The organism is Halarchaeum grantii (assembly GCF_014647455.2).
GTDB classification, from domain to species: domain Archaea; phylum Halobacteriota; class Halobacteria; order Halobacteriales; family Halobacteriaceae; genus Halarchaeum; species Halarchaeum grantii.
The window spans coordinates 380,800-600,878 of sequence record NZ_BMPF01000002.1 but is presented as its reverse complement, the minus strand read 5'-3'; the positions used below and the strand labels follow the sequence as shown (position 1 = coordinate 600,878).

The 220,079-nt window shown below is 68.5% G+C and carries 221 protein-coding genes, 8 tRNA genes and 1 other RNA gene (2 of these 230 only partly in view); 138 read left to right on the top strand and 92 right to left on the bottom strand.

Annotated elements, in window-relative coordinates; translation table 11 throughout:
* The 3 genes in view from IEY12_RS09315 to IEY12_RS09305 are tightly spaced (each overlapping or abutting the next) and all read right to left on the bottom strand, a layout consistent with a single transcriptional unit that may run on beyond the window.
* Positions 1-561 carry the 5' portion of an L-threonylcarbamoyladenylate synthase gene (locus IEY12_RS09315; protein ID WP_188883048.1) on the bottom strand. 33 nt of this gene lie to the left of the window's left edge, so only the first 561 of its 594 coding nucleotides appear in the window; its start codon is at positions 559-561; the stop codon falls past the left edge of the window.
* Positions 558-1,070, bottom strand: coding sequence for a redoxin domain-containing protein (locus IEY12_RS09310; protein WP_188883039.1), 513 nt, complete (start codon positions 1,068-1,070; stop codon positions 558-560). The genes IEY12_RS09315 and IEY12_RS09310 overlap by 4 nt, the downstream gene beginning before the upstream one ends.
* Positions 1,067-1,363: a glutathione S-transferase N-terminal domain-containing protein gene (locus IEY12_RS09305; protein ID WP_188883035.1), complete on the bottom strand. Its 297-nt coding sequence runs from the start codon at positions 1,361-1,363 to the stop codon at positions 1,067-1,069. The genes IEY12_RS09310 and IEY12_RS09305 overlap by 4 nt, the downstream gene beginning before the upstream one ends.
* Before the next feature lie 148 nt (positions 1,364-1,511).
* Here IEY12_RS09305 and IEY12_RS09300 point away from each other — a divergent pair, with 148 nt between their 5' ends.
* Positions 1,512-2,867, top strand: a complete 1,356-nt coding sequence (locus IEY12_RS09300; protein ID WP_188883031.1) for a hemolysin family protein — start codon at positions 1,512-1,514, stop codon at positions 2,865-2,867.
* On the opposite strand, the gene IEY12_RS09295 is transcribed toward IEY12_RS09300, so the two are convergent.
* The 3 genes from IEY12_RS09295 to IEY12_RS09285 all read right to left on the bottom strand — a co-directional run bounded on the left by IEY12_RS09295 (position 2,860) and on the right by IEY12_RS09285 (position 5,061).
* A complete protein-coding gene (locus IEY12_RS09295; RefSeq protein WP_188883029.1) occupies positions 2,860-4,053 on the bottom strand; it encodes an inorganic phosphate transporter in 1,194 nt (397 codons plus the stop codon). The two genes, IEY12_RS09300 and IEY12_RS09295, sit on opposite strands and share 8 nt — an antisense overlap.
* 41 nt (positions 4,054-4,094) lie before the next feature.
* A complete protein-coding gene (locus tag IEY12_RS09290) occupies positions 4,095-4,784 on the bottom strand; it encodes a DUF5828 family protein (RefSeq protein WP_188883028.1) in 690 nt (229 codons plus the stop codon).
* A gap of 67 nt (positions 4,785-4,851) precedes the next feature.
* Entirely contained in the window at positions 4,852-5,061 is a 210-nt protein-coding gene (locus IEY12_RS09285; RefSeq protein ID WP_188883026.1) for a DUF8007 family protein, read from the bottom strand.
* 90 nt (positions 5,062-5,151) lie between these two features.
* Between IEY12_RS09285 and IEY12_RS09280 the strand changes: the two genes are divergently transcribed.
* Together IEY12_RS09280 and IEY12_RS09275 are read left to right on the top strand one after the other, a co-directional pair.
* Positions 5,152-5,523: a cupin domain-containing protein gene (locus IEY12_RS09280; RefSeq protein ID WP_188883024.1), complete on the top strand. Its 372-nt coding sequence runs from the start codon at positions 5,152-5,154 to the stop codon at positions 5,521-5,523.
* Positions 5,516-6,127, top strand: coding sequence for a DUF8052 family protein (locus IEY12_RS09275; RefSeq protein WP_188883022.1), 612 nt, complete (start codon positions 5,516-5,518; stop codon positions 6,125-6,127). Before IEY12_RS09280 ends, IEY12_RS09275 begins: the two co-directional genes overlap by 8 nt.
* An 18-nt stretch (positions 6,128-6,145) precedes the next feature.
* On the opposite strand, the gene IEY12_RS09270 is transcribed toward IEY12_RS09275, so the two are convergent.
* The 3 genes from IEY12_RS09270 to IEY12_RS09260 form a co-directional block, all read right to left on the bottom strand.
* Entirely contained in the window at positions 6,146-7,876 is a 1,731-nt protein-coding gene (locus IEY12_RS09270) for a carbon starvation CstA family protein (RefSeq protein WP_188883020.1), read from the bottom strand.
* 98 nt (positions 7,877-7,974) lie between these two features.
* The gene (locus tag IEY12_RS09265; protein ID WP_188883018.1) at positions 7,975-8,952 is read right to left on the bottom strand and encodes an ArsA family ATPase; all 978 of its coding nucleotides are present in this window, start codon (positions 8,950-8,952) and stop codon (positions 7,975-7,977) included.
* A complete protein-coding gene (locus tag IEY12_RS09260; protein ID WP_188883013.1) occupies positions 8,952-9,245 on the bottom strand; it encodes a DUF7990 family protein in 294 nt (97 codons plus the stop codon). The genes IEY12_RS09265 and IEY12_RS09260 overlap by 1 nt, the downstream gene beginning before the upstream one ends.
* Before the next feature lie 154 nt (positions 9,246-9,399).
* Between IEY12_RS09260 and upp the strand changes: the two genes are divergently transcribed.
* The 4 genes from upp to IEY12_RS09240 all read left to right on the top strand — a co-directional run bounded on the left by upp (position 9,400) and on the right by IEY12_RS09240 (position 14,503).
* A complete protein-coding gene (upp, locus tag IEY12_RS09255; RefSeq protein WP_123074430.1) occupies positions 9,400-10,077 on the top strand; it encodes a uracil phosphoribosyltransferase in 678 nt (225 codons plus the stop codon).
* 165 nt (positions 10,078-10,242) lie between these two features.
* Complete coding sequence (locus tag IEY12_RS09250) at positions 10,243-11,244, top strand: TAXI family TRAP transporter solute-binding subunit (RefSeq protein WP_188883011.1); 1,002 nt, start codon at positions 10,243-10,245, stop codon at positions 11,242-11,244.
* Between the two features lie 36 nt (positions 11,245-11,280).
* Positions 11,281-11,823, top strand: a complete 543-nt coding sequence (locus IEY12_RS09245) for a DUF1850 domain-containing protein (RefSeq protein ID WP_188883009.1) — start codon at positions 11,281-11,283, stop codon at positions 11,821-11,823.
* Positions 11,816-14,503, top strand: coding sequence for a TRAP transporter permease (locus tag IEY12_RS09240; protein ID WP_188883007.1), 2,688 nt, complete (start codon positions 11,816-11,818; stop codon positions 14,501-14,503). Before IEY12_RS09245 ends, IEY12_RS09240 begins: the two co-directional genes overlap by 8 nt.
* Here the strand turns inward: IEY12_RS09240 and IEY12_RS09235 are convergent, their stop codons facing one another.
* Together IEY12_RS09235 and trpY are read right to left on the bottom strand one after the other, a co-directional pair.
* Positions 14,504-15,127 (bottom strand): IMPACT family protein, encoded by a 624-nt coding sequence (locus IEY12_RS09235; RefSeq protein WP_188883003.1) that lies wholly within the window; start codon positions 15,125-15,127, stop codon positions 14,504-14,506.
* A gap of 10 nt (positions 15,128-15,137) precedes the next feature.
* Positions 15,138-15,641, bottom strand: coding sequence for a TrpY family transcription regulator (trpY, locus tag IEY12_RS09230; RefSeq protein WP_123074426.1), 504 nt, complete (start codon positions 15,639-15,641; stop codon positions 15,138-15,140).
* Positions 15,642-15,759: 118 nt separating this feature from the next.
* Between trpY and IEY12_RS09225 the strand changes: the two genes are divergently transcribed.
* Positions 15,760-16,920 carry a nicotinate phosphoribosyltransferase gene (locus IEY12_RS09225; RefSeq protein WP_188883000.1) on the top strand — a complete coding sequence of 387 codons (1,161 nt, stop codon included), beginning with the start codon at positions 15,760-15,762 and terminating at the stop codon, positions 16,918-16,920.
* Here IEY12_RS09225 and IEY12_RS09220 read toward each other — a convergent pair.
* On the bottom strand, positions 16,917-17,543 hold the full coding sequence (locus tag IEY12_RS09220) for a TIGR00296 family protein (RefSeq protein ID WP_188882995.1): 627 nt from the start codon (positions 17,541-17,543) through the stop codon (positions 16,917-16,919). The two genes, IEY12_RS09225 and IEY12_RS09220, sit on opposite strands and share 4 nt — an antisense overlap.
* Positions 17,544-17,764: 221 nt before the next feature.
* On the opposite strand from IEY12_RS09220, the gene rnpB reads away from it, so the two are divergent.
* Both rnpB and IEY12_RS09210 read left to right on the top strand, forming a co-directional pair.
* Positions 17,765-18,094, top strand: an RNA gene (gene rnpB / locus IEY12_RS09215) — RNase P RNA component.
* 193 nt (positions 18,095-18,287) lie between these two features.
* Positions 18,288-19,226, top strand: coding sequence for a cation diffusion facilitator family transporter (locus tag IEY12_RS09210; RefSeq protein WP_188882993.1), 939 nt, complete (start codon positions 18,288-18,290; stop codon positions 19,224-19,226).
* Positions 19,227-19,351: 125 nt separating this feature from the next.
* Here the strand turns inward: IEY12_RS09210 and IEY12_RS09205 are convergent, their stop codons facing one another.
* The 4 genes from IEY12_RS09205 to IEY12_RS09190 form a co-directional block, all read right to left on the bottom strand.
* A complete protein-coding gene (locus tag IEY12_RS09205; RefSeq protein WP_188882991.1) occupies positions 19,352-20,458 on the bottom strand; it encodes an aminopeptidase in 1,107 nt (368 codons plus the stop codon).
* Positions 20,459-20,507: 49 nt separating this feature from the next.
* The gene (locus IEY12_RS09200) at positions 20,508-20,933 is read right to left on the bottom strand and encodes a CBS domain-containing protein (RefSeq protein WP_188882989.1); all 426 of its coding nucleotides are present in this window, start codon (positions 20,931-20,933) and stop codon (positions 20,508-20,510) included.
* 217 nt (positions 20,934-21,150) lie between these two features.
* Positions 21,151-21,357, bottom strand: coding sequence for a cold-shock protein (locus tag IEY12_RS09195; protein ID WP_123074420.1), 207 nt, complete (start codon positions 21,355-21,357; stop codon positions 21,151-21,153).
* Positions 21,358-21,560: 203 nt separating this feature from the next.
* Positions 21,561-24,209: a valine--tRNA ligase gene (locus tag IEY12_RS09190; protein WP_188882962.1), complete on the bottom strand. Its 2,649-nt coding sequence runs from the start codon at positions 24,207-24,209 to the stop codon at positions 21,561-21,563.
* 204 nt (positions 24,210-24,413) lie between these two features.
* On the opposite strand from IEY12_RS09190, the gene IEY12_RS09185 reads away from it, so the two are divergent.
* The 12 genes from IEY12_RS09185 to IEY12_RS09130 all read left to right on the top strand — a co-directional run bounded on the left by IEY12_RS09185 (position 24,414) and on the right by IEY12_RS09130 (position 38,837).
* A complete protein-coding gene (locus tag IEY12_RS09185) occupies positions 24,414-25,550 on the top strand; it encodes an ABC transporter substrate-binding protein (RefSeq protein WP_188882960.1) in 1,137 nt (378 codons plus the stop codon).
* A gap of 44 nt (positions 25,551-25,594) precedes the next feature.
* On the top strand, positions 25,595-26,698 hold the full coding sequence (locus tag IEY12_RS09180) for a FecCD family ABC transporter permease (protein WP_188882958.1): 1,104 nt from the start codon (positions 25,595-25,597) through the stop codon (positions 26,696-26,698).
* A 3-nt stretch (positions 26,699-26,701) separates the two neighbouring features.
* Complete coding sequence (locus IEY12_RS09175) at positions 26,702-27,562, top strand: ABC transporter ATP-binding protein (protein WP_188882957.1); 861 nt, start codon at positions 26,702-26,704, stop codon at positions 27,560-27,562.
* A 70-nt stretch (positions 27,563-27,632) separates the two neighbouring features.
* Positions 27,633-29,504, top strand: coding sequence for an ABC transporter ATP-binding protein (locus tag IEY12_RS09170; protein WP_188882953.1), 1,872 nt, complete (start codon positions 27,633-27,635; stop codon positions 29,502-29,504).
* 145 nt (positions 29,505-29,649) lie between these two features.
* The gene (gene gnd, locus IEY12_RS09165) at positions 29,650-30,546 is read left to right on the top strand and encodes a phosphogluconate dehydrogenase (NAD(+)-dependent, decarboxylating) (protein WP_188882951.1); all 897 of its coding nucleotides are present in this window, start codon (positions 29,650-29,652) and stop codon (positions 30,544-30,546) included.
* 277 nt (positions 30,547-30,823) lie between these two features.
* A complete protein-coding gene (locus IEY12_RS09160; protein ID WP_188883403.1) occupies positions 30,824-32,188 on the top strand; it encodes an MATE family efflux transporter in 1,365 nt (454 codons plus the stop codon).
* 51 nt (positions 32,189-32,239) lie between these two features.
* Positions 32,240-32,312: transfer RNA gene (locus tag IEY12_RS09155), tRNA-Arg, on the top strand.
* A 227-nt stretch (positions 32,313-32,539) separates the two neighbouring features.
* A complete protein-coding gene (locus IEY12_RS09150; RefSeq protein ID WP_188882940.1) occupies positions 32,540-33,838 on the top strand; it encodes an MFS transporter in 1,299 nt (432 codons plus the stop codon).
* 288 nt (positions 33,839-34,126) lie between these two features.
* Positions 34,127-34,552, top strand: a complete 426-nt coding sequence (locus tag IEY12_RS09145) for a hypothetical protein (RefSeq protein WP_188882938.1) — start codon at positions 34,127-34,129, stop codon at positions 34,550-34,552.
* Positions 34,553-34,821: 269 nt separating this feature from the next.
* Positions 34,822-37,536, top strand: coding sequence for an alkaline phosphatase PhoX (locus IEY12_RS09140; protein WP_188882936.1), 2,715 nt, complete (start codon positions 34,822-34,824; stop codon positions 37,534-37,536).
* Positions 37,537-37,563: 27 nt separating this feature from the next.
* Positions 37,564-38,259 (top strand): hypothetical protein, encoded by a 696-nt coding sequence (locus IEY12_RS09135; RefSeq protein WP_188882932.1) that lies wholly within the window; start codon positions 37,564-37,566, stop codon positions 38,257-38,259.
* A gap of 107 nt (positions 38,260-38,366) precedes the next feature.
* Complete coding sequence (locus IEY12_RS09130) at positions 38,367-38,837, top strand: DUF7504 family protein (protein WP_188882929.1); 471 nt, start codon at positions 38,367-38,369, stop codon at positions 38,835-38,837.
* Here IEY12_RS09130 and IEY12_RS09125 read toward each other — a convergent pair.
* Entirely contained in the window at positions 38,834-39,310 is a 477-nt protein-coding gene (locus IEY12_RS09125) for a deoxyuridine 5'-triphosphate nucleotidohydrolase (RefSeq protein WP_188882927.1), read from the bottom strand. The genes IEY12_RS09130 and IEY12_RS09125 overlap by 4 nt on opposite strands.
* A gap of 214 nt (positions 39,311-39,524) precedes the next feature.
* On the opposite strand from IEY12_RS09125, the gene IEY12_RS09120 reads away from it, so the two are divergent.
* From IEY12_RS09120 to IEY12_RS09095, 6 genes are all read left to right on the top strand, one after another.
* The gene (locus tag IEY12_RS09120; RefSeq protein WP_188882925.1) at positions 39,525-41,513 is read left to right on the top strand and encodes an aconitate hydratase; all 1,989 of its coding nucleotides are present in this window, start codon (positions 39,525-39,527) and stop codon (positions 41,511-41,513) included.
* Between the two features lie 100 nt (positions 41,514-41,613).
* Positions 41,614-42,081 (top strand): ribosomal protein S18-alanine N-acetyltransferase, encoded by a 468-nt coding sequence (rimI, locus tag IEY12_RS09115; protein WP_188882923.1) that lies wholly within the window; start codon positions 41,614-41,616, stop codon positions 42,079-42,081.
* A 40-nt stretch (positions 42,082-42,121) separates the two neighbouring features.
* Entirely contained in the window at positions 42,122-42,613 is a 492-nt protein-coding gene (locus tag IEY12_RS09110) for a DUF5810 domain-containing protein (RefSeq protein WP_188882920.1), read from the top strand.
* 23 nt (positions 42,614-42,636) lie between these two features.
* A complete protein-coding gene (locus tag IEY12_RS09105; protein ID WP_188882918.1) occupies positions 42,637-43,053 on the top strand; it encodes a DUF5809 family protein in 417 nt (138 codons plus the stop codon).
* Between the two features lie 42 nt (positions 43,054-43,095).
* A complete protein-coding gene (locus tag IEY12_RS09100; RefSeq protein WP_188882915.1) occupies positions 43,096-43,635 on the top strand; it encodes an NUDIX hydrolase in 540 nt (179 codons plus the stop codon).
* A 38-nt stretch (positions 43,636-43,673) separates the two neighbouring features.
* Complete coding sequence (locus IEY12_RS09095; protein WP_188882913.1) at positions 43,674-44,048, top strand: rhodanese-like domain-containing protein; 375 nt, start codon at positions 43,674-43,676, stop codon at positions 44,046-44,048.
* Positions 44,049-44,312: 264 nt separating this feature from the next.
* On the opposite strand, the gene yciH is transcribed toward IEY12_RS09095, so the two are convergent.
* From yciH to IEY12_RS09075, 4 genes are read right to left on the bottom strand one after another with little or no spacing between them, the layout of a single operon-like run.
* On the bottom strand, positions 44,313-44,606 hold the full coding sequence (yciH, locus tag IEY12_RS09090) for a stress response translation initiation inhibitor YciH (RefSeq protein ID WP_123074399.1): 294 nt from the start codon (positions 44,604-44,606) through the stop codon (positions 44,313-44,315).
* Between the two features lie 58 nt (positions 44,607-44,664).
* A complete protein-coding gene (locus IEY12_RS09085) occupies positions 44,665-46,815 on the bottom strand; it encodes a transglutaminase TgpA family protein (protein ID WP_188882911.1) in 2,151 nt (716 codons plus the stop codon).
* Positions 46,812-47,801, bottom strand: coding sequence for a DUF58 domain-containing protein (locus tag IEY12_RS09080; RefSeq protein ID WP_188882909.1), 990 nt, complete (start codon positions 47,799-47,801; stop codon positions 46,812-46,814). Before IEY12_RS09080 ends, IEY12_RS09085 begins: the two co-directional genes overlap by 4 nt.
* A gap of 2 nt (positions 47,802-47,803) precedes the next feature.
* Positions 47,804-48,799: an AAA family ATPase gene (locus IEY12_RS09075; protein WP_188882907.1), complete on the bottom strand. Its 996-nt coding sequence runs from the start codon at positions 48,797-48,799 to the stop codon at positions 47,804-47,806.
* Positions 48,800-48,979: 180 nt separating this feature from the next.
* On the opposite strand from IEY12_RS09075, the gene IEY12_RS09070 reads away from it, so the two are divergent.
* A complete protein-coding gene (locus IEY12_RS09070; protein ID WP_188882902.1) occupies positions 48,980-49,186 on the top strand; it encodes a hypothetical protein in 207 nt (68 codons plus the stop codon).
* Here the strand turns inward: IEY12_RS09070 and IEY12_RS09065 are convergent.
* Positions 49,183-50,154: a 5,10-methylenetetrahydromethanopterin reductase gene (locus tag IEY12_RS09065; protein ID WP_188882900.1), complete on the bottom strand. Its 972-nt coding sequence runs from the start codon at positions 50,152-50,154 to the stop codon at positions 49,183-49,185. The two genes, IEY12_RS09070 and IEY12_RS09065, sit on opposite strands and share 4 nt — an antisense overlap.
* Positions 50,141-50,902, bottom strand: coding sequence for a coenzyme F420-0:L-glutamate ligase (locus IEY12_RS09060; RefSeq protein WP_188882898.1), 762 nt, complete (start codon positions 50,900-50,902; stop codon positions 50,141-50,143). Before IEY12_RS09060 ends, IEY12_RS09065 begins: the two co-directional genes overlap by 14 nt.
* 148 nt (positions 50,903-51,050) lie before the next feature.
* Between IEY12_RS09060 and IEY12_RS09055 the strand changes: the two genes are divergently transcribed.
* The 3 genes from IEY12_RS09055 (at position 51,051) to IEY12_RS09045 (ending at position 54,082) form a co-directional block, all read left to right on the top strand.
* Positions 51,051-52,289, top strand: a complete 1,239-nt coding sequence (locus tag IEY12_RS09055) for an eIF2B alpha/beta/delta subunit family protein (RefSeq protein ID WP_188882896.1) — start codon at positions 51,051-51,053, stop codon at positions 52,287-52,289.
* A 279-nt stretch (positions 52,290-52,568) separates the two neighbouring features.
* Entirely contained in the window at positions 52,569-53,489 is a 921-nt protein-coding gene (gene ddh / locus IEY12_RS09050; RefSeq protein ID WP_188882894.1) for a D-2-hydroxyacid dehydrogenase, read from the top strand.
* A 203-nt stretch (positions 53,490-53,692) separates the two neighbouring features.
* A complete protein-coding gene (locus IEY12_RS09045; protein WP_188882892.1) occupies positions 53,693-54,082 on the top strand; it encodes a DUF7522 family protein in 390 nt (129 codons plus the stop codon).
* Position 54,083: 1 nt separating this feature from the next.
* Here IEY12_RS09045 and engB read toward each other — a convergent pair whose 3' ends face one another.
* A complete protein-coding gene (gene engB, locus IEY12_RS09040) occupies positions 54,084-54,701 on the bottom strand; it encodes a GTP-binding protein EngB (protein ID WP_188882887.1) in 618 nt (205 codons plus the stop codon).
* Positions 54,702-54,806: 105 nt separating this feature from the next.
* On the opposite strand from engB, the gene IEY12_RS09035 reads away from it, so the two are divergent.
* Both IEY12_RS09035 and IEY12_RS09030 read left to right on the top strand, forming a co-directional pair.
* Complete coding sequence (locus tag IEY12_RS09035) at positions 54,807-55,556, top strand: SIMPL domain-containing protein (RefSeq protein WP_188882885.1); 750 nt, start codon at positions 54,807-54,809, stop codon at positions 55,554-55,556.
* A 41-nt stretch (positions 55,557-55,597) separates the two neighbouring features.
* Positions 55,598-56,896 (top strand): TIGR00341 family protein, encoded by a 1,299-nt coding sequence (locus IEY12_RS09030; protein ID WP_188882883.1) that lies wholly within the window; start codon positions 55,598-55,600, stop codon positions 56,894-56,896.
* Here the strand turns inward: IEY12_RS09030 and IEY12_RS09025 are convergent.
* The 5 genes from IEY12_RS09025 to IEY12_RS09005 form a co-directional block, all read right to left on the bottom strand.
* On the bottom strand, positions 56,893-57,882 hold the full coding sequence (locus IEY12_RS09025; protein WP_188882880.1) for an NOG1 family protein: 990 nt from the start codon (positions 57,880-57,882) through the stop codon (positions 56,893-56,895). The genes IEY12_RS09030 and IEY12_RS09025 overlap by 4 nt on opposite strands.
* A 129-nt stretch (positions 57,883-58,011) precedes the next feature.
* Complete coding sequence (hisE, locus tag IEY12_RS09020) at positions 58,012-58,338, bottom strand: phosphoribosyl-ATP diphosphatase (protein WP_188882878.1); 327 nt, start codon at positions 58,336-58,338, stop codon at positions 58,012-58,014.
* Entirely contained in the window at positions 58,335-58,727 is a 393-nt protein-coding gene (locus IEY12_RS09015; RefSeq protein ID WP_188883401.1) for a bifunctional nuclease family protein, read from the bottom strand. Before IEY12_RS09015 ends, hisE begins: the two co-directional genes overlap by 4 nt.
* A gap of 116 nt (positions 58,728-58,843) precedes the next feature.
* Positions 58,844-59,443 carry a pyridoxal 5'-phosphate synthase glutaminase subunit PdxT gene (gene pdxT / locus IEY12_RS09010; protein WP_188882876.1) on the bottom strand — a complete coding sequence of 200 codons (600 nt, stop codon included), beginning with the start codon at positions 59,441-59,443 and terminating at the stop codon, positions 58,844-58,846.
* Between the two features lie 48 nt (positions 59,444-59,491).
* The gene (locus IEY12_RS09005) at positions 59,492-59,656 is read right to left on the bottom strand and encodes a preprotein translocase subunit Sec61beta (protein WP_188882873.1); all 165 of its coding nucleotides are present in this window, start codon (positions 59,654-59,656) and stop codon (positions 59,492-59,494) included.
* Between the two features lie 165 nt (positions 59,657-59,821).
* Here IEY12_RS09005 and trxA point away from each other — a divergent pair, with 165 nt between their 5' ends.
* A complete protein-coding gene (gene trxA / locus IEY12_RS09000) occupies positions 59,822-60,091 on the top strand; it encodes a thioredoxin (protein ID WP_188882871.1) in 270 nt (89 codons plus the stop codon).
* 115 nt (positions 60,092-60,206) lie between these two features.
* Here trxA and npdG read toward each other — a convergent pair whose 3' ends face one another.
* Together npdG and IEY12_RS08990 are read right to left on the bottom strand one after the other, a co-directional pair.
* Positions 60,207-60,875, bottom strand: a complete 669-nt coding sequence (gene npdG, locus IEY12_RS08995; RefSeq protein ID WP_188882867.1) for an NADPH-dependent F420 reductase — start codon at positions 60,873-60,875, stop codon at positions 60,207-60,209.
* Between the two features lie 54 nt (positions 60,876-60,929).
* Entirely contained in the window at positions 60,930-61,289 is a 360-nt protein-coding gene (locus IEY12_RS08990; protein WP_188882865.1) for a hypothetical protein, read from the bottom strand.
* A 109-nt stretch (positions 61,290-61,398) separates the two neighbouring features.
* Here IEY12_RS08990 and IEY12_RS08985 point away from each other — a divergent pair, with 109 nt between their 5' ends.
* Entirely contained in the window at positions 61,399-64,668 is a 3,270-nt protein-coding gene (locus IEY12_RS08985) for a glucodextranase DOMON-like domain-containing protein (RefSeq protein ID WP_188882863.1), read from the top strand.
* A 78-nt stretch (positions 64,669-64,746) separates the two neighbouring features.
* Here IEY12_RS08985 and IEY12_RS08980 read toward each other — a convergent pair whose 3' ends face one another.
* Both IEY12_RS08980 and IEY12_RS08975 read right to left on the bottom strand, forming a co-directional pair.
* A complete protein-coding gene (locus IEY12_RS08980) occupies positions 64,747-65,616 on the bottom strand; it encodes a TIGR01548 family HAD-type hydrolase (protein WP_188882861.1) in 870 nt (289 codons plus the stop codon).
* Positions 65,617-65,651: 35 nt separating this feature from the next.
* Positions 65,652-66,053 (bottom strand): UPF0146 family protein, encoded by a 402-nt coding sequence (locus IEY12_RS08975; protein ID WP_188882859.1) that lies wholly within the window; start codon positions 66,051-66,053, stop codon positions 65,652-65,654.
* 39 nt (positions 66,054-66,092) lie between these two features.
* Here IEY12_RS08975 and IEY12_RS08970 point away from each other — a divergent pair, with 39 nt between their 5' ends.
* Entirely contained in the window at positions 66,093-66,614 is a 522-nt protein-coding gene (locus IEY12_RS08970; RefSeq protein ID WP_188882857.1) for an archaemetzincin family Zn-dependent metalloprotease, read from the top strand.
* Positions 66,615-66,781: 167 nt separating this feature from the next.
* On the opposite strand, the gene IEY12_RS08965 is transcribed toward IEY12_RS08970, so the two are convergent.
* From IEY12_RS08965 to IEY12_RS08955, 3 genes are all read right to left on the bottom strand, one after another.
* Positions 66,782-67,834, bottom strand: a complete 1,053-nt coding sequence (locus IEY12_RS08965; protein WP_188882854.1) for a Vms1/Ankzf1 family peptidyl-tRNA hydrolase — start codon at positions 67,832-67,834, stop codon at positions 66,782-66,784.
* Positions 67,835-67,963: 129 nt separating this feature from the next.
* Positions 67,964-69,778 (bottom strand): ribosome biogenesis/translation initiation ATPase RLI, encoded by a 1,815-nt coding sequence (locus IEY12_RS08960; protein ID WP_188882852.1) that lies wholly within the window; start codon positions 69,776-69,778, stop codon positions 67,964-67,966.
* A gap of 2 nt (positions 69,779-69,780) precedes the next feature.
* The gene (locus IEY12_RS08955; protein ID WP_188882840.1) at positions 69,781-70,071 is read right to left on the bottom strand and encodes an EMC6-like membrane protein; all 291 of its coding nucleotides are present in this window, start codon (positions 70,069-70,071) and stop codon (positions 69,781-69,783) included.
* A 125-nt stretch (positions 70,072-70,196) separates the two neighbouring features.
* Here IEY12_RS08955 and IEY12_RS08950 point away from each other — a divergent pair, with 125 nt between their 5' ends.
* Complete coding sequence (locus tag IEY12_RS08950; RefSeq protein ID WP_123074373.1) at positions 70,197-70,472, top strand: ArsR family transcriptional regulator; 276 nt, start codon at positions 70,197-70,199, stop codon at positions 70,470-70,472.
* Positions 70,473-70,561: 89 nt separating this feature from the next.
* On the opposite strand, the gene IEY12_RS08945 is transcribed toward IEY12_RS08950, so the two are convergent.
* On the bottom strand, positions 70,562-72,448 hold the full coding sequence (locus tag IEY12_RS08945; protein WP_188882832.1) for a PINc/VapC family ATPase: 1,887 nt from the start codon (positions 72,446-72,448) through the stop codon (positions 70,562-70,564).
* Between the two features lie 155 nt (positions 72,449-72,603).
* Between IEY12_RS08945 and IEY12_RS08940 the strand changes: the two genes are divergently transcribed.
* The 3 genes from IEY12_RS08940 (at position 72,604) to IEY12_RS08930 (ending at position 75,662) form a co-directional block, all read left to right on the top strand.
* Positions 72,604-73,800, top strand: coding sequence for a M20 family metallopeptidase (locus IEY12_RS08940; protein WP_188882829.1), 1,197 nt, complete (start codon positions 72,604-72,606; stop codon positions 73,798-73,800).
* 73 nt (positions 73,801-73,873) lie between these two features.
* Entirely contained in the window at positions 73,874-75,385 is a 1,512-nt protein-coding gene (locus IEY12_RS08935) for a carboxypeptidase M32 (RefSeq protein ID WP_188882825.1), read from the top strand.
* A gap of 106 nt (positions 75,386-75,491) precedes the next feature.
* Positions 75,492-75,662 (top strand): HVO_0416 family zinc finger protein, encoded by a 171-nt coding sequence (locus IEY12_RS08930; RefSeq protein ID WP_176969838.1) that lies wholly within the window; start codon positions 75,492-75,494, stop codon positions 75,660-75,662.
* Between the two features lie 50 nt (positions 75,663-75,712).
* Here IEY12_RS08930 and IEY12_RS08925 read toward each other — a convergent pair whose 3' ends face one another.
* Together IEY12_RS08925 and IEY12_RS08920 are read right to left on the bottom strand one after the other, a co-directional pair.
* On the bottom strand, positions 75,713-77,638 hold the full coding sequence (locus tag IEY12_RS08925; RefSeq protein ID WP_188882823.1) for an ABC transporter ATP-binding protein: 1,926 nt from the start codon (positions 77,636-77,638) through the stop codon (positions 75,713-75,715).
* A 42-nt stretch (positions 77,639-77,680) separates the two neighbouring features.
* Positions 77,681-78,184: a DUF192 domain-containing protein gene (locus IEY12_RS08920; RefSeq protein ID WP_188882821.1), complete on the bottom strand. Its 504-nt coding sequence runs from the start codon at positions 78,182-78,184 to the stop codon at positions 77,681-77,683.
* An 82-nt stretch (positions 78,185-78,266) separates the two neighbouring features.
* Here IEY12_RS08920 and IEY12_RS08915 point away from each other — a divergent pair.
* The 3 genes from IEY12_RS08915 (at position 78,267) to IEY12_RS08905 (ending at position 79,042) form a co-directional block, all read left to right on the top strand.
* Positions 78,267-78,339 (top strand) — tRNA-Val (locus IEY12_RS08915).
* 243 nt (positions 78,340-78,582) lie between these two features.
* Positions 78,583-78,656: transfer RNA gene (locus IEY12_RS08910), tRNA-Phe, on the top strand.
* Between the two features lie 191 nt (positions 78,657-78,847).
* Positions 78,848-79,042 carry a cold-shock protein gene (locus tag IEY12_RS08905; RefSeq protein WP_021780643.1) on the top strand — a complete coding sequence of 65 codons (195 nt, stop codon included), beginning with the start codon at positions 78,848-78,850 and terminating at the stop codon, positions 79,040-79,042.
* Positions 79,043-79,271: 229 nt separating this feature from the next.
* Here the strand turns inward: IEY12_RS08905 and IEY12_RS08900 are convergent, their stop codons facing one another.
* Entirely contained in the window at positions 79,272-81,104 is a 1,833-nt protein-coding gene (locus IEY12_RS08900) for a helicase HerA domain-containing protein (RefSeq protein WP_188882818.1), read from the bottom strand.
* 174 nt (positions 81,105-81,278) lie between these two features.
* On the opposite strand from IEY12_RS08900, the gene IEY12_RS08895 reads away from it, so the two are divergent.
* The 5 genes from IEY12_RS08895 to IEY12_RS08875 all read left to right on the top strand — a co-directional run bounded on the left by IEY12_RS08895 (position 81,279) and on the right by IEY12_RS08875 (position 86,825).
* Positions 81,279-82,391 (top strand): hypothetical protein, encoded by a 1,113-nt coding sequence (locus tag IEY12_RS08895; RefSeq protein ID WP_188882801.1) that lies wholly within the window; start codon positions 81,279-81,281, stop codon positions 82,389-82,391.
* Positions 82,392-82,441: 50 nt separating this feature from the next.
* Positions 82,442-84,211 (top strand): ABC transporter substrate-binding protein, encoded by a 1,770-nt coding sequence (locus tag IEY12_RS08890; RefSeq protein ID WP_188882795.1) that lies wholly within the window; start codon positions 82,442-82,444, stop codon positions 84,209-84,211.
* Positions 84,208-85,056 carry a phosphatase PAP2 family protein gene (locus IEY12_RS08885; RefSeq protein WP_188882793.1) on the top strand — a complete coding sequence of 283 codons (849 nt, stop codon included), beginning with the start codon at positions 84,208-84,210 and terminating at the stop codon, positions 85,054-85,056. The genes IEY12_RS08890 and IEY12_RS08885 overlap by 4 nt, the downstream gene beginning before the upstream one ends.
* Before the next feature lie 329 nt (positions 85,057-85,385).
* Complete coding sequence (locus IEY12_RS08880; RefSeq protein WP_188882786.1) at positions 85,386-85,922, top strand: 50S ribosomal protein L16; 537 nt, start codon at positions 85,386-85,388, stop codon at positions 85,920-85,922.
* 42 nt (positions 85,923-85,964) lie between these two features.
* Positions 85,965-86,825, top strand: coding sequence for an ATP-grasp domain-containing protein (locus IEY12_RS08875; protein WP_188882784.1), 861 nt, complete (start codon positions 85,965-85,967; stop codon positions 86,823-86,825).
* Here the strand turns inward: IEY12_RS08875 and IEY12_RS08870 are convergent, their stop codons facing one another.
* Positions 86,826-87,212 (bottom strand): Hsp20/alpha crystallin family protein, encoded by a 387-nt coding sequence (locus tag IEY12_RS08870; RefSeq protein ID WP_188882782.1) that lies wholly within the window; start codon positions 87,210-87,212, stop codon positions 86,826-86,828. It lies immediately after the preceding gene.
* Positions 87,213-87,366: 154 nt separating this feature from the next.
* Here IEY12_RS08870 and gap point away from each other — a divergent pair, with 154 nt between their 5' ends.
* From gap to IEY12_RS08855, 3 genes are all read left to right on the top strand, one after another.
* Positions 87,367-88,413 (top strand): type I glyceraldehyde-3-phosphate dehydrogenase, encoded by a 1,047-nt coding sequence (gene gap / locus IEY12_RS08865; protein ID WP_188882780.1) that lies wholly within the window; start codon positions 87,367-87,369, stop codon positions 88,411-88,413.
* 205 nt (positions 88,414-88,618) lie between these two features.
* The gene (locus IEY12_RS08860; RefSeq protein ID WP_188882777.1) at positions 88,619-89,833 is read left to right on the top strand and encodes a phosphoglycerate kinase; all 1,215 of its coding nucleotides are present in this window, start codon (positions 88,619-88,621) and stop codon (positions 89,831-89,833) included.
* A complete protein-coding gene (locus IEY12_RS08855; protein ID WP_188882775.1) occupies positions 89,834-90,331 on the top strand; it encodes a metallophosphoesterase in 498 nt (165 codons plus the stop codon).
* Here IEY12_RS08855 and IEY12_RS08850 read toward each other — a convergent pair.
* Positions 90,328-91,413 (bottom strand): type II glyceraldehyde-3-phosphate dehydrogenase, encoded by a 1,086-nt coding sequence (locus IEY12_RS08850; protein WP_188882773.1) that lies wholly within the window; start codon positions 91,411-91,413, stop codon positions 90,328-90,330. The two genes, IEY12_RS08855 and IEY12_RS08850, sit on opposite strands and share 4 nt — an antisense overlap.
* Before the next feature lie 123 nt (positions 91,414-91,536).
* Between IEY12_RS08850 and IEY12_RS08845 the strand changes: the two genes are divergently transcribed.
* The 4 genes from IEY12_RS08845 to IEY12_RS08830 all read left to right on the top strand — a co-directional run bounded on the left by IEY12_RS08845 (position 91,537) and on the right by IEY12_RS08830 (position 94,655).
* Entirely contained in the window at positions 91,537-92,478 is a 942-nt protein-coding gene (locus IEY12_RS08845) for an aminopeptidase (protein ID WP_188882770.1), read from the top strand.
* A gap of 69 nt (positions 92,479-92,547) precedes the next feature.
* The gene (locus IEY12_RS08840) at positions 92,548-93,204 is read left to right on the top strand and encodes an HVO_0476 family zinc finger protein (RefSeq protein WP_123074359.1); all 657 of its coding nucleotides are present in this window, start codon (positions 92,548-92,550) and stop codon (positions 93,202-93,204) included.
* A 51-nt stretch (positions 93,205-93,255) separates the two neighbouring features.
* Complete coding sequence (locus IEY12_RS08835; protein WP_188882768.1) at positions 93,256-93,882, top strand: protein-L-isoaspartate(D-aspartate) O-methyltransferase; 627 nt, start codon at positions 93,256-93,258, stop codon at positions 93,880-93,882.
* A 41-nt stretch (positions 93,883-93,923) separates the two neighbouring features.
* Positions 93,924-94,655 carry a protein-L-isoaspartate O-methyltransferase family protein gene (locus tag IEY12_RS08830; RefSeq protein WP_188882766.1) on the top strand — a complete coding sequence of 244 codons (732 nt, stop codon included), beginning with the start codon at positions 93,924-93,926 and terminating at the stop codon, positions 94,653-94,655.
* Between the two features lie 556 nt (positions 94,656-95,211).
* Here the strand turns inward: IEY12_RS08830 and IEY12_RS08825 are convergent.
* Entirely contained in the window at positions 95,212-98,667 is a 3,456-nt protein-coding gene (locus tag IEY12_RS08825; RefSeq protein ID WP_188882763.1) for an ATP-binding protein, read from the bottom strand.
* Positions 98,668-99,237: 570 nt separating this feature from the next.
* Between IEY12_RS08825 and IEY12_RS08820 the strand changes: the two genes are divergently transcribed.
* Complete coding sequence (locus IEY12_RS08820; protein WP_188882761.1) at positions 99,238-100,056, top strand: DNA-binding protein; 819 nt, start codon at positions 99,238-99,240, stop codon at positions 100,054-100,056.
* 192 nt (positions 100,057-100,248) lie between these two features.
* Here the strand turns inward: IEY12_RS08820 and IEY12_RS08815 are convergent, their stop codons facing one another.
* The gene (locus IEY12_RS08815; protein WP_188882759.1) at positions 100,249-100,701 is read right to left on the bottom strand and encodes a type II toxin-antitoxin system VapC family toxin; all 453 of its coding nucleotides are present in this window, start codon (positions 100,699-100,701) and stop codon (positions 100,249-100,251) included.
* Complete coding sequence (locus IEY12_RS08810) at positions 100,702-100,971, bottom strand: AbrB/MazE/SpoVT family DNA-binding domain-containing protein (protein WP_123078441.1); 270 nt, start codon at positions 100,969-100,971, stop codon at positions 100,702-100,704.
* A 203-nt stretch (positions 100,972-101,174) separates the two neighbouring features.
* Here IEY12_RS08810 and IEY12_RS15925 point away from each other — a divergent pair, with 203 nt between their 5' ends.
* From IEY12_RS15925 to IEY12_RS08740, 14 genes are all read left to right on the top strand, one after another.
* The gene (locus IEY12_RS15925; protein ID WP_188882751.1) at positions 101,175-101,648 is read left to right on the top strand and encodes an SWIM zinc finger family protein; all 474 of its coding nucleotides are present in this window, start codon (positions 101,175-101,177) and stop codon (positions 101,646-101,648) included.
* 91 nt (positions 101,649-101,739) lie between these two features.
* Positions 101,740-101,928 carry an HVO_2922 family protein gene (locus tag IEY12_RS08800; protein WP_123077987.1) on the top strand — a complete coding sequence of 63 codons (189 nt, stop codon included), beginning with the start codon at positions 101,740-101,742 and terminating at the stop codon, positions 101,926-101,928.
* Positions 101,929-102,070: 142 nt separating this feature from the next.
* Complete coding sequence (locus IEY12_RS08795) at positions 102,071-103,219, top strand: hypothetical protein (RefSeq protein ID WP_188882749.1); 1,149 nt, start codon at positions 102,071-102,073, stop codon at positions 103,217-103,219.
* 91 nt (positions 103,220-103,310) lie between these two features.
* The gene (locus tag IEY12_RS08790) at positions 103,311-104,246 is read left to right on the top strand and encodes a transcription initiation factor IIB (RefSeq protein WP_188882744.1); all 936 of its coding nucleotides are present in this window, start codon (positions 103,311-103,313) and stop codon (positions 104,244-104,246) included.
* 122 nt (positions 104,247-104,368) lie between these two features.
* Positions 104,369-104,773, top strand: coding sequence for a hypothetical protein (locus IEY12_RS08785; RefSeq protein ID WP_188882742.1), 405 nt, complete (start codon positions 104,369-104,371; stop codon positions 104,771-104,773).
* A gap of 2 nt (positions 104,774-104,775) precedes the next feature.
* Positions 104,776-106,458 carry a DUF8186 domain-containing protein gene (locus tag IEY12_RS16075; RefSeq protein ID WP_188882735.1) on the top strand — a complete coding sequence of 561 codons (1,683 nt, stop codon included), beginning with the start codon at positions 104,776-104,778 and terminating at the stop codon, positions 106,456-106,458.
* A gap of 118 nt (positions 106,459-106,576) precedes the next feature.
* Complete coding sequence (locus tag IEY12_RS08775; protein WP_188882733.1) at positions 106,577-107,722, top strand: TrbL/VirB6 family protein; 1,146 nt, start codon at positions 106,577-106,579, stop codon at positions 107,720-107,722.
* Positions 107,722-108,753, top strand: a complete 1,032-nt coding sequence (locus IEY12_RS08770) for a TraC-like domain-containing protein (RefSeq protein WP_188882731.1) — start codon at positions 107,722-107,724, stop codon at positions 108,751-108,753. Before IEY12_RS08775 ends, IEY12_RS08770 begins: the two co-directional genes overlap by 1 nt.
* On the top strand, positions 108,750-110,699 hold the full coding sequence (locus tag IEY12_RS08765) for a VirB4 family type IV secretion system protein (RefSeq protein ID WP_188882726.1): 1,950 nt from the start codon (positions 108,750-108,752) through the stop codon (positions 110,697-110,699). Before IEY12_RS08770 ends, IEY12_RS08765 begins: the two co-directional genes overlap by 4 nt.
* Positions 110,699-111,865, top strand: a complete 1,167-nt coding sequence (locus IEY12_RS08760) for a phage NrS-1 polymerase family protein (RefSeq protein ID WP_188882725.1) — start codon at positions 110,699-110,701, stop codon at positions 111,863-111,865. Before IEY12_RS08765 ends, IEY12_RS08760 begins: the two co-directional genes overlap by 1 nt.
* The gene (locus IEY12_RS08755) at positions 111,841-112,092 is read left to right on the top strand and encodes a DUF8107 family protein (RefSeq protein ID WP_188882723.1); all 252 of its coding nucleotides are present in this window, start codon (positions 111,841-111,843) and stop codon (positions 112,090-112,092) included. Before IEY12_RS08760 ends, IEY12_RS08755 begins: the two co-directional genes overlap by 25 nt.
* Positions 112,093-112,358: 266 nt before the next feature.
* Positions 112,359-114,974 carry a DUF7827 domain-containing protein gene (locus IEY12_RS08750; protein ID WP_188883397.1) on the top strand — a complete coding sequence of 872 codons (2,616 nt, stop codon included), beginning with the start codon at positions 112,359-112,361 and terminating at the stop codon, positions 114,972-114,974.
* A gap of 254 nt (positions 114,975-115,228) precedes the next feature.
* Positions 115,229-116,125: an archaeosortase A gene (gene artA / locus IEY12_RS08745; RefSeq protein ID WP_188882720.1), complete on the top strand. Its 897-nt coding sequence runs from the start codon at positions 115,229-115,231 to the stop codon at positions 116,123-116,125.
* A 60-nt stretch (positions 116,126-116,185) separates the two neighbouring features.
* Complete coding sequence (locus tag IEY12_RS08740; RefSeq protein WP_188882711.1) at positions 116,186-117,427, top strand: RNA-guided endonuclease InsQ/TnpB family protein; 1,242 nt, start codon at positions 116,186-116,188, stop codon at positions 117,425-117,427.
* A gap of 188 nt (positions 117,428-117,615) precedes the next feature.
* Here the strand turns inward: IEY12_RS08740 and IEY12_RS08735 are convergent.
* A tRNA-Asp gene (locus IEY12_RS08735) sits at positions 117,616-117,688 on the bottom strand.
* A gap of 189 nt (positions 117,689-117,877) precedes the next feature.
* On the opposite strand from IEY12_RS08735, the gene IEY12_RS08730 reads away from it, so the two are divergent.
* The 9 genes from IEY12_RS08730 to IEY12_RS08690 all read left to right on the top strand — a co-directional run bounded on the left by IEY12_RS08730 (position 117,878) and on the right by IEY12_RS08690 (position 128,110).
* Positions 117,878-118,105 carry a DNA-directed RNA polymerase subunit H gene (locus tag IEY12_RS08730; protein ID WP_123074353.1) on the top strand — a complete coding sequence of 76 codons (228 nt, stop codon included), beginning with the start codon at positions 117,878-117,880 and terminating at the stop codon, positions 118,103-118,105.
* Positions 118,105-119,664, top strand: a complete 1,560-nt coding sequence (locus IEY12_RS08725; protein ID WP_188882702.1) for a DNA-directed RNA polymerase subunit B'' — start codon at positions 118,105-118,107, stop codon at positions 119,662-119,664. The genes IEY12_RS08730 and IEY12_RS08725 overlap by 1 nt, the downstream gene beginning before the upstream one ends.
* 6 nt (positions 119,665-119,670) lie before the next feature.
* A complete protein-coding gene (gene rpoB / locus IEY12_RS08720) occupies positions 119,671-121,497 on the top strand; it encodes a DNA-directed RNA polymerase subunit B (protein WP_123074351.1) in 1,827 nt (608 codons plus the stop codon).
* A 3-nt stretch (positions 121,498-121,500) separates the two neighbouring features.
* Positions 121,501-124,437 (top strand): DNA-directed RNA polymerase subunit A', encoded by a 2,937-nt coding sequence (locus IEY12_RS08715; protein WP_188882696.1) that lies wholly within the window; start codon positions 121,501-121,503, stop codon positions 124,435-124,437.
* On the top strand, positions 124,438-125,622 hold the full coding sequence (rpoA2, locus tag IEY12_RS08710) for a DNA-directed RNA polymerase subunit A'' (RefSeq protein WP_123074349.1): 1,185 nt from the start codon (positions 124,438-124,440) through the stop codon (positions 125,620-125,622).
* A 3-nt stretch (positions 125,623-125,625) separates the two neighbouring features.
* Positions 125,626-126,051, top strand: a complete 426-nt coding sequence (locus tag IEY12_RS08705) for a NusA-like transcription termination signal-binding factor (RefSeq protein WP_188882692.1) — start codon at positions 125,626-125,628, stop codon at positions 126,049-126,051.
* 84 nt (positions 126,052-126,135) lie between these two features.
* Complete coding sequence (locus IEY12_RS08700; RefSeq protein WP_229871071.1) at positions 126,136-127,011, top strand: mechanosensitive ion channel family protein; 876 nt, start codon at positions 126,136-126,138, stop codon at positions 127,009-127,011.
* Positions 127,012-127,068: 57 nt separating this feature from the next.
* Positions 127,069-127,497, top strand: coding sequence for a 30S ribosomal protein S12 (locus tag IEY12_RS08695; protein WP_123074346.1), 429 nt, complete (start codon positions 127,069-127,071; stop codon positions 127,495-127,497).
* Position 127,498: 1 nt separating this feature from the next.
* Positions 127,499-128,110 (top strand): 30S ribosomal protein S7, encoded by a 612-nt coding sequence (locus IEY12_RS08690; protein ID WP_123074345.1) that lies wholly within the window; start codon positions 127,499-127,501, stop codon positions 128,108-128,110.
* A gap of 90 nt (positions 128,111-128,200) precedes the next feature.
* On the opposite strand, the gene IEY12_RS08685 is transcribed toward IEY12_RS08690, so the two are convergent.
* On the bottom strand, positions 128,201-128,971 hold the full coding sequence (locus IEY12_RS08685; RefSeq protein ID WP_188882688.1) for a DUF5781 family protein: 771 nt from the start codon (positions 128,969-128,971) through the stop codon (positions 128,201-128,203).
* 158 nt (positions 128,972-129,129) lie between these two features.
* Here IEY12_RS08685 and IEY12_RS08680 point away from each other — a divergent pair, with 158 nt between their 5' ends.
* The 18 genes from IEY12_RS08680 to IEY12_RS08595 all read left to right on the top strand — a co-directional run bounded on the left by IEY12_RS08680 (position 129,130) and on the right by IEY12_RS08595 (position 141,113).
* Complete coding sequence (locus tag IEY12_RS08680) at positions 129,130-131,316, top strand: elongation factor EF-2 (protein ID WP_188882686.1); 2,187 nt, start codon at positions 129,130-129,132, stop codon at positions 131,314-131,316.
* A gap of 237 nt (positions 131,317-131,553) precedes the next feature.
* Entirely contained in the window at positions 131,554-132,123 is a 570-nt protein-coding gene (locus IEY12_RS08675; RefSeq protein WP_425433167.1) for an amino acid-binding protein, read from the top strand.
* Entirely contained in the window at positions 132,120-133,070 is a 951-nt protein-coding gene (locus tag IEY12_RS08670) for a homoserine dehydrogenase (protein WP_188882680.1), read from the top strand. The genes IEY12_RS08675 and IEY12_RS08670 overlap by 4 nt, the downstream gene beginning before the upstream one ends.
* A gap of 144 nt (positions 133,071-133,214) precedes the next feature.
* Entirely contained in the window at positions 133,215-134,480 is a 1,266-nt protein-coding gene (gene tuf / locus IEY12_RS08665; RefSeq protein WP_188882678.1) for a translation elongation factor EF-1 subunit alpha, read from the top strand.
* Positions 134,481-134,483: 3 nt separating this feature from the next.
* Entirely contained in the window at positions 134,484-134,792 is a 309-nt protein-coding gene (gene rpsJ / locus IEY12_RS08660; protein ID WP_188876500.1) for a 30S ribosomal protein S10, read from the top strand.
* Positions 134,793-134,928: 136 nt separating this feature from the next.
* Positions 134,929-135,000: transfer RNA gene (locus IEY12_RS08655), tRNA-Ala, on the top strand.
* A 176-nt stretch (positions 135,001-135,176) separates the two neighbouring features.
* Positions 135,177-135,290, top strand: coding sequence for a zf-TFIIB domain-containing protein (locus IEY12_RS08650; protein ID WP_188882673.1), 114 nt, complete (start codon positions 135,177-135,179; stop codon positions 135,288-135,290).
* On the top strand, positions 135,287-135,730 hold the full coding sequence (locus tag IEY12_RS08645) for a hypothetical protein (protein ID WP_188882671.1): 444 nt from the start codon (positions 135,287-135,289) through the stop codon (positions 135,728-135,730). The genes IEY12_RS08650 and IEY12_RS08645 overlap by 4 nt, the downstream gene beginning before the upstream one ends.
* 250 nt (positions 135,731-135,980) lie before the next feature.
* Positions 135,981-136,487: a hypothetical protein gene (locus IEY12_RS08640; RefSeq protein ID WP_188882664.1), complete on the top strand. Its 507-nt coding sequence runs from the start codon at positions 135,981-135,983 to the stop codon at positions 136,485-136,487.
* A gap of 148 nt (positions 136,488-136,635) precedes the next feature.
* Positions 136,636-136,914: a hypothetical protein gene (locus tag IEY12_RS08635; RefSeq protein ID WP_188882662.1), complete on the top strand. Its 279-nt coding sequence runs from the start codon at positions 136,636-136,638 to the stop codon at positions 136,912-136,914.
* Positions 136,911-137,168 carry a hypothetical protein gene (locus IEY12_RS08630; RefSeq protein WP_188882660.1) on the top strand — a complete coding sequence of 86 codons (258 nt, stop codon included), beginning with the start codon at positions 136,911-136,913 and terminating at the stop codon, positions 137,166-137,168. The genes IEY12_RS08635 and IEY12_RS08630 overlap by 4 nt, the downstream gene beginning before the upstream one ends.
* Positions 137,165-137,413 (top strand): hypothetical protein, encoded by a 249-nt coding sequence (locus tag IEY12_RS08625; protein WP_188882658.1) that lies wholly within the window; start codon positions 137,165-137,167, stop codon positions 137,411-137,413. Before IEY12_RS08630 ends, IEY12_RS08625 begins: the two co-directional genes overlap by 4 nt.
* Positions 137,413-137,718: a hypothetical protein gene (locus IEY12_RS08620; RefSeq protein WP_188882654.1), complete on the top strand. Its 306-nt coding sequence runs from the start codon at positions 137,413-137,415 to the stop codon at positions 137,716-137,718. Before IEY12_RS08625 ends, IEY12_RS08620 begins: the two co-directional genes overlap by 1 nt.
* Positions 137,715-138,326, top strand: a complete 612-nt coding sequence (locus tag IEY12_RS08615) for a class I SAM-dependent methyltransferase (RefSeq protein ID WP_188882652.1) — start codon at positions 137,715-137,717, stop codon at positions 138,324-138,326. The genes IEY12_RS08620 and IEY12_RS08615 overlap by 4 nt, the downstream gene beginning before the upstream one ends.
* Positions 138,327-138,576: 250 nt before the next feature.
* Positions 138,577-139,164, top strand: coding sequence for a tyrosine-type recombinase/integrase (locus tag IEY12_RS08610; protein WP_123074295.1), 588 nt, complete (start codon positions 138,577-138,579; stop codon positions 139,162-139,164).
* A 19-nt stretch (positions 139,165-139,183) separates the two neighbouring features.
* A complete protein-coding gene (locus IEY12_RS08605; RefSeq protein WP_188882650.1) occupies positions 139,184-139,369 on the top strand; it encodes a hypothetical protein in 186 nt (61 codons plus the stop codon).
* A 238-nt stretch (positions 139,370-139,607) separates the two neighbouring features.
* Entirely contained in the window at positions 139,608-140,249 is a 642-nt protein-coding gene (locus IEY12_RS08600) for a hypothetical protein (protein WP_188882644.1), read from the top strand.
* Positions 140,250-140,855: 606 nt separating this feature from the next.
* Positions 140,856-141,113 (top strand): hypothetical protein, encoded by a 258-nt coding sequence (locus IEY12_RS08595; RefSeq protein WP_193718048.1) that lies wholly within the window; start codon positions 140,856-140,858, stop codon positions 141,111-141,113.
* 188 nt (positions 141,114-141,301) lie between these two features.
* On the opposite strand, the gene IEY12_RS08590 is transcribed toward IEY12_RS08595, so the two are convergent.
* The 6 genes from IEY12_RS08590 to IEY12_RS08565 form a co-directional block, all read right to left on the bottom strand.
* A complete protein-coding gene (locus IEY12_RS08590; RefSeq protein WP_188882640.1) occupies positions 141,302-141,676 on the bottom strand; it encodes a PD-(D/E)XK family putative nuclease in 375 nt (124 codons plus the stop codon).
* A gap of 182 nt (positions 141,677-141,858) precedes the next feature.
* The gene (locus IEY12_RS08585) at positions 141,859-143,028 is read right to left on the bottom strand and encodes a hypothetical protein (protein WP_188882638.1); all 1,170 of its coding nucleotides are present in this window, start codon (positions 143,026-143,028) and stop codon (positions 141,859-141,861) included.
* Entirely contained in the window at positions 143,025-143,819 is a 795-nt protein-coding gene (locus IEY12_RS08580) for a hypothetical protein (protein WP_188882636.1), read from the bottom strand. Before IEY12_RS08580 ends, IEY12_RS08585 begins: the two co-directional genes overlap by 4 nt.
* Positions 143,816-144,478, bottom strand: a complete 663-nt coding sequence (locus tag IEY12_RS08575; protein WP_188882634.1) for a DUF8063 family protein — start codon at positions 144,476-144,478, stop codon at positions 143,816-143,818. Before IEY12_RS08575 ends, IEY12_RS08580 begins: the two co-directional genes overlap by 4 nt.
* 42 nt (positions 144,479-144,520) lie before the next feature.
* A complete protein-coding gene (locus IEY12_RS08570) occupies positions 144,521-146,317 on the bottom strand; it encodes an Env/VP5 family phage fusion protein (protein WP_188882632.1) in 1,797 nt (598 codons plus the stop codon).
* A gap of 3 nt (positions 146,318-146,320) precedes the next feature.
* Positions 146,321-146,743, bottom strand: a complete 423-nt coding sequence (locus IEY12_RS08565) for a DUF8023 family protein (protein ID WP_188882630.1) — start codon at positions 146,741-146,743, stop codon at positions 146,321-146,323.
* Positions 146,744-147,124: 381 nt separating this feature from the next.
* Here IEY12_RS08565 and IEY12_RS08560 point away from each other — a divergent pair, with 381 nt between their 5' ends.
* From IEY12_RS08560 to IEY12_RS08550, 3 genes are read left to right on the top strand one after another with little or no spacing between them, the layout of a single operon-like run.
* Positions 147,125-147,640, top strand: a complete 516-nt coding sequence (locus tag IEY12_RS08560; protein WP_188882628.1) for a type IV pilin domain-containing protein — start codon at positions 147,125-147,127, stop codon at positions 147,638-147,640.
* Positions 147,641-147,645: 5 nt separating this feature from the next.
* A complete protein-coding gene (locus IEY12_RS08555) occupies positions 147,646-148,197 on the top strand; it encodes a type IV pilin domain-containing protein (RefSeq protein WP_188882626.1) in 552 nt (183 codons plus the stop codon).
* Positions 148,198-148,244: 47 nt separating this feature from the next.
* Positions 148,245-149,060, top strand: coding sequence for a hypothetical protein (locus tag IEY12_RS08550; RefSeq protein ID WP_188882624.1), 816 nt, complete (start codon positions 148,245-148,247; stop codon positions 149,058-149,060).
* Here IEY12_RS08550 and IEY12_RS08545 read toward each other — a convergent pair.
* Together IEY12_RS08545 and IEY12_RS08540 are read right to left on the bottom strand one after the other, a co-directional pair.
* Positions 149,057-149,356, bottom strand: coding sequence for a hypothetical protein (locus tag IEY12_RS08545; protein WP_188882621.1), 300 nt, complete (start codon positions 149,354-149,356; stop codon positions 149,057-149,059). The two genes, IEY12_RS08550 and IEY12_RS08545, sit on opposite strands and share 4 nt — an antisense overlap.
* Before the next feature lie 25 nt (positions 149,357-149,381).
* Complete coding sequence (locus IEY12_RS08540; RefSeq protein ID WP_123074283.1) at positions 149,382-149,702, bottom strand: hypothetical protein; 321 nt, start codon at positions 149,700-149,702, stop codon at positions 149,382-149,384.
* A gap of 214 nt (positions 149,703-149,916) precedes the next feature.
* On the opposite strand from IEY12_RS08540, the gene IEY12_RS08535 reads away from it, so the two are divergent.
* The 8 genes from IEY12_RS08535 to IEY12_RS08500 all read left to right on the top strand — a co-directional run bounded on the left by IEY12_RS08535 (position 149,917) and on the right by IEY12_RS08500 (position 154,016).
* On the top strand, positions 149,917-150,261 hold the full coding sequence (locus tag IEY12_RS08535; protein ID WP_188882618.1) for a helix-turn-helix transcriptional regulator: 345 nt from the start codon (positions 149,917-149,919) through the stop codon (positions 150,259-150,261).
* Positions 150,258-151,358, top strand: a complete 1,101-nt coding sequence (locus tag IEY12_RS08530; protein WP_188882614.1) for a helix-hairpin-helix domain-containing protein — start codon at positions 150,258-150,260, stop codon at positions 151,356-151,358. The genes IEY12_RS08535 and IEY12_RS08530 overlap by 4 nt, the downstream gene beginning before the upstream one ends.
* Positions 151,358-151,609, top strand: a complete 252-nt coding sequence (locus IEY12_RS08525) for a hypothetical protein (protein ID WP_123074280.1) — start codon at positions 151,358-151,360, stop codon at positions 151,607-151,609. Before IEY12_RS08530 ends, IEY12_RS08525 begins: the two co-directional genes overlap by 1 nt.
* Positions 151,602-151,793 (top strand): hypothetical protein, encoded by a 192-nt coding sequence (locus tag IEY12_RS08520; RefSeq protein WP_188882612.1) that lies wholly within the window; start codon positions 151,602-151,604, stop codon positions 151,791-151,793. The genes IEY12_RS08525 and IEY12_RS08520 overlap by 8 nt, the downstream gene beginning before the upstream one ends.
* Entirely contained in the window at positions 151,790-152,449 is a 660-nt protein-coding gene (locus tag IEY12_RS08515) for a hypothetical protein (RefSeq protein ID WP_188882610.1), read from the top strand. The genes IEY12_RS08520 and IEY12_RS08515 overlap by 4 nt, the downstream gene beginning before the upstream one ends.
* Positions 152,446-152,634, top strand: coding sequence for a hypothetical protein (locus IEY12_RS08510; RefSeq protein ID WP_188882597.1), 189 nt, complete (start codon positions 152,446-152,448; stop codon positions 152,632-152,634). Before IEY12_RS08515 ends, IEY12_RS08510 begins: the two co-directional genes overlap by 4 nt.
* 2 nt (positions 152,635-152,636) lie before the next feature.
* Entirely contained in the window at positions 152,637-153,644 is a 1,008-nt protein-coding gene (locus tag IEY12_RS08505; protein WP_188882591.1) for a tyrosine-type recombinase/integrase, read from the top strand.
* 141 nt (positions 153,645-153,785) lie between these two features.
* Positions 153,786-154,016, top strand: coding sequence for a DUF7385 family protein (locus IEY12_RS08500; RefSeq protein WP_188882577.1), 231 nt, complete (start codon positions 153,786-153,788; stop codon positions 154,014-154,016).
* A 364-nt stretch (positions 154,017-154,380) separates the two neighbouring features.
* On the opposite strand, the gene IEY12_RS08495 is transcribed toward IEY12_RS08500, so the two are convergent.
* Positions 154,381-155,676, bottom strand: coding sequence for an RNB domain-containing ribonuclease (locus IEY12_RS08495; RefSeq protein WP_188882575.1), 1,296 nt, complete (start codon positions 155,674-155,676; stop codon positions 154,381-154,383).
* 107 nt (positions 155,677-155,783) lie between these two features.
* Between IEY12_RS08495 and IEY12_RS08490 the strand changes: the two genes are divergently transcribed.
* Both IEY12_RS08490 and IEY12_RS16070 read left to right on the top strand, forming a co-directional pair.
* Positions 155,784-156,263 carry an RNA-binding protein gene (locus IEY12_RS08490; protein WP_188882566.1) on the top strand — a complete coding sequence of 160 codons (480 nt, stop codon included), beginning with the start codon at positions 155,784-155,786 and terminating at the stop codon, positions 156,261-156,263.
* Between the two features lie 77 nt (positions 156,264-156,340).
* Positions 156,341-156,532: a DUF7835 family putative zinc beta-ribbon protein gene (locus IEY12_RS16070; RefSeq protein ID WP_483866967.1), complete on the top strand. Its 192-nt coding sequence runs from the start codon at positions 156,341-156,343 to the stop codon at positions 156,530-156,532.
* On the opposite strand, the gene IEY12_RS08485 is transcribed toward IEY12_RS16070, so the two are convergent.
* A complete protein-coding gene (locus IEY12_RS08485) occupies positions 156,533-157,219 on the bottom strand; it encodes a DUF1028 domain-containing protein (protein ID WP_188882562.1) in 687 nt (228 codons plus the stop codon). It lies immediately after the preceding gene.
* 88 nt (positions 157,220-157,307) lie between these two features.
* Between IEY12_RS08485 and IEY12_RS08480 the strand changes: the two genes are divergently transcribed.
* Positions 157,308-157,661: a cell division protein SepF gene (locus IEY12_RS08480; RefSeq protein WP_123074333.1), complete on the top strand. Its 354-nt coding sequence runs from the start codon at positions 157,308-157,310 to the stop codon at positions 157,659-157,661.
* Between the two features lie 149 nt (positions 157,662-157,810).
* On the opposite strand, the gene IEY12_RS08475 is transcribed toward IEY12_RS08480, so the two are convergent.
* A complete protein-coding gene (locus IEY12_RS08475) occupies positions 157,811-158,206 on the bottom strand; it encodes a DUF5611 family protein (protein WP_188882555.1) in 396 nt (131 codons plus the stop codon).
* 39 nt (positions 158,207-158,245) lie between these two features.
* Entirely contained in the window at positions 158,246-159,280 is a 1,035-nt protein-coding gene (locus IEY12_RS08470; RefSeq protein ID WP_188882548.1) for a DUF7093 family protein, read from the bottom strand.
* Between the two features lie 81 nt (positions 159,281-159,361).
* Between IEY12_RS08470 and IEY12_RS08465 the strand changes: the two genes are divergently transcribed.
* Together IEY12_RS08465 and ygfZ are read left to right on the top strand one after the other, a co-directional pair.
* Positions 159,362-159,670 (top strand): DUF6432 family protein, encoded by a 309-nt coding sequence (locus IEY12_RS08465; protein ID WP_188882546.1) that lies wholly within the window; start codon positions 159,362-159,364, stop codon positions 159,668-159,670.
* A gap of 54 nt (positions 159,671-159,724) precedes the next feature.
* Positions 159,725-160,828, top strand: a complete 1,104-nt coding sequence (gene ygfZ / locus IEY12_RS08460; RefSeq protein ID WP_188882544.1) for a CAF17-like 4Fe-4S cluster assembly/insertion protein YgfZ — start codon at positions 159,725-159,727, stop codon at positions 160,826-160,828.
* 6 nt (positions 160,829-160,834) lie between these two features.
* Here the strand turns inward: ygfZ and IEY12_RS08455 are convergent, their stop codons facing one another.
* Complete coding sequence (locus IEY12_RS08455) at positions 160,835-161,932, bottom strand: geranylgeranyl reductase family protein (RefSeq protein WP_188882542.1); 1,098 nt, start codon at positions 161,930-161,932, stop codon at positions 160,835-160,837.
* Positions 161,933-162,066: 134 nt separating this feature from the next.
* On the opposite strand from IEY12_RS08455, the gene IEY12_RS15865 reads away from it, so the two are divergent.
* Complete coding sequence (locus tag IEY12_RS15865) at positions 162,067-162,189, top strand: hypothetical protein (RefSeq protein WP_268246001.1); 123 nt, start codon at positions 162,067-162,069, stop codon at positions 162,187-162,189.
* A 3-nt stretch (positions 162,190-162,192) separates the two neighbouring features.
* Here the strand turns inward: IEY12_RS15865 and IEY12_RS08450 are convergent, their stop codons facing one another.
* Both IEY12_RS08450 and uvrA read right to left on the bottom strand, forming a co-directional pair.
* On the bottom strand, positions 162,193-162,855 hold the full coding sequence (locus tag IEY12_RS08450) for a lactate utilization protein (protein WP_188882532.1): 663 nt from the start codon (positions 162,853-162,855) through the stop codon (positions 162,193-162,195).
* Positions 162,856-163,061: 206 nt separating this feature from the next.
* A complete protein-coding gene (gene uvrA / locus IEY12_RS08445; protein ID WP_188882530.1) occupies positions 163,062-166,022 on the bottom strand; it encodes an excinuclease ABC subunit UvrA in 2,961 nt (986 codons plus the stop codon).
* A 213-nt stretch (positions 166,023-166,235) separates the two neighbouring features.
* On the opposite strand from uvrA, the gene IEY12_RS08440 reads away from it, so the two are divergent.
* Positions 166,236-166,808 carry an LURP-one-related/scramblase family protein gene (locus IEY12_RS08440; RefSeq protein ID WP_188882526.1) on the top strand — a complete coding sequence of 191 codons (573 nt, stop codon included), beginning with the start codon at positions 166,236-166,238 and terminating at the stop codon, positions 166,806-166,808.
* A 62-nt stretch (positions 166,809-166,870) separates the two neighbouring features.
* Here the strand turns inward: IEY12_RS08440 and IEY12_RS08435 are convergent, their stop codons facing one another.
* Complete coding sequence (locus IEY12_RS08435; protein WP_188882524.1) at positions 166,871-167,611, bottom strand: SDR family NAD(P)-dependent oxidoreductase; 741 nt, start codon at positions 167,609-167,611, stop codon at positions 166,871-166,873.
* A gap of 60 nt (positions 167,612-167,671) precedes the next feature.
* On the opposite strand from IEY12_RS08435, the gene IEY12_RS08430 reads away from it, so the two are divergent.
* The 4 genes from IEY12_RS08430 to IEY12_RS08415 all read left to right on the top strand — a co-directional run bounded on the left by IEY12_RS08430 (position 167,672) and on the right by IEY12_RS08415 (position 171,658).
* Complete coding sequence (locus IEY12_RS08430) at positions 167,672-168,118, top strand: universal stress protein (protein WP_188882523.1); 447 nt, start codon at positions 167,672-167,674, stop codon at positions 168,116-168,118.
* A gap of 196 nt (positions 168,119-168,314) precedes the next feature.
* Entirely contained in the window at positions 168,315-169,286 is a 972-nt protein-coding gene (locus IEY12_RS08425) for an ROK family protein (RefSeq protein WP_188882519.1), read from the top strand.
* Positions 169,287-169,762: 476 nt separating this feature from the next.
* Positions 169,763-170,974, top strand: coding sequence for an orc1/cdc6 family replication initiation protein (locus IEY12_RS08420; protein WP_188882517.1), 1,212 nt, complete (start codon positions 169,763-169,765; stop codon positions 170,972-170,974).
* 297 nt (positions 170,975-171,271) lie between these two features.
* Positions 171,272-171,658, top strand: coding sequence for a NifU family protein (locus IEY12_RS08415; protein WP_123074320.1), 387 nt, complete (start codon positions 171,272-171,274; stop codon positions 171,656-171,658).
* A 420-nt stretch (positions 171,659-172,078) separates the two neighbouring features.
* Here the strand turns inward: IEY12_RS08415 and IEY12_RS08410 are convergent, their stop codons facing one another.
* Complete coding sequence (locus IEY12_RS08410; protein WP_188882515.1) at positions 172,079-173,503, bottom strand: ribonuclease FAU-1 family protein; 1,425 nt, start codon at positions 173,501-173,503, stop codon at positions 172,079-172,081.
* A complete protein-coding gene (locus tag IEY12_RS08405; protein ID WP_188882512.1) occupies positions 173,500-173,877 on the bottom strand; it encodes a DUF7532 family protein in 378 nt (125 codons plus the stop codon). Before IEY12_RS08405 ends, IEY12_RS08410 begins: the two co-directional genes overlap by 4 nt.
* Before the next feature lie 115 nt (positions 173,878-173,992).
* Between IEY12_RS08405 and IEY12_RS08400 the strand changes: the two genes are divergently transcribed.
* Positions 173,993-175,015 (top strand): PrsW family intramembrane metalloprotease, encoded by a 1,023-nt coding sequence (locus IEY12_RS08400; RefSeq protein WP_188882509.1) that lies wholly within the window; start codon positions 173,993-173,995, stop codon positions 175,013-175,015.
* On the opposite strand, the gene IEY12_RS08395 is transcribed toward IEY12_RS08400, so the two are convergent.
* Positions 175,012-175,653 (bottom strand): riboflavin synthase, encoded by a 642-nt coding sequence (locus IEY12_RS08395; protein ID WP_188882507.1) that lies wholly within the window; start codon positions 175,651-175,653, stop codon positions 175,012-175,014. The genes IEY12_RS08400 and IEY12_RS08395 overlap by 4 nt on opposite strands.
* A 97-nt stretch (positions 175,654-175,750) precedes the next feature.
* On the opposite strand from IEY12_RS08395, the gene IEY12_RS08390 reads away from it, so the two are divergent.
* Positions 175,751-176,002, top strand: coding sequence for a DUF7533 family protein (locus IEY12_RS08390; RefSeq protein WP_188882505.1), 252 nt, complete (start codon positions 175,751-175,753; stop codon positions 176,000-176,002).
* Here IEY12_RS08390 and IEY12_RS08385 read toward each other — a convergent pair.
* From IEY12_RS08385 to IEY12_RS15985, 3 genes are all read right to left on the bottom strand, one after another.
* A complete protein-coding gene (locus IEY12_RS08385) occupies positions 175,999-177,144 on the bottom strand; it encodes a M24 family metallopeptidase (RefSeq protein ID WP_188882503.1) in 1,146 nt (381 codons plus the stop codon). The two genes, IEY12_RS08390 and IEY12_RS08385, sit on opposite strands and share 4 nt — an antisense overlap.
* Positions 177,145-178,995: a UvrD-helicase domain-containing protein gene (locus IEY12_RS08380; RefSeq protein WP_188882490.1), complete on the bottom strand. Its 1,851-nt coding sequence runs from the start codon at positions 178,993-178,995 to the stop codon at positions 177,145-177,147.
* A gap of 82 nt (positions 178,996-179,077) precedes the next feature.
* Positions 179,078-179,236 (bottom strand): DUF7563 family protein, encoded by a 159-nt coding sequence (locus IEY12_RS15985; RefSeq protein ID WP_425433166.1) that lies wholly within the window; start codon positions 179,234-179,236, stop codon positions 179,078-179,080.
* A gap of 192 nt (positions 179,237-179,428) precedes the next feature.
* Here IEY12_RS15985 and IEY12_RS08375 point away from each other — a divergent pair, with 192 nt between their 5' ends.
* A complete protein-coding gene (locus IEY12_RS08375; protein ID WP_188882476.1) occupies positions 179,429-180,178 on the top strand; it encodes a creatininase family protein in 750 nt (249 codons plus the stop codon).
* A 3-nt stretch (positions 180,179-180,181) separates the two neighbouring features.
* On the opposite strand, the gene IEY12_RS08370 is transcribed toward IEY12_RS08375, so the two are convergent.
* Both IEY12_RS08370 and IEY12_RS08365 read right to left on the bottom strand, forming a co-directional pair.
* Positions 180,182-180,607, bottom strand: a complete 426-nt coding sequence (locus IEY12_RS08370; RefSeq protein ID WP_188882474.1) for a DUF5790 family protein — start codon at positions 180,605-180,607, stop codon at positions 180,182-180,184.
* Positions 180,608-180,702: 95 nt separating this feature from the next.
* On the bottom strand, positions 180,703-181,044 hold the full coding sequence (locus tag IEY12_RS08365; protein ID WP_188882468.1) for a dihydroneopterin aldolase family protein: 342 nt from the start codon (positions 181,042-181,044) through the stop codon (positions 180,703-180,705).
* Between the two features lie 137 nt (positions 181,045-181,181).
* Between IEY12_RS08365 and IEY12_RS08360 the strand changes: the two genes are divergently transcribed.
* The 5 genes from IEY12_RS08360 (at position 181,182) to IEY12_RS08340 (ending at position 185,304) form a co-directional block, all read left to right on the top strand.
* Positions 181,182-181,976 carry a DUF7847 domain-containing protein gene (locus tag IEY12_RS08360; RefSeq protein WP_188882457.1) on the top strand — a complete coding sequence of 265 codons (795 nt, stop codon included), beginning with the start codon at positions 181,182-181,184 and terminating at the stop codon, positions 181,974-181,976.
* Between the two features lie 43 nt (positions 181,977-182,019).
* Positions 182,020-182,787, top strand: coding sequence for an NAD-dependent glucose-6-phosphate dehydrogenase Azf (azf, locus tag IEY12_RS08355; protein ID WP_188882454.1), 768 nt, complete (start codon positions 182,020-182,022; stop codon positions 182,785-182,787).
* A gap of 60 nt (positions 182,788-182,847) precedes the next feature.
* Entirely contained in the window at positions 182,848-184,134 is a 1,287-nt protein-coding gene (locus IEY12_RS08350; protein ID WP_188882451.1) for an outer membrane protein assembly factor BamB family protein, read from the top strand.
* Positions 184,135-184,206: 72 nt separating this feature from the next.
* Positions 184,207-185,082, top strand: coding sequence for a M48 family metallopeptidase (locus IEY12_RS08345; protein ID WP_188883389.1), 876 nt, complete (start codon positions 184,207-184,209; stop codon positions 185,080-185,082).
* Positions 185,083-185,304, top strand: coding sequence for a DUF6199 family natural product biosynthesis protein (locus IEY12_RS08340; protein WP_188882449.1), 222 nt, complete (start codon positions 185,083-185,085; stop codon positions 185,302-185,304).
* 9 nt (positions 185,305-185,313) lie between these two features.
* Here the strand turns inward: IEY12_RS08340 and IEY12_RS08335 are convergent, their stop codons facing one another.
* The 3 genes from IEY12_RS08335 to IEY12_RS08325 form a co-directional block, all read right to left on the bottom strand.
* Positions 185,314-185,925, bottom strand: coding sequence for a DUF309 domain-containing protein (locus IEY12_RS08335; RefSeq protein ID WP_188882447.1), 612 nt, complete (start codon positions 185,923-185,925; stop codon positions 185,314-185,316).
* Between the two features lie 264 nt (positions 185,926-186,189).
* Positions 186,190-186,262 (bottom strand) — tRNA-Arg (locus IEY12_RS08330).
* An 82-nt stretch (positions 186,263-186,344) separates the two neighbouring features.
* Entirely contained in the window at positions 186,345-186,890 is a 546-nt protein-coding gene (locus tag IEY12_RS08325) for a hypothetical protein (protein ID WP_188882445.1), read from the bottom strand.
* Positions 186,891-187,088: 198 nt separating this feature from the next.
* On the opposite strand from IEY12_RS08325, the gene IEY12_RS08320 reads away from it, so the two are divergent.
* The 3 genes from IEY12_RS08320 (at position 187,089) to IEY12_RS08310 (ending at position 190,121) form a co-directional block, all read left to right on the top strand.
* On the top strand, positions 187,089-188,516 hold the full coding sequence (locus IEY12_RS08320; RefSeq protein WP_188882443.1) for a single-stranded DNA binding protein: 1,428 nt from the start codon (positions 187,089-187,091) through the stop codon (positions 188,514-188,516).
* Between the two features lie 151 nt (positions 188,517-188,667).
* The gene (locus IEY12_RS15920) at positions 188,668-189,102 is read left to right on the top strand and encodes a histone (protein ID WP_188882441.1); all 435 of its coding nucleotides are present in this window, start codon (positions 188,668-188,670) and stop codon (positions 189,100-189,102) included.
* A complete protein-coding gene (locus IEY12_RS08310) occupies positions 189,099-190,121 on the top strand; it encodes a histone deacetylase family protein (RefSeq protein ID WP_188882439.1) in 1,023 nt (340 codons plus the stop codon). The genes IEY12_RS15920 and IEY12_RS08310 overlap by 4 nt, the downstream gene beginning before the upstream one ends.
* On the opposite strand, the gene cca is transcribed toward IEY12_RS08310, so the two are convergent.
* Positions 190,100-191,464 carry a CCA tRNA nucleotidyltransferase gene (gene cca / locus IEY12_RS08305; protein ID WP_188882437.1) on the bottom strand — a complete coding sequence of 455 codons (1,365 nt, stop codon included), beginning with the start codon at positions 191,462-191,464 and terminating at the stop codon, positions 190,100-190,102. The genes IEY12_RS08310 and cca overlap by 22 nt on opposite strands.
* Positions 191,465-191,565: 101 nt before the next feature.
* On the opposite strand from cca, the gene IEY12_RS08300 reads away from it, so the two are divergent.
* The 3 genes from IEY12_RS08300 (at position 191,566) to IEY12_RS08290 (ending at position 193,114) form a co-directional block, all read left to right on the top strand.
* A tRNA-Asn gene (locus IEY12_RS08300) sits at positions 191,566-191,638 on the top strand.
* Between the two features lie 571 nt (positions 191,639-192,209).
* Positions 192,210-192,944 carry a homing endonuclease associated repeat-containing protein gene (locus IEY12_RS08295; RefSeq protein ID WP_188882435.1) on the top strand — a complete coding sequence of 245 codons (735 nt, stop codon included), beginning with the start codon at positions 192,210-192,212 and terminating at the stop codon, positions 192,942-192,944.
* Positions 192,945-192,990: 46 nt separating this feature from the next.
* Positions 192,991-193,114, top strand: a tRNA-Ile gene (locus IEY12_RS08290).
* Between the two features lie 37 nt (positions 193,115-193,151).
* Here the strand turns inward: IEY12_RS08290 and IEY12_RS08285 are convergent.
* The 3 genes from IEY12_RS08285 to IEY12_RS08280 all read right to left on the bottom strand — a co-directional run bounded on the left by IEY12_RS08285 (position 193,152) and on the right by IEY12_RS08280 (position 195,127).
* A complete protein-coding gene (locus IEY12_RS08285; RefSeq protein WP_229871062.1) occupies positions 193,152-194,123 on the bottom strand; it encodes a restriction endonuclease in 972 nt (323 codons plus the stop codon).
* 195 nt (positions 194,124-194,318) lie between these two features.
* The gene (locus IEY12_RS15980; protein ID WP_425433165.1) at positions 194,319-194,522 is read right to left on the bottom strand and encodes a phage NrS-1 polymerase family protein; all 204 of its coding nucleotides are present in this window, start codon (positions 194,520-194,522) and stop codon (positions 194,319-194,321) included.
* 161 nt (positions 194,523-194,683) lie between these two features.
* Positions 194,684-195,127, bottom strand: coding sequence for a site-specific integrase (locus IEY12_RS08280; RefSeq protein WP_188882428.1), 444 nt, complete (start codon positions 195,125-195,127; stop codon positions 194,684-194,686).
* Between the two features lie 245 nt (positions 195,128-195,372).
* On the opposite strand from IEY12_RS08280, the gene IEY12_RS08275 reads away from it, so the two are divergent.
* The 4 genes from IEY12_RS08275 (at position 195,373) to ubaA (ending at position 201,914) form a co-directional block, all read left to right on the top strand.
* Positions 195,373-198,462: an FAD-binding and (Fe-S)-binding domain-containing protein gene (locus IEY12_RS08275; protein ID WP_188882425.1), complete on the top strand. Its 3,090-nt coding sequence runs from the start codon at positions 195,373-195,375 to the stop codon at positions 198,460-198,462.
* Between the two features lie 82 nt (positions 198,463-198,544).
* On the top strand, positions 198,545-199,540 hold the full coding sequence (locus IEY12_RS08270) for a PLP-dependent cysteine synthase family protein (RefSeq protein ID WP_188882423.1): 996 nt from the start codon (positions 198,545-198,547) through the stop codon (positions 199,538-199,540).
* Between the two features lie 105 nt (positions 199,541-199,645).
* On the top strand, positions 199,646-201,052 hold the full coding sequence (locus IEY12_RS08265) for a DUF6498-containing protein (protein ID WP_188882418.1): 1,407 nt from the start codon (positions 199,646-199,648) through the stop codon (positions 201,050-201,052).
* Positions 201,053-201,098: 46 nt separating this feature from the next.
* The gene (gene ubaA, locus IEY12_RS08260) at positions 201,099-201,914 is read left to right on the top strand and encodes an SAMP-activating enzyme E1 (RefSeq protein ID WP_188882416.1); all 816 of its coding nucleotides are present in this window, start codon (positions 201,099-201,101) and stop codon (positions 201,912-201,914) included.
* Positions 201,915-201,949: 35 nt separating this feature from the next.
* On the opposite strand, the gene IEY12_RS08255 is transcribed toward ubaA, so the two are convergent.
* The 14 genes from IEY12_RS08255 to nasA all read right to left on the bottom strand — a co-directional run.
* On the bottom strand, positions 201,950-203,155 hold the full coding sequence (locus IEY12_RS08255) for a PGF-CTERM sorting domain-containing protein (RefSeq protein ID WP_188882414.1): 1,206 nt from the start codon (positions 203,153-203,155) through the stop codon (positions 201,950-201,952).
* A gap of 73 nt (positions 203,156-203,228) precedes the next feature.
* On the bottom strand, positions 203,229-204,182 hold the full coding sequence (kdgK1, locus tag IEY12_RS08250) for a bifunctional 2-dehydro-3-deoxygluconokinase/2-dehydro-3-deoxygalactonokinase (RefSeq protein ID WP_188882412.1): 954 nt from the start codon (positions 204,180-204,182) through the stop codon (positions 203,229-203,231).
* A gap of 50 nt (positions 204,183-204,232) precedes the next feature.
* The gene (locus tag IEY12_RS08245) at positions 204,233-204,394 is read right to left on the bottom strand and encodes a hypothetical protein (protein ID WP_188882409.1); all 162 of its coding nucleotides are present in this window, start codon (positions 204,392-204,394) and stop codon (positions 204,233-204,235) included.
* Positions 204,395-204,424: 30 nt separating this feature from the next.
* On the bottom strand, positions 204,425-206,386 hold the full coding sequence (mutL, locus tag IEY12_RS08240; protein WP_188882407.1) for a DNA mismatch repair endonuclease MutL: 1,962 nt from the start codon (positions 206,384-206,386) through the stop codon (positions 204,425-204,427).
* Complete coding sequence (gene mutS / locus IEY12_RS08235) at positions 206,379-209,102, bottom strand: DNA mismatch repair protein MutS (RefSeq protein WP_188882405.1); 2,724 nt, start codon at positions 209,100-209,102, stop codon at positions 206,379-206,381. The genes mutL and mutS overlap by 8 nt, the downstream gene beginning before the upstream one ends.
* 279 nt (positions 209,103-209,381) lie before the next feature.
* Positions 209,382-210,407, bottom strand: coding sequence for an AIR synthase family protein (locus IEY12_RS08230; protein ID WP_188882400.1), 1,026 nt, complete (start codon positions 210,405-210,407; stop codon positions 209,382-209,384).
* Between the two features lie 24 nt (positions 210,408-210,431).
* On the bottom strand, positions 210,432-212,138 hold the full coding sequence (locus IEY12_RS08225) for an Ig-like domain-containing protein (RefSeq protein ID WP_188882393.1): 1,707 nt from the start codon (positions 212,136-212,138) through the stop codon (positions 210,432-210,434).
* A 2-nt stretch (positions 212,139-212,140) separates the two neighbouring features.
* Positions 212,141-214,192 (bottom strand): type II secretion system F family protein, encoded by a 2,052-nt coding sequence (locus IEY12_RS08220; protein ID WP_188882391.1) that lies wholly within the window; start codon positions 214,190-214,192, stop codon positions 212,141-212,143.
* A complete protein-coding gene (locus IEY12_RS08215) occupies positions 214,189-216,054 on the bottom strand; it encodes a type II/IV secretion system ATPase subunit (RefSeq protein ID WP_188882363.1) in 1,866 nt (621 codons plus the stop codon). Before IEY12_RS08215 ends, IEY12_RS08220 begins: the two co-directional genes overlap by 4 nt.
* A gap of 42 nt (positions 216,055-216,096) precedes the next feature.
* A complete protein-coding gene (locus tag IEY12_RS08210; RefSeq protein WP_188882361.1) occupies positions 216,097-216,936 on the bottom strand; it encodes an acetylglutamate/acetylaminoadipate kinase in 840 nt (279 codons plus the stop codon).
* A gap of 103 nt (positions 216,937-217,039) precedes the next feature.
* Complete coding sequence (gene lysX / locus IEY12_RS08205; RefSeq protein WP_188882359.1) at positions 217,040-217,897, bottom strand: lysine biosynthesis protein LysX; 858 nt, start codon at positions 217,895-217,897, stop codon at positions 217,040-217,042.
* Position 217,898: 1 nt separating this feature from the next.
* On the bottom strand, positions 217,899-218,063 hold the full coding sequence (lysW, locus tag IEY12_RS08200) for a lysine biosynthesis protein LysW (protein WP_188882344.1): 165 nt from the start codon (positions 218,061-218,063) through the stop codon (positions 217,899-217,901).
* A gap of 53 nt (positions 218,064-218,116) precedes the next feature.
* On the bottom strand, positions 218,117-218,734 hold the full coding sequence (locus IEY12_RS08195) for a molybdenum cofactor guanylyltransferase (protein WP_188882338.1): 618 nt from the start codon (positions 218,732-218,734) through the stop codon (positions 218,117-218,119).
* Positions 218,734-220,079: the 3' portion of an assimilatory nitrate reductase NasA gene (gene nasA / locus IEY12_RS08190; protein ID WP_188882326.1), read on the bottom strand. The gene runs 733 nt beyond the window's last position; only the last 1,346 of its 2,079 coding nucleotides appear in the window; its start codon lies off the right edge, out of view — the gene reads right to left on this strand; its stop codon occupies positions 218,734-218,736. Before nasA ends, IEY12_RS08195 begins: the two co-directional genes overlap by 1 nt.

Sequence of the window (220,079 nt, the reverse complement as noted above, 5' to 3'; positions counted from 1 at the left end):
GGCGTCCGCGCCACGGCGCAGGACCTCGTTCGCCGCGACGTCCACGACGGTGCTCTCCTCGCCGCCCGTCTCGCCGCTGTCGAGGACGACCGCGACCGCCTCGCGAAACGACGGGTCGAGGTCCGCGACGCGCCGCACGCTCCCCGTCCCGCTCCGGTTCGCGGACGTCGCCGTCACCGGCGCGGTTCGCTCGAGGAGCGCGAGCGCCGCCTCGTGGTCGGGCACGCGCACGCCGACGCGCTCGCGACCGCCTGTCAGGACGTCCGGGACGACATCGCGCTTCTCGCAGACCACGGTGACGGGCCCCGGGAGGAACTCGCGCATGAATCGCTCCTCGCGCTCGCTCGCGTGCACGTACTCGCTCGCGGCCTCGACGGACGGGACGCCGAGACTCATCGGCTTCTCGCGGGCGCGCCCCTTCGCCGCGTAGGCGCGCTCGACCGCGTCCGGGTCGAGCGCGTCCGCGCCGAGGCCGTACACCGTCTCCGTCGGGTAGACGACGAGGTCGCCGCGCTCGATGGCCGCAGCGGCCGCCGCGAGGGTGGCGTCGGTGACGCTCACAGTTCGGCGACCGCCCGCTCGACGTCGTCGTACTCCGGGAACGCCGGCCACTCGTCGGCGACCCACGCGTACGCGACGGTGCGGTCCGAGTCGAGGAGGAAGAGCGCGGGCCGGGGCTCGCTCACGCCCGTCATCCCGTCGAGGTCGTGACTGATGCCGTACGCCTCGGCGACGCCGTTCTGCGGGTCGCTGAAGAGGCGATAGCCCGCGTCGTCCAGTCCGCGCTCCTCGACCGTGGTCTTGTGCTCGTACGGCGTCGAGATCGAGAGGCCGACGACGCTCACGTCGCCGAGGTCGCGCTCCATGAGCTCCTGCCAGACGTACGTCGTCGGGAACGCGCCGTCCATCGGGTGGAAGACGAGGAGCACCGGCCCCTCGTCCGTGAGGTCCGAGAGCGCCGCGTCCTCCCAGAACTCGCCGTTCACGAGCGGGCGCGTGAAGTCCGGCGCCGTCTCGCCCACGTCCGGGTAGTCCGCCTCGGGGAGGTCGACGACGTCGAACTCCATCACGCCTCACCCCCGTCGCCGTAGGTGGTCTCGAGGTACTCGACGATGTTCGCGGACTCCGCCATCGCGACGCCGGTCTCCTCGTCGACGATCGCGGGCACCGTGCGCGCGCCGACGAGGCGCTTCACGACGTCGCGCTCCGAGTGGAGCGGTTCGACGAAGCGCGAGTGATAGTCGAGTCCGAGTTCCTCGAGCACTCGGACGACGCGCTCGCAGAACGGGCACGCCTGCAGGCGATACAGCGTGATGGGCGCGTCCTGACTCTCCGGGTTCGGTGGGGCACTCGTCGCGCTCATGCGTCGGGATTGGGTCGAACTCGGGGTAAACGCTTCGCCCCCGGCGCGACCGTACGGGAGTGGGGCGTCCCACGGTGCCGGAACGCACCGTCTCGCTTCCCGATGGAGAAACGCTTAATCCCCGTGGGACGGAACCCCACGGTACTGAATGGGCTTATCCGACTTCCTGCTCGCGGTGTCGCCGGCAGTGCTGGGTCTCGACACGCCGACCATAACCGCGATTGGGTTGGCCGCGCTCGCCGTCCTGATCGGCCTCTCGGCGTTCTTCTCGTCCGCCGAGATCGCGATGTTCTCGCTCGCCCGCCACCGCGTCGAGTCGCTCGCGGAGGAGGGCGTTCCCGGTGCCGACGCGGTGATGGAGCTGAAGAGCGACCCGCATCGCCTCCTCGTGACCATCCTCGTCGGGAACAACCTCGTGAACATCGCGATGTCCTCCATCGCGACCGGCCTCGCCGGCCTCTACCTCTCGCGCGGGCAGGCCGTCGTCGCGGCGACGCTCGGCATCACCGCCGTCGTCCTCCTCTTCGGCGAGTCCGGCCCGAAGTCCTACGCCGTCGAGCACACGGAGTCGTGGTCGCTCCGGGTCGCGCGCCCGCTCCAGTGGTCCGAGCGCTTCCTCCTCCCGCTCGTCGTGCTCTTCGACTACCTCACGCGGGTCGTGAACAGCATCACCGGCGGGCGCGCCGCCATCGAGTCCTCCTACGTCTCGCGCGACGAGATTCAGGAGATGATCCGCACCGGCGAGCGCGAGGGCGTCATCGAGGAGGACGAGCGCGAGATGCTCCAGCGCATCTTCCGGTTCAACAACACCATCGCGAAGGAGGTGATGACGCCGCGCCTCGACGTCGACGCCGTCTCCACGGAGGCGAGCCTCGAGGAGGCCATCGAGGCCTGCGTCCAGTCCGGCCACGAACTCCTCCCCGTCTACGAGGGGAGTCTCGACAACGTCGTCGGCATCGTCAGTCTGCGGGACCTCGTCCGCCAGTCCAACTACGGCGAGAGCGAGGGCGTCGACCTCGACGATCTGATGGAGCCGACGCTGCACGTCCCCGAGTCGAAGAACGTCGACGAACTCCTCCAGGAGATGCAGGAGGAGCGCGTCGGGATGGTCGTCGTCCTCGACGAGTTCGGCACGACTGAGGGGCTCATCACGACCGAGGACCTCATCGAGGAGATTGTCGGCGAGATACTCGAGGGCGAGGAGGAACGCCCCGTGACGTTCGTCGACGACGATACCCTCATCGTGCGCGGCGAGGTGAACGTCGACGAGGTGAACGAGGCGCTCGACATCGAACTCCCGGAGGGCGAGGAGTTCGAGACCATCGCGGGCTTCATCTTCAATCGCGCCGGCCGCCTCGTCGAGGTCGGCGAGACGTTCCGGTACGAGAACGTCGAGTTGCGCGCCGAGCAAGTGGAGAACACGCGCATCATGAAGGCGCGCGTGACGAAACTCGACGAGGAGCCCGAAGCCGACGAGGTCGACGAGACGCTCGAGTCTACGTGAGGCCGAGGGCGACGTCGGCCGCGTGGAAGACGGCGTAGCTCGCGGCGAGCGCGACGGCGAGCGACCCCACCCACGCGGCGACGGTCTTCAGCATCTTCTCGCGGCTGACGCCGCCCGCGCCCGTCCCGCCCGCGTAGCCGCCCCCGACGATGGCGGAGACGATGATCTCGTTGAAGGAGACGGGGACGCCGAAGAAGACGGCGGCCTGCGCGATGGCGAAGCTCGGGATGAGCGCGGCGATCGACCTGCGGGGACCGAGACTCGAGTAGTCCTGCGCGAGCGCCTTGATCATGCGCGGCGCGCCCGTCCAAGACCCCACGAGGAGGCCGAGGCCGCCGCCGACGAGGACGTACGTCGTCGGGACGCTGTCGCCGACGAGCGGGAGGAGCGGGCCGACCGCCAACCCCACTTGACTGCCGCCCGCGCTGAACGCGACGAGGGCGCCGAGCGCGAGGAGGAAGTGGCGGTTGCCCGCGTCGTTGTTCCGCGTGACGTCCCAGCGGACGACGGCAGCGACGCCGAGCGCGACGAGCGCGGTCGCGCCCACCGTCGCGGCCGTGCGCGGGAGCGACGGCAGCGTCCTCGCGAGCGTGGTCGCGAGCGACTGGCCGACGCCGGGCGGGCCGAGCAGGACGAAGTTCACGTTCGCGACGAGCGCGCCGACGAGCGCGGCGAGCGCGGGCACGAGGACGGCGTCCCGGTCGATCTCGCGAAGCGCGTACGCGGTGCCGAAGGAGGTGAACCCGCCGACGAACGGGACGAGCACCCAGAGCACCGCGATCTGGGTGTACTTCCCCCACGCGGGGTCGCCGCCCATCGCGAGCCCCGTCCCGACCACCGCGCCCGTGACGGTGAACGCGGTGGCGATCGGATAGCCCGTGAAGACGCCGACGGCGACGAGCGTCGCGGCGGTGAGGAGCGCGACGATGACGGCGACGGAGGTGAGCGTCGCGCCCGCGACGAGCCCCGCGCCGACGGTCTGCGAGACGTTCGCCCCTTGGAGGACGGCGCCCGCGAACCCGAGGATACCGACGTAGAAACCCGCGCGCATCACGGGGATGGCGTTCGCGCCGACGGCCGGCGCGAACGGCGTCGACCCGCTGGAGCCGGCGCCGATCGTCCACGCCATGAACATGCTGGCGAACGCCGCGACGACTAGCGTCGCGGCCGCGGCGACGGTGACCATTACTGTTGGCTCGACAGGTGGCGGGGAGAAAGGGCTGTCGGTCAGTTCGTGGTGTGTTTCGCTTCCTCGGCTTCCTCGGGTGCTTCGACTCCCTCGGCGGCCGACGCGGCGTCCGTCTCCTTCTCCGTGTCGACGTGCCAGCGCTCGACGTCGTCCTCGTACTCGTGGAGCACCTCTCGGACCTCGTCGCGGAGGTCGTCGTCGTTCACCTGCACCTCGAAGGCGAACTCGTCGGCCTCGCCGCGGACGCGCTGGACGTTCGCGGAGACGAGGTCGTTGTCGAAGTAGTAGGGCGCGACCTGCGTCATCACGCGCTTGTAGACGGTGTTCTCGACCTTCCGGAGCGCCCGCCGGCCGGCGGTGTCGGCGGCGCGCGCGACGTGGCCGATGGACTCGCCCCACTTCTCGACGGCGCCCTCGGTGTCGTCGTCCTCGAGTTTCTCGTAGGACTCGGTGAGGCGCTCGCCGGCGGTCTGGAGGTCGTCGTCGACGTCCTCGCCCTCGCGCTCGCCCTCGCCCTCGGCGACGCTGGCCTGCTCCGCCGTCTTCTCGTTGACGTCGGTGGTGAGGCGTTCGTGGGTCTTCGGTCGCCACTCGTCCCACTCCTCGTACTCGTCGCGATAGGGCTCGTCGGCCTCGACCTCCCGGAGCGCGGACGTGATGCGCTCGCCGTGCTCGACGACGTCGCCCCACGACCCGCGCTCGCGGAACCCGGAGATGTTCTCCTCCATCGCTTCGCACTCGCCTACGGCGTCGATCCCTTTACGTGTTGCCGGCCACCCGCTGACACACCGCGTGTTAGCGGCCGTAGGTGAGGCGTCTGCCGATGGCGTCGAGCCACGATTTCACGCGGCCGGCCGCGACGACGTGCGCGGAGACGGCACGGACGTCGTCCTCCTCGACCTCGATATGCCCGCCAGCGTAGGGGTCGGCGTCGACGCCGGCGGCGTCGACGACGGTGCTGGTCGCACAGCGCCCGCAGCGTTCGACGTCACTCCCGTCGCTCATATCCCCGGATAGGGTCGTCCGTCACCTATCTGTTTCGGCGTGCCAACACGGGACAACGACTATTTAGGGGCCGCCGGCCTCACCACACCCGTGAGCTACCACGTCATCGACCCCGAGGAGCTAGCGGCTACTCCCGACCGCCCCTGCGACCGCCGCCCCGTCGGCGAGGCCGCCGGCCTCGAGAACTTCGCGCTGAACGTCTACACCGCCCAACCGGGCGAGGAGGTCCCGCTCGCCTACCACTATCACGACGAACAGGAGGAGGCGTTCGTCGTCCTCGATGGCACGCTCACCGTCGAAACGCCGGAGCTCGACTACGCCGTCGAGGCGGGCGAGACGTTCGTCGCGGAACCCGGGAGCCCGCACCGCGCGCACGTCCCCGCAGACGCCCCCTCGGCCGCGCGGGTCGTCGCCGTCGGCGCGCCGGCCGTCGACGACGCCCATCCCTACGAGGATGCCTGAGGGACGCGATGCGCCCGAGGGAGTCGCGGACGCGGACGTCCCCGCGCGGCCCGAGTGGGAGGACGACTACCTCGACGAGGTGGCCGAGCGCCTCCAGTACTCCTTCGACCTCGAACGCGAGTTCGCGCTCGACGGCGGCGTCTGGGACCTCTACGGCGAGCTGAACCTCGAACGCCAGAAGTACTTCCTCCACCCCGCCATCTCCTACGGCCGCCACGACTCCGACGAACACCTCTTCGTGCGGCGTGCCGACGCCGTGTCCGTCGCCGACTTGGAGGCGCTCGTCGAGCGCGGTCACCGCCTCGCCGACGAGTGGATCGAGGCGAACGAACGACACTACAGCACCGAGTTCACGTTCGTCCTCGCCGCCCCCGAGATACCCGACGACGTTCGGGCGTTCGTCTCCGGGTTCCGCGAGCGCACCCTCCTCAAGTACGGCTACTTCGGCCACTACGAGGTGAACCTCGTCGCCGTCGCGCCCGAGCGCGAGGCGCTCGTCGCGAGCGAGGAGGCCGACGTCGCGGACGCCTTCCGGACGTGGCGCGCGCCCGAGGAGCGCGAGCGCGGTCTCTTCGGCCGCGTCGCCGACGCCATATTCGGCTGAAAGAAACGGGAAGCGCGGCTACTGTTCGGTGCCGCCGTCGGTCGCGGGTTGGCCGCCGCGCGAACGCGCCTTCCGGACGTTCGCGATGCCCTTCTGGAGGAGGGAGAGCGCGAGGCCGATGAGCACCGTCCCGATGATGACCTGAAGGGCGAGCGACCACGCCGCGCTCTCGGTGTTCCCGAGCAGCAGCCCCTGATAGAGGTTCTGGTAGTACTCGAGGTAGACGAGCGCGCAGACGGTGATACCGGCCATCAGCACCATCGGGACGCCCGTGCTGATGAGCTGCTTGCTCTCGTCCCAGTTCGCGAGCCAGACGGTGGCGGTGAGGAGCGCGAGCGCGGCGAGCAGCTGGTTCGCGCTCCCGAAGAGCTGCCAGAGCGGCGTCCACGTCCCGGAGGCGATGAGGACGTACGCGACGACGCACTGGAAGAGGCTGTTCGCGTAGCGGTTCGAGGCGACCTCTTCGACCTGCGTCTCGGGCTGACCGACGATCTCCTCGAAGAGGTAGCGCCCGAGGCGGAGCGCGGTGTCCGTGGAGGTGAGGAGGAAGCTCACCATGACGAGCGCCATGAACGGCGCGCCGAATTCGACGGGGATGCCGAGGCTACTGAGGAAGATGCCGCCGCCCTTCGCGAACTTCGGGAGCGCGAGGCCGACGCCGCCGGTGGCGTCGCTCGCCGTGACGCCGACGACGGCGACCGCGCAGAGCGAGATCGTGGCGAGGAGGCCTTCGCCGAGCATCCCACCGTAGCCGATGAGGCGGGCGTCCGTCTCCTTGTTGAGCTGTTTCGCGGTGGTGCCCGAGGAGACGAGCGAGTGGAAGCCGCTGATCGTCCCGCAGGCGATGGTGACGAACAGCATCGGGAAGAGCGGGCTGAACGCGCCGAGCGTCGAGTTCCCGCCGAAGCCGGTGAACGCCGGGATGTTCGTCACGAGCGGCGCGTTCGACGTCGCGAAGAGCGTGCCGACGACGACGGCGACGAGCGCGCCACCGACGCCCGCGTAGAGGAGGAACGAGGAGAGGTAGTCGCGCGGCTGGAGGAGCGTCCAGACGGGGAGGACGCTCGCGATCAGCGAGTAGAGCAACACGATGGGGATCCACTGCTGTTGGGTGAGCTCGATGGGGAAGCGCATCCCGACGAAGACGCTCGCGAAGACGAGCGCGACGAAGACGACCGTCCCTGGGATGAACGGGAGGTCGAGCTGGTAGAGGTAGACGCCGAAGACGAGCGCGAGCATGATGTAGAGGATGCTCGCCGTCGCGGCGCTCGGATACTGCGCGAAGACGAGGCCGACGACGAACGCGAAGACGGCGACGACGAGGATGATGGTGAGGAACGCGAACCACAGCAGGAGGTTCTTCCCGTCGTCGCCGATGTATTCGCCGATGATGTATCCGATCGAACGCCCCTCGTGGCGGAGGCTGGCGCTCAGCGAGACGAAGTCGTGGACGGCGCCCATCAGGGGGTTCCCGATGGCGATCCAGAGGACCGCGGGGAGCCACCCCCACAGGAGGCCGGCGGTGATGGGGCCGACGATCGGTGCCCCGCCGGCGATGCTCGAATAGTGGTGCCCGAGGAGTACCGGCTTCTTCGCCGGGACGTACTCCTGTCCGTCTTCGTACTTGTGAGCCGGTGTTTCGGCGTCCTCGTCGAGGCCGACGAACTGCGCGAGATACCGGGAGTACCCCAAGTATCCGACGCTGAACAGGGCGAGGATTCCGACCACCAGCCAGAGAATCGCTACCATAGTTTCTGCCCACCACCGGGAAACTCACGAATGTACATAATTGTTACTTCCTGCGAACACGACACACGCCGTGGCTCGGGCGTCGCGTGACGCCGCGTTCAGCGTGCCCGCGACGCCGAGGCCCCGACGTCGATGGCGAGTTCGGCAGCGACGTCGCGCAGGACGTCGCCCTTCACCTCGCCCGTCCGGGACTCGATGCGCGCGACGACCGGCACCGGGAACGACCCCTCGATTTCCGCGATGCGCTCGCGCTCGCGCGCACACCGCTCGCGGAGGTAGCGCGCCCCGCGCCCGTCCTCACCGGGGTCGGGTTCGGGCGTCACCTTGTTCACGACGACGCCGCGAACGTCGAGGTCGTGCCCCCCGAGGCGTTCGAGCGCGCGCCGGGTCTCCGCGACGGAGAGGTCGTCCGGGTTCAACACGAGGTAGAACTCGGCGTCCTCGCGGAGCGTCTTGCCGGCGAACTCGAACTTCTCCTTGCGCTCGCGGAGGCGCTTCACGATGGGGTCGTCCGCCGCCGACTTGTGTGGCTCCTCGCCGCCGAGCGCCGCCATCTCGTAGAGGTCGAGGCTCTTCTCGCGCTTCTCGATGAGGCGGTCGATCCAGTCGCCGAGGAACGTCGGGAGCGAGAGCAACCGCAGGGTGTTGCCGGTCGGCGCGGTGTCGACGACGACGCGGTCGTACGCCTCGGCCTCCTCGCGCATCACGCGGATCAGCCGGTCGAAGAGCGCGGCCTCGTGGGCGCCCGGCGTGTTGTGCGCCATCTCGATCTGTGCGTCGATCTCGTTGACGACGACCTGACTCACCTGCTCGGCCATCTCGCGGCGAATGCTCGATAAGTGCTCCTCGACCTCCGCCTCCGGGTCGATCTCCATCGCGTCGAGGTTCTCGTACCCCTCGACCGGTCGCGGCTCGTCGTCGAAGGCCTGCTCGAAGAGGTCGGAGGTGCTGTGCGCGGGGTCGGTGGAGACGAGCAGCGTCTCCTGACCTGCATCGGCACAGCGCAGGCCGAACGCCGCCGAGACCGTCGTCTTCCCGACGCCGCCCTTCCCGCCGAAGAAGGTGAACGACGCCATCAGAAGTGGAAGTGCCCCTTCCAGTCGAGGACGCTCTGGCGGTCCCACATGCGCCGCTCCCACGCCTCGAAGTCCTCCGCGAGGTAGGGGAGGAGCTCGGCGGTGTAGTAGGAGACGGGACTCGGAATGCCGAAGGCGTCCGCGAAGCAGGCGAAGAAGAACGCGTCCTCTTGGTCCATCGCCTCGTCCTCGATCTGCTCGAACGCCGGGTGCTCGATCATCCCGTGATAGAGGCCGTGGAGGACCTCCTCGGCCTGCTCGCGGAGCCGAGCGAACTGCTCGTGTATGGTCATGGGTGGTGTGTGGAACCGTGACGGTTTAAGGCCGCCGGGACGCCCGCTCCGTGCCGCCGCCATCGCGTCCGTCGACGGCTCTCACGGGTGGCATCGACTGCCGCGCTCGCGCCGGACCGATACGTTAACCCCGCCAGCGGTCCGCACTCCCGGTATGCCCATCGAGGACCGAGACGACGCGCACGTCATCACGCACGCGCTCGCGAAGGACACGCTCTCGAAACTCCGCGACAAGCACACCGAGCAGGTCGCCTTCCGGAAGGGCCTCGTGAAACTCGGCCGCATCGCCGGCTACGAGGTCATCGACGGCGCGATGGAGACCGAGTACGTCTCCATCGAGACCCCGCTCACCGAGACGACGGGCGAGCGCGTGAAGGGCCTCGACGACGTCGTCATCATCAACGTCCTGCGCGCCGCGACGCCGTTCGTCGAGGGCCTGCTGAAGGCCTTCCCGCGCGCGAAACAGGGCGTCATCTCCGCCGGTCGCGACGAGGAAGCCGGGATGAACGAGAACGGCGAGTTCCCCATCACCGTCGACTACGTCAAACTCCCCGACATCCGCGAGGAGGACACCGTCATCGTCGCCGACCCGATGCTCGCGACGGGGTCGACGATGTGCACCGTCCTCGACGCCGTCCTCGAGGACCAGCCCGACCCGGAGAACCTCTTCGTGCTCTCCGCCGTCTCCGCTCCCGATGGGCTGCTCCGCGTCAGCGAGCAGTTCCCCGAGGCCGACCTCCTCACCGTCTCCATCGACGACCACCTCGACGAGAACGGCTACATCATCCCCGGCCTCGGCGACGCGGGCGACCGGGCGTTCCGCACGAACTGACGCCCGTCCCCCTCGACGCCCGCCGGCGGAGTCGGACCGAACTTGTCCCTTTCTCTCTGCAGACTCGGGGAACGTGATTGTGAATCCGAATACAGATACGGTATCTGAAAACAGATACGGCGAAAACCATCGGTTATATACTTCTCCCCGACCCTAATTGGTAGTATGTCCTCTTTCGACCGACGGACGTTCCTGAAGACGACCGGCGTCGCTGGCATCGCGGCTCTCGCGGGCTGTTCGCAGAGCGGCGGCGGTGACGGCGACGGCGAGACCACGACTTCCACGTCCTCCACGACGTCGAGCGGCGGCGAGACGCGCCTCTCCTGGCACGCCGGCGGTACCGGCGGGACCTACTACCCGCTCTCCAACGAGTTCAAGAGCGTCATCGAGGGCCACACCGACTACGGCGTGCAGGTCCAGTCCACGGGCGCGAGCGTCGAGAACGTCGGCAGCCTCTACTCCGGCGACGCCGACTTCGCGCTCATTCAGAACGACATCGCGTACTTCGCGAAGAACGGCACCGGCATCGACGCCTTCCAGGACAACCCCATCGAGAACCTCCGTGGCGTCGCGACGCTCTACCCGGAGACCATCCACGTCGTCACGCTCGCCGAATCCGGCATCGAGACCCTTCAGGACCTCAAGGGCAAGCGCGTGAACACCGGCGACCTCGGCTCCGGTACGCAGGTCGACGCGCTCCAGATCCTCAACGCCGTCGGCATCACGCAGGACGACTTCGAGGAGCAGAACACGAGCTTCAGTCAGGCGTCCGAGCAGCTCCGTAACGGCGACGTCGACGCGACGTTCACCGTCGGCGGCTGGCCCGTCGGCGCGATCAGCGACCTCGCCACCACCGAGGACGTCCGCATCGTCCCCATCGACGGCGACGCCCGCGAGCAGGTCAAGGACGCCGCGTCCTTCTTCGCGGACGACCAGATCCCCGCCGGCACCTACAGCGGCATCGACGAGGCCGTCCCCACCGTCGCCGTGCAGGCGATGATCGCGACGAACGCCGAGGCGTCCGCCGACGTCGTCGAGAACGTCACCGCCGCCGTCTTCGACAACGTCGACGAACTCACCATCAAGACCGACTTCATCTCGAAGGCGAGCGCCCAGGACGGCATGTCCATCGACCTCCACGAGGGCGCACAGGCCTACTTCGGCTAACTAACCCGGACACCGTCTCCTCCGCTCTCTCGACTCATGTCCGCACTCGACCGACTCACCGGCGGCTCCCGCGAGCGCTCGACGCGTCGCGTCGCCCTCGCGTTCCTCTTCGCCCTCCTTCTCGTCTCCGCGACCGCGACCGCCTCGGCCGTCCCCGTCGGCGAGCAGCTCGTCGTCACCGACCAACAGACGGGCGACGAACTCATCGTCACGCCCGTTCACGAGAACTCCACGGTCGCGCTCGTCTACATGCACAGCGTCCAGAAGTCCCGCGTCCTCGACCAGTACGCCGTCCGCGGGCACACGCTCGTCTACACGCGCATGGAGTTCGAGTCCTACGGCTGGGGGCTCCCGAGCCGCTCGGCCGTCCGCGAAGTCAACGGGACGTTCGTCCTCGAAGACCCCGACTGGCAGGGCCGCGAACTCAACGTGAAGCCCGGCCGCGTCGCCGACCACGAACTCGTCGTCGACGGCCGGACCTACGACCTCGTCAACCGCTCGGACGCGCGCGCCGTCACCATCCGCGTGACCGACCGCTCCCTCCTCGAGGCCGCACTCGACACCACCACCAATGAGTGATAGACCACCCACCGAGGCCGAATCGGACGCGCTCCCCGAGGAGGCCGACGAGATCGTTCAGGAACTGGAACGCAAACGCTCCCTTCGCGGCTGGGCCGCCGTCGCCGCCGCCGTCATCGGCATCGCCTTCTCCGTCTTCCAGCTCTGGCTCGCCGCCCGCGGCTTCTCCCTCACGCTCTCGCTCCCCGTCGTCGGGCGCGTGCAGGTCGCTGCCTTCCAGCAGCTCCAGGTGAACGCCATCCACGTGACGTTCGCGCTCCTGTTGGCCTTCCTGCTCTTCCCGCCGACGCAGGGCGAGGGCTTCCTCGCGCGGCGCCTCTCGGCCGTGCGCGCGGCGATCCACGACCGCTTCGACGGCGCCGTCGTCCGCGTCACAGACGCCGTCGCCGCCGCCCTCGCGTGGTTCATGCTCGACGACGACGGCGAGCGCGTCACGCCCGCCGACCTCGTCTGCATGGCGCTCGCGGTGCTCGCCGGCGGCTACGTCGTCACGGAGTTCGACGAGATCCAGCGCCTCCGCGTCTTCGGCCTCGAATCCGGGCGCCCGATACAGGAGGTCTTCCCCGTCCTGCACGGCGTCGTCGACGTCGTCGCCGCGCTCGGCATCCCGCTCGACGCCACGTCCTACGCGTTCCTCGCGGGCGTCGCGGGGACGCTCCTCGTCCTCGAGGCGACGCGGCGCGCGCTCGGCTTCCCGCTGATGGTGCTCGTCGGCTCCTTCCTCGTCTACGCGCGCTTCGGCTACCTCATCCCGAGCAGCGCGCCGCTCGTCGGCGTCTTCGGGACGACGCAGATCGACTGGTACACCATCGTCCAGAACCTCTGGTTCAACACCGAGAACGGCGTCTTCGGCCTCCCGGTGAGCGTCAGCGTGCAGTACATCTACATCTTCGTGCTCTTCGGGGCGTTCCTCGAGATGTCCGGCGCGGGCCGCTGGTTCATCGACTTCGCCTACTCGCTCACCGGCTCGCGGAAGGGCGGCCCCGCGAAGGCGAGCATCCTCGCGAGCGGCTTCATGGGCACCATCAGCGGCTCCTCCATCGCGAACACCGTCACGACGGGCGCGTTCACCATCCCGTTGATGAAGCGCTCGGGCTACCGCGCCGAGTTCGCGGGCGCCGTCGAGGCCTCCGCGTCCTCGGGCGGGCAGATCCTCCCGCCCGTCATGGGCGCGGCCGCGTTCCTCATCGTCTCCTACACGGGGACGCCGTTCAACGAGGTCGTCGTCGCCGCCGCCATCCCCGCCGTCGTCTTCTTCTTCGGCGTCTGGGTGATGGTCCACCTCGAGGCCTCCCGGACGGGCATCGGCGGCGTCGACCCCTCCGAACTCGTCGACGCCATCCCCCACCTCCGCCGGGGCTGGTTCTACCTCCTCCCGCTCGTCCTCCTCCTCGTCTACCTCGTCGGCATCCGCTACACGCCCGCCCGCTCCGCGTGGTTCACCATCGTCGCGCTCATCGCGCTCGTCGCGCTCCTCGCCGCGTACAACGAGCGCACGCGCCTCCCGCTCATCGGCGCGATCAGCGCGCTCTTCCTCGCCGAAATGGCGTCCTTTGCCGCCACCGGCGTCAGCCTCCTCGGGTTCCTCACCGGTGCGTCGGGCACGCCGATGGGCCTGCGCGCCGCCTTCGACTACGCCGCGCCGAACCTCGGCTGGATCGTCACGCTCGTCAGCGTCGCCGTCCTCCTCGTCCGCCCGCGCGGTGACAGCCCGCTCCTCGACTACGACGACCACGTCGCGGAGTCCGCCGAGACGGTCGCCGAGACCGTCGGGCGCCCCGACCTCCTCGGCAACCGGCCGTTCGAGTACGCGACCTTCCTCGGGTCCGCGATGGAGTCCGGCGCGCGCACCGCGACGACCGTCGTGGTCGCCGTCGCCGCCGCCGGCATCATCCCCGGCGTCGTCGCCTCCACCGGCCTCGGTCCGAATCTCACGAGCCTCATCCTCGCCGTCAGCGGCGAGTCGCTCGTCCTCCTCCTCATCATCACCGCGATCTCCTCGATCATCCTCGGGATGGGGATGCCGACGACCGTCACCTACATCATCCTCGTCAGCCTCCTCGGACCCGCCATCTCCCAGATCGGCGGCATCCCGATCCTCGCCGCCCACCTCTTCATCCTCTACTTCGGCGTCATCGCGGACATCACGCCGCCGGTCGCCGTCGCCGCCTACGCGGCCTCCGGGATCGCGAAATCCGACCAGTTCCAGACCGGCGTCGAGGCGTTCACCCTCTCGCTGAACAAGGCCATCGTGCCGTTCGCGTTCATCTTCGCGCCCGGCATCCTCCTCCTTCGCGGGACCGGCGGCCCGGCCACCGTCCGCACGCTCACGATGGCGGACGTCCTCGACGTCGGCTTCTTCGTCCCCGAAGTCCTCGTCCCCGTCATCGCGGTCTTCCTCGGCGTCTACGCGCTCGGGCCGACCGTCATCGGCTACCTCTACTCGCCGCTCTCCCGGGTCGAGCGCGCCGGGTTCGCCGTCGCGGCGCTCTGGCTCATGGCGCCCGGCTTCTTCGGCGTCGTCCGCGACACGCTCGGCGTCCCGCCGCTCGCCTTCGACCTCGCGGTCCGCGCGCTCGGGTTCGTCGTCTTCGCCGCGCTCCTCCTGAAGAACCGCCGGACCCGCGACGGCGCGAGCGGCGACCACGACCCGACCCCCGACGCGCCCGTCGACGCCTGATCACTCCAGCTCGACGCGACCGCTCGTCGCGTCGCGCAACCGCTCTCGCAACGCGTCGGCATCGTCGCGGTCGCACGTCACCTCGAAGGCGACCCGCTCCGCGTAGTCGGCATCGAACGCGCAGTCCGCGGACTCGAGGATGCCCCGCACCGTCCCGGAGTCGTCGTACGCCACCGTCGCCGCGAAGCGCTCCTGTGGCTTCTGCGTCGTGAGCCCGGCGTCGTCGACGGCCTCCTTCACCGCCCGCGAGTACGCCCGCGCGAGGCCGCCCACGCCGAGTTCGGTGCCGCCGAAGTAGCGCGTGACGACCACGACGGCGTTCTGGACGTCGCGCTGCTGGAGGACGTTCAGGGCGGGCTTCCCGGACGACCCGGAGGGCTCGCCGTCGTCGCTCTGGTACTCGCGGAGCAGGTGGCCCGAGCCGGGCCCCCCGGACTCTACTCGCACCCGGTAGCACGGCACGTTGTGGCTCGCGTCCGCGTAGGCGTCCTGTACCTCCTCGACGAACGCCTCGGCGGCCTCGACGGTGGCCACGGGCCGCGCGCGGCCGACGAACTCGGAGCCCCGAATCTCGAAGCGCGCTTCCCCCGGCCCGGCGAGCGTCTCGTAGGCGTCCTCGCTCACGTCTGGTACCTCAGGAGAGCTCGACCGAGCGGACGAACGGGAGCGCCATCAACTCGGTGACGACGTCGCCGGGGAGGTCGTCCGCGACGACGAGGTAGAGGCGCGGTTCGTCCGTGAACTCGGGGTCCTCGCTGATCGTCTGGCGGATGCTGATCTCGTGCTCGGCGAGGAGGCCGGTCACCTGCGCGACGAGGCCGGGGTCGTCGGCGTCGTGGACGGCGACCGTCACGACCGTCAGGTCGAGGACGGGCGCGAGGTCCATCAGGCTCGGGATCTGGCTGATGTTCTGGAAGATGCGCCTGAGTTCCTCGTCGGCGAGGATGGCGTCCGTCGTCGAGTCGACGACGCGCCGGTCGACGCCGACCTCCTGGGCGAGTTGGGTGTTCGCGATCTCGATCGACCCCGAGACCACGCGCCCCTCGTCGTTCACGGAGAACCCGCGCTCGAGGAGGAGCCGGATGACGGCCTGCTGGCCGGGACTCCCCTCGAACTTCCGCATGATGTCCTCGAACACGCCCGGGGGTACGTCGTGCGCGGTAAAACGCTGTGGGGTCGCGCGCTCGGCGCCGCGGCCGGTCCCCCCCGCCCGGACGACGGCAGGCTTTTTCGCCTCGCCGTCGGTAGCGAGAGGCATGCCACGAGACGCGGCGGACGCCCCCTTCGACATCGTGCCCGCCGAGGCCATCGCCGAGGGGCGGGCGACCGACGCCTACTTCGACCGGACGGTCACCACCCTCGAACACGCCGGCAAGAACCCGCGCGTCGTCGCCGAAGTCACCGCCGACCAGTTCCCGACCGGCGAGTTCGAACTGCTCGCGGGCGTGAAGGACGCCGCCCACCTCCTCGCCGGCCTCCCCATCGACGTCGACGCGATGCGCGAGGGGCGTCTCTTCGACGGCGGACCCGTCATGCGCATCGAGGGCGACTACCTCGACTTCGCGCGCTACGAGACGAGCCTCCTCGGCTTCCTCTCGCACGCGACCGGCTGCGCGACCGGCGCGCTCGACGTCAGGCGCGCCGCCCCCGAGAGCCAAGTGCTCAGTTTCGGCGCGCGCCACGTCCACCCGAGCATCGCCGCGATGGTCGAACGCGCCGCGCTCGTCGCCGGCTTGGACGGTATCAGTCACGTCGCCGCCGGCGACGTCCTCGGCGTCGAGGCGGGCGGGACGATGCCCCACGCCCTCCTCATCGCGTTTGGGAACGGCCACCAGGAGGAGGCGTGGACCGCGTTCGACGAGGCCGTCGACGCGGACGTCCCGCGGGTCGCGCTCTGCGACACCTACTCCGACGAGAAGGACGAGACGCTCCGGGCGGCCGCGACGCTCGGCGACGCCCTCGACAGCGTTCGCCTCGACACGACGTCCTCGCGGCGCGGCGATTTCCGCCGCATCGTCGAGGAGGTCCGCTGGGAGCTCGACCTCCGGGGCTTCGAGGACGTCGGTATCTTCGTCAGCGGCGGCCTCGGCCCCGACGAGCTCCGCGAGCTCCGGGACGTCGTCGAGGGGTTCGGCGTTGGCGGCCACGTCTCCAACGCCGACCCCGTGGACTTCTCGCTCGACATCGTCGAGCGCGACGGCGAGCCCTGCGCGAAACGCGGGAAGCTCTCCGGGACGAAACAGGTGTACCGGACGCCGGACGGCGGCCATCACGTCGGGCTCGCGGACCGGTCGGGCCCGTCGGACGGCGAGGCACTCCTCGAACCCCTGATTCGGGACGGCGAGCTCGTCAGGGAGTTCGACATCGAGGCGGCGGCGACGCGGGCGGCAGAAGACGCGGCGGCGGTCGACTTCTAGCTCAGGATCTCGATCTCGCCGTGGGGCTCGGACTCCTGGAAGACCTGCCCCTCGAAGAGCGTCACCATCACGTCGTCGTCCTCCCACGCGCCGTTCGGGAGGCCGGCCTTTCGGCAGGTGCGGTCGAGGTACTCGAAGACGGACCAGTCGTTCTCGATGGGGAGCGTCGGATACATCCAGCCGTGCTTCCCGTGGCCGTCGACGGCGACGCCGTGCGTGCCGAGTTCGATGTCGGCGACCGGGTCGTCGGTGAGGAGGAGGTTCGAGACGGTGCAGACGGAGACGCGAATCGTGTCGAGTTCGGCGGGCTCGACCTCGGAGCCACAGGAGGATTCGCTCGCCGCGTTGATGGCCGCCTCGACGATGGCGTGCCCGAGCTGTTTCGATTCGTTTCCGAGCTCTCGGACCGTCTCGTGGGCGCCCGCACAGCCGCGCAGTCGTCCCCGACCCCGCGTCGACTGCAGGCGGACGAAGGCGCTCGTCCGGTTGTAGAACGCGTCGCGCATGCTCCCCGGCTGTTCGCGCTGGCCGTTACGTACGAACGCCTCGACGGAGTCACGCGCGAGCTCGACGGCCCGAGCGCCGTCGTCGTCGGAAAGGTGTATCGACTGGGCCTCGGACATTACGCATACATATAGGGCAACTTCAAACTTCAATCCTTCCCTTGTTTCCCGAAACCGTGATGGACTCCGAAAGTGCTCTCCCCGGGGAACTCGGCGGCTCTCCGACGCATCGAGGGCAGGAGACGGTATCCCGCGAGCCACAAGGTACTTACCCTGTGTGTGGTAGGATATGACACGCACGACCGAACCCCTTAACCCATTCAGCGGACTACGCTCGCGTGAGTAGCGGGAGCCCGGCCCCCGTGTGCGGCCCTCGGGTGCGTACATGAGGAAAGTCCCCCCACCAGTCGGGCAGGCGACCGGGCACAAGCCCGGGGCGGGAGACCGTCGGCCCTGGAACAGAGACGACACGTCTCCGTCCGACCGATGCGGTGTGCGAACCCGCGGCGAGAAGGCCGCGGGGAGTGAACCCACCGAGGAATGACGACGGAGGAGCGATGGAACGGCCACCCTCGCCGGTGCAAGTCCGCGCACAGGAAGGTAGCCCGGCGTCCCGCGCGGACGCTCAGCCGAATGCCGGAAGAACAGAAGGGGGCTTACTCCCCGCAACTCACTTCACGCTCTCCAGCGCCCGCTCCGCGCCTGCAGGGCCCGTCTCGCTCGTCGCGAACGCCCCCGCTGGACTCGGCGTCCGAGCGCCGCGTGTTGTTAACCGAGCCTCGATTCAGTAGTAACCTCTAGTTATCTGACCCCGACTACTGATACGGGTGTTAATATATCGCCGGGGGATAGGCACGCCCACCGATGAGCGAGCACGGGCACGACGACCACACACACGACGACGGCCACGCACACGACCACGGCGGGAACCAGCGCGCGCTCGCCGTCGCGCTCGCCATCAACACCGTCTTCTTCGTCGTCGAACTCGCGGGCGCGCTCTACGCGAACTCGCTCACGCTGCTCGCGGACGCCGCGCACATGCTCACCGACAGCGGGAGCCTCGCGCTCGCGCTCCTCGCCGCCTACCTCGCGACGCGCGCCGCCGACCGACGGCGCACGTACGGCTATCAGCGCGTCGAAATCCTCGGCGCGCTCGCCAACGGCGTCGCGCTCGTCGCCATCGTCGTCTACGTCGCTTACGAGGCGTTCGCGCGCTACGGCGACCCGCAGCCCGTGAAGGCCGTCCCGACGATACTCGTCGGCGCCCTCGGCCTCGCCGCGAACCTCGCGGGCGCGTACGTCCTCCACGGCGGCCAGGAGAACCTCAACGTGAAGGGCGCCTACCTCCACCTGCTCGCGGACGCCGCCGGGAGCGTCGCCGCCATCGCGCTCGGCGTCGCGCTCTACTTCACCGACCTCTACGTCCTCGACGTGCTCTTCTCGCTCTGCATCGCGGGGCTCGTCCTCTACTCCGCGAAGGACCTCCTCCGGGAGAGCCTCAACATCCTCCTGCAGGGCGCACCCAGCGACGTCGCCGTCGAGGACGTCGCGGGCACCCTCGCCGCCATCGACGGCGTCCGGGACGTCCACGACGTCCACGTCTGGGCGCTCGCCTCCGAGCAGTACGCGTGCAGCGCGCACGTCGTCGTCGAGGCGGACGCGGACCGCGACGCCGTCCTCGAACGCGCACGCCACGCCCTCGGCGCGGAGCACGGCGTCGGCCACGCCACCATCCAAGTCGAGACCGAGGCCGGCGACTGCGAGACCGCCGACTTCGACTGCTACGCGCCCGGCGACGACTGATGGGTGTCGCCGAACGCATGCGCGGTCTCACCGCGAACCCGGTGGCGACCGGTGGGGAGTCGCTCACGCGGGCGTGCGGTTCGCCGAGCGCGCGGTACGCCCCGTTCCGGTCGCGGAACGGCGCGTCATCCGTCGAACCCGTCTTCGAACCAGAACGCCCCGTCCTCCTGTATCACCTCGCCGTCGACCTCGATGCGCGAGTCCTCGCTCACGTCCGTGATGAGGTCGACGTGGACCGCAGATTCGTTCGCCTCGTCCTCGCGACCCTCGGGGAAGTTCGAGGCGTACGCGCGGCCGAGCGCGAGATGCACCGTATCTCCCATCTTCTCGTCGAAGAGGATGTTGTCCGTCACGCGGTCGATCCCGCGATTCATCCCGATGCCGAGCTCGCCGAGGCGGCGCGCGCCCGCGTCCGTCTCCAGCACCTCGGTGATGGCGTCCTCGCCCTGCGCCGCGGCGTAGTCAACGACTTCGCCGTCCGCGAACTCGAGGCGGACGTCCCGGACGCGCCGGCCGTGTATCGTCATCGGGACGTCGAAGACCACCTCGCCCTCCGTCGCGGACGGCGCGGTGAACACCTCGCCCGACGGGAGGTTGTGCGAGTCGTACGCGACGCTCGCCGCCGAGTTCACCGCGACGCGCCCTTCGACGGACATCGTCAGGTCGGTCCCGTCCCCGGAGATGAGCCGGACCTCGTTCGCGTCGTCGAGTCGCTCCTTCACCTTCTCCTGCTTCGTCGCGAGCGCCTCCCAGTCGCGGAAGACGGCGTCGTAGACGAAGTCGCGATACGCCTCGCCGCTCATCCCCGCCTGCTGGGCGAGCGAGCGCGTCGGATGCTCGGTCGAGACCCACTTCGTCTCCATGCGCGCCTCCCGGACGCCCGCGTGCGCTCGGCTGTGCGCCTGGCGTTTCTCCGATGGTACGTCCGCCGTCTCCGTCGTGTTCCGGCCGCCGCCGAGCGAGAGCACCGCGTCCGCGTTCTCGTAGAGCGCCAGCTCGTGTGCGGGGTCCTCCGCGAAGTCGCCGTCGTGTCCGAGCAGGTACGCGCGCGTCACCTCCGCGTCCGCGTACGTCGTCACGACGTTCGCGCCGCGCTCGCCGAGTTCTTCGGCGACCGCCACCGCCAACTCGTGGGCGTCGGGCCCGACGCGCACCACGACGTCGTCGCCCTCCTCGATCCGCGCGCTCCACTCGACCAGCGTCCGTGCGTGTTCGCGAACTCGCTCGTCCATACCCGCGTCGTCGCACGGCCGAGAGAAAAAGCCGACCGCTCGTCTCCGTTCAGACCTGCGCTTCGAGCAGGTCCGCTACGTCGCCGAGTTCCTCGCCGAGCAGGACGAGCACGTCGTCGAGGGAGACGACGCTCACCGGGTCATCGTCGTCGTCGACGACCACGACGCGTCGGACCTCCTCGAGCTTCATCTTCTGGACGATCCGGAGGACGTCCATGTCCCGCCCGATGGTCACGAGCTCGGGCGTCATCAGCTCGCTCGCGGTCGTCGCCGCCGGGTCCGCTTCGTTCCGCAGCGACAGCGCGACCTGTCGGTCGGTGAGCGCGCCCACCGGCTCGCCTTCCTGCCTCACGACGAGGAAGCCGACGTCCTCGGCGTGCATCGTCTCCGCGACCTGATCGAGGGAGGCGGTCCCCGGGATGCTCACGACGCTCCGCGAGACGTCCGCGACCGGGAGCGACTGACTCTGAGCCATGGTCGGAAGGGGGTGCGCCGCCCACCTAAATCTCGTGGCCCACCAGTCGGTCCTCGGGGGTCGAGACGCGTCGCTCGGCGCACGCGTTTCGGTTCACGCGCGCGTCTCGGGTGGTAGTTGTGTCGGTGAAAACGCGGCACGCCCGCGCAGTCGCGCTGGCGGACGGGCCGTCGTGAGAATCGAGTCTGTCGCTAACAGCGACAGGGGTGCTCCGGTATTACAGCCGGACGACGTTCGCCGCGCGAGGCCCCTTGGGGGAGGACTCGATGTCGAACTCGACCTCAGTACCTTCCGTGAGGTCCTCGCCACCGACGTCCTCCATGTGGAAGAACACGTCCTCGTCGTCGTCGAGGTCGCCGTCGTCAGTCGAAATGAAACCGTAGCCGCCCGTGTCGTTGAAGAAGTCAACCTTACCGGATGCCATTACAAACAATCAGAGGGACGAACCACGGATAACACTTGCGAGGGTCGAGGTACCACGACCCGTCACCCCCTCGCGTCCCGCTCCCCTCCCCCGCCGCGCTCGCGCCCGACCGCGTCCAGCGGCAGATGCGTGCGGTGTTCCGCACGCCGAGCGCGCCGTAGCGCCTTCGAGGGACCGACTGCGTGAGGGCGCCTCGCGCCGGGTTAGGGGTAGACGAGGACGGTGCCGAACTCGGTCTCGACGACGGCGACCTCCGCGCCGCCCTCGGCGCGGTACTCCTCCTCGACGGTCACCCAGTCACCGTCGAGCTCGTACTCCTCGCCGTCGACCTCGAGGGTGACGGTGTCGCCGGAGTTCTTCTGCGCCTGGATGACCTCGGGGTCGGCCTCGTCGAGGGCGCCGAGGACGACGCCGGCCTCGGAGCGGAACTCGGGCCCGATCTTCGAGTCGTCGCCCTCAACGTCGACGGGGACGAGTTCGACGTTCGGGCGGCCGTCGCGCACGCGCACCGGGGCGTTGACGGTCTCCGAGAGGTCGTAGGTGTCGACGTTTTCCACGGCGAGACCGGGGTCGAAGTAGAGTTCGACGTCGTCGAGGTCGGCGTTCAGCGGGTAGCCGTTCGCGGACTTCCACGCGCGGATCTCGCGGGTGGCCTCGGCGATGACCTCGCCGCGCTCCTCGGCGTCCTCGTCGTAGGCGTCGAGGGCGGGCCAGTCGGCGGTGTGGACGCTGCCCTCGGTGCCGGGGAGGTGGCGCCAGACCTCGTCGGCGAGGTGCGGGCTGAACGGCGCGAGCATCCGCGTGACGGCGGAAACAACGTCGTAGAGCGTCTTACGAGCGGCGTCGCGCTCCCCGGGCCGACCGTTGTACAGTCGCCCCTTCGCGAGTTCGACGTAGTCGTCCGCGAGGTCGTTCCACGCGAACTCCCGGAGCTCGCGGAGCGCGGCGTCGAAGCGGTAGGCCTCCATCTCGGCCTCGACGTCGCTGGCGACGCGCGTCGCCTTCGAGCGGATCCAACTGTCCGCGTCGCGGTAGGCGGCGTCCTCGATGTCGGGCGTGTCCTCGTCGAAGTGCCCGCTCGCGAACTTGACGATGTTCCAGAGCTTCGTGAGGAACCGGCTCGCGGACTTCACCTCCTTCCACTGGAACTGGACGTCGCTGCCGGGCTGGCCGCCGAGCGCGAGCGCCTGTCGCGCGGCGTCCGCGCTGTACTCCTCGACGGCTTCCTCGGGGCTGACGGTGTTGCCCCGCGATTTGCTCATCTTGTTGCCGTCGGGGCCGAACACCATACCGTTGATGAGGATGTTCTCCCACGGCTTCTCGTCGGTGAGTTCGCCGGTGCGCAGCAGCGTGTAGAACGCCCACGTGCGGATGATGTCGTGGCCCTGCGGGCGGAGGCTGACGGGCTCGAACTCCTCGAGGTCGATGTTCTCGGGCCACCCGGAGACGTGCAGGGGCGTGATGGAGGAGTCCATCCACGTGTCCATGACGTCGGTCTCGCCGGTCCACGAGTCGCTCCCGCACTCGGGGCAACTCCCCACGGACGGCGGTTCCTCGGTGGGGTCGACGGGCGTCTCCTCGCCCCCGGCGATGTGCCAGTGCCCGCAGTCGGTGCACTCCCACGCGGGGATGGGCGTCGCGAAGACGCGCTGGCGACTGATGACCCAGTCCCAGTCCATCCCCTCCGTCCACTCGACGAGGCGCTGGTGCATGTGCTCGGGGATCCACTCGACCTCCTCGGCCCGTTCGAGGATGGCGTCCTTGTCCACCTCGACGAACCACTGCTCCTTCGAGAGGATCTCGATGGGGGTGTCACAGCGCCAGCAGGCGCCCACGGACTGCTCCGTGGGTTCGGTGTCGTTGAGGTAGCCCTCGGCGTCGAGGTCCTCGGCGACGGCCTCCTTCGCCTCCTCGATGGTGAGGCCGGCGTACTCCCCCGCGTCCCCGGTGAGGTGGCCGTCCTCGGTGAAGACGGCGCGCAGGTCGAGGTCGTGCTCGGCCCACCACGTCACGTCCTGCTTGTCGCCGAACGTACAGACCATGACGGCGCCGCTCCCGAACTCCTGGTCGACGTCCTCGTCCTCGATGAGTTCGACCTCGTGGCCGAAGAGCGGCACCTCGAAGGTGTCGTCCTCGCGGCCGTCGTAGCGCTCGTCGTCGGGGTGGACGGCCATCGCGACGCAGGCCGCCATCAGCTCGGGGCGCGTCGTCGCGATCTCGATGTCGTCGTTGTCGACGCCGGGGAAGGTGACGTAGTGGAGGGTCCCCTCGCGCTCGATGGGTTCGACTTCGGCGTCGGCGATGGCGGTACCACAGCGCGGACACCAGTTGACGGGGTGCTCGTCGCGGTAGACGAGGTCGTCGTTCGCCATCTCGACGAAGGATTCCTGGGTCTTGCCCCAGTACTCGGGGTCCATCGTTCGGAACTCGGCGTCCCAGTCCTGGCTGAAGCCGAGTTCGCGCATCGTCTCCTTCATCGAGTCGATCTGGTGGCGGGTGTGCTCGACGCACATCTCGCGGAACTCGTCGCGCGGGACGTCCGTGCGCTGGATGCCCTCGTTCTCCTCGACCTTCACTTCCGTGGGGAGGCCGTGGCAGTCCCATCCCTGCGGGAAGAGGACGTCGTCGCCCTGAAGGCGGTGGAAGCGCGCCGCGAAGTCCATGTACGACCAGTTGAGCGCGTGGCCGATGTGGAGCTCACCGGTCGGGTAGGGTGGCGGCGTGTCGACGACGTAGGCGGTGTCGGGGTCGTTGGCGTCGCCGTCGAAGCGGTAGGTCTCCTCGTCCAGCCAGCGCTGCTGGAGTCGCGGCTCTAACTCCTCGGGGTCGTAGTCGTCGGGCACCTGGGTCATGTCTCTGAAGTCGTCGCTGTCGGGGTAGCATCTCGACGCGCGCCAGAAACGGGTCGGCACTCACCGACGTACTACGGCGACAGCGACGCGCATACACCGACGGACGAAAGCGCTCCGTAAAAAGGTTCCCGTCCCGGTCTCGACTGGGTTTAGGACGACCGAAACATCGGAGGGTTTTTGTTCTTTAGGCAGGCCTAAACCGATATGGACCGCCGAACCTTCATCGGGACCGTCGGCACGGGCGCCGCCGGACTCCTCGCGGGCTGTGGTGGAACGGGCGACACCACGACGAGCACGACCGAGCAGACCACGACGCAGACGACAACCGAGGCCGACGACTCCTACACGGTGTCGATGGCGCCGATGGGCGACGTCACCTTCGAGTCCGTTCCGACCTCGTGGGTCGCGAACAACGGGAGCTACGCCGACATGGGCCTCGCGCTCGGCCTCGAGGAGCCGAAGGCGCTCTGGCTCACGAGCCGCTGGCACACCCGGTACTACGACGCCATCGACGGCGTCTCCGCCGACAAGAGCGACATGCTCTCGCTCTATCAGGACGGCGTCTCGAAGGAGCGCTACTACGCGCTCGCCGAGGGCGAGGAGAACCACGTCCACGTGCAGGACCCGAACTTCCTCATGAACCGCTTCAAGGGGTGGAGCGAGTCCGACGTCGCGGAAGTAACGGAGAACCTCGGGCCGTTCTTCGGGAACTCCATCTTCTCGCGCGGCTACGCGTGGCACGAGGACTACCAGTACTACACGCTCTACGAGGCCTTCGAGAAGCTCGCGCAGCTCTTCCAGCGCACCGAGCGCTACGAGGCGTTCGCGAGCCTCCACGAGGAGTTCCAGTCGGACCTCGACTTCGTCCCCACGTCGGACGCCGAGCGCCCGCAGGTCGCCGTCCTCTGGGCGTCCGGCAACGAGCCGACGTCCTTCCTCCCCTACCTCGTCAACGAGGGGACGAGCTTCAAGCAGTGGCGCGACATGAACGTCCGGGACGCGCTCGCGGAGACGAGCGTGAAGGACTTCCACTCCTCGCGCGGGAACATCGACTACGAGACCCTCCTCAAGATCGACCCCGAGTACCTCCTCCTGCGCGGCCACGAGGCCCAGACCGCCGAGGAGTTCGAGAGCACCGTCGTCTCCTTCATGGAGGACCACGAGACGGGCAGCGAACTCACCGCCGTCCAGAACGGGAACGTCTACCGTGGCGGGCCGCTCTATCAGGGCCCGATCAGCAACCTCGTGCTCACCGAGCGCGCCGCCTCCCAGCTCTACGGCGTCGACGAGCAACTCTTCGACCGCCAGCGCGTCGCCGACATCGCGAACGGCGACCTGTAACGCAACCGCAACGGATTTAGGCATCCCTAAACGAAATAGGGGTGATGGACGTATCGTTGCGGTCGGCGACGAACCACACACGATTCGACTCCCGCGACCGACGGTTGGCATCGCTCGTCGTCGGGAGTCTCGTCGTCTCCGTCGTCGCCACGTTCGTCCAGGTGTCCCAGGGGTCGTATCCGACGTCGCTCGGCGTGACCTTCGACGTCCTCACCGACCCACACATCCTCTTCAACACGGACGTCTGGCTCTCGATCCTCACCGGCAGCGACCTGCCCGAGTTCCTGAGCCGGGACGCCCTCATCATCTGGAGTCTGCGGATGCCCCGCGTCTTCGTCGCCGCGCTCGTCGGCATGAACCTCGCCGTCTCCGGCGCCGTCTTCCAGGCCGTCACGCGCAACGAACTCGCCAGTCCCTACATCCTCGGCGTCAGCGGCGGCGCGGGCCTCGCCGTCCTCATCACGCTCGTCTTCTTCGCGAGCGCGACGTTCGTCCTCCCGTTCGCCGCCGCGCTCGGCGGCGCGCTCGCGTTCAGCCTCGTCTACCTCATCGCGTGGCAGGGCGGCACCTCCCCGGTTCGGCTCGTCCTCGCGGGCGTCGTCGTCGCGACCGTCTTCCAGTCCCTCCAGACGGGCCTGTTCTACTTCCTCGACAGCACGGCCGCCGTGAAGACCGCGATCGCGTGGACGACCGGGTCGCTCACCGGCGTGGGCTGGGCGCAGTTCCGCCTCGCCATCCTCCCCACCCTCGTCGTCATCCCCGTTCTCCTCCTCGCCTCCCGCCACCTCAACGTCCTCCTCCTCGGCGAGGAGACCGCGAAATCGCTCGGGATGCCCGTGGAGTACGTCCGCTTCGGTCTCTCGTCGCTCGCCATCCTCGCCGCCGCGACCGCCGTCGCCGTCGCCGGCCTCGTCGGGTTCGTCGGCCTCGTCGTCCCGCACGCCGTCCGCACCGTCGTCGGAAGCGACTACCGGCGCCTCGTCGTCGGGTCGGTCTTCCTCGGGCCCGCGCTCGTCCTCGCCGCCGACGTCATCGCGCGCCTCGCGCTCATGCCCATCCAGGTGCCGGTCGGCATCGTCACCGGCCTCATCGGCGGCCCCTACTTCCTCTACCTCATGCGACGCCACGGCGACTTCAGCGAGTTCTGAGCCATGTCCCAGACACACCACACCCCCGAACCGGACGGCCGCACCGAGACCGAACGCGACGCCGCATCGGAGACCGAATCCGACGCGAAACTCCACGGCACCGACCTCGAGATCGGCTATCCCGGCCTCGAGGAGCCCGTCGTCGACTGCGACACCCTCGTCATCCCCGAGGGCGAGGTGACGGCGCTCGTCGGCCCGAACGGGAGCGGGAAGAGCACGCTCCTGAAGGCGCTCGCCCGGCACCTCGACGCCGACACCGGCGACATCCTCCTCGACGGGACGCAGATCGCGGAGTTCGGCTCGAAGGAGTTCGCGCGCGAGCTCGGCATGCTCTCCCAGCACGGCTCGACGCCCGGCGACCTCTCCGTCGAGGAACTCGTCCACCACGGCCGCTACCCGCACAAGGGCTTCCTCGAGGGGAAGACCGAGGAGGACGAGGTGGCCGTCGACCGCGCCATCGACCTCGCGGGCATCGAGACCCTCCGCTCGACGGAGGTCGGGAGCCTCAGCGGCGGTCAGCGCCAGCTCGTCCGCATCGCGATGGCGCTCGCTCAGGAGACGGACACCCTCCTCCTCGACGAACCCACGACGTACCTCGACCTCCGCCACCAACTGCAGGTGATGGAGGTCATCCGGACGCTCAACGAGGAGCGCGGCGTCACCGTCTGCATCGTCCTCCACGACCTCACGCAGGCCGCGCGATTCGCGGACTACCTCGTCGCGCTCCGCGACGGCGACATCTACGACTGGGGGCGCCCCGAGGACGTCGTGACGGAGGAACTGCTCGCGGAGGTGTTCGGCGTCGACGCCGCCGTCGAGTACGGCGCCGAACCCGTCATCACGCCGAAGCGCGCGCTCGACTGATGGGCGCGAACCCCCCAGAGTCGTCCGGTTCCACGCGTACTAAGACACCGTAGAGCGTCCCGCCGGTATCGTGTCCACAGAAGAGGACAGCGTCTTCGACGACTATCGCGAATCGGTGGACAGGCCGCTCTATCGACTGTTCACCGCGTACGGACGGGGCGTCTGGGAGTGGTTCGCGCTCGGCATGGTCGCGAACGTCTTCGCGCGAGTCGCCAGTCTCCTCCCGCCGCTCGTGCTCGGTGTCGCCCTCGACAGCATCTTCACGAGCGACGCGCCGTTCGTCCTCCCGCTCGTGCCGGCGGCGTGGCTCCCGACGACGGACGCCGCGCAGTTCCGCTTCGCCGCCATCGTCATCACGGCCGCGTTCGCCACGACGGCGCTCTTCACGTGGGTGTACGGCGTCGCCGCGAACACGTTCGCCCACCGCGTCATGCACGAGGTCCGCACCGACTCCTTCGCGAAGATGCAGAACCTCGACATGGCGTTCTTCGACGACAAGCAGACCGGCGAAGTGATGAGCATTCTGAACAACGACGCGAACAACCTCGAGATCTTCCTCGACAACGCCCTCCAGAACTCGGCGCGCCTCATCGTGATGACGGCGGGCATCCTCGGCGTGATGGCGTGGCTGAACTGGCAGCTCGCGCTCGTCATGCTCGTCGCCGTCCCCCTGCTGTTCGCGCTCACGTTCTGGTTCATGCGCGCCGTCGCGCCGCGTTACGCCCGCGAGCGCGCGAACGTCGGCCACCTCAACACGCGCCTCGAGAACTCGCTCGCCGGCGTCGAACTCGTCAAGACCACGGGGAGCGAGGAGTACGAGGTCGGGCGCGTCCGGCAGGCCTCCTACAACCTCTACGACGCGACGATGGCGGTCCTCCGGTTGAACTTCGTCTACCGGCCCGGCATGGAGTTCATCGCCGGCCTCGCGTTCGCCGCGACGTTCGTCATCGGCGGCCTCTGGCTCTTCTCCGGCCCGCCGCTCTTCTTCACGGGGACGCTCTCGGCGGGGACGTTCGTGACGTTCATCCTCTACACGCAGCGCATCGTCAGCCCGCTCGCGGAGGTCTCGAACATCGTCGACCAGTACGAGAACGCGAAGGCCTCGAGCGAGCGCGTCTTCGGCCTCATGGACATCCCCGTCCACATCGGCGACGACGAGGACGCCGTCGAACTCGACGACGTCGAGGGCCGCGTCGCCTACGACGACGTGACGTTCGCCTACGACGACGAACCCATCCTCGAGTCGTTCGACTTCGAGGCCGACCCGGGCGACACCGTCGCGCTCGTCGGGCCGACGGGCGCGGGGAAGTCCACCGTCGTCAAACTCCTCCTCAGGCTCTACGACCCCGACCGGGGCGCGGTCCGCCTCGACGGCCACGACCTCCGCGACGTCACCGTGAACAGCCTCCGCGATTCGGTGGGCTACGTCGGTCAGGACACCTTCCTCTTCGACGGCACCATCGCGGACAACATCCGCTACGGCCACTTCGACGCGAGCGACGAGGCGGTCAGGGAGGCCGCGAAGGCCGCCGAAGCCCACGAGTTCATCGAGGGGTTCGCCGAGGGCTACGACACCCGGACGGGCGAGCGCGGGGTGAAGCTCTCGGGCGGCCAGCGCCAGCGCATCAGCATCGCGCGCACCGTCCTCCAGGACCCGCCCGTGCTCGTGCTCGACGAGGCGACGAGCGCGGTGGACACGGAGACCGAACTCGCCATCCAGCACAGCCTCGACGAGCTGAGCGAGGACCGCACCACCCTCAGTATCGCCCACCGGCTCTCGACGGTGACGGACGCCGACCTCATCCTCGTCGTCGAGGACGGGCGCATCGAGGAGCGCGGCACGCACGAGGAACTCGTCGCACGCGACGGCCTCTACGCCGCGCTCTGGGACGCCCAGACCGGCGACACCGACCCGCTCGAAGAGGAGCTACTGGACGACTAGGCGACGCCGGTCTTCGCGGCGCTGCTGTGCTCGCGGCGTGGTTCTTACTTAATTGACACGCGCCTTTGGCGCGGCTAGCCACCGTGCTTCTACGCCACCTCGCGGAACCGCAACCCCTACGGTGGCGCTCGCTGATTCCCCGCGTATGGAACTCGGCGTCATCGGCCTCGGCCGCATGGGGCGCATCGTGGTGGACAGGGTCCTCGACGCGGGCCACGACGTGGTCGCGTTCGACATCGACGAGGACGCCGTCGCGGACGCGGCGGACGCGGGCGCGACGCCCGCGAACAGCATCGAGGCCGTCGCCGACCAGCTCGGCGCGGAGAAGCGCATCTGGCTGATGGTGCCGGCGGGCGACCCCGTCGACGCCGCGCTCGAGGAACTCGAACCGCACCTCGACGCGGACGACGTCGTCGTCGACGGCGGGAACAGCCACTTCGAGGACTCGACCCGCCGCGCCGAGGCCACCGAGGCCGCCTACCTCGACTGCGGGACGTCGGGCGGCCCGGCCGGCGCGGAACTCGGGTTCTCGCTGATGGTCGGCGGCCCGCAGTGGGCGTACGACGAACTCGTCCCGGTCTTCGACGCCGTCGCCACCGGTCCGCAGGGCCACGACCGCATGGGGCCCGCCGGCAGCGGGCACTACGTGAAGATGGTGCACAACGGCGTCGAGTACGCGCTCATGCAGACGTACGGCGAGGGTTTCGAACTCCTCCACGAGGGCCGCTACGACCTCGATCTCGAAGCCGTCGCGCGCACGTGGAACAACGGCGCGGTCATCCGCTCGTGGCTCCTCGAACTCTGCGAGGAGGCGTTCCGCGAGGAGGGGACGGACCTCGGCGACGTCGCGGACCACGTCGCCGGCGGCTCCACGGGCACGTGGACGGTGCAGGAGTCCCTCGAGCAGGAGGTCGCGATTCCGCTCATCTACGAGGCGCTCGGCGAGCGCTTCGACTCCCGGCGCGACGCGAAGTTCTCGCGGCGCCTCGCGAACCGGCTCCGCTACGGCTTCGGGCGGCATGACGTCGCTCGACGCGAGTGACACGAGCGAGAGGGACAATACGCGAGCGCTGAGCGAAGCGACCCGCGAGCCACGACGTTGCGCGCAGGGAGTGAGCGGGACACTACCCGAGCGGCGGTAGCCGCGAGGACGTCGCTCGACGCGAGTGAAACGAGCCCTCGCGCCGAGAACCGGCAAACTGCGGCGGGTTGCCGCTTAACTCCGAACCGGGAGCTTGAAACCGGGACGAATCGCCGTTCTAGTAGTGACTGAATCGGGACACGAGAGTAGCATCACCGAGGGCGGCCTCGTCCGCCCGATGGTCCGCTTGGCGTGGCCCATCGTCGTCATCCAGCTGCTGCAGGTGGCGTACAACCTCGCGGACACGTTCTGGCTGGGGCGATACTCCGGGAACGCGCTCGCCGCCATCTCGCTCGCGTTCCCGCTCATCCTCTTCCTCATCTCGGTGAGCGGCGGGTTTACGACGGCGGGGAGCATCCTCGTCGCGCAGTACACGGGCGCGGACAGCGAGGGGTCCGCGGGGAAAGTCGCGGGTCAGACGCTCTCGTTCGTCGCGGTCATCGCCGTCGTCCTCGCGATTCTCGGGTTCCTCCTCTCGGACCCGCTGCTGTCGCTCCTGCCCGCCGACCCGGAGACGGCGGCCGTCGTCATCCCGCTCGCCACCGAGTACATGCGGTGGTTCTTCCTCGGCGTCCCCGCGCTCTTCGGGTTCTTCGTCTTCTCCGCGCTGATGCGCGGATACGGGAACACGCACGTCCCGATGCGCGTCATGCTGGTGAGCGTCGCCATCAACGTCGTCCTCGACCCGCTGCTCATCTTCGGCTACGGGCCGATCCCCGAACTCGGGATTCGCGGCGCCGTCGTCGCCACCGTCTTCGCGCGCTTCGTCGCCACGCTCATCGGCCTCTACGTCCTCTTCTACACGGACGCCGGCCCGGACGTCTCGCTCCCGGACCTCCGGCCGGACCTCGGCCTCGTGAAGAAGATCGTCCGCCTCGGCGTCCCGAGCGCTGCCGAGCAGTCGACGTCATCGCTCGCGATGATCACGCTCACCGCGATGGTGGCGTCGTTCCCGCCGGCGGTCGTCGGCGCGTACGGCCTCGGGAACCGGCTCATCTCCCTCGTCTTCCTGCCCGCGATGGGCCTCGGGCGCGCGACGAACACGATGGTCGGGCAGAACCTCGGCGCCGGGAAGTCCGAGCGCGCCGAGCGCGCCGTCCGCCTCGCCGTTGGTGCGGGCGCGGGCGTCATGCTCTGCGTCGCCGTCGTCGCCTACCTCTTCCCGGGCCCCATCGTCTCCGTCTTCCTCGGCTCGAACGTCGAGAACGCCGCCGACATCGCCGCCTACGGCACCGAGTACGTCCGCATCCGCACCGTCGAGTTCGCGTTCATCGGCGTCCTCCAGGTCCTCCTCGGCGCCTTCCGGGGCTCCGGGAACACGACGACGAGCATGGTCTTCTCGATGGTCGCGCTCTGGATCGGTCGCGTCCCCACCGTCTACGTCCTCGCGTTCGTCGTCGGCCTCGGCGCGCAGGGTATCTGGTTCGGGATGGCGCTCGGGAACATCGTCGGCGCCATCGCCGCCGCCGCGTGGTTCCTTCGCGGCACGTGGAAGGACGCCGTCATCGACGAGACACCGTCGCCCGGCGCGCCCGACCCCTGAGCGAGACCGCTTCACAACCGTTAAACGCACCCTCGCACTACACGATGGTGTGGGCGCGTAGCTCAGTGGACAGAGCACTTGGTTCCGGACCAAGATGCCGAGGGTTCAAATCCCTTCGCGCCCGTCCTTCCGCGGCTTGCTTCGGATACAGTCGAAAGTGTCCGCAGGGTCGCCCGTGGCTCGGACTCGGGAGTGTTCGCGTATCGACACGCCCTCTATTCTGATGGACGCCGGTGTCCTGACGCGCCCCGCCGCAGTCCGGCCATCCCGTCACCGAGGCGGTGTGAAATCCGGTACCGGTATGCCCGTCGATAGCGATGGCTATTCCGAGTGGCTTCCAGTCAGGCGGCGATGAGCGACCGGGCAGCACCCCCCTCATCGTCAGGGACACGTCGCCGCGTCGCGGTCGTCGTCGGCATCGTCTTCATCGATCTGATCGGGTTCGGCATCATCATCCCGATCCTCCCGTTCTACGTCCGCTCGTTCGGCGTCAGCGACGTTTTCATCGGGCTACTCGCGGCGTCGTACTCCCTCGCGCAGTTCGGGGCTGCCCCGGTGCTGGGCCGGATCTCCGACGAGCGTGGACGGCGTCCCGTGCTCATGCTCTCGGTCGGCGTCGCCGGTGTCGCCTGGGTTCTCTTCGGGTTCGCTGCGGAGATCGGCGCGACCCTCGGAACGGTACTGGGTCTGGTCGTGCTGTTCGGCGCTCGGTTGCTCGCCGGTGCCGCCGGCGGCAACATCGCCGCCGCGCAGGCGTACATCGCTGACGTGACGACGCCGGCCGAGCGCCCCGGCGCACTCGGCCTCGTCGGCGCGGCCTTCGGGCTGGGGTTCGTGTTCGGTCCCGCGATCGGTGGTCTGCTGGCCAGCGAGACGGCGGTATCGACCGCCCGCGCTCTCCTGCCCGACCTCGTTCCCGTGACTCGCTTCTCGTTGCCGAGTTTCGCCGCAGCCGGCTTCTCGTTTCTCGCGCTCGCCGCGGCGGCGGTCGTCCTGACGGAGCCGAATCGCCCCCGGGTTCCGGCTCGGCGCGTCACGTTCGTCGCTCAGTTCAGGGACGCCCTCTCCGACGTAACGCTCCGGCCGCTCGTCGTCGCGTTCTTCCTGACCTCGCTCGCGTTCGCCGGCATCACCGTGATGTTCGTCCCGTTCTTGGCCGACTTCTTCGGATACGACGCGACCGACGCGGCGATGTTCCTCGCCTACATCGGCGCGCTCGGAATCGTCAACCAGGGAGTGCTCGTCGGCTGGCTCTCACGGCGCGTCGGTGTCCGATACGTCGTCCGCGCGGGCGTCGCGGCGCTGTTCCTCGCGCTGGTCCTGCTCGCGGCGTCCCCGTTGGCGGGAACGACGCCCCTCCTCGGGGGCGGCCCCGACTGGGTGACCGGTGGGCTCGTCGTGCTGTTGGCGTTCGGGGCGCTCGCGTCGTTCGGAAACGGCGCGACGACGGTCGGGCTCGCGGCGCTCGTCTCGGAGGGTGCCACCGGGGACGCGCAGGGGGCGGCCTTCGGCGTCACGCAGGGGGCGGGGAGTCTCGGACGGACGGTCGGGCCGCCGCTCGCTGCCGCCGCCTACGTCGTGCTCTACTGGTCGCCGTTCGTCGCCGGGGCGCTCCTGTTGGTGCCGGTCGCGCTATTGTTGCGACGCTGACGACTCCGAAAGCGCGCACCGGCACCGAACATCCCACCGGTGGGGACTCCCTCCCGAGGGCCCCGAGCGCGGATGCCATTCGGTCGGCCTCCGAGCGTCGCTGTCCTCGAACCGTCGGGACACGCCGACGCCGGTCGCTCCGATGCGTCGTCCGCTTCGCGCCGTAGTCCTCACGTGGCCGGTAGAGGGCCGCCGAGTGCTATATAGCGAAATTATAAACGCACTATACGCGCCTCGACAGCGGTGTCCGTACGTCGGCCACGTCGCGGGTCGGCGGCGAACGCCACCATGTCGAAACCAGACCACGGACGACGCGGGTCGGAGGAGTCGATTCACCGAGAGTACATCCTCGGCGTGCGCATCGTCGAGTGTGGGGCGGGCGCGGACGCCGACGGACCGCAGTATCGCTTCGAGGCGCCCGAGCATCGGGGCCGGACGTTCGCGGACCCGGAGACGGCCGAACTGTACGCGGACGTCTACTTCTGCACGAACGGCTTCGAGGAGGCGGCGACCGGGGAGCGCGGCGTCCCGCTGGAGGTCATCGGCGCCGGACGGGCGGTGCTGGCCGCGTACCTCCTGACGCAGTACGACGACGTCGAGTGGGTCGCCTCCTTCTTCGGTCGGAAGCCCTACCGCGTCCACGACTACGTCGAGTGGGTCGAGGGCCGGGCGGCCGACATCCGCGAGGGCGCCGAGGCCGAAGGCGTCGCCTGAGTACGTCGTCTCTCCGTCTTTTTCTGACCGGGAACTGCCCCTCCCAGCCACCGGTCTCGCCGTCGCGCCGGCCGATACGCACATCCCGTCGCGACCCGGTGGCCGACGACACGCACCCGATCGCGCTCTCGGTCCCGTCGGGAACCGTGTCTCCGTCACTATACGTCTATGTACGTGACTGATACCCAATTTCCCGACTGCACGCACTCGTTCTCGACAATACTGATATTATAAGAAGCTATCACCTCTTGCCCGAAGTCTCCGGCTGCATGGTCGATATCAGCCGTCGACAACTGATGGCGAGTTCAGTCGCCGCCGCACTCGGCGCGAGCGTGGCCGGCAGTGGGATCGCGAGCGCGGACGTCGAGGAATCGGACACGCCGGGCGCGCCGAGCGTCAAGGGGTCGCTCAAGCGCTTCTCGAACACGGCGTTCGGCGCGGAGGTCACCGGCCCGTTCGTCTTCGACGACGGGACGCTCCTCTACAGCCTCCAGCACCCGAGCACCGACAACGTCGCGCCCTACGACCGCGCGGGCATCGGCTACGTGAAGGGCTTCTCCTTCGCGATGAACGGGAGCAACGACGACTTCGAGGAGCTCTCCGCCCCCGAGACGCAGGACGAACAGCACTCCGTGCGGACCGCCGACGGCGATTACGTCATGCTCGCCCGGCGGGAGGAACCGATCAACGGCGCGAGCGAGCAACTCGGCGTCCCGGAGACGCCGGACGGCGAGCCCATCGACAAGTTCCCGGGGACGCGCTACTCGGAGGCGGGCTACACGCCTGACTGCAACCAGTTCATCGCGTCGAACGAGGCGGGAACGGAGGGCCACCTCTTTACGAACTTCGAGTCCACGCCGGGGAACGTCTCGCGCATCCCGCTCAGCAAGAACGCGGCGACCGGCGAGTGGGAGGCCGACCTCGAGAACGCCATCAACATGGCGAACACCGAGGAACTGCGCGACCTCGGGGGCACGATGATCAACTGCTACGGCGACCGCACGCCGTGGGACACGATGGTCTCCTCGGAGGAGAACTACGCCCACCCGCGCGTCTCCTACAAGGCGACGGTGGGCGACATCGTCGAGGCCGGCACCGGGAAGGGGCTCGTCGGCGGCTGTCAGTTCTGGAACCGCCCGAACCCCACGGGCATCCAGAGCGCGGTCGACGAGTACTACGGCGACGAGTCGTGGTCCGTGCAGGGCAACTGGGCGCTCGCGGGCGTCGAACTCCTCGCCTACCAGCTCGGTGCGTTCCCGCGTGACGCGACCGGGGTCGACACCTCGACGGCGGACGCGTACGCGAAGACCGAGGTCGTGGAGGACGCGAAGAACACGGGCACGCCCATCACGGACGAGGCGTACCCGAACCCGTACCGCTACGGCTACCACGTCGACTACCGCGAGCCGCACGCCGAGACGCCCGAGCCCATCAAGTACTACGTCCTCGGGCGGGCGGCGTGGGAGTCGCCGAACTTCCAGAACGACCTGCGGACGGTCTACGGCGCGTCCGACGGCGACAGCAAGGGCATCTACAAGTTCGTCGCGGACGAGGAGATTCCGAGCTACGACGACCCGATGGAGCTCGCGGGCACGCTCTACGCGCCGAAGGTCACGAACGACGCCGCGAGCGCCGCCGACTCCGGCACGCGCGCGTCCCCGGCGGACGTCGCCCTCGACGTCGAGTGGGTGCCGCTCGGGCACGCCTCGAACGCGGAGATCGAGTCGTGGATCGCCGAGTACGACGACGTCACGCAGGCGGACTACCTCGAGACGCACGCGGAGACCGACTGGACGGAGGACCGCGCGACGGCCATCGAGGAGGCCGACAAGGCGGTCATCGAGAACGGCAACCAGAACTACATCACGAACGAGGAGATCGTCGAGTGGGCGCGCCAGTACGAGGCGCGCGGCCACGACGGCGTCGACGAGGGCCTGCGCCGCGTCCCGTTCCTCGAGACGCGCGCCGCCGCGAAGGAGATCGGCGCGTCCATCGAGTTCAACAAGGCCGAGGGCATCGACAGCGTCGACGACGCCGGCCCCGGCGACTACGTTTACTTCGGCATCTCCGAGTTCAACGACGACATGGCCGACGACACGGGCGACCTCCAGATGGACCGCGTCGACGGCGGCGTCGTCTACCGCGCGGAACTCGACGCGAACTACGACGTCTCGACGCTCGAACCCGTCGTCGTCGGGCCGGACTTCACGGACGGCCCGCAGGCCGCGAACGACGCCGTTCGGAACATCGACAACGTCTACGCGATGGACGACGGCCGCGTCCTCTGCTGTGAGGACGGGTTCGCGGAGTCCCGGCGCTCCTACCCGAACGACTGCCTCTGGGTCTACCAGCCGAACCCGACGGTCGCCGTCGGCTCCGCCGCCGTCGGACAGGGCGAGTCGGTCACCGTCGAGGTGCGCGCGAAGCACATCCCGGACGGCCTCTCCGGCGGGACGTTCTCGGTGGGCGTCTCCGACACCGATGTCGCCGAGATCACGAGCGCGAGCTACCCCGACGCGGCCGGCCTCAACCAGCCGCCGTCCATCGCCGAGGACGGCTCGACCGCCGCCTTCGAGTTCGCGGACGTGAACGAGGCGATGCAGGCCGACGGCGTCGAGTTCACGCTCGCGACGGTCACGCTCTCCGGCGTCGGCGGGGGCGCGGCCGACCTCGACGTGAGCGCCGCCCTCGACGACGACGAGGGGCAGAACGTCGCCGTCGAAACCCGCTCGGGCGTCACGGTCACCGGCCCCGCCAGCGTCGCCGGCAGCGGGTCGGTGCCGTCCGACCCGGACGGCGACGGCCGCTACGAGGACGTCAACGGCAACGGCCGCGTCGACTACGACGACGTCGTCCTCCTCTTCGACCGCATGGAATCGAAGAGCGTAGCGTCGAACGCGCGCAGCTTCGACTTCAACGAGAACGACCGCCTCGACTACGCCGACATCGTCCACCTCTACGAGGAGGCCGGCGTCGAGCAGTGAGCCCCTAGTCACACCCCACCCACGCAGATGCCCTCGTCAGACCTCGACCCCGTCCGAGTCGCACTCGTCGGCGCGTTCGTCGTCGCGCTCCTCGCCGCCGCGCTCGTCGGGCCGTCCGGCGCCGCGTCGCCGAGCGGCGCGGCCGCCGACGCGTCCGCCACACCGACCGTCCGGGTCGCGAACGCCGAACTCGCGGCGAACGGCACGGCGACGGCCGACGTCGTCCTCACCGAAGCGCCGGAGGGCCTCGCGGGGTTCGCGCTCGACGTTCGCGTCGCGGGCGACGCCGCCCGCATCTCGAACGCGAGCTACCCCGACACGTTCGGGCTGACGACCGACCCCGCCATCGGTGACGACGGTCGGCGCGTGACCGTCGAGGCCGCGGACCTGCGTGAGCGCGTCCAGCCCGGCGCGTCCGACGTCGTCCTCGCCACCGTCGAACTCTCCGGCGTCGCGCCCGGCGCGGTGAACCTCTCCGTCGAGCCCCGCCAGTTCGACGCGGACGGCGGGGCGGCCGTCGAACCCGCCACCGACGCGGGCACCGTGACGGTCCGCGATTCCGAGCGCGCCGACGACGGGTCGTCCGCGAGCGCCGCCGACGCCCCGACGAGCGGGTCGACGGGCACCTCGATACCGCTCCTGACGACCGCAGTCGGCGGTGCGGTGGTCGCCGCGGTCGTCGCGCTCCTCGCCGTGTTCGCGCTCGTCCGCCGCCGCGTCTGAGCGGCCGCCCGGGTCCCCGGCGCGGCGGACGAACCCGCCCGCGACGCCCTTCTCACACACCTGTCGATTATCCACACATTTATGGACGAGTGATAGGTGGGACACGTATGGACACGGGCCGGAGCGTGCTCGTCGTCGGCACGACCGAGGACGCGCTCTCGTCGCTCGCGGCGGACGCAGGCGACGCGCGCGCCGTCGCCGCCCTCGCCGACACGACGCCGCAGGCGCTCCTCGAGCGGTGGGGGCCGTCGGGTATCGACTCACCGCCCCGTATCGTCACGCTCGGTGCCGACGTCCCGGCCGACTGCGCCGCGCCCGTCGAGTCGGTGTCCGGGCCGGCCGACCTCGCCGCCGCGCTCCGTGCGGGGCTCGACGACCGCGCCGACGCCGCCGTGTACGTCGACGCCGTCGACGCCTTCGCGGACGCCCTCGGCGCCGAGCGGACGTTCCGCCTCCTGCACGTTCTCACTCGCGGGCACACGTACGCGGGCGGGAGCGCGTACGCCCGAGTGTCGGCCGACGCGGACGCGGCGCTCGTCGACACGCTCGCCCCCCTCTTCGACGCCGTCGAGCGCTAGTCGAGGCGTTCGCCCTGATAGCTCCCGTCGTAGGCGTCCTCGTGCTCGGCCTCCGCGAGGACGAACTGTGCGAAGCGCGCCCCAACCTCGATCTCGATGGGCCGGCCGACCTCCAGTAACCCCTCGCCCTTCCCCTCGTAGCCGGCGTCCCAGACGGCCGTGTGGAGCATACAGGAGTTGCGCATCAGGCTCGAACGCGGGTAGACGAAGCCGACGTGGCCCTCGGGGACGCGGACGGTCTCGGCGTACTGCGCGACGTAGTATCCCGGGTCGAGCGCGTAGCACTCGCGCCCGTCGCGTTCGACCGTCTCGACGGCGTCGCGCTCGCCGACGGTCTTCCCGTCGGTCGTGATGCGCCCCGGTTCGGTCTGCGCCTCGACGCTCCCGAGGGTGAGGTCGACGCCGTTCGGCTGCACCTGTTCGTCGGTGACGTCGCCGAGGGCGTCGGCGACGAACGCGCCACTCTCGAACATATCGACTCCTGTCGGTGGCTGGTTCAACCGTCTGTCGATTCGGCGTCGACCCCTCGTTCACGAAATACCACGAAGAAGCCATCTCGGGGCCGCACGCGGCGGCTCCGGACCCCGTCCACGCGCGAATTAAGGGAATAGAAGCCATATTAGGACGTTCTACGGTATGAATAAACACGCGGGATTTATAATCGTCGCATACCGACTTCCGTCCGCTATGGGACAAACGCTGACGGAGAAAATCCTCGACGACCACCTCGTTGAGGGTGAACTCGAAACCGGCGAGGAAATCGGGATCGAGATCGACCAGGTCCTCACGCAGGACACCACGGGGACGATGGTCTGGCTGCAGTTCGAGGCGCTCGAGCTCGACGAAGTGCAGACAGAGCTCGCCGCGCAGTACTGCGACCACCAGACCTATCAGTTCGACTTCAAGAACACGGACGACCACCGCTTCCTCCGCTCCGCGGCGGGAACGTACGGGGCGTACTTCTCCCGGCCCGGGAACGGCATCTGCCACCAGGTCCACAAGGAGAACTTCGCCGCGCCCGGCAAGACCCTCCTCGGGTCCGACAGCCACACGCCGACGCCCGGCGGCCTCGGTGAACTCGCCATCGGCGCGGGTGGCCTCGACATCGCCGTCGCGATGGGCGGCGGCCCCTACTACGTCGAGGTGCCGGAGATCGTCAACGTCCAGCTCGAGGGTGAGCTCCCCGAGTGGGCCACCGCGAAGGACATCGCGCTCGAGATGCTCCGTCGCCTCTCCGTGAAGGGCGGCGTCGGCAAGATCTTCGAGTACACGGGCGAGGGCGCGGAATCCCTCACCATCCCCGAGCGCACCACCATCACGAACCTCGGCACCGAACTCGGCGCCACGTCCTCCATCTTCGAGACGGACGAGAAGACGAAGGACTGGCTCTCCCGCATCGGTCGCGAGGACGAGTACGTCGAGCTGCAGGCCGACGAGGACGCCGACTACGCGGACACGGTCACCATCGACCTCTCCGACCTCGAGCCGCTCATCGCGACGCCCTCCATGCCCGACAACGTCGTCCCGGTCCGCGAAGTCGCGGGCGAGGACGTCGAGCAGGTCATGGTCGGCTCCTGTACGAACGGCGCCTACGAGGACATCCTCCCGGCCGCGAAGATGGTCGAGGACCGCGAGGTCGCCAAGCACACCGAGATGATCGTCGCGCCCGGCTCCAAGCAGGCCTCCGAGATGCTCGCCCGCGAGGGCTGGACGGCCGAGATGATGGCCGCCGGCGTCAACTTCTCCGAGGCGACCTGTGGTGCCTGTATCGGCATCGGTCACGTGCCGGCCTCCGACTCCGTCAGCCTCCGGACGTTCAACCGCAACTTCGAGGGCCGCTCCGGTATCGAGGACGACTCCGTCTACCTCTGCTCCCCGGAGGTCGCGGCCGCTGCCGCGATCAAGGGCGAAATCGTCGACCCGCGCGACCTCGCCGACGAACTCGGCGACCTCGAGGCGCCCGGCCTCACGATGGGCGACTCCTACAGCCCCGGCATGGGGCAGGACGACCCCGACATCATCGCGCCCGAGGAAGCCATCGACGACGACCTCATCAAGGGCCCGAACATCGGCGACGTCCCGCTGAAGGACCCGCTCGACGCCCACCTCGAAGGTGAAGCCCTCCTGAAGATGGAGGACAACATCACCACCGATCACATCATCCCGGCGACGTCGGACATCCTGAAGTTCCGCTCCAACGTCCCGAAGCTCTCCGAGTTCACGCTCTCGCGCGTCGACGACACGTTCGCCGAGCGCGCGAAGCAGTCCGACGGGGGCTTCCTCGTCGCCGGCGAGAACTACGGTCAGGGCTCCTCGCGTGAGCACGCCGCCCTCTGTCCGATGTACCTCGGCATCGAGGGCGTCCTCGCGCAGTCCTTCGCCCGCATTCACAAGGCGAACCTGTTCAACTTCGGCCTCCTCCCGCTCACCATCGACGAGGAGACCTACGCGAAGATCGAACAGGGCGACGACATCGAGATCGTCGACGACGTCGAGGAGGCCGTCAAGTCCGGCCAGGAGGAGTTCACGGTCCGCGTGAACGACGACTGGGAGGCCACGGGCTACCTCGACGCCTCCGAGCGCGAGCGTCGTATCCTCGCGGCCGGTGGCAAGCTCTCGCTCACGAAGCAGCAGTACGGCGAGGGCGACTCCGGCGCGACGCCCGCCGACGACTAACGCTCCACTCTCCTTTCGTTTTTCTCGCTCGGCCAGCCGCGGCGACGCGCGCCGGTCGCGGGCCACAGCGTACATACCCCCCGGCCCCCTACGCGCACTCGTGACGACGGCTGCCGACCGGGTCGAACACGCCGGCATCCGACAGGCGCGGCGTGGCGACCTCTTGGACGTCTTCCGCATCGAGAAGGAGTCGTTCGCGCAGCCGTGGCCCTTCTCCGCCTTCGAGCAGCACCTCGGCGACCCGGGCTTCCTCGTCGCGGAGGAGCGCGCTGGCGTCGCGGGCTTCGTCGTCGCGGACACCATCCCGAACCACGGCCGCCCGCTCGGCCACGTGAAGGACATCGCCGTCCACCCGGACGCTCGCGGGCAGGGAATCGGGCGCTCGCTCCTCTCGCACGCGCTCAGTGTGCTGAACGCGCAGGGCGTCCGGAGCGCGAAACTCGAAGTCCGGCGCTCGAACGAGCCCGCCATCTCGCTCTACCGGACGTTCGACTTCGAGTACCTCCGCACGCTCCCGCGCTATTACTCGGACGGCGAGGACGCCTTCGTGATGATCGCGCGCCTCTGAGACCGCCACGCGTTTACTGGTCCGCACCTAGGTGCCCGGTATGGGCTACGCGTGTCCGGTCTGTGACGAGCACGTCCCCGACGCCGAGCACCTCGCGGACCACCTCGCGTTCGCGGCGGTGACGGGCGCGAGCGACCACGAGGCGTGGCTGGACGAGCACGCCGCCGGCTGGGAGGAAGGCGGCACCGACGACCTCGCGCCGCGCGTCACCGAGCACGCGGAGACGGTCGAGTTCGAGGTGGAGACCGAACCCGTCGAGGGCCACGCGCACGACCACGGCCACGGGTCGAACGGGCCCGCCGTCGACACGAGCGGCGCGGGCGCGCTCGGCGGGGAGGCACAGCGCATCCTCGAGGACGCCGCCGAGATGACTCAGGAGATGCAGCGCGATGCCGACGGAACGGAGGCATCGCGGGGAGAGCGAGCGGGAGCGAACGCGACGCGCGAGCAGGGCGGCGACTCGGCGGAGTCGCCGGCCGAGTCCGCGGACGACGGCGACGCGGCCGACGACGCCGAAGGCGAAACCGAGTAGGGCGTGGCGCGCCTTCGCCGGGCATGGACGAGCGTGGATTCCTCGCGCCGGAGACGCCCGAGGAGGCGGCCGACCAGTATCGCGAGCTCGGGCCGGCCGCGCAGACCGTCACTCGAGAAACGGCGAAGGCGATGGAGTTCGACCGCGAGGAGTACCGCGAGCGCGTGACGAGCGACGTCGTGGAGACGGCGCGCGACGCGCTCTTCGCGTCGCTCCTCGAAGTCTCGGTCGGCACCTACGCGGAGTTCGAGTCCTTCTGCGAGGCCCACCCCGACCTCGACGTCTACGAGAACGGCAGCACGGAGGTCGAGAACGCGGTCTGGCACGTCGTCCCGTTCGAGGACGCGGTGGTCGCGGCGACCTACCAGAACGAACCCGAGGCGGCGGTGGGGACGCTGCGGCGCATCGCGCACGGGAAGTTCTACAGCGAGGTCGTCTGAGGCGAGCGGGAGGCTTTTCGCCCGGCGACGCCGACGCGACGTATGGACGACTCCGAGTCGTGGCGCGTCGTCGAGAGCGCGACCGAGTACGAGACCGGCTGGTACGCGGGGGGCTACGACCGCGTCGAGCAGCCGAACGGGACGGAGAAGGACTACTACTGGGCGGACCTCCCGGACGCCGTGGTCGTGCTCGCCGTCGACGGCGACGACGTGGTCTTCGTCGAGCAGTATCGGCCGGTGATTCGCGAGCGCTGTCTCGAACTCGTCGCCGGCATCGTCGAGGCGGGCGAGGGCTACGAGGCGGCGGCGCGCCGCGAACTCCGCGAGGAGACGGGGTACGTCGCCGACGAGTACACGCTCGTTCAGGAGGTGGCGTGCACGACCGGCGTCCTCCGCCACGACCGGGGCATCGTCGTCGCGGAGGGCCTCACCGCCGGCGAACGCGACCTCGACGACAACGAGTTCATCGAGGTGCGACGCGTCCCCGCCGCCGACGTCGTCGAGACGGTGCGCGAGGGGCGCGCGAACGACGCGACGCTCGAGGGCGTGTTGCTCGCGGCCGCCGACGGCTACCTGCCCTGACCGCGCCGTTTATCCGCGCCGGCGCGCACCATCGAGGTATGGACGGAGAGATCACGCCTGCGGACGTGAAGGCGCTCCTCGATGACGACGCGGCGGTCCGCGTCGTCGACATCCGGCCCGAGGGCGCGTACGCGCAGGGCCACATCCCCGGGAGCGAGAACGTCCCCTTCCCGCGCCTCACGCGGGACGTCGAGCGCTTCGCGGGCGCGGAGCGCGTCGTCACGGTCTGCCCGCACGGCCAGTCGAGCGTGCAGGCCGCGAACCTCATCGCGTCCTACGAGGGCATCGACGAGGACGCCACCGTCGAGAGCATGGCGGGCGGACTGACCGCGTGGGAGTGGGGCCTCGAGACGGCCGCGCGCGAGGCGGACGAGGGGCCGGCCCCGGACGGGACGCCCGACGCACCCTTCTAGGCGACCGCCCGTCCGCGACCCGCCGGTCTCGGCCGAGCCGCCGCTACGCGGCGTGAAAAATTGCAAGAGAACGGGAAGCGGGACGGAACGATAGCCGCCCCGATATCCGCTCGCGCCGACCGGCGCGAGGCGGCGACCCCCCGAGGGGCCTACCGCGCTTTCGTCCGCGGAACGCGGCGCGTTCTACGCAAGCGACGAAACACGCGGTTTCCCGCAGCGGTCGAGCGTTTGCCGGCGCGCGGTGCGCGCCGGCAAAACCGTCGTTCAGGCGACGTTGAAGCCCTTATCGCGGAGGAAGTCCTCGACGCGACCCGAGTGATTGCCCTGAAGTTCTATTTCGCCGTTCTCGACCGTCCCACCGCACGCGAACTTGGACTTGAGGTCCGAGGAGAGACTGTCGAGGTCGACGTCTTTGGGGTCGAGCCCCTCGACGACGGTCACTTCCTTCCCGTAGCGGCGCTCGTCGATGCGGATTGTGATCTGCTGGGACTCCTTGGCGACGTCCTCGCAGACGCAGAGTTCATCGGGCAATCCGCACGTCGAGCATACGTCCGACATTACGGTGCTAGGTTGGATGTCGGGATACAAAATACTGTCGCCAGACCGCTCGAACGGGCTACGGGCGGCCGTTTTCGCCTACCAGCTCGCGTAGCTGGTCTCGGGCGGCGGCCGCGTCGGCGCTCGTGACGTCGCCGCGATAGCGCGCTCGCTCGCGCAGCGCGGCGATCCGTCTGGCGGCGTCGGGCGCGTCGATGGCCCGGAGGTACTCCCGAACGGTCTCGCCGTCGCGGCGCGGGCGACGCCGCCGGCCGAGCACGTACTCGACGCGCGCGTACGCGCCGTCGACGGTGCGCGCGGGGTCGCCGCGCGGAAGCCAGCGGAGCCAGACGGCGCGGTAGGCGCGCGAGAAGACGCCGAGTCGCCGGAGGCCGACGAGCACGCCACCGAGGAGGACGCCCCAGAGCGCGAGGACGCGCGGCTCGGGAAGCGACGGGAGGCCGCCGTCCGACGCGGTGGCGGTGCCGGCGCCGGGCCGCTCGTAGCCCGGGGGGAGCGTCGGGGTGGCGCCGACCGCACCGGAGCCGTTCGTCGCGGTCGCAGCGGTGGTCGCCGTCGTCGTGCGACCGTCGCCCGGGTCGGGGTCGGGGTCGGTGGTGGCGGTGGTCGTGGTCGTCGGCTCGCTCCCGGCGGCGTCGACGCCGCTCTCGTTCCGCTCGCGGGCGTCCTCGAGGCGGGCCTGCTCGGCCTGCTCGCGCGGGTCGGCGGGCGTCGGGTCGAAGCGGACCCAGCCGACGTCCGGGAAGTAGACCTCGACCCACGCGTGCGAGTCGAGGCCGCGGACGACGTGCGTGTCGTTCCCGACGTGCTGGCCGGCGGTGTAGCCGGTGACGAAGCGCGCGGGGACGCCCTCCTCGCGGAGGAGGACGACCATCGCGGACGCGAAGTGGACGCAGTAGCCCTGCTCGGCGTCGAGCAGGAAGTGTTGGACGAGGTTGCCGTCCGCGCCCGCGCCGGCGAGCGAGTAGTTCTTGTTCGCCTCGAGCCACGACTCGACGGCTCGCGCCTTCGCGTACGGCGTGCTCGCGTTCGCGGTGACGCGCTCGGCGAGCGCACTGACGCCCTCACCGGTCGTGTCGGGCACTTGGCGGTAGCGCTCGGTGACGGACTCGGGATAGTCGGTGCCGGCGTTCGCGAGCAGGCCCGGCGACGTTCGCGGGTGCTCGCTGACGACGCGATAGCTCTCGTTCGCCGTGAGCCCGCTCGCCGGGACGGGGTTCCCGCCGCTCGTGACGCTGTAGTCGACGCCGCTCACGGAGACGGGTTCGGCGGCGGCGGGCATCGCGGAGAGCGGGCGTTTCGCGGTGACGGTCTGGGTGATGGTCGTGCTCGCCCCCGGCGGGCCCGCGAGGGTGCCCCCATCGCCGGTCCGAACCCACCCGTTCCCGGTGTAGCGGTCGTAGACGGCGACGCGCCAGTACGTGGAGACGTCGCTCTCGACGACGAACTGGACACGCGGGGAGAGCTCGATGGCGCCGCCGACGCCGACGCGCTCGCCCGCGCTCACGATACTCCCGGTCGGTGCGGTGTCGCTCCCGGGGACGATGGGGGCGGCGCTCCCGCCGGGGACGGCGGTGACGACGGCCGGCGCGACGGTCATGAGCGCGGCGGCGACGGCGAGCGCTTCGAGTTGCTCTCGGGTCGCCCCGTAGCGGTCGAGCGTCCCGAGGCCGACGGCGCCCGCGCCCGCGAGCACGCCGACGAGCGTCCCGACGGTGCCGCTGTCGCCGGTCAGGACGAAGAAGGCGAGCGCGAGGCCGGCGACGCCGACGGCGGCGGCGTAGCGCTCGCGGAGCGCGAAGTACCACGTGAGGAAGGCGGGCGCGGGCACCATCGCGAGCGCCCAGACGGTGACGTTCACCATCTGGAAGACGGAGTAGCCGGTGAGGAACGCGAGGACGTCCTCGGCGACGCGGGCGGCGGTGAGCGCCGCCGTGTAGCTCTCCGGCGCGGTGGCGACGTAGACGCCGAAGCCGGCGACGAGGAGGAGCGATCCGACGCCGAGCGCGACCCGCGGGCGGGCGGCCTGCGCGACGGCGGCGAGGAGGAGCGCCCCGGCGAGCACCGGCCAGAAGTAGTCGAGGCCGCCGACGACGTCGAGGACGTGATAGAGGACGGCGAGCGAGGAGGCGGAGAGCACCGCGACGCACGCGAGCGCGCCGAGTCGATACGGCGTGAGTCGCCCGAGGACGGGTATCGTGCGCGTCACGCGCCCACCCCCGCGTCGGCGGCGTCGGCCATCGCGTCGAACGAGCGCCGGTCGTCGTCGACGGTGACGTGCACGCCGGTCGCGTCCGCGCGCACGGCGACACGCGCGTCCTCGCGGGCGGCCGAGGGGAGGGTGCCGTGACCGAGGACGGCGAGCGCGCCGAGCGCGCGGCGGCGGTGGGAATCGCCGCTCGCGGGCGCGAGCGTTTCGGCGGGCGTGCGGAGGCCGACCGCCGCGCCCGTGTCGAGGCAGGCGTCGAGCAGGCTGGCGGCGGCGACGGCCGCGCGGTCGGGGTCGCCCCCGTCCGTGACTTCGACGGCGATGGTGAGGGTGGCGTCGGTGCCTTCGTCCGCGTACGTCGTGACGACGTACTCGTCCGGGCGCTTCGCGGACGCCTTCCAGTTGACGTCGCGCAGCGGGTCGCCGTGGCGGTACTCGCGGACGCCGGCGAACTCGCCGCGCTCGTCCGCTCGACCGGTCGACCCGGCGAGCGCCCGGGGCGGCGCGGTGAGCGGGAGGACGCGCGGGTAGACGGTGAGCGCGTGTTCGTCGCCCGCCTCGAACGTCCGCGTCCAGAGGCCGAGCGGGTCGGCGACGGTGACGCGCGCCGGGCCGACGGTGTGTCGCCCGCGCTCGCGGTACGTGACGGCGTAGCGGTCTTCGCGGCCGTCCGCGACCGTCCGGACCGTCCCGTCTCCGTCGAGGCCGTCGGCGAGCGCGTCGCGGACGGTGACGGCCACCGTTCGCGAGCCCTCGACGCGGACCCCGACCTCGTGCGTCTCGCCGGCGTGTCCGTCACGCGGCGGGTCGCGGGCGACGGTCGGGGCCTCGGCGCGATAGACGAGCCAGCCCGTGACGGCGAGCGCGACGGCGGTCGGGACGGCGACGGCGTTCAGCGAGCGCGCGCCGAAGAGCCAACCGGCGGCAGTGGCGGCGAGCGCGACGCCGAGGACGACGCCGCCGCGACGGGTGAGCGCGGGGCGCATCGTCACTCCGGCGGGACGGCGTCGAGCGCGCTGGCGACGACGCGCTCGGCGGCCTCACCGCCCAGCCCGTCGGTCCTGTCGGCCCGGACGCGGTGCGTGAGGACGCTCGGCGCCTCGCGCTTCACGTCGTCCGGGATCACGTAGTCGCGCTCGTCGAGGACGGCTCGAACCTGCGCGCACCGGAGGAGCGCGATCGACCCCCGGGGACTGGCGCCGAGCGCGGCGTGCTCGCGGGTGTAGTCGGCGAGCCGCGTGACGTACTCGCGGACCGGTTCGCTCGTCTCGACGCGCGCGACGGTCTCGCGCGCGCGCCGGAGGTCGCCGACGCCCGCGACCGGTTGGACGTCCTCGACGGGGTGGTGGCCGACGACGCGCCCGAGGACGTCGACCTCCTCCTCGACGCTCGGGTAGCCGAGCGTGAGCTTCTTCGTGAAGCGGTCGATCTCGGCGACCGGGAGGTCGTAGACGCGGTCGCGCTCGACGGCGTTCTGGGTGGCGACGACGAAGAAGGGGTCGGGGAGAGCGTGCGTCTCGCCGTCGACGGTCACCTGTCCCTCCTCCATGGCTTCGAGGAGCGCGGCCTGCGTCTTCGGCGGCGCGCGGTTGATCTCGTCGCCGAGCACGACGTTCCCGAAGACGGGGCCGCGCTGGAAGCTGAAGCCGCCGCTCGACTCGTCGAGCACGCTCGTCCCCGTGACGTCGGCGGGGAGGAGGTCGGGGGTGAACTGGACGCGCGAGAACGCGCCGTCCACGGAGGCGGCGAGCGAGCGCGCGAGCATGGTCTTCCCGACGCCGGGGACGTCCTCGAGGAGGAGGTGTCCGCGCGCGAGGAGCGCGACGAGCGCGTCCTCGATGACGCCGTCCTTCCCGACGACGACGCGCCCGACGTTCTCGGTGACGGCGTCGACGAGCGCGCGGGCGTCCGGAAGCGGGAGCGGGTCGACGGACGAGTCGGCGGGGCGTTCGGTCTCCGGTCGAGCGGTGTGGCTGTCTGTCATGGTGACGGCGGTCGGCCGGATGCGACCCTTTCGAGCCAATAGGGCACACGGGCCACGTATGTCTGCCGGTCACACACCTCGTGTGAGTATATTTACCACTCTGTTGCTCGCGGCGTCGGCCGGGCGACGAACCGCCGCGAACCACGGAGAACTAAGGGGGCAGGCCGCGACCCGTGGCGTATGGAACCCCTCGGTCAGCAACTCGCAGAGATGGTGAACGTCTTCGCGAGCGTCGCCGGCGCCGGCATCGCGCAGGCGGTCCTCGTACTCGTCAGCACGCTTCTCCTCCTCGGAATCGGCGTCGTCAGCATCTACGTCGTCATCGGCGTGCTCGGCGACTTCGTCGGCAGCGGCGACACCGGCTACGTCGACGGCCAGCCCCGCTAGGGGAGCGTCTCGCCGAGCAGGTCGATCGCCGTCGCCCGGTCCGGGCCGAGCGGCGACCCGCAGACGACCGTGTCCGCGTGCTCGCGCAGCGCCGCCGCCCGACTCGCGACGTCCTCGGGCGTTCCAGCGATCGCGAACGCGTCGATCATCGCCTCGCTCACGTCCGCGAACGCCTCGCGGAACTCGCCGCGCTCGACCGCCGCCCCGACCGCGCTCGCGGCGTCCGCGTCGATACCGTGGCGCGCCAACACCGGGTCGGCCGCGCCGCCCGCGATGAACGCGACCGGTGGCCGCGCGGCCTCCCGAGCGGCCTCCCGGCTCTCCGCGACGCTCACACTCGCGAACACCGCGAACTCGAACGCGCCCCGCGAGTCCGGGCGCTCCGCCAGCCCCTCCTCGACGCGCTCGGCCGCCCACGCCACGTCGCGCGGGTGCGAGGCGTTGAAGAGGACGCCGTTCGCGTGCTTCGCCGCCATCCGGAGCATCTGTGGTCCCTGCGCGCCCACGAAAACGGGCACCTCGCTCACTTCCTCGGCGTAGTTCAGCCCCGCGTCCGCCGCCGTGAACGTCCCGTCGTGGCTGACGCGCTCGCCAGCCCACAGCTCCCTGGACACCTGCATCGCCTCCAGCACGCGCCGGAGCGGGCGCTCGCGCTCGATGCCGAGGTTGCGGAGCGTCGAGCGGTCGCCCGCGCCCAGCCCGCAGACCGCCCGCCCGTCCGAGTGCTCGTCGAGCGTCGCCACCTGCGAGGCCACGCGGACGGGATGGACCTCGTAGGGGTTCGCGACGCCCGGACCCAGCCGCACCGACTCGGTGGCGTCCGCGAGCGCCGTCAGCGCCGCGAACGGGTCGCGGTTGTTGTAGTGACAGGACGAATAGACCGTCTCGAAACCCGCCTCCTCCGCGCGGACGCCGAGCTCTCGCACCTCCGAGACGGGGAGTTCGGGCGTGAGCTCAATCCCCGTCATAGCGCCACCCCCGGAGCGCCTGCCGGACGAAGTCCCCCTCGACGTCCCGGTAGAGGTTCTCGCTCCCCTCGTGGTCGCCGAACGCCCAGTCGCGCACGACGACGGCGGGCGTGCCGTCGTCGCCCTCGCCGGAGACGAGGTTCGCCGTCGCCGCGAGTTCGTCTACGACGGACTCGACCGTCACCTCGAGTTCGTGGCCGTCGCGGTCCGTCTCCCCGCGCCAGTCGCGCGACGCCGGGATGCCCGCCCAGCCGATAGCGACGCCGGTCTGGCCGTGTCGGAACGAACGCCCCGAGGTGTCCGTGACGACCACCGAGACGTCCGCGTCGAGGCCGTCGCGGATTCGCTCGGCGGACTCGCTCGGGCGCCTCGGGAGCAGGAGGAGCTCCGCGCCGCCCGTGTTCGAGCGGTCGATGCCGGCGTTCACACCGACGTGCCCGAAGCGCGTCTCCGTCAGGAGGAACGGCTCGTCCATCACGAGATCCGTCGACTCCTCGAGGACCGCCTGCGCGAAACGCGGGTCGCGCTCGTCGCCCGTCAGTTCCTCGAGACGCGCCGCGATCTCGCGCGCTCGCGGGCCCGCCGGGTAGTCCGCGAGGTCGGCTGTCCGGCCCTCGACCTTCGAGACGACGGTGCTCGCGACGCAGACCACGTCGCCGTCGCGCAGGTCGGACGCCGCCTCGATCTCGTGAGCGATGTCGTCGCCCGCCTCGAACTCCGGGAGGCCGGGGACCGCGAACGCTTCCATACGCGCCCTTTCGCGGGCGCGCTAAAAGGACCGACGATACCGGACGTCGAGACGCGGCGCACGGCTATCGCCGGTCGCCTCTTCGGGCGCCTCGCTCGGCTCTGCGCTGGCCCCCGAAGCTTTCCTCGCGGCGGCCGACCGCGCCGGTATGGAGGAGACACACGTCGTCACGGCGTTCCTGCGCAACGGGACGGACGTTCTGCTACTCCGGCGGAGCGCGGACGTCGGCTCCTACGCCGGGCGGTGGGGTGCGGTCGCCGGCCACGCCGAGGGCGACCCGGCGACCCAGGTCCGCGTCGAGATCCGCGAGGAGACCGGCCTCGACCCCGACGCGGACGTCACGCTCGTCCGCGCCGGCGACCCCTTCCCCGTCGAGGACACCGAACGCGGGACGCGCTGGGTCGTCCACCCCTTCCTCTTCGACTGCGACACCCGCGAAATCGCGCCGAACTACGAGACGGCGGGCTACGAGTGGTGTCCGCCGCCCGCGATACGCGAACGCGCGACCGTCCCCGACCTCTGGACGTCCTACGACCGCGTGCGCCCGAGCGTGACGAGCGTCCGTGACGACGAGACGCACGGCTCCGCCTACGTCTCCGTGCGCGCCTGCGAGGTGCTCCGGGACGAGGCGGCGGCGGGCGCGGGCTACGACGCGCTCTGCGGGACGGCGCGCGACCTCCTCGCCGCGCGCGAGAGCATGGCCGCCGTGCGCAACCGCGTGCACCGCGTCCTCGCCGAGGCCGACGGTGAGAGCGCCGACGCGGTCCTGACGAGCGCGTGCGCGACCATCGACGCGGCGCTTGCCGCCGACGACGGCGCGGCCGCGAGCGCGGCCGTCGAACTCCGGGGCGCGTCGCTGCTGACGCTCTCGCGCTCGGGCACCGCGTTCGACGCCGCCGTCGGTGCCGAGCCGTCGCGCGTCGTCGTCGCGGAGTCCCGGACCGCGCGCGAGGGCGTCGCCACCGCCGAACGCCTCGCCGCCGAGGGGATGGACGTGACGCTCACGACCGACGCCGCCGTCGCGACGCTCGTCGAGTCGGTTGACGCCGTGCTCGTCGGCGCGGACACCGTGCTCCGCGACGGGAGCGTCGTGAACAAGGTCGGCACGCGGGGGGCGGCGCTCGCCGCCGCCGAGGCCGACGTCCCCGTCTACGCGGTCTGCGCGAGCGACAAGATCGCGCCCGACGTCGACCCGGACGACCCCGAACTGGAGGACGCACCGGCGGCCGCCCTCTACGACGGCGACGCGGCCCTCTCGGTGGCGAACCCCCGCTTCGACGTGACGCCCGCCCACCTCGTGACCGGCGTCGTCACCGAGGACGGGGTTCTCTCCGAGGCCGCCGTCGCGACGCGCGCGGACGCTCTGCGCGCGCTCGCGGACTGGTAGGGCTAGCGGACACGACGGACGAAACTCGGCCGGGCGGGGTCGTACGTCGTGTTTCGCGGTCCCCGCCCGGGTCGCGCTCAGCGCACGGCCACGTGTGGTCGCGGCCTCCCGGATGAACCCTCGTCCGGGCGCGTGACGGAACGCCTTAGACGCTGCACGAGAGAGTGTGGGTGGGCGACGGTGACGAGGAGTTACCCCCTCCGAGCCCCTTGTGACGAGGCCTTTCTCCCGAGTCGCCCTTCCACAAGACTCAATCGGGATTCGCGAGTAGCGACCGGTATGCACGTCGACCGGATCGGCGTCCACGAGTCCGTGCGCGCCGTCTGCCCGCCGGAGGCGCTCGCCGAGCACCTGCGCGACCTCGGTGCGGACGCCACCGTCGTCGGTGACGACGTCTCGGCCGTGGACGCCGTCGCCGCCTTCGGACACGCCGACGCCTTCCTCGGCCTCGAGTGGGTGCACTGCGTCCGCGCGGGCTACGACGAGTTCCCCCTCGATGCCTATCGCGAGTCGGGCACCGCACTCACGAACTCCTCGGGCATCCACGGCGCGGCGGTCGGCGAGACGGCGCTCGGGGTGATGCTCTCGCTCGCGCGCCGCCTCCACACCGCCCGCGACGCGCAGGCCGAGCGCGAGTGGGCTCAGCCCGCGTGGGACGAGTCGTTCACGCTCACCGACGAGCGGCTCACCGTCGTCGGACTCGGCGCGGTCGGACGCGGTCTCGCGCGCCGCGCGGACGGGATCGGGATGCGCGTCGACGGCGTCCGCCGGACGCCCACGCCCACACCACACACCCGCGAGATATACACGCCCGACCGCCTGCACGACGCCGTCGCGGACGCGCGGTTCGTCGCGCTCGCGGTGCCGCTCACCGACGACACGGCGGGGATGGTCGACCGGTCGGTGTTCGAGGCGATGCGCGACGACGCCTACCTCGTGAACGTCGCGCGCGGCGGCGTCGTCGAGACGGACGCGCTCGTCGCGGCGCTGGACGCGGGCGACATCGCGGGCGCCGGCCTCGACGTCTTCGAGCGGGAGCCGCTTCCGGAAGATTCGCCGCTCTGGGAGTACGAAGACGTCGTCGTCACGCCCCACTCGGGCGCGCTGAAACGCGACTACTACCGGGACGTCGCGGCACTCGTCCGGCAGAACGCCCTGCACGCGGCCGCCGACGAGGAGCTCGTCAACCGCGTCGTGTGACACGGTTCCTCAGCCCGGTGACGGCGCTCGTCGCCCCGGGTGGGCTGCGTCGTGCCCGTGGCGTCGCGCGCCGTCACGCATCGGCGAAGATGTCCGAAAAACAAGGGCTTCGTCGCCCCTCGCAATCACGTCCCCGGGTTGCTTCGTTCTCGGCTGGTGACCGTACCGAACTCCTTTTGTGTTATGCTATCTCATGGCGGGCCATGGAAGAGGAGCGGGTGTCGCCGGCGCTACCGGATCGACTACGCGACCGACTCGGGGACAGCCTCCGCTCGGTCGTCGGCTACACGCGAAACGACTACACCGTCCACTACCTCCGCGACGACGTCGCCGCCGACTACGACGACGCGGAGATCGCGCGCGGCGTCGAGGAGATGCGCTTCGAGTCCCTCGAAGCCGAGTACGTCAACGACCTCTTCGCCGAACGCCACGGCGAACTCCGCTGTAACGTCACGTTCTTCGAGGACGCCGTCGAGTTGAACTTCCCCCTCTCGGAGACCGAGGGGCTCGCGGTGGCCGTCGATGCCGACCACTTCGCCCGCCAGGACTCCTTCGTGCAGTACGTCCTCGACCTCGTCACCGACGCCGAGTGACTCAGAAGAACTTCTTCAGGTCGTCGCGCTTCGCGTCCTCGAGGTGGACGCGGATCGCCTCGTTCAGCGCGGTGATGTCGCCCGTCTTCGCGGTGATCGGCGCGACGGTGTCCCGCCACTGCTCCCACGGCGGCACGAGGCCGAAGCGATCCGCGATGTCGTTCAGGCGCTCGTCGCGGTCGTCGACCTTGTCCATCTTGTTGACGGCGAGCACGGGCGGGATGCCGAGCTCGCGCAGGAAGTGATAGAGCTCGACCGTGTGCGGGATCTCGTCCTCGGTCGTGTGGCGGTCGATGATGTCGACCGCCGCCTTCCCGTCGAGGACGACGACGCCCGCGAGGATCTTCTCGGCGTTCTCCTCGACGTATCGGACGATATCGGTCTTGATGGCCTCGCGGCGCTCGTCCTCGACGCCGGACATGAAGCCGAAGCCCGGGAGGTCGGTGACGACGAAGGACTCGGACGCCCAGTCGTAGTGGTTCGGCGAGCGCGTGACGCCCGGCTTCCCGCCCGTCGTGAAGTCGTGGCCCGTTATCTCGCGCATCAGCGTCGACTTCCCGACGTTCGACCGCCCGAGGAGGACGACCTCGGCGTCTCGGTCCGGTCGCGTCTCGAACATACGACCGATAGCCGGCGCGCGGGGTTGTGTCTTTCGTCGCGCGAGGGGACAAACGGTCGTTTGACCCTCCGAGACGTTGACGTTCCCCGCCGCGTACTGAGTCGTATGCGTCGCAACCTGACCGTCCTCGTCGCAGTCGTCGTCGCCGTCGGCGCCGTCACCGCCGGCGTCGTCGCCGCGAACCCCGGGGCTCCCGCCGCCACGGCCGCCCCGCAGAACGCACAGAACGCCACCACCATCGACGTCTCCGCGTCCGGGTCCGCGTCCGCCGAACCCGACACCGCCGTCGTCTCCGTCGCCGTCGTCGCCACCGCCGACTCCGCCGACGCCGCGCGCGCCGCCGTCGCCACGAACGCCTCCACGCTCCGCGACGCCCTCGCGGACGCCGGCGTCGCGGCCGACGACGTCGAGACCACGACCTACCGCGTCACCGAGCGGACCACGCGAGCCCCCGACGGCACCACGTCCAGCGAGGGCTACGAGGCCGTCCACGGCTTCGCGGTGACCGTCGACGACCCCGACCGGGCCGGTGACGTCCTCGACGCCGCCGTCGCCGGCGGCGCGAACCGCGTGAACGGCGTGCGCTTCACGCTCTCCGAGGAGACCCGCGCCGACCTCCGCACGCAGGCCATCGAGTCCGCGATGAGCGACGCCCGCACGCAGGCGAGCGCCGCCGCGACCGCCGAGAACCTCACCGTTACCGGCCTTCGGAGCGCGTCCGTCGGCGGTGGCTACGGCGTCCCCGTCGCGTACACGAGCGCCGGCGACAGCGCGGGCGGGAGCGCGCGCACCGCCGTCGACGGCGCCCCCGTCTCCGTCACCGTGAGCGTGCAGGCGACCTACACCGCGAACTAGTCCCCCTACGCTTTTGCTGGCCCCGAGCGCACGTCGGACCAGTGCGACTCGTTCAGGTCATCATTCCCGCTGGGAAGCGCGAGACGATCCTCCGCGAGCTCGAGGAGCGCGACATCGACTACGTCGTCACCGACGAAACCGGGAGCCAGGGCTACACGGGCGTCGTCTACTTCCCGCTCCCCACGAAGGCCGTCGAGGACGTCCTCGGCGCGCTCCGCGACGCCGGCCTCGAGCAGAACGCGTACACGGTCGTCGTGGACGCCGAGACCGTCGTCTCGAAGAAGTTCGAGGAGCTTCAGGAGCGCTACGAGGAGGAGGAGTCCGAGGACCGCATCGCCCGCGAGGAGATAATCGCGACCGCACAGGACCTCGCGCCGCGCCTCGTCCCCTTCGTCGTGATGACCGTCGTCTCCGCCGTCGTCGCCACCGCCGGCCTCCTGCTCGACTCGCCCGCCGTCGTCGTCGGCTCGATGGTCATCGCGCCGCTCATCGGGCCCGCGATGGCGACGAGCGTCGGCACCGTCGTCGACGACCGCGAGATGTTCCTGCGCGGCGTCAAACTCCAGACCGTCGGCTTCCTCACCGCGGTCGCCGCCGCCGCCGGCTTCGCCTATCTCGCGCGCGTCGTCCACCTCGTCCCGCCGCTCTCGCCCGAGGAACTGCTCGCCATCGGCCAGATACGCGAGCGCCTCAGCCCCGACTTCCTCTCGCTCGCCGTCGCGCTCGGCGCCGGCGTCGCGGGCGCGTTCAGCCTCTCCTCCGGCGTCTCCTCCGCGCTCGTCGGCGTCATGATCGCCGTCGCGCTCGTCCCGCCCACCGCCGTCATCGGCATCGGGCTCGCGTGGGGTCTCCCCACGACCGTCATCGGCTCGACGGTGCTCGTGCTCGTGAACTTCCTCTCCATCAACCTCGCGGCGCTCGCCGTCCTCTGGTACCAGGGCTACCGGCCCGAGCGCTGGTTCCGCCTCAGTGAGGCCCGCAGCGCGACGCTCAAGCGCATCGGCGTCCTCCTCGCCGCGATCTGCGTCCTCTCGCTCTTCCTCGGCGGCGTCACCTACACCTCCTACCAGCACGGCCAGTTCGAGGAGAACGCCCGCGACACCGTCCAGGGCACCTTCGACTCCGAGGAGTACGCGGCGCTCTCGCTCGTCGAACTCACCGTCACCTACGAGCGCACGCCGTCACCGTTCGCGGCGCCGAACCGCGTCGTCCTCACGGTCGGGAGACCCGGCGACGGGAGCTATCCCGCGCTCGCGGAGACGCTCAAAGAACGGATACGCGAGACGACCGGGCGGAGCGTCGGCGTCCAGATACGGTTCGTCGAAACGCAGAGCGCCTAGTCGCGCGTCGGCAACTCGAGCTCGTAGCCCGTCGCGTCGATGGCCGCGCCGAGGGCGTCCTCGACGCCCTCGCCCGTCTCCACGCTCATGTAGGCGTCCGCCTCGACGTCCGTCGAGAGGTCGCTCTTGTTGCAGACCGTGAGGAAGCCGACGCCGTCCTCGTCCGACTCGTCGTCGGTGTCCACGAACGTCGCGCGGACGTCCTCGCGGAGCGCGAGCTGGTCCTCGAGCGGGTAGCCGCAGGTCGCGGAGGCGTCGACCATGAACAGGACCGCGTCCGCGAGGTGCGTCAGCGCCGACACCGCCTGCTCCTCGATGGCGTTGCGCTCGTCGGCCGGCCGGTCGAGCAGACCCGGCGTGTCCACGAGCTGGTAGCGGATGTGGTCGCGCTCCACGTGCCCGACGCGCACCGCCTTCGTCGTGAACGGGTACTGCGCGATCTCGTTGCGCGCGTTCGTCACGTCGTTCACGAACGAGGACTTCCCGACGTTCGGGTAGCCGGCGACGACGATCGCGGGCTCGTCCGGTCGGATGTCCGGGAACGTCTTCAGCTCGTCGCGGGCCTCGTTGAGGAACTGGAGGTCGTCCTCGACCTCGTCCATCACGGAGCCCATCCGCGCGAACGCCTGCTTGCGGAGCTTGCGCGCGAGGTCGGGGTCGTCGCGGGGGAGGCGGCCGATGTACTCGCGGCCGAGCGACTTCGTCTTCCGCGACGCCCACGTCACCTCCGAGAGGTGCGTGCGCGCCTCGTCCACGCCGACGACGGCGTCCGCGAGCTCGCGGTAGAACGGGTCCACTTCGTCGAAGTCCGGCCACGCCGTCACGACGTTCTCCAGGTTGTCCGAGAGTACGTTCGACGCCGTCTGCAGCATCGACTCCTGGGCCTCGACGCCCGACTTCGCCCGGCCCGCCCGCGCCGCCCGCGAGAACGCCTTGTCGAGTAGTTCCTCCGACGTGGGCGTCGTCGGGAGGTCCTCGAAAATCATGAGCGTGGATACGACGGCGAGACGTAAAAGGGCACGTATCGACCGCTCACGCCGTCACGAAGCCACACACCGCCCGCATCGTCGCGAACCGCCCGGACGAGAGCGCGGGCGGCACGCGGTATCCCGGCCTTACCCGCGTCGCTCCCGGAGGACGTCGAGCAGTTCCTCGACGTCCACGTCGTGCATCGAGAGCGCGACGAGCATGTGGTAGACGACGTCCGCGCCCTCCTCGGCCATCTCCTCGGCGTCGTCGTCCTTCGCCGCGAGGATGAACTCGGTCGCCTCCTCGCCGACCTTCTCCAGGGTTCGGTTCTCGCCCTTCTCGTGCGTGAACAGCGACGCCGTGTAGGAGCCCTCGGGGAGGGTCTCCTTGCGGTCCTCGATGACCGCGAAGAGCTCCTCGAGCAGGTCTGCCTCACCGTCGCTCGCGCCGCCCGCGTCGTCGGTGTCGCTCACTGCGCGCTCACCTCCCGGATGTCCTGCAACTCCTCGAACTCCCCGCGAGCGCGCCGGCCCGCCTCGAAGACCGCCGGGGCGACCGATATGGGGGCGTTCGTCCGCACGGCGAGCGCGAGCGCGTCGCTCGGGCGCGCGTCCACGACCGTCGTCCCGCGCGGCGTCCGCAGGTGGACGTCCGCGAAGTACGTCCCGTCCTCGACGTCGCGGACGACGACGCGCTCGAGGCGGCCGCCGAGCTCCTCCACGACGTCAAGCGTCAGGTCGTGCGTCAGCGGGCGGCCGACGTCCTCGGCGTCGAGGCCGCGCGCGATGCTCAGCGCTTCCTCGAACGCGATGAAGATGGGGAGGACGTCCGTCTCGCCGACGTCCACGAGCACGACCGGCATCGGGCCGTCCGACGTGCCCGCGACCTTCACCGCGTCGACGGTGGCCGCGAGGCCGTCCGCTCCGCGGTCGTTCACGCCGTCCGCGCCGTCGGCTCCCGCCGCGTCGTCGCGGTCGCTCACAGCACCGCCTCCGCGTTCTCGAAGAACGCGAGGTCGTGGAGGCGGGCGTCCGCCGTCAGTTCGGGGTGGAAGGACGTCCCGACGACGGGACCGTCCCGGATCGCCACGGGCCGCTCCTCCCACGTCGCGAGCACGTCCACGTCGTCGCCCACCGCCGCGATGAGCGGCGCGCGGATGAACACCGCGGGGAACGGCTCCGCCAAGCCCTCGACGTCGAGGGGCGCCTCGAAGGAGTCCTTCTGGCGGCCGAACGCGTTCCGGTCGACGGTCGCGTCCACGAGGTCGAGCGTCTCCACGCGCTCGTCGCGCGCGTCCCGCGAGGCGACGATGAGGCCCGCGCAGGTCGCGAGCACGGGCTTGTCGGCCTCGACGTGCGCGACGATCTCCTCGTCGATACCCTCGCGCTCGAGGAGCCGCGAGATCGCCGTCGACTCCCCGCCTGGCAGGAGGAGGAGGTCGCACTCCGGGACGACGCCCGAGTGGCGGACCTCGCGGACGACGGCCTCCTCGCCGTGGTTCGCGGCCGCGCGACGGATCGCGTCGGCGTGCTCGGAGACGTCGCCCTGGACGGCGACGACGCCGGCTTCGAGTGTCATACTGCCCCCGTTGGGGCGGCGCGTGAAAAAGGCTCCCGGGTCGGTCGTCTAGACGGTGAAGATGTTCAGGAGGATGACGAGGACGCCGAAGAGCGCGCTGAACGCCATGATGGCCTTCGGGTCGATGCGGATCGCGTTGCGCCCCTCGGACTCGAAGTACCGGACGAGTCCGGCACTCGACATCAGCCCGCCGGAGTTCTGGCCGCTGCTCATACGCACCGTATGCGCGCGGACGCACCTAAGTCCTCGCATTCGACCGTCGTCATGCCGTGAATACCCGATAGACGACTTGACACACCCGGTGACGGCGTCGTCGCGCGGCGCTCGCCGGGTGAGTAATCCTTATCGGCGTGGCCCGGCCTAGTTCGGGGTAGAACGATGACTGTCACCCTGAAGGACTTCTACGCCGACTGGTGTGGCCCGTGCAAGACGCAGGACCCCATCCTCGAGGACCTCGAGGAGGAGTGGGGCGACCGCGTCGACTTCGAGAAGGTCGACGTCGACGAGAACCAGGACGTCGCCAACGAGTACCAGGTGCGGTCGATCCCCACCATCGTCGTCGAGAACGACGACGGCGTCGTCGAGCGCTTCGTCGGCGTCACGCAGGCCGACAAACTCGAGGACGCCTTCGAGGAAGCCGGCGCGTAAGCGACGGCCGGCGTAGGAGTCCACACCGACCATCCCGTTTCTTTCGACGCTGTCCGCGTAGCGACGGCGCTCCGCGCTGAACGTGACTATCCGTCCGCGAGTCCGCCCCTCTCGCTTAGAGGTAGCGGACGCCGACGTCGTGCATGCCGTCGTTGTTCATCGCGATGTTGATGACGAGGGGCGTGACGGACTCGACTTCGGGGGCGTTGGCGACGCCGCCGGCTTCGAGCGCGCGCAGGCCCTCGATGTCGTCGGCGAGGCCGACCACGAGCTCGCGGGCGTCCTCGTCGTCGCCGACGACGAGCGTGTCGAGGTCGAACTCGACGTCGAGGTTGGCGAGGCGGTCGGCGGCGAGGTTGTGGAACGCGCCGACGACGGGTACCTCGCTCGGGGCTTTCTGCTGGACGAGCGCGGTGACGCTGCCGACGCCCGGCGGGTTGTAGTGCATGCCCTCGTCGTCGCGGCTCATGCCGACGGCGGGGCTGACGAGGACGGTGTCCTCGTCGATGACGTCCGCGATGTGCTCGACGACGTCGCCGACGTGGTAGGCGGGGACGGCGAGGACGACGATGTCGGCGCGGTCGGCCGCCATCTCGTTGTCGAAGCCGTTGACGGTGCGCTCGAGGCCGCGACTGTCGAGTTCGGTCTCGTACTCCTCGGCCTTCGCGCGGGCCTTCTCGGGGTCGCGCGAGCCGATGATGACGTCGTGGTCGCTGTCGTAGGCCCAGCGGAGCGCGAGGCCTTCGCCGATGTCGCCGGTGCCGCCGAGTAGCGCGATACGCATACCGGTGGGTGGGCGGCCGCGCGAATAAGGGTTCTGTGATGCGCGACGGTTGCCTCAGTCTCGGAGGCGGTCGTACCCCCCGGCGACGGTGAGGCCGCCGGCGACGAGGCCGCAGAGGAGCGCGAGACACTGGAGGAGGAGGCGCGCGGGGTCGCCGGGCGTGGTGAGGACGGCGGCGACGAGGCGCCCGAGGGCGAACGTGGTGAGGGCGGCGACGCCGAGGGCGACGAGCAACCGCCGGCGGACGTCGCCGCGGTCGTGGGCTTCCTCGAGGAGGAGGTGGACGGCGGGGACGGTGAGAACGGTGGTGCCGAGTCCGAAGAGGACGAGCGTGCCGGGCGGGAGGCCGAGCGCGGCGGCGAGGACGAAGGAGACGAGGAGGCCGCCGGCGAGCGTGCCGCGTGGTCGTGCCATCGTCTTCTCTCTCGGCCGGGGCTACATCGACCCTGTGGAAATACGACGGGTGTATTGTTTCTTCACTTATCGAAAGATCTTTTACTATCATTGTTGTTCATTCGGTTCGATGCGAGACAGCGACCTGTCACGACGGAGCTGGCTGAAGACGGTCGGTGCGGGGGCGGCCGCCGCCGCGCTCGGGACCGGCGTCGGTGCCGCCGAGCGCCCCGTCCCCACGGGCGGCGCGGACGCCTACTGGACGACCGGCGAACAGTACGGCGTCGGGACCGTCCCCGACCACGGCGCCGAAACGCGCTCGCGCGTCTGGTACACGCTCACTGAGGGCGCACTCGCGCAGGTGCGCTTCCCGCGCGTCGACTTCCCGAGCGTCCGAACGCTCGACTTCGTTGTCGCCGCCCCCGACGAGTCCTACGCCGCGCGCACTCACGAGGTCGACCGGACCGACGACGACCCCGTGGAGCGGTCGGTCGAACCGTCCGCTGACGACGCCCTCCTCTTCGAGCAGACGGCGCGCGACCCCGAACGCGGGTGGGAGCTCGCCGTCGAGTACGCCGCGACTCCGGATGGCGACGCCGTGCTCGCCGACGTCCGCTTCGACGGCGCGGGCGGCGAGTACGACGTCTACGCGCTCTGCGACCTCGCGCTCTCCGAGTCCGGGATGGGCGACGCCGCGAGCGTCCACACGCGCTCGACGGCGCGCGGGAAGGCGGAGGGCCACGGCAACGAGACGACCGGCCACGAGTCGTACGCGCTCACGGCGAGCGCGACCGGAGCGTACGACGACTCGGCCGTCGTACTGGACGAGAACGGTGACCCCTACCACGTCGCGGCGGCCCTCGCGTCGCGCCGCGGCTTCGACTGGGGGAGCGTCGATGTCGTCGGCGGCGACGCGGTCCGCCCGCTCCTCGCCGACGGCGCGCCCGACGCCCGCCACGCGAACGCCGAGGGGAACGCCGTCCTCGTCGGCCGCCTCGGGAGCGGCGTCGCGCGCCTTGATGACACCGTCGCGCTCGGCTTCGCCGCGAATGCCGAGGAGGAGCGCGCGCTCGCGGAGGCCCGACGCGGTCTGAAGCGCGACTTCGCGGCGACGCGCGCGCACTACCGGAACTCGTGGCGTGAGTGGCTTCGCGGCATCGACACGCCCGATGCCGTCGCCGGCGACGACGTCCTCGAACCCCAGTACCACTTCGCCGCGATGACGCTGAAGGCCGCCGAGTCGAAGCAGTTCCCCGGCGCCGGTCTCGCCGCACTCTGCGTGCCGTGGGGTGGCGAGGTCCGGGCGAACGGGCCCAGCGACTACGGCTACAACTTCGTCTGGGCGCGCGACCTCTACCAGTCCGCGACGGCGTTCGAGGCGATGGGCGACGTCGAGGCCGCGACGGCCGCCATAGAGTACGTCTACGAGTACCAACAGCAGGACGACGGCTTCGTCCCGCAGAACACCTTCATCGACGGCCGGACGCGCTGGGGCGGCGAGCAACTCGACGAGCACGCCCTCCCGGGTCTCCTCGTCCACCAACTCGTCGAGCGCTACGGCCTCACCTTCGACGACGTCGCCTTCGACTACGCGGACGTGAAGGCGACCGCCGACTACCTCGCGGCGAACGGCCCCGTCACCGGGCAGGAGCGCTGGGAGGAGGAAGGCGGTCTCTCGCCGTCCACGGTCGCCGCCGAAATCGCGGGCCTCGTCGCCGCCGCTCACCTCGCCGACGGCGAGGGCGAACGCGGTGACGCGCTCGTCTACCTCGCGCTCGCCGATCACTGGCGCGCGAACACCGCCGAGTGGATGGCGACCGAGGAGGGAACCGAGCGCCACACGGAGACGCCCTACTACGTCCGCGTCACCGACGACGACGACCCGGACGACGGCGCGGCGCGCGCCCTCGCGAACGGCGGGCCGACCCTCGACGAACGCGACGTCATCGACGCGGGTTTCCTCGAACTCGTCCGCCTCGGCGTCGCGCCCGCCGACGACCCCGTCGTCGAGAACTCCGTCGCCGTCGTCGACGACACCCTCCGCGTCGAGACGCCGCACGGGCCCGCCTTCTACCGCTACAACGGCGACGGCTACGGCGAGCAGGCCGGAGAGAACTATCCCCCGGGCGCGCCGTGGAGCCTCGACAACGCCGGGAAAGGGCGGCTCTGGCCGATATTCACCGGCGAGCGCGCCGAGTACGAACTGCTCGCCGGCAACGAGGACCCCGAGGCACTCCTCCGGACGATGGCTGGATTCGCGAACACGGGGCGGATGCTTCCCGAGCAGGTCTGGGACCGCGAGGAACCCACCGCGTACGGCTGGACGTTCGGCGAGGGCACCGGCTCGGCCACCCCGCTCTCGTGGAGCATGGCGCAGTTCGTCCGCCTCGCGCACTCCATCAACGCCGGCGAACCCGTCGAGCGCCCCGCCTCGGTCGCCGCGCGCTACACCGAGGGCGAGACCCCCGAGGGCCCCGCACTCGACGTCGAGTTCCCGCCGAAGGCCGTCGGCTCTCGCGACGTCACCGTCTCCGGCACCACCGAGGGCGCCGAAGTCGTCGTGCAGACGCCCGTCGAGACGGTCACCGCCGACGTCTCCGACGGGTCGTTCAGCGTCGACGTCCGCGTCGCCGCCGGCGAATCCGCCATCACCGTCGTCGCCGCGACCGGCGGTGCCGTCACCGACGCCGGCACCACCGTCGCCCAGCGAACCGTCGCCTACCTCGACGTCGGTGACCTCGTCGCCGAGTTCGACGACCCCGCAGGCGACGACCACGGCCCCGGCGACTACACCTACCCCACGGCGGGCGCGTTCGGCGACGGCGCCTTCGACGTCGACTCCGTCGCCGTCTACGAGACCGCCGACAGCTACCAGTTCCTCACGACACTCGGCGGCGACCTCACGAACCCGTGGGGCGGACGCGGCTTCAGCCTCCAGACCTTCCAGTTCTACGTCAGCGACCCCGACGCTACCGGCGGCACCACCGACGCCCGGACGGGCGTGAACGCGACGTTCGAAGCGCCCTACCAGCGGCGCGTCGTCGCCGAGGGCTGGGTCGCACCCGTCGTCGAGGACGCCGACGGCGCGACGCTCACCACGGACGTCTCCGTCACCGCCTACAGCGCCATCGACGCCGTTCTCGTCGACGTCCCCAAGTACGCCCTCGGCGGGTCGCTCGACGGGAAGCGCCTCGCCGCGCTCCTCTGTCCGCAGGCCGGCAGTCAGCCGGGGCGCATCCGACAGGTGTCGGCGTCGAACGGCCCCTACAGTATCGGCGGCGCGGAGAACGCGAACGCGCCGAACGTCGTGGACCTCGTGACGCCGGACGGCGTGACGAACGCCGACGCGCTCGCCTACACGGCCACGGAGAAAGCGACGATCCCGTACGTCGACCTCTGATCGACGGCGACGCCGGACACTTCACCGACGCGCCCCGTGGGGGCACGCGCGGACGGTTCCACGCCGCTCCCGGGTCCGCTATCCGTCGAGAAGGTCCGGGAGGTCGTTCACGGAATCGACGACGACGTGCGCGCCCGCGTCCTCGTACTTCCGTCGCCCCTCCTCGCCAGTGAGGCCGCCCGTGAGGACGCCGACGCCGTAGTAGGTGCGCGCCGGGTCCGCCTCGCGGGCGTTCACCGCCGTCTCGACGTCGTCGAGCGTGTCGCCCGCGAACGCCACCGCCTCGGCGTCACAGCGCTCCGCGAGCGCGACGAGCGCGCGCGGATGCGGCTTGCCCTCCTCCCAGTCGTCCATCGTGAAGCGCCGTTCTTCGGGTATGTCGAGGCCGACGCGCTCCAGGGCGATTTCGGCCTCCGCCTCCGGGCGGCCCGTGAGCACGCAGACGGCGTACTCGCTCGTGAGGCGCTCGACCGTCTCCGGCGTGACGATGACGGGTTCGTCCGCGATGAACCCCGACGCCTCGACGGGTGGCTCCCCGCCCTCGATCTCCCGGTAGCGCTCGCTCCCGAGGTAGAGCGCCTGAAAGACCTCGCGCAAGTGGTTGGGGTCCCAGTCGCCGTACGCCCGCTCGCGCGATTTCGCGTCGAGCGCCGCCGCGACGACCGCCTCGGCGGCGTCGAGGCCGCCGCCGTGCTTCCCGATCTCGGCCGTGAACGCCTCGAGACTCATCGCGAGCCCCTCGCGCTTCGCGAGGACGAACAGTGCGGCCGCGTCCGAGAGCGCCCAGTCGTTGTTGAAGCCGCCCGCGTCCTTGAACGCCTGCACGCCCGCCTTCGGGATCGTCTCCCCGTGGACGCGCTCGACGCTCTCGACGATCGCGCGCCGATAGGAGTCCGCGACGTCCACGAGCACGCCATCGACGTCGAGCACGACGGTGTCGACCTGCATACTCGGTGTTCGGAGTCCGTCCGGCAAAGGGATTGCTACCTCCCCGGCGCGTCCGACGCGACGAACACCGTCTCTCCCCGGACGCTTCGACGCTCGACCGGAACCGCCGGCTGGTCGAGGCCGAGCGTCGTGAAGAGGCAGTCCGCGCCCGCGTCGCGCGCGACCGCCCGGAGCGGTCGATGGAGTTCCGGGGGGCAGTTCAGCGCGTAGACGGCGTCCGCGTCCGCGTACACGCCGCTGTCCGGTTCGGTGACGTCGTCGCGGACGAACGCGACGCCCGGCGGCGTCTCGCGCGCCACGACGTCCGTCGCGCGGACGTCGCACCCGCGAGCGGCGAGCTCGCCGGCGACGCCCGGCCGCCGTCCGACCCCGACCTCGACGAGGGCGTCGTACCCCGCGAACTCGTCCACGAGTGCGTCTCTGAGCGTCTCGCCCACGGCGGGATATTTATGAGTCGAGACGGCATAGCCCTTCGCATGCGCGTCGATATCGTCCCCATCGGCGACGTCCCCGCGACGGTCAAGCGCGAGGCGTCCGCCGGCCTCCGCCGGGTCTACGACTGTGACGTCTCCGTCACCGCCGAGCAGGGCGTCCCCGCCGACGCCTACGACACGGCCCGCCGCCAGTACCGCGCGGAGCCGTTCATCGAGGTCGCCCGACGGAACGGCAACGGGGACAAGAACGTCGCCGTCACGCCCGTCGACCTCTTCTACCGCCAGCGCAACTACGTCTTCGGCCTCGCGTACCTCGACGGCCGCGGCTGCGTCGTCTCCACCCACCGCCTCCAGACCTCCTCCGACGGCGGGTTCAGCCAGCGCTCCGCCGCCGACATCTTCGCCGACCGCGTCCGCAAGGAGGTCGTCCACGAGATCGGCCACACGCTCGGCCTCGAGCACTGCGACAACAACCGCTGTGCGATGAGCTTCTCCCCGCAGGTCTCCGAAGTCGACCGGAAGGAGGAGACGCTCTGCGGGAGCTGCTCCAGCTCCGTCTTCTGACGCCCACCGCGCGACGCCCACGGGACGATACTCGTCGCTCCTTGCCCGAGAGCTGACGCCCGAGCACGCGCCCACGTCGCGACGTTCTCTGACGACGTCGATGGTGCGCCCCGCGCAACCCGGCGACGGCCGCGCCACCGCCCGCCCCGTCGCCGCGCTCACCCCGCTCACTCGACCGGGAACCGCAGGAGCGCGCCGACGTCGCCGAACGCCCGCGCGAAGCGCGCGCCGCCCTCCACGCGCTCGGAGACGACCACCACGTCTCCGCCCTCTTCGTCCGCCCGTTCGGCGTAGCGTTCGCGCGTCGCCGCGTCCACGTCCGCCGCGATGAGGAGGCGCTCGACCGCGCCGTAATCGAGGGCCTCCCCGACGCGCTCCTCGCCGTACGTCACGTCGCCGTCCGGCAGTCGCGAGAAGAACTCCGAGAGCGCCCGCTGTGCGCGCTCGTGCGTCTCCCCCGCGTCCCCGCTCGCCGCCGCGAGCCGTTCGAGGCCGCGCTCACCCGCGTACTCGACTGCGTACGTGCCCGTGACGCGCTCCGCCAACCGGTCGGGGAGGTAGTCGCCGTCGCGGAACGCCTCGACGGTGACGTGCGTCCCGCCGAGCGCGAGAGCGTCCGGGTCGTCGAACTCCCGCCCCGCCGCCTCGCCCACCGACGCGAAGAACTCGCGTGTTCGCTCCTCGCGACGCCGGCGGAACCGGTCGGCCGACTGCCCGCCCGCGCGCGTCTTTCCCGGCACCGCGCTCTCGAACGTCTCCAGCGTCTCGACGCCGTCGCCGTCGAGGCGGCCGACGGCCGCGCCCCCGCGCTCCACGACGACGAGACCGACCGTTCGACGTGACGCCCCGTGGCGCTCCAGCGGCGCCGTCACGAACGCGTTCCCGTGCTCGAAGACGCCCTCGTCCACCCGGCCGGGCGGGTCCGTGAAGACGTACGTCTCGAGGCTCCCGTCCACGACGCCCGCGTAGACGACGAGGCCGTCCTCGGGCGTTTCCGCGACGCGATGGAGTTCGCGAACGGCGCGCTCCAGCGCCCGCTTCAGCGGCCCGCTCGCCCGCCCGTCGAGGTACTCCGCCTTCGCGTGCGCCTCCTCGACGCGCTCGAGCGTCGGCCCGAGCGCCGCGTCGTGGGGCACCGCAACCGACACGAGTCGGTCGCCGTCCGCCGACGCCCCCTCGACGGCCTCGATGCGCTCCGCGCGCGACAGCGACGTCCGCATGGCTGACGGCTAGCGGGAGAACGCGGAAAAGCCGAGGGGCCGACCGGGAGGCGACGCGGTGTCGTTTCGGGTGGACCGCCTGCTGGAGCCGTCGCACCCGGCGGTGGAGGCCCGGCGAGCCCCGACCCGCTACTGCGTGTAGTAGTATTCGCCGTCGCGCTTCTGCTGTTTGTCCTTCTGACTCCCGGGCTTGTTGATGCGCGGGCGGCCGATGTTCTCGTCGCGGCGGAACGTGATGTCGAGGTTCGCGAGGAACTCGTTCATCCCCTCGCGCATCCCCTTCGGCGTGCTCGCGTAGCCGTTCGCGGCGGGTTCGCCATCGAAGACGAGCAGGCGGTCGGAGAGGAGGTCGATGGTGTAGATGTCGTGGTCGATGACCATGACGCTGGTCTCGTGGTTCTCCGCGTAGCGCCGGATGGCGCGCGCCGCGAGGACGCGCTGCTCGACGTCGAGGTGCGCGCTCGGCTCGTCCAGCAGGTAGAGGTCGGCGTCGCGCGAGAGCGTCGCGGCGATGGCGACGCGCTGGCGCTCCCCGCCGGAGAGGTCCGTGAGGTTCTGCTCCATGATGCGCCCGAGCTGGAGGGGGTTCGCGATCTCCGTCTCCCAGTAGGAGGAGCCGAAGTCGTCCGTGATCGAGGAGAGGAACGCGTCGACGCGCATGTGCTGGTCGACCTCGACGTACTGGGGCTTGTACGCGATGTCGAGGTCGAGGTCCAGGTCGCCCTCGTCGGGTTCGAGCTTGCCCGCGAGGAGCTTCGCGAACGTGGACTTCCCGATGCCGTTCGGGCCGAGGATGCCCAGCACCTCGTTGCGGTTGATGACGCCGCCCTCGACGTCGAGCGTGAACTCGCCGTCGCCGTAGGACTTCGACATGTCCGGGTACTCGACGAGCGCCTCCGAGCGCGAGGTGACGCGCGGCGCGTGCTCCTCGAACTCGATGCTCTCCGGGCGGATGCGCATGTTCTCGTTGTCGAGGTAGCCACGGAGGTACTCGTTGATGCCGTTGCGCGTCGATTTCGGCGTCGTGATGACGCCGTACGCGGACGGCTCACCGTAGGCGACGTGGATGCTGTCCGCGAGCAGGTCGAGGACGGCGAGGTCGTGCTCGACGACGAGCATCGCCCGATCGTCGTCCTCCGCGAGCTCGCGCACGAGGCGCGCGGCGGTGACGCGCTGGTCGATGTCGAGGTAGGGCGTGAGCTCGTCGAGGAAGTAGAAGTCGGCGTCGCGCGCGAGCGTCGCGGCGAGCGCGACGCGCTGGAGCTCGCCCCCGGAGAGCGTGTCGATGTCGCTGTCGAGGACGGGCTCGATGGAGAGGCGCTCCGCGAGTTCCTCGAGGACGCCGCGTTCGTCCGCCGACGCGAGGAGTTCGCGCGTCTTCCCGTCGAAGCTCTTCGGGATCTGGTCGACGTACTGGGGCTTGCGCGCGACGTCGATGTCGCCGTCGCGGACGCCCTTCAGGAACGGCTGGAGCTCGGTGCCGCGGAACTCGTCGATGACGGCGTCCCACTCGGGAGGCTCGGCGAAGTTCCCGAGGTTCGGCGTGATCTCGCCGCCGAGCGCCTTGATCGCGGTGGACTTCCCGATGCCGTTCGGGCCGAGGATGCCGGTCACCTTCCCCTTCTCGGGGATGGGGAGCCCGTAGAGCGCGAAGGAGTTCTCCCCGTAGCGGTGGGTCGGCTCGTCGCCGAGTTCCTGTGGGAGGTTGATGATCTCGATGGCGTCGAACGGGCACTTCTCGACGCAGATACCGCAGGTCTCGCCGAGGCAGATCTCCTCGGAGATCTGGATCTGGTCGGGGCCGCCGACGTCGGCGTCCTCGCCGCGCTGCGTGATGCACTCCTTGCCCGTGCGGTTGGGCGGGCAGAAGTTCGAGCACTCGTAGTTACAGCGGTCGGGTTGACACCGGTCGAGGTCGACGACCGCGATGCTGTCGTCGGCCATGATTACGCGGTGGAGAGGAGGATGCCCCAGCTGACGAACCAGAGGCAGAAGGTCATGAAGGCGGTGTAGAGGTGGTCCTTCGTGGAGAAGCCCTCGACGTCGACCCCGAGGAGGCGGACGGCCCCGAGGTTGAGGGCGAGCGCCGCGAGCAGGGGCAGGACCCCGACCTGATCGGTCGCCCCGGCCGCGACGACGTTCGAGACGACGCCGGCCGCGACGCCGCTCAGGCACGCCACCGTCGTCACGGTGACGCCACGGCGGTGTGCGGCCTGCTTGTCCAGTGTCTCGGTCATACCACTCATTCCTCGGGCGAGGTGCAAAAGGGGTTCGCTTGGCCACTCGCGCGCACCGACCGGTGAGACGCCCGCGAATCTCCGCTGAAACGTCCCCGTACATTTATAGTTATGTAGCGTTTCGGATGGAAGCGATGGGTAGCGATACGCTAGAAGACCTCCCTCCGAGCGCGAAACTCGTCTACAAGGTACTCGAGTACGACGGCCCGAAGACGCAGAAAGGAATCGTCGAGGAGTCCATGCTCTCCGCGCGTACCGTCCGGTACGCTCTCGACCGCCTCAAGGACCGCGACGCCGTCCGCGAGGACATCTACTTCGCGGACGCCCGCCAGAGCCTCTACAAACTCACGTGTCCGGACTGCGAGCCGGAGGCGAAGAACGAGAACGAAGCAACTCCCTGAGCACTCCTCTCTCTCGACGCTCGACCCCCGATAGCGACGCCTCCGAACGCCCACTCGCTACCCGCTCGCCGCCCCGTCCCGTGTCCGATTTACTCCTGTACGACCGTGATGAGGAGCTCGCGGTCGATGGCGCGCTCTAGCTCCTCGGCGATCGCCGACCCCCGCGAGATCTGGATGTCGCCGCCGCGACTCACCGTCGCCGTGCAGAGGTACTCGCCGTCCGCGCGGACCTCGACGGTCTCGCCGGGGCTCGCGCGCTCGACGGGGATGATGATGTGCTGGCCGGTGATCTCCGGCGTCACGACCTCGCCGTCGCTCTCGCCGGCCGTCGCGCCCGCAGTCGCGGCGTCCGCTCCGCCCGACCCGCCCTGTTCGGGCGCGCTCGCGTGGTCGGGGCGGTCCTCGAAGGTGCGGACGTCGATGGTGAGCCCGAGGCGGTTCTCGATGTCCTGGATGCGTCCGCCGCCCTTCCCGATGACGTGACTGATGTCGTCCTCGGTGACGTAGACGACCGCCTGATTGCCGCCGCGGAGCTCGACTTCGACGGGACCACGGGTCGCCGAGCGGACCTCGCGCTCGATCTCGTTCTTCGCGAGCTTGTCGACGCCGGACTCGCTGGGCCCGCTCTCGCCGTCGAGGGGGACGGTGACGACCTGTCGGTTGAACGTGTAGATCTCGTAGGCCGGCGTCTTCGTCTCGAAGTCCCGCACCTGGATGACGGGCCGCGCGAGGTCCTCCTCCATGAGGCCCTCGGGCACCTTCACCTCGGTCGTCACGTCGTAGACGGTGTCGACGTCGCCGTCCTCGATGTACACCACGGTGTCGACGATCTGCGGGATCATCCCGAGCTCGACGCGACCGACGAGACGCTGGAGGGCGTCGATGGGGCGCGTCGCGTGGACGACGCCGACCATCCCGACGCCGGCGAGACGCATGTCGCTGAAGACCTCGAAGTCGTCGGTCTTCCGGACCTCGTCGTAGATGGTGTAGTCCGGGCGCACCATCAGGAGGGAGTCCGCCGTCTTCTCCATCGACCCGCCGAGCTCGGTGTACTGCGTGACCTCCTTGCCGACCTGGAGGTCGCGCGGCTTCTCCATCGTCTTCACGACGTAGCCGTTCTCGTCGAGGAACTCGGCGACGGCCTGCGCGAACGTCGACTTCCCCGCGCCCGGCGCGCCCGCGATGAGGACGCCCCGGTCGCGCTCGAGGAGACGCTCCTTCAGGTCCTCCTCGTGCTCGTAGTCCGCCATCGTCGTCTTCGCGATGGGGCGCACGGCCGTGATCTCGACGCCGTCTGAGAACGGCGGCGTCGCGATCGCGATCCGCATGTCGCGCACCTGCGCGATGGTCATCCCCTCCTCGGAGAGCTCGATGAAGGCGTCGTCGCTTCGCTTCGCGGTGTCGCGGATCTCCGTCGCGTACTCCTTCAGCGTCTCCGAGTCGAGCTCGGTCTCGCCGATGGGCTGGTAGGTGATGCTCCCGATGTCGCCGCGCTTGGCCATCGGGACGACGCCGTCCTTCAGGTGGACGCTCATCGTCGCGTCGTCGAAGTAGTCCTCGATGGCGAGCGCCTCGACCTCGCGGGCCTCCGGTTCGAGGTACTCGACGTCGATCCCCTTCGCCTTCGCCACCTCGGCCTGCACGATGTCGGACGTGACGAACGTCGCGTCGTACTCGACGGCGGTGTCGCGGATCTTCGCGTCGATGGCGCCGGCGGCGGCGCGCTGGATCTCCGTCTCGCTCGCGCGCTCGCCGACGTACTCGACGTCGATTTCGCCGCTGTCCGCGAGGTCGGCCAACCGCTGGAGCTCCGAGAGGCCGTCCCAGCCGATCTCGCGGCCCTTGTTCGCCTGGGCCTCGATCTCGCCGACGACGGCTTCGGGGACGTAGACGGTGGCCCCGGCGTACTCGCCGCTCTCCACGCGTCGGGAGATGCGGCCGTCGATGACCACGCTCGTGTCCGGGACGATTTTCATGCCCCCGCCTATTCGCCGATGCCGGATAAGCGTGTTCAAGAACCCGCCGGTCGGCCGCGATTCCGGCCGCCTCACCGGGGATGCGCCCGGAACGCCGCCCTCGCTCGTCACCCTCGCCCGACCGAACTTTGCCCCTCGCGTATCATCCCGATCGTATGGACGAACTCGAGTCGCTGACGCGCGACCTCGTGGCGATTCCGTCCCACGACGACGAGACGGCGGTCGGCGACCGCATCGAAGGGTGGCTCCGCGAGCACACCGACGCGCGGGTCGTCCGCGACGACGCGCCCGGCGGCGGCAACGTCGTCGCCCGGCGCGCGATCGGCACCGAGACGCCGTCCGACGACGCGTCCCCTGCCGGCGAACGTGACGATGGGGCGCCCGCGTCGCTCGCGCTCGTCGGCCACCACGACGTCGTCGCGCCCGCCGACGACCAACTCGCCGACGACGGCGAGTCGTACGCCGTCTCCGAGTCGGACGGACGCCTCTACGGGCGTGGAACGGCGGACATGACGGGCGCGCTCGCCGCGATGCTCCTCGCCTTCCGCGACGTCGACGAGCGCCGTGGTTCCGGGGGGAGTCGGAACTCCGCGAACTCCGGAGAGACCGCGCCCGCCGGCGAGCTCGTCTTCGCGTCGTTCACCGGCGAGGAGGCGGGCGGGGTCGGCGCGCGCCACGCCATCGACGCCGGCTTCGCGCCCGACTACGCGGTCGTCGGCGAGGGCTCGACGGGCTACTCCACAGCCGGCACCGTGGACGTCGCCGTCGCGCACAAGGGCCGACGCGGGAGCAGGCTGGACGTCACCGGAACGGCCGCGCACGCGAGCGAACCCGAGAGCGGCGAGAACGCGGTCTATCGGGCGTGCGACGCCGTCGACGTCGTCCGCGAGCTGTCGGCGCCCGAGACGGAGGTGCTCGGGAACGCGCTCGCGGGGAGCCTCGCCGTCACCGGCATCGACGGCGGGAGCGCGTGGAACGTCGTGCCGGACGCCTGCGAGGTGACGGTCGACGAGCGCACCGTCCCGGGCGAGCGCGCGCCGCTCGCATGCGCGGAAGACGTCGCGGGCGTCGAGTGGGTCGTCGAGCAGGACCTCCCGCCGATGGCGTGCGACGACGCGGCGTACGCGGACGCCGTCGAGGCGTCTCTCGGGGACGTACAGGAGGCGGCCCCCGAGCAGGTGGTGAAGCCACACGCGACCGACGCCGGGTGGCTCGCGGACGCCGGGACCACCTGCGTCGTCGTCGGCCCCGCCGAACCCGGCGAGGCGCACACCGACGCGGAGAGCGTCTCGCTCGACGCCCTCCGCACGTGTCGGGCCGCCTACCGCGACGTCGCGGAGACGTGGCTCTGAGCGGGCGCGTGTCGGCGGCCGTCGGGTGCCGCGACAGGTGGGTTCTTGTGGGCGCGCCGCCGTCCGTTCGTGTATGGCGGACCACCGCGACGACGCCCCCGACGCCTACCGCGAACTGCTCGAACAGTACGAACGCCTCACCGCGCTCGGCGGCGCGCAGGGCGTGCTCTCGTGGGACCAGCAGGTGATGATGCCCGAGGGCGGGAACCCCGCGCGCTCGAAGCAGCTCTCCGTGCTCTCCGGGCTGAATCACGACCTGATGACGGACGACGTCGTCGCCGACGCGCTCGCCGACCTCGAACCGGCCGACTGCACGGACGAGCGGGCCGCCGTCGTGCGCGAGATCGAGCGCCAGCACGTCCGGGCCGAGCGCGTCCCGCGCGACCTCGTCGAGGAGATCTCCCAGACGTCCAGCGAGGCCCTCCAGGCGTGGGAGGAGGCCCGCGAGAACGACGACTTCGAGGCGTTCGCGCCCTACCTCGAGGAACTGGTCGACCTCAAACGCGAGTACGCCGAGCACATCGACCCCGACCGGGACCCCTACGCGGTGCTCTTCGAGGAGTACGAGCCGTACATCGACCTCGAGACCGCCGAGCGCGTCCTCGGGCGCCTCCGCGAGGAACTCGTCCCGCTCGTCGAGGAGATTCAGGCCTCGGACGCCGACCTCGCCGCGCCCTTCGAGGGCGAGACGTTCGACGCCGACGCCCAGGAGGCGTTCTCGCGCGACGTCCTCGACGCGCTGGGCTACGACTGGGAGCGCGGCCGCCTCGACACCTCGACGCACCCGTTCACCGCCGGGAACCAGTTCGACACGCGGATCACGACGCGCTTCAGCGAGGACGAGCCGCTCGACTCGATGATGAGCACCGTCCACGAGTTCGGTCACGCCCAGTACAACCTCGGCCTCCCGCGCGAGGAGTACGGGACGCCGCTCGGTGAGGCCCGCGACCTCACCGTCCACGAGTCCCAGTCGCGCCTCTGGGAGAACCACGTCGGGCGCTCGACGGCGTTCTGGGAGCGCTTCGCGCCGACGCTCCGCGAGCAGTTCCCGGCGCTCGCGGACGCCACGGCCGGGGACCTCTACGAGGCCGCGAACCAGGTCTACCCGGACAACCTGATCCGCGTCGAGGCGGACGAACTCACCTACCACATGCACATCGTCCTGCGCTTCGAGATCGAGCGCGACCTCATCTCCGGCGACCTCGACGTCGCGGACGTCCCCGAGGTCTGGAACGAGAAGATGGACGAGTACCTCGGCGTCCGCCCCGAGACGGACGCGGAGGGCTGTCTACAGGACATCCACTGGAGCCACGGCAATTTCGGCTACTTCCCGACGTACTCGCTCGGGAGCGTCCTCGCCGCGCAGCTCTACGCGCACGCGGCGGCCGACATCGACGACCTCGACGCGACGGTCGCCGACGGCGAGTTCGACGCCCTGCGCGAGTGGCTCGGCGAGCGCGTCCACCGACACGGCTGCCGGTACACGACGCCCGAACTCGTCGAGGAGGCCACCGGCGAGTCGTACACGGCCGACTACTTCCTAGACTACGCGAAATCGAAGTTCGGGGACCTCTACGACCTCTGAGGCCGTCCGCCACCCTCTCCGCCCCGTTCCGCCTTCTCGCGGGCCGTCCCACGGCGTTGGAGCCTCCACAAAGGTTATTACTGTGGTGTGGTATAGCACACCGTGTATGTCGAGTGCACAGCGGGATACCGACTCGGTTCTGGACTCGTTCCTCGAGAGCAACGGCCACGACGTCGAGGGCTGGGACCGAAGCTATAGCAAGAAGCAGTGTCCCGACTGCGGGGGCATCCACGACACGGACGCCCGCGAGTGCACCGTCTGCGGCTGGTCGCCCTGAGCACACCCCTCGCTTTCGCCGCACCGCGCCACCGACGGTGAGCGGTCGCGTCAGTCGTCGGTCGCGTCCGCGTCCTCCACCGTCGCCGCGCGCCGGCTCGCGCGCTCCACGAACTCGTCCGGGAGCTCTTCGATCTCGCCGGCCTGCACGCCCCAGAGGTTCGCGTAGAGGCCGTCCTCGGCGAGCAGGTCCTCGTGCGTGCCGCGCTCGACCACCTGCCCGTCCTCGAGGACGAGGATGGTGTCCGCGTCCTTGATCGTCGAGAGGCGGTGGGCGATGGCGAACGTCGTCCGATCCTCGGTCAACTCGTCGAGCGAGCGCTGGATGAGCATCTCCGTCTCCGTGTCGACGTCGGAGGTGGCTTCGTCCAGCACCATGATGTCGGGGTCCTTCAGCACCGCACGCGCGATGTCGATGCGCTGGCGCTGGCCGCCCGAGAGCTTCACGCCGCGCTCGCCCACCATCGTCTCGTAGCCGTCCGGGAGGTTCTGGATGAACTCGTGGGCCTCGGCGGCCTTCGCGGCCGCGACGACGTCCTCGTGGTCGGCGTCGAACGTCCCGTACCGGATGTTTTCCGCGACCGTCCCGTAGAAGAGGAAGGTGTCCTGCGAGACGTAGCCGATGGCCTGCCGGAGGCTCGGGAGCGTCACCCCCGCGATGTCCCGGCCGTCGATACGTATCTCGCCCGAATCCGGGTCGTACATCCGCAGGAGGAGCTTGAGCACCGTCGACTTCCCCGCGCCCGTCGGCCCGACGAGCGCGAGCGTCTCCCCGCCCGCGACGTCGAAGGAGACGTCCTCGATTATCGTCTCGCCGTCGTCGTAACCGAACGTCACGCCGTCGTAGACCACCTCGCCGTCGTCGACGTCGAGCTCGGTGGCGTTCGGGTCCTGCGCGATGCGCGACGGCTGGTCCATCAGGCCGAAGACGCGCTCGCTCGACGCGCGAGCGCGCTGGTACATGTTGATTATCTGCCCGAACTGCGCCATCGGCCAGATGAACTGCTGGCTCAACTGGATGAAGACGACGAAGCCACCGATGGTGAGCGCGCCGCCCACGCCGAACGGCGCGCCCACCGCCACCCAGTACGCACCGACGAGGAACGTCAGCACGAAGCCGAGGCCCGCGATGACGCGCAGCGCCGGGAAGAACTTGATGCGCACCGTGATCGCCCCCCAGTTCGCGTCGAAGTAGCTCCGCGAGACGTCCTCGACGCGCTCGTCCTCGAACTCCTCCGTGTTCGACGTCTTGATGACCTGGATGCCGCCGAGGTTGTTCTCGAGGCGCGAGTTCAGCTTCCCGACCGACGTCCGCACGTCCGCGTACTTCGGCTGGATGGTCTTGATGAACCAGTACGTGAAGAGCGCGATGACGGGCACGGGGAGCATCGTCAACAGCGCGAGCCGCCAGTTGTAGCTGACGAGGACGACCGCGACGCCGACCACCATCACCGCGAGGCGCAGCGCCGAGTTCAGCCCGTCGTTCAGGAAGCGTTCGAGCCGGTTCACGTCGTTCGAGAGGACGGACATCATCTCGCCCGTCTGCTTCTCCGCGAAGAACTCCATGTTCAGCCGCTGCATCTTCTCGTAGGTGTCCGTGCGCACCGCGTGCTGGACGTGCTGGCTGAAGGAGTTCCACCCCCAGTTGCGCAGCCAGTGGAAGCCCGCGCCCAGCACGAACGACCCCGCGACGATGCCGGCCGCGACGAGCACCTGCTCGCTCGTCGTCCACCCGCCCCGGATCGACGCCGGGAGGAAGCCGAGGAACGCCCCGTTGTTCCGGAGGATGGTGTCGATGGCGTAGCCGAGCATCACCGGCGGAACCAGATCGAGGAGGCGCGCGAACACGGAGGCGACGACGCCGACGACGAACTGCGGCAGGTAGTCGCGTCCGTACTCCGTGAAGAGACGGTACATGGCGTTCCCGGACTCCTCACGGACGTCCTCGAACGGGTCACCGTCGGTCTCGAAACTCATTCCCCGAGACCGACGGTCCTGTCGCGCAAAAGCGTTGGCCCGTCACCCGTCGCTCTCCGCTTTCGCCGCCGCGCCGTACCCGATCGTCACGCGGTCGCCCGCCGCGACGCCGTGGCGCGTCGTCCACCCCTCGGGCACCTCCAGCACCCACTTCGCGCGCGCCGTGTAACCGCGATAGGGCGGCTCCTCCGGTTCCGCGTGGTAGATCCGTGTGATGCGGCCGTCCGCGCCGACGAACACCATGTCGATCGGGTAGTTCATCCCGCGCATCACGTACGTCCGCTCGGCCGCGCCCGCGTAGACGAACAGCATCCCCGAGCCGTTCGCGAGCGACGCCGTCCCCGAGAGCCCGCGATAGCGCTCGGCCTCCGAGTCCGCGACCGTCGCGTTCACGACGCCGAGGACCGTGCCGTTCGCGTCCGCGACCGTCACCGTCGCGCGCTCGTGGCCGCTCACCCCGAGGAGGGAGTACGCGACGACGCCGACGACCAGCACCGCGACGACGAGCGCGAGCGCCGTCGTCACTCGTCGCGTGCGCGCGTCCATACCCCGGAACAGTCGCGGACGCCGCCTAAGGCTTCCGTCGAAAGGAAACCGTTTTGCCGCGCGTCCGCCACTCTCCACGTGCGGGTCCGTGGTCTAGTGGTTATGACGTCTCCCTTACAAGGAGAAGGCCGGTGGTTCAAATCCGCCCGGACCCATCCCGTGACGAACGGACGTGCGGAGCGGACGGTCCGCGGATTCTGAATCAGGGAGTGGCGCGACGCGGAACGACCGTGGTTCAAATCCGCCCGGACCCACTGCTTCTGCGCCGCGCGCGACGACGCGTTCGGAAGGACCGCGACCGACCGTTCTGCCTCCGCCCGCCGCCACTCCCCTCGCGCTCGCAGCGCCCGTCCGTTTCGTAACCCTTTTTTCCGCGCTCCACTTCGGGTAGGGTGCACGCCGCCTTAGCTCAGACTGGGAGAGCACTCGACTGAAGATCGAGCTGTCCCCGGTTCAAATCCGGGAGGCGGCATTTTCCTGCGAACCAAGCGAGCAGTGGAGCTGCTCGCGACCGCGGTTTGAACCACGGAGCCACAGCCGCGCGACGCGAGCGGCATCGCATCCGTTAGCGCACACTCGTCACCAGCTACACCAGATCCGTCCGCTCGAACGACGGGCTATCACACAAAGGTTATCCGTGTGGAGCCGTTCCGTTCAGAGGCAATGGCGAAAGGCGTAGTTGATTTCTTCAACGACACTGGCGGCTACGGATTCATCGAGACTGACGACGCGGACGAGGACGTCTTCTTCCACATGGAAGACGTCGGCGGCCCCGACCTCGAAGAGGGTCAGGAGGTCGAGTTCGACATCGAGGAGGCCGAGAAGGGTCCCCGCGCGACGAACCTCACCCGCCTGTAATCGTTGAAGGAGTGCCGCCCCAGGGCGGCCATCGCGGTAACGGTTTCCGACTCCCGGAAGCGCTGACGGTTGCGGTGTGAGCGAATCCGGTCACTTATCCACATTCGGAGCGGTACGGTTCTCCCGGTCGCTCCGCCGCATTTTTCGAGGCACACGACGCCACGAGTCGTAACTCCCGCTATCGACGCGTCCGGGGCGTTCGTCTTCCGCGACGCCTCACCCGGTGTCGCTAGTCGACGCGCCACTGCGCGCCGAGTTCGCCGAGTTCGGCGCGGTCGTCCGCGTCCGTGTCAGCGAGTTCGCGAAGCGACGGCTCGTGGAACGCGTAGCGGCGCTCGCGGTCCCGGACGACGAGGTCGCGCCCACGGAGCTCGACGAGCAGGCTGTGAACCGCGTCCACGGTCGCGTCCGCCTCCTCGGCGAGCGTGTGCGCCGTCCGCGGCCCCGCGGCGAGCGCGTCGTAGACCGCGTCCGCGACGCGCTCGTTGCACCGCGACCCCCGCCGCGCGGCGTCGAGTCGCACGCGGACGGCGGTCGCGTCGAGCAGCGACTCCGGGCCGCCGGCGCCGGCCCCGGCCGTCGCATCGCCGTCCCGTGTAGCCGGGGGGTCTCGCGCCCCGCTCTCGTGCCCGCCTCGCTCGCGCTCGGCGGACCGCTGGAGGCGGTCGAGCACGTCCGTGATCGACTCCTCCGGCTCGAGCGCCTCGTACTCGGTGTCGTCGGACGATCCGTCGGCGTCCGACGGGTCGTCGCTCGCACCGAGCGCCGCGAGTTGCGCCTCGAAGCTATCCGTGGCGTCCGCCGCCTCACCGTTGGTCCTGTCGCCGTCGTCCGCACCGCCGCGCGCGGCCGCGCTCTCCACTCCGCCGTCGCCGTTCGCGGAGTCGGTCGTCGAGCGCGCCGCCTCCGCGTCCGCGAGTCGCGCTTCGAGCTCGTCGATGCGCTCGCGCAACGCCGCGACGTCGCCCCGCACTTTCTCCCCCGTCTCTCCCGCGTCCGCGAGCGTCGCCTGTGCCGCGTCGGCGTCGCCGTGTGCGACGGCGTTCGCGAGCTTGCGCGCGGCCGCCGAGACGTCTCGTGCCCGTTCGAGTTCGTCCTCAAGTTCGGCGATGCGCGCCTCGCGGTTCTCCAGCTTCCGCTCGAGGTCTGCGATGCGGTCCTGCCGTTGCTCTTCCGCGCTCGTGATGTCCGAGAGGTCCTCGACGAGCGTGTCGCTCACCGACTTGAGCTCTGGGCGCTCGAAGTCGTCGAGGCCCGGTGTCGCGCCCGCGTCGAACGTCCGCTTGCGCTTGAACTGGACGCGCTCGACGGCGTCGTCCGTCCAGTCCGCCTGCACGAACGCCTCGCCGGCGTCGAGCTCGGAGACCGCCGCCTCGTACTCGCTCCCGACGATGCGCCCGACGACCTTCGTGTCGTTCTCCCACGTCAGCCGATGCCAGACGAGCCAGTTCGCCTGCGTGATGAAGTCCTTCTTGACGTCCGCCGGGCGCTGGCTGATGCCGACGACCCCGAGGCCGTGCTTGCGCCCGCGCTTCCCGACCTTGATGAGCATTCGGCCGGTCTCGCCCATCCCCGCGCCCTCCGGGATGTACTCGTGGACCTCCTCGACGACGAGGAGGAAGGGCTTCTTGAGCTTCTTCTCTTTCGCGAAGAGATGCTTCGCCGTCTCGAAGACGAGTTCGTCCGCCGCGTCCTCGTCGAGGAACCCCGAGACGTCGAGGATGACGGGGACGTTCTCGTCGAGGGCGATGTTCGCGAGGCGCTCGGCGTGCTCCGGGCTCACCTGGATGTCGCAGCCGTCGTCCGCGCCAGCGTGTAGGAGTTCGTACTCCTCCTTCAGGCCGTAGTACTCCCCGTCGGTGTCCACGACCAGTACGGGGTACTGGCGTTCGAGGAGTTCCTCGATGACCACCGAGACGGAGTTGCTCTTCCCGCTCCCCGACTTCCCCGTGATGAACGCGCGGCCCGTCAACACTTCCTCCGTCGGTAGCTCGAGCGGCGCGCCGTCGTCGGTTTCGCCGACCGGGAGGGCTCGCTCGTCGACGCCGTCGTCTGCGGACATATGGTTCGCTCTGACCGACGCCGGCCGCCGGGATGAAGGTTGCCCACGGCGCGCGGCGCGCGCCCCGCCGGCCCCGTCGGGCTGTCGTTAGTGGGGCACGAAGCCGACGACGCGGTCGTTGAGAGCCCGGCAGTCAGCTATTTGCATCGAGGCGGTGTAGCATAGCTCGAACCGATGTCGGCTCCGATCCGCCTCGCGCTCGTCGTCGCCGCCGCCGTCGCCCTCGCCGGCCTGACCGGCCTCGCGGTCGACGCGCACGCGGCCGATTCCGGTGACGCCGCCCCCTCCGACGCGGCACTCGTCCACGTCGGCGACGACGCGCTCTGGCCGTACACGAGCAGGACGCGCTCGGTGGCGGGTCGAACGCTCGCGGTCAACGTCCTCGTTCACGGGGATACCGACGGAGTCCGGCGCACCTTCCTCGACCGCGACTGGGAGCGCGGGGGGGACTCACAGCTCATCCCGTGGCGCTCAGCGCACGGAGCGACGCGTTTCACGTACGCCGCCGTGAACGGCTCGGGACGGTGGCTCTCCGAATCGTTCCAAGCGAACGACGGCTCGTACTTCGGGTCCCGTCTCCACGTTCGGGGCTACACGCCCGCGTCGGCGAACTGGACGGCGGTACAGGCCCACGAGGAGTACTGGGACTGGTTCCGGCTCCGACACACCGTCGTCGGCGTCGACTCCGCGCAGTCCGCGGTCGCCGACGACCTCCGGATGACGCCCGGCGTCGCGCGCGTCACCCACCGCTCGCTCGGGAACGCCGGTCGCGTGAACGGGGACGGCGTGGCCACCGTCGTCGTCTTCGCCGTGCCCCTCCTCGGCTCACTCGGCTGGTTCCGTCGCGTCGCTCTCCGTCGCGGTCTGCTCGTCGCCGCGCTCCCGGTCGCGCTCGTCGCTACCGTCCGCGTCGGTGCAGTCGCCGTCGACGGTGCGTTCGTGGGCGTCCCACCGAAAGCCGTCGCCGCACTGCTCTATCCGGTCCTCGCGCTCGTGCTCCCGTGGCTGACCGCTCGACTCGCCCGCCCGCTTTCACCGCTCGCGGCGTTCCTCGCCGCCACCGTCGGTGGGGCCGCCGCGTTCGCACTCGACCTGCTCGCCGTCGGCGTCACCGCACCGCCCGTCGGCCTCCTCACGCACCGTGTCTCGCTCGCGCTCGCGCTCGGTCTCCTCGCGGCCGCCGTCGCCGACTCGTCCGGGAGGTCGGAGCGGACCCCCACGGCCGCAGTGTTCGCTTCGGTCGTCGTCTGGGGACTCGTTCTCCTGCGCGCCCTCTTCGGACTCTGAGTTGGCTAACAGTACGGTTATGTGCCCCTGGGCACGTCACAGTAGGACACATGAGCGGGGACGACGACGCCGACGGGTCGCGGGCTACTCGTCGGTCGGTACTCGCCGCGACCGGTGTCGGTCTCGCCGCGTCGAGCGCCGGCTGTGTCGACCGCGTGCAAGCCCTCATGACTCGCGACACCCCGTCGACGGTCTCCCTCTCCGTCAAGACCGTTCCGGCGGACACCGATCCGGTCGCCACCACCATCGCCAGACGCCTCGTCGACCGGCTCTCGATGGGCGGCATCGACGCCGATATCGTCCTCCAGCGGGAGTCCGAGCTCTACCGTGACGTCCTCATCAACCACGACTTCGACGTCTACGTCGGCCGCCACCCCGGTCGATACGACCCCGATTTCCTCTACTCTCTGCTCCGCTCGACCTTCGACGGCGAACCCGGCTGGCAGAACCCGTTCGGATTCGCCGACCTGACCGTCGACGACCACCTCGATGCGCAGCGCTCGACGTCGGGCAGCACGCGGCGGACGCACGTCTCCGCCGTCCAGCGCGAAATCGCGTCCCAACAGCCGTTCACTCCTCTCGCCCACCCCGATACCCTCGGTGCCGCCCGTACGGACCGCTTCGAGGGCTGGCATCGCTTCCCCGTCGATTCGCCGCTCCGCTATCTCGCGCTCGAGGCGTCCGGCGCGGCGGCGGACGCTGGCCGGACGCGACTCCGCGTCGCGATGACCGACGGTCGCGTGACGCGAAACCTCAACCCGCTCGGGGTCGAGTACCGGAGCTACGGGACGATTCTCGGCCTCCTCTACGACCCCCTCGCGCGATACGTCAGGGGGGAACTGGTCCCGTGGCAAGCCCGCGCGTGGTCGTGGGACGGTGATACCGCGACGCTCGAGCTACGCGACGGAGCCACGTGGCACGACGGAAAGCCGCTCACCGCCGACGACGTCGCGTTCACGTACCGCTTCCTCACCGATACCTCGCTGGGCAATCGCGAGTCCCCCGTCCCCGCACCACGGTTCCGGGGGCGGACTTCGCTCGTCGATCGCGTCGTCGTCGACGACGACCACACGCTCCGTCTCTCGTGCGGCGACGCGTCACCGGCGGTCGCCGAGCGTGCGTTCACCCTCCCGATCCTTCCGAAACACGTCTGGGAGGACAAGTGCCAACCGGCGGACATCGCCGGCGTCTTGCAGTTCGACGGCATCACGAAGGCGCTCGTCTGGCCGAATCGCTCGCCCGTCGGCAGCGGACCGCTTCGCGTCACTGACGTCACCGAGGGGACCTCGATCACGCTCGAGCGGTTCGACGACTACGCGGTGACCGACGTCGACGGCCCCCTCGACCCCGATGTCGCGTTCGACGAACTGTCCGTCCGCGTCGCCCCGTCGGACGCCGCGGCGGTCTCGCTCATTAGCGAGGGCGATGCCGACGCCACTGCGACACCGCTCATCCCGAGCGCCGTCCCGCGCGTCGAGATCGACGACGCCCTCACGCTGCTCTCCGACAGGTCGCGGTCGTTCTACCACGTCGGGTACAACAACCGCACGTCTCCGCTGACGAACCCGCGTTTCCGGCGCGTCGTCGCAGAGCTCCTCGACACGCGCGCACTCGTCGACGACGTCTTCGACGGCCACGCCGTACCGACGGCATCACCGCTCTCCCACGAGTGGGTCCCCGACGACCCGTCGTGGGACGACGGCGATCCGCGGCTCTCGTTCTACGGGCCGGACGGCGACTTCGACGGCGCCGCCGTCCGAGAGGCGTTCCGCGACGCCGGATACGCCTATACGAGTGAAGGGGTGCTCACCGAACAATGACGCTCGCTGACGTCCTGCTGCACGTCTTCGCCGTCGTCGGGGCTCTCACTCTCACCGGCTCCGTCGCCATCGTGGGTCGCCCCCAGCTCTACACGGCGGCCGCGGACACTCGTCGACGGGTGCGCTCGGTCCTTCCGTACTTCGTCCTCCTCGCGGGCGTCCTCCTCGTGAACAAGGTCGCCCGACAGGTCGGCCCGGATATCTCCTGGATCATCGGCTGGAACATCACGGGGGCCATCTTCGCCCTCGAAGGGGGCTTCGTCGCGTGGGTCCAGTCGTTCGCCACGCCGCCGCTTACCGCGTACTTCTCGGCGGTGTACGTCTACGGCTACGTCTTCCTCCTCGTGTTCCCGCTGGTCGCGTACTTCGCACTCCCCGACCGGCGCCCGCTCCGACACCTCATACTCACGCTCGCCATCAACTACTCCATCGGCCTCCTCTTCTACGTCCTCTTCATCGCCTACGGGCCGCGGAACCTGATGCCGGAGATGGTGAACTCCCTCCTCTACACGTCGTGGCCACAGTCCCGACTCCTCACGAGTCAGGTGAACACGAACACGAACGTCTTCCCGTCGCTTCATACCTCCCTGTCGGTCTCCGTCGCGGTGCTCGCGCATCGAACGCGTGCAGCGCTCCCCCGGTGGTTCCCGGTCGCGGCGGTACTCGCGCTGAGCGTCGATCTCTCGACGATGTATCTCGGGATCCACTGGCTGACCGACGTCGTCGCCGGCATCGCCCTCGGCGTCGGGAGCGTCCTGCTCGCCGGCCGACTCGACGAGCGGATACAGGCGTCCGGGCTCGGGTTGGCGCTCGAGCGCCGCGTCGGTCGTCTCCTCCGACGATGATGCATCGGTCCGCCAGCACTCTCGGGGCGCTCGCTTCGCACACCCCTGCGAACGCCCGCGGCTCACGGCTCTCTCGGCCGCCGTTCGCTCGCTCGGCGGGGGACTCGCTCGCGCTCGTCTCCGCTCGTGCTCACGCATCGCTCTCGCCGGTCGCTCCGCAGTCGCGTATCCGTTCCCGACGCTTCGCTTTGCTCAGCGCCGTGAACGCCCCCCGGCTCATGGCTCCCCCTCGGTCGCCGTTCGCTCGTTCGGCGGAGACTCGCTCGCGCTCGTCTCCGCCAGTTCGAAGGCTTTAACCGCACGCTAGCCGTCAGACTCGGGTAGTAACCATGGCCGACAATCCCGCCTCCATGTATCGGACTATCGACAAGCCGTCGTACACCCGACGGGAGTACATCACGGGTATCCCCGGCTCCAAGATCGCGCAGTTCAAGATGGGGGACCTCCAGTCCGACCCCGAGGACTACGCCGTCCAGATCAGCCTGAAGACCGAGGAGGAGTGCCAGCTCCGCCACGGCTCGCTCGAGGCCTCCCGCCTCTCCGCGAACCGCCACCTCATCAAGGAACTCGGCGAGGGCAACTACAAGATGATCCTCCGCAAGTTCCCTCACCAGGTCCTCCGCGAGAACAAGCAGGCGACCGGTGCGGGTGCGGACCGCGTTTCCGACGGGATGCGCCAGGCGTTCGGCGTTCCCGTGGGGACCGCGACGCGCATCTACCCGAACGAGCGCCTCTTCACCGCGTGGTGTGACGTCGACCAGGCCCCCGCCGTCAAGGAGGCCTTCCGTCGCGCCTACAACAAGATCACGCCGCCGTGCAAGATCGACGTCGAGCACGGTCAGGACCTCCTCACGAAGATCGACTAACGGAGCACGAGGGCTTTTTCCTCGCTCCCGCTAAGGACGCACATGTTCCGCCTCGCGTTCGCAAACGCCGCCGAGACCTTCGAGCGCGTCCGCGCCCCGCTCGCCGAGCGCGGCATCGACGCCGAAGCGGTCTCGGCGTCACATGGTTCGTACTCCCTCTCCGACCCGCCGTTCAGCGTCGAGGCGTTCGACGCGGGCTACGTCTTCCCGGGCCGACTCATGGAGGGCGGGGTCCTCGACGCGTGGCTCGACGTCCCGTGGCTGAACGACCGCGAGGACGTCCTCACGTCGCGGAACAAAGCCGGGGTGCTCGCGACGCTCGAACGCGCCGGCGTCCCGGTTCCCGAGACGGTGATGCTGTCGAACCCGGCCGACACCGCCGACCTCGAGGACGCCTACGCGGCCATCCCGGGCACCGTCGTCGTGAAGCCGAACTCGACGACGCGCGGCATCGGCGTCGCGAAGGCCGCCGACCTCGACTCCTTTCTCGGCATCGCCGACTACCTCGACCTCGTGCACGACTACCGGGCGACCGGTGACCGCTCCTACCTCGTTCAGGAGTACCTCCCGGACGCGCGCGACTACCGCGTGATGGTGCTCGACGGCGAGGTGGTCGGAACGGTCGAGCGCCGCCTCCCCGACGCCGCGCGCGAGACGGGGCGCTGGAAGCACAACGTCCACCGTGGCGCCGACGCGGTCGCCGCCGACCCGAGTCCGGCCGTTCTGGACCTCGCCGAGCGCGCGGCGGCCGCGCTCGACATCCGGTTCCTCGGCGTGGACGTACTGGAGACCGACGAGCGCGTCGTCGTGAACGAGACGAACGCGCGCCCGACGATCGACGACGAAGAGAAGTACGACGAGGGGTTCTACGACCGCTTCGCGGCGGCCGTGAAGTCGCTCTAGTTACTCGAAGCCGATGTTCGCGGACTCCTCGGCGCGCTCGAAGGTGACTTCGAGGACGCCGTTGTTGTAGCTCGCGTTCCCGGAGCGCTCGTCGACGCGCGACGGGAGTTCGATGCGCTCGTCGTACTCGCGGGCGTCCGTCGCGGCGCTGATGGTGAGGATGCGCCCGTCGCACTTCAGCGAGAGGTCGTCCCTCTCGACGCCGGGGAAGTCGCCGATGACGCGGATCTCGTCCTCGCTCTCTTGGACGTCGAGATGCGTGTCGCTCCCGAAGCCGGCGTCGTCGTAGCCGGACTCGTTCGGGGAGTTGCGCATCATGTCGTCCATCATACGCTCGATCTCGCGGAAGAAGTCGTCGAAGGGGTCGTCCCGGTCGTCGCGTCTCATACCGCCGAATACGCCGCTCGCGGCCAAAAGGTTTCGGGGTGTCGGCGATCGCCGGACGATCCGCAACTTCTTGCGGAGGAGTACCGTGATATACATAGTCTACCGCTGGCTCGTTCCGTCGGGTTTTAAGCCCGATGATTGGTATTACTCAAGTATGAGTGAACTCTCCCTCGACGCCGAGGAAACGGGCGAAGTCGTGCGCGTGGGACTGAACGGGTTCGGCCGCATCGGACGCAACGTCTTCCGCGCCGCCCTCGAGGACCCTCGCATCGACCTCGTCGGCATCAACGACGTCATGGACTTCGACGACATGGAGTACCTCGCGCAGTACGACACCGTCATGGGACGCCTCGACGGCGTCGAGCGCGACGGCGACGAACTCGTCGTGAACGGCTCCAGCGTCCAGCTCCTCAACGTTCAGGACCCCACCGACCTCCCGTGGGGCGAGCAGGACGTCGACGTCGCCCTCGAGTGTACGGGCATCTTCCGCGAGCGCGGCCAAGCCGCCCAGCACGTCGAGGCCGGCGCCGAGAAGGTCGTCATCTCCGCGCCGCCGAAGGGCGAGGAGCCCGTGAAGCAGCTCGTCTACGGCGTCAACCACGACGAGTACGACGGCGAGGACGTCGTCTCGAACGCCTCCTGTACGACGAACTCCGTCACGCCGGTCGCGAAGGTGCTCGACGAGGAGTTCGGCATCGAGACGGGGACTCTGACGACCGTCCACGCCTACACGGGTTCGCAGTCGCTCATCGACGGCCCGCAGGGGAAGACCCGTCGCGGGCGCGCCGCCGCCGAGAACATCGTCCCGACCTCCACGGGCGCCGCACAGGCCGCCACCGAGATCCTCCCCGCGCTCAAGGGCAAACTCGACGGGATGGCGATTCGGGTCCCGGTCCCGAACGGCTCGATCACCGAACTCGTCGTCGACCTCGACGCGGAGGGCATCACCGCCGAGGAGATCAACGACGCGTTCCGCGACGCCGCCGACTCCGGCCCGCTCGCCGGCGTCCTCGGCTACACGGACGACGAAGTCGTCTCCAGCGACATCCTCGGCCTCCCGTTCAGTTCCACGGTCGACCTGAACTCCACGAACGTCATCGGCGAGAACGGCGAGCTCGTGAAGATCCTCACGTGGTACGACAACGAGTACGGCTTCTCGAACCGCCTGCTCGACGTCTCCGCGTACATCACGCAGTACTAGTCGCGCCACGCGCGACAGAACGAACGGCGAAGCCGTGAGGACGTCGCCCTCCGGGCGACGATACCGCGAGCGGCGACGCCGTGAGCGGGGCGCGCCACGCGCGACTGAACGAACGAGCGGCGAAGCCGCGAGCAACGTCGCACTACGCGCGCCGCGCACCGCTTTTCGCCCACCGCTAAGTACCCACCACCCGATCCATCCGACTATGAGCTTCAACACACTCGACGACCTCGAACCCGGCCAGCGCGTGCTGGTCCGCCTCGACCTCAACTCCCCCGTTGAGGACGGCACCGTGCAGGACAACCGCCGCTTCGAGCGCCACGCCGAGACCGTGCGCGAACTCGCCGAGCGCGGCGACCGCGTCGTCTGCATGGCCCACCAGGGCCGGCCCGGCGACGACGACTTCGTCTCGCTGCGCCAGCACGCCGACATCCTCGCCGAACACGTCGGCCGCGACGTCCGCTTCGTCCCCGACACCTACGGCCCAGAGGCCGTCGAGGCCATCGACGGATTGGACGACGGCGAGATACTCCTCCTCGAGAACGTCCGGATGTGCGAGGACGAACTCCCGGAGGCACCCCCCGAGGAGAAGGCCGAGACGGAGTTCGTGCGGACGCTCGCCGCCGAGTTCGACGCGTACGTGAACGACGCCTATTCGGCCGCCCACCGCAAGCACGCCTCGCTCGTCGGCTTCCCGCTCGTCCTTCCCGCATACGCGGGCCGCGTCATGGAGTCCGAGTACGAGGCGAACACCGCCATCGCGTCGCGCACCTTCGACGGGCAGGTGACGATGGTCGTCGGCGGCACGAAGGCCACCGACGTCATCGGCGTCATGAACGCCCTCGACGAGAAGGTCGACCGGTTCCTGCTCGGGGGAATCGCGGGCGAACTCTTCCTCCGCGCCGCCGGCTATCCCGTCGGCGAGGACGTCGAGGGGATGGACCTCTTCGACGAGCAGTGGGAGCAGAACGCCGACACCATCCGTGCGCTGCTCGAGGAGCGCGGCGACCAGATCACGCTCGCGAAAGACCTCGCCTACGAGGACGCTGAGGGCGAGCGCGCCGAAGTGCTCGTCGAGGACGTCGCGGAGAAGACGCAGGGCTTCCTCGACGTCGGCACCGACACCGTCGCCGTCTACGACGACGCCATCCGCGACTCCGAGGCCGTCTTCGTGAAGGGTGCGCTCGGCCTCTTCGAGGACGAACGCTTCAGCGTCGGGACGGTCGGCGTCCTCGAAGCCATCGCGGAGACGGACTGCTTCAGCGTCGTCGGCGGCGGCGACACCTCGCGCGCCATCGAGATGTACGGGCTGAGCGAGGACGACTTCTCGCACGTCTCCATCGCGGGCGGCGCGTACATCCGCGCGCTCACCGGCGACCCGCTCCCCGCCGTCGAAGTCCTCGAAGCGGAGGCGAACTGAATGCTCGTCGGCGTCGTCTCCGACACCCACGACGACCTCGAACGCGCCCGGCGCGCGGTCGCGCACTTCGAGGGCGCGGGCTGTGAGACCGTCGTCCACTGCGGCGACGTCGTCGCGCCGTTCACCGCCGCCGTCTTCGAGAGCGACGCGTTCGACTTCCACGCCGTTCGCGGGAACAACGACGGCGAGTGGGTGCTCCGGGACGCCATCGAGGCGTTCGGGACGTACCACGGCGAGTCCGCAGAGCTCACGCTCGGTGGCACCGACTTCGCCGTCTACCACGGGACGAGCGGGACGCTCGTCGACGCGCTCGTCTCGTGTGGCGACTACGACTACGTCCTGCACGGGCACACGCACGAACGCGGCCACGACGTCGTGGACGGCACGCAGCGCGTGAACCCCGGCGGCCTCCCCTTCTCCGGTGGCGACGACCGCTACCACGTCGCGACCATCGACACCGAGAGCGGCGACGTGGCGTTCGCGGACCTCGACGACTAGTCGTCCGCGCTTGCGGTCGCGCCCTCGCCGTCCGCGGCGACGCGCCGCGTCTCCTCGCTCTCGCCGAAGCCGACGCCGAGCGCGCGGTTCGTCTCGACGACGCTCTCGGCGGCCTCGGTGTCGGTGCAGACCGCGCGGATCGCGTCCACGTTCTCCGGGACGACGTCGCTCTCCTGGTGGATCGCTTGGAAGAAGTAGAGGTCGCGACCCTCGACGGCGATGGACTCCGCCCAGACGCAGTTCTCCCAGAGGTCGCCACGCGGCCGGCCCGCGTCCTGTGCGTACTCCTTCAGGTGCGCGGGGCCGGCGACGCGCGCGTCGCCCGGCACGAGGAAGACCCGGGACTCGTCGGTGAGCGTCTCCGCGACGGCCGCCGCCTCGGCCTCCGTCTCGAGGGTGACGTTGACGCTGTGGAGGTGCATCAGTGTCGCCGGAACGGTGACGCCCATCGTGTCCACGGCGAGGTCCGGGAGGACGGTGTTGACGTCCGGGCCGTGGTGGGAGGGGACGGTCACGGGGTCGGGGAGGATGTCGTTGATTGGGCCGCGGTCCGGTTGGCTCGGGTCGCCACCACGGCGGACGAGGGTCGCGCGCGCCTTCTCCACGCCGTACTGTTCGTCGAGCGGCGCGAGGACGCGCGAGAGGCCGGTGGTGTTACAGGAGACGACGCGGACGTGCTCGGCGTCGCTCGCCGCCACTTCGTCGTAGTTCGCGCGCGCGTTGAAGCTCGCGTCCGCGACGTCGGCGTCCTCGCCGCCCTGGTAGAGGGCGGGCGTGTCGTGGCGCTCGTAGACGGCGCGGTTCTCGGCGCCGATGCCGGCGGGCGTACAGTCGACGACGATGTCGCTCTCGACCACGAGGTCGTCCAGGTCCCCCGCGACCGGGACGCCGGCGTCGTCGAACGCGTCGCGCCGGTCCTCGCGCGCGGCGTGGACGGGATAGCCGCGTCGATGGGCGGCCTCGGCCTCGAAGTTCGGAGTCGTCTTCGCGACTCCGGCGACTTCCATGTCGGGTTGTGCCGCAACCGCGTCCGCGACGCGCTTGCCTATCGTCCCGTATCCGTTGACGCCGACTCGGAGCATCACGTGGTGCTCCGTGTTACACCCGATTAATTCTTTCGAGAATTCTTACAAGAAATTAACTACGCGATGAGTAAGTCCGACCAACCCGCAAGGGCTAACGGCGCGGCGGGAGAGGCCACACGTATGCCCACCCTTCGCGAGGCCGCCGACACCGCCGTCGTCCAGTGTCTCGGCATCACCGCAGACGACACCGTCGTCGTCGTCACCGACGACGAGCGTCGCCCCATCGGTCACGCCCTCTACGAGGCCGCCCGGGACGTCACCGACGACGTCACTGTCCTCCAGTATCCGCCCGGCGAGCAACACGGCGCCGAACCGCCCGCCCCCGTCGCCGCCGCCATGCGCGAGGCCGACGCCTTCCTCGCGCCGACCACGAAGAGCCTCTCGCACACCCGCGCACGCTCCCGCGCGAGCGACGCCGGCGTCCGGGGTGCCACCCTCCCCGGCATCACCGAGGACGTCTTCACCACCGGCCTCGACGCCGACTACGCCACCATCCGCCGGCACTGCGCCGACGTCCTCGCGCAGGTCCGGGACGCCGAGGAAATCAGAGTGACCACGGACGCCGGCACCGACATCACCGTCGAGCCCGGCGCGCGCGAGTGGCGCCAAGACACCGGGATGGTCCACGAGGCTGGGGACTTCTCCAACCTCCCCGCCGGCGAGGTGTTCGTCTCCCCCGAGACCGCCGACGGCACGTACGTCGTCGACGGCACCATGATGCCCCACGGCCGCCTCGACACCGAACTCCGCTTCGAGGTCAAGGACGGCACCGTCACCGACATCTCCGACGACGACGTCCGCGAACAGGTCGAGGCCGCCGCCGAGGACGTGGGCGACGCCGCGTACAACCTCGCCGAACTCGGCATCGGCACCAACGTCGCCGTCACCGCCCTCGTCGGGAGCGTCCTCCTCGACGAGAAGGCCGCCGGCACCGTCCACATCGCCATCGGTGACGACGCCGGCATCGGCGGCGACACAGACGCCCCCATCCACCTCGACGGCATCATCCGCGACCCCACGGTCTACGCCGACGGGGACGAAGTGCACCTCCCCGAACCCTAGAGAGACACCCGCACGCGAACGCTCAGGCCACTCCTCGGGTTTTTACGGCTCCGGTCGCTTACACCACGTATGAGCGAACACGTCGAGCGGGCGCCCGTCGCGTGCCCGTCCTGTTCCCCGGACCGCGAGACGGTCCACGAGGTCCTCACCACCGGGGGCGGCACCGCCACCGTCCGCTGCACCGAGTGCGGCCACACCCACAAGGCCCCGCTCGAAGACGAGAACACCGTCGAACCCACCGTCGTCGTCTCCCAGGACGGCGACTCCTTCACCGCCACCGTCGAGATGCCCGGCGACGAGCGCGTCGAGAAAGGCGACGAGTTCATCCTCGAAACCGACGACGTCATCATGCAGGTCCGGGTCACCGCCATCGAAGTCGGCCCCGAGGAGCGCGTCGGACGCGCCGACGCCGGCGACATCGACACCGTCTGGTCGCGCGCCGTCGACAACGTCTCGGTCCCGATCACCGTCCATCCGCGCGACGGCGAGGGCGACGGCACCCGTAGCCTCGACCTCCAGCTCCCCGGCGACGAGGAGTTCACCATCGGCGAGACCTACGAGTTCGGCGAGGAGGAGTTCGAAGTCGAGGCCATCCACGTCCGGGACAGCGCCGTCGCCAACTACGACTTCCAGAAACTCGGCCACGAGGGCGACACCGTCCTCGCCAAGGACGTCAAACGCGTCTACGGCATCGACAAGTCCTCGAAAGCCTGGTCGGCCTGGTAGGACACCGACGCGGCCCCCACCTTTTCACGCGTCCCACGCACGCACTCGACCATGGAGTACGAGGAGGCACGCGACCGACTCGCCGACCGACTCGAGCGCCGCTACGACCTCGAGGCGCGCGTCGCCGAGGCGATACGCACCGTCCCCCGCCACCTGTTCGTCCCCGAGGAACACCGCGAGCGGGCCTACGCCGACCGCCCGCTCCCCATCGGCCACGACCAGACCGTCAGCGCGCCGCACATGGTCGCGGTCATGGCCGACCACCTCGACCTGACCGCCGGCGAGGCCGTCCTCGAAATCGGGACGGGCTGTGGGTATCACGCCGCCGTCACCGCCGAACTCGTCGGCGCCGAGCACGTCTACAGCGTCGAATACGTCCGCAACCTCGCCGAGGACGCCCGCGAGACCCTCGCCGACGCCGGCTACGGCGACGTCTCCGTCCGCCACGGCGACGGCCACGACGGCTGGTCCGAGCACGCCCCCTACGACGCCGCCTACCTCACCTGTGCCACCGGCCGGCTCCCCGACGCCGTCCTCGAGCAGACCCGCGCCGGCGGGCGCGTCCTCGCACCCGTCGGCGACCTCGCACAGGAACTCGTGCTCGCGCGCGTCCGCGAAGACGATATCGAACGCGAACGCCTCGGGGGCGTCCGCTTCGTCCCCATGCAGGGCGAATAGGTCGTCGGGCAGTTCAAGAGCTTCCGCGTCAACCCGGACGTATGGAGTACGCCGCCGCACGCGACGGGATGGTCGACAGCCTCGAACACGAACTCCGAGGCGTCGTCGACCCCGACCCCGTCGGCGACGCGATGCGCGCCGTCCCCCGCCACGAGTTCGTCGACGACGCCGACCACCGCGCCTACAACGATCGCGACTTCGAAGCGTACGGCACGCGCGTCCTCGCTCCCAGCACCGTCGGGCACCTCCTCCAAGCGCTTGCTCCCGAGCCCGGCGACGACGTCCTCGTCGTCGGCGCCGGCGTCGGCTACACGAGCGCCGTCCTCGCCGAAATCGTCGGCGCCGAGCACGTCCACGCCGTCGACATCACGCGCCGCGTCGTCTGGGCCGCCCGCGACAACCTCCGGCGCGCCGGCTACGCGGGCGCGCTCGTCGACTGCCGCGACGGCAGCCAGGGGTTCCCCGAATACGCGCCCTTCGACCGCATCCTCGTCGAGGCCGCCGCCGTCGACGTCCCCCGCGCTCTCCGCGACCAACTCGCCGAGGGCGGGCGACTCGTCATGCCGCTCGGCACCGGCGACCAGCGACTCGCTACTGTCGACGAGCGTGGAACGACCGAGGGCGACGCCGTCGCGTTCGCCCCGCTCCTCGTCGAGGGCGAACAGCACGGCGTCCCCGTCAGAAACAGGACCGAACGCGAGGACCGCGAGCACGCGCAGAGACACCACCAGCGCCGTCGTGGCTGGGAGCTCGACTGGATCGACTGGGACTAGCGAACTCAACAGGCGGTCGACTCTTTCACGGATGGCCGACGCGCACATCTGGAAGATCAAAACCGATAGACTGCGGCCGATTATGAAACTTCAACCACCTCCTGAAGCGGCTATTTAGTGCTCCTAACTGACCAAAATCCCCGCAAGAATACTCGTGGAGAGGGCTGTAACGGCATCTAGGAACCCGTCGACCAAAACCCGAATATGGGTTCTCTGACGTCCCTGCGGGCGTATGCTCGGGTATTCGGAACCGCTCGACGTCTCTGATGGGCCTCGAACCAGGTGGTATTCGGTTCATAATCGACCGCCGTCTATCGGTTTTGCTGAGTCGGCCGACGGGTTGGTGGCTGTTCGCGATGCCGTATTCGGCGTCGAGGAGCGCTCTCGCCGTCGTAGAGGCGTCTCTACATTCAGGTGTCGGCGTCGAGTCCGAGGTGTGCAGTCATGATCTTCGGTCGGAATCCACGGAGTGGGGGCTTGCGGCGCCGGAATCCGAGTATGAATTGGGTTGCGTGGCGTGTGCGCTCGGCTAGCAGCCGGTTGGCGTCGTGTCCGACTATGACGTCCCATCGCTCTCGGCGTCGAGGTAGGTGGCACGGAGCCATTCTGCGGGATAGATGGCGGTCAGTCCGGGGGTGTCGATGCGGAATTGTTGTGGTGGCGTGGTGGGTGCGTAGGTCTTCTCGACGCGCACCGGGCCCTCCAATGGGTCGTTGAGGGCGTGGAGGACATCGTGGCCAGCGGATTGCGTCATGACGACCCAAATGGCTTCCTCGGGGTTGCAGGCGGCCATCTTGTCGTAGTCGTCGGGGACGGCGCGGCGGACGTCGTGATTGATGCGCTCGACTTCGACGGTGACGACGATGTCGCCTGCGGCGTCGAGGCCGGTGAGGTCGAGGCGGCGGTTCTCGTCGAGGTCGTAGTAGGGGACGACCGTCGTGACGGTCGAGTCGGGATTGGTGGCGTATTCGCGTTCGAGGTATTGGCGTGCGACTTCGACGCCGAGGACGTGCTCGCTGGATTCCTCGAGGTCGCCCTGGCCGTGGCCGTAGTCGACGCCTTCGCGATAGCTCTCACCGATGGCGTCTCGGCCGGCCGGTGAGACTGTGTAGAGGCGGTGTGGGTGGTCGGTGTCGTGACGGAGGAGGTCAGCATCGAGGAGGCCTGTGAGTTCGTCGCTGTCGATGCCGACGTACTCCTGGAGGCGGATCATGCTGTCGCGGAGGATGTCGTACTCGAGTGGGTCGTAGCGGAGCTGCTGGGCGTTGTACACGACTTGGAGGAACATGAGTTGGCGGTCGCTCCACTCGGAGATTTCTCGCTCGGCCGGTGTGAGTTTGAGGTTGACGTCGCAGACGGGGATGTCGTCGCGGTCGACTTCGGTGAGTGACGAGCAGCACTCGATGGCGCGCCGTACTCCGTGGATATCCGGATCGTATCGGTTATCGCAGCTCTGGCATCGAATGGCGTGTGTTTTGGCGTCGTACTCGAGGGTGTCGGGGAGCCGCCGCGTGTGTGGGAGCGCGCTGTCGACGCGGGTGAGCGTCTCGATGGGGTCGTCTGCTGGGTCGTCGTGGCGTGCGACGCTCGGGCTGGTGAGTCGGAGGCCGATCCCGTCGAGCGTGCGATACTCGACGGCTCGAATTTGCTGCTGGAGGGTTCGTTCGCGTGCTGGGCTGAGTGGGTATCTCCCGGCCGGATCGCCGGGTGGGAGTGGGAGTGAGGCGACGAGGAAGGGGCGTGGCTCGGCGTCGGCGAAGCCCGCAGGGAGGCTGACGAACCAGTGGCCGCGTCGAAGTGAGCGGAGTCGCGTCCCGACGTCGCGTGGCGGCATATCGTCGGTCGCGAGGCGTTCGGCGAGGAGGTGATCGACGGCGACGTTTCCGGTGATGATGGTCGAGACGTTGTTCAGGACTTCCTCGTAGGCGCCTTCGTCCTCGCTCTTGAGCTGGCCGGGGAACTGCATGGCGAGCGTGATCGAGCAGCCGAAGCTTCGGGCTTGACTGAGGAGGGTCTGGAGGAGGTCGGAGACGGCGACGCTGGCGGCTTCCTCGATGTAGAGGTTGACGAGTGCGAGTTCTCCATCAGTTCGGTTCGCGCGACGGCGAAGTGCAGTCCAGAGGTTCGAGAGGATGACGAGTGTGAGGACGCGCTGGGCTTCTGTTCGGAGGCCGCCCGTGTCGAAGATGATGACGGCGTTCCGGTCGAGGTAGTCGGCGAGGTCGAGATGGGGGTCGTCCTCTCCGGGGACGTGATTGAAGACGCGGGCGAGGCGGCGGTCGAGTGGAATCTTCTCCATGCGGTTGGCGACACCCTGCATGATCTCGTCGAAGGAGCGCGCGCGATTCGCGACGACGCCGCCGAGCATGCGCTCGAGATCGGGGTCGGAGACGGCGGGCGCGGATTGGCGTTCGTGCATCTGGCGGACGCGCTCGAGGAGGTCGCGATGCGTGAAGGCGTCCGCGCCGTTCACGGGGTCGAAGGCAGCTTTCGTGAGGTAGCGGATGATGTCCGGGGAGCGAACGGCTTGCTCGAAGCGCTCGCGTCCCATGATCTGTGTGAGGATCTCGATGTAGTGATCGACGGTGTCCTCGACGGCGGTCGTGTGTGAGACGCCGGCGTTGAGTTCGTCACGGATGTCGAAGAAGGAGAATGCGGGAAGCGTCTGCGCGCAGTCGAAGTAGTAGACGTTCTCGAGACTCCCGTATCTCGCGTAATGGGCGCGCATATAGGCCTCGGCCATCCCGTCGCCCTTCCGGTCGATGAGGATGTCGACGCCGTCCGTCGCGTCGTGGTTTGCGAGGATGGCGTTCGTGAGGCTCGTGGACTTCCCGGAGCCGGTCTTTCCGAGCCACGCGACGTGCATCGGCTGGAGGGCTGGTGGAAGGACGAGTGCCTCTTGCTCTGGGACGCCGTCCTCGTCGAGGAGGCGGCCGATCGCGAGGCCGTCACCCCGGTAGGGTTCGAGGCGCTCGCTGGATGGCCGCGTGAGCGTCGTCTGCTCACGTGGTGTGGTATCAAGTGAGCGAACGCCCGCGCTGGTGAGTGCGCGGCCGTCGAGAACGGTAAAATTCGCGATCTCGTGCTGGTTCGCGACGAGTACCGGGCTAGTCGTCCGGTTCAAGAGGCGCTCACGGAGTCGTCGTGTCGGGAACACCCCACTCGCGATCATCTCGAGGGCACCGTCTGCAGCAGTCCCGTGTCGATCTCGGGGATGGACTCGATAGTTCGGTCCCCCGATGTCGCCGAACGCCGTGCGAAGGTCGCGGAGCACGCGTCGAGAGTCAGTGCCGAAGACGGCCGCGCGAGCGGCGATCTCGAAGGACGTCTGTGTCTCTCGCGTCTGGAGTCGATCAAGGCGCGTCTGGTCGGCTCGTGGAATCCGTTCGACGTCGTCGCTCGTTCCGAGGAGCGCGCCCATCACCTGATCGAGCGCCGTGTCCTGGGTGTGCTCGAGGGCGGCGACGCGATCCTCGGCTGCATGCGTCCAATCGGGCTTCGGGCGGACGAGCACCTGATAGAGCGCGGGCGTCGCGCTCGTGGTGAGTGCGTCGACGATGGCGGCGAGCGGAACGCGAGCGTGCTCGTCGGCGACGAACGTCTCGTAGTCCGTCAGGCCGAGTTGCCAGTCCTTTGGTCGGTCTCCTTGAGCGAGGTATTCGACGACGGTGGGTGTGCCGTGCGTCTGGTGGATACCCTCAAGCCAGGTGGCGGCTTTCGTCTGGCGCTCGAACTCGTACGTATCGGGGAAGAGACTGCGCAGAATGGGCTCTACTGAGTCGGCGTCATCCGTCGTGAGCCCAACATAGTAGTCGAGTTCGCCCTCGGCTTCGGAGACGAGAAGCACTTCGAGTGTTGGCGGCGTCGCGTGTGTGTCATCGGCGAGGAACTGATGGAGTCGACGCCACTGCGCGGTCATCGTCTCGACTGTGAGCGTCTCGTCCGTCGGGCGAACTCGGATGTAAGTTCGTGCACCAGCCGCGAGCACGGGAATATCGGTGTCGGTCGCCATCTCTGTGCCGGCCTAGCAGGCAGGCAGCGCATATCTCCTCGCCGGCAGATTCTACTCCGCTGACTATTCCGGTGGCTCTCTGGGGTGTCTTCTTGTGCGAAAGCCCCCGCGTGCTCGTGGCCTGCACCTCGCTGCGCGCGACTACCCGTCGTGCTTGCGTCGGTTCGGCTCACGAGCACGCGGCCCCTTTCGAAGCCCCACCCGACCGCGGTGGTCGACCGGCGAACGCAGTCGTGCTGTCGCTTCGTGTGCCTGCAAATTTGGGACTGATCGTGCCTCGGGCCGTGTCATGCTCGCCCTTTCGGGACGCCAGCATCACGTGCAGTGTCGGCGTCTCGCTGCGCTCGGCGCCGAAACTGGCGTGAAACTGGCCGCGAACACGGCCCGGAGGCACTCGCTCCTCAGAAATAATGCGTGGCGTTTTTCTGTGCCGACAGTGCGCGCCGCTCGCGCCCTGACGGGCGCTGAAGGCGCGAGCGGCGCAGCCACTCGTCGAGAACCGTCGACAAAAGACCGCGAGGACCAGTCGCGGTCGGCGGCGCCGCGAAGACGCCTTCGGGCTAAGCACCCATGTCTAGTAAGACCACCATCGGAGATGAAGTTTCGGTCGAAGAGCGAGTGAACGAGGAATTCGACGTCGTCGATGACGTCGCGGAGCGCGAGCGGAACCTGCGCCCGACGGTCTCGATGGAGATTGTGGCGAGAATTGACGTCAAAGAGGACCCCTACGCGGGGTTGACGCTCGAGGCGGAAGAGCGGGTGCGGGCGCGTGAATGGGAGATCGAGCGGACGCGGTCGCGGTATGACCGACGGCAGGACTCAGACCGGGAGGCGAGGACGCGCGACTACGTGGCGGAGCGGACCCCAAGCCGGACGTGGCAGGCGTGGACGAGCGATCCCCGTGGAGAGCTCTCACGGGACGAACTCGCGGTTGTGAACCAGCAGGCGCAGCGGTTGGCGGGGCAGGAACGGGGCTATTCGCGATCGGCGATCTCACGGATGGTCGGCGAGCGTGTGCGGCGTGGTCAGGACATCGTCGATGCCGTCCTCGAGACGAGCGAGGCCCTCAGATACGGGCCCGGACAGATCGTGCCTATCGGGGCGTTGGAGCGCTTCGAGGCCGACGACGAGGTGAGCGTGGAAGGTGTGGTCGTGCGGTTGTTCGAGCCGCGCCATCCCGCAATCGCCCAAGTGGGTCTCCTCGAGGACGAGACGGGGAGGACGAAGCTGACGGTGTGGGAGCGCTCGAACCAACCGGCCGTTCGGCTGGGCGAGCGCGTGCGGGTGCGCGGTGGCGCACTCGGCTTCTACCGTGAGCGCGCCTGCATCGCCGCGACCGGGTGGAGCGAGCTCGTCTTCCCGGAGCGCGGTCGGTGGTGGGAGCGCTAACCGTTCCTTCTTTTTCGTGGCCTCTCCCTCCCCAGCCGTCGTCCCCGCTCACTGCGTTCGCGCGGACGCCCCTCGCGCGTTCTCGACGCCAACCGGGCGTCGATTCATCGCGCGCCACCGCTCCGGTCGACGACAGTGTGTCGGTCTACGCGTGCGAGACGGCCAACGGGCTGGGCCGCATCAGCGGACCGACTACGCCGAGTACGCGTGGAACTCCTCAAGGACGTCTTCGGGAACGGGATTCGTGTAGCCGACCGATTCGTCAGTACAGAGGGCGTCGAAGTCGCGGTCAGTCGTGAGGAGGACGTCGGCGTCAGCGTCGCGTGCGAGGGCGACGTAGAAACAATCGTAGACGTCGTGATTCTTTGCGGCGCTAATCTCGTAGGCATTGCGGATGACGGCGTCGTCGACGTCGATAGCCTCGCTAGGGTAGTCGAGGAGGGACTGGACGGCGCGCCGGGCGTCGATGGTGTCGAACCCGATGTCTTCGAGAACCCACTGGACGCGAAGTGGGAGATAGCCGAAGAGGAGGAGGGTGTCCTCGCCACGGAGCGCGGGCACGAGATGCTCCGCGACGTATGGATGTCCCGGATGGTCGTCGACGAGTTGGATCGCGAGTGCGTTTACGTCGGGGAGGATGCGCATCTAGTGCCCCCCGAAGGTCGTTTCGCCGGCATCACGGAATGCGTCCTCACCCCACTCCTCGCGTGAACGCCCCGACGTCAGCGTGTGGAGGTCAGGGAGCTGCCGGACGAGTCGGATGTCGCCCCCCTCGCGAATGACGGTGAACGTCGTCCCTCCCTCAAGATTGAGGGTATCTCGGAGGGCCTTCGGGATTGTGAGCCGTCCTCGGTCGTTGAGTTCGGCCTCACCGTACGTCTCTTCGCTACCGTCGTCCCCGGTCTCCGAGCTCATCGAATCACCACAGTAAATACTGATTGTCTGAATCACCATAGGTCTTGGTGATCGACTGCGTCCGATCTATCGTCAGCCCTTCAGCTCGACCGATGGCCGACCACGACGTCGAGATCGATTCGGGCGTACTCCTTCAGCGTCCCGTGAGGCAGTGTTTCTCGCGCCCCTGACGGGTGGGGGCGCTCAAAAGTGCCTCCAGACTCATGTACTCGACCCACTCACAGCCGACGATCGACGCGATACCGAACGGCCACTCCCTCGTCGTCGTGACCGAGCGGTCGCTCGCGAACGCCGACGCCCCGGAGCGCACCTACTACCGGTGTCGATTCTGTGGCCAGGAGCGGCCCGATGCCGAGCAGTTCGAGCGCTCGTGTGCGACGCCCCACCCACCGTCACCGTTCCGCGAGGATGAGTACGATGTCGCGGACCCGCGGACGCGGCGTGCGCTCACTGAGGAGATGGAGACGCGCTTCCTTGAGGAGGGGGCGCGCTACGAAGTCGAAAGCGAGAGCGGGAACACCTACGAAGTCGACGTCGCGGACCGCACCTGTACGTGTCCGGACTGGGCGAAACGCAACAGCGAGCTCGGTATGCAGGGCTGCAAGCACCTGCGCCGCGTCGACCTCGAAATCCTCACCCGACGCCTCCCGCGACCCGACGGACGCTTCGAACGATAGGCGCACGCTCGTGTAGTCCTTCGAGATGGCGCTAGTGGCGTCATAGTCACTCCCCGAATCGTTATCCGAACGGCCCCAGTAGCTGCTCTCGATGAGTCAGGCAACGTTCGAGGTCTACACCGACGCGAGCGACGAGTGGCGCTGGCACCTCATCCACGACAACGGGAACATCATCGCGGATTCCGGCGAGGGCTATGCGTCTCGACAGAAGGCCGAGCAGGGCATCGAGAGTGTGAAGGAGAACGCACCTGATGCGGATATCGTCGAAGTAGAGGAGTAACACGTCCCTACGGAGGGGCGTCTCGGCCGTCTCGATACGTTCCGTGACTCGGACACGCAGAGTTCCGCAGACGGGCGACCCGACGACGTTTTTCGCCCCCTGAGGGGTGCGGGGGCGCGAGGGCGTGCCCGCGTGAGCAACTATGTCCCGACCAGAGACGACGACAGTGTTCGCAGGAATCGACGGCCGAGCAGACGCAGTCCTCCCGGAGTGGTACGCGGCGCGCGTCGACGACGCCGAGGTGGTGTCGTTCGCGGAGGCGATCAGACAACTCCCACGAGCGGTGGCGAGCGATGTCGCGTACAGAAACCCGTACACGGACGAGTGGGAGGAGACGGAGCGCTTCACGGCGCTTGTGGACCCGGAGCGGGCGGCCGCACGTGCTCAGGGCGCGGACTGTGACGCGCTCTTCTACGTCCCCACCGAGTCCTACGCGATCATCAACCCCCTCGACGTCTACGGGCCTCTGGAAGTGGCTGTCGAGGAGGAGACCGTGGATGGGCGCGCGCTGGGGGACGTGGTGTTTGGGGAGATCCGGCAGTACCGTGGTGGCGGCGAGGTGCACATGGACGTGCTCTTCGACGGGCTCTCCGTGACCTTCCTCGGCCGTGAGGACCCCATCGCGGTCGGCTTTTCGTCTGGGTATGACTTCTTCGGCGGACACGCGGTCTACGTCGAGGGGTACGCGCAGGACGCCTACTGCGCGAACTCGATTCGGCGGCTCACCGAGCGCCAGACCGTCAAGCACGTCGGTGACGTCGCGGACTTCGAGACGTGGTGGGAGCGCCTGCTCGGACGCCTCGCCGTCGTCGCGGACGACCTCGCCGCCTTCATTCAGGACGCCCAAGACATCTCGCTCGACCTGCGGGAGGTGCCCTTCGACCTCGTCGAGTTCTACATCCTCCTCGAGTTCCCCGAGTATCTCGCCGAGCGCGCCGCGAGCGACGCCCGCGCCGAATCTCCTGACCCCTTCGAGGTGGACATGTGGACGCTGCACTCCGGGGCGACCTACGCGCTCACGCATCACTATACGGGGAAGGAGGGCACCTCCCTCGACGCGTATGTCCGCATCGCGAACGATATTCTGCTCAATCCCGAGGCGACGCTCGAGCGCCTCGTGCGTGCCTACCGACGTCGCGCCGACGCCGACACTCGAGATGGTCAGACCGGCCTCGCGAGCCAGAGTGCGCTCGCACAGATCGAGCGCGTCGAACGCAACCTCGGCGCCAACATCGAACAGTTCCAGTCTCGGGAGGCGCGTCTCCGCGAGCGCTTCGCCGAGAGCGCGTAGGCCATCACTCGTCGGTGGTCGTTCCCCGTGTTCCCGCCAATTTTCTCGCCCCCTGACGGGTGCGGGGCGCCTGAGTGCCCCGCTGACACCGATGGCAACGAGAGACATCTACGAAGACGGCTTCGACGAGGACCAGGGATCGATCAGCGGGCGCTGCCCGGAGTGCGAGGGGCGGGTGCTCGCGGATGGCGGCGAACTTGCGTGTACGGCGTGCGGGCTCGTCTTAGAGGAGGAGCGCTTCGATCACGGTTCCGAACCGTGGTTCGACGCCGAGAACGACGAGGCGCGACGGACGGGTGCACCGTTGACACCCGCGCGCCACGACCGCGGGCTCTCCAGTGAGATCGGATATGGCGGTGATGCGAACGGGAACTGCCTCTCACCACGAAAACGCGCCCAGATCGCTCGTCTTCGACGTGAGCATACTCGCGCTCGCTGGCGCTCGAAAGCCGAGCGCAACCTCGCGACCGCGTTCACCGAAATCCGACGCCTCGTGAGTGCACTCGAGTCACCCAGAACTGTCGCCGAGGAGGCGTGCACGCTCTATCGCCGTGCGCAGTCCCGTGACCTCATTCGCGGTCGTTCGATCGAGATGATGGCTGCTGGCAGCGTGTACGCCGCGTGTCGCTGCCGCAATGTGGCACGCCCACCCCCCGAGATCGCAGCTGTCGCGAGTTGCTCGCGATCTGACGTCGTGCTCGGCTACGGTGTTCTGAATCGCGAACTCGGGCTGGATGCCAAACCAGTCGGCGTTCACGATCGCGTACCGGCCATCGCCTCCACCTGCGACGTCGCGGACGCGGTGACGACGCGGGCGTTCGAACTCGCGGATATCGCGGAATCGTGCGGAATCGCTAATGGCCGACATCCACGCGGGGTCGCTGCGGCGTGTCTCTACCTCGCCGCTCGAGAGACTGAGGACCCCATAACACAGCAGACTGTCGCGACGGCGGCGTCGGTTTCGGATGCAACAGTCCGGAACCGTATCGTGGAATTCCAGCCGGTTCTGGAGCCCACTACGAAGTAATCGACACTATCACTCCGCTTTACTTGAGCATAAGCTTATCTCCGATGAACTTCTGGGGGCCTGCTGTCGTGCGCCAGTAAAACCGGGCGACGCCGTCCGTGTTGCTGGCTGTGCGACTACATATGAAGGTCGATATCAGCGGCGATTCATTCACTCGGACTTCCGGACGAATTCAGGCTGCCTGGCTACGGCGGCTCGGTATGGCGGCGGCTCTGGCCGCACTGCTCCTCGTTGAGCCGGCTCTCGCACAGTCAACGGGAGAGGCGTTTTGCCAGACGGCGATCGCGGACACGGTACGGAACGTATTCACGATCATCCAGTACGGCGGGCCGCTCCTCGGTGGTGTCATCGCCCTCGGAGCGACCGTCTTGCTTCCGACAGTCCGGCGTTCCGACCGGAAGGCGGAGGTCAAGGAGATGCGGACGCAGGCGATCCTCTACGGCGTCATCGCCGCACCGCTCGGAACGGTCATTCTCTCGTTCCTCCTGAACAACGTCGTCGCAGGTGGGACGAGTTGCAGCTTCTGAGGATGTGCACGATCGCCCTCCTCACCACGAGCGTCATCGGGGCCGGTCTCAGCGACGCGAATCACGCCGATTCCGCCGTTCCGGACAAACCTGAACATGGCTTCGACGACGCGACGTACTACCCGCTCTGGTCGGGGGACGACGACACCGGTGTCGATGTGGCTACTGTCTCGGGGACGGTCGTGGGGCTCGCCACCGTTACCGACATCCCGTTCGACCGGCCACCGATCGCAGTCGAGCGCTGGAACCGTCTCGATCACTCCGACTTCCCACCGGACGATCCCGCGACGGCCGTTCGTCCGTCCGGTGCGGAGACAACTGACGGCGAGTTCGTCAAAGACGCGTCGGTCTCGGTGTTCGCCGTGCAGCCGTCGACACGTGTCCACCTCGATACGGAACACGTGCCGCTCTACGTGGCACCGGACGGCACTGTCCTCGGCGTCGTCGACTACCGTGTCGAAATCCCCGCTGACTCGGTACGTGATCAGTGGACGATCACCTCGCACGGCGTTCGATCAGTTCGCCTCCTCGTCGATGGTGACACCGTCGCGACGACGGCCGGGACGCGGACGCCGCGCCTCGACTACCGTGGTCTGGATGCGACTCGTACTGATGGGACGCACACGCTCATGCTGGTGGCGCAGATCGACGTCGAACTCGAGCGCGAGACGACATCACGTCGAACAGTCTGTACGACGGTCAACCAGACGACGCAGTGCCGGATCGCTACGCAGCGGACGACAAAGACGTTCAGCGACACCGTCGTTGTTCAGGACTCCATCACCGTGACGGTAGATGCGCCCGTGCTCTCGGGACTCGTCACGACGTACCCGAACGGGGACCGCGGCTTCGCCAACACGATTGACAGCCCGTGGTCTGCGTATTCGGTTCCGGGGGGAACAGTTCGTGGTGTCTGGCAGTTCTACAGTGCACGTGATCCGACGTGGGATACGCTCACGGTTGCGACGTCGACGGGGGAAGCTCAGCGCGCATCACCGCTCGTCCCCCTCCACGTGCACGCGTATCCGAGTAGACAGGCACCGGTTACTGGGAGTCCGCTCACGGTCGACGTACTCGAGACTGACGGTCACGTAACGCCCGTCCCGACGCTTCCCGAGGTAATCGCCCTCGATACGCCGGCCGAGTCCTATCTCGCGAATGCGACGTTCGCAGCGAGGTTCTCCGGACTCGATGACGGGTCGACAGTCGCAGTCTCCGGACTCGTTCGTGGCGTCGAGCGCGACGCATCTCTTTCGGCGTTTCCCGAGCGGGCTATGCGTCCGGTGTCGCTTCGACTCACCGTTCAGGAGACGACTTCAGAGACGGTCACACTCGAACTCGCACTGCACGAGACGGACACCGGGCTTCCGGTCTCTACGGCAAGCATGGACGGGACGCTATCGCTCGACGGCGTTCGACTCAATACGTCATCAGACGGGACGGTGATACGGACGGTCCCGCGCGACACCGGGATTCACACCGCGCGTTTTGTCCCCCACTCGTGGTGGAACTTGGACGCGACGTACGCGCCAGCGAGTGATACCGTATACGTCCGCGAGATCCCCATCAACGGTATTGACGCGCTCTACCGACTCGGTGTCTACGCGATGGTCTTCGGCGTCGCTGCGTTCCTCATCGGCCGGACGACTGGCTGGCGTATCTGGCCACCTTGGAGGGGTCTATGACGTCACCGGAGCGTGGACCGAGCGGACCGAGGTATGGCGCTCGCCTAGTGCTCTGGCCGTGGTTCTCGTCCCGAGACATCGACGCCGTCGCGGACTCGACCGATAGTGAGGGGTCCTGATGAGCGCGCTTGGCGACGCCATCGTCGAGGCGATCGAGCGCTTCCTTCAGGCGCTCTTCGAGCCCGTGACGAACCTGATTCAGACGCACGGAAACGACCTCCTCGCCGTCGTCGTCGGCACGCCGGCACCTGATCGGGTGTTCGCGCCGCCGACGACGCAGGCGTGGCCGGCAATTTACGACTACTACTGGCACGATGTCGTCCCGATTGCCCTCCTGCTCTGGGGGCTCTCCGTCGGACTCGTCATCTTCCTTGAGTCGACGAACTATCTCTTCAGCTCGTACCACGGCGCACAGCTGAAGCGCCGCGCATTCGCCGGCCTCATGGGAATCCTCGCGTGGTGGTGGCTCGCCGCCCTCTCACTCCAGTTCACGAACGCCCTCACGGGTGCATTCGTCCCAGATCTCTCCGAGATCTCGCTCTTCCAGACGCTGTCGTTCTCCGCACTCGGCCTCCTTGGTCTCCTCATCTCTCTCAGCATCGACCTCGTGTTCTTCCTCCTCATCGGCGCGATTTACTTCATCCGACAGCTCACGCTCTATCTCTTCGTGCTCATGATGCCGATCTTGATCGCGCTGTGGGTGCCGGGTGTCGGCCCCTTCGCCTACGTCTCTCGGTTCGTCCAGCGCCTCGCTGGCTTCTACGTCCCATTTCTCCTCATGCCGCTCCCCGTCGCGATTCTCCTGCGCCTTGGAGGGTTACTCGGCGAGAGCGCGACCTTCGACGCGGATGGTGTCTTCCTCTGGCTGACCGCACTCGTTATTCCAATCGTCGCCGTCCTCTCCCCATTCGTCTTCGTCTGGCAGGCTGGGAGTCTCCTCTTCGTCGGCGACCGCATCTCACATCGCGTTTCTCGAACCCGTGCGCAGTCTCGACTCTCGTCGAATGCCGCACGCATGGGGAATGCCCACAATAGCGGTCGGAACTTCGTTCGAGGGGTTCGTGGCTCGCCACCCGTTCGACGCGACGGCCAGACGCTCCTCGCCTCCTCGCGCTCGCATGCAGCCGGTGCTCGCGTCGCGAGGCAGCGTCGAGCGCTCGACCGTCGACGCACCTCTCGCACCCGCTCGCGTTCATCTCGCTCTCGCCGTGGAGACCACCGCGACGACGACGCATCGACTGACGACCACTCACGCAACCACTAATGACAACCCACGACCCGAATCCAACGAAACGCGTTCCGAAATCCCTCGGCACCGAATCGAAGCTCTTCGGCACCTACACGCTGGCCGACGCCGTCGTCGCGCTCCTCCCTGGCGTCTTCGTCGTCCTCGTCGTCCAAACCGTGGTTCCAGCAGTCCGCATCGCCGGAATCTCGATACACGCGATCACGATCCCACTCGCCCTCCTCGCAATCGCTCTTGGAGCTCTCTTTGTCACGCTCACGCCGTCGTACACGACGAGCGTCGACTGGCTCCTCACCGTCTTCCGGTTCCATCGCACGACACGCACGTTCGACCACGACACCGCACGCGCCGAGACACACGTCGAGCGTCTCCATCCGCGTGCCGATGCCGTCGAACGGACCGATGGCGCCTTCGTCGCCCTCGTTCAGGTCTCGCCTCCACCGATGGCGCTCGCCACCGACAACGAATGGGCACGCAAAGCACAGAGCTTCCAGAACTTCCTCGACACCGTCGCCGAGTTCCCACTTCAGTTCTTCTCGACGACGCGCCCCTTCCCCGTCGACTCGATGCTCGCACACTACGAGCGCCGACTCGAGGACGCGGACGTCCGCGCGAATCCGCGACTCGCACGACTGATCGACTCATACCTCGAGTGGTACGAAACTGATCGTGATGTCCGCACCGTCACCGTTCGTGACCACTATGTCGTCGTCTCCGTCGTCCCGGACGACATTCAGTTCGACGCCGGAACCACCCTTGAGCGACTCGCGGACCTCCCCATGATCGGGTTCGTCCTCGATGTCCTGTTCGCCCCATCCATCGAGGAGCAGCGTGCTCGTGCGCTCTCTCTCCTCGAGGAGCGAGTGACGCGAGTCGAATCTGGACTCCGCGACCTCGATGGCTGTGACGCATCGCCCGTCTCAACAACCGACGCTGTCGATCTCCTCGCGACCTACTGGACTGGCGTGACGCGCCCGGCCGACGAACGACCCGAGGCGATCCGAACCCGCCCACTCGTCGCTCCAAGCTCTTCGGGAGGTCACGCATGATCGATTGGTTCACGTCGCGTTTCCGTGATAACTCCGAACCGACACCGACGCTCCCGGACGTCGCGACGGCACAGCAGACGCTCGTCACGCCGTCCGTTCTAGACCATCACGCCGCCGGCCTCCACGTCGACGACACGTGGACGCGAACGCTCTGGATCGGCGAGTTCCCGGACGCCCCGATAGACGGCTTCCTCGAATCCCTCTACGCGGACCCAACCACTCGATCGAGCGACATCGCACTCCACGTCGTCCCGCGCGATACCGAACGCACCCTCGACGCACTCGAGAACCATATCGAGGAGCTCGAGGCCGACGTCGACGCGCTCGAAGCACGCCATCGTGCAGGTGCACGCGGCATCCAGCAGGACCTCACCGACTACCAGGAGCTCTACGACGCGCTCCGTAACACGACCGCACGCCCATTCGACGTTTCGATGTATCTCACCACGCGCGCTGAGGACCCCGAGTCACTCAATACGGACGCAGTCGCGGCGATAGCGCGTCGCACTCCCGCGAACCTCACGCCCGTGACGCCGCGCTGGTCGCAACTCGATGCATTCGTCTCCGCGAGCCCACTCGGTGACGATACCTTCGGCGCCGCACACGACGCAACTACGCCGATGCTGAGCGGCGCCATTGGCGCGATGTTCCCCTTCGTCACCGGTTCGTTCGCCGAACCTGGCGTCGAGTACGGAACGGACGCGCTCACCGACAGCCCGATCATCGTCGATCGGTTCAACCGCGATACCGGCTACTGCATGCTCGTCATCGGGAAACTCGGGACGGGCAAGTCCTTCTCGACAAAACTCCATCTCGTCCGGCACGCAATGTACGACCCGGACACCATCCTCGTGATGCTTGACCCCCTCGAAGGGTTCGCGAGCGTCAACGACGCACTCGGCGGTGAACGCGTCGTCGTTGGCGGGACGCGTGGCCTCAACCCACTCGAAATTCGGGCTACACCCCCCGAGGTCTTGGACGCGGTGCCGACGCTCGATCCGTGGAGTGACCAGATAACACGCGTGCTCGCGTTCTTCGAGACGTTCTTCGAGCACGTCGCGGGCAATCCACTCGGTGATCGTACGCAGACACTTCGCCGCGCTATTCAGGAAGCCTACGCCGACTGCGGGATCACGCACGACCCCGAGACACACCACCGGGAGTCACCGACGATCACCACGGTTATCGATGTCCTAGAGAAGCTCTCCGACGACCCGGTGGCGTTCGGCTACACCACGTCCGGAGAGCAGGAGAGCGTTCGTGCCGATGCACGCAAACTGCTCACCGACCTTCGCCCATCCTTCCACGCTGATGGCGACCTCGCACATCTCGCACGCCCCACCGAACTCGATCTTGACGCTCCCGTTCTCTACCTCGACCTCCATCAGGAGGAAGGGTCCCGTGGGCGCTCCGAGACCAGCCTGATGATGCAGGTGCTCTTCAACGCTATCTACGAGCGCGCGAAGGAGACCGAGAAGAAGGTCGTCTTCGCGATCGACGAAGCCCACTACCTGCTGAGTGACGCGAGCTCACTCGACTTCCTGGAAACTGCTGTGCGACACAGCCGACACTACGACCTCTCCCTCCAGTTCATCACGCAGACGGGTGGCGAGTTCACGCTCACACCCGAGGCGAAGACGATTGCCGACCTCTGCTCGGTCGTCCTCATTCACCGCGTGAGCGAGGACGCGACGAAACTGCAGGAGTGGTTCGGCCTCAGTGACCGCGAAGCGAACTGGGTCCGCACCGCGAAAGCTGGCAACGAAGAGACCGGCTTCTCCGAAGCACTCCTCGGGATCGACGAAGAAGGCTGGTTCCCGCTTCGCGTGCGCGCGACTGAGTATGAAGTGTCGGTCCTGAGTACGGGCTCCGACATCGCGCCATCGGAACTCGACGCCACAGCTGACGCATCTTCTCGTGCCCGCGCGGACGGAGGTGACCGCTGATGGACATCGATAGCGTTCCGGACACTCTACGCTCCGTCCCCCAGTGGGTCTGCTGGACGACGCGCCAACGCGGCTCGAAGTCGACGAAAGTCCCGATCGACCCACAGACCGGTGCGTTCGCGTCCACGACCGACCCGACAACGTGGACAACGTTCGACGACGCGACCCGAACCGCGTCGTCTTCAGACACCCTCGCAGGAGTCGGATTCGTCTTCACCGACGACGACCCGTTCGTCGGCATCGACCTCGATAACGCACGTGACCCAGACACGGGACGACCTGAGCCGTGGGCCAAAGACCTCATTACGACACTCGACTCCTACACCGAAGTCAGTCCCTCCGGAACGGGCTACCACGTCTACGTCCGTGGCTCCCTCTCCTCCGCACGGAACCGAGCTGGTGACGTCGAGTGCTACGAGCACTCGCGGTTCTTCACCGTCACCGGTCAGCACGTTGGGGGGACCCCCCGCTCGATCTACGAGCGCCCACGCGAACTCCGACGCATTACCGAAGAGTATCTCGAACCCGACGACGTCGAGTCCACATCTGCACGTACTGTTTCCGAGTCCGGCCGCGTGCTCAGTGACGACGATCTTCTTGAACGGGCGCGACGTGCGAAGAACGGCGAGAAGTTCGAGCGGCTCTGGCGCGGCGACACGAGCGGGTACGACAGCCACTCCGAGGCGGACATGGCCCTCGTCTCCCTGCTCGCCTTCTGGACCGCAGGCGACATCGCATGGATGGACGCCCTATTTCGCCAATCCGGGTTGTTCCGTGAGAAGTGGGACGAACGCCACTACGCCGATGGAGAGACGTATGGAGCACGCACGCTCCAGCGCGCCGTCGCGCTCACCGACGACTACTACGAACCCGTCGGTGACGATCAACGCCCGCCCGCGAACTCTGTGCCTGCTGACCACGTCGAGACCCGACTCGCCAGCGTCGATGGGCGGCTCCAGACCCTCGAGGAGCGTGTCGCGATGATCGATACGCTTCAAGCTACCGTCCACTCTCTCGACAAAGAGGTCGCACGCATCCGCTCAGAGAATTCGGACCTATCGGCGCAACTTGCGGACAAACGCATGCGACTCGCACGCCTTCGCGCTCGCCTCGACGAACTTGAGTCTACATCGACCTCCACGTGGAGAACACGGTTCTTTGGCTAGATCTCGGGTTCAGACGCGAGATTACCACCCGTGGTGAAGAGACTCCCTATCTGGTCGATGGCAATACAGGTGTCATCTATCCGCTCGCTGCCCTGCTCTCACCCCTCTTCGTGCTCGCCGTCGTCTACGGCGCGTCGATCGTGGGGTATCCGCGGTTCTCTCCACTCCTCGTCATCACTATCGCCGTCGCGCTCCTCGTCCTCACTTACCTCGCTGTCCTCCGCTGACAGAGTTTATGTACCGTCTCGATCCCGTCCTCTTAGAAGGGACGAATTTCTGCCGAGTCTCAGACGGCCGTACAGGGATGTCTGACGCCCAAATCATAAGAACGACCCACACAATTTCACGCCGTCGAGGACCGAATACAACACAAAGTATTTACCTACGACGGCAGTTGTAACCGATGTACCCCTACCGACCGGCAGATGCACTCAGTACCATCGGCACTCGTCGATGGGGTCGGTGTTGACGCCGAACCAATCCACAACAAACTATGACAGGATCCAAATCCAAGTTCCGTGCAGTCTTCCTCTCTGCGCTGATGGTGCTTTCCGTCTTCGGCGGCGCCATCGCGTTCTCCGGAGGGGCTGCTGCGGTCACCAATGTGTCATCGGATAGTATTAACGGTGGCACTCTGTCCCCTTCCGAAGGTAGTACAGTTACCTATGACAACGTCACATTCAACCTAGTCGATCTCAACAACAACAATAGCGGTCAGACTGTTAATGTTGAGCTCGGCTTCGATAATGGCGGCGAAATCGTGTCGACGAGCGGTGTGAGCTCGAACATCAGCTCCTCTTCTGGTACCAACCAGGATGGGAACCTGACGTTCACGCTCACCCCCAGCTCGTCTAATAAGACTGCCTCCGTGACTGTTGACGACCTGGAGGTTGCTTACCCCCTCGTCAGTGCAAACCAGGATACGAACCTGATTGCCTCTGTCGATGACACCGGTGGTGACAATGCCGACTACACTATCGGCAACACCATCACGATTCAGGATGACGCCTCGAACGAGGACATTGCTGAGAAGTATGGCGCTGACGCGGCGTACGACTACGACAGCATCGAGGGTAACCTCGTCTGGAAGGGCCAGGAGATCGCTGTGTACAACGTCACGCCGAACACGCAGATCCAGCTTCAGCAGAAGACGGGTGACGACAGCTTCTCGACCCGCGTCCAGCGGACGAGTGACGCGAACGGTGTCGTCGTCTTCGACACCTCGAGCCGTTCCGAGGACTCCTACCGCGTTCGTGACCCGGACGCAGCTAGTGCCTCGGGTGCCTTCGACATCACCACGCAGTACCTCGACGCTAGCTTCGAGGACGACACGGTCAACAACGAGGGCTCCGAGAGTACTGTCGACCTCGAAATGGACTCGAACCGCGGTACGTTCAATGTGAACGTCACTGAGTCTGATGAGGACCTCTCCCCTGAGGACCTCGAAGACATCTTCCAGGGTGCATTCACAGTCACCGATCCGGACACTGACGATGAGGTTATCACGATCTCTGGTGTTTCGGGCGGCGATACCTACTCCGTTGATTTCGATGGTATCGACGCGGGTGACTACAACCTCAACTTCTCCGTCACCGACACGACGGCAGAGGACACTAGCTCGATCACCGTCGAAGAGGTCTCTGACGGTTCCGCGAACTTCGCGAACTCCACCGTCATTGACCAGCAGGGCGACTACGTCCCGATCACTGTCGAGGTTTCCGGCGCGGATGATACCGCTAGCCTCGTCATTGGTGACTACAGCGAGGACGGCTACCAGTACAACGCTACCGTCGTTGACGACGACAATGACGGCAAAGTGAAGGTGTACTTCAACACCTACCGTGCTGGCCAGGGTCACGACGACCTCCTCGAACTCGCTGATAGCGACGACGCTATCGAGAACCAGGAGGAGCACCCGTCCGCATCGATCGACGGCCTCCTTGATGCCGGTGACTACGACGTCTACACGATGGCCGGCGATGACCAGAACGACAACTACACCGACGTCATCAACGGCGCTGACGACGTCATGCTGCTCTCGCTCACTGAGAGCTCGCTGAACAACATGACCACGTGGGTCGCTCCGAGCGGATCCGAAGGTAACTTCGAGGACCTCGACGAACTCATGACGGCCGTTGAAGACGGGGACCTCACTCAGACTTCCACCGCTGCCAAGGGCGACCGTGCAGTCTTTGCCCTTGACGCTGGTGGCCTGAGCGGCCTCTACAACGCTTCGGAGAGTGGCGACGTTACGTCTGAATTCGAGAACGCTGTCAACAACAGCAACGTTACGTTCCACCTGAATCAGACGAACCCGCAGCAGAACCGCCCCGCGGCGAAGTTGAACGTCACGCAGACGATCCAGCAGGACGCGCTTAAGGCTATCGCCGACCCGGCAAACAACACGTACTACGTGATTGTGTCCACCGGTACGGCGTCCTTCGACCGTGGTACGACGACCGACGTCTCCATCACCAGCTCCGCTCTGGACCTCCGCGATGACGCCGAGTTCAACGGCACTGTCACCGTCAAGGACCAGGCTCTGCTCGGTGACGATGAGCGTGGTATTTACAGCGACGAGGACGATTGGGAAGATATCTCCTCGATGCTGACGCTTCAGGACCGTGATGCTGACTTCGACAGCGATCCCGTCGAAGTTCAGTCTGCTAGCGACCAGTCCATCACCGGAACGGCGACTGTCGCTCCCGGAACCGAGCTCACCATCCGTACGAGTGCGACTGGTGACAACGCTGGCTCGCGGTTCGTTAAGTCTACGACAGTGACCGTTACCGAGAATCAGACGTGGTCGGCTACGTTTGACTTCTCGGACGTTGACGCTGGCACGGAATTCGACGCCCGTCTCAGTGGCTCCAACGTCCCGCAGGTGACTGTCGACGGTAACGTCGTCGAGCAGCAGACCACGACGACGTCCACGACGTCCACGACGACGTCCACGACGTCCACGACGACGTCCACGACGTCCACGACGACGTCCGCGACGTCCACGACGACGTCCACGACGAGCGGCGGTACGCCCGGCTTCGGTGCCGGTGTCGCCCTCGTCGCGCTCGCTGGCGCTGCGCTCCTCGCGCTCCGCCGCGACAACTAACGCCAATCACGACTGACCGGCGTTACCGGTCACCCGACGTTTCCTTTCTTTCGACGCTGCTCGGATAGCGGTGCAGCCGTTCGCGGTGTCGCACGCTCCGCTCGGGACGCCCGGGTCGACGTGAAACGATACTCGCGAACGATTCCGTGACGTGGCTCGGTTCCTGTTCGAGACTGGCCCGCGTCGCTCCCGTTCGGCGAGTCGCGGTAACGAACAAATATATACTCTTGAACGCCCAATCTGCGGGCATCACTATGGCGCTCGAAACCACGAACACGCTCGCGTGGATCGTCGTCGCGTCGTTCGCGGTGAGCGCCCTCCTCAGCTACTTCGGGCGCGACCGATACGCGCGTCCGCTCGCGGGAGCGACGTGGTTCGCGTTCGCGGTGTTCTGGGCGCTCCTGGTCCCGCATTTCTGGTTCGTCCAGAAGAGCGTCATCGAGACGGTGCTCGTCGCCGCTGCGGTGCCGGGCTGTGCGTACGTCGGCTACCTCGTTTACGCGTCGCGGCCGTCGCTGATGGTTCTCTCGCGCGCCGTCGCGGTGATGGGCGTCATCTACCTCCCGGTCCTCACGGTCGACTGGGTGGCACGACGACTCATCACCGTGACGACGATGCAGAGCGCGTGGCTCCAGCGCCTCCTCGGCTACCAGCCCGAGGTACTCACGGGCCCGACGGTTGAGTCCTCACACACCGGCTTCCCGCACGCGTTCCTCTACGTGATGGACGGTCACCGCTATCTGCTGGAGGTGCTCCTCGCGTGCACCGGCATCGGCAGCATCTCGCTCGTCGCGGGCGTCATCGTCGCGCTGAACGCCCCCATTCGCCGCCGATTGCTCGGCCTGGGCGTCGCCGTGCCCATCATCTACGCGCTGAACGTCGTGCGCGTCTCCTTCATTGCGATCGCGCACGGCAACCAGTGGTTCGACGGGCCTCTCTCGCGCCACATCGTCGCGCTCGTCTTCAGCCCGACGCAGACGAACGCGGCATCGTACTACATGGCCGACCGCGTCATCGCCCAGTCGCTCTCCGTCGTCGCGCTCGTCCTCATCACGGTCGCACTCCTCCGGCTCCTGCCGGAGCTGGAGACTGTCGTCAGCGACCTCCTCTACGTCGCGACCGGGAACGAGTACGACCTCTCGCGAGAGTAGACGCGGCATCGCAACTCCTCTCGCTTCGAGTTTAAGTACCAGAACGCGGCTATCGAGAGTGTGGTGAGCGACTACGTTCGACGGACCGCAATCACGCGTCTCCGTGTCGACGCCGAGCAACGCGCGCTGCTCGACGAGACGATAGCCGAGTGGAAACGCGGCTGCCAGATCGCCGTCGACCTCGCGTGGGGAACGTACACCACCAAGCACGCGATCCAGTCCCACGCCTACGACGAGATCCGCTCGACCACCAGCCTCGGAAGCCAGCACGCGATTCTCGCCACGCACCGTGCCGCAGAAGCGATCACGGGCTGTGTCGAGCGTCGACAGAACGGTGAGTGCGCTCGTAAACCGAGGTTCACTGCGTCGACGATCCCCTTCGACGCGCGAACGATGACCCTCTTCGACGACGGAACGGTCTCTCTCGCGACTACCGATGACCGAGTTCGATGTCCGCTCGCGCTATCGTCGTCCGCAGATAGCTACCAGCGCCGCTTTCTTGAGTCGAATGAATGGACCGTTACCGAGAGCACTCTGAGTGCACGTGACGGTTCGTTCTTTCTACACATCGGGTTTCGACGCCAGAAGACCGATTCTGAACAGTCTCCGCCTGAGGACGGGACGGTCCTCGGGGTTGACCTCGGAATCGAGAACCTCGCCGTCACCAGTACGGCCTTCTTCGCGAGTGGACGCAAGCTCGCTCATCGTCTCCGACAGTTCGAGAAAGTCCGCGGTGGTCTCCAGCAAACGGGAACACGCAGTGCACATCGAACTCTTGTGGGGTTGAGCGGTCGCGCGAAACGATATCTCCGCGACGTACTCCACCGGACCTCTCGTGCTCTCGTTGATGAAGCCCTCCGCTACGAGTGCGACGTGATCGCCTTCGAGCGTCTCACACACATTCGCGACCGCGTCGATGCGCCGTGGGGACATCTATGGGCATTCCGGGCAATTTACGAACAAGTCTCATACAAGGCTCTCTCTCACGGAATCGCGGTGCGGCAAGTCAGTCCCGCCTACACTTCTCAGCGGTGTTCCGAGTGCGGGGATACCACCGCAAAGAATCGCCCCTCGCGTAACCACTTCACGTGCACGCGTTGTGGAACAGGAGCGAATGCCGATTACAACGCAGCGAAGAACATCGGACTGCGCTACGTCCGTCGCGGCCAACAGTCGTCGCGTCGGACGGGTACCCGTCGGCTTGCCCTGAAGTCTGGAACCGTGACGCCGACCGGTGGGTTTTCCGCCTACTCTGAGGGTACGTCGGACGAGTTCACGGACAAGCACGAGAATCGCCGATAGTCTCGCGCGACTCGTGTAGCCGATATCCCGCTCCGAAAAGACGTGCAGAATCCTGTTGACGGCACAGCTCACCGGTAATCTTTGTCCTGCGGCTAGCGTTTCCTACGACATCGAGATTCTAACACCGGTGAAAACACGGGACTCACCCGCTGAATACGTTAATTTCACCGGTTAATGTGTCGGAAAAACGCCCGGAGCGGGATTTGAACCCGCGTCACGACCGTGACAGGGTCGTATGATGGGCCACTACACCATCCGGGCATCGGACGCATCTCTTCGTAACCGGGTGAAGTAATTAAGACTTTCTTTCCGGCCCCCTCTTAGTCACGCGTTGACGCGGCCGGGACGCTCTCGCACGCCATATCCGCTTAACAAGACTTAACCCTTCGGACTGTGAAAGAGCCTGTAGTATCTCGTGAGAGCCGCTTCTGCCCCCACCCAGGTGCACTCATGGTAGATGTAAGCCAACACGAACTCGTTCCCGAGCACACCGTCCTCCCTGAGGACGAGGTAGAGGACGTCCTAGAAGAGTACGGCATCGAGCGTACGTCGCTCCCGAAGCTCAAGCGTCGCGACCCCGCTCTGCCGGACGACGCTGAGCCGGGCGACGTCGTGAAGGTTGTCCGCGACTCCCGAACCACGGACGAAGCCATTGTGTACCGACTCGTCATCGAATAATGCAACAGGAAGACCGACGCCAACTGTCGAGAGCGTATTTCTCGAAGGAACGGCTCGCAGAACACCACTACCGCTCGTTTAACGCGTTCCTCGAGCGGGGAATGCAGGACGTCGTCACCGAGAAGGGCCGCATCGAGACGGACATCGGTGACAAGGAGGACCAGGAACCCGTCTTCGTCGAACTCGGCGACGTGCGCGTCACGACGCCGCGCGTTCGCGAGGCCGACGGTTCCGAGGAACTCCTCTACCCGCAGGAGGCCCGCCTGCGCAACATCACGTACTCCGCGCCCGTGTTCATGGAGATGAGCATCGTGCGCGGCGGCGAGGAGGAAGAGGAGACGGTCCTCGACACCACCGAGACGAAGGTCGGCCGGATGCCGATCATGGTCGGCTCCTCGAAGTGCAACATCGCGGACTTCAGCGAGGAGGAGCTCGTCGATATCGGTGAGGACCCCGCCGACCCCGGTGGCTACTTCATCGTCAACGGCTCCGAGCGCGTGCTGATGACCTCGGAGGACCTCGCACCGAACAAGATCCTCGCCGAGTACGACACGAAGTACGGCGACGAGATTCAGGTCGCGAAGACCTTCAGCCAGCGTCGCGGCTACCGCGCGCTCGTGCTCTGCGAGCGCAACCGGTCGGGCATTCTCGAAGTCTCGTTCCCCTCCGTTTCGGGGTCCATCGACTTCGTGACGCTCGTACGCGCGCTCGGCCTCGAGTCCGACGAGGAGATCGTTCACCGCGTCTCCGACGACCCGGAGATCGTGAAGTTCATGCTCGAGAACCTGGAGGAGGCCGACGTCCAGACCGAGGAGGAGGCCATCGAGACCCTCGGTAAGCGCGTCGCCTCCGGGCAGGGCAAGGACTACCAGCTCAAGCGCGCGAACTACGTCATCGACCGCTATCTCCTCCCCCATCTCCACGAGGAGGGCGTCGAGGACGAGGAGACGCGCATCAACAAGGCGTACTACCTCTGTCGGATGGCGGAAGCCTGCTTCGAGCTCGCGCTCGACCGGCGCGAATCCGACGACAAGGACCACTACGCAAACAAGCGCCTGAAGGTCAGCGGCGACCTCATGAAGGACCTCTTCCGAACGGCGCTGAACAAGCTCGCGCGTGACGTGAAGTACCAGCTCGAACGCGCGAACATGCGTAACCGCCAGCTCACCGTGAACACGGTCGTTCGGTCCGACGTGCTCACGGAGCGCCTCGAGCACCCGATCGCGACGGGCAACTGGGTCGGCGGGCGATCTGGGGTCTCCCAGCTCGTCGACCGCACCGACCACATGGGCGTTCTCTCGCACCTCCGCCGGCTGCGCAGTCCGCTCTCGCGGTCGCAGCCCCACTTCGAGGCGCGTGACCTGCACGCGACCCAGTGGGGTCGCATCTGCCCCTCCGAGACGCCGGAGGGGCCGAACTGTGGGCTCGTGAAGAACTTCGCACAGGCGATGGAGCTCTCACAGAACGTGGACGACGAACAGGAACTGAAAACCGAACTCTCCTCTATGGGCGTGGAGGGGGTGCCCGGTCTGCGAAACGACGCGCCCGCGGACGACTAACCACACATGAGTCAGGCACGAGAGGCGAAAGTCTACGTCAACGGCAGCCTCGTCGGGACCCATCCGGACCCCTACGAGCTCGCCGAGCAGATCCGTGAAGCGCGCCGCCGTGGCGATGTCTCCGAGATGGTGAACGTCTCGGTCAAGGACCGCACTCGCGAGGTCATCGTGAACGCGGACGCCGGACGCGCCCGGCGTCCCCTCCTCGTCGTCGAGGACGGCGAGACGCTCGTCACCGAGGACGAGGTCGAAGCCGTCCAGAACGGCGACATGGAGTTCGAGGACCTCGTCGAGAAGGGGAAGGTCGAGTTCATCGACGCTGAAGAGGAGGAAGACATCCTCGTCGCCGTCGAGGACGACGAGCTCACCGAGGAGCACACGCACCTCGAGATCGACCCGCAGCTCATCTTCGGCATCGGCGCCGGGATGGTTCCCTACCCCGAGCACAACGCCTCGCCGCGTATCACGATGGGCGCGGGGATGATGAAGCAGAGTCTGGGCCTGCCGGCGGCGAACTACCGCATTCGGCCGGACACCCGTCAGCACGTCATGCACTACCCGCAGGCGGCGATGGTGAACACCCAGACGACCGAGCAGATCGGCTACGACGACCGGCCCGCCGGGCAGAACTTCACGGTCGCCGTCATGTCCTACGAGGGGTTCAACATCGAGGACGCCCTCGTCATGAACAAGGGCTCCGTCGAGCGCGCGCTCGGGCGCTCGCACTTCTTCCGCACCTACGAGGGTGAGGAGCGCCGCTACCCCGGCGGTCAGGAGGACCGCTTCGAGATCCCCGACGACGACGTCCGGGGCGGCCGCGGCGAGGACGCCTACACGCACCTCGACGACGACGGGATGGTCAACCCCGAGACGCAGGTGGACGAGAACTCCGTCCTGCTCGGGAAGACCAGCCCCCCGCGGTTCCTCGAAGAGCCGGACGACATGGCGGGCCTCAGCCCGCAGAAGCGCCGCGAGACGTCCGTGACGATGCGCTCGGGCGAGGACGGCGTCGTCGACACGGTGACGCTCATGGAGGGCGAGGACGGCTCGAAGCTCGCGAAGGTGAGCGTTCGCGACGAGCGCGTCCCCGAACTCGGCGACAAGTTCGCGAGCCGCCACGGCCAGAAGGGCGTCATCGGCCACCTCGCGCCCCACGAGGACATGCCGTTCACGGAGAACGGCGTCGTCCCCGACCTCGTGCTGAACCCGCACGCGCTGCCGTCGCGCATGACGGTCGGTCACGTGCTGGAGATGCTCGGCGGGAAGGCGGGCGCGCTCGACGGCCGCAGCGTCGACGGCACCGCGTTCACCGGTGAGGACGAGGAGGAGATCCGCGAGACCCTCGAGTCGCACGGTTTCGACTCCTCCGGGAAGGAGGTCGTCTACTCCGGCGTCTCCGGCGAGAAGATCGAGGCGGAGATCTTCGTCGGGACCATCTTCTACCACAAGCTCTACCACATGGTCTCGAACAAGGTCCACGCCCGTTCGAAGGGGCCGGTGCAGGTGCTGACGCGCCAGCCGACCGAGGGGCGCGCCCGCGAGGGCGGTCTCCGACTCGGGGAGATGGAGCGCGACACCGTCATCGGGCACGGCGCCGCGATGGTGCTCAAGGAGCGCCTCCTCGAGTCCTCCGACCAGGAGTACGTCCATATCTGTGGGAACTGCGGCATGACAGCCGTGGAGAACCGCGAACAGCGTCGCGTCTACTGCCCGAACTGCGGGGAGGAGACGGACGTACACAACATCGAGATGAGCTACGCGTTCAAGCTCCTGCTCGACGAGATGAAGGCGCTCGGCATCGCGCCGCGCCTCGAACTGAAGGACGCAGTCTAACCCATGTCAACAGGCCAGTCACCCAAGGAGATCGGGGAGATCAGCTTCGGGCTGATGGACCCGGAGGAGTACCGCGAGATGAGCGCGACGAAGGTCATCACGGCCGACACGTACGACGACGACGGCTTCCCCATCGACATGGGGCTGATGGACCCGCGCCTCGGCGTCATCGACCCCGGCCTCGAGTGTAAGACCTGTGGGAACCGCTCCGGTTCCTGTAACGGCCACTTCGGCCACATCGAGCTCGCGGCGCCCGTCATCCACGTCGGGTTCGCGAAGCTCATTCGCCGCCTCCTGCGCGGCACCTGTCGGAGCTGCAGTCGCCTCCTCCTCACGGAGGACGAGAAGGAGGAGTACCTCGGGAACCTCGAACGGACGCGCGGGCTGCGCCAGGACGTCTCCGACGTCACGAAGGCCGCGATCCGAGAGGCCCGCAAGAAGAACAACTGCCCGTACTGCGGGGAGTCCCAGTACGACGTCAAGCACGAGAAGCCCACCACCTACTACGAGGTCCAGCAGGTCCTCGCCAGTGATTACTCCGAGCGCATCGCCTCCGCGATGCAGCCGGATCCCGACGAGGACGACGCGGGCATCAGCCCGCAGGCGCTCGCCGAGGAGACGGACATCGACATCTCGCGCATCAACGAGATCCTCAGCGGCGAGTTCCGCCCGCGCGAGGAGAGTCGCAAGGCCATCGAGAAGGCCATCGGCGCGGACCTCACGATGGAGGACATGAACAAGCTGATGCCGAGCGACATCCGGGACTGGTTCGAGGACATCCCGGGCGAGGACTTGGAGGTGCTCGGCGTCGACTCGGAGAAGTCGCGTCCCGAGTGGATGATCCTCACCGTCCTCCCGGTGCCGCCGGTGACGGCGCGGCCGTCCATCACGCTCGACAACGGTCAGCGCTCGGAGGACGACCTCACGCACAAGCTCGTGGACATCATCCGCATCAACCAGCGGTTCATGGAGAACCGCGAAGCGGGTGCGCCACAGCTCATCATCGAGGACCTCTGGGAACTCCTCCAGTACCACGTCACGACGTTCATGGACAACGAGATCAGCGGGACGCCGCCGGCGCGACACCGCTCCGGGCGCCCGCTGAAGACCCTCAGCCAGCGCCTGAAGGGCAAGGAGGGCCGCTTCCGCGGCTCGCTCTCCGGGAAGCGCGTGAACTTCTCCGCCCGGACCGTCATCAGCCCGGACCCGACGCTCTCACTGAACGAGGTCGGCGTCCCCGAGCGCGTCGCGCGCGAGATGACGCAGACGATGGTCGTCAACGAGCAGAACATGGAGCGGGCGAAGCAGTACGTCCGGAACGGCCCCGAGGGCCACCCCGGCGCGAACTACGTGAAGCGACCGGACGGCCGGCGCGTGCGCGTCACCGAGAAGGTCTGCGAGGAACTCGCCGAGCGCATCGAGACGGGCTGGGAGGTCCAGCGCCACCTCATCGACGGCGACATCGTCATCTTCAACCGCCAGCCGTCGCTCCACCGGATGAGCATCATGGCCCACGAGGTGGTCGTGATGCCGTACAAGACGTTCCGGCTGAACACCGTCGTCTGTCCGCCGTACAACGCCGACTTCGACGGCGACGAGATGAACATGCACGCCCTCCAGAACGAGGAGGCGCGCGCGGAAGCCCGCGTCCTCATGCGCGTGCAGGAGCAGATCCTCAGCCCGCGCTTCGGTGAGAACATCATCGGCGCGATTCAGGACCACATCAGCGGGATGTACCTCCTGACGCACGACAACCCGTCGTTCAACGAGACGCAGGCGCTCGACCTGCTGCGTCAGACGCGCATCGACGAACTCCCGCCCGCCGACGGCACGGACGCCGACGGCAACGAGTACTGGACGGGCTACACGCTCTTCAGCGAGCTCCTCCCCGACGACCTCAACCTCGAGTTCAAGTCGAGCGCCGGCGAGGACGTCGTCATCGAGGACGGCCAGCTCGTGCAGGGGACCATCGACGAGGACGGCGTCGGCGAGTTCGGAAGCGACATCGTCGACACCATCATGAAGGTGTACGGCGCGACGCGCGCACGCATCTTCATCAACGAGGTCGCGGCGCTCGCGATGCGTGCGATCATGCACTTCGGGTTCTCCATCGGCATCGACGACGAGTCGATTTCGGCCGAGGCCCAGGAACGCATCGACGACGCCATCGACAACGCCTACGAGCGCGTCGAGGAACTCATCGATTCCTACGAGGCGGGCGACCTCGAGAGCCTGCCCGGCCGGACGGTCGACGAGACGCTCGAGATGAAGATCATGCAGACGCTCGGGAAGGCCCGCGACTCCGCCGGTGACATCGCTGGCGACCACTTCGACGACACGAACCCGGCGGTCGTCATGGCCGAGTCCGGGGCGCGTGGGTCGATGCTGAACCTCACGCAGATGGCCGGCTGTGTCGGCCAGCAGGCGGTGCGCGGCGAGCGCATCAATCGCGGTTACGAGGATCGTACGCTCAGCCACTACGCGCCGAACGACCTCTCTGCCGAGGCACACGGCTTCGTCGAGAGCTCCTACACGTCCGGTCTGGACCCGAAGGAGTTCTTCTTCCACGCGATGGGTGGCCGTGAGGGCCTCGTCGACACGGCAGTCCGGACCTCCAAGTCCGGCTACCTCCAGCGTCGCCTCATCAACGCGCTCTCCGAGCTCGAAACGCAGTACGACGGCACCGTGCGGGACACCTCCGACACGATCGTTCAGTTCGAGTTCGGTGAGGACGGCACCAGCCCGGTGCGCGTCTCGTCCGGTGAGGACGCCGATATCGACGTCGACAGCATCGCCGACCGCGTCCTCGAATCCGAGTTCGAGAGCGAGGCCGAGCTCGAGGAGTTCATCGGCGAGCGCGAGCCGCCGACGAACCTCTCCGAGCACGGCGAGTCGTGGACGATGGAGGGCGAAACCTGGAGCGCCGAGGGTGACGACTAAATGACCGAGATCACAGACGACATCGAGGCCGTCGTGGAGGACACCGAACTCCCGCGCCGGCTGAAGGACCGCGTGTACGACACCATCGAGGACCGCGAGGGCGTCGACACGGAGAACGCCAACTACATCGCGAAGGCCGTCGAGGCCCAGTACAAGAGCTCGCGAGTCGACCCGCTCGACCCCGTCGGGACGGTGAGCGCGCAGTCCATCGGTGAGCCCGGGACGCAGATGACGATGAACACCTTCCACTACGCGGGCGTCGCGGAGATCGACGTCACGCAGGGCCTCCCGCGACTCATCGAGCTCGTGGACGCCCGGAAGAACCCGGACACGCCGATGATGACCGTCCACCTCGAGGACGAGTACGCGACGGACCGCGAGCGCGCCCACGAGGTCGTCTGGAACATCGAGGCGACGAAGATCCTCGCGCTCGGGGACATCTCGACGAACGTCGCGGACATGATCGTCTCCATCGACCTGAACGAGGACACGCTCGCGGAGCGCTGGCCGACGGTCGAGAGCACGACCGAGATCGCCGGCGAGATCGCGGACACCATTCAGGACAACCTCGGCGTCGCGGTCACCCAGTCGGGGACCGTCCTCGAGTTCGGTCCCGAGGAGCCGAGCTATCGCGAGCTCCTGCAGCTCGTCGAGCAGCTCCGCGAGATAGTCTTCAAGGGTATCGAGGACATCAGTCGCGTCGTCATCCGCAAGGAGGAGACGGAGAACGGCGAGGAGTTCGTCCTCTACACGGAGGGCTCGGCGTTCAAGAAGACGCTGAAGATCGAGGGCGTCGACGCCTCCCGGACGACGTGTAACAACATCCACGAGGTCCACAAGACCCTCGGCATCGAGGCGGCCCGCGAGGCCATCATCGACGAGACGATGACGACGCTCGAGGAGCAGGGCCTCGACGACGTGAACATCCGCCACCTGATGCTGGTCGCGGACATCATGACCAACGACGGCACCATCCAGTCCATCGGCCGGCACGGTATCTCCGGCAACAAGGACTCGGTGCTCGCGCGTGCGGCCTTCGAGGTCACCGTCAACCACCTGCTCGACGCCGCCATCTACGGCGAGGCCGACGACCTCGACGGCGTCATCGAGAACGTCATCGTCGGGAAGCCGGTCCGCCTCGGAACCGGCGACGTCGACCTCCGCATGGGCACGACGAGCGACTGACCCGTGACGGTCACGCTCTCCGACGAGGCGCGCCGGCTCATCGCCGCCTTCGAGGACGCGACGGACGCTACCGCCGTCGACTGCGTCGTCGACGACGAGCGCGAACGCGTCGTCTTCGTCGTGAAGGCCGGCGAGATGCCCCAGGCAATCGGGCGCGGCGGCGAACGCGTCCAAGGCCTCGAGGAGCGATTGGGCCGTGACGTCGAACTCGTCGAGGACGCGCCCTCCGCGGAGGCGTTCGTCGCGCACGCGCTCAGTCCGGCAGCGGTGTACAACGTCACGATCAGCGAGAACGACGATACGGTCGCGTACGCCGAAGTCGCCCACGAGGACCGCGGCGTCGCCATCGGCGAGGCGGGGCGGAACATCGAGATGGCGAAGGCGCTCGCGAAGCGCCACTTCGACGTCGACGACATCCAGTTGACGTAGGCGGGGCCGTCGCCGCCTTTTCGCGGAAGCCCGCAGACTCTTGTCGCTTCACGCCGGAGACCGGTCTATGAACGAGGTGTCGCCGTGACGATCCTCGAGCGCGTGCTGGCGGCGGGGGCGTCCTACCACGACCTCCTCGTCCAGTTCGCGCTCTTCGCCGCACTCGCCTGTGCCGTCTACGCGCTGGGACGACTCGTCGCCGTGCCGCCGCTCGTCCGCGTCGTTCGCGCCCGCAACCCCGACAACCCGACGCTCGTGGACGCGGTGGAGCTCTACGCACGCGTCGCGTTCGCGGCCGTCGCGCTCGTGCTCGCGACCGCCGGCGCGGGCTTCGGGCGGGCGTTTCAGGGGTCCGCGCTCGTCGTCGCGGCGGCGACGCTCGCGCTCGGCGTCGCCGGGCAGGACGTCATCGGGAACCTCGTCAGCGGCGTGTTCCTCGTCGCGGACCCGGATTTCAGTGTCGGCGACTACATCCGGTGGGCCGACAACGAGGGGACGGTGGAGACGATCGACTTCCGCGTGACGCGCGTGCGGACGGCCGCCGGCGAGACGGTTACGGTCCCCAACAGCCAGTTGACGACGAACGCGCTGACGGCGCCGTACGCGGGCGACACCTACCGCGTCTCGGAGACGTTCGGCGTGCCGTACGACGCGGACGTCGGTGCGGCGCTGCGGATCGCACGCGAGGCCGCGCGCGAGGACGACCGGATCTGCGACGACCCCGCGCCGAGCGTGCACGTGGACGGGTTCGGACAGTCCGCGTTCACCGTCGTCGCGCACTACTGGATCGCGGAGCCGACGGAGACGCCGATCGCGGACGTCCGGTCGGCGTACCTTCGGCGGACGGGCGAGCGCTTCGCGGAACACGACCTGACGATCAACCCGCCGAGCCAGACGGCCCTCTCGGGGCGCCTCGCAGTCGATGAGGGGCGCGACGGCGGCGGCGAGCGTGTGCCGTAGCGACACGCCCGCCGTCAAAAGACCGGGCTTAAGTAGTTGCGCCGGGAATTCGTGCGTATGCCGAACGGCAAGTACGCCGCGCGTAAACTCAAGAAGGACCGCCAGACACACCGGTGGTCCGACTCTGACTACGCGCGCCGTGAGCGGGGTCTCTCGGAGCGCTCGGACCCCCTCGAGGGCGCGCCGCAGGGTCGAGGTATCGTTCTGGAGAAGGTCGGCATCGAGGCCAAACAGCCGAACTCCGCCATCCGGAAATGTGTCCGCGTTCAGCTCATCAAGAACGGGAAACAGGTCACCGCGTTCTGCCCCGGTGACGGCGCCATCTCGTTCATCGACGAGCACGACGAGGTCACGATCGCCGGCATCGGTGGCGCGAAGGGTCGCGCCATGGGTGACCTCTCCGGTGTCAACTACAAGGTCGAGAAGGTCAACGGCGTCTCGATGATCGAACTCGTCCGCGGGAACGCGGAGAAACCTGTCCGATAACATGTCCACGGAAGAAGCCCCCGAGCCCGAGCAGCCCGCTGGTGGCGAGGAGTCCGCGGACGCCGACCTCTTCGGCGTCTGGGACGTCTCCGAAATCAGCTACGCTGACCCGTCCACGAAGCGCTACATCACCGTGACGCCCATCGCGCACACGATGGGGCGCCACGCGTCCAAGCAGTTCCAGAAGAGCAAGATCTCCGTCGTCGAGCGGCTCACCAACCGCCTGATGAAGACCGGCCGGAACGCCGGCAAGAAGCAGCAGGCGCTCAAGATCGTTCGCGAGGCCTTCGAGCTCGTCCACGAGCGCACCGAGGAGAACCCGGTGCAGGTGCTTGTCACGGCCGTCGAGAACGCCGCGCCGCGCGAGGAGACCGTCCGCCTGAAGTACGGTGGCATCTCCGTCCCGAAGGCGGTCGACGTCGCGCCCCAGCGCCGCGTCGATCAGGCGCTCAAGTTCATCACGGACGGCGCGCACTCCGACTCGTTCAAGACGTCGACGTCCGCCGCCGAAGCGCTCGCGAACCAGCTCGTCCGCGCCGCCGACTACGACGTGCAGGTCTACGCGATCTCCCAGAAGGAGGAGAAGGAGCGCGTCGCGGCGGCTGCCCGCTAACTGCTCTACTCTCTCTTTCGTTCTTCACGCCGCGTAGCGACGCGTCTCACCGCTCGTCGCGCGACCGGCGCCGTCGCGTCTCCCGACGCGTCAGTCGGCCGCCGGGCCGGTCGTGGTTTCGTGGGCGTCGACGAACGCGCGCACGAGGTCGACGAGCGCGCGCCGGTAGACGGATTCGTCCGGGTCGCGCGCGAGCGTGCGGAACTGCTCTTTGAACCACGGGAGGTCGACGCCGGGGGCGTCGGCGTCGGCGAGGTCGGCGAACTCGTAGATTCGGTGGCCCTCGGAGACGGCGTCGTGTCGCTCGAGGAGCGCGAGCGCGAACGCGGCGTTCACCGCCGTCATCTCCGGATCGGCCGCGGCGGTCAGTCGTGAGCCACCCGTGGGGCCGCTGGCGGCGGCGGAGCGCTCGGCGAGCGCGGTGGCGAGTTGCGATTCGAGGAAGGTGAGGAGTTTGTCGGCGGGCGCGACGTCGAGCGTGATGTCGTCGGCGTAGATGTCCTTCGCGTGGTTCGCGAGCTGCTCGCACTGTTGGAGGACGCGGCGCTCGACGCGCCGACCGGGGAGCGCGAGGAAGAGTACCTCGGAGAGCCCCATCGTGTGCGAGACGTGTGCGTCCTCGTATCGGTGCATATGCGCGTACTCGTGGAGCGCGAGTTCGCGAGCCATCACGGAGGTGGCGGCGCGCCGCGAGATGTTGAGCACGTGGTGGTCGTCGTAGTGGCCGGCCCACGTTCGCTCGTCCGGGTTCTCGCGGACGTGCACTTCCACCGGCTTCTCGAGGTCGTACTCGTATTCGAAGAGGTCCCGCGCCCCGAGAAACGGTCCGGCGGGGACGGCACCCATGACCTGTACGTCCATGTGTGTGTTTGTCACGGGACGGAAGGGGTTGACTCTTGCGCCCACGGCGAGAGCCGTCGCCGGCGGGCGGTGGTGACGAACGGGCCGTGTGACGGCGTGTCTCGCGTGCAGACGGAAACACTACCCTTTTCAACCCGCTGGCGGTACACACGTGCATAATGGGCCGACGCAAGAAGATCGTCCAACAGTGTGAGCGGCTGATGGACCAGCCGGAACACATCCGTAACATCGCCATCGCCGCCCACGTCGACCACGGGAAGACGACCCTCACCGACAACCTCCTCGCCGGTGCGGGCATGATCTCCGACGAGACGGCGGGCGAGCAGCTCGCGATGGACACCGAGGAAGACGAGCAGGAGCGCGGCATCACTATCGACGCCGCGAACGTCTCCATGACCCACGAGTACGAGGACCAGGACCACCTCGTCAACCTCATCGACACGCCGGGCCACGTCGACTTCGGTGGCGACGTGACGCGCGCGATGCGCGCCGTCGACGGCGCGCTCGTCGTCGTCGACGCCGTCGAGGGCGCGATGCCCCAGACGGAGACCGTCGTTCGGCAGGCGCTCCGCGAGGGCGTCAAGCCGGCGCTGTTCATCAACAAGGTCGACCGCCTCATCAGCGAGCTCCAAGAGGGCCCCGAGGAGATGCAGAAGCGCCTCCTCGGCGTCATCAACGAGGTCAACGAGCTCATCCGCGGGATGACCGACGAGATGGACGACATCGACGACTGGACCGTCTCGGTCGAGGACGGGACCGTCGGCTTCGGGTCCGCGCTCTACAAGTGGGGCGTCTCCATGCCGTCGATGCAGCGCACCGGCATGGACTTCGGCGACATCATGGACCTCGAGCGCAACGACAACCGCCAGGAGCTCCACGAGCGCACGCCGCTCTCGGACGTCGTGCTCGACATGGTGTGTGAGCACTTCCCGGACCCAATCGAGGCCCAGCCTCGCCGTATCCCGCGCATCTGGCGCGGCGACGACGAGTCCGAGATCGCCACGCAGATGCGCGAGGTCGACCCGGACGGCGACGTCGTCCTGATGGTGACCGACATCGGCGTCGACCCGCACGCCGGCGAGATCGCCGCGGGCCGCGTCTTCTCCGGCACGATCGAGAAGGGCCAGGACCTCCACGTCTCCGGCACCGCCGGAACGAACCGCGTCCAGTCCGTCGGCATCTACATGGGTGGCGAGCGCGAGGAGGTCGAGCACGTCCCCGCCGGCAACATCGCCGCCGTCACCGGCCTCAAGGACGCCATCGCCGGCTCCACCGTCTCCTCGGCGGAGATGACGCCGTTCGAGTCCATCGAGCACATCAGCGAACCGGTCATCACGAAGTCCGTCGAGGCGAAGAACATGGACGACCTGCCGAAGCTCATCGAGACGCTCCAGCAGGTCGCGAAGGAGGACCCCACCATCCGCATCGAGATCAACGAGGACACCGGCGAGCACCTCATCAGCGGGCAGGGCGAGCTCCACCTCGAAGTCATCACCCAGCGCATCGAGCGCAACCAGGGGATCCCGGTCAATACCGGTGAGCCAATCGTTGTCTACCGCGAGGCTCCGACGCAGGAGTCCCGCGAGGTCGAGGGGCGCTCGCCGAACCGGCACAACCGCTTCTACATCACGGTCGAGCCGCTCAGCGACGAGATCGTCGAGCAGATCAAACTCGGCGAGGTCTCCATGGACATGCCCGAGCAGGAGCGCCGCGAGGTCCTGCAGGAGGCCGGCATGGACAAGGACACCTCCCAGGAAGTCGAGGAGATCCACAACACGAACATCTTCATCGACGACACGAAGGGTATCCAGCACCTCAACGAGACGATGGAACTCGTCATCGAGGGGCTCGAGGAGGCCCTCGACGACGGTCCGCTCGCCGCCGAGCCCGTGCAGGGCGCGCTCATCCGCCTGCACGACGCCCGTCTCCACGAGGACGCCATCCACCGTGGTCCCGCGCAGGTCATTCCCGCAGTCCGGCAGGCCGTTCACAACGCGCTCATCGACGCCGAGATCAAGCTGCTCGAGCCGATTCAGGACGTCCGCATCGACGTCCCGACCGAGCACATGGGCGCGGCGAGCGGCGAGATTCAGGGCCGCCGTGGCCGCGTCGACGACATGTACCAGGAGGGTGACCTCATGGTCGTCGAGGGCATCGCGCCCGTCGACGAGATGATCGGCTTCTCCAGCGACATCCGCTCCGCGACCGAGGGCCGCGCGTCGTGGAACACGGAGAACGCCGGGTTCCGCGTCCTCTCCGACAACATGCAGCGCGAGATCATCGGCGAGATTCGCGAGCGAAAGGGCATGAAGGCCGAGCTGCCCGAGGCCATCGACTACTTCTAAGGCCTCCTCCCGTTCTCGTTCTCTCACGCCGCGAGCGACGCGGCGGTCGGCCCCGACGTCCAGCTTCGCCGTCCGCGTTCGGTCATCGAGTCGGTGGATCCCGAAGGATTATAACGCCGTCAGGCCGTTCTGACGCGATATGTACGCGGACACGCCCGCTGCGAACTGGAGCGACGCGCAACCACCGACCCGTGTCGCGTCCACGACAGTCGGCGGGAGCGTCCGGGGGTGTCGTCGGTGAGCGAGACCGAGACCGACGCGGCCGAGGCGGCCGCAGCCGACGGTGGCGAGGAGCGCCGACAGGCACACACCGTGCGCCTCGAACTCGTCGACGAACCCGGTGAGCTGCTGAACGCGCTGCGCCCCATCGCGGACAACGGGGGGAACCTCCTGAGCGTCTTCCACGAGCGCGGGTCGCTGACGCCGCGCGGGCACATCCCCGTCGAGGTCGATTTCGAGTCGACGCCACGTCAGTTCGAGGGGATCGTCGACGCGCTCCGCGACGCGGGGGTGAACATCACGCAGGCCGGCACCGAACGCTACGGCGAGGAGGTGTCGGTGCTGCTCGTCGGCCACCTCGTCGAGACGGACCTCTCCGATACGCTCTCGCGCATCGAGGCGTGCGCCTCTGCGTCGGTCGTGGACTTCTCGCTGACCGACGAGGAAGGAATCGACACCGTCTCGAGCGCGCGGATGCGCCTCGCGACCAGCGAGGGGTCGGTCGACGACACGCTCGCGTGCGTCCGGGACGTCGCGGCGGACAAACAGCTACAGGTCGTCGAGCCGCTCGCGGGGGGTGAGGCATGAGGCTCGCCGTCGTCGGCGCGGGCGCGGTCGGTCGGAGCGTCGTCGAACTCGCCGGCGAGTACGGCCACGACGTGACCGCGTTCGCGGATTCGACGGGGGCGGTCGTGGACGCCGACGGTGTCGACGTCGCGGCGGCGCTCGAACACAAGGAGCGCGTCGGGTCGGTCGGCGAGGACGAGCCGAGCGCGGCGCTCGGCGCGGCGTACGACTGCCTCGTGGAGGCGACGCCGACGACGCTCGGGGACGCCCACCCCGGCTTCGAGCACGTCGAGCTCGCGCTCGAACGCGACCGACACGTCGTGCTCGCGAACAAGGGCCCGGTCGCCGAACGCTACGACGACCTGATGGCGCTCGCGTCGGCGAGCGATGGCGAGGTGCGTTTCGAGGCGACGGTCGGCGGCGCCATCCCCGTCATCGCGACCATCGAAGGGATGGGGCCCTCCCACGTCACGGCCGCGCGCGGCGTGCTGAACGGGACGGCGAACTTCGTGCTCTCGCGGATGGCCGCCGAGGGCCTCGGCTACGAGCACGTGCTCGCGGAGGCCCAGGACCTCGGGGTCGCGGAAGCCGACCCGTCCTTCGACGTCGAGGGGACGGACGCGGCGCTCAAGTGCGCGATCCTCGCGAACGTCCTCCACGACGGTGGCTACTCCCTCGCGGACGTGGACGTGGAGGGCATCACCGAGATCCCGACGAGCGCGCTCGACCTCGCGGCCGAGGACGGCCGGACGGTCCGGCTCATCGGCGAGGTCACCGAGGACGGCGACGTCCGAGTCGGGCCGCGACTCGTGACGGCGAACGACACGCTCGCGGTGTCCGGGACACAGAACATCGTCCAGCTGGAGACGACGAACGCGGGCCGACTGAACATCAGCGGGCGCGGTGCCGGCGGCCCGGAGACCGCCTCCGCCGTGCTCGCTGACGTCGGGCGTCTTCCCGAGCGCTGACCGACTAGCCACTTCTTGTCACGGTACGAGGTGCCAGTATTCGGCCGCGTCACGGCGCGACAGGGGCGCTCGCCTTTCGAAACCGTTTTACACGTAACTGGCGAATACGTTGCACAGAGCGCGCGTTCAGCGCGACCCCTGACCATGAGCGACAAACCGCACCAGAACCTGGCCGTCATCGGCCACGTCGACCACGGAAAGAGTACGATGGTCGGGCGGCTCCTCTTCGAGACTGGGAGTGTGCCCGAGCACGTCATCGAGCAGCACCGCGAGGAAGCCGAAGAGAAGGGCAAGGGCGGCTTCGAGTTCGCCTACGTCATGGACAACCTCGCCGAGGAGCGCGAGCGTGGCGTCACCATTGACATCGCCCACCAGGAGTTCGACACCGACGAGTACTACTTCACCATCGTCGACTGTCCGGGCCACCGTGACTTCGTGAAGAACATGATCACGGGCGCGTCCCAGGCCGACAACGCCGTCCTCGTCGTCGCCGCCGACGACGGCGTCGCGCCTCAGACCCGTGAGCACGTCTTCCTGGCCCGCACGCTGGGCATCGACGAGCTCATCGTCGCCGTCAACAAGATGGACGTCGTCGACTACTCCGAGGACACCTACAAGCAGGTCGTCTCCGACGTCACGGACCTCTTCAAGCAGGTCCAGTTCAACACGGACGACGCCTCCTTCATCCCGACGTCCGCCTTCGAGGGCGACAACGTCTCCGAGCACTCGGAGAACACGCCGTGGTACGACGGCGAGACCCTCCTCGAGGCCCTCAACAGCCTGCCGGAGCCGCAGCCGCCGACGGACGCGCCGCTGCGCCTCCCGATCCAGGACGTCTACACCATCTCCGGCATCGGTACCGTCCCCGTCGGACGTATCGAGACCGGGACGATGAACACGGGCGACAACGTCAGCTTCCAGCCCTCTGACGTCGGTGGCGAGGTCAAGACCATCGAGATGCACCACGAGGAAGTCCCGAGCGCCGAGCCCGGTGACAACGTCGGGTTCAACGTTCGCGGCATCGGTAAGGACGACATCCGTCGCGGTGACGTCTGTGGTCCCGCCGACGACCCGCCCAGCGTCGCCGAGACGTTCACGGCGCAGGTCGTCGTGATGCAGCACCCGTCCGTCATCACGGCGGGGTACACGCCGGTCTTCCACGCCCACACGGCGCAGGTCGCGTGTACGATCGAGTCCATCGACAAGAAGATGGACCCGTCCTCCGGCGAGGTCGCCGAGGAGAACCCGGACTTCATCCAGTCCGGCGACGCTGCCGTCGTCACCGTCCGCCCGCAGAAGCCCCTCAGCATCGAGCCGTCCTCCGAGATTCCGGAGCTCGGCTCCTTCGCAGTCCGCGACATGGGTCAGACCATCGCGGCCGGCAAGGTCCTCGACGTCAACGAGGCCTAACGAATGCAGCAGGCACGAGTTCGGCTCGCGGGCGTCAGCCCCTCTGACCTCGACGACATCTGCGACGACGTCCGCGAGATCGCGGACAAGACGGGCGTCAGCCTGAGTGGGCCGGTCCCGCTCCCCACCAAGACCCTCGAGGTCCCGTCGCGCAAGTCCCCCGACGGTGAGGGGACTGCGACGTGGGAGCACTGGGAGATGCGCGTCCACAAGCGTCTCATCGACATCGACGCCGACGAACGCGCGCTCCGCCAGCTTATGCGCATCCAGGTCCCGAACGACGTCAGCATCGAGATCGTCCTCGAAGACTAACGCTGCCGGCGCGCTCGAACGCGCCTCGACTTCCCTTTCGTTTTTCACCCGCAGAGCCGCGCGTTTCGCCGTCGCACACCACCACCGAAACACAAGGTACAAATAACGACCGTCGACTACGAACGAATGCGTCCGAGGGCTCGTAGATCAGTGGTAGATCGCTTCCTTCGCAAGGAAGAGGCCCTGGGTTCAAATCCCAGCGAGTCCATATCAGTTTTCAGGTAGTTCCGAAGGGCGGAGAACCGTCTCCGCCACGACGGCTACCGGTCGAATCACTCCCGAACACACCCATCTGAGCGCCGCGTCTCGCGAGAATGGATGCCCGTTCGGCATCCACCTCCACGCCGTCCGCCGATCTGCGCGAAGGAAACCGGGGTGGTCGGCGTGAGCGCCACCCTCCACTACTGCCCGACCTGCGGGACGCGCCTCGAGACAACGACCTCACCGGGCGGCCTCCCACGGCGCACCTGCCCGGAGTGCGGAGGTGACGAGCGGTGACGTACCTCGACTTCGAGCGCGTCGTCAGCACCGACTCGGCGAGCTGGACACGCGCCGACCCGCGCCGGGCGCTCATCGAACGGCACAGTCCCACCGACTACGTCGTGATGCTCCAAGACGGCGCCGACTCCCACGCCGTCGTCTACGGCCTCGAGCGTGGGGCGCGTGTCGGCTACTGTGACTGCGACGGCTACCAGTACAGCGACGACAGCGTGCCGTGCGCGCACCTCTGTGTGCTTCGTAAGGCCGAGTTCATCGGCGCGACGTCGGTTGACGGCGAGCGCATCGAAGCCATCGACACCGCCGCGCTCGCCGAGGCAGACCACGACTCCGGCCTCCGCGCGGACGGCGGTCTCGAGCCCACCTACGACCCCGACGCCGTAGATCGCGTCGAGCGCCCGGCCGACCTCGCCACCGAAGGGGGGTGGACGGGCCAATGACCGCTCATGCAACCCCCGGTTGCAAGTGTTGTAAGTGTTGTTCCACAGATTCCGAGGCTGTTCCACAACTGCAAATGACGATTTCGAGCGCGACAGACACCAAGGCGGCGCATCGCACCCGTGTGGAAACACCCGTGGGGGTAACTCTGCTAATGCAACCATGTGTGCGGGCGCACCAGTGTGCGCAAATAGGAAACGCGCGCGTGCTGCAGCGCGCGGACATGGGGACGGTCGTCGGGGGTGGTGTGGCGTGACGGATGCGCGGGCGCGGCTCGACGGCGAACTCGCGGAGTGGTACGAGGGCCGTGAGAACGGGTCGAAGACGGTTCGTGAGGCGCTCCGGTTGTTGATGGCGCGTGAGGAGTCGCGGGAGTTCGAGGGGCTGAGTGACGATCAGGAGGTGGCTGAGTCGTGGCTCCTCCAGAATGTCGGGATTGGGAACAACACGACGTTGTCGTGGGTGGAGAATCGGCTGGCGCAGCAGTTGTCGTTGGATATGGAGCAGATTCGGGTGCAGGTGACGAAGCCGTTGAAGCAGCAGGGGTATATTTCGGTGAAGCCGCGGCATGAGTCGGTGGATGTTGCCGTGCATCCGCCGACGGCGGGTGAGTCGGCGTCGCGTGAGGGCGCTGGCGAGGCCTCTGGTGGGCGTGGCGGTGGTGGGCTCTCCGAGGAGGAGTGGGAGGAGTTCCGGCGGATGCAGGAGGAACTGGCGGATGCTGAGCCGGTGCGCGCCGACGGGGGTGAGTCGGCGTGACCACCTATCGGGTCACTCTCGACAATCCCGGCGCGAACTCGCGGACGCACGTCGAGATCGAGGCCGACACTCCGCGCAAAGCACGGTGGCAGGCAAAACGAGATTATCCGCGTCACGTCGTGCAGGATGCTCAGGAGGTGCGCGATTCGTGAGCGACGTCGAGCGTGGCGCCCCTCACGTCGAGTGGTGGGAGGCCGCAAGCCGGAACGTCGACCGGTGGGGGCTCCAAGACGTCGAGACGCTGCTGCTCGCGATGCAGGAGGAGCAGGGCGAACTCGCGCAGGCGTACCTCGAAGCGACTCACGAAGACGGCGATGCGGACCGGATCGCCGAGGAGCTCGAAGACCTTGGGGCGCTCTGCTTCCAGCTCGCGTGGCGACTCGAAGCCGACCGATCTGTCGACACCGAACGGAGGGCGGGCGAGTGAGCGACTCGTCGAAGCACGTCGACCGGTTCTTTGCCGGTGTGACGGTCGTGGTGGCCGGTGCTGGCGTAATCGCGATCCTCTGGATGGGCGGCGGTGCGCTGGCTGAGTCGCTGGGTGTGCCTGTCTCTCCCGGTGTCTCTGTTGCCACCGGGCTCGTCGCCGCCATCGTGGTCTACGTGCTCGGGTTCGCCGCAGAGCGTCTGCACGCGATGTGGGACGACGACCGTTCTGCGGACGCGGAGGGGTCGCGGTGAGCTTCCGTGAGTTCGCGCGCGATGTCGCGGCGCGATACCGCCACCACCACCACGCCACCGGCCCCCTTGAGGACGCCGCCAAGACCACGTGGCTGATAGTCGTCGCGGCGGCGGGTGGGTGGTGGCTCGGCGTGCAGGGCGCTACCCTGACCCTGGTCGTCACCATCGCGGCCGTGTTCGGCGTCGCGCCGGTCGTGATACTGCTGGTGGTGCTGGCGGTGGGCGTCCGCACGGGGTGGTGGTAGTGAGTCTCGGGAAGCTCGTGGATTACGCGACGGCGACGGTCGGCGAAGTCGTGCTCGCGTACCTCGTCGCGCTCATCGCGCCCGGCGGCACGCTGACGTTCGCGAAGCTGGTGCTCGCGTTCAAGCTGAACGTGTTCGCGCTCCCCTTGTCGTGGACGCCGGCGCTCTCGCTCCCGCCGTGGTGCTGGTACGTCGTCGCGGTCGTCTGGATACGCCAATGGCTCTACCTCTCCCCGTACAGCGCGGGCGACGTCGCCGCCCAGCTCGAGGAGGACTACGCGGCCCTCCGGGGGCGGTGGTCATGAGCGGTACCTCGCCCCAGCATCCGGCGCTCCGTCACGGGACGACGGTGCCGACGGCGTACCACACCATCGGCGGCCGGCATTCAGATGGGACGCCGATCTCGCTGGGTCCGTGGACGTTCGAGACGCCGCAGGTGCGCGACGTCGTTGAGGCGTATCTCGACGGCGACGTTCTCAACGCGTGCGCCGGTCGGACGCGTCTCTCGCACCCGAGCGTTCATCGGAACGACCTCGACGAACGCCGTCACGCGGACACGCACCATGACGTCCGCGATCTCGACGACTATCTCCCACCCGAGTCCTTCGACGTCGTGGTGTTCGACCCGCCGTTTGATGCCGACCAAGCGGCCGAGCACTACGACGGCCGGACGGTCGGCCGTGGACCGTCGGGAGGCATCTGGACGGCGCGGAAGGCGCTCGCGCGACTCACGCGCCCCGGTGGCCGTGTGCTCTCGGTGGGCTGGAACAGCGTCGGCCTCTCGCATCGCGACGGCTTCGAGCGGGAGGCCGTCCATCTGTTCCAGCGGCCGCAGAAGCCCGACGTCTTCCTCACCGTGGACTACCGAGGGCAGACAACGCTTGGTCGTGAGGTGGGTGTCGATGGCGAGTGACGCCGTCGCGCGCCTCGAGGCGCATCGCGCTGAACTCGCCGAGCGGTGGCGGCGACCGATCCCGCCACTGTTCGTCGTGGCCGAGCCGACTCTACCCGCGTCGAGGCGAGGTGGCGGCGAGTGAGCGGGATGGGCGCGTCCGATTCTACGGTGAGAGTCGGACAGAATCACCCCGGATCGCCCTGTGGTCTGGGTCGAATCAACTAGCAACTACCCGGTTTCCGTCCTACAAGCATACAACCCGGACACGATGAATCTTCGAGAACACGACACTCGCGACGACATGAAGGTGTGGCTGAGCACGCGCGAGGTTGACGACCTCCTCGACGCCGCCGACAACCAACAGCAGCGGATCGCGCTCGAACTCGGCGCGCGATGCGGCCTCCGGTCGCACGAAGTCCTCGACGTCGCGCCGGAGGACGTCGTCGACACCGACGCCGGCACCGTCCTCCGTGTGTGGCACGGGAAGGGCGATAAGTACCGGGAGACGCCGGTGCCGCGCGATCTCGCGACGACCATCCGAACGGTCGACGAGTACCGCGACGCCGAGAGCAGCGTCTCCCTGCTCGACATCACGACGACGCGGACGCTCCGGCGGTGGGTGGAGCGGGCGGCGCACGCACTCGCTGAGGAGCACGGCGAGCCGGGATGGCGCGAAGTCACCTTCCACGACCTCCGGCGGACGTGGGCGACGAACCTCCGGTCGGCCGACGTTGATGCGCTCCTCGTCTGTGACTGGGGCGGGTGGAACGACCTCGATACGTTCCTCGAGCACTATCGGGGGACGCATAGCCCCGAGTCGCAGAAGCGCGAACGCGATAAAGTCGAGTGGCTGTGAATCGAATACGACTACGTTCATGCCTACGGTAATCCTCACGAGCGGCCAACGGCGGGAGTTCCAGCGCGTTGAAATCGACTTTGACGGTGGGAGTGTCGTCGCGATTGAGGACCACCAGGAAGTCGAGCGGTTCCCGGGGTTCCACGTCGGGAAGGTCGTGTACGATGACGGGGTCGTGTTCCTTGAGGACGACCGCGACGACTAACCGGCGGACTCGCGTCGAAACCGGTCTCGCAGGCTACTCGGCGAGTCGGGCGCGCAGGTGGTCGGCGAGTGGGAGGATGAAGGCCATCGCCATGAAGATCGCGACGATGACGCTGTAGCGTACTGATGTCGCGGGCGTCAAGACTGAGAACGAAGATCTGCAGAAGGAACTCACGGGGGTGGGGTCTAATGAGAGGGAAAGGCAGTTATTTCCCCCTTCTGGTTATATGGAATAATAAGTGACTCTCATACCACCCACCCTCCATGGACGATATACAAGTCACGTAGTCGGCGGTCACGGATTCACTATGTCGATTAGCACTAAGGTTCAACCCCTCGACACGGAAGATGTAGACGGGGGAGAAGTGGAGAGGTATGAGATACGGCATGACGAGCAGCTCGTCATGATGCTTGACTTCTTTGATGGGGAGTTCTCAGTAGAGTGGTTCACTCCCCATATGCCCCCAGACTTCATTCACAATCTCAAGAGAACAACCGGGGTTGGTAATGATGTGCAGACGATGGCTATGTTTAGTCCTCCCGATGGAGGCCCGGATAAAACTGTTCAGGGCCCTCTTTCCTCAGTCATGGAATCCGAGGAGTTCCCTGACCATTGTACGTTTCTTCAAGTTGAGCCAGAAGGGACGGAGGTTGAATTCGCGTGGACTCGCGATACCCCTACTGCAACGATGATCATCAGTGGGTCTATTGATGAGTTCAACATCGCCGAGAAGCTATTCAGAATTACGGCTGAAGAACGCGATCTTTCTTCTCAAGAGAGTGAGAGTGTTTTGGAGAAGGCGAGAGAGTGCTTGAATCAGAGCCAGAATGCACGTAATCGGCCTACGAGTAAATTTTTGCGTAGCTTATTCGGCCGCTAAGGCTCTATATGGGATTTCTTGAAAGGATAAAAAGCTGGATTGAGTCTTACAGGGCCAAGGCCTGCAGTGACGAATTCCGACAGCGAGGAGCGTGGGTCAGAACCCGAACAATCAGCGCTCACGGCTGCGTTCTAACGAACACTTCGGGAGCAGAGCAGCGAGTTGTTTGTGAGTCCCACCGGTCGCGAAAATGGGCTTATCACCATGTTCATATCGCAAAGAATCGGGGAGTCGTCATTGAAGACGGCACAGAATGGCGGCGGAATCTAATTGTCGGTCCGGATAAGACACTCGGAGGAACCCGGTCAAGCCAGTGTGCTTTTCCGATACGTGCCCCGGTCTCAGCCACAAATTCACATGCGTCGATCGAGATAGACATTTGGAGGAGCAATTCTAATCTAAGCCAAGACGTCGAAAATAGCGCGATTCCCGATCAACAGGGGTGCAAAAAGATCGGGAGCTTAGACGTTGAATTTGACTACTGGGAGTAATCCGAACATTGGACTGGGGCCGTGGACTCACGCCGAAACCGGTCTGCAGGCTACTCGGCGAGATCCCGGCGCGCGAAAGATTTAGTCTATGCCGCTCATCTATCCGGTCAGTCGAATGGATGTAACGGATCACATGACCGCAGCGATTCGGGACGTCATGGGTGGTGCAGCTGGGGGACTTGTTGCGACCTGGGTGCTGAGGTACCAATCTGGGATTGTTATTGCGGTGTCGGGTGTCATTCTGGTTTCGCTGGTCTTCGTGCTCTACGTCGTCGTGGGCTGGATTTACTCGAGCCCTGAAACCGCGGGAGATGACCGGGCAGATGCCGGTGAAGAACGGAGCACGTATGACCCGCCCCGGCGCGCTTCTTAGCTTCGGCGAGACTGGTTCGGACGACGTCGGCGACCGGCGCGATATGAACACGACTCGCTCGCGATTCGTGGCCATATTCGGACGAAGTGTTTTCGCGACGTGCGACCCGTGGACTCGCGCCGAAACCGGGTCCGCAGACTACTGCCGAGCGCCGATCGCGTTGGCGAGCGGGAGGATGGCGCCCATCGTTAGAAGACGTCCTCGATGGCGAGTTTCGCTTGCTCGGTGCCTCGATGCTCACCGCCGCCGTGCCAGCGCACGGTCGGAAGTCTCGACGCCGCTCGCGTCGTCGTCTTGAGGACTTCCGTCCCTGTGCCTCGAATCCGGTAGACAGCGAAGCCGTACCGCCCGCCTTCCTCGACCAGTCGCTCGTGGTACTCGCGGTATATTTTGAAGTTGCCGGGGGTGTCGTCGGCGTGCCGGTGCGCGGTCGCTTTGAACTCCCACGGCGTCCCGTCGCGAACTCCGTCGCGCCAGTTGGCGCGATCGAGGTCGACGTTGTACTTCTCGGCGAGGACGTATTCGCAGGCGGTGCCGTGTGCGTTCGCTCTATGGCTCGGCATCTATCAGCGGCCTCCCGCGCCACGCGAGCGCGTCGCGCGCCGATATATATCTACCTCCGCCGCCGTCTCACCGGTCGTGCCCATCGGTCGCGTCGCTCCCGTGGAGCGACGCGCACCGGTCGATGGGCCAACTACAGTAAAGGGGGGTCGGTTCGGTTTGGAGGGTTCGAAAGTCGCCGCCGTCATGCGGTTACGGCCTCCACTTCCCGAACCCACTCGGCTTTCTCGCCGCCGTCGTCGTAGTCCTCAAGCCAGTTTCGGACGGTAGCGTCGCTGTACGGGACGTAGTCTTGGGTTTTGTACGGACTGAGTCCCATCTTCCGGCATTCGACCATCGTCCACATGGCGACCTTCTTCACGTCGCCCTCGGGGAGGACGTCGTCGTCCTTCTCGCCAGACGGTGCTTCCCAGCTCCAATCAGCTTGGTCGTCGGTGGAGAACTTCCAGTCGGTCGGCGGGATGCCCTCGAGTGGGCGCGGGTCGACGTCCTTCAGCGAGCCGCCGCTGATGCGGTCGGCGACCTTCGCGGTCTTCTGCGAGGTCTTCTTGATGATGGTGCCGACACGCCACAACAGCGGGTGAATTGACGACTCGTCGTGGCCGATGTAGATGAGTGCGCCGCCGTACTTGCGGATCTTGAAGACGAGCGGCCCCATCTTCTGCCGGACCTTATGGCCGTCCGAACCGGTCCCCGAGGCGTTCGTGCTGAACTCGTCGCCGATGAAGAGCTTCGGCTGCTGGTGGTTCTCGACGGGGTCGCCGTCCTGCTCGACCCACTCGCGGAGCAGTGGGTAGTGCGGTATCCATCCATCCTCGAGGCTGCCGTCGTCGCGCTCCCACGGATCAAGCCGGCCGAGCGTCCGCATATTCGATCCGACGAGAAGATCGCCGTCGACCCACCGCTCGCGGAGTTGGCCGAGGAGGCCGGCGAAGTCCGTCTTGCCGTTGCCCATGTCACCGAGGAGGACGATGACCGGCGCCGGCCCGGCGACGATCTCCTGAAGGCGGGTGACGGCTTTGATACCGGCGAGGTCGGCTTCCTGTGCGGGATCGCCGAGGTAGTGTTTCAGCGTGACCGTGTCGCCGTTGTCGAGGGCGTTCCGTGCGGTCTCGCCGCCGTGGACGCGGAGGATGTCGCGGTTCTTCCCGACGCTCATGTAGTCTTTGGCGGGTGAGTCGGCGTCCCAGCGGTCGGTGTCGTGGTGGACCGCGCGCATCGCGAGCTGGCGGTCGACGTCCTCGTCGCGCACGAACCCGGTGTGTGGGAACACCTCGTCGGGGTCGCGCTCTTGGTTGCCGTCCTGGTACTCCCGAAAGCCGCCGGTGGTGTAGTTGTCCTGTTCGTCGCTCATGATGAGTCCTCTTGTGCTTGCTCTTGGGTCTGTGGGAGGCCGTCCTGTGCGTCGATGCCTTGCTCGTCGTAGTAGTCCGCGACGAACGCGGTGACGTCCTCGATGCCGTCCGTTGCGTTCTCCCGAGCGTCGCCTTCCGCCGCGTCGAAGCGGTCCTTAACCGACGAGCCGGGATTCATCAGCGAACGCTCGTCGGCTTCGGCTTCTTTGTTGATGACGTCGCCCTGAATCTGGAGGCCCATCTTCGAGATACGCGGCCGCAGGCGGTTGTAGGCGAGCCATGTTTCGATCATGTCGCCGTGGATGTCCTCGAGCATCGCCTGCACGGAGACGAGTTTCGAGTCGGCGAGTTGGCTCATGTAGCACCCCCGGACGCGGAGATCGTCGACGTCCTCCAAGTACTCGAACTCGCGCACCTCGAACGCCCCCGCGTCGTTAACCGGATATGGGCTTGGGCCGTCGACGGTGCGTTCCTCCCAAATCTCGGGGGCGACGTAGTACTTCTCGCGGGTGTCGGTGACGCCGTTGATGTGATGAACCGTCACCATCCGGGCCTTCCGGAGGCGTCGAACGAACGTAATCCAGAAGGCGAGGAGTGGCGGGCCGAAGAGCATGAGCGCGGCGATCCATCCGGTGACGATTGGCGGGATGCTCGGGAGGTCGGGCTGGTAGAGGACGAGCGCGGCGCCGGCCATGAAGAGGACGCCGAGCACGACGAGCTGGCCTTCCGCGATGATGTAGGTGAGGCGATCCGACCAGCTGCCGAACGTCGAGGAGATGCGGTTGCTCACGCTTCAACCACCCCGCTCGCTTCGCTTCGGAGGACGTACCATGCGCCGCCGAGCGAGGTGAGGATGGCGATGCCAATCCCCGAGAACAGGCCGCTCTGGCCGCCGAAGTGCCGGAGCGGGTCGCGGCCTTGGGCGTCCATTTCGGTGGAGAGGCGGACGCCCGAGTCGCCGATGCTGACGCCGACGACGTGACCGCCGAACGCGGTGGCGACGGGCATGGAGACGATAGTCGTTTCGCCGCCCCAGATGCGGCGCGTCGTTTTCGGGATGCGGGTGGAGCCGGCGTCCTCGAGGCCGGCGCCGCCGTCGGTGATGGTGACGCGGGTGAGGGAGTCGGCTTCGATGGCGATCTTGACGTGGTGCTGTGAGAATTCCCAGCCGACGATGCGCGCGTCGTCGGTCATCTGGATGGACTCGGTGTTCGCGAGCGTCGAGCCGTCCCCGGACGTCACCGCCATCGAGGCGTTCGACGAGCTCGTCGTCGTGGACGCGGTCGCGGTCGTCGTAGTTGTGGGCGCGACCGTCGTCGAGGTGCGGTTCTCGAGGGCGTCCGCGACGCGGTCCACGAGCCCGGCATCGGTCGCAGTCGTCGCGTTTGCCGTCGTCGTCGTGTTCGTCGCGTTCGCGGCGGCCGCTGGCCCCGTGGCGAGGATAGCCACGGCTCCGAGCGCGAGCGCAACGAGAAAAATGGAGCGCATGGGTTACTTCGTTCGACCCTTGAAGTAGCTGATTCCGGCGACGCCGCCGAGGAGGACGACCGCCCCGCCGAGCAGGCTCCCGGTGTCGCCGAAGGACGGGAGGGTCGGTATCCAACTCCCGCCACCGGAGTTCTTCGATGCCTCGTACTGGTCGATGAGCTCTTGCTGCCGGTCGACCATCTGCTGCCACTCGTCTTCGGTGATGTAGTTGCTGTCCGTCTGCGGCTCGGTCTCCTCGAAGGTCGCCGAGTCCACCGACTCGCCGTCTCTCTTGATGGATTTGACGGTGAACGGGTCGTCGAGCATGATGGTGACCATCTCCGTGTCCGTCGTCGCCGACGCCATCTTGACGGACGCGACCTCGGTGATGGCCGTCGCGAGGTCGGCGGAGAGGTCGGCCTCCCAGTGGTCGGGCGTCGTGCTCGTCGGGTCGACTGTGTTCCCGTCCGCGTCGACGGGCGTGAAGTCGCTCGCCTGTGCGGTGACAGTCTCGTTCGCGGCCGTGGTGATGCGGTAGAGGGTGCCGTCGTAGGGTTCGGCGGTGAAGGAGACGATGCCGCCGTCGACCGCTGTCTCGTAGGCGGACCACGTCCCGGACGCGGTCGACCGGTCGTAGGAGAAGTACGCGACTGCGGAGCTCCACGAACTCGGGTCGTAGGCGGTGCCGGGCTGGATGGTCATGTCGCCGGTGTACGCCATCGTCCCGGAGAGCGTGAGTGTCGCGTTCGACTTCGCGATCTCGATAGTCGTCTGGTCGCCGGCCGCGACGGGGATGTTGAGCGCGGTGAGGTCCGCGATGGCGTTCGCCTTTCCGTCGTCGCGCGCCATGTTGTTCGCGCGCATTCGCGGCGTCACGAGGTCAGAGATGGATATTTCGCCGCTCTGGACCTGCGAGTAGACGTTCTCGACCCACGTGATGATGCCGTTGTTGACGTTGCTCTTGACGTCTTGGAGGTCCGACCAGAGACCATTCCAATCGCTGAATCGGAGATAACCGATGTCTTCTCCAGGGGCAGACACCCACGCGTCAGACTTCGAGTTTTGAGTGAAAGCAAGGGGGTCGTAGATGATTGTGTAGGAGTTAGTGCCGTCATACAGGTTGAGCGGGGTAAGGCTAAACGACGATCCATCAGCGAGTGTCACGCTGCGAGCCGAGGCCGCAGACGGCCGCCACTGAGACCCCGCTCCACCGGGGTAAGAGGCACTATCAGAATGGCCGCCTTGGAGCACGGAGTACGTAGAGACATCGGCATGAGACTCCATTGAGGAGAGGAGAGTCCCCAGCTCGTTGACGCTCTCGTTCCACGACTTCAGGAGGTTCTCCTGAATCGTCGCGAGATGGCTCTCGTAGGCGTCGACGGCGGCGGTCTGCACCTCGCTCTGTGTCGCGCCGTTGTTCAGGGCCTCTATCGCGGCCGTTTTGCCGTCGATGTAGAGGGAGTTCTCGAGCCCGCTCGAGATGATGTTCTGGTTGTCGATGAACGTGGACTGATTCACGGATTTCCGCTTGCGGATGGCCTCACGGACGCGGTTTTTGAGCGCCGACGCGGTGAGTCCCGATGGGGGGCTGTCGGCCGGGAGGAGGGTGTCGATTGCGCGGAGCGTCCACGCAACGGAGGCGCCGACCGGGGTGGCCTTCGCGGCGGCGCCGATGACGCCGGCGGCGTCGATTGCCTCGGCGTTCCTGGTGGCGTGTTGGAGGCCGACGCCGCCGGTCGCGGCGGCGCCCACGCCTACGCCGATGCCCTTCAGGAACCGCCGTCGGCTCGTTGCCGTCCGCTGTGGTGTTGTCTCAGGCATGGTTTAGGCGGTGTAGCCGATGTAGGTTGCCGATGCGCTCACGGCGACGGTGAAGAACAGCTGGCTGATGCCGTTGAGCATGACGAGGTCGGCGAAGCTCGGGACGAGCGCGTAGAGGAGCGGTGTCGCGAGTGCGAACGCGATGACGCCGAACTCGTAGTCCTCGTACTGGCTGCCGTCGATCTCGTTGGTCGCGAGAATCCACGCGAGACTGCCGAGCACGACGAACAGCGAGAGCGAGAGGTCGATCCCCGCCACCGTCCAGAGGGGGCTCGCGAAGTCGTAGCCGCCGAAGATGCTCAGGCTCGAGGTGAAGACGCCGAACTGGATGCCGGCGAACCACGGCAGGAGCATCAGCGCCGCGACGTCGAACGCGAAGTTCTGTTTACCGCTCAGGTCCACCCAACCGCCGGATGCTGTTGCCATTGCGTCCGCCCTGTCGCGTGCTGGGGGCTAGTGTCGGTCTAACTCCCGGGGAGTTTCGGCGTCGGGCCTAGACGTATTTCTGCCTCGACGCCGAACGCATGGGTAGAGCCTGCGGGGGGTAATTCGGTGTGACTCCGGGGTGGTTTCTGAATAGGTTCCCGCCCGGGCCCCGCACCTTTTCATAGAGCGCAGGTAGCGCGACTCAGTACCCGATTCCGGCCACCCGATTTAAGGTCTGGACACGTCTCTATTCACGTAGACGTCGACCGCTGTCAGCAGAAGGGGAGCGTGTAGGAACGGAGGCCCCGGCCTCTCGACCTACACGCAGAGAGTCGTGGGACTCTCGTATAGCTTCTGCGGCCGGCTCGGCGCATCACAATCATGAAACTACGCAATCTCTTCAACGCGGACGACCGCGCAGTGTCCCCCGTTATTGGGGTCATCCTGATGGTCGCCATCACAGTCATCCTCGCGGCCGTCATCGGGACGTTCGTCCTCGGCCTCGGGAATCAGGTCGGCAATAATGCGCCGCAGGCGACCTTCGACTACGACTATAGTGGTGACTTCCCGTCCGATGGCAGCAACACCGCTTGGATCAATATCACCCACCAGAGTGGCCAATCCCTTGATCCGAGTTCACTGACGGTTACGACGACTGCTGACAACGGCACGTCAATTTCTATTGATCCGACCTCGACAACGACGGGGACAACAGCTAGTGGCGTCGCGACCGCGTGGACTGATTCGGTTCAGGCGGGCGACACTGTCGCCATCTACAGTAACTCTTCCACTAATCCGAGTTGGAACATCGGCGCTGGTGAGAAGGTTCAGTTGGTCTGGTCGTCTGACGGTGGCCAGTCCTCGATCATCAGCTCCTCGACGACCCCTTCGAACTAACGACCATGGAACTCACAACCATCTTTAACAGCGACGACCGTGGTGTGTCCCCCGTTATTGGGGTCATCCTCATGGTCGCTATCACAGTCATCCTCGCGGCCGTCATCGGGACGTTCGTGCTCGGCCTCGGGAATCAGGTCGGCAACAACGCCCCGCAGGCGAGCTTCGAGTGGAACCAGCAGAGCGAGACTATCGGTAGCGGCGCATCCGTATCAAATACGACCGTGGACGTCACCCATCAGAGCGGTGCGTCGATTGACGCCGCGAACGTGGAGGTCACGGTTAACGGCGACCCCGCCTACACCGTCAACAGCTCCGATAGCCTGAACGCCGTTTTCTCGGGAGAGATTACGGCTGGCACGAGCGGTGACGTTGACCTCTACGGCACGGGTGTCAGCACCGGAGATACCGTCACCTACAATACAACAAAGACCGCCTACGACACTGACGGAGACGACACCGTCATGAACACGCTCTCTGAGGGCGACACCGTCCGTCTCGTGTGGTCCTCGGATAGCGGTAGTTCGTCGATTCTGACGAGCTACACGGTCTCGTAATCTCCCATCGCCGTTCTTTTATTGGCGCTATTCGCGTAGTGTCAGCTATGATTTCCGAGGAGTGGCTTGCGCGGACGTTTTCGCCGGTGTCGTATGCGGATGCCTACGAGGCTGTTGAGGATTATCGGCGTGTGCAGCGATGGGCGGGCCGGCATCCTGAGAGCGGTTCGAGTGCGGCCGCGTCGGCGCTTGATCTCCCTCGGGGTCGGGTTCGGCCGTGGTTAGAGGGCGCGGTGCCGGACGCTGTCCGTGCGATTGAGGCGGCGCGCGATCTCGGATGGTTCGAGGCGACGCCGGGGAACGACCGTGGGCGGGCGTTCGCCGTTCTCTCGGCGGGTGTACTCTCGGGCGGGAGCATTAGCGCGGAGAGTTACGTGCCGCGCTTTGCTGTCGACGACGAGCGCGTCACCGACCGCCTTGAGCACGCGCTCGATGTCCTCGGGTGTGGGAGCAAGCTCGTGAACGAGACTGTGGAGGGTCGTGCGACGGAACTCGAGCCGCGCGAGCACGCGCCGCTCCTCGGGCGGGCGCTCGTTGCGCTCGGGCTGCCGGCGGGGGCGAAGGCGGACGGCGACGTCGTGCTCCCGGAGTGGCTTGCGGGGGCGCCGCTGTCGGTGCGTGCGGAGTTTGCGGAACTCTACTTGCTGAATCGGGCGGTCGGGCGCGACGATAAAGACCTGGTGCAGGTGCAGGAGGCGAAGCGGCCGCTGGCGTATCGGCGGGCGCTTGCTGGGTTCTTCGAGGAGGTTTCGGGCGGGCGGGTGACGTTGGCGGGTGAGAAGGCGATTACGCTTAGTGCGGAGGCGTCGCGTGCGCTCGGGTTCGGCCGCGACGGCCTCTATCGACGCGATGGCGGCGGTTAGCCGAGGACGTGGCCGGAGCGGCGGGCGTCGGGTTCGGGGTCGTGGAGGTCGGCGCGGACGTCCCCCTGGAGGTAGAGACGGCCCCAGACGGTGATGTGGTACGTGGCGCAGTCACGGCTTGCTGGGGCGGCATAGCCGGCTTGGGAGAGAACGCGGAGGCGTTGGCGGGCGAGGTAGGGGTCGAGGGGGTAGCGGATGGTGCGCGCGATCTCGTCGGGCGCGACGCCGTCGTCGTCGCCGTCGCGGCTGTCGTGCTCGGCGAGATACTCGAGGAGGGCTTCGTCGAGCCGGTGCATCCAGTCACCATCACGCCGCACGGGATTACACCTCTGAGGAGTCTTCGACGCCGGCGCTCGCGCTCTTTCCGTTCGCTTGGTCCGTCCAGACGCCGGCCTCGGCGTCGTACTCTCCTTCGAGGTAGCCACGGCCTTCGTCGGTGATTCGATAGACGCCCTGCTTGATGGCTTGCAAGAGTCCGTGGTCGGCGAGCTTCACGCAGCGCTTCGAGACATATGCGCGGGAGTACCGGATGCGGTCGTCATCGGCTATCTCGCCGGGCTGTAGGAATTCCTCGTCGCTCTCTACGAAGTACTCTAGAATGCGGTCGTCGAGAAGAACTTGCCAAGACCCGGCTAATCGCACATCTCACTCTATATGATAGAGGAACAAAGGACAGTATGATACGTGCCCATCGGAGTGTGGTTCTTGTTACGTTCTAATCCAAAGCTATTAGTTAATGTCTGTAACAATACGAACAAGGAGCAACCATAGGAGAACCCCGTTGCTATACGGGTGCTATGACCGGACGGCGGTGCAACGCCGCCCGGTGAAAAACGTGGTTGGTCCGCCAGAGACTATGACGGAACCCACTGATGCGGGCCGTGGAGCCCGCACGACGCTAGACGAATCGGCATCGGATAAACTCGCGCACCTGACGGCGTTCCAGCGCGACCTACTGCACGCGCTCGACCGGTGTGGGCCCTCAAAGGGCCTGACGGTGAAGCGCGCGGTCGGGGAGTACTACGGCGAGGAGGTGAATCATGGTCGCCTCTACCCGAATCTCGACGCGCTCGCCGACGCGGGCCTGATCGCGAAGCGGGAGGTGGATGGGCGGACGAACGAGTACGAGTTGACGGAGCGGGGGCGTCGCGCACTGCGGGCGCGGCGGGAGTGGACGGCGTCGGGGGGTGCGTCGGCATGAGTGACGTCGAGGCGGTTGCTGGCGTCGGGCCGGCGACGGCGCGGAAGCTCGCGACGCTCGACATCACGAGCGCCAGCGACCTCGCGAACATTCCTCTGAGCGACCTGCAAACGCTCGACGGGATCGGCGCGACGCGCGCCATGGACCTCGTCACGGCCGCACAGAACACCCTCGAGAGCGAGGACGCCGCCGCCGAGCGCGCGGTCACGGATGGCGGAGTGGTCGCGGACGACACCACCGACGCCGACGTGGGGCCGACGCCGGAGACGCCGAGCAACGACGTGGTCGCGACCATCGTCACGCACGGCGACCCGATCCGTTCGCTCACCGAGCTCGCGTCCGTCGTCGTTGACGAACTCCGGTTGCACGTCACCGAGGACGGCCTCGAGTTCACGGCGGTGGACCCGGCGAACGTCGGGATGGTGGACGCGAGCGCGCCCGCTGAAGGCTTCAGCAAGTTCGACGTTGAGCGTGAGGTGACGGTCGGGCTGAACCTCCACCTCTTCGAGAAAGCCGTGTCGTGGGCCCGAAAGGGCCGGAGTGACGACGGCGACCCGGTCCGCATCCAGATTCTCGACGACCCGGCCCGCGTCCGCGTGCAGGTGACGCGCCCGGACCAATCGGTTGCGCGGCGCACCGAGTGGTTCAGCATCGACCCGGACAGCATCCGCCCGGAGCCCGATATTCCCGACCTCGACCTGCCGTGTACGGCGACCCCGAACGTGACGGCGCTCCGCCATGCGACCGGCGCCTTCGAGCGCGATCACGCGCACCTCTCGCGCTCGGGGACGACGATGCTGCTCGGGACGAACGCGGACGGCGACACGACGCCGGACGGGGAGGCCGACGACGAGCTCGGTGAGTCGGTGATGTTCCCGAACGCCGCGCACGACATGGGCGACGAGGGCGTGTCCTCGGTCTTCAGCCTCGACTACCTCGGGGACTTCGCGCAGGCGCTGAAGTCGTCGAAGGCCGACCGTGTCACGATTCGCTGGGGCGACCAGTTCCCGGTGAAGCTCGCGTTCGAGCACGAAGACTGGGGGTTCGCGGGCGAGTTCATGCTCGCACCCCGTATCCAGAAGGAGGGCGGTGCGTGATGGCGGTGTTTTTCCAGATGGTGTGTCGGGAGTGCTCGACGTCGGAGGGCGAGCCGGTGACGAAGCGCCCATACCAGCGCTCGGAGTTCGCCCGCATCCAGCGCGAAACGCACGACGAGACGACGCACGACGGCGTGGAGACGGCGACGGTCCGCGAGTTCAGCGGTGACCCGCTCGGGTCGGCGTCGAGTGCGCTCCCGCGTGACCCGCCACCTGTCGCACCACGCGCCGGAGGTGATGGCGGTGAGTGACGGCAGCTACGAGCGCCATCGGCCGGTCCTCCCCAGGACCTACCACGTCTACGACGTCGGGTCGGAGACGCGCCTCCTCCTCGGGACGCCGGTCGTGGACGCGCTGGGTGCCGAGCCCGGCGACGCCGTCACCGTTGATCGCGTGGATGGCCGCATCACGCTCCAGACGGAGGTGGACGCATGAGTCGCGCGTCGGCGGGGTCCTCTGGGTGGTTTCGGGCGTTCGCGTGCCCGGACTGCGAGCGCCTCGTCCCCGGCCCGACGGGTGTGCTGGCGCTCGTCGTCGAGTGCCCGAACTGTGGGGGCGTGCGCGAGTACGCGCCGGTGAAGCAGCCGGTCGCGGATGGTGGCGAGCCGACCGAACTCGCGGAGTGTCCGGTGTGTGGGGCGGTCGGTCTCCCGGAGCGTATCGACGCCCACGACTGCCAGAGCTTCCTCGAGCATCGAGGCCTCGTCACGGACGGCGGTGCGAAGGCGGACACGGAGTACGAGTATCAGGTAGTGGTCTGGGCGACGAGCGAGTTCAGCCCGCGCGTCCACGCCACGACCGAGGAGAGTGCCCAGAAGAAAGCGCGCTTGACTGTTGCGCGCGAAGAGTCTCCGGCCGAGATCGAGAGCGTCAGCGTCCGCGAGTCGCACGACGAGGACGGTGTCTACTACGGTGAGGTCTGGGCGCGAAAGGCGTACGCTGAGAACGTTACCGCGACCTCAGAGAACGAAGCTCAGTCGGAAGCCCTCGAGGCGGTGAAGGCACTTCACGGGCTCGTCGACTCGGATATTGAGTCTATCACCGTGGAGACGTGGAGCCGCGACCCCGACACCACGGAGGGTGAGCGATGAGTCGGCCGGGACACCACCTCGGTCTGCTCGACGAGCTCCACGCGAGCGGGTGCGACGGCAACGAGGCCGCGACGTGCCGGCCAGTCGTCCTTCCCGCGCCGGACACCGAGCGCGGCGCCGTCCTCGAAGTCGTCGTCATGGAGTGGTGCGTGGAGTGTGGCGCCGCCGACTACGAGGTGGTCTAAGCGTGGGCGACGACCTCCAGTCCCTCCCGCCACGCGAGGGCGTCCGCCGCTTCATCGACCACCGCAAACCCTCCGTGCGCGACTCGACGCTGCAGAACGCCCGCACCCGCCTGAACTGGTTCCTCGAGTGGTGCGACGAGCGCGACATCACCGACCTGAACGACCTGACCGGCCGCGACCTCTCCGACATGGTCGCGTGGCGCCGCGACGACATCGCCGCGATCACCCTCCAAAAGCAACTGTCGACGATCCGCACCGCCCTCCGCTACTGGGCGGACATCGAAGGCGTCCCCGACGGCCTCGCCGAGAAGCTGCACGCACCCGAACTCCCCGATGGTGCGGAGAGTCGGGACGTCCACCTCGACGCCGAGCGCGCCGAAACGATGCTCGCGTACCTCGACCGCTACCAGTACGCGAGCCGGCGGCATGTCGTGATGGCGCTCCTCTGGCGCACCGGGATGCGCCGGTCGGCGCTCCGGTCGCTCGACTTGGAGGACCTCCGGCCGGACGATCACGCGATCGTCCTCGAGCACCGGATCGACGAGGGGAGTCGGCTGAAGAACGGCGACTCGGGCGAGCGCTGGGTCTACCTCGGCCCCGAGTGGTACCAGATCGTCGCGGACTACGTTGACGACGTCCGCCTCGAGAAGACCGACGACCACGGCCGCCGCCCGCTCATCACGACCAAGCGGGGTCGGCCGACGGGAGACACGATCTACACGTGGGTGAATGAGGCCACCCAGCCCTGCCAGTACGGCGAGCCGTGCCCGCACGACCGCGACCCCGAGACGTGCGAGGCTCGCACTGGCTACCCGAGCAAGTGCCCATCGAGCCGGAGCCCGCACGGTATCCGCCGTGGCTCGATCACCGCGCACCTGAACGACGGCGTCGCGCCGGAGGCGACGAGCGAGCGCATGGACGTCTCCCTCGACGTCCTCTACGAGCACTACGACGTCCGCACCGAGCGCGAGAAGATGGAAGTCCGAAAGAAACTCCTCGACAATGAGTAACCACCCCACCCCAACCTACCCAGCGAGTCCACTCGAAATTCTCTCGGTTCCGAATCCCGAGCGACGTGTCTAGGTATCCGTCGCCGGTGTGCTGGCCGCCTACCCTACAACGTTTTGACGGTGTAGTCCGAGGTGGCATATATGGACGACGACGCGTACAACGAACTCGTCTCTTCGCTGACGCCGTACGAGGAGGCGGGCGGCGTGAAGACGTACACGAACACGGTCAGTCTGGCGTGTCCGGCGTGCGAGGAGCCGTTCGACGACTTAGTGGTGTGTCGTGAGGAGTTCAACAGCCTCGAGCTCTCGAAGGTGCTCGATCTCTGCGTGACGACACACGACGGCGACGTGCTGTTGTTCACGCACCAGTAGCGCGTTCGATCGGCGTCGCGCTCTTTTTTCGAAGAAGGGGGTAGAGTCATCGCGCCGCTCAGACGACGACCTCGGCGGTCTCGGGGCAGCAGAGATGGACCCCGTGCCGTCTCGGTCGCGTACGAGGAGGCCGTTAGTGAGCGCTTCGCTCACCGAGAGGAGCCGTCTTCCGGGGGGTTCACGGGTGCCGGCTCCCAGTCTGCGGGAAGGTCGTCGGTCCACTTCACGTGTTGCCGTGTCGGCGGCGCGTCGGCCGCCGTCGCGGTGCTATTTGCCACGCAGCGCGATACCGTTCTCGCCGCCGGGGCAGTACCGGCTGGCGTCGACCGGGTCGAGACGAGTCCGGTCTGCCGACGACACCGGGTCAGTACTGGATGTCGTCGATGTCGTCGTCGACTTCGATGCCGCGGTTCTTCACGGCGTCGGCGTCGAGGCCGACCTCTTCGAGGAAGTCGGAGTACTCGCGCTCGGCGTTCTCACCGGCTTTCTGGCGGTCGCTCGCGTGATCGCAGAGCTCGATGAGGGTCTCCGGGACGTCGTTCTGGTAGACGATCCAGTGGTTGACGAGGTCGCTCATCCGGCGGATGGGGCTGGTGAAGTGGCCGTAGATCTCGAAGTTGAGCGCGTGGTGGCCGCCGAAGGGGTCGTTCATGTACTTGGCGCGCGGCATGACCTTCATCACCGCCCACTGGATCTTCCCGAGCTGGCGTCCCGGGGCTTCCTCAAGGGTGGCGTTGACGGCCTTCCGGGGGTCGTCCCACGAGTCGCCGGGGATGGAGACGCCGTCGAGCTCCTGGATCTCGCGGAGCGCGTCGTCCCACTCGTCGGGGCTCGGCTGCGGGTGGACCCGATAGACGGCTTCGACGCCGCGCGACCACATGAGTTCGTGCGTGACGGCCTTGTTCGCCTTCAGCATGCACTCCTCGATGATGGTGTGCGCGCGGTCGCGACGGGGGTTGAGGACGAGGCTGCCCTCCTCCTTGCGCTGCTCGTGCATCCGGTCGGCGACGTCGAAGACGAGGTTGCACTCCTCGTGGAGCGGTGCGTCCTCGTCGTCGAGGCGCTCCTCGGCCTGCTTGTAGGTGAGGCGCTCGTCGGATTCGATGACGGACTTGTAGATGTCGATGGTCTCGTAGCCGAGCGTCTCCTTATCGAGGTGCATCTCGACGGTGTGCGCGAGGCGGTCCTCGTTGGGGACGAGCGAGCAGACGGTTTCGGCGAGCACCGGTGGGAGCATGTGGATGGTGTAGCCGGGGAGGTAGACGGTGTTCCCGCGCTCGATGGCCTCCTCCCACATCTCGGAGTCGGGGTGGACGTAGTGGGAGACGTCGGCGATGTGGACCCAGAGGACGTACTCGTCCTCGCGCTCTTCGATGCTGATGGCGTCGTCGAAGTCCTGTGCGTCCGCGGGGTCGGTCGTCCACGTGGTGAGGTCCCGAAGGTCCTCGCGGTCGTCGACCTCGGCTTCGATTTCGGCCTGTACGTTCTCGACGCGTTCCTCCGCTTCGGTCATCACTTCGGGGGGGAACTCGTCGCGAATCTCGAACTTCTCGAAGAGGTCCTCGCGCTTGTTCTCGAGTTGGCGCGCGAGGTCGGCGGGGACGCGGACCGGCCCCTCAGGCTCTTGGTCCGCGCTCGCCGCAGTAGCGTCGTTCGACATGCCTACGGGTAGGATACTCCGGCAGTTAGTCGTGTCGCCGCCGGCCGAACGCGACGCCGCCGTCGGCGAGCGGGCGATTTAAGCGGCGAACGCACGGTGATGCCACTATGGAAGTCTCGTCCCGCCACCATCTCCGAAGCGACGACGTCCGCGAACTGAACGAGAACCTCGACGCCATCCTCGGCGTGACGCTCGACGCGGACAGCTACGAACTCGTCGAGTTCAAGGACGAAGCGCGCGACGTCGTCCTCGTCGACGGCGAGCCGCTCGCGGCGTACTTCGACGACGAACCGTTCCTCACCGTTCGGGGCGCGAACGCACACCCCCCGGAGCGCGGCGTCGTCACCGTGGACGCGGGCGCGGTGTCGTTCGTGAGCGACGGCGCGGACGTGATGCGCCCCGGCATCACGGCGGCAGACGACTCCATCGACGAGGGCGACCTGGTGATAATCGTCGAGGAGACGCACGGGAAGGCGCTCGCCGTCGGGCGCGCGCTCGTGGACGGCGCGGAGATGTCGGGCGACTCGGGGAAGGTCGTCGAGTCGCTCCATCACGTCGGCGACGAGCTCTTCGATTTCGACGCCTGACACGAGCGACGTTTCTTATCGCTAACTCGTAACGCTGGAAAACTATTTGTGGTGGCCCCGTGTATTAGCGATCGCACATGTCGTTTCAACAACCCGCACTCGACGCGCACGTCGAGTTCTGCCCTGTGTGCGAGCGTGACACCGACCATCGGGTCACGATCAGTCTCGCAGCGGCACAACGTGTCAACCCGGGTTCACGCGAACCGCACCGTGTCGCGGAGTGTCGGGACTGCGGCATGGAGTCCTCGACTCGCGTCAGCCAACTCTGATTAGCTCTCCTCGCGCTCGTAGCGCTCGGCGGCCTTCGCGAACTCCGTCGTCGCCATCCGATACGTCTCCCGGAGGTCCCGAACCGGCGACTCGGAGGCGTCGACGCGCAGGTCCGAGCCGTACTCGGGCTCGTTCGCCTCGTCCTCGGTGGTTGCGACCTTCAGCGCCGCCGACTGCACCGTGAGCGTCTCGCGCTTGTCGCCGCCCTCCGCTTGGCCGGCGGCGAGCGCGTCCACGAGGCGCTCGGCGAGCGGCGTCCCACGGTCGCTTCGCTCGTAGCTCTCCGCGACGGCCGCCACGACGGACTCGCCGGTCAGGAGGTTCCCCGCGACCGTGTAGTTCTCCCCCTCGATTTCGCCGACCCAGCCGTGACACTCCGGTCCGGAGAACGCGAACGTCCCGTCGGCGTCGACGCCGTGCAGTTGGCGCTCCGCGCGACCGTCGTCCGCGTTCACCAGCGCCTCCAGCGCGTCCTCGATCGCGAGACCGTCGTCGACGTACGCGACGCCCTTCCGCCCGAGCTCGACGTTCACCATCGACTGCGTCGCGACGGCGGCGTTCTCGGAGACGAACGGGCAGAGCGTGCCGACGGCCGGGAGGCGCGTCGTCACCGCCACCCCGAAGCGGTCCTCCGTGTCGCCGTTCTCGCCCTCGTAGCTCTCGTGGACGCAGATACTGAACGTCATACGTCGGGGAAGGGTCCCGTGCGCCCTAAACGTCCGGGAGCGGCCGTGGACGCAAGACCTATGCGGGTGCCGCCGGGTCTATTCTCCCATGGGATTCATGGAGAAGATCCTCGGCGGCTCCGGCCGCAGTACCGAGGACTACGTCGAGCTCGACCTCGGCGACTTCGACACCGGGACGACCGAGGCGCAGACAACCGTCCACATCGCGGAGATCGACAACCAAGAGGACGTCATCGCCATCAAGGACGCCGTCTACGACGGCGACATCGTCGTCGCGGACATCACGCGCCTGCGCACCGAGGACTCGATGACCGAGCACCTCGTCGAGGAACTCCGGCAGGTCGCCCGCGAGGTCGACGGCGACATCGTCCAAAAGGGCGACGACCAACTCATCGTCGCGCCGTCCGGCATCGCGATCAGCCGCCAGAAACTCAACCGCTGATTCCTCGGCCGACCTCGCGGTCGGTCGCTCCTTCCTCGTGTCGCCGCCGCTCGGGGAGCGGAGAGCGCGAGAAGCGAGTGGAGTACGGTGGCGTTACTCGGAGACGCCGTCAGGGGTTTCCGCGTCGTTCCGCGGCTCCACCGCGGAGCTTACGAGACTCCGTCCGGAGTCTCGTCTTTGTCCTCGACCTTCCGCTTGAGGGAGTCGCGGCGGGACTTCGCGTCGCGACCCGTGGCTTCGAGGAGGAACTCGTTCTTCGCGGACACCGCGTCCTCGGCGGCGTCGACGTGGCCGTCGGCGATGACGTCGGCGGCGGGCCGCTCCTCGAACTCGACTGCGAGCTTGTCCTTCTTCCCGGAGTAGGAGACGGCGCCCGCGACGATGCGCTCGAAGACCGGGTTCTCGGGGTCGTCGATGACGTAGAGGTCGCTGCCCTTGTATTCCTCCGTCCCGGATATCGAACCGAAGTACTCCTCGATGGTGGCCTCCATGTCGGGGATCCGCTCGTCGAGGTACTCCCCACGGCGCATCTTGTACTCCTTCATGCGACAGGGAAGTAGACGTATCGGTATAATTCCTTCGTGTCACGCCCTCTCGGGGGCTTCGGCGAGATAGCCGCGATGGCACTCGGGGCAGATGTCGCCCGCGCGGAGCGACGACCCGGTGACGGCCGTTCGCTCCCCGCACTCCGGGCAGACGAGCGCGTCGCCGTCGGTGTTGGCGCTCTCCGAGCGCCGGTCGGTGTCGATCGGGCCGGCGCTCGCGATGCCGCTGCGCGCGTCGGCTCCGCCCTCGTCCTCGGCGCCGGTCGCGGTGTCACCGGCCGCACGCTCCGGTTCCTCCTCGGGGGTGAGGCCGCCGCCGAAGGAGACGTCCGTTCCGCCCGCGCTCGCGGCCTCCGCCGCGAACCCCTCGTCGTCGCCGTCCTGCTCGGGCCACGCCGTCGCGGTGCCATCGCCGCTCGCGTCCGCGTCCGCGTCCCCGTCGACCGTCTCCTCGATGAAGACGGCGTCGTCCTCCGTCTCCTCGGCATCTTCGTCGCCCGCCACGAACTCGGTCGTGGACTCGGCGGTCTGTGGGTCGCCGCGCTCCTCGGCGCGGGTGTCGCTGCTGGACGGCCACTCGCCGCGAGCGCGCTCCGGCGAGACCTCCTCGCCGTCGTCGGTGAGGATGACGGCGTCGTCTTCGGCGGGCGACGGCTCCTCGTCGACCTCGAAGTCGGTCGTCGTCTCCGACTCGGCGTCGTCCGTCGCCGCCGCTGGCTCGGTGTCGGCCGTTGGTTCCGCGAGCGCCGCGTCGCGCTCGTCCGCGTCGGTCGCCGACTCCGCCGCGACGCGTTCGACGGCGCTCGTCAGTCCGTCGTCCGACCCCGGCGCGTCCGTCGCGTCGGCCGTATCGGCCGTCGCGGCTGTCTCGTCCCGGTCGTCGCCGAGCGAGGGCGGGGCCTGTCGAATCGAGCGGACCTCCGTGTTCTCGCTCACGACGCGCTCCGCTCCACAGCGCTCGCAGTACTCGACGGTGCGGACGGTCTCGACCACCTCGTCGCCGCGCTCCTCGCGTTCGCGTTCCGTTTCGGGCTCGCCGTACTCGTGCCCGAGCAGGGAACACTTGAGACCCATTGGGCACGTGGTACCTCGCCCACCGGGAAAAGGATACCGCTCGGGGACACCGCTATACGGCAGGGGGGCGTACGGCGGCGTATGCAGGCGAAGAGCGAGTTTCGGTCCCGTGAAGACACGCAGGTCGAAGTGCTGGACGCGCTCGTCGACCGCCGCGAGGACGGCATGACGGTCTTCGAACTCCGCTCCCGCGTCGATACCGACATCGACGGCCTCGAAGACGCCCTCTCGGAGCTGAAGCGCGACGGCCTCATCGCCGCCGAATCCCGGGACGACCGCACGCTCATTCGGCCCGCCGACCGCGTCGTCCCCTCCGAGGAGGAGGCGGCCGCCGAGTCGGAGGACGCCCAGTCGTTCCTCGCGTGGCTCCGCGAGCGCGTCGGCCTCTGAGGCGGTCGTGCCGGGAGCGGACGCTTTAACCGCGTTCCACACGACCGAACGAGTATGACCGTCGTCAGGGATACCCACGAGGCCTACGGCGCCGTCTTCGAGGAGCGCGGCGAGCGCGCGCTCCCCCGCCACTTCGGGCGGCCGGAGCGCACGCACCGCGCCGTCCGGAACGCCGTGGGCGTCACCGAGCACGCCTACGGCGTCCTCGTCGTCAGCGGCGACGACCGCCGCGACTTCGTCGACAACGCCGTCACGAACACCGTCCCCGAGACGGACGGACAGGGCACGTACGCGCTCCTGCTCGACCCGCAGGCCGGCGTTCGCACGGACATGTACGTCTACGAGGCGGGCGACAGACTCCTCTGCTTCCTCCCGCCCGAAACCGTCGGTGACGTCGCCGCCGAGTGGCGCGAGAACGTCTTCATCGAGGACGTCGAGATAACCGAAGCCACCGACGACTTCGGCGTCTTCGGCGTCCACGGCCCGAACGCCACCGAGAAGGTCGCGTCCGTCCTCCACGGCTCGGGCGCGCCGGACGCCCCGCTCTCCTTCGTTCGCGGCGAGATCTACGACCACGGCGTCACCGTCATCCGGACCGACTCGACGACCGGCGAGGAGGGCTACGAGGTCGTCGTCGGCGCGGACGGCGCGAGCGACATCCTCGACACGCTCATCACGCGCGGGCTGAACGCCGCGCCGTTCGGCACCGCCGTCTGGGAGGCGCTCACGCTCGAAGCCGGCACCCCGGTCTACCCGCACGACATGGCCGGCCGCGTCCCGAACGTCCTCGGTCTGCGGACCGCGCTCGACTTCGAGAAGGGCTGTTACGTCGGCCAAGAGATCGTCTCGAAGGTCGAGAACCGGGGGCGCCCCTCCCAGCGTCTCGTCGGCCTCGAACTCGAGGGCGACGCCGAGGCCGTCCCCGCGGTCGGCGACGGTCTCGACGTCCGCGACGGGGAGCGCACCGTCGGCGAGGTGACGCGTGCGGCGTGGGGCGAGTCCGTCGGCGCACCGCTCGCGTTCGCGCTCGTGGACTACGGCCTCGACGCCGAGGCCGTCGCGGTCCCCACCGAGGACGGCGAGCGCGAGGCCGCCGTCGTCGAACTCCCGTTCGTCGTCGGGAGCGACCGCTCCGCGCGCGTGCCGAGATACGAGTAGGCCGACTCAGCGCTTGAACAGCGCCTTCACCTGCTCCGTCGAGAAGAGCGTGCTCGGCTTGTCCATGTGGACGCCGATCTCGCCCTCGAAGAGGCGCATCCCGACTTCCTGTGCGAGCCGCGGCGCGTCGTACCCCTTCCTGATGAGCTTCCCGAGCGCGATGTCGCGCCCGAGCTCGTCGCGCCACGCGTCCTCGAACGTCGGGAGCGTCGTCGGGTCCTCCGGGTGGACGGTTTCCGCCGCGACGTCGGCCGCCGTCATCCCGTAGAGGATGCCGCCGCCGGTGAACGGCTTCGTCATCCCGGCGGCGTCACCGAGGAGGAACGCCCGCGTCGACGTGACGCTATCGGGCGGCCCGACGGGAATGAGGCCCGAGCACCGGTGCTCGATGCGCTCATCGACGCCGTACTCCGCGACGAACGCGTCGAAGCGTTCCGCGACGTCACCCGACTCCGTGGGCGTGGCGGCGAGGCCGTACTCGACGCCCGCCTCGCCCCGCGGAATCCGCCACGCGAAGAAGCCCGGAACCGTGAGGTGGACGTCGACGAAGTCGTCGTGGTCGGGCTCGGGGTCGAACGCGAGCACGCCGTGCAGGAACTCCTCAGGTTCCGGGAGGTCGAGCTCGGAGCGGACGCGCGAGCGCGGGCCGTCACAGCCCGCGACCATCCGCGCCGCCACCGTCTCGTCGCCGCCGGAGCTCCGCACGTCGAGTTCGACGTAGCCCGACTTCTCGCGGACCGCCGTGACGGTGTGGCCGTCGTGGACGCTCGCGCCCGCGTCTTCGGCGGCCTCTGCGAGCGTCTTGTCCAGTTCGACCCTGTCGACGGCGTTCGACACCGGTCGGTCCGTGTAGTAGAAGTCGTGCGCGTCGCTGTCGGGGCCACCCGTGTGGAAGCGCGCGCCGTAGACGTCGTTCTGGTGGAGGCGCTCGCGCGCCGACTCGGGGACGTACTCCCAGACGTCGAGCGAGACGTGCCCCGAGCACGCGAGGGGCTTCCCGATCTCGCCGCGCTCGAACGCGACGACGTCGTAGCCACGCTCGGCCGCGCGCCGGGCGAAGCGCGCGCCGGGCGGGCCGACGCCGACGACCGCGAAGTCGTACATACCCCGGAGTACCCCGCAGATCCGTATAGGCTTCCCGGTCACCCGCGAGCGCGCACCCCGTCTCGGGGGGGACGTGGCTTGAGGACGTGCGTCCGGCACGGCACTTTTGGTCCTCGCCCCACCACGACGACGTGATGGCCGCCTCACAGTACGAGCAGTGTGCGGTCTGCGGGTGGACCGGGGAACGAACCGACCTCGACGCCGACGGCGCCGAGCGCCGCTGTCCGGTCTGCGGCGAGCGCGTCGCCGTCGAGTGAGAATTAGTAGCCGAGCGTCTCCTCGACGAGGACGACCGTCGTGCGCCCCTCGACGGTCTCCTGTCGGACGACGAGCTCCTTCGAGGGGTAGCTCTCGACGCCGTAGGCCTCCTGCGCGCGCTCGTTCTCGAACGCGTAGGCGTAGTCGTGGAGGCGCTCGCGTGCGGCCTCCTCGTCCGCGACGACCTTGTTCACGCCGGCGACCGTGACGACGTGCCCTGCGGCGAACGGATAGGCACCGATGCGGCTCCCGGAGAGGTCGGCGGCGACGAGCGTGCCGTCCTCGCGGCCGATGGCGTTCACGCTCCCGAGGAAGTAGTCGGCGGTCTGCGCTTCGCGGCGGGCCTTCGCGCGCGCCTGATCGTCGTCGATGGAGAAGACCTCACCGTAGAGGTTCTCCCACTCGTGCTCGCCCTCGTTCAGGTACTCCATGAAGCCGATCTCCTCGAGCGTCGTCGAGTGACCGTTCATCACCGACGCGCCCTCCGGGATCTCCTCGGTGACGACCTCGAGGGCCTCCTCGGCGTCCGCGACGACCTCGACCTCGAACCCGCTCTCTTCGAGGCTTTCGACGGCCTCTTCGAGTTCGGCGTCGCTCGGGTGCGCGTCCCACTCCTCGTCCACGTCCACGTCGTCGATGTAGTCGGCCTTCGTCTGCTCGGACATACACGAACGTGGGCCGCCGGTCAAAAGAGCCTGCGGGCAGCGGCGGGACGCGCCCCTGCGAGTCACCCCACCGTCACCGGGTGACGCCGGTGTCACCGGCCGTCGCGGTGTGTCGGCGCGCCCGTGAGGCCACTCGCCCGCGCGTGGCGCGGTCTACTCACGGGTCGTCCCTCCCCGCTCGCGTGTTCGACCGCGCGTGGCGCGGTCTAGTCGTCCGTCGTCGGCGCGGGCGCCCCGGGCTTCTCGCGGTCGGACCGGGGTCCTTCGACGTCGACGCTCGGGAGCTTGTCGCGGAGGTACCGCCCCGTGTAGCTCGCCTCGACGTCCGCGAGCTCCTCGGGCGTGCCGGTGGCGACGACGTCGCCGCCGGCTTCGCCGCCCTCGGGGCCGAGGTCGATGACGTGGTCGGCGTTCTTCACGAGGTCGAGTTCGTGCTCGATGACGACGACCGAGTTCCCGCGATCCGTGAGCCGCTGGAGGACGTCGACGAGCTTGCGCTCGTCCTCCGAGTGGAGGCCGGTCGTCGGCTCGTCGAGGAGGTAGAGCGTCTCGCCGGTCGCCTTCTTCCCGAGCTCCTCGGCGAGCTTCACGCGCTGGGCCTCACCCCCCGAAAGCGTCGTCGAGGGCTGGCCGAGGCGCATGTAGTCGAGGCCGACGTCGCTCAACAGTTGGAGGCGTCGCGCGAGCCGCGAGTCCGCCTCGAAGAAGTCGAGGGCCTCCTCGACGCTCATCTCGAGGACGTCCGCGATGGTCTTGCCCTTGTAGGTGACGTCGAGCGTCTCGTCGTTGTAGCGCGCCCCGCCGCACTCCTCGCAGGGGACGTGGACGTCGCTGAGGAAGTTCATCTCGATCTTCACGGTGCCCTGCCCGCCGCACTCCTCGCAGCGCCCGCCCTTCACGTTGAAGCTGAAGCGGCCCTTGTCGTAGCCGCGCTGCTGGGCCAGCTTCGTCTGCGCGAACTTCTCGCGGACGTAGTCGAACACCCCCGTGTAGGTCGCGGGGTTGCTCCGGGGGGTGCGCCCGATGGGCGACTGATCGATCAGCCGGACGGTCTCGATGTGCTCGGTGCCCTCGATGCCGTCGTGCTCGCCGGGTTCGACGCTCGTGTTGTCGTTCATCGCGCGCGCGAGGCCCGCGTAGAGGACGTCGTGCATCAGCGTCGACTTCCCGGAGCCCGAGACGCCGGTGATTGCGGTGAACGCGCCCACCGGAATGTCGACGTCGAGGTCCTTCAGGTTGTGCTGGCGCGCGCCGCGAACCGTCAGCGACTCGTCCCAGTCGCGGCGCTCCTCGGGGACCGGAATCCGCTTGCGGCCGGCGAGGTAGTCCGCCGTGATCGACTCCTCGGACGCGACGATCTCCTCGAAGGAGCCCTGCGCGACGACTTCGCCGCCGTGCCTGCCGGGCCCGGGGCCCATGTCGACGATCTCGTCCGCGCGACGCATCGTCTCCTCGTCGTGCTCGACGACGAGCAGGGTGTTCCCGAGGTCGCGAAGTTCCTCTAAGGTGTTCAGGAGCCGGTCGTTGTCGCGCTGGTGGAGGCCGATGGAGGGCTCGTCGAGCACGTAGAGCACGCCGACGAGCCCCGACCCGATCTGCGTCGCGAGGCGAATGCGCTGGGACTCCCCGCCCGACAGCGTCGAGGCCTCGCGGTCGAGCGTGAGGTAGTCCAACCCCACTTCGGTCATGAAGCCGAGGCGCGCGCGGATCTCCTTCAGGATCTCCTCGGCGATCTTCCGCTCGCGCTCCGAGAACGACCCCTCGACGTCCTCGAAGTGCGAGAGGGCGTCGACGATGCTCATGCGGTTCACCTCCGTGATCGAGGTGCCATCGATGAGCACGGCGCGCGATTCGGGCTTCAGGCGCGTCCCCTCGCAAGCCGGGCATTCCGTGACGCTCATGTAGTCCTCGATGTGCTCGCGCACGCGGTCCGAGTCGGTTTCGACGTAGCGCCGTTCGAGGTTCGGGACGACGCCCTCGAACTGCTCCGTTTTGCGCCGCACGCCGTTCTTCGTCTGCTTCTCGAAGACGACCTCCTCATCGGTCCCCCAGACGAAGGCCTGTTGGATCGCCTCGTCGAGCTCCTCGAACGGCGTCTCGACGCTCACGCCGAAGTGCTCGGCGACGTTGTCGAGCATGTTGCGGTAGTAGGAGCGGTTGTAGCTCCACGGCTCGAAGACGTGCTTGATCGGTTTCGACTCGTCCTGCACCACGAGGTCTTCGCTCACTTCCTTCGTCTCGCCGATGCCCTCACACTCCGGGCACGCGCCGTGCGGGCTGTTGAAGGAGAAGCTCCGCGTCTCGATCTCCGAGATGTCGATCCCGCAGTGCGTACACGCGAGTTCCTCGGAGAACTCGACGACGAGGCGCTCCTCGTCGTCGTCGTCGGCGAGGTCGCCGGTCGCGCGCGCCGTCGCGCCGCCGAGCTCGACGTCGGCCTCGGGGTCGGGAACGATGACCTTCAGGACGCCGTCCGCCTCCTCGAGTGCCGTCTCCACGGAGTCCGTGATGCGCGAACGCGCGTCCTCGCTCACTTTCACGCGGTCGACGACGACGTCGACCGTGTGGTCGTAGTTCTCGTCGAGGTCGGGTTTCTCCGTCGCGAGGTCGTACGTCTCGCCGTCCACCTCGACGCGGGCGTACCCCTCCGAGAGAAGGTCGTCGAAGCGGTCGTCGAACGCCCCCTTCTGGTCGCGGACGACGGGCGCGGCGAGCTTCGCCTTCGTCCCCTCCGGGAGCTCCATGATGCGCCGCACCATCTGCTGGGCGGACTGCTCGCCGACCTCGCGGCCGCACTCCGGACAGTGTGGCGTCCCGACCCGCGCGTAGAGCAGACGCAGGTAGTCGTGGAGCTCGGTGACGGTCCCGACCGTCGAGCGCGGGTTGTTCGCGGCGTTCTTCTGGTCGATGCTGATCGCCGGGGAGAGCCCCTCGACCGACTCGACCTGCGGTTTGTCCATCTGCCCGAGGAAGTTCCGGGCGTACGCGGAGAGCGACTCGATGTAGCGCCGCTGGCCCTCCGCGTAGATCGTCTCGAACGCCAGCGATGACTTCCCCGACCCGGAGAGCCCCGTGACGACCGTGAACTCCTCGCGCGGGATCTCGACGTCGAGGTCCTTCAGGTTGTGCTCCTCCGCGCCCCGCACCGTGATGTAGTCCTCGCTCATCGCGCCCTCCCCACCGATTCGTGATCGCGGTCCGCGAGTCGACTCGTCGTCATTCGTTGGGTGAGAGCTAGCGCCGAAGCCACTTAACCGAATCACTCCCCCCGACGAACGCCCGCTTCGCGCCCCGACGGTCGCGTTCGCGTGCGCCCACACCCTCGGGTCCGGTCCCCGCTCTCCCCCGGTCCTTTTGCCCGTCGCGGCGAACGGTCCCCTATGGCCGACTACGACATCTCCACCGTCGAACTCGAGGACGACCGCTACGAGGTCGTCCAGTCGCTCGTCCGGAACAAGTACGCGGTCCGCGACTCGACGGGCGAAGTCGTCCTTCGTGGCAAGCAGAAGCTGTTCAAACTCAAAGAGCAGTTCCCGTTCGTCGACGCCGACGGCAACGACGTCTTCACCGTGAAGGCCGGCGGCGTTCTGGACGTCGCGGGGAACTACGCCATCGTGGACGCCGCGACCGGCGAGGAGGTCGTCGTCCTCGACGAGGACTACTCGCTCTTCGCCGAGAACTGGACGGTCCGAGACCCCGATACCGGCGCGGCGCTCGCCACCATCACCTCGAAGAACAAACTCCTCGAGGTGCTCCGACACTTCGTCGGTGCGGCCGGCCTCATCCCCCACAAGTACGAGATCGCGGACGCCGAGGGCGACCACGTCGGGAGCATCGACGGCCAGTTCTCCCTGCGGGACGCGTACACGGTCACCATCGATGACGCGAGCGACGTCCCCAAGGAGGCCGTCGTCGCCGCCGCGTGCGTGCTCGACGCCCTCGAAGGGAGCTAACCACGGGCGACGGCGAGCGACCCATCCGCCGGTCTCTCTCGGGGAGTGCGCGGCCGCGTCGCTCAGACGTCCTCGGGGAGCCAGCCGCCGTCGACTTCGACGTTCTCCCCGGAGACGTATCGGCTCGCGTCGTCGCAGAAGAACCGCACGACCTGCACGAGGTCGTCGACCGTCGCCCAGCGTCCGCGCGGGGCGTCCTCGGGGAACTCGTCGCTCGTCTCGACGACGTACGGCGAGACGGCGTTCACGGTGACGCCGTCGTCTTGGGTGTCGGCGGCGAGCATCCGCGTGAACATCAGGACGCCCGCTTTCGCCGCGAAGTACGGGAAGTTCTTCGGGTTGACGAGCCCCTTCTCGGCGGAGGCGTAGCCGACGTTGACGATTCGGCCCCACCCCTTCTCGCGCATCGCGGGGAGCGCGCGGCGCGCGCAGAGCATCGTCCCGACGAGGTTCGTCTCGTAGACCCGTCGCCAGTCCGCGACGTCCTGCGCCGCCCAGTGGTCGGGCGCGAAGTCGCCGACGTTGTTCACGAGGACGTCGACGCTCCCCAGTTCCTCCTCGACGGCGTCGAAGGCGGCGTCGACGTCCGTTTCGTCGGTGACGTCCGCCCGGACGGTCGTCGCCGCCGGCGCGCCGCGCTCCTCTGCCTCCTCGGCCGTGGCCCGCGCTTCGGCCTCGCTGCTGTGGTAGTGGACGGCGACGGATGCGCCGTCTTCGGCGAGCGCGAGCGCGATACCGCGCCCGACACCGCTCGCGCTTCCGGTGACGAGCGCGGTCCTGCCTGAGAGGTCCGTTCGAAACACGTCCCTATCGTCCCGCCTCGCGGCTATATATTTAAGGACCCGGCACGGGATGAATAGCGTATGGCCATCGAGAAGATCCTACTCGCCGTCGGCCCGGGAGATAGCGACCGGACTACAGAACTCGCATCGACGCTCGTCGACCTCGCCGCTCCGCTGAACGCGGACGTCGTGCTCGCGCACGTCTTCACCGAGGACGAGTACGACTCGACGCTCGGGAACCTCAACGTCAGCGGCGAGGACGTCTCCACCGACGAGGTCGCGCGCCGCCACGCCACCATCCGCACGATCTCGCACGAACTCGACGACGTGAACGTCGACTACACCGTCCGTGGCGCCATCGGTCACCACGGCGAGCGGATTGTCGACCTCGCGGAGGACGAGGACGCGGACCTCGTCATCGTCGGCGGCCGCAAGCGCTCGCCCACCGGGAAGGCGGTCTTCGGCTCGACCGCCCAGGAGGTCATGCTCTCGGCGCCCTGTCCGGTGACGTTCGTTCGCGGCGAATGAGCGCGCGCTGAGCGATTGCGCGACCCACCTCGACTTTTTCGCGTGCGTCCACCGCCGAGCGCGAGCTCCGCGCGGACGATTGTGACGTCTCACGGGCCGTCGCGCCGTGGAGACGCAACACGACCGGCGTCGTGGACCGCGATGGGCGGCCGCGAAATCTGTGCAGTTAAGTCTCCGGGGCCGCCAGTAGGGATAGATGCCGTACTACGTGGGCGTCGACCTCGGGGCGACGAACCTTCGGGCCGCGGTGGCGGACGAGGAGGGCGTCGTGCTCAGCACGGAGCGCCGCGCGACACCGAACGGGCCGTCCGGCATCGCCGTCACGGAGGCCGTGCTCGCGGCCATCCGCGCGGCGTGCGCGGACGTCGGCGTCGACCCGGAGGACGTGACTGCGGCCGGGATCGGAAGCATCGGTCCGCTCGACCTTGCTGACGGCTCGATCGACAACCCGGCGAACCTGCCCGAGGGAATCGGACGCATCCCGCTCGTCGGCCCCGTCCGCGAACTCGTCCAGTCCGAGCGCGTCTACCTCCACAACGACACGGTCGCGGGCGTCATCGGCGAGCGCTTCCACAGCGACCGCAACCCCGACGACATGGTCTACCTCACGATCTCGTCGGGTATCGGCGCCGGCGTCGCCGTCGACGGGGACGTCCTCTCCGGGTGGGACGGGAACGCCGGCGAAGTCGGGCACATGGTCGTCGACCCCGACGGTGGCCGAACCTGCGGCTGCGGGCGCGACGGCCACTGGGAGGCCTACTGCTCGGGGAACAACATCCCGCGCTACGCCCGCCAACTCGCAGAGGAGCGCGGAGCGGACACCGCGATGCCGGTCGACTCGGAGTCGTTCTCCGCGAAGGACGTCTTCGACTACGCCGACTCCGACGACTTCGCGAGCTACGTCGTCGAGAAGGTCGCGGACTGGAACACCCTCGGTATCACGAACGTCGCGCAGTCCTACGCGCCGCTCGTCATCTACGTCGGCGGCGCCGTCGCGCTCAACAACCCGGACCTCGTCCTCGACCCGGTCCGGGAGCGCCTCGACACCACCGTCTTCAACAACGTCCCGGATCTCCGCCTCACGAACCTCGGCGACGACGTCGTCCTGCAGGGCGCCGTCGCGTCCGCGCTCACCGCCGGAACCGGCGACCGGACCAATATCCACTGACCGTCCCCACACCTCGCGTCGTCTGTTCTCCCACATCCGGTGTCCCCACTCTACGCGATGACTCGACGGACGCGATACGTCACGATCATCCACCGTCTCCCTCCCACACCAGATGTCGTAAGCTCCCGCTATCGACGGAGGGGACTATCGCTTTGGGATCACCGGTGACGCGGAAGACACACACCTCGCGTCGTCTGTTTTCCCACGCCGAGTACCCCCCCACGCCAAGTACAGTCCGTTCTACGCCGTGGCTGCACCCACACACACCGAACGTCGCGAGTTCTCGGTCGATGCCGGTGTTCCCTCACCCCCGGACGTGCCGCCCTTGGTCGCGGCAATAGCTCCCCTTCCGGTCGGAGCGAGGGCGACGCCGGTCGACGAGTCCCGTCACCGGCGACTGCATCTAACGACGCGTGGTGTGTCTAACGATACAGACTATCGGTGGTATTATATACGGTAGCGGGCGACCGATACGTATGTCCGAGAGTCCGTTCGAGGAGTTCGAATCCGTCTTCCGGAATCGGGACGTCCTGAAGGAGGACTACGAGCCCGACGAGATCCTCGAACGCGACGACGAGATTCAGGCCTACGCGAGCGCGCTGAATCCCGCCCGACACGGTGCGCATCCCGACAACGTCTTTATCTACGGGAAGACCGGCGTCGGGAAGACCGCGGTCACGAAGTACCTTCTCGAAGTCCTCGAAACGGAGGTCGACGAGGACCCGAGCGTCGACTCCGAGATCACGACACTCCTCGTCAACTGCCAGTACTCCTCGACGTCGTATCAGGCGCTCATCGCGCTCTTGAACACCCTGCGCGGCCCGCACGAGCAGGTCTCCGCGACCGGCCACGCGCCACAGGACCTCTACAACATACTGTGGCGCGAACTCGACGACCTCGGCGGGACCGTCCTCATCGCGCTCGACGAGATCGACTCCATCGGGAGCGACGACGGCCTCCTCTATCAGCTCCCCCGCGCTCGCGCGAACGGGAACCTCGAGAACGTGCGACTCGGCATCATCGGTATCTCGAACGACTACCAGTTCCGCCAGAACCTCTCGCCGAAGGTGAAGGACACGCTCTGCGAGCGCGAGATCAACTTCAGCCAGTACGACGCCGAGCAACTCTACGCCATCCTCGAGCAGCGCGCGACGAAGGCGCTCCGCCCGGACACCTACGACGCCGGTGCGCTCCGGAAGACCGCCGCGGTCGCCGCCCGGGACCGGGGGAGCGCGCGCCAAGCCCTCGAACTCCTGATGGTCGCCGGCGACCTCGCGGAGGAACGCGACGGCGTCCTCACCGAGTCGCTCGTCGACGAGGCCGAGGACGAACTCGAACGCGGCCGCATCGAGGACCGCATCCGTGATCAGACGGTTCACGCCCAGTACAGCCTCCTTGCGCTCGTCAGCCTGAGCCAGCGGACCGACTCCGCCTCCCGCACGAAGGACGTCTACCAGCAGTACGAGCGCATCGTCACCTACAACGGCTCCGACCCGCTCTCGCTCGACCGGTTCCGCGACCAACTCGACGAACTCGTGATGCTCGGGTTCGCCTCGAAGACGCAGGCAAATGAAGGTCGACAGGGCGGCCGGTACAACGAGTACCATGCGACCGTCGCCACCGACCCCGTCGTCGACATCCTCGCCGCCGACGCCGATATCGGACTGCCCACGCCCACGTATCGCTGAGCCGTCGCCCGCGCGTCCCCGGTAGCGGAACTCGCGACGGACGGTGTGTCTCCGCGTCGCCGCGTCCCTCCCTCCCTCTCCCCCCGTCTCGCTCGCGGGAACTTACGACATCCGGTGTGGGTGTGTCGTCGGATCGAGGCCCCCCGAGTGGAACTCGCGACGTCCGGTGTGTGGGGGCGTCGCGTCCGACTCCCGCCCCAGAACTCGCGATGTCCGGTGTGGGGGTGTCGCTCGCGCCGTCCGAGCGCGGTCGCCGACACCAGAACCCTTTCACGCGTGCGGACGCATCTCGTACCTATGAGCGAGGCCAGCGAGGCGGACGGCGAGGGCGAGGACCTCCACGGGCGCGTCGAGCGGTGGATCACCGCCCAGATGCCCATCATTCAGACGCACGGTGGCGACTCCGCCGTCCGGAAGGCCGACCCCGACGACGGCGAAGTCGTCATCGAACTCGGCGGTGCCTGCGCGGGTTGCGGCATCAGCCCCCGGACCGCCCACCGCATCAAGACCGACCTCGCCGCCGACTTCGACGCCGTCACGGACGTCACTGTCCGCTTCAGCGACGACTCCGAGAGCGACTGGACCACCGGTCAGGCCGAGAGCTACATGGGCATCGACCGGAACGAGGGCGGACGCGGCGGGCGCGGTGAGGGGAGCCCGAACTCCGACGGGATGCACTTCTAAACGACCTGTTACTCCGTCGTAAGCGAGACGCGTCGCGTCCCGTGGGGTCGGGCGAACGCCTCGCGTTCGCAGACCTCGCGAACCTTCGACTCGCCCAGCGACGAAACGGCGACGCCGTTTCGAACCACGCGCGGCTTCGCCGCCGCTCGGTAACAGCTTGCCCCCCCGCCGGCCCACCGTCGGTGGGCTCGGCGCCTCGCGTCCTCGGCGCGAGTGAATCGCGGGACGAGCGGGCTCTGGCGAGCCGCTTGTCCCGCGACCGTCCCATCTGGTGGCCCGCTCTGCCCGCCACCGAACGCTCACGTACGAGAACGCCACCAGCGGTGGCTATGACCCGCCCGCCGTCGCGGCGCGGCCGACGCGAAACCCGGCGACGGGCCGCCCGCGAGACACACCTGCCGTCGTCTGTTCGTCTGCCGTTCAGTCGCGCAACTCCTTCGCTAACCGCTTTGCGACGGCGAGCGCGCGGTCCGCGAGCGCGCGCGGGACGTCGCCCGCCTCGACGCTCGCTTCGAGTTCGTCCTCGTCGACCACCTCGACCCCCCCGCCGGGGTACTTCACGACGTCGACGTGGAGGTCGACGTAGCGGACCGCGTCCGGGAAGAGCTCGACGGGCGTCGAGACGTTCACGTACGTCCCCTTGCTCGTGCCGTCGGCGGCCTTGTAACCGGTCGCGTACCACTCGCGCCCCTCCTCGAAGCGTGTGACTGCGACGTCGCCGGCCTCGCGCTCCGTGCCGAGCGCGTCGTACGTCCCGCCGGGGTGCATCTCCCGCTCGAGCGTGAGCGTCCCCTCGTCGGGCGCACAGGACGTGACGGTCCCCGAGCCGAGCGTGACGAGGCGGCCGCTCGGCTTCCCGTGCTCGATGGCGAGCGAGTCCCCCTCACGCGGGCCGAACGCCGAGGACACCGCGGCGAACGGGAACTCCTCCGCATCGACGCCGACGGCCTCGGCGAAGTCGACGGCGGTGCTCGCCGCGTGCGTCGCCGCCTTCGTCCGGTGGTGCCCGGGCATCGTCGCCGTGACGGCCGCGCGCAGGTCGTCGAGCGCGAAGCGCGACTCGCGACCGAACCAGACCCACGCCGTCTCCGTCGGCCGGTAGACCTCGCGCGGCTCGGCGACGTCGCCCGCGTCGTCGAGCGCCGCCCCCATCTCGGACGCGCGTTCGACGGCGGCCTCGAGCGCGTCGCGCAACTCCTCGAGCGACGCGCCCTCGGCGGCGCGCCCCCATCGCACCGCCCAGCCATCCGGGATGTCGACGTTCAGGAGCTCGGTCGTCTGCACGAGTTCGTGCTCGGCCGTGCCGTCGGGTGTCGCGGCGACGAGCGCGTCGCCCTCTTCGAGGTCGGCGACGCTCCCGACGCCGGGCGTGCGTAGTGCGGTTGCGACGGTCGCACGGCCGTCCTGCCACGGCGGCGCGGGCGACCGGACCTGCACGCGACGGGCGTCGCCGGCGTCCACGTAGCCGTCCGCGGCGTCGAACGGCAGGTAGGCCTCGCGGCCGTCGCCGAGGTCGAGGATCGCGCCGCCGCCGGTCGTCTCCTCGACGCGCGCGTCGAACACCGCGCCGGCCGGGACGCGGTCGTCCCAGTCGAGGGCGTCCCGACCGACGCCGACGCAGCGCTCGCGGACGGCCGCGACGTCCGCCGGGTCACCGGAGAGCCCGACGCCCTGCCGGTCGCTCGTCGTCTCGACGGTGACGTCAGCGGGCGCGTTCGCGAACGCGGCGTCGAAGCGCTCGCGGATCGGCTCGGAGGCCTGCACGACGTCGAACCCGGCGTCGAGGCACGCCGCGGTCAGGGCGGTCGCGTAGATGCCGCGCACGCGGACGCGTGGCGCGCTCATTCGAGGGCGTCGCGCGTCGTCGCGAAGCGCACGCGGTCGTGGACCGGCTGTCCGAGTTCGAGCTCGACCACTTCCTCGGCGAGCACGCGCGCGCCCTCGACGTAGACGCCCCACGAGTCGAAGCGGAGGAAGCCCCGGACGTCCTGACTGTGCGTGAAGAGGTCGCAGTAGTCGACCGCGTGCTCGGGGAACGCCGCGTTCGAGTGCGTCTGCTCCATGTCGGAGTAGAGCGTCTCGTGCTCGTCGAAGAACGCGCTCACTTCGTCGGCGGTCGCGCGCGCCTCCCGTGTGACCTCCCGCTCCACGTCGCGGAGTTCCTCCGCGGACAGGCCGGCCTCCCGGAGCGCCGTCCGGGTCCGCTGGTCGAAGAGCATACCGCGAGCTACGGCCGGTCGGGTGAAAAAACGTCGCTATCCGCGACGGTTGGCCCGGGCGGCACCCCGTTCGCTTGCCCGAAGACCTTAGCTGTCCCCGTCTGTACGGCCTGCCATGCCAGAGAAACGTGATCCGATACAGCGGGTCGCCGACGGTGCGGACCTCTACGACGTCGCGTCCTGGGAGAACCGGACGCCGCTCGACCACTTCGCGGTCCGCCTCCACGGCTTCCTCAGGTCCGGGAGTCGGTGGGGCGTCATCGGCCTCGCGGCGCTCATCCTCCTCGGGCAGTTCCTCATCGTCGGCGCGGCGACGGTCCAGAACCCCGTGCTCGGCGTCTACGTGTTGCTCTCGGTCGTGCCGGCGGCGGCGCTCGTCGTCTACGTCTGGCGGATGGACGTGACGATGCGCGAGCCGCTGCCGATGCTCGTCATCACGTTCGTCCTCGGCTTCCTCTTCGCCGGTTTCGCCGCCGTGCTCAACTCCGTCCTCAAGGGGTTCCTGACGGCGATTCCGGTCGTCGGGATGGTGCTCTTCTTCTGGCTCGTCGTCGGCCCCGTCGAGGAGACGGTGAAGTGGCTCGCCGTCCGCCTCTACGCCTTCCGCTCCGAGAAGTTCGACGCGGTCGTCGACGGCGCGGTCTACGGGGCGGCCGCCGGACTCGGCTTCGCGACCATCGAGAACACCATCTACATCACGGGTCAGTTCCTGAGCGCGGCGAACAGCGCGACGATGCAGGTCGGCTTCCAGCAGGCCTTCCAGACGGCGGCGCTCCGCACCTTCGCCGGGCCGGGCCACGTCATCTACTCGGCGTTCGCCGGCTACTACCTCGGGCTTGCGAAGTTCAACTCGGAGAACCGTGGCCCGATCGTCGTGAAGGGGCTCGTGATCGCGGCGAGCATCCACGCGATCTACAACACGTCCGTCACCTACCTGCCGACCCTCGTCCCGAACTGGAACCTGCTCTACTTCATCGGGTTCGTCCTCGTCTACGACGGCTTCTTCCTCTACGTCCTCTACCGGAAGCTCTCGCGCTACCGTCGGGCGTACGACGACCTCGGTGCGGAGAAAGCCTACGCGGGCACCTTCGATGACCTCACGCCCGCCGTGGAGTACGTCGGCGACGACCGGCCCTAGTAGGCCTCGAGGCGCTCGACGTACTTCGCGACGACGTCCACCTCGACGTTCACGGCGTCACCGGGGGTGCGCTCGCCGAGCGTCGTTTCGGCGTGCGTCGTCGGGATGAGCGCGACGTCGAACGTGCCGGCGTCGTCGTCCACGCTCGCGACGGTGAGGCTCACGCCGTCGAGCGCGACCGAGCCCTTCTCGGCGACGTAGCGCTCGTGGCCGTCGGGGAGCGCGAACGTGTAGCGGTAATCCTCGCCTACCGACTCGACGGCGACGACCTCCGTCGTGGTGTCGACGTGTCCCTGGACGACGTGGCCGTCGAGGCGGCCGTCGGCGGGGAGCGCGCGCTCGAGGTTCACTCGGTCACCGTCGCGCTTCGCGGCGAGGCTGGTGCGCGCGAGCGTCTCCTCCGCGAGGAAGACGGAGAACCAGCCGCCTCGCGCTTCGCTGCGCTCGTCGTCCTCGTCCCCTGTGGCGTCCGCCGTTCCGCCGTGCTCCTCGACCGTCAGGCAGACGCCGTCGACGGCGACGCTCTGCCCGTGCGAGAAGCCGCCGATGTCGTCGGTTTCGATGCGGAGCCGCCGGCCGTCGTCGCCGTCCTCGACCGCCGCGATCCGGCCGGTGGTTTCGACGATGCCCGTGAACATGGTCCCGAATCCGGGACGCGTAACGAAAGTGTTGTCGCTCTCGGTTCCCGCCGTGCGACACAACGCCTACCCCGTTCGGGGCACTAGGCGCGTTTCGATGGGCGTCCTCTCACAGCTCTCGTTCGTCGTCACGCTCGCGTTCTGCGCGCCGCTCATCGTCCTCGGTACGCAGTTCGCGCTCGCGGGCGACGCGCTCGCGCTCCTCTTCCTCGGGCTCGCCGCGCTCGTCCTCGGCGTCGAGCGCTACCTACTGACGCCGGACGACGTCGCGGTCGGCGCCGTCGAGCGCGTCGTCGGCGTCGTCGCGAAGGACCCCGACGCCGAATCGGGACGGGAGCGCGAGAGCTAGCGCCGCGCCGGCGTGATGCCGGTCGGGTAGTCCGCGAGGGGCTCGTAGCCGTCCTCGGTGACGACGAGCAGGTCGGCGACGCGGACGCCGCCGCGCTCCGGGTCGCTGACCTCGGGGGCGAGCGCGACGACGTGGCCGGCGGTGAGTGTCTCCGCGCGCTCGAACGACGGCGCTTCGCGCGCCGAGAGGCCGACGCCGTGGCCCGCGGGTCCCGAGAACCCCGCAGGGGAGTCGGGGCCGACGTCGAAGCCGTAGGCCATCACTTCGGCCGCGGTCTCCGTGTGGACGACCGTCGTCTCGACGCCCGCGCCGACCTCGTCGAGGCCGGCTTCGCGGGCGCGCGTCACCGCGAGGTGTGCGCGCCGGTCCCACCCGCCCGCCGTGTCGACGACGAACGTCCGCGCGAGTCGGCCGTAGTACCCACCGGGACCGCATGGCGCGACGTCGACGAGCATCGTCTCACCCGCGTCCACCGCTCGCTCGTCCGCGAGGCGCGGGGCGGCGGCGTCCGCGCCGGCGGCGACGAGCGTGTTCCCCGCGCTCGCGACGCCCGCCTCCGCGAGCGCCGCGTCCACCTCGCGGGCGAGCCGCGTCGTCGTCACGGTCCCGCCTTCGTGGACGAGTCCGTCCGCGCCGACGGTGCTCTCCGCGAGGAGCGTCTCGGCGCGCGCGACGCCCGCCGTCGCGGCCCGCTGCACGCGCCGTAGCCGCTCGACCTCCGAATCGCCCTTCAAGGCGCGCCCGCGCTCCAGCGCGTCCGTCGACGTCACGGCGTGGCCGTCGCGTTCGAGGTAGACGGCGCTCGCGTGCGGGACGTCCGGCGCCACGAGCACGGTCGCGCCCTCGCCGCACGTCGCGGCGACGAGCGCGGCGGCGCGCGCGCCCGGTGCGTCCGCGTCGAACGACACCGCGTCCCGAACCGTCCCGTCGAAGCGCTCGCGTGCGACGGCGGCGTCGCCGGGGCCGGGACAGAGCAGGCGCTCGCCGGTCGCGGTCTGGACGTACGCGCAGGGCGCCTCGAGGCGCGGGACGTCGACGAGATATCGGAGGTCCGGGTCGCACGGCGGGCCGACGTGGACGAACGCCGCCGCGTCGCGGTCGGCGAGCGCTCGCTCGACGGCCGCTGCGCCCCGACTCGACATCTAGTTGATCGAGATGGGCGCGGCGGCGTTCGCCAGCGCCTCCTCCAGCGTCTCGCCGGTCGGCTTGCCGTAGAGCAGGACGTCGAGCGGGAGCGTCGGCGCGCCCGTCACGAGGTTCTGCATGAGGACGAGGCGCTCTCGCGCGCGGGACATTCCGACGTAGAAGACGCGGCGCTCGTTGTCCGTGAGGATGGGGACGGGGTCGGTCTGTCGCGTGAACTCCTCGACGCCCTCGGGGAGGTCGTCGGGGTCGACGGTGGCCGCCATCTGCTCGACGACCTTCTCCGTGAGGTCGGTGCCGAGGAAGACGTGGTCGGCCTCGCGACCCTTCGCGGAGTGGATGGTGCCCACGCGGACGCGGTCCGAGTCCATGCCCTGGTAGTCGCCGCGGAAGTAGGCGTCGATGGAGCGGCGCTGGTAGCGCGTGACCTTCCGGAGCATGTCGGCGGCGGCGGCGGGTGCGGGGACGAAGGGTACCCAGTTGCGGATGAACTCCGCGCTGAACTCCATCGTGTCCAGGTCGGCGTCCTCGTCACCCTCGCCCTCTGCGGCACGCCGGGCGTCGATCTCGTCGCGGAAGTCGCTCCGCTCGCTCGTGCCGAACGCGGAGTCCTGCAGCATGTCCATCAGGCGGCGGGCCTGCACACCGGTGACGGGTTCGCCGGCGTCGATGGCCTCGACGGCGTTGACGTACTGCTGGAGGCGGTCCGTCCAGAGGCGCTGGTCGGTGAGCGCCTTGAACGGGATGCCCTCGGTGATGAACTCGTCGACGAAGTCGAAGAGCTGGTAGCGCGCGCGGAAGAGGATCATCACCGTCTCGTCGGTGGTCTGGATGGTCCGGCGGACGTTCCGCACGAGGTCGAGCATCGACGGCGAGTCGACGGCTTCGACCGTCCCGCCTTCCTTGCGCGGGTTCAGGTCCTTCTCCTGCCGGTGGGTGATGTGGCTGACCTCCTGCTGGACGACCTTCAGGACCTCCGAAGGGAGGCGATAGGAGTTCGGAAGGACGACGTTCTCCGTCACCTCCGTGTCGAGGAGGAGGTCGGGGTCGGCGCCCTGCCACGCGTAGACGACCTGGTCGTCGTCACCGGCGATGAGGACGGCCTCCATGTGGGGACGCCACTCCTGATAGACCTGATACTGGAGGCTCGTGATGTCCTGGAACTCGTCGATGACGAGGTAATCGACGTTCGGGACGAGCGAGCGCTGCTGGACGCGCTCGAGCATGTCCGCGAAGCCGACGAGGTCGTTCTCGCCCTTGTAGGTGCGCCACGCGCGAATGGACTCGGGGATGTCGTAGCGGTCGTCGCTCGACGGCCACGTCGGCGTGTACTTGTTCCCGACCTGCGCGTTGTCGTCGATCTCGGGCGGGAGACGCACTTCCTCCTCGTCCCAGCGGAAGGGCACGTCGTACCACTCGGAGACGTCGCGTCCGGTTCGCTGGAGCCACTGGCTGGTCGCGATGACCTTGTTGCCGAGCGTCGTCGAGCGCGCGGTGCGCCGCGACCCCGACGCGTACTCGTCCTCGTAGGGGAGGCCGTAGTCCTCGCAGAACGCCTCCTTGTCGTCCTCGCCGACGACGTCGCCGCGCGAGAGGTTCAGGAGTTCGTACGCTTTCGCGTGCATCGTGCTGACGTTCCCGCGCAGCGAACGCGGGCTCACGTCGAGGCGCTCGGCGAGGCGCTCGCGCACCTCCGCCGCCGCCGCTCGGGTGTAGGAGACGACGAGCACGTCGTTGATCTCGACGTCGTCGTCTTCGAGAATCTCCTCGACGCGGTCGAGGAGCGCCGTCGTCTTCCCGCTCCCGGGACCGCCGAACAGGCGAGTGACCTGTGGCTCCGACTCACTCATTACACAACGACAGGGCCTACTCGCCTATAAGCGACGTGACTTCCCGCCGGGCGGAGAAGGGGCGGCTGGTTCGGTGCGACCGTTACGTGCGCCGGGTCGAGCGGGCCTCACGGACCTCGGCTCCGTCGCGGATCTTGTCCTCACAGTTCGGACAGACGCGCGGCGCGCTGAGTCCGTCCGGGGTGAACACTCGCGAGTACGCGTCGGTCACAAACGACCCACAGTTCTGACACTCCGGCATGGCTCACTCGTCGGTAGGGAATAGTCCGACTTAGTTTCTCTGGCCACCTAACCTATTTGTCCCCGGATAGCTCCCCGAAGAAACCGGAAAATACGTCCGGGAACCCGTCAGCCGCCACTCGACACGACACGCGTCCGCCTCCACGCCCCCACTCCCGTGCCTACAAGGTCCGTCCGTCCCTCCGAGTCGCGTATGCGCCTCACCGACGCCACGTGGACCGACGCCGACGCCGCAGACGTCGACGCCGTCCTCCTCCCGGTCGGGAGCACCGAGCAGCACGGCCCGCACGCCCCGCTCGGAACGGACGCCATCGCCGCCGAAACCGTCGCCGAGCGCGCCGCCGACGCCTACGGCGACGCGAACGCGGGGTCGCTCCTCGTCGCCCCCACTGTCGCCGTCGGCGTCTCCGAGGAGCACCGCCAGTTCACCGGCACGCTCTGGGTCGCCCCCGACACATTCCGCGCGTACGTCCGCGACACCGTCGCGTCGCTCGCCCACCACGGCTGGACGGACGTCGTCCTCGTCAACGGCCACGGCGGGAACGTCCCCGCGCTCGGCGAAGTCGCCGCGACCATCACGCGCCACGACGACGCCTACGCCGTCCCCTTCACGTGGTTCGACGCCGTCGGCGAACACTCCTCGGAGATGGGGCACGCCGGCCCGCTCGAGACCGCGTTCCTCCGGCACACAGACCCCGACCTCGTCCGCGAGGACCGCATCGACGACGCGCGCGACGGCGCGAGCGAGCGCTGGGGGGAGTGGGTCTCGCACGCGAACCTCGCGCACGACGCCGCCGAGTTCTCGGAGAACGGCGTCGTCGGCGACCCCGGCGACGGGAGCGCGGAACGCGGCGCCGAACTCCTCTCGCTCGCCGCCGAGTCGCTGTGCGACCTCGTCGCCGCCGTCGTCGCCCGCGAGAACGACCGCCCGCCCCACAAGTAGTCCCTACTTGCTCTCGTCGTCGGTGTCGGCGCCCGACTCCGCGTGCAGCTCCTCGAGCTCGCCGCGGAGCTCGGGCACCGTCGAGGCGAGTTCGCCGACCGCGTCGCTCACCTCCTCGAGGTCGTCGAGGACGTCCTCGATGCGCTCGATCTCCTCCTCGAGGTCGTCGGCGTCCTCGAAGGCGTCCGCGCGCTCGCCGATCGTGAACCACTTCTTCGCGTCACGGAGGTGCTCTCGGACCTCGTCGACGGCGAGCGCGGTTCTGAGGCCGTTCAGCACGCCGAGCGTGTTGTCCGCTTCGACGTCCCACACGGCCGCCGCCGTCGGGAGCGCGTCGCGCGCCGCCGCGAGGTGCTCCTCGACGTCCGCCCGGATCTCGCTCGCCGCCTCACCGAACAGCTCGTCGTCGCTCAGGTCCGATTGGCTCATACGCGTGGTACGGACGCCCATCCGTTTAAAACCGCGCCCCGCGAGCCGTTCCGTCGGCCCCGCATGCGCTCGCCTATCGCGCCGGTGTCGGCGGGCTACTCGACGTCGACGAGGCGCATCAGGGGGTAGTCGCCCTCCATCTCCATGCGCGCGACGGCGCGCGTCCCCTCGTACTCGACGACCACCTCGACCTCCATGAAGCGCCCCGTGAGCTCCGTGTACTCCGCCGACGAGCCGTCGAGTTCGGCCCGCAGCGCGTCCTCGAGCACGTCCACGGTGACGTCGACGCAGTGGGGTTGGTTCTCGATGGCCTCCTCGATGGCGCGTTCGAGACTCCCCGCGCTTCGGGGGCTGACCGGCGTGCCCGCGAACTGGTGATAGAGCGTTCCGAACTTGATGCCGACCTCGAAACACGCCTCCTCGGCACTCGTGACCATACCCGGACTGTGGGTGTCGCCCTGAAAGCGATTGCCGTCCGCGTGCGCCGCCAATTCCGCGACGCGCGCCGGTCAGCCGCCGGTACCACCCGAAACCGGGGTAAAGCCCAAGGACTGGGCCGGTGAATCCCACGACGATGTCCCTGAAAATCGGCCAAGCCCTCGAAGACGGCATTCAGCGGAGCACGACGCGCGTCGCGCTCCCGTTCGTCGTCCTCGCGTTCGTCTTCCAAGCCCTCGCAAGCGTCTCCGCGTCGACCTACGTCGCCCGCCTCCTCCAGGGCCGCGACCTCCCGCAGGGGATGTCGGTCGCGGACCTCACCAGCGGCCCGGTCCTCCCGATCGGTCTGGGCGGCGTCGCCCTCCTCTACGTCCTGCTCGCCGTCGGGTTCTTCTTCGTCTACATCGCCCTCTTCCGGGCGTTCGTCGACGACGTCGACGCGCTCACCGCGGACCTCTTCACGCGACGCGCGCTCGGCGCGTTCGTCCACTACGTCCTCTTCGGCGTGATATTCTTCTTCATCGCGCTCGTAAACGTCGTCCCCGTCCTCGGACAGATCGTCTTCATCTTCCTCGTCACGGCGCTCTGGTTCGCGCCCCTGCGAATCGCCGCCGAGGACGACGGCGCCGTCACCGCGCTCAAGCAGTCGTGGTCGCTCACGAGCGGAAACCGCCTCCGGCTCTTCGGCCTCGGCTTCGTCTACGTCCTCGTCGCCGGCATCGCCAACGCCGTCGCCGGCGGCATCTTCGGCCTCGTCCCGTACGTCGGCTTCCTCGGTACCGCCCTCGTCTCCGGCTACTTCACCGTGCTGAACGTCGCCACCACCGTCGCCGCCTACGAGCAGCTCACCGGCGACGACGCCCCCGTGACCGACGGGACCGACGACGACGCGGGCGGCGTGACCCCGCAGCCGACCGCCGTCGACAGCTAAGAACCGCGTCTTACTTTACCGTCGCCGCCACATTCGTAGTCGAATGGACGAACCGGTTCTCCTCACGGGCGCGGAGGGGCGTGTCGGGCGAGCCATCCGTGGCGGCATCGCCGAGGACTACGACTGGCGGTTCCTCGACCGCGAACCGCCCGCCGAGGAGACCGACCACGAGTTCGTCGTCGCCGACGTCACCGACGACGAGGCGGTCCGCGACGCGGTCGAGGGCGTCGGCGCGGTCATCCACCTCGCCGGCGACCCGCGCCCGGAAGCGCCGTGGAACTCCGTCCTCCAGAACAACATCGACGGCGCTCAGACGGTCTACGAAGCCGCCGTCGACGCCGGCGTCGAGAAAGTCGCGTTCGCCTCCTCGAACCACGCGGTCGGCCACTACGAGACCGAGCGCAAACCCGACATCTACCGGACGCAGGACGACTACCTCCTCGACGGGAGCGAACTCCCCCGCCCCTCGAACCTCTACGGCGTCTCGAAGGCCGCCGGCGAGACCCTCGGACGGTATTACCACGACGAGCACGACCTCTCCGTCGTCTGCGTCCGCATCGGCAACCTCACGAAGGGGCACCCGCCCATCGACTACGAGCGCGGGCAGGCGATGTGGCTCTCCTACCGGGACTGCGCGCACCTCTTCGAGCGCTGCATCGAGGCCGACTACGGCTACGAGATCGTCTACGGCATCAGCGACAACGACCGCAAGTACTACTCCTTAGAGCGCGCGAAGGACGTCCTCGGCTACAGTCCGAGCGACAACTCCGCCGACTTCACGAACCAGGGCGAACCGAAGGACGACGCGTAGCCCGCAGTCGCGGTTTCACCCACCACGAGACACTTACCCCGACCGCGAGTAGCCCGGCGTATGCCCCCCCTCACACGCCGCGACGCCCTCCGTGCGGGCGGCGCGTCCGTCCTCGCCGGCCTCGCGGGCTGCTCAGCCCCGTCGAGCACGACGACGAACGAGGAGTCGCCGACGGCCACGTCGTCGTCCGCTGACGGGACGGCCGGTATCGACGCCGCGTGGGAACGCGCCCTCGGCGGCGAGACGGCGCTCGGCCCGGCGCTCGCCGACGGTACCCTCTACGCCGGGACGGCCGACGGCACGCTCCACGCCCTCGACCCGGGGACGGGCGCGACGCGCTGGACGGCGGACGCCGGCGCGGGCTTCTTCGGCGGCACCGGCGGCGGGGGCGCCACGCCGACCGTCGTCGGCGACACCGTCTACGTCGTCGCGGGCGCTCGAACGGGCGTCTCGGGCGGCGACTTTCGCGCCGCCGCGTTCGACGCCACCAATGGGAGCGAGACGTGGTCGTTCACGCCGGACGAACACGGCTTCCTCACGCTCCTCGGCGTCCACGAGGGGCTCGTCTACGCGGCGACGAGCGACGACTACCTCCAGAACGAGGGCGAGACGCTCTACGCGCTCGACGCCGCGAGCGGCGACGTCTCGTGGACCGCGGCGGTCGGCGACCCGTCCGGGTGGGCGTTCGGCGCGGGCGGCGTCTACGTCGAGTCCTTCTCCGGTGTGCGCGCCGTCTCGACCGACGACGGGAGCCCGCGCTGGTCGGCGTCCGGCGGACTCACGGACGGCGTCGGCGTCGCCGGCGACACGCTCGTCGCGGGCTTCGAACCCGAGGATCGACCGTCGCTCGCCGGCCTCGACCCGGCGACGGGCGACGTGCGCTGGCGCGGCCCCGAGCGACGCGTCCCCTCGTACGCCGTCGCGGACGGCGTCGTCTACGCCGGCGGCGAGACCGCCGAGGCCTACGACGCCGCCACCGGCGAGCGGCGCTGGTCGGCCGAGTCCCGATGGGGCGGCCTCGTCACCGGCCCGCCCGTCGGCGGTCGCCTCCCCGTCCTGAGCCGGGGGTTCCTCCACGTCTTCGACGCCGCGACCGGGGAGCGGCGCTGGGGGACCGAAGTCGCCGTCGATAGTGCCCTCGTCGCCGGCCGCTCGCGCGTCGCCTACGTCTCGTCCACGGCCGATGGCGCCGTTCCCTCGACGCTCGTCGTCCGCGACGCCGCAACCGGCGACCCCGTTCGCTCCGTCACCGTCGACGCCGGCGTCACCCTCACGACGCCGGTCCTCGACGGGGACGCCGCGGTCGTCGCGACGGGAGACGGCCACGTGTACCGTTTTCGGACCTGACCCGTCACCACCCAACTTATCCGGGATACTCCCGTAGAGTCGCCCATGAGACACCCCGGACTCAAAGCCCGGATGGCGGTCGTGGGCGCGATTCTCTTCGCGTTCTACGCCGTCGTCGCCGTCGTCGCGATGGCGATGTTCGGCACCGGCGTCCTCCCAATCGTCCTCGTCGGGAGCGTCGCCCTCGTCGGCATCCAGTACAAGGTCGGCAAGTGGATGGCGTTGCGCTCCGTCGGCGCCGAGGACATGCCGGAGACGGGTCGGTGGGGCGACGTCCACCGCCGCGTCGAGCGCCTCAGCGACGACATGGGCATCGAGAAGCCCACGCTGAAGGTCGCGCAGATGGGCGTCCCGAACGCCTTCGCCGTCGGCCGCAAGGGCGCCGGCATCGTCGTCGTCTCGCAGGAGCTCGCCGACATCCTCGAGGACGACGAACTCGAGGGCGTGCTCGCGCACGAACTCGCGCACATCAAGAACCGCGACGTCGTCACGATGGTCGTCGGGCAGGGCATCGCCTCCATCGTCGGCATCGTCGCCCAGTACGTCGTCCTCTTCACGGGCGACAACGACCTCGCGGACTTCTTCCTCGCCATCGTCGTCGGGAACGTCGTCCAGTTCTTCGTGATGATCTTCGTGCTCGCCATCAGCCGCTATCGGGAGTACGTCGCCGACGCCGACGCGAAGGAGTACATCGGGAGCGGCGAACCGCTCGCGCGCGCCCTCGAGAAGATCCAGCGCGGCAACCAGCAGCCGAGCGCGAGCGGGTCGCGCTCCCGGGGCCCGTCCCGTGGTCGCGGCCGCGGCAGCGGGCGCTCGCAGAACCAGGGCGGCGTGAACGATCAGGTCGGCGCGCTCTGCATCTTCGACGACGACGAGCGCTCGCTCGTCACGAAACTCGTCGCCACCCACCCGCCGGTCGAGAAGCGCATCCAGCGCCTCCGCGAGTAGATGGACGCACGCACGACGCTCGCCGTCGGCCTCGGCGCCGCGCTCGGCCTGCTCTGTCTCGCCCGGCCGGACGTCGTCCTCCGGTTGAGCGTCCTCGGCACCAGTTCGCCCGGCCGCACCGGGCCGTACGGTGACGCCGAGGCGGGCTCGACGCGGCTCTGGATCGTGCGCGCGCTCGGCGCCGCCTGCCTCGCCGTCGCCGCCTTCCTCGCGCTCGTCTGAGCGCTCGACCTACCCGAACAGTCCCTCGACGTCTTTCTCGCGCGCTCGCCGCCGCTCGACGTGCTCGGCGAGTCGCGTCGCGATCAACCCCCGCTTCTCGCGCTCGACCGCGAAGTCACAGAGGAAGACGCCGTACTCGTTCAGTTCGCCGTCGGCCAGTCCCTCGCGCGCGTACGTCGCGGCGCGCTCGAACGTCTCGCTCTCGTACCCCTCGGCGTCCGCGACGACGACCGCCGCCGTGACCGCCGCCGGCGCGTCGAGGGCCGCCAACGAGACCGTCGAGCCCCGATGCGTGAGCCGGACCGGCCGTCGGCGCTCGATCACCTCCGGGTCGCGCGCCAGCACGTCGAGGTACGCCGCGGCCGCCTCGACGTTCACTCCGCGGTGGGTCGGTGGGACCGCGTCGAGGTAGTCGCGCGCGCTCGCCGCCACCCCCGTCGCGCCCTCCCAGTTCCGGTTTCGGGCGTGGTGGACCGCCGCGCCGCAATGGATGAGGCCGTGCAGCAGTCGCTCGTCGTCGCCCTCGGACTGCTCGAGCCATTCGTCCTCCCACGCGTCGTGCGCACCGTGGTAGTAGCCCGCGTCGTAGAGCGCGATGCCCGCGCGAAGCGCTGCCTCCATACCCGCGCTTCGCGTCGAACGGAGAAATGCGTGGCGTCCCCCGAACCCGAGACTGACGCTGATCAGCCTCCGACCGACGCCGACCGACCGAACCGCGAACCGAAGCCGTCCGAACAGAACACGAACCGAAGTCCGGACGGAGTCCGCGAGAACGACGCGTCGTTCTCGCGGGCCAGCGAGACGCAACGCGTCTCGCGAGTCCGGACGTGACTGAACGAAACGAAGCGATGAGCCTTCGGCTCGTCGCGTAGTGAAGTGAAGGAACGTCCGGACGGAGATTTGAACTCCGGTCCCTGGCTCCGCAAGCCAAGAGGATAGTCCACTACCCTACCCGGACTCACTCATCTGTAGCCCCAGGGTACGTAAAGCGGTTACGATTCGACCCCCACCGTGAGAGTGGGACCCGCGACTCTGCGGGGTCAGGCGACGTCGCGGTGTTGGGTGAAGGAGTGCTGGCCGAGACTGGAGTCGACGGTGGTGTGGATGGTGATCTTCCCGTCGTTCCCCTTCACTTTCGCGGCGTCGAAGTAGCTGAGTTCGACGTGGGCGGTGCGCTGGGTCCGTTCGCCGGCGGCGAGCGTACCGATCCGCTGGGTGTCGCGCCAGATTTCGTCGCCGTCGGTGGTGATGACGACGGTGACGCTGACGTTCGTCGCGCGCTCCTCGGCGGTGTTCGTGAGCGCGACGTCGACGTCGCGACAGGTCGTCCCGCAGGAGGTGACGTTCGTGACCGCGAAGTCGAACGGCCCGGCGCCGGAGGGCACGCTCGTCGTCCCCGTGGTGTCGGTGCCGGTATCGGTCTCGCTGGCCCCTGCCGCGGGCGACGAGTCCCCGGTGTCGTCGCTCGTCTGCACGGGCGTGGTGGTCGCACCGAACGGGCCGACGCCCGCGAGGGCGGCGCCTGCGACGACGGCGCCCGCGAGCAGGACGACGACGGCCACGGTGGCGACGCGTTTCGTCTCCATCGACCCGACGTACGTGCTTCGCCCGTATGGGTCTTCGTGCTCGTCGCGGAGCGCGTCGTCGCGGAGCGCGTCGTCGCGTCCGAGCGTTCAAGCGCGATGGGGGGACGAGTGTCGCCCGATGAGCGACCGACCGCGGCCCGAATACGGGCAAGCAGAACCCTTATGCGCGGGCCTACCGTGGGCTGAACTACGATTATCATGGGTGCGATAGAGGATACATACGCCGACCTCGAGACCGACGAGGTCTCGCTCGACGAGTTCCGCGAGGCCGTCGCGGAGAAGGTCGAGCAGATGGGTGGGCTGGCGGACGAGGAGACGGCCGCCATGCTCCTCGCGCACGAACTCGAGGACGGGGAGGTGAGCGGCGTCGCGGACGTCACCCCGGAGATGGACGAGGCGAAGTTCGTCGCGAAGGCCGTCTCCGTCGGCGACCTGCGGACGTTCGAGCGCGACGACGAGGAGGACGAGGACGGCCGCGTCCTCAACGTCGAAGTCGCGGACGAGACGGGGTCGATCCGCGTCTCGCTCTGGGACGAGCAGGCGGCGAACGCGTCGGAGGAGCTTCAGGTCGGCGACGTCCTGCGCGTCGCGGGCCGCCCGAAGGACGGGTTCAACGGCGTCGAGTTGAGCGCGGACCGCGTCGAACCCGACCCGGACACGGAGATTGACGTCCAGATTCAGGACGCCTACCGCGTCGAGGACCTCTCGGTCGGTCTCTCGGACGTGACGCTCGTCGGCGAGGTGCTCGACACCGACGCGGTGCGGACGTTCGACCGGGACGACGGCAGTCAGGGCCGCGTCGCGAACCTCTCGCTGGGCGACGAGACGGGACGCGTCACCGTTACGCTCTGGGACGAGCGTACGGAGGCCGTCGACGAGTTCGCGGCGGGCGATGTCGTGGAGGTCGTGGACGGCTACGTCCGCGAGCGCGACGGCAGCATCGAGCTCCACGTCGGAAACCGTGGCGCCGTCGAGGCGGTCGACGAGGACGTCGAGTACGTCCCCGAATCGACGCCCATCGCGGACGTGGAGTTGGACGACGTCGCGGACATCGCGGGCGTCATCCGCTCGGCGGACCCGAAACGCACCTTCGACCGTGACGACGGCTCGGAGGGGCAGGTCAGGAACGTCCGCCTGCAGGACGACTCGGGGGACATCCGGGTCGCGCTCTGGGGCGAGAAGGCCGACCGCGACCTCGGGCCGGGCGACGAGGTGCTGTTCACGGACGTCGAGATACAGGACGGCTGGCAGGATGACCTCGAGGCGTCAGCGGGCTGGCGGACGAGCATCGTCGAACTCGCGGACGGCGCGATGACGGCCGACGAGGGCGCGAGCCAGGACGACCAGCCGGCGGGCCTCGGCGCGTACGCTGACGGCACCGCGCCCGAGTCGTCGGCGAGCGCCGACGCCGGGGACGCCTCATCGTCGACGGGCGAATCGAGCGACGACGATGGTGAGCCCGTCGAGTTTACGGGCACGGTCGTACAGGCGCGCGACCCGCTCATCCTTGATGACGGTACGGAGACGCTGAGCGTCGAGACGGACGCGGACGTCACGCTCGGGCAGACGGTGACGATTCGCGGCACGATGAGCGACGGCCGCCTCGACGCCGACGAGGTGCGCTGAGCTGGTCCCGTGCCCCTCGTTTCGGCGGTGGCTCGGGTCCGTTCTCCGTCACGCCCCCGTCGCGTGACGTCCTCGCGTTCCCCGTCTTCGCTTGCCGCGATCTGAGACAGGGACGGAAAACGTTAAGGGTAGAACACACACCTTTCACCGTATGAGTGTCGAGCTCCCGTTCGCGCCGGTGGACGCGGTAATCCGTCGCGAGGCCGGCGACCTCCGGGTGAGCGCGGACGCCGCGGAGGAACTCGCGCGCCGCATCCAACGCCACGGTGCGGCTCTCGCACGGGAGGCCGCCGAGCACGCGACCGCGTCGGGTCGCAAGACCCTGATGATCGAGGACTTCTCGTTCGCCGATCCGAACGCGGATGCGGACGCCCTCACGCTCCCGGTCGCACCCGTTGACCGAATCGCCCGCCTCGACATCCCGGACGAGTATCGGGTGTCGATGGACGCGCGCGTCGCGCTCGCCGCCCATCTGGAGGCGTTCGCGGCGGACGCCGCCGAGGGCGCCGCGCTCCTCGCCGAGCACGCGGGACGACGCACCGTGCAAGCCGAAGACGTCGAGACGTACTTCAGGCTCGTCGAATGAAGTTCGGCGTCAACGACGTCTGTCTGGAGCACGACCCCGGTGAGCGCCACCCGGAGAACCCGGACCGCATCCGCGCGATCAAGCGCGGCCTCCAGAAGCGTCACGGCGTCGAGTACGTCACCGGCGACCCCGCCTCGGAGGACGACGCGCGCGCCGTCCACGACGACGAGTACGTCGCGGAGATCCGCGACTTCTGCGCCGACGGCGGCGGGAGCTGGGACCCGGACACGGTCGCCGTCGAGGCGACGTGGCGCGCCGCGCTCGCGTCCGCCGGCCTCTCGATGTGGGCGGCTGACGCCGCGCTCGACGGCGCGGACGGCCGCTCGACGCCGTTCGCGCTCGGCCGGCCGCCCGGCCATCACGCCGTCGCGGACGACGCGATGGGCTTTTGCTTCGTGAACAACGCCGCCGTCGCGAGCCAGCACGCCCTCGATTCGCACGACGACGTCGAGCGCGTCGCGATCTTCGACTGGGACGTCCATCACGGGAACGGGACGCAGGACATCTTCTACGAGCGCGGCGACGTCTTCTACGCCTCCATCCACGAGGCCGGCCTTTACCCGGGGACGGGCGACATCGAGGAGGTCGGCGAGGGCGACGGTGAGGGATCGACGCTGAACGCGCCGCTCCCCGCCGGCGCGGGCGACGTCGACTACTGTCACGTCCTCGACGACGTGCTCTCGCCCGCCATCGAGGCGTTCGACCCCGACCTCCTCCTCGTGAGCGCGGGTTTCGACGCGCACCGACACGACCCGATATCGCGGATGCACGTCTCTACGGACGGCTACGGCACGCTCACGACGCGCATGCGCGACCTCGCGGCGGCGTGCGACGCCGGCCTCGGGTTCGTCCTCGAAGGCGGGTACAGCCTCGACACGCTCTCGGAGGGCGTCGGGATGGTCCACGAGGTGTTCGACGGCTTCGAACCGGAGGGCCCGGCCGACGACGCGGAGCCGAGCGAGGACGTTCGGGGGGTCGTCGCGGAGCTACGCGGCCTTCACGGCCTCGGGTCGAAGTAGTCCGCGAACTCGACGCCGAACTCCGCTGCGAGCGCGCCGACCTCAGCGCCCGCGTAGACCTCGTAGTCGCCGTTCTCGACGAGGCTCGCGAGTCGCTTCCCGAGCGCGACCGAGGCGAGCTTCCGCTCGGCGAACTCGCGCGCGGTCGTCACGTCGCGCTCGCGCTCGACGACGTAGCGGCCGCCGTCGATGTACGGGCCGGTGACCTCCGGGTCGTCGGCGTACTTCCCGTAGAACCCCGCGGCGTGCTCGCCGACGGACACGGGCGGGCCACGGTGGCGCTCCACGTCCGGGAGTTCGGCGACCGAGAGCTCGCAGACGAGCACGGCTGTCTCCGCGCTCCACGTGTCCCCGCGGAGCACCTCGAAGCCGTGGTTCTCGAGGCCGCGCACGAGGCCGTCGAGCGAGCGGCGCAACTGTGGGTAGCGCTCGTCCTCGACGAGCCCCAGCAGCGCGTCGTCGTCGAAGCGCACGGCGAGCGCGTGCGTCCCGCGCTCGGCGAGTCGCTCGCGAACCGCCGCCGCGTCGAGCGGGTCGCGCGGCTCCGGGAAGAAGTACGCCTCGCGCGGGTCCTCGCGGAAGCGCCGTGCGTAATGCTGGAGGCGCGCGACGTTCGCGGCGGAGACGACGGCCGCGACGTTCCGCTCGGGATCGGTCGGGTCGATGACGACGAGCGGGTCGTCGAAGCTCGCGTCCGCGTGGTCCTCGGGGTCGAGGTGGACGGGCGGCTGCCACGCGTCGGCCGCCGCCTCCATGACGGCCTCGAAGCCGCCGTACTCGACGACGAGCAGTTCGGAGAGGTAGCCGGAGAACCCCCGGGTCTTCAGGTCGGAACCGTACGCGCCGATCCCCTTGAGGAACTGCTTGAAGACGCGGACGTCGGCGGCGAGTTCGTCCGTCAGTCGGGCGTCGAGGTACTCCGTGTGGAACGGCGTGCGGTCGACCGCCGACCGGATGTCGCGCGCGGAATCGACGTCGTAGCACGGCACCAAGTCGACGTCGTAGCCCTCGAACTCGCCCTTCACGTAGGGGTGCTCGGCGTACTCCTCGTGGCCTTCGGGGAGGACGTCGTTCCCGACGTGGAGCCCGTAGCGCTCCAGCTCCGCGCGCTCGAGCGTCGGCTGGAAGCGCACGAAGACGTCGATGTCGCGGTCGCCCCGCACCCACGTCCCGCGCGCCGTGCTCCCGACGCGCACCACGTCCGCCTCGACGGACAGCTCCGCGATGGCGTCCTCGGCGCGTTCGACGAGGCGCGCGGCGGTCTCCGCGAGCCGCTCGCGCTCCGCCGGCGTCGGGTCGACGCGCTCGCGGACCGCCGCTAGCACGTCCGTCGTCTCGGTCATGGGCCGCGCTACGCCCGCCCACCGGAAAAACGGTCGGAGTCCGTGCCGCCCGAAAACGAAAGCCCTATCAAAACCAGTCGACTACGTGGAGATGCGTACGTGCCGCCATAGCTCAGTTGGTAGAGCACCTGGTTGTTACCCAGGTTGTCCCAGGTTCGAGCCCTGGTGGCGGCGTGGCTTCTCCTACAAACTACTCCTCGTCAGACATCCGTCTACATGGCGACGGCAGCCTCGAACCGAAACCGCTCGACTGCGACCGATTATGAGATTCTACGCGATCAGAAATACGCCGTCAATTCACTCATAATCGTCTCTGCGTCCCGCAAGACTTCCCTGTTCTTGTGACCGTTGGTGATTATGACTGTCCGAAAGTCACACGGATACCGTGCTCCCCGCCTTTGAAGCGAGCGTCTCCTGGTGTTTCCCCGAATCTCTCGACGTCGCGAACCAGCTATTCATGGGTCCTAGACGACTCATAATCGGCCGCAGTCTGTCGGTTTTGTCTCTCGGCGTCGAGTACGCAGACGGTCTCGAGACTCCAGTATGATCGTCAATAACGCCATTCTACGCGTTTCCGGCTCAGAACGCTGTCTCTGCCCGTCTCCGAATCTGCTGTATCCTGCATAGTTGGGTCGTTCGTTCGTTCCATACGTCCACTTGCGGGGACTACGGGCGATTATGAAGCTCCGCGCACCATACGCTGTCTTTTTCGCGCCCAGCAGGGCTGGAGGCGCGTGAAACACCCATGCCGTTCTACGGAAACCAACACACCGAGAAGCCGATGTACACCTATGACGACCTCGTGCGAGGCGTGCGCGCACTCGCTGCGGACCTCGGTCGGTCGCCGACCACTGCCGAGGCCAGTAGCGATGACCGCTTGCCCTGTCTCTCGACTATCTACAAGCACCTCAACGGCGGCTGGAATGACCTCCTCGCCGATGCCGGCCTCAGTCGGACGGCGGTCGGGAGCTACGACGCCAGCGACGAACGAGACATGCGCCACGATCTTCGACGTGTCATCAGTGTAGTTGAGTCAGATGCTCTCACGCACCGCCAGTATGACGAGCACGGCGAGTTCCCGACCAGCGTGGTCAAGGAGCATTTCGGGTCATGGCGTGCGGCCTGTGACGCCGCAGATATCCTTGCCGGTGAGAGACACGGAACGCCGTGCCGTGGCCCATCTGGTGTGCGACTTGACAGCCAGTACGAACTCGCCGTCGCGACATACCTCCACGACGCCGGACTCGCGTACGACGTTCACCCAGAGGTTGAGGGTACTCGGTGGCGTGGTGACTTCTACCTCTCCGATGTCGATCTCTGGGTCGAGGTTGACGGCTATGCCGAGGGAACGCGCCCTAATGCCCATGGATTCGCGAAGAAAATCGCGCATCTACGCGACGCCGAACAAGACGTCGCGGTCGTGCGCTGTATCGCAGACCTTGAAGCCGCGTTGCGTGAGCGTGATGTCGTGGTCACTTGATCCCGACACGCTAAAGGCAGCGGGCCCAGTATCTCAGAGTGTACGTGGGCCCTTAGCTCAGTCTGGCTTACAGCGCCCGGCTCATATTTCCAACTAGACGGAGATGGAATAAACTCTCTCTGTTGGAATGAGACACCGGGTGATCGGTGGTTCAAATCCGCCAGGGCCCATTCGATCTCTGGTTGATTGAGGGTCGGCTGATAAACCCTACTTGTCTGGTAAAAAACGGTCATTTTGGTATTCTGATTGAGAATCGTGCTTATACCACTCCCATTCCCAATAGAGATACGATAAACAATATGACATTATGGCTACCAGGGATACTGGATATGCGCCTAAATCTTCTAATTTAATATACGGGGATAAATATGTACCAATAAGTAACAATGGGATACCAATAAATAAGAAAACCAAGCCTGTCGTGGGTATTGCGAGTTTAGCTTTAGTTCGGGCAATCTTCGGGCCCAAGCTCAATATGCAAAACCACAATGATATAAAATAACAAAATATAAAATAATCTAAAAGCCCAATATTTGGAAAAGTGATTTGTTTAGGTATATACACTACAAACGCAACCAAGATACTCGCAGGTATCGCGAGTATGGCACTGGCTGCAAAGATATTCCATTTTCCCAATTCTTTACCGTGTGATTCTTTTGATTTAGATACCGATTTATTTCTGTGTGTGGCTGTTTTTGACGTTGTCTTTTTCTTTCGTTCACTACTGGCTTTGTCGACCCTTTGAACTGTTTGTTTGTCGAAATAGTCTTTGGACAAACTCCGTTGATTGTTCGCGACCTCCTTTGCAAACGAATACCTGTCGACAATTTTAACTCTTAAGTCATCAGCCAACCTCCGTGCTTCTGCAGTAAAATCACCCGTCGTGACTATGACCACAGTATCAGTATCCGAAACTTGTTGGTAAAGTGTCGCGTATTTCCTCACTTCCTCCGACCCGATCTTGTTTCCCTCTGAGTACCGCTTAGCCTGTATCAGGACTTTCTGAGGAACCGGAGTTTGGATTTCGGCTTCAACATCAATTCCTCTATCACCACTTCCTTTACGAACTGTCGTTTCGTATCCCTGTAATTCCCATATCTCTGCTACCAACTCCTCAAACTCGTATGGGTCCATCTGTTGGAGTTGGCATTTGATTTCGTCCTCAGATAGTTCAGCCACGGTTAGGCGATGGTTGCTTTCCGACTACTTAACCTCTGGCGGTAACTACACTATCCGACTGGTTCACCCAATTGCCATAGTATGATATGAAGGGGTTTGAACGAGTGATGGTGTATATGGGAAAATCCCCGTGTATCTCGATTGACAACCGTCGAGATAACACAGGTGGGGTGGGGAAGAGCAGCACTCTCAACACTACTTCATCTCCACGTACCTCCATCCGAACGTCTCGCTGTTCGTTCGACAGACGTTCCGTATGGTCCTTTCCCCATACGTGGCTCCGTCAGAGGAGTGTACTTCGTCCCACTTCGGACGCATCCGACCAGAGGCTCGGAAACGCTCGTCCATCAACTGCTGGTCGCCCTTACACCAGTAGTAGAGTTGTTTCACGAAGGCCATATCCGCCTCCGATGCAGACGGTCGTCCCTCGTCACTGCCTCGCCACAGGCGGAGTACCTCTCCGTCTACATCCTTACTGTCGGTCTTGACATAGGCGCGTATCGTCCGACGTACCTGCTCGGGAGTCGCATCTGCCTGCCTTCCGTCGAACCCCTGTCACCTCACAGGCTTCTGCTGGCCTGTGAAAGAGGATTTCTTCCGTTTGGGGAGTAGTTGTCCTGCACCTCTCGGACGACTGTTGACCTACTCTCGACCGATGTGAATTCGTCGTACACGTTTCCGGTGAGGACGAAATTGTCGTGGAGGCCTTGCTCAACGCCGTCGATGGATTCGAGAAACTTCACGAATACTCGGATAGCCGAGAGTTGGGTTCGGAGTGTTACTTTGTTCAAGTCGTCTTCCTCTTTCCGATGGAACCGGTATTTGTGGAGGTCACGAGCAGAGAGTTCATTGGGGTTCGTCAGACTCGTCGATTCACACCACTGGACGAACGGCTTGAGCCGATAGTGGTGGGCTTGGAGTGTCGATTCTGCGACTTCGCCACGCCGTTGTGCGAGATACATTTCCTTCGCTTCGGCGGGAGCGATGGGTTTGAGTTCTGCCATTGTTTGTTCTCCGCAGAGCACCGAGACGCGAAATCGGGGCGATTGGTTCGATGAGTGGCGTTTGAACGGGAGCAGTCCGGCGATTGAGGACAGTCCGTTGGCGTTTGAAACCTTGCGTTCAAATCCGCCAGGGCCCATCCGTTCCGAACGGCGGCGGCTCCGCGCTCGACGCGCGACTCGGCTGTCCCCTCCGGTTCGGCCGCCGTCCCCGAGGTATTATGGATTCGCGAGACGCCACCACGGGTATGGCTATCGACCCGGGCGAGGCGGCGGACCCGGCCGCGGACGCCGCCGCGAACTACGACTACGCGAGCGACGACGTGGAGCGCCCCGACCTCGCGGCGGCGCTCTCCCGTCGCGTCGAGGGCGAGGTGCGCTTCGACTCCTACTCGCGCGAACTGTACGCGACGGACGCGAGTCTCTACGAGGTCGAACCCGTGGGCGTCGTCTTCCCGGCGTCGACGGCGGACGTCGCGGCGGTCGTCGAGTACTGCGCCGAGGAGGGAATCGCGGTGCTCCCGCGCGGCGGCGGGACGAGTCTCGCGGGCCAGACGGTGAACGAGGCGGTCGTCCTCGACTTCACGCGCCACATGGACGCGGTGCGGGACGTGGACGCGGCGAACGCGCTCGCGCGCGCCCAACCGGGCGTGAAACTCGGCCGCCTGAACGCCGCACTCGAAGGCCACGACCTGAAGTTCGCGCCCGACCCGGCGTGGGGCGATAAGTCCGCACTCGGTGGTGCCATCGGGAACAACTCGACGGGGTCGCACTCGCTGAAGTACGGGAAGACGGACGCGTACGTCGAGGAGGTGGAGGCGGTGCTCGCGGACGGCACCGTCACCACGTTCGGCGAGGTGTCGGTCACGGAGCTACGGGAGACCGCTGACCCCGACGGCGACATCGAGGCGCGCGTTCACGCGGCAGTCCTGGACGTCCTCGAGGAGGACGCCGCCGAGGTGCGCGAGCGCTATCCGGACCTGAAGCGGAACGTCTCGGGCTACAACTTCGACGTGCTCGTCGCGGAGGGGACGGACGAGGCGGGCGCCGTGGACGAGGACGCCACCGTCAACCTCGCGCGCCTGCTCGCGGGCTCGGAGGGGACGCTCGCCATCGTGACGGAGGCCACCGTCTCGCTCGAGCCCATCCCGGAGACGAAGTCCGTGGCGCTCCTCACGTACGACGACGTCGTGACGGCGGTCTCCGACGTCGAGGCCGTCCTCGAGCACGACGCGGCGGCGGTCGAGCTCATCGACGACGTCCTCCTCGAGCTGGCGCGCGACACCGAGGAGTTCCGCGACGTCGTCGGCCTCCTCCCGGAGGGGACGGGGTCGGTGTTGCTCGTGGAGTTCTACGCCGCGGACGACGAGGCGGGCGAGCGGAAGGTCGCGAACCTACTCGCGGACAGGCGGCCCGGCGTCGAGACGGCGGCCGCACCCGCGGACGACCGTCCGGGCGGCGACGCGCCGGTGCGCGCGAACGACGCGCTGGAGGCCCACGACGCCGAGCGCCGCGCGAACTTCTGGAAGCTCCGCAAGTCCGGCCTCCCCATCCTGCTCTCGCGGACGACGGACGAGAAGCACGTCTCCTTCATCGAGGACTGCGCGGTCCCCCCGGAGCACCTCGCGGAGTACGTCCGGGGCTTTCAGGAGATACTGGCGGAGCACGACACGTTCGCGTCCTTCTACGCGCACGCCGGTCCCGGCGTGTTGCACGTCCGCCCGCTCGTGAACACGAAATCCCTCGAGGGCGTCGAGGCGATGCAGTCCATCGCGGACGACGTGACGGACCTCGTCGTCGAGTACGGCGGGTCGGTCTCCGGCGAGCACGGCGACGGCCGCGCGCGCACCCAGTGGAACCGCAAGCTCTACGGCGACGACCTCTGGGAGACGTTCCGCGACCTCAAGAGCGCGTACGACCCGGACTGGCTCCTGAACCCGGGGCAGGTCTGTGGCTACGGCGACGCGGAGGCGCCGCCGGCGGGGACGCCCGCGCGCGCCGAGGCCGTGGCCATGACCGAGCACCACCGCTACGGGCCCGACTACGAGTTCGAGGCGGGCTTCGAGCCGACCCTCGAGTGGGAGACCGAGAACGGCTTCGAGGGGATGGTCGAGCTCTGCCACGGCTGCGGCGGCTGTCGCGGCGACCAAGATACGACGGGTGGCGTGATGTGCCCGACATATCGGGCGAGCGGCGAGGAGATACAGAGCACGCGCGGGCGGGCGAACATGCTCCGGCAGGCGATGAGCGGCGACCTCCCGGCGGACGTCACGGACGAGGCGTTCGTCGAGGAGGTGCTGGACCTCTGCATCGGCTGTAAGGGCTGCGCGCGCGACTGCCCGAGCGAGGTCGACATGGCGAAGCTGAAGGCCGAAGTCGAGCACGAGTACCACGCCGAGCACGGCGCGAGCCTCCGCGAGAAGGCCTTCGCGCACGTCGACACGCTCTCGCGGGTCGGCTCCGCGCTCGCGCCGCTCTCGAACGCAGCCACCCGCCTCCCGTTCGCCCGCGCGGCGATGGAGAAACTGGTGGGCATCGCCGCCGAGCGCTCGCTCCCGACGTTCCGCCGCGAGACCTTCCGGGACTGGTGGGCACAGCGGGGCCCGCAGGTGCCCGAGCGAAACGCCGCCCGGAAGGCCGTCCTCTTCCCGGACACCTACTCGAACTACAGCGAGCCCGCGCCGCTGAAGGCCGCCGTCCGCGTCCTCGAGGCCGCCGACGTCCACGTCCGGGTCGCCGAGCGCACCGACTCCGGACGGCCCGCGCACTCGAAGGGCTTCCTCGACCTGGCGGCGGACACCGCCGCCGAGAACGTCGCCGAACTCCACCCCGATGTCGCGGCGGGCTGGGACGTCGTGCTCGTCGAGCCAAGCGACGCCGTGATGGTCCAGCACGACTATCTGGACTTGCTCTCGGGGGAGCGCGTCGAGGCGGTCGCCGACAACACCTACGGCGTTCTCGAGTACCTCGACGCGTTCGGCCTCGACGAGCACCTCGACACCCGCGACCCCGGGGCGTCGCTCACCTACCACGGCCACTGCCACCAGAAGGCGACGAAGAAGGACCACCACGCGGTCGGCGTCCTCCGGCGCGCCGGCTACGCGGTCGACCCGCTCGACTCGGGCTGCTGCGGGATGGCCGGGAGCTTCGGCTACGAGGCCGAGCACCACTCGATGAGCGAGGCCATCGCCGAGACGCTCTACGGCCAGATCGACGACAGCCCGGGCGACGTCGTCGTCGCGCCGGGCGCGTCCTGTCGCACCCAACTCGGCGACCGGGACGCGGACGCCGAGCGCCCGCCGACGCCGGTCGAGATGCTGGACGCCGCCCTCGACTGACCGACGAGAACGGCGCGCGGCGAGACGACGCGCCGGCCGGCGGCCCAATCCCTTACGGCGCGCACGCACGAAGACTGGCTTGATGACGGACGCGCCGCCGCTCGACGAGTCGCGCATCGGGGGGACGCCGCTCCTCGACCTCGACCTCGACGTCTCCTGCGAGGTGTACGCGAAGCCGGAGTGGTACAACCTCCACGCACAGCCGTTCGGCGGCGGGTCGGTGAAGTCCCGCATCGCGCGCTCGATGCTGGACGCCGCCGAAGCCGACGGCGCGCTCGCGCCCGGGTCGCTCGTCGTCGAACCCTCCTCCGGGAACACGGGGACGGCGCTCGCGCGCCTCGGCGTCGCCCGGGGCTACGACGTCGAAATCGTGATGCCCGAGGAGGCGCCCGAGCAGAAGGCCGACGCCATCCGGGCAGCGGGCGGTACCGTGACGTACGCGCCCGATTACGAGGCGATGCTGGCCCTCGCGGACCGCCGGGTCGCGGAGCGCGACGCCTACATGCCCGACCAGTACGCGAACCCCGCGAACCCCGGCGTCCACGAGCGCACCACCGGCCCGGAGGTCCACGCGCAGACCGACGGCCGGGTCACGGCGTTCGTCGCGGGCGCCGGCTCAGGCGGCACCGTCACCGGCGTCGGGCGCGCGCTCCGCGAGCGCGGCGACGTCGCCGTCGTCGGCTACGAACCCGCCGAACCCCGCCACGGCATCGACGGGCTGAAGTACGTTCGCGGGCCGCGCTTCGACGACCCGGACGTCTACGCGCGCGACGAACTCGACGATGTCCTCGCGCTCCCGACCGCCGACGCCTACTACGAGGCCCGACGGCTCCGCGAGCGCTACGCCGAGCGCGACCCCGACATTCACGCGACCGGCCAGTACGACCGCGCGACCGTCCGCGAGCACCTCCGCGTCGCCGGCGAGTTCCTCGTCGGCCCCTCCTCCGGGGGCGCGCTCGCCGCCGTCAGACGCCTCGCGGACGCCGGCCGCCTCACGTCCGAGGACGTCGCCGTCGTCCCCTTCCCCGACCGCGGCGACCGGTACGCGGACATCGCGCTCTGGGACGACTACCTCTGACCCCGCCGCTTTTGGTCCCGTATCGGAAACACCGGCAGTGATGCCCTCCGCGCCGTTCGTTCCGTCCACCTCGACCGCATCGCGTCGCGTCACCGCCCGCCAGCCGTGAGCGGGCGCGCGACACCGCGACGACACCTCGCGTTCCTCGCCGTCGTCGCCGCGAACTGCTACCCGCTCGCCGGCGTCCTCTTCTTCGAGTGGGACCTCGCGACCGTCCTCGTCCTCTACTGGCTGGAGATGGGCGTCGCCGCCGCGTGGGGCGTCCCGAAGGCCCTGCTCTCGGTGCCGCGCGACGAGGCGCTGAGCGGCTATCGCCTCCCGATGCGCGGCCTCCGCGAGAAACGCGGCGGCTGGTCCGTCGGCGACCACACGCTCTACGTCCACAACGTTCCGACCGCGCTCCTCCAGCTCGCGATGCTCGGTCTCGTCTGGCTCGGCATCGGGGGCTACTTCGGCTACGTCCTCGGCCTCTGGGGAGCGCGCGTGGCCCCGCTCACCGTCGGCGTCGGCGCGCTCGGGATGGTCGTCGCGCACGGCGTCTCGTTCGCCCGCGACTACGTCGGCGAACGCGAGTACGAGCGCGTCTCCGCGCGGATGGCGGTCGCGCACACCGGCCAGCAGACGCTGGTCGTGCTCCTGCTCGCCGTCCCCGTGGGCGCGAGCGAGACGGTCCGCACGGGCGGCCTCGCGGTCGTCGTCGGCGTCGTCGCCGCGAAGCTCGCGACGGAGACGTACGCGCACTGGGTCGCCGACGGCCCCGGCGACGGCGTCCTCGCGGCGCTCCTCGGCACGCGGGATACGACCGTCGCCGCGCCGGCGGTCCCCGTCCCCGACGGCGACCCGGACGCCGTCCGCACGCCCGACGCGCGCGCCGTCCGCGTCGAGTGCGCGCTCGCCGGACTCGCCGCGCTCGCCACCCGCCCCGGCCTCCTCTGCGCGCTCCTCGCCGCCTTCCTCATCGCCTTCGTCGACCCGCTGCTCGGACTCGCGCCCGTCGCGATCCTCCTCGTGGGGTGCTGCTTCGGCGCTGCGGGGCGCTACCTCCGCCGCGGGCCGATGTCGTTTCGCCGCTACGGCGACACGCTCGTCGGCTACGACCGCCTGCTCGACGAACCGCAGTGGCGCGCGCCGCTCGAGGCCTGCGAGGGCTCGATTCCGCGCCGCCTCGTCGACCGCTACGCGGGCACCGCGCTCGTCGAACTCGACTGGAGCGCGCCCGCCGACTCCCCGTGGCCCGACAGCGGGTACGACCCCGAGCGGACGCGCGCGACCGCCGGCCCCTTCTCGGCGTTCTCCTCGGCCGTCGTCGCCCTCGACCTCCCCGTTGCGCCCTCGGCGCGCCCGGAGCCGAACCGGACGGTCACGTACGCGGCGGGCGGTCTCGCCGCCGTCTTCGCCGCGCTCCCCCTCCTCGTCTGGCGCGCCACTCACCTCGGGAACGCAATCATCGTCGCCGTCCTCCTGCTGACGGTCGTCGGCCCGCTCGCCGTCGTCGCGCTCTACTACCTCTGAGTGCCCCCACCGACACCCGTTAGGCGCTCGCGCCCCTCGCCCCGATATGGCCGACCTCAACCTCGACCCCGCCCAGTTGGACCGGTACTCTCGGCACATCATCATGGACGATGTCGGTCCCGAGGGGCAGGCCGCGCTCCTGGACGCGGACGTCCTCGTCGTCGGCGCGGGCGGCCTCGGCTCGCCCGTCATCGAGTACCTCGCCGCCGCCGGCGTCGGCCACCTCGCCATCGTGGACGACGACGCCGTCGAGCGCTCGAACCTCCAGCGCCAGATCATCCACCGCGACGCGGACGTCGGCACGCCGAAAGTCGACTCCGCGCGGCGCTACGTCGAGGCCCTGAACCCGGACGTCGACGTCGAGACGCACCGCGCGCGCCTCTCCACCGCGAACGCCACGGACCTCATCGAGGGCCGGGACTTCGTCGTCGACTGCACGGACAACTTCGAGACGCGCTACCTCGTGAACGACGCCTGCGTGCTCGCCGGCGTGCCGTTCAGCCACGGCGCCATCTACAAGTTCGAGGGGCAGGCCATCACCGTCACGCCCGACGGCCCCTGCTACCGCTGCGTCTTCCCGGAAGCCCCCGAACCCGGCACCGTCCCCGACTGCGCGACGGCGGGCGTTCTGGGCGTGCTCCCCGGGACCGTGGGCTGTCTGCAGGCGACCGAGGCCGTGAAGTCCGTCCTCGGCGTCGGCGACCTCCTGACCGGGCGGATGCTCCACTACGACGCCGCGTCCGTCGGCTTCGAGGAGGTGCCGGTCGCGCCGAACCCCGACTGCCCGGTCTGCGGCGACGACCCCGCCATCGACTCCGTCGAGGACGTCGAGTACACCGGCGGCTGTACCGTCCGCGCCTGAGCGCTCGAAGTCGGTAGAACGAGTCGGTGTGCGCCTCAGTCGCGGCGTGCGAGGAACGCCGCGAGCGCAGTGAGCGCGCCGGCGAGCGTCACCACACCGAAGCCGGGCGACCCGCCGCTCGTGGTCGCGCCCCCGCTACCGCTGGATTCGGTCGTGCTCGACGTCTCGGTCGTCGTCTCGGTACTCGACTGCTGGTCGCCGCCGTCCGCGCCGCTGATCGAAGCGGTGCGCGCGGAGAAGTGGTCGAACGCGACGTAGACGGTGGCGTTCCCGGACGCCTCTCGGGTCACCATGTAGGCCGACTCGTCGCCCCCGAGCGCGGCCTCGAGTTCGCCGTACGAGGAGACTTCGGCGGCCGCGCCGCCGCTCACCGCGACGTCGAGGTCCTCCGTCGAGCCGACGGCGGCCTCCGAGACGGTGGCGACGAGGACCTTCCCGGTCTCGTCGGCGCGCTCGACGGTGACGTTCACGGTGTTCTCGGCGCTCTGCTCTGCCGTGATCGCCGTCTCGTTCGCGTACGTCACCACGCTCGCGGACGCCTCGGCGCTCGCGTCGGCGGCCGCGCCGGCGTACACCTCACCGGCGGCCCGCCCGGACGCGATCAGCTCCTCGGTCCGGTCGTCGGCCGCCGACTTCCCGTCCGGGTAGGCGCGGAGGACGATGGTGCCGTTCGCGCCGACCTGCCCGCTGACGTTCCCGTCGTCGTTGACGGTGACGCTCGCGTTCCCGACCGCGAGGAACGTCGCCTCGGTGCCGGACGCGGTCGTCACCTCGACCCGTCGGTCGCCGTCGGCGGCGGCCTCGGCGTCGGCGGAGAGGGTCGCCACGACGACCTGCGACTCGTCACCCGACTCCACCACGAGGACGCCGTTGTTCTCGTCGTGCGCGGTGAGCGTCGCGCCGCTCTCGGCCTCGACGGTCGCGGACGCCGCCGTCGTCGCGCCGAGCGTGAGGCCGGAGAGGTCGACGTTCGCCGTCGCCGAGAGGTCGAGGCCACCGTCCGCCCCGAGCACGCCGGACCCACTGCTCGACGCCTGCGAGGCCGATTGGACGCCGATTCGCTCCACGATAGTCTCGCCGTCGACGGCGTAGTCGGTCACCGCCGAGCCCTGCACGTCGAAGGTGACGTGCGCGCCGGCGTAGGCGTGCGATTCACCGGACGCCGCCACGGCGGACGCGGGCACCGCCCCGGCGACGAGGAGGAGCGCGACCGCTATCGCGCTCGCAGTCTGTCGAACCATGTGTGTTCGGCGTCACGGCGTCGGGCGAAAATGCGTTGTGGCCACACCTCGACGCGCCAACCGCTCCGCCGGTCTAGCGCGCGATGCCGTCGTCCGTCTTCTCGAGGACGGCCTCGACCTCGTCGGGCGTGACGAGCGCGGTGTCGCCCGGAATCGTGCGCTTGAGCGACGCGACGGCGGCCGCGTACTCGAGGGCGGCGGGGACGCCGTCGCCCTGCAGGCGGCGCGTGAGGAAGCCCCCGACGAACGCGTCCCCGGTCCCGACGGCGTCGTAGGTGTCCGCTTCGATGGCGGGCTGTTCGGTAACGTCGCCCGCGTGGAGCGCGAGCGCGCCCGCCGCGCCGCGCGTCACGACCACCGTCTCGAAGCCCCACTCGTCGGCGAGGTCGCGTGCGATCCGCTCGGCGTCGCCCTCGAGGCCGAGCACCGCGCGGGCGTCGCGCTCGGCGGTCACGAGCACGTCGATAGCCGGGAAGAGCGACTCGAGGACGGGGCGCGCCTCGGCGGGCGTCCAGAGCTTCGAGCGGTAGTTCACGTCGAACACCGTCGTCGTCCCCGCGTCCTGCGCGAGCTCGAGCAGGTCGGCGGTCGTCCCCTCGAGCGTGTCGGAGAGCGCGGGCGTGATGCCCGAGGTGTAGAAGCAGTCCGCGCGCTCGATGCGCTCGGTGGGGAGTTCGTCGGCGGTCGCCGTCGTCACGGCGGCGTTCGCGCGGTCGTAGACGACGTTCGTCGGACGCGGCTTCGACGCCTGTTCGAGGTAGTAGGTGCCCTGTCGGCCCTCCTCGCTCCAGACGACGTCCGCGTCGGCGCCCTGCGACTCGACGGTCGCCGTCACCTTCCGGCCGAGCGGCGACTCCGGGAGCTTCGACAGCCACGTCGCCTCGACGCCGAGGCGGCCGGCGTTCACCGCGACGTTGCTCTCCGCGCCCGCCGCGCGGAACTCGAGCTCGGTCGCGCGCTCGATGCGCTCCTGCCCGGGCGGGCTGAGGCGCAGCATCGTCTCGCCGAACGTCACGAGATCACTCATATCTCGGGTGACGACGGCGCCCTAAATGAATGACCGGGATTCCCGCCGGTTCACCCGACGAGGACGAAGAGCGCGAGGAACTCGACGGCGACGAGCAGGAGGCCGACCAACAGCACGGGGTCGTCCGCGCGCCACGCCTCGCGGTCGGTCGTCTCCGAGGCCAGCATCGTCAGTGGGTCTTCGAGGCCACCGTCCATGAGTGTGCTTACCACTACCAGTATATGAATCCTCCGCCACGCCACCTACTCCGGCGCGCGGTCCTGATGGCCCGGATAGTCGCGCTCGAAGCGCGCGTCGAGCTCCGCCTCGTCGAGCTCGACGACGACCGGCCGGCCGTGCGGGCACGCCCACGGCTCCTCGCAGGCGTCGAGGCGCTCCAACAGGGCCGTCACGTCACCCTCCGCGAGCGACGTGTTCCCAGTTATCGCGGGCTTGCACGCCATGTCCGCGAGCACCGCGTCCGCCGCCGACCGCACGTCGTCGCCCCCGACGGCGCTCGCCGCCGACGCGAGCACGTCCCGCACCAACTCGGCGTCGAGGACGTGCCCGAAGACGGCCGGCACCGCCGAGACGACGACCGTCCGCCCGTCCAACTCGGCGTCGAAGCCCGCTTCGCGGAGCCCCGCGAGCGACGCCTCGAACGCCGCCGCCTCGGCGGCCGTCACCTCCAGCTCGGCGGGCGCGACGAGCGACTGGGAGGCCGGTGACTCGCCGAGCTCCTCGCGGAGGGCCTCGTAGCGCACCCGCTCGTCCGCCGCGTGCTGGTCCACGAGCACCAGCCCCGTCGGGGTCTCGGCGACGACGTACGTGTCGTGGAGCTGGCCGAGCACGCGCATCTCCGGGAGGCGCTCGCGCTCGGGTGACTCGTCCGCGTCACCAGCGGCTCCCGGCAGGCGCGCGTTCCGCGACGCGCCCGCGAACTTCCGCCCCGCGCCGTCGCCGCGGCCGCCGCCGCGACTACCCCCGTCCGATGCGTCCGTCCGCGCACTTCTCCCTCCGCCCGACGCGCTCTCACCGGTATCCGTTCCCGAACGCGAGCGGCGTCCGGAGCGCGCGCCCGTGCTCGACGACCGCGTGGCCGGCGCCGACGACGCTCCCGGCTCGGTTCTGGTCCCCGTCGCGTCGGCCTCGCCGTCCCGCTCGGGCGCGATCGCCGCGTCGCGCGGCTGCGACGCGCCGCGCGGTGCCCGCGAACGCACCAGCCCCGCCTCGAGCAGGGCGTCGTGCACCGCTTCGGTGACGCCCTCGCGGACGCCCGCCTCGTCCTCGAAGCGCACCGCCATCTTCCGGGGGTGGACGTTCGCGTCCACCGCCTCCGGGGGTATTTCGACGTCCAGCACCGCGAACGGGAAGCGGTCCGCCGCGAGCTGCGTGCCGTACGCCTCGACGAGCGCCTCCCGGAGCACCGAATCGCTGACGTAGCGGCCGTTCACGTACGTCGCGAGGTACTCGCGCGTCGAGCGCGTCGTCTCCGGGTGGCTCACGTAGCCCGACACCCGTTCGAGCGGGCCGTCGGGCGTCGCGTCCACGCGGATCATCGCCTCCGCGACGTCGCGGCCGTAGACGGCGAGCATCGCCCCCCGGAGGTCGCCGTCGCCCGGCGTCGCGAACGTCTCCGTCCCGTCGTGGGCGAGCGACACCGCGACGTCCGGGTTCGCGAGCGCGTACCGGGAGACGGCGCGGTTCACGTGCCCGAACTCCGTGCTCGCGGCGCTCAGGAACTCGCGTCGCGCCGGCGTGTTGTAGAAGAGGTCGCGCACCTCGATCGTCGTCCCCGGCGCGCGCCCCGCCGACCGAACCGCCTCGACGTCCCCGCCCTCGATCCGGAGTTCGGTCGCGGGCCCGTCGCCCTCGCGGGCGCGGGTCGTCACCGTCGTCTTCGAGACGGCGGCGATCGTGTGCAGGGCCTCCCCGCGGAAGCCGAGCGTCGCCACGCTCGCGAGGTCGTCGGCGTCCCGGATCTTCGACGTCGTGTGCTGTCGGACCGCGACCTTCGCGTCCGGGCGCGTCATCCCGACGCCGTCGTCGCGCACCGCGACCCGCTCGGTGCCGTCCCCGTCCACCTCGACCTCGATCCGCGAGGCGTCCGCGTCGAGGCTGTTCTCCACGAGCTCCTTCACGACGGACGCGGGCCGCTCGACCACCTCGCCCGCCGCGATGCGTTCGACCGTCGTCGCGTCGAGTTCGCGGATCTCCTCACTCATCGCGCTCGCTCATCCGCTTTTGCCACTCGTTCACCCGCTGGAGCAGCTCGAGCGGCGACGTGTTGTTGATGTCGACGCCGCGCACCTCCTCGAGCACCGCGCGCGCGTCGGCGTCGAGCGCCGCCTCGCCGCCCGCGCGCCCGCCGTCCGCTTCGGCCCCGGCGCTCGCGTCCGCACCCGGGTCAGGGTCCGCGTCCGCCATCGCAGTCGCGTCACCCGACGTCGCATCCGCGTCGGCGTCCGCACCGCCTCCGGTCCGGAGCTCGCCGCTCCCGAGGTCGAAGACCACCTGCTCGGTCTCCTCGCCACCGGTCGCGCCGCCCCGGACGTCGATGGCTTCGTCAGCGCGGAGCTTCGCGAGGACGTCCCGCGAGCGTGACACCACGGGATCGGGGACGCCCGCGAGGTCCGCCACGTGGATGCCGTAGGAGCGGTCCGCCGGGCCCTCAGCGACCGTCCGGAGGAACGTCACGCTCTCCCCATCGTTTCGCTCGTCCACTTCCACGTGGACGTTCCGCACGCCGTCGAGGCGGTCGGCGAGCGCCGTCAGCTCGTGGTAGTGCGTCGCGAACAGCGTCTTCGCGCGCACCTCGTTGTGGAGGTACTCGGTCGCCGCCCACGCGATGCTGATGCCGTCGTCGCTCGCCGTCCCGCGACCCACTTCGTCGAGCACGACGAGCGAGTCCTCGGTCGCGGAGTGGAGGATGTTCGAGAGCTCCTGCATCTCCACCATGAACGTCGAGCGCCCCTGCGCGAGCTCGTCGAGCGCGCCGACGCGCGTGTAGATGCCGTCCACGAGGCCGAGTTCCGCCGATTCGGCGGGCACGAAACTCCCGGCCTGCGCGAGCAACACGATCAGCGCCGTCTGGCGCATGTAGGTGCTCTTCCCGCTCATGTTCGGCCCCGTCACGACGAGGAAGCGCCGGTCGTCGGTGAGGCGCGCGTCGTTCGGGACGAACTCCACGGTCTGCTCGACGACCGGGTGGCGCCCCGCCACGACGTCGAGTTCGCGGTCGTCTCGGAGCTCGGGGCGCGCCCAGCGGTTCGCGGAGGCGTGCTCGGCGAACGACGCGAGCGCGTCCACCTCCGCGAGCGCGCGGCCCGCGTCCTGCAGGAGCGACGCGTGCGCCGCCACCTCCTCGCGGAGGGCCTCGAAGAGCTCGCGCTCGCGGGCGGCGCGCTCCTCCTCCAAGCGCACGAGGGCGCGTTCCTTCTCGTCGAGCTCGTCGGTGCGATAGCGCTTCGAGTTCTTCAGCGTCTTCACCTCCCGGAAGTGCTCGGGTACCCGGTCGGTCTGCGAGTGGCCGACCTGCACGTAGTAGCCGTCCGTCTTGTTCCGGTCGACCGTCACGCGCGAGAGCTCCGTCTCCGCCTTCACGCGCTCGGCGAGCGAGTCGAAGAACGCGACGACGGCGTCGTGCTCCTCGGCGATCCGGTCGAGCTCCTCGTCGTACCCCCGCGCGAAGATGCCCGTCTCCCCGCCCGGCTCGTCGGCGAGCGCGTCGTCGACCGTCTCGCGCAGGTCCTCGGCCGCCTCGGCGTCCACGCGGTCGAGAATCCCCTTCAGCGGGGAGTCCGCGAGCGCGGGCGACGAGGCGAGGCGCTCGCGCAGCGCCGGCAGCCGCTCCAGCGTGTCGGCGACGCGGCGTATCGCCGCCGGGTCCGCGCTCCCGCTCGTCGCGCGCGCCGCGAGGCGCTCGAGGTCGTACGCGCCGTCCAGCGTCTCGCGCACCGCGTCCCGTTCGAGGGCGTCCCCGGCGAGCGCCGCGACGCAGTCGTGTCTGCGCGCCACCTCGGCGCGGTCCTGCACGGGCCGGAGGAGCCACGCTTCGAGGCGGCGCGCGCCCATCGACGTCACCGTGTGGTCGAGCGTCGCCGCGAGCGACCCCGCGCGGTCGCCGTGCATCGTCCCCGTCAGTTCGAGGTTCCGGCGCGTCGTCGGGTCGAGCGCGACGTGGTCGTCCGCCTCGTAGGCCTGCACGCGCGTCAGCGAGGCGAGGACGCCGACGCCCGTCTCTTCGACGTAGTCGAGCGCCGCGCCAGCCGCGCGCGCACCCGCCCCCTCGGGGGCGACGCCGATGGCGTCGAGGGTCCCCTCGCCGAACTGCTCGCGCACGCGGTGGGTCGCGCGGCCCGGCGCGAACGCGTCCGTGGCGTGCACGGTGAGCGTCGCGTCCGTGTCCTCGCGCAGCGCGTCGAGCACGCCCTCGTCGTCGCGAACGTCGGGACCGGGGAGCACCTCCTCGGGGTCGAAGCGCCCGAGTTCCGCGAGCGCCGTCCGCTCACCAGTCACCTCGGTGACGTGGAACGCGCCCGTCGTCACGTCCACCGCCGCGAGGCCCCACGCGTCGCCGTCGCGAACGACGCTCACGAGGTAGCGCGCGTCCGCGCCCGTCGCCTCCAGCAGGGTGCCGGGCGTCGCTTTCCGCGTTATCTCGCGCGTCGTGTCGTCGCTCCCGCGCTGCTCGGCGACGGCGACGGTGTAGCCGCGCTCGACGAGCGACTTCAGGTACGGCGTCAGCTCCGAGAGGGGGACGCCGGCCATCGGGTAGGAGGAGCCGTGGCTCGACTTCTCGGAGACCTTCAGGTCGAGCTCGTCGGCGACGAGGCGGGCGTCCTCCGCGAAGAACTCGTAGAAGTCCCCGACCTGCATCGCGAGGACGTCCGCGTCCGTCCCCTCCTTCAGCGCGAGGAACTCCTCGACGATGCCGGTCACGCCGCCCTCACCCCGTCACGTGCAGGCGTCTCGGTCATGGCGGTAGGTGGCCGTCTGCGAGTAAAACACCACCGCTCGCCATCGTTTAAGTAGCTCTCGTCACAAGCAGTAGATACGAGCAGGGTGGTCCCGTCTTCTGGGGCGACCACACCTTCCCGTCGAGTCGCGACGCCGCCGTCCCGTCCGACCTCTCTTTAAGTGGTTCTCGTCACAACTAGTAGATACGAGCAGGGTGTGACGCGCGTCGTCGCGCCGTTTTTCCGCCGCATTTCACGCGAGCTACGGCCACTCCGTCTGCACGCCGTACCGCTCCTTCCCGCGCTCGTAGGCCTCCCAGAGCGGGTCGCTCGTCGGCTTCGCCAGCGCCTCGCCGTCCATCGTCACGCCGCTTCCCTCGCGCACCTCGCCGACCGCGCCCGCCCTGATCCCTTCCGCGTCGAGCGCGCGCAGGACGGCTCCGACGCCGTCCGGACGCACCGTCAGGAGAACCGTGCCCTCGCTCGATGTGACCCACGGGTCGAGGTCGAAGGCCTCGCAGACCGCGCGCACGCCGTCGCCAACGGGGAAGCGCTCGCGCTCCGCGTCGAGTGCGACGCCCGAGGCGGCGGCGAGCTCGTGCAGGGCGTTGTCGACGCCGCGCTCGGTCGCGTCGTGCATCGCCGTCACCGGCCCGGCCGCCGCCGTCAGCGCGTCCCGGACGGGACTCGCCTCCTCGAAGCGCGCCCGCCCCGCCGCGACGGTCGACGCGGGGAGGTCGAGGGCGTCCCCGTAGAGCACGCTCAGGAGCCCCGTCGTCTCTATCGCCGGCCCCTTCGTACAGACGAGAACGTCGCCCGGCGCGGCGCCCGTCGGAACCACGAGGTCGTCGGGGTCGCCCACCGCGAGCGTCGTCGCCGCGCCGACCGTCGGCCACGCGCACCCCGCGTACGTGCCCGTGTGCCCGGTCGTGACCGCCATCCTCAGTTCGCGCGCCTCGCGGTCGAAGACCTCCCAGAGCCGCCCGAAGTACTCCGCCGACGTGTCCGGCGGGAGGTTCAGGTCGACGCTGAGATGCGAGGGCGGGATGCCCGAGAGGGCGGCGTCGCTCACGACGATGTGGAAGGCGAACCACGCCGCGCGCTCGACGCCGAGTTCGCGCAGGACGAACACCGGATCGGTCGCGAGCGCCACCACCGACTCGCCGACGTCGACGACGCCGAAGTCCGCGCCGTGCGTCGGCCCGAGGCGAACGTCCTCGCGCTCGGCGCCGAGGCGGGGATAGATGTGCTCATCGAAGAACGCGCGCTCGACCTTCCCGGGGTCCATACCCGGAGTGTCCGAGAGACGGGGTTAGTTCTTCGGGTCCTTCTTCGACGTGGTGCTCTCCGCGCCGACGAAGTAGGTGTCCGTCGAGCCGTCCGCGTACTTCACGCTGATCACCATGAAGTCCCCGGACTGCACGTCACCGCCCTCGTTCGCCTGCCCGGGGTCGAGTCGGACCGTCCGCGTGCTCGTCCCCGAGAACGTGATCGGCGCGCCCAGTGGCTCGTACGGCCCCCGGAGTTCGAGGCGCGTCCCCGTCGCCGCCGTCGCCGAGGCGTAGAAGTCGACGTACTCGGGGAGCTGGTCCGCCGGGTTCACCTGCTTGTTGTAGAAGGCGAGGCGGGCGCTCACCCACGTGTGCGTCCCGCTCCCGGCGTTCGCGAACGTCGCCTCGAACCACTTGTTCCCGTTCCAGCCGTTGACGAACGTCACCGAACTCAGGTAGGGGCCGTCGCTCTCGCGCGGGTTCGGCTCCCCGGCGTCGTCGCCCCCGCCGGTCGTGAGCACCGTGCTGACGTCGAACGTCGTCCGCTCGGCCTCGCTCGTCCCGCTCGCGCCGTCGAGCTCGCTCGACGCCGACACCTCGACGTTCGCCGTCCCGCTCGCCGGGACGTACGTCGCCGTCGCCCGGCCGTCCGGCCCCGTCGTCACCGTCACCGTCGACCCGCCGTCGACGAATGTCCCGGACGGCGCGCTGAACGTGATCGGAACGCCCGACGTCGGCGCGTTGTAGGCGTCGCGGGCCTGCGCGACGAGCTCCGTCCGGCTCCCGGCGGGCGTGTAGCCGCCGCCCGAGACCTTCGTGAGGTAGGTGGCGTTCGCCTCCGCGCCGCCGTCGCCGACCGCGACGCGCGAGAGGCGCAGGTCGTACGTCACCGACCCCTCGAGGGCGAACTGGATCGTTCGGACGCCGCGCTCGTTCGGCGGCGCGGTCTGCGCGAGGCTGTCCGCGAGCACGTGCCCGCCGTTCGCCACGTACTGCCCTTCGAGGTAGGACTGCCACGTCGCGAGCGGCATCGACGTCCGCACCGAGAGCGTGATCGGGTCGCCGTTCTGCCCGCTGACCGCGACCGTCTGCGTCGGCGCGCTCGACGCGCGGACGGCGACCGACTCCGTCCGGACGCCGCTCTCGCTCAGGTTCCCCGTGAGCGTCGTCAGCGAAATCGTCTCGCCGCTCACGGGCTTCGCGCCCCCGAGGACGAGCGCGCGGTCGGCGTCGTCGTAGTCGTTGTAGAGCGCGCCCGCCTCGAGCACCGTCGTCGGCGCGTTCGCGTACTCGTTGTAGTCGGGGTCGTACGCGACGGCCGCCGTCTCGAAACTGCGCGTCTCGCCCGTCCAGTAGTCCCGGACGTCGCGCTCGCTCGCGATCGCGTTCCGTATCGTCACGGGCCCGCGATCGACGGTGTGGATCGTGCCGCTCGCCGGCGGCGGGTTGAGGAGGAACGGCCGCACCGGGTACGTCGTCCCGAGTTCGATCGCGACCGATTCGGCGATGCCGGTCGCGGAGACCCGGGAGACCGAGTCCGCGAGCTCAGCCATGTCGCCCTGCGCGCGCTGGTCGTGCTGGTACTCCACCTGCTGGTTCCACCCCGGCACCGCGCCCACCTGCACGAGCACGAGCATGGCTATCAGGAGGCCGAAGAGGAGGATGGCGCCGAGTATCTCGGAGACGCCCCTGTCGGTCGCGCGATTCGAGCCGTCGGAGTCCGGGGTCGGGGGTCGGTTTCGTGGCATGATCAGATGAAGGCGAACGCGATGAGCGAGAGCGTCACGAGCAGTATCGAGTACTTCAGCCCACTCAGGACGTCGTTCTCCGCGAGCTTCCCGGCGAGGAGGCCCGCGCCGACGCCCTGGATGAGCACCGAGTGGAAGAAGAGCATCCGGTAGGTGTTCACGGGGACGTTCGTCAACGAGATCGGCCCGCCGATCTGGCCGGCCTGCTGGGCGCCCTGCTCGGCGGCGAGGCGCGCGATCGGCTGGAGGTAGCTCGTGTCGAGGAGCACGATCACCATCAGGTAGACGAGGAAGCCGATGAGGACGACGGCGATGTACGAGCTCATCTCGCGGCGGCGCTGGCGCTCGATCCGGTAGCGCTCGCGGGTGTCGTCGGCGGCGATGCTGAGGACGCGCGCGAGGTCGCCCGTCGAGCGCGAGCCGTCCGCGACGAGCTTCATCGTCCGGGAGAGCTGCGGGATGTTCAACCGGTTCGCGAACGCGACGAGCGCGCCCGAGATGTCGCCGTTCCACTGGATGTCGTTGCGGACGAGGCGGAGTTCCTCGCCGAGCGTCCCCGTCGACCACCGCGAGACGAGTTCGAGCGCGTCCGTGAACGGGATGCCCATGCTGTTCGCGCTCGAGAGGATGTTGAGCGTGCTCGGGAAGCGCCGGACGATAGCGCTCTCGCGGCCGCGCTTCAACTCGTGGAAGAGCGAGAGCGGCACCACCGCGACGAGCAGCGGGTAGACGACGAGGCGCGCGGTGTTGCGGGCGGGCGCCTCGAGGAAGAGCGCGTAGTTGAGCGGGACGAACCCGCTGACGGCCACCGCGCCCGCGAGGACGAGCGCGAGCGGGACGCTGACGAGGAGCGCGAGCGGCGGGTCGTCCCTGACGGCGCGCAGCGGGTCCGCGAGGAACGCCTCGACGCGCTCGCGGCGCTGAACGTCCCGATAGGCCGCGTAGCGCTCGTCGCCCGCGAGCGCGTCGCCCCCGAGCGCGGTGTCGGTGAACTCCTCGATGTCGAGCGTCGTCGGCGGGTACGAGTACGCGCTCGAGAGGACGGAGACGAGGAAGAGGAACGCGCCCATCCCGACCGGGAGCGCGACGTAGATGAGGCCGTACATCTGGGCGAGGCTCTGCCCGCCGAGGAAGGAGATCACCATCAGGATGACGATGAGGAAGAGCGGCGTCGCGACGAACGCGGTGATGAAGATCTCGCTGTAGATGCTCAGCGTCTCGAGGAAGTCCTCCTGTTCCTCCTTCGCGTTCCGGAGGTATTCGTCGGACTGCTCCTCGAAGAACGCCGTCACGTCCCCGCCGGCGTCGAGGACGCTCACGAGGTCGTCGAGGAAGCGCTCGAGGCTCGCGCTCGGCGTGAGGTTGCGCGTGTTCCGGAGCGCCGTCAGGAGGTCGTTCCCGAAGAGGTCGACGTCGCGTCTGACCGACTCGAACTCGTTCGCCACCTCGCCGTAGGCGTCCTCGGCGTCCGCGACCTTCTCGACGACTTCGACGAGGTTCATCCCGCCGTAGGAGAGCGCGTACATGTAGACGATGGCGTGCGGGAGGACGAACTCGACGTTCGCGCGCCGCGTGCTCACGACCATCGCGGGGTAGTAGTAGCGGCCGGCGAACGTCCCGACTCCGGCGGCACCGGCGAGCAGGACGGCGACGAGCGACGCCGCGAGACCGACCTTGTTCGCGCTCACGAGGTCGACGAGGCCGCCCCCGCGCACCGGCACGGGCGAGCGCAGGCCGGCGAGGAGCCCGCTGTTCGCGAGCACGTACGCGACGACGACCCCGACGAGCAGGCCGACGAGCGTCGCGTAGCCCGCGTAGCGCGCGCTCCGGGCGACGTAGAGGTCGTAGGTCGTCCCCACGCGCCCCTGATTCAGCCAGCGCTGGAGGTCGCGAAAGCGCTCCGGGTGGAGTTTCGCGTACGCGCGCACCCGACCGTACTCCTCGCGGAGGCGCTCGAGGTCCTCGCGGTCGAACGCCGGACGCTCCGGGAAGTACTGGCCGACCTCGTACTCGGGGAGGCCGCCGAGCTCGTCGTCACGGTCGCCCGCGCTCATCGCTCCCCGTCGTCGAGCGCGAGCGCTTCGGGGTCGAGCGACCCGTCTCGGACGCCCTCACGGACGTAGCGGGCGTCCTTCGCGTAGGTGTGAATGACGCCGGCGACCGCGCCGTAGTCGGTGACGTCGTTCTCGACGAGGTAGCGAAGCACGTCCTCGCGCGCGTCGAGCTCCTCGACCACCGTCTCCTCGTCCCACCCGCGCGAGTCCGCGATGTCCTGCAAGACCTTCGAGTCCGCGACGCGCTCGTGGCCGTCCGTCTTCGGGTCGCGACGGAACACCTCGTGGGTCTCGACGTCGTCGGCGCCGTCGTCGGGCGGCCGGAGCTCCGTGACGGACTGGTTGCGCCGGACGCGCCGCTCGCCCTCGTAGATCTGCTTCTGGACGGAGAGGATGTCGAGCTCCTGAAGCATCTGTGTCGGGACGGAGAGCGGCGGGTTCTGCAGGCGCGCGAGCGCGCCCTCGACGGTGTCCGCGTGGACGGTCGTGTACGCCGTGTGCCCCGTCGAAATCGCCTGGAAGAACGTGAGCGCGACGCGCTGCTCCGTCCGTATCTCGCCGACGAGGATGTACTCGGGGCGCTGGCGCAGGGAGGCCTGCAGGAGCTGGTAGGTGCCGACCTCGCCACGGCCCGTCGAGGAGACGGAGGCGCGCGAGACGGACTGGATCCAGTTCTCGTGCGGGAGCGTGATCTCGCGGGTGTCCTCGATGGAGACGACCTTCGAGTCCGGCGGGATGAAGAAGCTCACGGCGTTCAGGCTCGTCGTCTTCCCGGAGCCGGTGCCGCCCGCGAAGACGAGCGAGCGGTTGTTCTCGATGGCGAGCCAGAAGTACGCCATCTGCTCGACGGAGAAGGTGTTCCACTTCACGAGGTCGACCGGCGTGTACGGGACGTCCGCGAACTTGCGGACGGTGAAGTTCGACCCGCGCGTCGCGATGTCCCCGCCGAGCGTCAGCTGGACGCGTGAGCCGTCCGGGAGCGAGGCGTCCACGAGCGGGTCCGAGACGGAGAGGTGTTTGCCGGCGCGCTGGGCGAGCCGAACGACGAAGCTGTTCAGGCGCTTCTCGTCGAAGCGGACGTTCGAGCGCAGGTCGCGATACGCGCGGTGGTAGACGTAGACGGGGACGTCCGCGCCGTCACAGGAGACGTCCTCGACGTTCCCGTCGCGCATTATCGGGTCGACGCGGCCGTAGTCGAGGAAGTCCCGGAGGAGGTAGTAGAGGAGCTTCTGGACGGTGCCGGCCTCGACCGTGGCGGCGTGCTCCTCGATGAGCTCCTCGGCGCGGCGGCGGAACACCGTCTCGCGGTCGGCCGCGTCGTCGTCGAGCTCCTGATACATGAGGCTGTTCCGGAGGATGCGCACGAGGTCCTCGCGGACGTAGCGCTCGAAGTCGTCGAGGACGGGCTCGCTGACGTGGTAGCGGTACGTCTTCGCGTCCGCGTCGTAGAGCACGGAGACGTACGCGAACGGCTCGTTCACCCAGTAGCGATCCACCTCGTCGTACTCCTCGAGGTAGGCGAAGTCGAACCAGCGCTCCGCGACGAACTCCTCGCTCGGCGTCGCCTCCGCCCGAATCGCCTCGGCTTCCTCGGGCGTCGCGTCGGCGGGGACGGCGTCGTCGGCGCGTTCCTCGAAGAACTCGCGGACGGGATCGAGCACCTCCCGTTTCACGCGCTCGGGCTTCGTCTCCGACGCGGGCGGTTCGGCGTCGAGTTCCGCGCGCGGGCCGTCGGTCGGCGCGTCGTGGCGCGGTGGCGGCCCGGCGTCGGCGGGCACGCCCTCCGTCGGTGCGTCGAGCGCGTCCCGTCGCCGCCCCGACGAGTCGTCAGTTTCGTCCTCCCCTGCATCCGGCTCGCTCATTACCAACGGGACTCACGGTGACGGCGTAAACGTTTGCCCGCTTCAGCTCTCGGGGAGCGCGTCGCGCTCGATGGTCGTTCCGTCCCCGTCGAGCGCGGACCGGATCGGGTTCGCGGCGTTCGCGTCCCCGACGACGACCGTCGGCGCGCCGCCGCGCAGCGCCTCCTCGGCCGCCATCACCTTGCGCTTCATGAACCCCTCGGCGGCGTCCGTGAGCTCGTCGTACTCCGCCGGCGTCGAGACGCGCTCGATCCGCGTCCCCGGGTCCTCGGGGTCCCGGTAGACGCCCGTCGTGTCCGTGAGGAGGACGAGGTCGGCGTCGAGGGCGCCCGCGACGGCGGCCGCCGAGCGGTCCGCGTCGCTGTTGACGGCCGTGTAGGAGCCGTCGTCCTCGACGCCGAGCATCGGCACCGAGACCGTCGGCGTGTGCCCCGCTTCGAGGAGCGTCTCGAGCAGCTCGGCGTTCACCGACTCGATTGTGCCGGAGTGGTCGCCGCGCTTGATCTTCTTCGTGCCGCCCTCGACGACGCGGACGGCGGACTTCCGGGGGCCGGTGAGGAGGCCGCCGTCGACGCCGGAGAGCCCCACGGCGTCGACGCCCTGGTTCTGCAGGCCGACGACGAGGTCGGTGTTCACGAGCCCCGGCATCGCCATCTTGAACACGTCCATCGTCTCCTCATCCGTGAAGCGCCCGACGACGCCGCCCGGCGTCTCCACGTACTCCGGGTCGATACCCATCGCCTCGAGCGCGTCGTCCACCGCCGTCGACCCGCCGTGGACGACGACGACGTCCTCGCCCTCTTCGATCAGGGCGGCGACGTCCGCGAGCGCGCCCGCCGGGTCGACGGCCTTCGCGCCGCCGACTTTGACCACGACAGTCACGCGGACCACCCCGCATGGTCCGCGTGGCCCAGTCGGGCCGCAGGTCCGACGCTGGTCACGCGAGGCGCCGAGCGTGACGTCGTCGAACGACGTTCGACGACCGTCATTCCGCCGCCTCCGCTTTCGCCTCCAGCCAGTCGACGATACGCGCGGGCACGTCCACGTCGGGCACCGCGTCGTTCAGCGCCTTGAACTCGCAGGTGGCGTTCACCTCGTGGACGGTGTACCCGTCGCCGGTTTCCATGAGGTCGATACCGAGCAGGCCGCCGCCGACCGCGTCGTTCGCTCGTTCCACGAGGTCACGGACTTCCTCGTCCACCTCGAACGCTTCGGCTTCGCCGCCACGGGCCGCGTTCGTGATCCAGTGCTCGGCCGAGCGCGTCATCGCCGCGACGGGCTCGCCGTCCGCCGCGACGACGCGGATGTCCCGCCCCGGCTTCTCGACGAACTCCTGGACGTAGAAGACGGAGTGCTCGTAGCTCCCGAGCGTCTGCTTGTGTTCGAGGACGGCTTCGGCGGCGTCGCGCGTGTCGATCTTCGCGAGCAGGCGCCCCCACGACCCGGTGACGGGCTTGATGACGCAGGGGTAGCCGAACGACTCGACGGACTCGAGCGCGGACTCCACGTCGAAGGACACCTCGGTTCGCGGCGTGGGGACGTCCGCGTCCGCGAGCGCGAGACTGCCCCGCACCTTGTCCGCGCACGTCGTCGTCGCGCGCGCGCCGTTCACCACCGGGACGTCGTAGTGCTCGCAGAACATGCTCACGTAGCGCACCCGCGAGGACTCCTGACACCGGTTCAGCGCCAGATCGAGGTCGGCGAGCTCGTCGGGGCGCTCCCCGATGCTGAACTGCGGGTCGCGCACGTCCACCTTCACGACGTCGTGGCCGCGTTCCTCGAGCGCGTCGAGGAGGAGCTTCTCGTCCTTCCGGATGCGCGAGTAGAGGAAGCCGAGACGCACCCTACTCCCCCCAGTCCTCGTCGAGTTCCGGCGCTTCCTCGAGCGTCACGGGGTCCTCGCCCGTCACTTCGAGTTCCGCGCCGCACGTTCCGCAGTCGACGATCTCGCCGACTTCCACCGTCTCGTGCAGGTCCAGTTCCGCGCCGCATTCGGGACACTCTGCCATGGCGATGCGTTCACGGAGCGGCTACTTAGCTTTCGTCCCCGGGGCTCGTCCACTCACTCGCTTCGGGCGCGCGTCTCGGCCGTCGCGGGAGCGTCCCGGCGCGCCGCCGCGAGGTCCGCGCGCGTGTCCACGCTCAGGAAGGACGCGGCGCGCTTCACCGCGACGACCGCCGGGTCGAGGAAGGAGACGACTTCGCGCATCGACTCGCCGCCCCGCGCCACCACCGCCTCGCAGGCCTCCTTCGCGGGCGTGACGCCGTAGACGCCGCCGAACGGCCGGAGCGTGCCGGCGGCGCGTGGGATCGCGCCGTCCGCGTTCGCCGCCTCGAAGAGCGCGTCGACGGTCCCCGGATCGAGGAAGGGCTGGTCGCAGGCCGCGACGACGGCGTGCGAGGCGGTCGTCGTTCGGAGCGCGGTCAGCGCGCCCGCGACCGGGCCGGCGTCCGGGCGCGGATCGACCGCGAAGCGGGGTTCGGGGGCGACGCCCTCCAGCGCCTCCGCGAACACCTCGCGCTGGTCGCGTCGGCAGTTCACGACGAGCTCGTCGACGTGCGGCGCGAGCGCCGTGGCCGCCAACCGGAGCATCGGCTGGCCGTCCACGGTCGCGAGCGCCTTCTCGGCGGGGCCGAACGCCTCCGAGCGGCCGCCCGCGACCAGCACGCCCGCGCGCATCAGTCCCCGGCCTCCTCCGCCGCGCGCACCGCCGCCTCCGCCGACTCGCTCGCCTCCTCGACGCGCGGGACGACGCGGGCCGCGCACTGCTTGTAGTTGGGCTCCGCCGAGCGCGGGTCGACCTCCGGGAGCGTCAGGCGGTTCGTCGCCGGGTGGTGGATGGAGAGCCACGCGACGCCCTCCGGCACCGCGCTATCGGTACTGACGACGGCCGCCGCCGACCCGCGCCGGGTCTCCACGTAGACGCTGTCGCCGTCGCTCGCGTCCGCCGGGTTCACGCGGACCGTCGGGACCGCCGCCTCGCCGCCGCGCGAGCGCACGCCCGTGTTGTAGCCGTCCGCCTCGCGCCCCGTCGTGAGCGTCAGCGGGTACTCCTCAGTGGTGGGCTCGGGGAGGCCGCCCTCGCTCGCGCCGCCGAGCGAGAACCACGCCTTCCCGTCGGCCGTCTCGAACGCCCAGCCGTCCCCGTCGCGGTAGCGGTAGTCGACGGACGTCTCCGCGTCGGGCGCCGGCCAGCGCACCGCGCCCTGCTCGCCGAGGCGCTCGTAGGAGAGCCCCGAGAGGTCGGCGGGCGTGCCCTCGGTGAGCGCCGCCATCTCCTCGAAGAGGGCCTCGGGATCCGGATGCCGGTCGATGACGCCGCGCTCGACGCCGTTCGCGACGGCCGCGATGAGGTCGACGTCCGTGCGGACGCCCGAGGGCGTGTCCGTGACGGCGCGCACGCGCGAGACGGCGCGCTCCATGTTCGTCGTCGTCCCCTCGCTCTCGCCCCACGTCGCCGCCGGGAGCACGACGTCCGCGTACTCGACGGTCTCGGAGTGGAAGGCGTCCTGCACGACGAGGAAGACGTCGTCGAGTTTCTCCGCCGCGCGCTCGGCGTCCGGGAGGCCGGCGACGGGGTTCGTCGCCACCGTCCACAGCACCTCGATGGGGTCGCCGATGGCGTCCATGATGCCGACGGGCCCGGGGCCGGCGTCCGCCGGCAGGCGCTCCTCGGGGACGCCCCACGTCTCCGCGACGTCCGCGCGCGCCGCCGCGTCGCCGAAGTCGCGCATCCCCGGCCACCCACCCTTCGAGGAGCAGACGCGCGTCCCCATCGAGTTCGCCTGCCCCGTCAGGGAGAACGGCCCGGACCCCTCGCCGAGGTTGCCGGTGGCGAGACAGAGGTCGACGAGCGCGCCGGCGGTCGCCGTCCCGCGCGTGCTCTGATTGACGCCCATCCCCCAGTAGAGGAGCGTTCGCGCGTCCAGCGTCTCCGCGAGCACCTCGACGTCCGCGACGGTGACGCCCGCCGCGTCCGCCGCGTCCGCGACGGTCGGGAGCGACTCGCGGAGGTCGTCGAAGC

What these genes read in the sequence shown, in the direction of transcription:
- IEY12_RS08360 (WP_188882457.1), top strand. Translation starts at nt 181,182, where the DNA reads ATGTCCCTGAAAATCGGCCAAGCCCTCGAAGACGGCATTCAGCGGAGC.
- IEY12_RS08395 (WP_188882507.1), bottom strand. Translation starts at nt 175,653, where the DNA reads ATGTTCACGGGCATCGTCGAAACCACCGGCCGGATCGCGGCGGTCGAG.
- IEY12_RS08415 (WP_123074320.1), top strand. Translation starts at nt 171,272, where the DNA reads ATGAGCGAGGCCAGCGAGGCGGACGGCGAGGGCGAGGACCTCCACGGG.
- IEY12_RS08465 (WP_188882546.1), top strand. Translation starts at nt 159,362, where the DNA reads ATGCAGGCGAAGAGCGAGTTTCGGTCCCGTGAAGACACGCAGGTCGAA.
- IEY12_RS09190 (WP_188882962.1), bottom strand. Translation starts at nt 24,209, where the DNA reads ATGACCCAGGTGCCCGACGACTACGACCCCGAGGAGTTAGAGCCGCGA.
- IEY12_RS08605 (WP_188882650.1), top strand. Translation starts at nt 139,184, where the DNA reads ATGCCTACGGTAATCCTCACGAGCGGCCAACGGCGGGAGTTCCAGCGC.
- IEY12_RS08890 (WP_188882795.1), top strand. Translation starts at nt 82,442, where the DNA reads ATGAGCGGGGACGACGACGCCGACGGGTCGCGGGCTACTCGTCGGTCG.
- artA (WP_188882720.1), top strand. Translation starts at nt 115,229, where the DNA reads ATGGCGCTCGAAACCACGAACACGCTCGCGTGGATCGTCGTCGCGTCG.
- IEY12_RS09210 (WP_188882993.1), top strand. Translation starts at nt 18,288, where the DNA reads ATGAGCGAGCACGGGCACGACGACCACACACACGACGACGGCCACGCA.
- IEY12_RS09120 (WP_188882925.1), top strand. Translation starts at nt 39,525, where the DNA reads ATGGGACAAACGCTGACGGAGAAAATCCTCGACGACCACCTCGTTGAG.
- IEY12_RS15980 (WP_425433165.1), bottom strand. Translation starts at nt 194,522, where the DNA reads ATGGCCTTCGTGAAACAACTCTACTACTGGTGTAAGGGCGACCAGCAG.
- IEY12_RS08385 (WP_188882503.1), bottom strand. Translation starts at nt 177,144, where the DNA reads ATGTCGAGTCGGGGCGCAGCGGCCGTCGAGCGAGCGCTCGCCGACCGC.
- IEY12_RS08830 (WP_188882766.1), top strand. Translation starts at nt 93,924, where the DNA reads ATGGAGTACGCCGCCGCACGCGACGGGATGGTCGACAGCCTCGAACAC.
- IEY12_RS09025 (WP_188882880.1), bottom strand. Translation starts at nt 57,882, where the DNA reads ATGATTTTCGAGGACCTCCCGACGACGCCCACGTCGGAGGAACTACTC.
- IEY12_RS08795 (WP_188882749.1), top strand. Translation starts at nt 102,071, where the DNA reads ATGTCCCGACCAGAGACGACGACAGTGTTCGCAGGAATCGACGGCCGA.
- IEY12_RS09265 (WP_188883018.1), bottom strand. Translation starts at nt 8,952, where the DNA reads ATGGCGTCGTTCACCTTCTTCGGCGGGAAGGGCGGCGTCGGGAAGACG.
- IEY12_RS08455 (WP_188882542.1), bottom strand. Translation starts at nt 161,932, where the DNA reads ATGTACGACTTCGCGGTCGTCGGCGTCGGCCCGCCCGGCGCGCGCTTC.
- IEY12_RS09270 (WP_188883020.1), bottom strand. Translation starts at nt 7,876, where the DNA reads ATGGTAGCGATTCTCTGGCTGGTGGTCGGAATCCTCGCCCTGTTCAGC.
- kdgK1 (WP_188882412.1), bottom strand. Translation starts at nt 204,182, where the DNA reads ATGAGTGATCTCGTGACGTTCGGCGAGACGATGCTGCGCCTCAGCCCG.
- IEY12_RS08530 (WP_188882614.1), top strand. Translation starts at nt 150,258, where the DNA reads ATGAGTGACGTCGAGGCGGTTGCTGGCGTCGGGCCGGCGACGGCGCGG.
- IEY12_RS08800 (WP_123077987.1), top strand. Translation starts at nt 101,740, where the DNA reads ATGAGTCAGGCAACGTTCGAGGTCTACACCGACGCGAGCGACGAGTGG.
- IEY12_RS08380 (WP_188882490.1), bottom strand. Translation starts at nt 178,995, where the DNA reads ATGAGTGAGTCGGAGCCACAGGTCACTCGCCTGTTCGGCGGTCCCGGG.
- tuf (WP_188882678.1), top strand. Translation starts at nt 133,215, where the DNA reads ATGAGCGACAAACCGCACCAGAACCTGGCCGTCATCGGCCACGTCGAC.
- IEY12_RS09185 (WP_188882960.1), top strand. Translation starts at nt 24,414, where the DNA reads ATGGACCGCCGAACCTTCATCGGGACCGTCGGCACGGGCGCCGCCGGA.
- IEY12_RS08775 (WP_188882733.1), top strand. Translation starts at nt 106,577, where the DNA reads ATGAGCGCGCTTGGCGACGCCATCGTCGAGGCGATCGAGCGCTTCCTT.
- npdG (WP_188882867.1), bottom strand. Translation starts at nt 60,875, where the DNA reads ATGCGTATCGCGCTACTCGGCGGCACCGGCGACATCGGCGAAGGCCTC.
- IEY12_RS08195 (WP_188882338.1), bottom strand. Translation starts at nt 218,734, where the DNA reads ATGCGCGCGGGCGTGCTGGTCGCGGGCGGCCGCTCGGAGGCGTTCGGC.
- IEY12_RS08880 (WP_188882786.1), top strand. Translation starts at nt 85,386, where the DNA reads ATGGCCGACAATCCCGCCTCCATGTATCGGACTATCGACAAGCCGTCG.
- IEY12_RS08855 (WP_188882775.1), top strand. Translation starts at nt 89,834, where the DNA reads ATGCTCGTCGGCGTCGTCTCCGACACCCACGACGACCTCGAACGCGCC.
- IEY12_RS09260 (WP_188883013.1), bottom strand. Translation starts at nt 9,245, where the DNA reads ATGACCATACACGAGCAGTTCGCTCGGCTCCGCGAGCAGGCCGAGGAG.
- IEY12_RS09095 (WP_188882913.1), top strand. Translation starts at nt 43,674, where the DNA reads ATGGACGGAGAGATCACGCCTGCGGACGTGAAGGCGCTCCTCGATGAC.
- IEY12_RS09055 (WP_188882896.1), top strand. Translation starts at nt 51,051, where the DNA reads ATGGAGGAGACACACGTCGTCACGGCGTTCCTGCGCAACGGGACGGAC.
- IEY12_RS09070 (WP_188882902.1), top strand. Translation starts at nt 48,980, where the DNA reads ATGGAACCCCTCGGTCAGCAACTCGCAGAGATGGTGAACGTCTTCGCG.
- IEY12_RS08930 (WP_176969838.1), top strand. Translation starts at nt 75,492, where the DNA reads ATGTCGAGTGCACAGCGGGATACCGACTCGGTTCTGGACTCGTTCCTC.
- IEY12_RS09140 (WP_188882936.1), top strand. Translation starts at nt 34,822, where the DNA reads ATGGTCGATATCAGCCGTCGACAACTGATGGCGAGTTCAGTCGCCGCC.
- IEY12_RS08750 (WP_188883397.1), top strand. Translation starts at nt 112,359, where the DNA reads ATGACAGGATCCAAATCCAAGTTCCGTGCAGTCTTCCTCTCTGCGCTG.
- IEY12_RS08470 (WP_188882548.1), bottom strand. Translation starts at nt 159,280, where the DNA reads ATGGGTCTCAAGTGTTCCCTGCTCGGGCACGAGTACGGCGAGCCCGAA.
- IEY12_RS08955 (WP_188882840.1), bottom strand. Translation starts at nt 70,071, where the DNA reads ATGACCGAGACACTGGACAAGCAGGCCGCACACCGCCGTGGCGTCACC.
- IEY12_RS08365 (WP_188882468.1), bottom strand. Translation starts at nt 181,044, where the DNA reads ATGGTCACGAGTGCCGAGGAGGCGTGTTTCGAGGTCGGCATCAAGTTC.
- gap (WP_188882780.1), top strand. Translation starts at nt 87,367, where the DNA reads ATGAGTGAACTCTCCCTCGACGCCGAGGAAACGGGCGAAGTCGTGCGC.
- IEY12_RS08405 (WP_188882512.1), bottom strand. Translation starts at nt 173,877, where the DNA reads ATGCTCTTCGACCAGCGGACCCGGACGGCGCTCCGGGAGGCCGGCCTG.
- IEY12_RS08535 (WP_188882618.1), top strand. Translation starts at nt 149,917, where the DNA reads ATGACGGAACCCACTGATGCGGGCCGTGGAGCCCGCACGACGCTAGAC.
- IEY12_RS08370 (WP_188882474.1), bottom strand. Translation starts at nt 180,607, where the DNA reads ATGAGCCAATCGGACCTGAGCGACGACGAGCTGTTCGGTGAGGCGGCG.
- IEY12_RS09130 (WP_188882929.1), top strand. Translation starts at nt 38,367, where the DNA reads ATGGACACGGGCCGGAGCGTGCTCGTCGTCGGCACGACCGAGGACGCG.
- IEY12_RS09225 (WP_188883000.1), top strand. Translation starts at nt 15,760, where the DNA reads ATGCCACGAGACGCGGCGGACGCCCCCTTCGACATCGTGCCCGCCGAG.
- IEY12_RS09295 (WP_188883029.1), bottom strand. Translation starts at nt 4,053, where the DNA reads ATGGTCACCGTCGCCGCGGCCGCGACGCTAGTCGTCGCGGCGTTCGCC.
- IEY12_RS09015 (WP_188883401.1), bottom strand. Translation starts at nt 58,727, where the DNA reads ATGCCGGTCGTGCTCGTGGACGTCGGCGAGACGGACGTCCTCCCCATC.
- IEY12_RS16075 (WP_188882735.1), top strand. Translation starts at nt 104,776, where the DNA reads ATGTGCACGATCGCCCTCCTCACCACGAGCGTCATCGGGGCCGGTCTC.
- IEY12_RS09110 (WP_188882920.1), top strand. Translation starts at nt 42,122, where the DNA reads ATGGGCTACGCGTGTCCGGTCTGTGACGAGCACGTCCCCGACGCCGAG.
- IEY12_RS08850 (WP_188882773.1), bottom strand. Translation starts at nt 91,413, where the DNA reads ATGCTCCGAGTCGGCGTCAACGGATACGGGACGATAGGCAAGCGCGTC.
- IEY12_RS08390 (WP_188882505.1), top strand. Translation starts at nt 175,751, where the DNA reads ATGGGCGTCCTCTCACAGCTCTCGTTCGTCGTCACGCTCGCGTTCTGC.
- azf (WP_188882454.1), top strand. Translation starts at nt 182,020, where the DNA reads ATGGACGAACCGGTTCTCCTCACGGGCGCGGAGGGGCGTGTCGGGCGA.
- rpoA2 (WP_123074349.1), top strand. Translation starts at nt 124,438, where the DNA reads ATGACCGAGATCACAGACGACATCGAGGCCGTCGTGGAGGACACCGAA.
- IEY12_RS08725 (WP_188882702.1), top strand. Translation starts at nt 118,105, where the DNA reads ATGCAACAGGAAGACCGACGCCAACTGTCGAGAGCGTATTTCTCGAAG.
- IEY12_RS09275 (WP_188883022.1), top strand. Translation starts at nt 5,516, where the DNA reads ATGCCTGAGGGACGCGATGCGCCCGAGGGAGTCGCGGACGCGGACGTC.
- IEY12_RS15920 (WP_188882441.1), top strand. Translation starts at nt 188,668, where the DNA reads ATGAGTGTCGAGCTCCCGTTCGCGCCGGTGGACGCGGTAATCCGTCGC.
- IEY12_RS08595 (WP_193718048.1), top strand. Translation starts at nt 140,856, where the DNA reads ATGGATGTAACGGATCACATGACCGCAGCGATTCGGGACGTCATGGGT.
- IEY12_RS08270 (WP_188882423.1), top strand. Translation starts at nt 198,545, where the DNA reads ATGACGGACGCGCCGCCGCTCGACGAGTCGCGCATCGGGGGGACGCCG.
- IEY12_RS08565 (WP_188882630.1), bottom strand. Translation starts at nt 146,743, where the DNA reads ATGGCAACAGCATCCGGCGGTTGGGTGGACCTGAGCGGTAAACAGAAC.
- IEY12_RS08485 (WP_188882562.1), bottom strand. Translation starts at nt 157,219, where the DNA reads ATGACGTTCAGTATCTGCGTCCACGAGAGCTACGAGGGCGAGAACGGC.
- IEY12_RS08920 (WP_188882821.1), bottom strand. Translation starts at nt 78,184, where the DNA reads ATGGACGCGCGCACGCGACGAGTGACGACGGCGCTCGCGCTCGTCGTC.
- IEY12_RS08585 (WP_188882638.1), bottom strand. Translation starts at nt 143,028, where the DNA reads ATGAGCGACGAACAGGACAACTACACCACCGGCGGCTTTCGGGAGTAC.
- IEY12_RS09180 (WP_188882958.1), top strand. Translation starts at nt 25,595, where the DNA reads ATGGACGTATCGTTGCGGTCGGCGACGAACCACACACGATTCGACTCC.
- IEY12_RS08895 (WP_188882801.1), top strand. Translation starts at nt 81,279, where the DNA reads ATGTCGGCTCCGATCCGCCTCGCGCTCGTCGTCGCCGCCGCCGTCGCC.
- IEY12_RS08320 (WP_188882443.1), top strand. Translation starts at nt 187,089, where the DNA reads ATGGGTGCGATAGAGGATACATACGCCGACCTCGAGACCGACGAGGTC.
- IEY12_RS09245 (WP_188883009.1), top strand. Translation starts at nt 11,281, where the DNA reads ATGTCCGCACTCGACCGACTCACCGGCGGCTCCCGCGAGCGCTCGACG.
- IEY12_RS09160 (WP_188883403.1), top strand. Translation starts at nt 30,824, where the DNA reads ATGGTCCGCTTGGCGTGGCCCATCGTCGTCATCCAGCTGCTGCAGGTG.
- IEY12_RS08765 (WP_188882726.1), top strand. Translation starts at nt 108,750, where the DNA reads ATGATCGATTGGTTCACGTCGCGTTTCCGTGATAACTCCGAACCGACA.
- IEY12_RS08815 (WP_188882759.1), bottom strand. Translation starts at nt 100,701, where the DNA reads ATGCGCATCCTCCCCGACGTAAACGCACTCGCGATCCAACTCGTCGAC.
- IEY12_RS08495 (WP_188882575.1), bottom strand. Translation starts at nt 155,676, where the DNA reads ATGTCGAACGACGCTACTGCGGCGAGCGCGGACCAAGAGCCTGAGGGG.
- rpsJ (WP_188876500.1), top strand. Translation starts at nt 134,484, where the DNA reads ATGCAGCAGGCACGAGTTCGGCTCGCGGGCGTCAGCCCCTCTGACCTC.
- IEY12_RS08945 (WP_188882832.1), bottom strand. Translation starts at nt 72,448, where the DNA reads ATGAAAATCGTCCCGGACACGAGCGTGGTCATCGACGGCCGCATCTCC.
- cca (WP_188882437.1), bottom strand. Translation starts at nt 191,464, where the DNA reads ATGACCGAGACGACGGACGTGCTAGCGGCGGTCCGCGAGCGCGTCGAC.
- IEY12_RS08690 (WP_123074345.1), top strand. Translation starts at nt 127,499, where the DNA reads ATGTCCACGGAAGAAGCCCCCGAGCCCGAGCAGCCCGCTGGTGGCGAG.
- IEY12_RS09195 (WP_123074420.1), bottom strand. Translation starts at nt 21,357, where the DNA reads ATGGCATCCGGTAAGGTTGACTTCTTCAACGACACGGGCGGCTACGGT.
- IEY12_RS08760 (WP_188882725.1), top strand. Translation starts at nt 110,699, where the DNA reads ATGGACATCGATAGCGTTCCGGACACTCTACGCTCCGTCCCCCAGTGG.
- IEY12_RS09150 (WP_188882940.1), top strand. Translation starts at nt 32,540, where the DNA reads ATGAGCGACCGGGCAGCACCCCCCTCATCGTCAGGGACACGTCGCCGC.
- IEY12_RS08680 (WP_188882686.1), top strand. Translation starts at nt 129,130, where the DNA reads ATGGGCCGACGCAAGAAGATCGTCCAACAGTGTGAGCGGCTGATGGAC.
- IEY12_RS09290 (WP_188883028.1), bottom strand. Translation starts at nt 4,784, where the DNA reads ATGGAGGAGAACATCTCCGGGTTCCGCGAGCGCGGGTCGTGGGGCGAC.
- IEY12_RS08570 (WP_188882632.1), bottom strand. Translation starts at nt 146,317, where the DNA reads ATGCCTGAGACAACACCACAGCGGACGGCAACGAGCCGACGGCGGTTC.
- IEY12_RS09175 (WP_188882957.1), top strand. Translation starts at nt 26,702, where the DNA reads ATGTCCCAGACACACCACACCCCCGAACCGGACGGCCGCACCGAGACC.
- IEY12_RS08480 (WP_123074333.1), top strand. Translation starts at nt 157,308, where the DNA reads ATGGGATTCATGGAGAAGATCCTCGGCGGCTCCGGCCGCAGTACCGAG.
- IEY12_RS08840 (WP_123074359.1), top strand. Translation starts at nt 92,548, where the DNA reads ATGAGCGAACACGTCGAGCGGGCGCCCGTCGCGTGCCCGTCCTGTTCC.
- IEY12_RS08425 (WP_188882519.1), top strand. Translation starts at nt 168,315, where the DNA reads ATGCCGTACTACGTGGGCGTCGACCTCGGGGCGACGAACCTTCGGGCC.
- IEY12_RS09105 (WP_188882918.1), top strand. Translation starts at nt 42,637, where the DNA reads ATGGACGAGCGTGGATTCCTCGCGCCGGAGACGCCCGAGGAGGCGGCC.
- IEY12_RS09125 (WP_188882927.1), bottom strand. Translation starts at nt 39,310, where the DNA reads ATGTTCGAGAGTGGCGCGTTCGTCGCCGACGCCCTCGGCGACGTCACC.
- IEY12_RS08420 (WP_188882517.1), top strand. Translation starts at nt 169,763, where the DNA reads ATGTCCGAGAGTCCGTTCGAGGAGTTCGAATCCGTCTTCCGGAATCGG.
- IEY12_RS08985 (WP_188882863.1), top strand. Translation starts at nt 61,399, where the DNA reads ATGCGAGACAGCGACCTGTCACGACGGAGCTGGCTGAAGACGGTCGGT.
- IEY12_RS08950 (WP_123074373.1), top strand. Translation starts at nt 70,197, where the DNA reads ATGGAAGCGATGGGTAGCGATACGCTAGAAGACCTCCCTCCGAGCGCG.
- IEY12_RS15985 (WP_425433166.1), bottom strand. Translation starts at nt 179,236, where the DNA reads ATGCCGGAGTGTCAGAACTGTGGGTCGTTTGTGACCGACGCGTACTCG.
- IEY12_RS09065 (WP_188882900.1), bottom strand. Translation starts at nt 50,154, where the DNA reads ATGACGGGGATTGAGCTCACGCCCGAACTCCCCGTCTCGGAGGTGCGA.
- yciH (WP_123074399.1), bottom strand. Translation starts at nt 44,606, where the DNA reads ATGTCGGACGTATGCTCGACGTGCGGATTGCCCGATGAACTCTGCGTC.
- IEY12_RS08220 (WP_188882391.1), bottom strand. Translation starts at nt 214,192, where the DNA reads ATGAGCGCGGGCGACCGTGACGACGAGCTCGGCGGCCTCCCCGAGTAC.
- IEY12_RS08885 (WP_188882793.1), top strand. Translation starts at nt 84,208, where the DNA reads ATGACGCTCGCTGACGTCCTGCTGCACGTCTTCGCCGTCGTCGGGGCT.
- IEY12_RS09035 (WP_188882885.1), top strand. Translation starts at nt 54,807, where the DNA reads ATGCGTCGCAACCTGACCGTCCTCGTCGCAGTCGTCGTCGCCGTCGGC.
- ddh (WP_188882894.1), top strand. Translation starts at nt 52,569, where the DNA reads ATGCACGTCGACCGGATCGGCGTCCACGAGTCCGTGCGCGCCGTCTGC.
- IEY12_RS08965 (WP_188882854.1), bottom strand. Translation starts at nt 67,834, where the DNA reads ATGCGGACGTCGCTGTCGCGCGCGGAGCGCATCGAGGCCGTCGAGGGG.
- IEY12_RS09220 (WP_188882995.1), bottom strand. Translation starts at nt 17,543, where the DNA reads ATGTCCGAGGCCCAGTCGATACACCTTTCCGACGACGACGGCGCTCGG.
- IEY12_RS08980 (WP_188882861.1), bottom strand. Translation starts at nt 65,616, where the DNA reads ATGCAGGTCGACACCGTCGTGCTCGACGTCGATGGCGTGCTCGTGGAC.
- IEY12_RS09045 (WP_188882892.1), top strand. Translation starts at nt 53,693, where the DNA reads ATGGAAGAGGAGCGGGTGTCGCCGGCGCTACCGGATCGACTACGCGAC.
- IEY12_RS08730 (WP_123074353.1), top strand. Translation starts at nt 117,878, where the DNA reads ATGGTAGATGTAAGCCAACACGAACTCGTTCCCGAGCACACCGTCCTC.
- IEY12_RS08545 (WP_188882621.1), bottom strand. Translation starts at nt 149,356, where the DNA reads ATGCACCGGCTCGACGAAGCCCTCCTCGAGTATCTCGCCGAGCACGAC.
- IEY12_RS09200 (WP_188882989.1), bottom strand. Translation starts at nt 20,933, where the DNA reads ATGGCTCAGAGTCAGTCGCTCCCGGTCGCGGACGTCTCGCGGAGCGTC.
- IEY12_RS08255 (WP_188882414.1), bottom strand. Translation starts at nt 203,155, where the DNA reads ATGGTTCGACAGACTGCGAGCGCGATAGCGGTCGCGCTCCTCCTCGTC.
- IEY12_RS08335 (WP_188882447.1), bottom strand. Translation starts at nt 185,925, where the DNA reads ATGGAGGCAGCGCTTCGCGCGGGCATCGCGCTCTACGACGCGGGCTAC.
- IEY12_RS08695 (WP_123074346.1), top strand. Translation starts at nt 127,069, where the DNA reads ATGCCGAACGGCAAGTACGCCGCGCGTAAACTCAAGAAGGACCGCCAG.
- IEY12_RS09250 (WP_188883011.1), top strand. Translation starts at nt 10,243, where the DNA reads ATGTCCTCTTTCGACCGACGGACGTTCCTGAAGACGACCGGCGTCGCT.
- IEY12_RS08560 (WP_188882628.1), top strand. Translation starts at nt 147,125, where the DNA reads ATGAAACTACGCAATCTCTTCAACGCGGACGACCGCGCAGTGTCCCCC.
- IEY12_RS08310 (WP_188882439.1), top strand. Translation starts at nt 189,099, where the DNA reads ATGAAGTTCGGCGTCAACGACGTCTGTCTGGAGCACGACCCCGGTGAG.
- IEY12_RS08590 (WP_188882640.1), bottom strand. Translation starts at nt 141,676, where the DNA reads ATGCCGAGCCATAGAGCGAACGCACACGGCACCGCCTGCGAATACGTC.
- IEY12_RS09135 (WP_188882932.1), top strand. Translation starts at nt 37,564, where the DNA reads ATGCCCTCGTCAGACCTCGACCCCGTCCGAGTCGCACTCGTCGGCGCG.
- IEY12_RS08820 (WP_188882761.1), top strand. Translation starts at nt 99,238, where the DNA reads ATGTCTAGTAAGACCACCATCGGAGATGAAGTTTCGGTCGAAGAGCGA.
- IEY12_RS08610 (WP_123074295.1), top strand. Translation starts at nt 138,577, where the DNA reads ATGAATCTTCGAGAACACGACACTCGCGACGACATGAAGGTGTGGCTG.
- IEY12_RS09205 (WP_188882991.1), bottom strand. Translation starts at nt 20,458, where the DNA reads ATGGACGAGCGAGTTCGCGAACACGCACGGACGCTGGTCGAGTGGAGC.
- IEY12_RS08275 (WP_188882425.1), top strand. Translation starts at nt 195,373, where the DNA reads ATGGCTATCGACCCGGGCGAGGCGGCGGACCCGGCCGCGGACGCCGCC.
- IEY12_RS08905 (WP_021780643.1), top strand. Translation starts at nt 78,848, where the DNA reads ATGGCGAAAGGCGTAGTTGATTTCTTCAACGACACTGGCGGCTACGGA.
- IEY12_RS08925 (WP_188882823.1), bottom strand. Translation starts at nt 77,638, where the DNA reads ATGAGTTTCGAGACCGACGGTGACCCGTTCGAGGACGTCCGTGAGGAG.
- IEY12_RS08350 (WP_188882451.1), top strand. Translation starts at nt 182,848, where the DNA reads ATGCCCCCCCTCACACGCCGCGACGCCCTCCGTGCGGGCGGCGCGTCC.
- IEY12_RS08670 (WP_188882680.1), top strand. Translation starts at nt 132,120, where the DNA reads ATGAGGCTCGCCGTCGTCGGCGCGGGCGCGGTCGGTCGGAGCGTCGTC.
- upp (WP_123074430.1), top strand. Translation starts at nt 9,400, where the DNA reads ATGCCCATCGAGGACCGAGACGACGCGCACGTCATCACGCACGCGCTC.
- IEY12_RS09060 (WP_188882898.1), bottom strand. Translation starts at nt 50,902, where the DNA reads ATGGAAGCGTTCGCGGTCCCCGGCCTCCCGGAGTTCGAGGCGGGCGAC.
- IEY12_RS08295 (WP_188882435.1), top strand. Translation starts at nt 192,210, where the DNA reads ATGCCGTTCTACGGAAACCAACACACCGAGAAGCCGATGTACACCTAT.
- IEY12_RS08615 (WP_188882652.1), top strand. Translation starts at nt 137,715, where the DNA reads ATGAGCGGTACCTCGCCCCAGCATCCGGCGCTCCGTCACGGGACGACG.
- IEY12_RS09300 (WP_188883031.1), top strand. Translation starts at nt 1,512, where the DNA reads ATGGGCTTATCCGACTTCCTGCTCGCGGTGTCGCCGGCAGTGCTGGGT.
- IEY12_RS08845 (WP_188882770.1), top strand. Translation starts at nt 91,537, where the DNA reads ATGCCCACCCTTCGCGAGGCCGCCGACACCGCCGTCGTCCAGTGTCTC.
- IEY12_RS08785 (WP_188882742.1), top strand. Translation starts at nt 104,369, where the DNA reads ATGAAGGTCGATATCAGCGGCGATTCATTCACTCGGACTTCCGGACGA.
- IEY12_RS08940 (WP_188882829.1), top strand. Translation starts at nt 72,604, where the DNA reads ATGGACGAACTCGAGTCGCTGACGCGCGACCTCGTGGCGATTCCGTCC.
- IEY12_RS08875 (WP_188882784.1), top strand. Translation starts at nt 85,965, where the DNA reads ATGTTCCGCCTCGCGTTCGCAAACGCCGCCGAGACCTTCGAGCGCGTC.
- IEY12_RS08685 (WP_188882688.1), bottom strand. Translation starts at nt 128,971, where the DNA reads ATGGACGTACAGGTCATGGGTGCCGTCCCCGCCGGACCGTTTCTCGGG.
- IEY12_RS08230 (WP_188882400.1), bottom strand. Translation starts at nt 210,407, where the DNA reads ATGGACCCCGGGAAGGTCGAGCGCGCGTTCTTCGATGAGCACATCTAT.
- IEY12_RS08475 (WP_188882555.1), bottom strand. Translation starts at nt 158,206, where the DNA reads ATGAAGGAGTACAAGATGCGCCGTGGGGAGTACCTCGACGAGCGGATC.
- IEY12_RS08430 (WP_188882523.1), top strand. Translation starts at nt 167,672, where the DNA reads ATGGCCATCGAGAAGATCCTACTCGCCGTCGGCCCGGGAGATAGCGAC.
- gnd (WP_188882951.1), top strand. Translation starts at nt 29,650, where the DNA reads ATGGAACTCGGCGTCATCGGCCTCGGCCGCATGGGGCGCATCGTGGTG.
- rpoB (WP_123074351.1), top strand. Translation starts at nt 119,671, where the DNA reads ATGAGTCAGGCACGAGAGGCGAAAGTCTACGTCAACGGCAGCCTCGTC.
- IEY12_RS08375 (WP_188882476.1), top strand. Translation starts at nt 179,429, where the DNA reads ATGCGCCTCACCGACGCCACGTGGACCGACGCCGACGCCGCAGACGTC.
- IEY12_RS08550 (WP_188882624.1), top strand. Translation starts at nt 148,245, where the DNA reads ATGATTTCCGAGGAGTGGCTTGCGCGGACGTTTTCGCCGGTGTCGTAT.
- pdxT (WP_188882876.1), bottom strand. Translation starts at nt 59,443, where the DNA reads ATGACACTCGAAGCCGGCGTCGTCGCCGTCCAGGGCGACGTCTCCGAG.
- IEY12_RS08500 (WP_188882577.1), top strand. Translation starts at nt 153,786, where the DNA reads ATGGACGACGACGCGTACAACGAACTCGTCTCTTCGCTGACGCCGTAC.
- IEY12_RS08960 (WP_188882852.1), bottom strand. Translation starts at nt 69,778, where the DNA reads ATGGCCGACGACAGCATCGCGGTCGTCGACCTCGACCGGTGTCAACCC.
- IEY12_RS16070 (WP_483866967.1), top strand. Translation starts at nt 156,341, where the DNA reads ATGTCGTTTCAACAACCCGCACTCGACGCGCACGTCGAGTTCTGCCCT.
- IEY12_RS08510 (WP_188882597.1), top strand. Translation starts at nt 152,446, where the DNA reads ATGAGTCGGCCGGGACACCACCTCGGTCTGCTCGACGAGCTCCACGCG.
- IEY12_RS08870 (WP_188882782.1), bottom strand. Translation starts at nt 87,212, where the DNA reads ATGAGACGCGACGACCGGGACGACCCCTTCGACGACTTCTTCCGCGAG.
- IEY12_RS15925 (WP_188882751.1), top strand. Translation starts at nt 101,175, where the DNA reads ATGTACTCGACCCACTCACAGCCGACGATCGACGCGATACCGAACGGC.
- IEY12_RS08555 (WP_188882626.1), top strand. Translation starts at nt 147,646, where the DNA reads ATGGAACTCACAACCATCTTTAACAGCGACGACCGTGGTGTGTCCCCC.
- IEY12_RS08970 (WP_188882857.1), top strand. Translation starts at nt 66,093, where the DNA reads ATGCGCGTCGATATCGTCCCCATCGGCGACGTCCCCGCGACGGTCAAG.
- IEY12_RS08340 (WP_188882449.1), top strand. Translation starts at nt 185,083, where the DNA reads ATGGACGCACGCACGACGCTCGCCGTCGGCCTCGGCGCCGCGCTCGGC.
- trxA (WP_188882871.1), top strand. Translation starts at nt 59,822, where the DNA reads ATGACTGTCACCCTGAAGGACTTCTACGCCGACTGGTGTGGCCCGTGC.
- ubaA (WP_188882416.1), top strand. Translation starts at nt 201,099, where the DNA reads ATGGCCGACCTCAACCTCGACCCCGCCCAGTTGGACCGGTACTCTCGG.
- IEY12_RS08715 (WP_188882696.1), top strand. Translation starts at nt 121,501, where the DNA reads ATGTCAACAGGCCAGTCACCCAAGGAGATCGGGGAGATCAGCTTCGGG.
- IEY12_RS09145 (WP_188882938.1), top strand. Translation starts at nt 34,127, where the DNA reads ATGTCGAAACCAGACCACGGACGACGCGGGTCGGAGGAGTCGATTCAC.
- IEY12_RS08810 (WP_123078441.1), bottom strand. Translation starts at nt 100,971, where the DNA reads ATGAGCTCGGAGACCGGGGACGACGGTAGCGAAGAGACGTACGGTGAG.
- IEY12_RS08400 (WP_188882509.1), top strand. Translation starts at nt 173,993, where the DNA reads ATGCCAGAGAAACGTGATCCGATACAGCGGGTCGCCGACGGTGCGGAC.
- engB (WP_188882887.1), bottom strand. Translation starts at nt 54,701, where the DNA reads ATGTTCGAGACGCGACCGGACCGAGACGCCGAGGTCGTCCTCCTCGGG.
- IEY12_RS09005 (WP_188882873.1), bottom strand. Translation starts at nt 59,656, where the DNA reads ATGAGCAGCGGCCAGAACTCCGGCGGGCTGATGTCGAGTGCCGGACTC.
- IEY12_RS09080 (WP_188882909.1), bottom strand. Translation starts at nt 47,801, where the DNA reads ATGCGCCCCGCGCTCACCCGTCGCGGCGGCGTCGTCCTCGGCGTCGCG.
- IEY12_RS08860 (WP_188882777.1), top strand. Translation starts at nt 88,619, where the DNA reads ATGAGCTTCAACACACTCGACGACCTCGAACCCGGCCAGCGCGTGCTG.
- IEY12_RS08835 (WP_188882768.1), top strand. Translation starts at nt 93,256, where the DNA reads ATGGAGTACGAGGAGGCACGCGACCGACTCGCCGACCGACTCGAGCGC.
- IEY12_RS08900 (WP_188882818.1), bottom strand. Translation starts at nt 81,104, where the DNA reads ATGTCCGCAGACGACGGCGTCGACGAGCGAGCCCTCCCGGTCGGCGAA.
- IEY12_RS08450 (WP_188882532.1), bottom strand. Translation starts at nt 162,855, where the DNA reads ATGTCCGAGCAGACGAAGGCCGACTACATCGACGACGTGGACGTGGAC.
- IEY12_RS09240 (WP_188883007.1), top strand. Translation starts at nt 11,816, where the DNA reads ATGAGTGATAGACCACCCACCGAGGCCGAATCGGACGCGCTCCCCGAG.
- mutL (WP_188882407.1), bottom strand. Translation starts at nt 206,386, where the DNA reads ATGAGTGAGGAGATCCGCGAACTCGACGCGACGACGGTCGAACGCATC.
- IEY12_RS08790 (WP_188882744.1), top strand. Translation starts at nt 103,311, where the DNA reads ATGGCAACGAGAGACATCTACGAAGACGGCTTCGACGAGGACCAGGGA.
- ygfZ (WP_188882544.1), top strand. Translation starts at nt 159,725, where the DNA reads ATGACCGTCGTCAGGGATACCCACGAGGCCTACGGCGCCGTCTTCGAG.
- IEY12_RS08990 (WP_188882865.1), bottom strand. Translation starts at nt 61,289, where the DNA reads ATGGCACGACCACGCGGCACGCTCGCCGGCGGCCTCCTCGTCTCCTTC.
- IEY12_RS08280 (WP_188882428.1), bottom strand. Translation starts at nt 195,127, where the DNA reads ATGGCAGAACTCAAACCCATCGCTCCCGCCGAAGCGAAGGAAATGTAT.
- IEY12_RS08440 (WP_188882526.1), top strand. Translation starts at nt 166,236, where the DNA reads ATGGCCGACTACGACATCTCCACCGTCGAACTCGAGGACGACCGCTAC.
- IEY12_RS09305 (WP_188883035.1), bottom strand. Translation starts at nt 1,363, where the DNA reads ATGAGCGCGACGAGTGCCCCACCGAACCCGGAGAGTCAGGACGCGCCC.
- uvrA (WP_188882530.1), bottom strand. Translation starts at nt 166,022, where the DNA reads ATGAGCGAGGACTACATCACGGTGCGGGGCGCGGAGGAGCACAACCTG.
- IEY12_RS08515 (WP_188882610.1), top strand. Translation starts at nt 151,790, where the DNA reads ATGAGTCGCGCGTCGGCGGGGTCCTCTGGGTGGTTTCGGGCGTTCGCG.
- IEY12_RS08525 (WP_123074280.1), top strand. Translation starts at nt 151,358, where the DNA reads ATGGCGGTGTTTTTCCAGATGGTGTGTCGGGAGTGCTCGACGTCGGAG.
- IEY12_RS08490 (WP_188882566.1), top strand. Translation starts at nt 155,784, where the DNA reads ATGGAAGTCTCGTCCCGCCACCATCTCCGAAGCGACGACGTCCGCGAA.
- IEY12_RS09075 (WP_188882907.1), bottom strand. Translation starts at nt 48,799, where the DNA reads ATGACAGACAGCCACACCGCTCGACCGGAGACCGAACGCCCCGCCGAC.
- IEY12_RS08215 (WP_188882363.1), bottom strand. Translation starts at nt 216,054, where the DNA reads ATGAGCGAGCCGGATGCAGGGGAGGACGAAACTGACGACTCGTCGGGG.
- IEY12_RS15865 (WP_268246001.1), top strand. Translation starts at nt 162,067, where the DNA reads ATGGCCGCCTCACAGTACGAGCAGTGTGCGGTCTGCGGGTGGACCGGG.
- lysW (WP_188882344.1), bottom strand. Translation starts at nt 218,063, where the DNA reads ATGGCAGAGTGTCCCGAATGCGGCGCGGAACTGGACCTGCACGAGACG.
- IEY12_RS08410 (WP_188882515.1), bottom strand. Translation starts at nt 173,503, where the DNA reads ATGAGCGCGCCACGCGTCCGCGTGCGCGGCATCTACGCGACCGCCCTG.
- IEY12_RS08225 (WP_188882393.1), bottom strand. Translation starts at nt 212,138, where the DNA reads ATGCCACGAAACCGACCCCCGACCCCGGACTCCGACGGCTCGAATCGC.
- IEY12_RS08770 (WP_188882731.1), top strand. Translation starts at nt 107,722, where the DNA reads ATGACAACCCACGACCCGAATCCAACGAAACGCGTTCCGAAATCCCTC.
- IEY12_RS09285 (WP_188883026.1), bottom strand. Translation starts at nt 5,061, where the DNA reads ATGAGCGACGGGAGTGACGTCGAACGCTGCGGGCGCTGTGCGACCAGC.
- IEY12_RS08935 (WP_188882825.1), top strand. Translation starts at nt 73,874, where the DNA reads ATGGCGGACCACCGCGACGACGCCCCCGACGCCTACCGCGAACTGCTC.
- IEY12_RS08825 (WP_188882763.1), bottom strand. Translation starts at nt 98,667, where the DNA reads ATGGCGACCGACACCGATATTCCCGTGCTCGCGGCTGGTGCACGAACT.
- IEY12_RS08325 (WP_188882445.1), bottom strand. Translation starts at nt 186,890, where the DNA reads ATGGAGACGAAACGCGTCGCCACCGTGGCCGTCGTCGTCCTGCTCGCG.
- IEY12_RS08345 (WP_188883389.1), top strand. Translation starts at nt 184,207, where the DNA reads ATGGCGGTCGTGGGCGCGATTCTCTTCGCGTTCTACGCCGTCGTCGCC.
- IEY12_RS09100 (WP_188882915.1), top strand. Translation starts at nt 43,096, where the DNA reads ATGGACGACTCCGAGTCGTGGCGCGTCGTCGAGAGCGCGACCGAGTAC.